Source organism: Robiginitalea sediminis (genome assembly GCF_002198115.1).
GTDB lineage: Bacteria > Bacteroidota > Bacteroidia > Flavobacteriales > Flavobacteriaceae > Robiginitalea > Robiginitalea sediminis.
Window position 1 is genome coordinate 500,369 of the sequence record NZ_NGNR01000001.1, and the last position, 230,686, is coordinate 731,054.

General features: G+C 54.1%; 197 protein-coding genes and 2 tRNA genes (1 of these 199 only partly in view). 128 read left to right on the forward strand and 71 right to left on the reverse strand.

The genetic code is table 11. The annotated features are described in order from the left end of the window. Positions 1-172: 172 nt before the first annotated feature. Both CA832_RS02275 and mce read right to left on the reverse strand, forming a co-directional pair. A tRNA-Ile gene (locus CA832_RS02275) sits at positions 173-246 on the reverse strand. A 118-nt stretch (positions 247-364) separates the two neighbouring features. Next, entirely contained in the window at positions 365-772 is a 408-nt protein-coding gene (gene mce / locus CA832_RS02280) for a methylmalonyl-CoA epimerase (protein ID WP_088339935.1), read from the reverse strand. 52 nt (positions 773-824) lie between these two features. On the opposite strand from mce, the gene rbfA reads away from it, so the two are divergent. Together rbfA and CA832_RS02290 are read left to right on the forward strand one after the other, a co-directional pair. Beyond that, on the forward strand, positions 825-1,217 hold the full coding sequence (gene rbfA / locus CA832_RS02285) for a 30S ribosome-binding factor RbfA (RefSeq protein WP_088339936.1): 393 nt from the start codon (positions 825-827) through the stop codon (positions 1,215-1,217). Positions 1,218-1,220: 3 nt separating this feature from the next. Continuing rightward, the gene (locus CA832_RS02290) at positions 1,221-2,429 is read left to right on the forward strand and encodes an ABC transporter permease (protein ID WP_088339937.1); all 1,209 of its coding nucleotides are present in this window, start codon (positions 1,221-1,223) and stop codon (positions 2,427-2,429) included. Here the strand turns inward: CA832_RS02290 and dusB are convergent. Both dusB and CA832_RS02300 read right to left on the reverse strand, forming a co-directional pair. Next, positions 2,426-3,418 (reverse strand): tRNA dihydrouridine synthase DusB, encoded by a 993-nt coding sequence (dusB, locus tag CA832_RS02295; protein WP_088339938.1) that lies wholly within the window; start codon positions 3,416-3,418, stop codon positions 2,426-2,428. The genes CA832_RS02290 and dusB overlap by 4 nt on opposite strands. 38 nt (positions 3,419-3,456) lie before the next feature. Beyond that, positions 3,457-4,686 (reverse strand): M28 family peptidase, encoded by a 1,230-nt coding sequence (locus CA832_RS02300; RefSeq protein ID WP_088339939.1) that lies wholly within the window; start codon positions 4,684-4,686, stop codon positions 3,457-3,459. A gap of 37 nt (positions 4,687-4,723) precedes the next feature. Between CA832_RS02300 and CA832_RS02305 the strand changes: the two genes are divergently transcribed. The 3 genes from CA832_RS02305 to CA832_RS02315 all read left to right on the forward strand — a co-directional run bounded on the left by CA832_RS02305 (position 4,724) and on the right by CA832_RS02315 (position 7,981). Next, positions 4,724-5,830 carry a TolB family protein gene (locus CA832_RS02305; protein WP_088339940.1) on the forward strand — a complete coding sequence of 369 codons (1,107 nt, stop codon included), beginning with the start codon at positions 4,724-4,726 and terminating at the stop codon, positions 5,828-5,830. A gap of 40 nt (positions 5,831-5,870) precedes the next feature. Beyond that, a complete protein-coding gene (lepA, locus tag CA832_RS02310; protein ID WP_088339941.1) occupies positions 5,871-7,667 on the forward strand; it encodes a translation elongation factor 4 in 1,797 nt (598 codons plus the stop codon). An 80-nt stretch (positions 7,668-7,747) separates the two neighbouring features. Next, positions 7,748-7,981, forward strand: a complete 234-nt coding sequence (locus tag CA832_RS02315) for a GTP-binding protein LepA (RefSeq protein WP_088339942.1) — start codon at positions 7,748-7,750, stop codon at positions 7,979-7,981. Here the strand turns inward: CA832_RS02315 and CA832_RS02320 are convergent. After that, positions 7,971-9,848 carry a cation:proton antiporter gene (locus tag CA832_RS02320; protein WP_088339943.1) on the reverse strand — a complete coding sequence of 626 codons (1,878 nt, stop codon included), beginning with the start codon at positions 9,846-9,848 and terminating at the stop codon, positions 7,971-7,973. The genes CA832_RS02315 and CA832_RS02320 overlap by 11 nt on opposite strands. A 212-nt stretch (positions 9,849-10,060) precedes the next feature. Between CA832_RS02320 and CA832_RS02325 the strand changes: the two genes are divergently transcribed. From CA832_RS02325 to CA832_RS02340, 4 genes are read left to right on the forward strand one after another with little or no spacing between them, the layout of a single operon-like run. Beyond that, positions 10,061-10,921 (forward strand): MBL fold metallo-hydrolase, encoded by an 861-nt coding sequence (locus tag CA832_RS02325; protein WP_088339944.1) that lies wholly within the window; start codon positions 10,061-10,063, stop codon positions 10,919-10,921. Then, a complete protein-coding gene (locus CA832_RS02330) occupies positions 10,905-11,807 on the forward strand; it encodes an SMP-30/gluconolactonase/LRE family protein (protein WP_088339945.1) in 903 nt (300 codons plus the stop codon). The genes CA832_RS02325 and CA832_RS02330 overlap by 17 nt, the downstream gene beginning before the upstream one ends. Continuing rightward, the gene (locus CA832_RS02335) at positions 11,804-13,441 is read left to right on the forward strand and encodes a S8 family peptidase (protein WP_088339946.1); all 1,638 of its coding nucleotides are present in this window, start codon (positions 11,804-11,806) and stop codon (positions 13,439-13,441) included. The genes CA832_RS02330 and CA832_RS02335 overlap by 4 nt, the downstream gene beginning before the upstream one ends. Before the next feature lie 14 nt (positions 13,442-13,455). Beyond that, entirely contained in the window at positions 13,456-15,303 is a 1,848-nt protein-coding gene (locus CA832_RS02340) for a M1 family metallopeptidase (protein WP_088339947.1), read from the forward strand. On the opposite strand, the gene CA832_RS02345 is transcribed toward CA832_RS02340, so the two are convergent. Both CA832_RS02345 and CA832_RS02350 read right to left on the reverse strand, forming a co-directional pair. Continuing rightward, complete coding sequence (locus CA832_RS02345; protein WP_088339948.1) at positions 15,300-16,544, reverse strand: succinylglutamate desuccinylase/aspartoacylase family protein; 1,245 nt, start codon at positions 16,542-16,544, stop codon at positions 15,300-15,302. The genes CA832_RS02340 and CA832_RS02345 overlap by 4 nt on opposite strands. Further along, the gene (locus CA832_RS02350; protein ID WP_088339949.1) at positions 16,531-18,387 is read right to left on the reverse strand and encodes a CBS domain-containing protein; all 1,857 of its coding nucleotides are present in this window, start codon (positions 18,385-18,387) and stop codon (positions 16,531-16,533) included. The genes CA832_RS02345 and CA832_RS02350 overlap by 14 nt, the downstream gene beginning before the upstream one ends. Positions 18,388-18,516: 129 nt before the next feature. Between CA832_RS02350 and CA832_RS02355 the strand changes: the two genes are divergently transcribed. The 7 genes from CA832_RS02355 (at position 18,517) to CA832_RS02385 (ending at position 26,007) form a co-directional block, all read left to right on the forward strand. After that, complete coding sequence (locus CA832_RS02355; RefSeq protein WP_088339950.1) at positions 18,517-18,903, forward strand: ribonuclease P protein component; 387 nt, start codon at positions 18,517-18,519, stop codon at positions 18,901-18,903. After that, positions 18,881-20,509: a S41 family peptidase gene (locus CA832_RS02360; RefSeq protein WP_088339951.1), complete on the forward strand. Its 1,629-nt coding sequence runs from the start codon at positions 18,881-18,883 to the stop codon at positions 20,507-20,509. Before CA832_RS02355 ends, CA832_RS02360 begins: the two co-directional genes overlap by 23 nt. Beyond that, positions 20,490-21,431 carry an MBL fold metallo-hydrolase gene (locus tag CA832_RS02365; protein WP_088339952.1) on the forward strand — a complete coding sequence of 314 codons (942 nt, stop codon included), beginning with the start codon at positions 20,490-20,492 and terminating at the stop codon, positions 21,429-21,431. Before CA832_RS02360 ends, CA832_RS02365 begins: the two co-directional genes overlap by 20 nt. Next, positions 21,432-22,301, forward strand: a complete 870-nt coding sequence (locus tag CA832_RS02370) for a fructosamine kinase family protein (RefSeq protein WP_088339953.1) — start codon at positions 21,432-21,434, stop codon at positions 22,299-22,301. Positions 22,302-22,338: 37 nt separating this feature from the next. After that, complete coding sequence (locus CA832_RS02375; protein WP_088339954.1) at positions 22,339-24,480, forward strand: outer membrane protein assembly factor BamB family protein; 2,142 nt, start codon at positions 22,339-22,341, stop codon at positions 24,478-24,480. Continuing rightward, the gene (locus CA832_RS02380; protein WP_088339955.1) at positions 24,477-25,541 is read left to right on the forward strand and encodes a Gfo/Idh/MocA family protein; all 1,065 of its coding nucleotides are present in this window, start codon (positions 24,477-24,479) and stop codon (positions 25,539-25,541) included. The genes CA832_RS02375 and CA832_RS02380 overlap by 4 nt, the downstream gene beginning before the upstream one ends. An 88-nt stretch (positions 25,542-25,629) precedes the next feature. Beyond that, entirely contained in the window at positions 25,630-26,007 is a 378-nt protein-coding gene (locus tag CA832_RS02385) for a hypothetical protein (protein ID WP_088339956.1), read from the forward strand. Here CA832_RS02385 and CA832_RS02390 read toward each other — a convergent pair. The 3 genes from CA832_RS02390 to CA832_RS02400 are packed head-to-tail and all read right to left on the reverse strand — an operon-like array spanning position 26,004 to position 27,824. Continuing rightward, the gene (locus CA832_RS02390) at positions 26,004-26,453 is read right to left on the reverse strand and encodes a GNAT family N-acetyltransferase (protein ID WP_088339957.1); all 450 of its coding nucleotides are present in this window, start codon (positions 26,451-26,453) and stop codon (positions 26,004-26,006) included. The two genes, CA832_RS02385 and CA832_RS02390, sit on opposite strands and share 4 nt — an antisense overlap. A 1-nt stretch (position 26,454) precedes the next feature. Next, positions 26,455-27,363, reverse strand: coding sequence for a cation diffusion facilitator family transporter (locus CA832_RS02395; protein ID WP_088339958.1), 909 nt, complete (start codon positions 27,361-27,363; stop codon positions 26,455-26,457). Positions 27,364-27,392: 29 nt separating this feature from the next. Next, complete coding sequence (locus CA832_RS02400; protein WP_088339959.1) at positions 27,393-27,824, reverse strand: RpiB/LacA/LacB family sugar-phosphate isomerase; 432 nt, start codon at positions 27,822-27,824, stop codon at positions 27,393-27,395. A gap of 600 nt (positions 27,825-28,424) precedes the next feature. Between CA832_RS02400 and rnr the strand changes: the two genes are divergently transcribed. The 3 genes from rnr to CA832_RS02415 are packed head-to-tail and all read left to right on the forward strand — an operon-like array spanning position 28,425 to position 32,002. Next, the gene (gene rnr / locus CA832_RS02405) at positions 28,425-30,608 is read left to right on the forward strand and encodes a ribonuclease R (protein ID WP_088339960.1); all 2,184 of its coding nucleotides are present in this window, start codon (positions 28,425-28,427) and stop codon (positions 30,606-30,608) included. Between the two features lie 30 nt (positions 30,609-30,638). Further along, positions 30,639-31,331 carry a head GIN domain-containing protein gene (locus CA832_RS02410; protein WP_088339961.1) on the forward strand — a complete coding sequence of 231 codons (693 nt, stop codon included), beginning with the start codon at positions 30,639-30,641 and terminating at the stop codon, positions 31,329-31,331. Between the two features lie 5 nt (positions 31,332-31,336). Continuing rightward, positions 31,337-32,002, forward strand: a complete 666-nt coding sequence (locus CA832_RS02415) for a LysE family translocator (protein WP_088340729.1) — start codon at positions 31,337-31,339, stop codon at positions 32,000-32,002. Between the two features lie 38 nt (positions 32,003-32,040). Here the strand turns inward: CA832_RS02415 and CA832_RS02420 are convergent. The 6 genes from CA832_RS02420 to CA832_RS02445 form a co-directional block, all read right to left on the reverse strand. After that, positions 32,041-32,111 (reverse strand) — tRNA-Cys (locus CA832_RS02420). A gap of 44 nt (positions 32,112-32,155) precedes the next feature. Beyond that, a complete protein-coding gene (gene folB, locus CA832_RS02425) occupies positions 32,156-32,515 on the reverse strand; it encodes a dihydroneopterin aldolase (protein ID WP_088339962.1) in 360 nt (119 codons plus the stop codon). A gap of 44 nt (positions 32,516-32,559) precedes the next feature. Next, positions 32,560-33,522 carry a PorP/SprF family type IX secretion system membrane protein gene (locus CA832_RS02430; protein ID WP_088339963.1) on the reverse strand — a complete coding sequence of 321 codons (963 nt, stop codon included), beginning with the start codon at positions 33,520-33,522 and terminating at the stop codon, positions 32,560-32,562. Positions 33,523-33,532: 10 nt separating this feature from the next. Next, on the reverse strand, positions 33,533-47,164 hold the full coding sequence (locus CA832_RS02435) for a T9SS type B sorting domain-containing protein (protein ID WP_088339964.1): 13,632 nt from the start codon (positions 47,162-47,164) through the stop codon (positions 33,533-33,535). Continuing rightward, the gene (locus tag CA832_RS02440) at positions 47,165-49,258 is read right to left on the reverse strand and encodes a PorP/SprF family type IX secretion system membrane protein (protein ID WP_088339965.1); all 2,094 of its coding nucleotides are present in this window, start codon (positions 49,256-49,258) and stop codon (positions 47,165-47,167) included. It abuts the gene before it with no gap. A gap of 8 nt (positions 49,259-49,266) precedes the next feature. Beyond that, a complete protein-coding gene (locus tag CA832_RS02445) occupies positions 49,267-51,519 on the reverse strand; it encodes a T9SS type B sorting domain-containing protein (protein WP_198944431.1) in 2,253 nt (750 codons plus the stop codon). 280 nt (positions 51,520-51,799) lie between these two features. Between CA832_RS02445 and CA832_RS02450 the strand changes: the two genes are divergently transcribed. Continuing rightward, positions 51,800-53,488: a glutamine--tRNA ligase/YqeY domain fusion protein gene (locus CA832_RS02450; RefSeq protein ID WP_088339966.1), complete on the forward strand. Its 1,689-nt coding sequence runs from the start codon at positions 51,800-51,802 to the stop codon at positions 53,486-53,488. Between the two features lie 253 nt (positions 53,489-53,741). Here CA832_RS02450 and CA832_RS02455 read toward each other — a convergent pair whose 3' ends face one another. The 3 genes from CA832_RS02455 to CA832_RS02465 all read right to left on the reverse strand — a co-directional run bounded on the left by CA832_RS02455 (position 53,742) and on the right by CA832_RS02465 (position 57,359). Next, positions 53,742-54,671 carry an SPFH domain-containing protein gene (locus CA832_RS02455; RefSeq protein WP_088339967.1) on the reverse strand — a complete coding sequence of 310 codons (930 nt, stop codon included), beginning with the start codon at positions 54,669-54,671 and terminating at the stop codon, positions 53,742-53,744. An 83-nt stretch (positions 54,672-54,754) separates the two neighbouring features. After that, a complete protein-coding gene (gene gltX, locus CA832_RS02460; protein ID WP_088339968.1) occupies positions 54,755-56,263 on the reverse strand; it encodes a glutamate--tRNA ligase in 1,509 nt (502 codons plus the stop codon). A 49-nt stretch (positions 56,264-56,312) separates the two neighbouring features. After that, on the reverse strand, positions 56,313-57,359 hold the full coding sequence (locus tag CA832_RS02465) for an alkane 1-monooxygenase (protein ID WP_088339969.1): 1,047 nt from the start codon (positions 57,357-57,359) through the stop codon (positions 56,313-56,315). 71 nt (positions 57,360-57,430) lie between these two features. Between CA832_RS02465 and CA832_RS02470 the strand changes: the two genes are divergently transcribed. The 5 genes from CA832_RS02470 to CA832_RS02490 all read left to right on the forward strand — a co-directional run bounded on the left by CA832_RS02470 (position 57,431) and on the right by CA832_RS02490 (position 64,828). Next, positions 57,431-60,907: a hypothetical protein gene (locus tag CA832_RS02470; protein WP_088339970.1), complete on the forward strand. Its 3,477-nt coding sequence runs from the start codon at positions 57,431-57,433 to the stop codon at positions 60,905-60,907. Further along, positions 60,882-61,301, forward strand: a complete 420-nt coding sequence (gene ybeY, locus CA832_RS02475) for an rRNA maturation RNase YbeY (RefSeq protein ID WP_088339971.1) — start codon at positions 60,882-60,884, stop codon at positions 61,299-61,301. Before CA832_RS02470 ends, ybeY begins: the two co-directional genes overlap by 26 nt. Before the next feature lies 1 nt (position 61,302). Then, positions 61,303-63,171 (forward strand): tRNA uridine-5-carboxymethylaminomethyl(34) synthesis enzyme MnmG, encoded by a 1,869-nt coding sequence (gene mnmG, locus CA832_RS02480; protein ID WP_088339972.1) that lies wholly within the window; start codon positions 61,303-61,305, stop codon positions 63,169-63,171. A gap of 63 nt (positions 63,172-63,234) precedes the next feature. After that, positions 63,235-64,080 (forward strand): class I SAM-dependent methyltransferase, encoded by an 846-nt coding sequence (locus tag CA832_RS02485; RefSeq protein WP_088339973.1) that lies wholly within the window; start codon positions 63,235-63,237, stop codon positions 64,078-64,080. Between the two features lie 238 nt (positions 64,081-64,318). Next, positions 64,319-64,828: an OmpH family outer membrane protein gene (locus tag CA832_RS02490; protein WP_088339974.1), complete on the forward strand. Its 510-nt coding sequence runs from the start codon at positions 64,319-64,321 to the stop codon at positions 64,826-64,828. Between the two features lie 48 nt (positions 64,829-64,876). Here the strand turns inward: CA832_RS02490 and CA832_RS02495 are convergent, their stop codons facing one another. Next, positions 64,877-65,275, reverse strand: a complete 399-nt coding sequence (locus CA832_RS02495) for a DoxX family protein (protein ID WP_088339975.1) — start codon at positions 65,273-65,275, stop codon at positions 64,877-64,879. Positions 65,276-65,286: 11 nt separating this feature from the next. Then, positions 65,287-66,423 carry a DNA polymerase III subunit gene (locus CA832_RS02500; RefSeq protein WP_088339976.1) on the reverse strand — a complete coding sequence of 379 codons (1,137 nt, stop codon included), beginning with the start codon at positions 66,421-66,423 and terminating at the stop codon, positions 65,287-65,289. A gap of 104 nt (positions 66,424-66,527) precedes the next feature. Between CA832_RS02500 and CA832_RS02505 the strand changes: the two genes are divergently transcribed. The 3 genes from CA832_RS02505 to CA832_RS02515 all read left to right on the forward strand — a co-directional run bounded on the left by CA832_RS02505 (position 66,528) and on the right by CA832_RS02515 (position 70,420). Next, on the forward strand, positions 66,528-67,718 hold the full coding sequence (locus CA832_RS02505) for a phosphoglycerate kinase (RefSeq protein ID WP_088339977.1): 1,191 nt from the start codon (positions 66,528-66,530) through the stop codon (positions 67,716-67,718). Positions 67,719-67,820: 102 nt separating this feature from the next. After that, complete coding sequence (locus CA832_RS02510) at positions 67,821-69,401, forward strand: lytic transglycosylase domain-containing protein (protein ID WP_088339978.1); 1,581 nt, start codon at positions 67,821-67,823, stop codon at positions 69,399-69,401. Between the two features lie 11 nt (positions 69,402-69,412). After that, the gene (locus CA832_RS02515; protein WP_088339979.1) at positions 69,413-70,420 is read left to right on the forward strand and encodes a DUF4837 family protein; all 1,008 of its coding nucleotides are present in this window, start codon (positions 69,413-69,415) and stop codon (positions 70,418-70,420) included. A gap of 66 nt (positions 70,421-70,486) precedes the next feature. Here the strand turns inward: CA832_RS02515 and CA832_RS14985 are convergent, their stop codons facing one another. The 4 genes from CA832_RS14985 to CA832_RS02525 form a co-directional block, all read right to left on the reverse strand. Then, positions 70,487-70,648, reverse strand: coding sequence for a hypothetical protein (locus tag CA832_RS14985; RefSeq protein ID WP_158211867.1), 162 nt, complete (start codon positions 70,646-70,648; stop codon positions 70,487-70,489). Positions 70,649-70,793: 145 nt separating this feature from the next. Next, positions 70,794-70,964 (reverse strand): DUF6747 family protein, encoded by a 171-nt coding sequence (locus CA832_RS15100; RefSeq protein ID WP_198944432.1) that lies wholly within the window; start codon positions 70,962-70,964, stop codon positions 70,794-70,796. A 139-nt stretch (positions 70,965-71,103) separates the two neighbouring features. Further along, positions 71,104-73,536 carry an OmpA family protein gene (locus tag CA832_RS02520; RefSeq protein WP_233131712.1) on the reverse strand — a complete coding sequence of 811 codons (2,433 nt, stop codon included), beginning with the start codon at positions 73,534-73,536 and terminating at the stop codon, positions 71,104-71,106. 251 nt (positions 73,537-73,787) lie between these two features. Next, positions 73,788-73,970: a twin-arginine translocase TatA/TatE family subunit gene (locus tag CA832_RS02525; RefSeq protein ID WP_088339981.1), complete on the reverse strand. Its 183-nt coding sequence runs from the start codon at positions 73,968-73,970 to the stop codon at positions 73,788-73,790. Between the two features lie 156 nt (positions 73,971-74,126). Between CA832_RS02525 and CA832_RS02530 the strand changes: the two genes are divergently transcribed. The 22 genes from CA832_RS02530 (at position 74,127) to purD (ending at position 97,829) form a co-directional block, all read left to right on the forward strand. Beyond that, complete coding sequence (locus CA832_RS02530; RefSeq protein ID WP_088340731.1) at positions 74,127-74,999, forward strand: M23 family metallopeptidase; 873 nt, start codon at positions 74,127-74,129, stop codon at positions 74,997-74,999. Then, complete coding sequence (locus CA832_RS02535; RefSeq protein ID WP_088339982.1) at positions 74,996-76,498, forward strand: GH3 auxin-responsive promoter family protein; 1,503 nt, start codon at positions 74,996-74,998, stop codon at positions 76,496-76,498. Before CA832_RS02530 ends, CA832_RS02535 begins: the two co-directional genes overlap by 4 nt. Before the next feature lie 57 nt (positions 76,499-76,555). After that, positions 76,556-78,226: a DUF6909 family protein gene (locus CA832_RS02540; protein WP_088339983.1), complete on the forward strand. Its 1,671-nt coding sequence runs from the start codon at positions 76,556-76,558 to the stop codon at positions 78,224-78,226. A 4-nt stretch (positions 78,227-78,230) separates the two neighbouring features. Further along, a complete protein-coding gene (locus CA832_RS02545; RefSeq protein WP_088339984.1) occupies positions 78,231-79,214 on the forward strand; it encodes a hypothetical protein in 984 nt (327 codons plus the stop codon). Between the two features lies 1 nt (position 79,215). Next, positions 79,216-80,238, forward strand: coding sequence for a dTDP-glucose 4,6-dehydratase (rfbB, locus tag CA832_RS02550; RefSeq protein WP_233131714.1), 1,023 nt, complete (start codon positions 79,216-79,218; stop codon positions 80,236-80,238). A 1-nt stretch (position 80,239) separates the two neighbouring features. Next, complete coding sequence (rfbA, locus tag CA832_RS02555; RefSeq protein WP_088339985.1) at positions 80,240-81,103, forward strand: glucose-1-phosphate thymidylyltransferase RfbA; 864 nt, start codon at positions 80,240-80,242, stop codon at positions 81,101-81,103. 5 nt (positions 81,104-81,108) lie between these two features. Next, positions 81,109-81,657 (forward strand): dTDP-4-dehydrorhamnose 3,5-epimerase, encoded by a 549-nt coding sequence (rfbC, locus tag CA832_RS02560; RefSeq protein ID WP_088339986.1) that lies wholly within the window; start codon positions 81,109-81,111, stop codon positions 81,655-81,657. Continuing rightward, a complete protein-coding gene (gene rfbD, locus CA832_RS02565) occupies positions 81,654-82,433 on the forward strand; it encodes a dTDP-4-dehydrorhamnose reductase (RefSeq protein ID WP_088339987.1) in 780 nt (259 codons plus the stop codon). Before rfbC ends, rfbD begins: the two co-directional genes overlap by 4 nt. Positions 82,434-82,453: 20 nt before the next feature. Further along, on the forward strand, positions 82,454-83,569 hold the full coding sequence (gmd, locus tag CA832_RS02570) for a GDP-mannose 4,6-dehydratase (protein WP_088339988.1): 1,116 nt from the start codon (positions 82,454-82,456) through the stop codon (positions 83,567-83,569). A gap of 3 nt (positions 83,570-83,572) precedes the next feature. Then, positions 83,573-84,526 carry a GDP-L-fucose synthase family protein gene (locus CA832_RS02575; RefSeq protein ID WP_088339989.1) on the forward strand — a complete coding sequence of 318 codons (954 nt, stop codon included), beginning with the start codon at positions 83,573-83,575 and terminating at the stop codon, positions 84,524-84,526. Positions 84,527-84,620: 94 nt separating this feature from the next. After that, positions 84,621-85,052 (forward strand): hypothetical protein, encoded by a 432-nt coding sequence (locus tag CA832_RS02580; RefSeq protein ID WP_088339990.1) that lies wholly within the window; start codon positions 84,621-84,623, stop codon positions 85,050-85,052. A gap of 39 nt (positions 85,053-85,091) precedes the next feature. Beyond that, positions 85,092-86,444, forward strand: coding sequence for an oligosaccharide flippase family protein (locus CA832_RS02585; RefSeq protein ID WP_088339991.1), 1,353 nt, complete (start codon positions 85,092-85,094; stop codon positions 86,442-86,444). Then, positions 86,437-87,342: a sulfotransferase domain-containing protein gene (locus tag CA832_RS02590; RefSeq protein ID WP_088339992.1), complete on the forward strand. Its 906-nt coding sequence runs from the start codon at positions 86,437-86,439 to the stop codon at positions 87,340-87,342. Before CA832_RS02585 ends, CA832_RS02590 begins: the two co-directional genes overlap by 8 nt. 30 nt (positions 87,343-87,372) lie before the next feature. Then, positions 87,373-88,173, forward strand: coding sequence for a sulfotransferase domain-containing protein (locus tag CA832_RS02595; protein ID WP_158211868.1), 801 nt, complete (start codon positions 87,373-87,375; stop codon positions 88,171-88,173). Positions 88,174-88,177: 4 nt separating this feature from the next. Further along, complete coding sequence (locus CA832_RS02600) at positions 88,178-89,518, forward strand: hypothetical protein (protein ID WP_143542323.1); 1,341 nt, start codon at positions 88,178-88,180, stop codon at positions 89,516-89,518. Further along, on the forward strand, positions 89,508-90,740 hold the full coding sequence (locus CA832_RS02605) for an O-antigen ligase family protein (RefSeq protein WP_088339995.1): 1,233 nt from the start codon (positions 89,508-89,510) through the stop codon (positions 90,738-90,740). The genes CA832_RS02600 and CA832_RS02605 overlap by 11 nt, the downstream gene beginning before the upstream one ends. Beyond that, on the forward strand, positions 90,718-91,863 hold the full coding sequence (locus tag CA832_RS02610; RefSeq protein ID WP_088339996.1) for a glycosyltransferase: 1,146 nt from the start codon (positions 90,718-90,720) through the stop codon (positions 91,861-91,863). Before CA832_RS02605 ends, CA832_RS02610 begins: the two co-directional genes overlap by 23 nt. Positions 91,864-91,867: 4 nt before the next feature. Next, positions 91,868-92,599, forward strand: a complete 732-nt coding sequence (locus CA832_RS02615) for a WecB/TagA/CpsF family glycosyltransferase (RefSeq protein ID WP_088339997.1) — start codon at positions 91,868-91,870, stop codon at positions 92,597-92,599. Positions 92,600-92,690: 91 nt separating this feature from the next. Beyond that, positions 92,691-94,043: an exopolysaccharide biosynthesis polyprenyl glycosylphosphotransferase gene (locus CA832_RS02620; RefSeq protein ID WP_088339998.1), complete on the forward strand. Its 1,353-nt coding sequence runs from the start codon at positions 92,691-92,693 to the stop codon at positions 94,041-94,043. Between the two features lie 140 nt (positions 94,044-94,183). Continuing rightward, a complete protein-coding gene (locus CA832_RS02625; RefSeq protein ID WP_088339999.1) occupies positions 94,184-95,485 on the forward strand; it encodes a UDP-glucose dehydrogenase family protein in 1,302 nt (433 codons plus the stop codon). 19 nt (positions 95,486-95,504) lie between these two features. Further along, the gene (locus CA832_RS02630; RefSeq protein ID WP_088340000.1) at positions 95,505-96,491 is read left to right on the forward strand and encodes a UDP-glucuronic acid decarboxylase family protein; all 987 of its coding nucleotides are present in this window, start codon (positions 95,505-95,507) and stop codon (positions 96,489-96,491) included. A 63-nt stretch (positions 96,492-96,554) separates the two neighbouring features. Then, positions 96,555-97,829: a phosphoribosylamine--glycine ligase gene (gene purD, locus CA832_RS02635; protein ID WP_088340001.1), complete on the forward strand. Its 1,275-nt coding sequence runs from the start codon at positions 96,555-96,557 to the stop codon at positions 97,827-97,829. 18 nt (positions 97,830-97,847) lie between these two features. Here the strand turns inward: purD and CA832_RS02640 are convergent, their stop codons facing one another. Beyond that, positions 97,848-98,069 (reverse strand): DUF6341 family protein, encoded by a 222-nt coding sequence (locus tag CA832_RS02640; protein ID WP_088340002.1) that lies wholly within the window; start codon positions 98,067-98,069, stop codon positions 97,848-97,850. A gap of 39 nt (positions 98,070-98,108) precedes the next feature. On the opposite strand from CA832_RS02640, the gene CA832_RS02645 reads away from it, so the two are divergent. Genes CA832_RS02645 through CA832_RS02655 form a run of 3 tightly spaced genes read left to right on the forward strand, consistent with a single transcriptional unit; the run spans position 98,109 to position 100,720 of the window. Then, positions 98,109-99,047 (forward strand): DUF6427 family protein, encoded by a 939-nt coding sequence (locus CA832_RS02645; protein WP_088340003.1) that lies wholly within the window; start codon positions 98,109-98,111, stop codon positions 99,045-99,047. Positions 99,048-99,078: 31 nt separating this feature from the next. Beyond that, complete coding sequence (locus tag CA832_RS02650; RefSeq protein WP_088340004.1) at positions 99,079-99,684, forward strand: DUF4254 domain-containing protein; 606 nt, start codon at positions 99,079-99,081, stop codon at positions 99,682-99,684. Then, entirely contained in the window at positions 99,668-100,720 is a 1,053-nt protein-coding gene (locus CA832_RS02655) for a glycosyltransferase family 9 protein (protein ID WP_233131715.1), read from the forward strand. The genes CA832_RS02650 and CA832_RS02655 overlap by 17 nt, the downstream gene beginning before the upstream one ends. Here CA832_RS02655 and CA832_RS02660 read toward each other — a convergent pair. The 3 genes from CA832_RS02660 to CA832_RS02670 form a co-directional block, all read right to left on the reverse strand. Beyond that, a complete protein-coding gene (locus CA832_RS02660; RefSeq protein ID WP_088340734.1) occupies positions 100,710-101,324 on the reverse strand; it encodes a TetR/AcrR family transcriptional regulator in 615 nt (204 codons plus the stop codon). The genes CA832_RS02655 and CA832_RS02660 overlap by 11 nt on opposite strands. Before the next feature lie 225 nt (positions 101,325-101,549). Beyond that, on the reverse strand, positions 101,550-102,605 hold the full coding sequence (arsS, locus tag CA832_RS02665) for an arsenosugar biosynthesis radical SAM (seleno)protein ArsS (protein ID WP_088340005.1): 1,056 nt from the start codon (positions 102,603-102,605) through the stop codon (positions 101,550-101,552). Between the two features lie 30 nt (positions 102,606-102,635). Beyond that, a complete protein-coding gene (locus CA832_RS02670; RefSeq protein ID WP_088340006.1) occupies positions 102,636-102,971 on the reverse strand; it encodes an arsenosugar biosynthesis-associated peroxidase-like protein in 336 nt (111 codons plus the stop codon). Between the two features lie 410 nt (positions 102,972-103,381). Between CA832_RS02670 and CA832_RS02680 the strand changes: the two genes are divergently transcribed. Beyond that, positions 103,382-104,155 (forward strand): patatin-like phospholipase family protein, encoded by a 774-nt coding sequence (locus CA832_RS02680; protein ID WP_088340008.1) that lies wholly within the window; start codon positions 103,382-103,384, stop codon positions 104,153-104,155. 10 nt (positions 104,156-104,165) lie between these two features. On the opposite strand, the gene CA832_RS02685 is transcribed toward CA832_RS02680, so the two are convergent. After that, complete coding sequence (locus CA832_RS02685; protein WP_088340009.1) at positions 104,166-105,212, reverse strand: 2Fe-2S iron-sulfur cluster-binding protein; 1,047 nt, start codon at positions 105,210-105,212, stop codon at positions 104,166-104,168. A 126-nt stretch (positions 105,213-105,338) separates the two neighbouring features. On the opposite strand from CA832_RS02685, the gene CA832_RS02690 reads away from it, so the two are divergent. The 22 genes from CA832_RS02690 to CA832_RS02795 all read left to right on the forward strand — a co-directional run bounded on the left by CA832_RS02690 (position 105,339) and on the right by CA832_RS02795 (position 124,800). Continuing rightward, entirely contained in the window at positions 105,339-106,814 is a 1,476-nt protein-coding gene (locus CA832_RS02690) for a DUF5687 family protein (protein ID WP_088340010.1), read from the forward strand. A gap of 12 nt (positions 106,815-106,826) precedes the next feature. Continuing rightward, a complete protein-coding gene (locus CA832_RS02695; RefSeq protein ID WP_088340011.1) occupies positions 106,827-107,531 on the forward strand; it encodes an ABC transporter ATP-binding protein in 705 nt (234 codons plus the stop codon). A 149-nt stretch (positions 107,532-107,680) separates the two neighbouring features. Continuing rightward, entirely contained in the window at positions 107,681-110,236 is a 2,556-nt protein-coding gene (gene porW, locus CA832_RS02700) for a type IX secretion system periplasmic lipoprotein PorW/SprE (RefSeq protein ID WP_088340012.1), read from the forward strand. A 5-nt stretch (positions 110,237-110,241) separates the two neighbouring features. Next, complete coding sequence (locus CA832_RS02705; RefSeq protein WP_088340013.1) at positions 110,242-110,691, forward strand: bactofilin family protein; 450 nt, start codon at positions 110,242-110,244, stop codon at positions 110,689-110,691. Then, positions 110,675-110,908, forward strand: a complete 234-nt coding sequence (locus CA832_RS02710) for an AtpZ/AtpI family protein (protein ID WP_233131716.1) — start codon at positions 110,675-110,677, stop codon at positions 110,906-110,908. The genes CA832_RS02705 and CA832_RS02710 overlap by 17 nt, the downstream gene beginning before the upstream one ends. Then, positions 110,908-111,315, forward strand: a complete 408-nt coding sequence (locus CA832_RS02715) for a DUF6168 family protein (RefSeq protein ID WP_088340015.1) — start codon at positions 110,908-110,910, stop codon at positions 111,313-111,315. Before CA832_RS02710 ends, CA832_RS02715 begins: the two co-directional genes overlap by 1 nt. 102 nt (positions 111,316-111,417) lie before the next feature. Beyond that, positions 111,418-112,557 (forward strand): F0F1 ATP synthase subunit A, encoded by a 1,140-nt coding sequence (gene atpB / locus CA832_RS02720; protein WP_088340016.1) that lies wholly within the window; start codon positions 111,418-111,420, stop codon positions 112,555-112,557. A gap of 32 nt (positions 112,558-112,589) precedes the next feature. Then, complete coding sequence (gene atpE, locus CA832_RS02725) at positions 112,590-112,781, forward strand: ATP synthase F0 subunit C (protein ID WP_015753297.1); 192 nt, start codon at positions 112,590-112,592, stop codon at positions 112,779-112,781. Positions 112,782-112,859: 78 nt separating this feature from the next. Then, positions 112,860-113,360 carry a F0F1 ATP synthase subunit B gene (locus CA832_RS02730; RefSeq protein WP_088340017.1) on the forward strand — a complete coding sequence of 167 codons (501 nt, stop codon included), beginning with the start codon at positions 112,860-112,862 and terminating at the stop codon, positions 113,358-113,360. A 3-nt stretch (positions 113,361-113,363) separates the two neighbouring features. Continuing rightward, positions 113,364-113,900: an ATP synthase F1 subunit delta gene (gene atpH / locus CA832_RS02735; protein WP_088340018.1), complete on the forward strand. Its 537-nt coding sequence runs from the start codon at positions 113,364-113,366 to the stop codon at positions 113,898-113,900. A gap of 52 nt (positions 113,901-113,952) precedes the next feature. Beyond that, entirely contained in the window at positions 113,953-115,533 is a 1,581-nt protein-coding gene (gene atpA / locus CA832_RS02740) for a F0F1 ATP synthase subunit alpha (protein ID WP_088340019.1), read from the forward strand. A gap of 52 nt (positions 115,534-115,585) precedes the next feature. After that, positions 115,586-116,449: an ATP synthase F1 subunit gamma gene (gene atpG, locus CA832_RS02745; RefSeq protein WP_088340020.1), complete on the forward strand. Its 864-nt coding sequence runs from the start codon at positions 115,586-115,588 to the stop codon at positions 116,447-116,449. Positions 116,450-116,550: 101 nt separating this feature from the next. Continuing rightward, a complete protein-coding gene (locus CA832_RS02750; protein ID WP_088340021.1) occupies positions 116,551-117,393 on the forward strand; it encodes an alpha/beta fold hydrolase in 843 nt (280 codons plus the stop codon). Positions 117,394-117,396: 3 nt separating this feature from the next. Further along, entirely contained in the window at positions 117,397-117,903 is a 507-nt protein-coding gene (locus CA832_RS02755) for an RNA polymerase sigma factor (protein ID WP_088340022.1), read from the forward strand. Further along, on the forward strand, positions 117,890-118,468 hold the full coding sequence (locus CA832_RS02760) for a hypothetical protein (protein WP_088340023.1): 579 nt from the start codon (positions 117,890-117,892) through the stop codon (positions 118,466-118,468). Before CA832_RS02755 ends, CA832_RS02760 begins: the two co-directional genes overlap by 14 nt. Before the next feature lie 80 nt (positions 118,469-118,548). Next, entirely contained in the window at positions 118,549-119,073 is a 525-nt protein-coding gene (locus tag CA832_RS02765) for a hypothetical protein (RefSeq protein WP_088340024.1), read from the forward strand. A 53-nt stretch (positions 119,074-119,126) separates the two neighbouring features. Further along, a complete protein-coding gene (locus tag CA832_RS02770; protein WP_088340025.1) occupies positions 119,127-120,590 on the forward strand; it encodes a lipopolysaccharide biosynthesis protein in 1,464 nt (487 codons plus the stop codon). Beyond that, complete coding sequence (gene dut, locus CA832_RS02775) at positions 120,587-121,024, forward strand: dUTP diphosphatase (RefSeq protein ID WP_088340026.1); 438 nt, start codon at positions 120,587-120,589, stop codon at positions 121,022-121,024. The genes CA832_RS02770 and dut overlap by 4 nt, the downstream gene beginning before the upstream one ends. A gap of 13 nt (positions 121,025-121,037) precedes the next feature. Continuing rightward, on the forward strand, positions 121,038-121,952 hold the full coding sequence (locus CA832_RS02780) for a hypothetical protein (protein ID WP_088340027.1): 915 nt from the start codon (positions 121,038-121,040) through the stop codon (positions 121,950-121,952). Next, positions 121,952-122,725: a DUF4292 domain-containing protein gene (locus CA832_RS02785; RefSeq protein WP_088340028.1), complete on the forward strand. Its 774-nt coding sequence runs from the start codon at positions 121,952-121,954 to the stop codon at positions 122,723-122,725. The genes CA832_RS02780 and CA832_RS02785 overlap by 1 nt, the downstream gene beginning before the upstream one ends. Before the next feature lie 38 nt (positions 122,726-122,763). Next, on the forward strand, positions 122,764-123,954 hold the full coding sequence (locus CA832_RS02790) for a murein hydrolase activator EnvC family protein (RefSeq protein ID WP_088340029.1): 1,191 nt from the start codon (positions 122,764-122,766) through the stop codon (positions 123,952-123,954). A 15-nt stretch (positions 123,955-123,969) separates the two neighbouring features. Further along, entirely contained in the window at positions 123,970-124,800 is an 831-nt protein-coding gene (locus CA832_RS02795) for an aldo/keto reductase (protein ID WP_088340030.1), read from the forward strand. Here the strand turns inward: CA832_RS02795 and CA832_RS02800 are convergent. After that, positions 124,797-125,315 carry an acyl-CoA thioesterase gene (locus tag CA832_RS02800; RefSeq protein WP_088340031.1) on the reverse strand — a complete coding sequence of 173 codons (519 nt, stop codon included), beginning with the start codon at positions 125,313-125,315 and terminating at the stop codon, positions 124,797-124,799. The two genes, CA832_RS02795 and CA832_RS02800, sit on opposite strands and share 4 nt — an antisense overlap. 54 nt (positions 125,316-125,369) lie before the next feature. Beyond that, complete coding sequence (locus CA832_RS02805) at positions 125,370-126,314, reverse strand: HU domain-containing protein (protein ID WP_088340032.1); 945 nt, start codon at positions 126,312-126,314, stop codon at positions 125,370-125,372. 128 nt (positions 126,315-126,442) lie between these two features. On the opposite strand from CA832_RS02805, the gene dprA reads away from it, so the two are divergent. Next, positions 126,443-127,516, forward strand: a complete 1,074-nt coding sequence (gene dprA, locus CA832_RS02810; RefSeq protein WP_158211869.1) for a DNA-processing protein DprA — start codon at positions 126,443-126,445, stop codon at positions 127,514-127,516. Positions 127,517-127,672: 156 nt separating this feature from the next. Here the strand turns inward: dprA and trpS are convergent, their stop codons facing one another. Next, entirely contained in the window at positions 127,673-128,641 is a 969-nt protein-coding gene (gene trpS, locus CA832_RS02815) for a tryptophan--tRNA ligase (protein WP_088340034.1), read from the reverse strand. 97 nt (positions 128,642-128,738) lie between these two features. Here trpS and CA832_RS02820 point away from each other — a divergent pair, with 97 nt between their 5' ends. Further along, positions 128,739-129,488: a lysophospholipid acyltransferase family protein gene (locus tag CA832_RS02820; protein WP_088340035.1), complete on the forward strand. Its 750-nt coding sequence runs from the start codon at positions 128,739-128,741 to the stop codon at positions 129,486-129,488. Between the two features lie 14 nt (positions 129,489-129,502). Here CA832_RS02820 and CA832_RS02825 read toward each other — a convergent pair whose 3' ends face one another. The 4 genes from CA832_RS02825 to recA all read right to left on the reverse strand — a co-directional run bounded on the left by CA832_RS02825 (position 129,503) and on the right by recA (position 133,042). Continuing rightward, a complete protein-coding gene (locus tag CA832_RS02825) occupies positions 129,503-130,951 on the reverse strand; it encodes an outer membrane beta-barrel protein (RefSeq protein WP_088340036.1) in 1,449 nt (482 codons plus the stop codon). Positions 130,952-130,961: 10 nt separating this feature from the next. Beyond that, positions 130,962-131,495, reverse strand: coding sequence for an RNA polymerase sigma factor (locus CA832_RS02830; protein ID WP_088340037.1), 534 nt, complete (start codon positions 131,493-131,495; stop codon positions 130,962-130,964). A 47-nt stretch (positions 131,496-131,542) separates the two neighbouring features. Continuing rightward, the gene (locus CA832_RS02835) at positions 131,543-131,956 is read right to left on the reverse strand and encodes a hypothetical protein (protein WP_088340038.1); all 414 of its coding nucleotides are present in this window, start codon (positions 131,954-131,956) and stop codon (positions 131,543-131,545) included. 78 nt (positions 131,957-132,034) lie between these two features. Next, entirely contained in the window at positions 132,035-133,042 is a 1,008-nt protein-coding gene (recA, locus tag CA832_RS02840; protein ID WP_088340039.1) for a recombinase RecA, read from the reverse strand. A gap of 293 nt (positions 133,043-133,335) precedes the next feature. Here recA and trhO point away from each other — a divergent pair, with 293 nt between their 5' ends. The 9 genes from trhO to CA832_RS02885 all read left to right on the forward strand — a co-directional run bounded on the left by trhO (position 133,336) and on the right by CA832_RS02885 (position 142,505). Then, positions 133,336-134,400, forward strand: a complete 1,065-nt coding sequence (gene trhO / locus CA832_RS02845) for an oxygen-dependent tRNA uridine(34) hydroxylase TrhO (RefSeq protein ID WP_088340040.1) — start codon at positions 133,336-133,338, stop codon at positions 134,398-134,400. Between the two features lie 142 nt (positions 134,401-134,542). Beyond that, complete coding sequence (locus CA832_RS02850) at positions 134,543-135,706, forward strand: PSP1 domain-containing protein (protein WP_088340041.1); 1,164 nt, start codon at positions 134,543-134,545, stop codon at positions 135,704-135,706. Continuing rightward, positions 135,699-136,184: a gliding motility lipoprotein GldH gene (locus CA832_RS02855; RefSeq protein WP_088340042.1), complete on the forward strand. Its 486-nt coding sequence runs from the start codon at positions 135,699-135,701 to the stop codon at positions 136,182-136,184. The genes CA832_RS02850 and CA832_RS02855 overlap by 8 nt, the downstream gene beginning before the upstream one ends. A 4-nt stretch (positions 136,185-136,188) precedes the next feature. Then, positions 136,189-138,537: a penicillin-binding protein 1A gene (locus CA832_RS02860; protein ID WP_088340043.1), complete on the forward strand. Its 2,349-nt coding sequence runs from the start codon at positions 136,189-136,191 to the stop codon at positions 138,535-138,537. A gap of 41 nt (positions 138,538-138,578) precedes the next feature. Then, on the forward strand, positions 138,579-139,280 hold the full coding sequence (locus tag CA832_RS02865) for a CoA transferase subunit A (RefSeq protein ID WP_088340044.1): 702 nt from the start codon (positions 138,579-138,581) through the stop codon (positions 139,278-139,280). Positions 139,281-139,415: 135 nt separating this feature from the next. Further along, the gene (locus tag CA832_RS02870) at positions 139,416-139,748 is read left to right on the forward strand and encodes a four helix bundle protein (RefSeq protein WP_317042256.1); all 333 of its coding nucleotides are present in this window, start codon (positions 139,416-139,418) and stop codon (positions 139,746-139,748) included. Between the two features lie 50 nt (positions 139,749-139,798). Continuing rightward, positions 139,799-140,452 carry a 3-oxoacid CoA-transferase subunit B gene (locus tag CA832_RS02875; protein WP_088340046.1) on the forward strand — a complete coding sequence of 218 codons (654 nt, stop codon included), beginning with the start codon at positions 139,799-139,801 and terminating at the stop codon, positions 140,450-140,452. Positions 140,453-140,807: 355 nt separating this feature from the next. Beyond that, positions 140,808-141,329, forward strand: coding sequence for a GNAT family N-acetyltransferase (locus CA832_RS02880; protein ID WP_088340047.1), 522 nt, complete (start codon positions 140,808-140,810; stop codon positions 141,327-141,329). A gap of 18 nt (positions 141,330-141,347) precedes the next feature. Continuing rightward, a complete protein-coding gene (locus CA832_RS02885) occupies positions 141,348-142,505 on the forward strand; it encodes a serine hydrolase domain-containing protein (RefSeq protein WP_088340048.1) in 1,158 nt (385 codons plus the stop codon). Here CA832_RS02885 and CA832_RS02890 read toward each other — a convergent pair. From CA832_RS02890 to CA832_RS02905, 4 genes are all read right to left on the reverse strand, one after another. Then, the gene (locus CA832_RS02890) at positions 142,502-143,650 is read right to left on the reverse strand and encodes a methionine aminotransferase (protein WP_233131718.1); all 1,149 of its coding nucleotides are present in this window, start codon (positions 143,648-143,650) and stop codon (positions 142,502-142,504) included. The two genes, CA832_RS02885 and CA832_RS02890, sit on opposite strands and share 4 nt — an antisense overlap. 76 nt (positions 143,651-143,726) lie before the next feature. Continuing rightward, positions 143,727-144,473 (reverse strand): succinate dehydrogenase/fumarate reductase iron-sulfur subunit, encoded by a 747-nt coding sequence (locus tag CA832_RS02895; protein ID WP_088340049.1) that lies wholly within the window; start codon positions 144,471-144,473, stop codon positions 143,727-143,729. An 8-nt stretch (positions 144,474-144,481) separates the two neighbouring features. Continuing rightward, a complete protein-coding gene (locus CA832_RS02900) occupies positions 144,482-146,485 on the reverse strand; it encodes a fumarate reductase/succinate dehydrogenase flavoprotein subunit (RefSeq protein ID WP_088340050.1) in 2,004 nt (667 codons plus the stop codon). 2 nt (positions 146,486-146,487) lie between these two features. After that, complete coding sequence (locus CA832_RS02905; protein WP_088340051.1) at positions 146,488-147,156, reverse strand: succinate dehydrogenase cytochrome b subunit; 669 nt, start codon at positions 147,154-147,156, stop codon at positions 146,488-146,490. A 177-nt stretch (positions 147,157-147,333) separates the two neighbouring features. On the opposite strand from CA832_RS02905, the gene CA832_RS02910 reads away from it, so the two are divergent. Both CA832_RS02910 and CA832_RS02915 read left to right on the forward strand, forming a co-directional pair. Then, complete coding sequence (locus CA832_RS02910) at positions 147,334-148,233, forward strand: RimK family alpha-L-glutamate ligase (protein WP_088340052.1); 900 nt, start codon at positions 147,334-147,336, stop codon at positions 148,231-148,233. Continuing rightward, positions 148,211-149,179, forward strand: coding sequence for a succinylglutamate desuccinylase/aspartoacylase family protein (locus tag CA832_RS02915; protein WP_088340053.1), 969 nt, complete (start codon positions 148,211-148,213; stop codon positions 149,177-149,179). The genes CA832_RS02910 and CA832_RS02915 overlap by 23 nt, the downstream gene beginning before the upstream one ends. A 20-nt stretch (positions 149,180-149,199) precedes the next feature. Here CA832_RS02915 and CA832_RS02920 read toward each other — a convergent pair whose 3' ends face one another. The 3 genes from CA832_RS02920 to CA832_RS02930 all read right to left on the reverse strand — a co-directional run bounded on the left by CA832_RS02920 (position 149,200) and on the right by CA832_RS02930 (position 153,098). Beyond that, complete coding sequence (locus tag CA832_RS02920; RefSeq protein ID WP_088340054.1) at positions 149,200-149,784, reverse strand: PepSY-associated TM helix domain-containing protein; 585 nt, start codon at positions 149,782-149,784, stop codon at positions 149,200-149,202. A 76-nt stretch (positions 149,785-149,860) separates the two neighbouring features. Next, a complete protein-coding gene (locus CA832_RS02925; protein ID WP_088340055.1) occupies positions 149,861-150,250 on the reverse strand; it encodes a DUF2721 domain-containing protein in 390 nt (129 codons plus the stop codon). 1 nt (position 150,251) lies between these two features. Then, entirely contained in the window at positions 150,252-153,098 is a 2,847-nt protein-coding gene (locus CA832_RS02930; protein ID WP_088340056.1) for a beta propeller repeat protein, read from the reverse strand. 114 nt (positions 153,099-153,212) lie between these two features. On the opposite strand from CA832_RS02930, the gene CA832_RS02935 reads away from it, so the two are divergent. Both CA832_RS02935 and CA832_RS02940 read left to right on the forward strand, forming a co-directional pair. After that, positions 153,213-153,500 carry a hypothetical protein gene (locus CA832_RS02935; RefSeq protein ID WP_088340057.1) on the forward strand — a complete coding sequence of 96 codons (288 nt, stop codon included), beginning with the start codon at positions 153,213-153,215 and terminating at the stop codon, positions 153,498-153,500. A gap of 86 nt (positions 153,501-153,586) precedes the next feature. Further along, positions 153,587-154,882 (forward strand): aminopeptidase P family protein, encoded by a 1,296-nt coding sequence (locus tag CA832_RS02940; protein ID WP_088340058.1) that lies wholly within the window; start codon positions 153,587-153,589, stop codon positions 154,880-154,882. 123 nt (positions 154,883-155,005) lie between these two features. On the opposite strand, the gene CA832_RS02945 is transcribed toward CA832_RS02940, so the two are convergent. After that, positions 155,006-158,137, reverse strand: a complete 3,132-nt coding sequence (locus CA832_RS02945) for a WD40/YVTN/BNR-like repeat-containing protein (protein ID WP_088340059.1) — start codon at positions 158,135-158,137, stop codon at positions 155,006-155,008. 186 nt (positions 158,138-158,323) lie between these two features. On the opposite strand from CA832_RS02945, the gene CA832_RS02950 reads away from it, so the two are divergent. The 8 genes from CA832_RS02950 (at position 158,324) to CA832_RS02990 (ending at position 167,599) form a co-directional block, all read left to right on the forward strand. Next, positions 158,324-159,337, forward strand: a complete 1,014-nt coding sequence (locus CA832_RS02950) for an Ig-like domain-containing protein (protein WP_088340060.1) — start codon at positions 158,324-158,326, stop codon at positions 159,335-159,337. Positions 159,338-159,368: 31 nt separating this feature from the next. Then, a complete protein-coding gene (locus tag CA832_RS02955) occupies positions 159,369-159,713 on the forward strand; it encodes a hypothetical protein (RefSeq protein WP_088340061.1) in 345 nt (114 codons plus the stop codon). 140 nt (positions 159,714-159,853) lie between these two features. Beyond that, positions 159,854-161,440, forward strand: coding sequence for a serine hydrolase domain-containing protein (locus CA832_RS02960; protein WP_088340062.1), 1,587 nt, complete (start codon positions 159,854-159,856; stop codon positions 161,438-161,440). A gap of 36 nt (positions 161,441-161,476) precedes the next feature. After that, on the forward strand, positions 161,477-162,871 hold the full coding sequence (locus CA832_RS02965; protein ID WP_088340063.1) for a glycoside hydrolase family 30 protein: 1,395 nt from the start codon (positions 161,477-161,479) through the stop codon (positions 162,869-162,871). 23 nt (positions 162,872-162,894) lie between these two features. Next, positions 162,895-163,677, forward strand: a complete 783-nt coding sequence (locus CA832_RS02970; RefSeq protein WP_088340064.1) for an agmatinase family protein — start codon at positions 162,895-162,897, stop codon at positions 163,675-163,677. A gap of 98 nt (positions 163,678-163,775) precedes the next feature. Next, positions 163,776-164,879 carry a DmpA family aminopeptidase gene (locus tag CA832_RS02975; RefSeq protein ID WP_198944433.1) on the forward strand — a complete coding sequence of 368 codons (1,104 nt, stop codon included), beginning with the start codon at positions 163,776-163,778 and terminating at the stop codon, positions 164,877-164,879. Positions 164,880-165,460: 581 nt separating this feature from the next. Further along, positions 165,461-166,246: a 3-keto-disaccharide hydrolase gene (locus tag CA832_RS02985; protein WP_088340067.1), complete on the forward strand. Its 786-nt coding sequence runs from the start codon at positions 165,461-165,463 to the stop codon at positions 166,244-166,246. 15 nt (positions 166,247-166,261) lie between these two features. Beyond that, positions 166,262-167,599 carry a Gfo/Idh/MocA family protein gene (locus CA832_RS02990; RefSeq protein WP_088340068.1) on the forward strand — a complete coding sequence of 446 codons (1,338 nt, stop codon included), beginning with the start codon at positions 166,262-166,264 and terminating at the stop codon, positions 167,597-167,599. A 40-nt stretch (positions 167,600-167,639) separates the two neighbouring features. On the opposite strand, the gene CA832_RS02995 is transcribed toward CA832_RS02990, so the two are convergent. The 5 genes from CA832_RS02995 to CA832_RS03015 all read right to left on the reverse strand — a co-directional run bounded on the left by CA832_RS02995 (position 167,640) and on the right by CA832_RS03015 (position 175,615). Continuing rightward, complete coding sequence (locus tag CA832_RS02995) at positions 167,640-168,359, reverse strand: hypothetical protein (RefSeq protein ID WP_088340069.1); 720 nt, start codon at positions 168,357-168,359, stop codon at positions 167,640-167,642. A gap of 96 nt (positions 168,360-168,455) precedes the next feature. Continuing rightward, entirely contained in the window at positions 168,456-169,121 is a 666-nt protein-coding gene (locus CA832_RS03000; RefSeq protein ID WP_088340070.1) for a DNA-binding response regulator, read from the reverse strand. A gap of 12 nt (positions 169,122-169,133) precedes the next feature. After that, complete coding sequence (locus CA832_RS03005) at positions 169,134-171,077, reverse strand: tetratricopeptide repeat-containing sensor histidine kinase (RefSeq protein ID WP_088340071.1); 1,944 nt, start codon at positions 171,075-171,077, stop codon at positions 169,134-169,136. 393 nt (positions 171,078-171,470) lie between these two features. Beyond that, positions 171,471-174,167: an NB-ARC domain-containing protein gene (locus CA832_RS03010; protein ID WP_088340072.1), complete on the reverse strand. Its 2,697-nt coding sequence runs from the start codon at positions 174,165-174,167 to the stop codon at positions 171,471-171,473. Between the two features lie 11 nt (positions 174,168-174,178). Further along, positions 174,179-175,615: an ATP-dependent DNA helicase gene (locus CA832_RS03015; protein WP_158211870.1), complete on the reverse strand. Its 1,437-nt coding sequence runs from the start codon at positions 175,613-175,615 to the stop codon at positions 174,179-174,181. 649 nt (positions 175,616-176,264) lie between these two features. Between CA832_RS03015 and CA832_RS03020 the strand changes: the two genes are divergently transcribed. The 5 genes from CA832_RS03020 to CA832_RS03040 are packed head-to-tail and all read left to right on the forward strand — an operon-like array spanning position 176,265 to position 184,513. Next, positions 176,265-179,225 carry a type I restriction endonuclease subunit R gene (locus CA832_RS03020; protein ID WP_088340074.1) on the forward strand — a complete coding sequence of 987 codons (2,961 nt, stop codon included), beginning with the start codon at positions 176,265-176,267 and terminating at the stop codon, positions 179,223-179,225. Beyond that, a complete protein-coding gene (locus CA832_RS03025) occupies positions 179,218-180,462 on the forward strand; it encodes a restriction endonuclease subunit S (protein WP_088340075.1) in 1,245 nt (414 codons plus the stop codon). The genes CA832_RS03020 and CA832_RS03025 overlap by 8 nt, the downstream gene beginning before the upstream one ends. Next, on the forward strand, positions 180,463-181,743 hold the full coding sequence (locus tag CA832_RS03030) for a restriction endonuclease subunit S (protein ID WP_088340076.1): 1,281 nt from the start codon (positions 180,463-180,465) through the stop codon (positions 181,741-181,743). A gap of 2 nt (positions 181,744-181,745) precedes the next feature. Next, positions 181,746-182,828, forward strand: a complete 1,083-nt coding sequence (locus tag CA832_RS03035; protein WP_088340077.1) for an AAA family ATPase — start codon at positions 181,746-181,748, stop codon at positions 182,826-182,828. Beyond that, complete coding sequence (locus CA832_RS03040) at positions 182,825-184,513, forward strand: type I restriction-modification system subunit M (protein ID WP_088340078.1); 1,689 nt, start codon at positions 182,825-182,827, stop codon at positions 184,511-184,513. The genes CA832_RS03035 and CA832_RS03040 overlap by 4 nt, the downstream gene beginning before the upstream one ends. 34 nt (positions 184,514-184,547) lie before the next feature. On the opposite strand, the gene CA832_RS03045 is transcribed toward CA832_RS03040, so the two are convergent. Next, positions 184,548-186,014, reverse strand: a complete 1,467-nt coding sequence (locus CA832_RS03045) for a hypothetical protein (RefSeq protein WP_088340079.1) — start codon at positions 186,012-186,014, stop codon at positions 184,548-184,550. A 38-nt stretch (positions 186,015-186,052) separates the two neighbouring features. Then, positions 186,053-187,780 carry an amidohydrolase family protein gene (locus CA832_RS03050; RefSeq protein ID WP_088340080.1) on the reverse strand — a complete coding sequence of 576 codons (1,728 nt, stop codon included), beginning with the start codon at positions 187,778-187,780 and terminating at the stop codon, positions 186,053-186,055. Positions 187,781-188,256: 476 nt separating this feature from the next. Here CA832_RS03050 and CA832_RS03055 point away from each other — a divergent pair, with 476 nt between their 5' ends. Continuing rightward, on the forward strand, positions 188,257-189,288 hold the full coding sequence (locus CA832_RS03055; protein ID WP_143542324.1) for a hypothetical protein: 1,032 nt from the start codon (positions 188,257-188,259) through the stop codon (positions 189,286-189,288). A 114-nt stretch (positions 189,289-189,402) separates the two neighbouring features. Continuing rightward, positions 189,403-189,972 carry a hypothetical protein gene (locus CA832_RS03060; protein WP_088340082.1) on the forward strand — a complete coding sequence of 190 codons (570 nt, stop codon included), beginning with the start codon at positions 189,403-189,405 and terminating at the stop codon, positions 189,970-189,972. A 516-nt stretch (positions 189,973-190,488) separates the two neighbouring features. Here the strand turns inward: CA832_RS03060 and CA832_RS03065 are convergent. Next, positions 190,489-191,745: a glycosyltransferase gene (locus CA832_RS03065; protein WP_088340083.1), complete on the reverse strand. Its 1,257-nt coding sequence runs from the start codon at positions 191,743-191,745 to the stop codon at positions 190,489-190,491. Between the two features lie 144 nt (positions 191,746-191,889). Between CA832_RS03065 and CA832_RS03070 the strand changes: the two genes are divergently transcribed. Continuing rightward, positions 191,890-193,266 carry an MATE family efflux transporter gene (locus CA832_RS03070; protein WP_088340084.1) on the forward strand — a complete coding sequence of 459 codons (1,377 nt, stop codon included), beginning with the start codon at positions 191,890-191,892 and terminating at the stop codon, positions 193,264-193,266. 477 nt (positions 193,267-193,743) lie between these two features. On the opposite strand, the gene ggt is transcribed toward CA832_RS03070, so the two are convergent. Together ggt and hemH are read right to left on the reverse strand one after the other, a co-directional pair. Further along, positions 193,744-195,435 carry a gamma-glutamyltransferase gene (ggt, locus tag CA832_RS03075; RefSeq protein WP_088340085.1) on the reverse strand — a complete coding sequence of 564 codons (1,692 nt, stop codon included), beginning with the start codon at positions 195,433-195,435 and terminating at the stop codon, positions 193,744-193,746. A 600-nt stretch (positions 195,436-196,035) separates the two neighbouring features. Continuing rightward, positions 196,036-197,067, reverse strand: coding sequence for a ferrochelatase (gene hemH / locus CA832_RS03080; RefSeq protein WP_088340736.1), 1,032 nt, complete (start codon positions 197,065-197,067; stop codon positions 196,036-196,038). A 177-nt stretch (positions 197,068-197,244) separates the two neighbouring features. On the opposite strand from hemH, the gene CA832_RS15250 reads away from it, so the two are divergent. Together CA832_RS15250 and CA832_RS03085 are read left to right on the forward strand one after the other, a co-directional pair. Then, entirely contained in the window at positions 197,245-197,367 is a 123-nt protein-coding gene (locus tag CA832_RS15250) for a hypothetical protein (RefSeq protein ID WP_262502075.1), read from the forward strand. A gap of 25 nt (positions 197,368-197,392) precedes the next feature. Continuing rightward, a complete protein-coding gene (locus CA832_RS03085; protein WP_088340086.1) occupies positions 197,393-198,238 on the forward strand; it encodes an N-acetylmuramoyl-L-alanine amidase-like domain-containing protein in 846 nt (281 codons plus the stop codon). Between the two features lie 3 nt (positions 198,239-198,241). Here CA832_RS03085 and CA832_RS03090 read toward each other — a convergent pair whose 3' ends face one another. Continuing rightward, positions 198,242-199,144 (reverse strand): helix-turn-helix domain-containing protein, encoded by a 903-nt coding sequence (locus tag CA832_RS03090; RefSeq protein ID WP_088340087.1) that lies wholly within the window; start codon positions 199,142-199,144, stop codon positions 198,242-198,244. 187 nt (positions 199,145-199,331) lie between these two features. Here CA832_RS03090 and hemA point away from each other — a divergent pair, with 187 nt between their 5' ends. From hemA to CA832_RS03170, 16 genes are all read left to right on the forward strand, one after another. Further along, positions 199,332-200,588 carry a glutamyl-tRNA reductase gene (hemA, locus tag CA832_RS03095; protein ID WP_088340088.1) on the forward strand — a complete coding sequence of 419 codons (1,257 nt, stop codon included), beginning with the start codon at positions 199,332-199,334 and terminating at the stop codon, positions 200,586-200,588. Continuing rightward, on the forward strand, positions 200,585-201,499 hold the full coding sequence (hemC, locus tag CA832_RS03100) for a hydroxymethylbilane synthase (protein ID WP_088340089.1): 915 nt from the start codon (positions 200,585-200,587) through the stop codon (positions 201,497-201,499). Before hemA ends, hemC begins: the two co-directional genes overlap by 4 nt. Then, a complete protein-coding gene (locus CA832_RS03105; RefSeq protein WP_088340090.1) occupies positions 201,496-202,158 on the forward strand; it encodes a uroporphyrinogen-III synthase in 663 nt (220 codons plus the stop codon). The genes hemC and CA832_RS03105 overlap by 4 nt, the downstream gene beginning before the upstream one ends. Next, positions 202,155-203,186 carry a uroporphyrinogen decarboxylase gene (hemE, locus tag CA832_RS03110; protein ID WP_088340091.1) on the forward strand — a complete coding sequence of 344 codons (1,032 nt, stop codon included), beginning with the start codon at positions 202,155-202,157 and terminating at the stop codon, positions 203,184-203,186. Before CA832_RS03105 ends, hemE begins: the two co-directional genes overlap by 4 nt. Continuing rightward, positions 203,176-204,084: an oxygen-dependent coproporphyrinogen oxidase gene (gene hemF, locus CA832_RS03115; protein ID WP_088340092.1), complete on the forward strand. Its 909-nt coding sequence runs from the start codon at positions 203,176-203,178 to the stop codon at positions 204,082-204,084. Before hemE ends, hemF begins: the two co-directional genes overlap by 11 nt. Then, the gene (locus tag CA832_RS03120; RefSeq protein WP_088340093.1) at positions 204,069-205,016 is read left to right on the forward strand and encodes a DUF4421 family protein; all 948 of its coding nucleotides are present in this window, start codon (positions 204,069-204,071) and stop codon (positions 205,014-205,016) included. The genes hemF and CA832_RS03120 overlap by 16 nt, the downstream gene beginning before the upstream one ends. A 6-nt stretch (positions 205,017-205,022) precedes the next feature. Further along, positions 205,023-205,820, forward strand: coding sequence for a PhzF family phenazine biosynthesis protein (locus tag CA832_RS03125; protein ID WP_088340094.1), 798 nt, complete (start codon positions 205,023-205,025; stop codon positions 205,818-205,820). Positions 205,821-205,832: 12 nt separating this feature from the next. After that, entirely contained in the window at positions 205,833-206,822 is a 990-nt protein-coding gene (gene hemB, locus CA832_RS03130; RefSeq protein WP_088340095.1) for a porphobilinogen synthase, read from the forward strand. Positions 206,823-207,004: 182 nt separating this feature from the next. After that, entirely contained in the window at positions 207,005-208,210 is a 1,206-nt protein-coding gene (locus CA832_RS03135; protein WP_233131719.1) for a serine hydrolase domain-containing protein, read from the forward strand. Between the two features lie 50 nt (positions 208,211-208,260). Next, entirely contained in the window at positions 208,261-209,361 is a 1,101-nt protein-coding gene (locus tag CA832_RS03140) for a CNNM domain-containing protein (RefSeq protein ID WP_088340097.1), read from the forward strand. Position 209,362: 1 nt separating this feature from the next. Beyond that, the gene (locus tag CA832_RS03145; RefSeq protein ID WP_088340098.1) at positions 209,363-209,872 is read left to right on the forward strand and encodes a methylated-DNA--[protein]-cysteine S-methyltransferase; all 510 of its coding nucleotides are present in this window, start codon (positions 209,363-209,365) and stop codon (positions 209,870-209,872) included. 217 nt (positions 209,873-210,089) lie between these two features. Further along, positions 210,090-210,797, forward strand: coding sequence for a 3'-5' exonuclease (locus CA832_RS03150; protein ID WP_088340099.1), 708 nt, complete (start codon positions 210,090-210,092; stop codon positions 210,795-210,797). Positions 210,798-210,878: 81 nt separating this feature from the next. Then, on the forward strand, positions 210,879-211,820 hold the full coding sequence (locus CA832_RS03155; protein WP_088340100.1) for a helix-turn-helix domain-containing protein: 942 nt from the start codon (positions 210,879-210,881) through the stop codon (positions 211,818-211,820). A 90-nt stretch (positions 211,821-211,910) separates the two neighbouring features. Then, complete coding sequence (locus CA832_RS03160) at positions 211,911-212,483, forward strand: nuclear transport factor 2 family protein (protein WP_088340101.1); 573 nt, start codon at positions 211,911-211,913, stop codon at positions 212,481-212,483. A gap of 275 nt (positions 212,484-212,758) precedes the next feature. Then, positions 212,759-213,352 carry a hypothetical protein gene (locus CA832_RS03165; RefSeq protein ID WP_088340102.1) on the forward strand — a complete coding sequence of 198 codons (594 nt, stop codon included), beginning with the start codon at positions 212,759-212,761 and terminating at the stop codon, positions 213,350-213,352. 244 nt (positions 213,353-213,596) lie between these two features. Further along, positions 213,597-214,283 carry a DUF4386 domain-containing protein gene (locus tag CA832_RS03170; RefSeq protein ID WP_088340103.1) on the forward strand — a complete coding sequence of 229 codons (687 nt, stop codon included), beginning with the start codon at positions 213,597-213,599 and terminating at the stop codon, positions 214,281-214,283. Positions 214,284-214,320: 37 nt separating this feature from the next. Here CA832_RS03170 and CA832_RS03175 read toward each other — a convergent pair whose 3' ends face one another. Beyond that, positions 214,321-215,286: an endonuclease/exonuclease/phosphatase family protein gene (locus CA832_RS03175; RefSeq protein WP_088340104.1), complete on the reverse strand. Its 966-nt coding sequence runs from the start codon at positions 215,284-215,286 to the stop codon at positions 214,321-214,323. Between the two features lie 79 nt (positions 215,287-215,365). Here CA832_RS03175 and hflX point away from each other — a divergent pair, with 79 nt between their 5' ends. After that, entirely contained in the window at positions 215,366-216,595 is a 1,230-nt protein-coding gene (gene hflX, locus CA832_RS03180) for a GTPase HflX (RefSeq protein ID WP_088340105.1), read from the forward strand. Between the two features lie 245 nt (positions 216,596-216,840). Here the strand turns inward: hflX and CA832_RS03185 are convergent, their stop codons facing one another. The 13 genes from CA832_RS03185 to CA832_RS03245 all read right to left on the reverse strand — a co-directional run bounded on the left by CA832_RS03185 (position 216,841) and on the right by CA832_RS03245 (position 228,734). After that, positions 216,841-217,767 carry a DUF3078 domain-containing protein gene (locus CA832_RS03185; RefSeq protein WP_088340106.1) on the reverse strand — a complete coding sequence of 309 codons (927 nt, stop codon included), beginning with the start codon at positions 217,765-217,767 and terminating at the stop codon, positions 216,841-216,843. A gap of 69 nt (positions 217,768-217,836) precedes the next feature. Then, positions 217,837-218,343, reverse strand: a complete 507-nt coding sequence (locus CA832_RS03190) for a DUF2480 family protein (protein ID WP_088340107.1) — start codon at positions 218,341-218,343, stop codon at positions 217,837-217,839. 11 nt (positions 218,344-218,354) lie between these two features. Further along, a complete protein-coding gene (locus CA832_RS03195) occupies positions 218,355-218,684 on the reverse strand; it encodes a DUF59 domain-containing protein (RefSeq protein ID WP_088340108.1) in 330 nt (109 codons plus the stop codon). Positions 218,685-218,703: 19 nt separating this feature from the next. Continuing rightward, a complete protein-coding gene (locus CA832_RS03200) occupies positions 218,704-219,138 on the reverse strand; it encodes a SufE family protein (RefSeq protein WP_088340109.1) in 435 nt (144 codons plus the stop codon). Between the two features lie 81 nt (positions 219,139-219,219). Next, a complete protein-coding gene (locus CA832_RS03205) occupies positions 219,220-220,446 on the reverse strand; it encodes an aminotransferase class V-fold PLP-dependent enzyme (protein WP_088340110.1) in 1,227 nt (408 codons plus the stop codon). A gap of 71 nt (positions 220,447-220,517) precedes the next feature. After that, on the reverse strand, positions 220,518-221,084 hold the full coding sequence (locus CA832_RS03210) for an outer membrane protein (RefSeq protein WP_088340111.1): 567 nt from the start codon (positions 221,082-221,084) through the stop codon (positions 220,518-220,520). Positions 221,085-221,185: 101 nt separating this feature from the next. Next, positions 221,186-222,502 carry a Fe-S cluster assembly protein SufD gene (gene sufD / locus CA832_RS03215; protein ID WP_088340112.1) on the reverse strand — a complete coding sequence of 439 codons (1,317 nt, stop codon included), beginning with the start codon at positions 222,500-222,502 and terminating at the stop codon, positions 221,186-221,188. Between the two features lie 19 nt (positions 222,503-222,521). Beyond that, on the reverse strand, positions 222,522-223,274 hold the full coding sequence (gene sufC / locus CA832_RS03220; protein ID WP_088340737.1) for a Fe-S cluster assembly ATPase SufC: 753 nt from the start codon (positions 223,272-223,274) through the stop codon (positions 222,522-222,524). A gap of 5 nt (positions 223,275-223,279) precedes the next feature. Beyond that, positions 223,280-224,158 carry an N-acyl homoserine lactonase family protein gene (locus CA832_RS03225; protein WP_088340113.1) on the reverse strand — a complete coding sequence of 293 codons (879 nt, stop codon included), beginning with the start codon at positions 224,156-224,158 and terminating at the stop codon, positions 223,280-223,282. A gap of 5 nt (positions 224,159-224,163) precedes the next feature. After that, positions 224,164-225,609 (reverse strand): Fe-S cluster assembly protein SufB, encoded by a 1,446-nt coding sequence (gene sufB, locus CA832_RS03230; protein WP_088340114.1) that lies wholly within the window; start codon positions 225,607-225,609, stop codon positions 224,164-224,166. Positions 225,610-225,631: 22 nt separating this feature from the next. Next, positions 225,632-225,961, reverse strand: a complete 330-nt coding sequence (locus CA832_RS03235; RefSeq protein ID WP_088340115.1) for a HesB/IscA family protein — start codon at positions 225,959-225,961, stop codon at positions 225,632-225,634. A gap of 122 nt (positions 225,962-226,083) precedes the next feature. Next, entirely contained in the window at positions 226,084-227,454 is a 1,371-nt protein-coding gene (locus tag CA832_RS03240) for a hypothetical protein (RefSeq protein ID WP_088340116.1), read from the reverse strand. Next, positions 227,451-228,734, reverse strand: a complete 1,284-nt coding sequence (locus CA832_RS03245) for a choice-of-anchor B family protein (protein WP_088340117.1) — start codon at positions 228,732-228,734, stop codon at positions 227,451-227,453. Before CA832_RS03245 ends, CA832_RS03240 begins: the two co-directional genes overlap by 4 nt. A 53-nt stretch (positions 228,735-228,787) precedes the next feature. On the opposite strand from CA832_RS03245, the gene thiL reads away from it, so the two are divergent. Then, positions 228,788-229,840: a thiamine-phosphate kinase gene (gene thiL / locus CA832_RS03250; RefSeq protein ID WP_088340118.1), complete on the forward strand. Its 1,053-nt coding sequence runs from the start codon at positions 228,788-228,790 to the stop codon at positions 229,838-229,840. A gap of 6 nt (positions 229,841-229,846) precedes the next feature. Here thiL and CA832_RS03255 read toward each other — a convergent pair whose 3' ends face one another. Beyond that, positions 229,847-230,071, reverse strand: coding sequence for a hypothetical protein (locus tag CA832_RS03255; protein WP_088340738.1), 225 nt, complete (start codon positions 230,069-230,071; stop codon positions 229,847-229,849). A 252-nt stretch (positions 230,072-230,323) separates the two neighbouring features. Here CA832_RS03255 and CA832_RS03260 point away from each other — a divergent pair, with 252 nt between their 5' ends. Then, positions 230,324-230,686, forward strand: the 5' end (the start) of a protein-coding gene (locus CA832_RS03260; protein WP_088340739.1) for a branched-chain amino acid transport system II carrier protein. The gene runs 942 nt beyond the window's last position; the window shows 363 of its 1,305 coding nt (coding positions 1-363); it begins with the start codon at positions 230,324-230,326; its stop codon lies off the right edge, out of view.

Genomic DNA, 230,686 nt, shown 5'->3' on the forward strand with positions numbered 1-230,686 from the left:
GGCGCGCCATGCGGCGCACCGACCAGAGAGTCACCGCTCCTGCAAATGCAAAACCTCCGCTTCGCTGTCGCGAACCGAGTTTTTTTGCGCCTGTCAGAAAAAAGAAGCAAGCTTCGTTTTCTTCCCAGCACAAAAAAACCCCGCACGTTTGTGCGGGGTTTTGCGCTTGATGTGGTCCCACCTGGGCTCGAACCAGGGACCCTCTGATTATGAGTCAGATGCTCTAACCAACTGAGCTATAGGACCCGGATTCGCTGAAGCGAATCAATGTTAAAATTCCAAAATCCAAATTCCAAGTAGCGGATGTGGGTTTTGGAGCAGGCAAAATTAGCACTATTTTGCTAGCGCTGCAACTGCCTGGATGCTATTCTGCGGGGGCTTCCTGGCAGAGTTCCACCAGCACGCCGCCCGAGCTCTTCGGGTGGAGGAAGGCCACAAGTTTGTTGTCTGCCCCGCGTTTGGGGGTTTCGTTGAGCAGGATAAACCCCTCTGCTTTCAGCCGGGCCATCTCGGCATGGATGTCTTCCACGTCGAAGGCGATGTGGTGGATGCCCTCCCCTTTCCGCTCCAGGTACTTGGCGATGGGGCTGTCCGGGTTTGTGGCTTCCAGCAACTCAATCTTGTTGGGGCCGCTCTTGAAAAAGGAGGTCCTGACCCCTTCCGAGGCCACTTCTTCCATCTTGTAGGCAGGGGTACCCAACAGCTTTTCAAACAGGGCATTGGAGGCCTCCAGGTCCCGTACCGCGATTCCGAGGTGTTCGATTTTCCGCATGGCTCTAGGCTTCTCCTGACGAAAGTACGCCTTTTGTGCGTATTTTTGGGGCGTGGAAACCCAACGACAACGAAAAATTGCCGGGATAATCCAGCAGGACCTGGCAGACATCCTCCAACGCGCGGTAACCGACAGCGGCATGGGCGGGGTCATCCTGTCCGTTACCAAAGTCTACGTCACTACAGACCTGTCCATCGCGCGGGTTTATGTAAGCGTTTTTCCGGTAAAGGAGGCTATGCCCCTGCTTAACGGGATTATGGCTGCCGGCCCGCAGATCCGCCACGAGCTGGCGCGCCGCACCCGCCACCAGCTGCGCCGGGTACCCGAACTGGCCTTTTTCCTGGACGACTCCCTGGAATACATCGAACAGATCGAAAAATCACTGAAAGGCGGGGAAAACCCCATTGAAAACCGCGACCTGCTGGTGCGCCGCAAAAAGTCCTGAGGGTTGAATGTCGCGCTCTACATCGCCCGCAGGTATATCCGGTCCAAAAGCAGCCACAACGCTGTCAATATCATTAACGCCGTCACCTTTGCCGTAACGGTCATCGGGGCCGCGGCGCTCTTTATTGTGCTCTCGGGCTTTGCCGGCCTGAAGTCTTTCAGCCTGACCTTCAGCAATACCTTCGACCCGGATTTAAAGGCCGTTGCCGCGGCGGGGAAAACTTTTTCCGTAACAGGGGAGACCCTGGAGCAACTCAAAGAAGTCCCGGGGTTGGCCTCCTTTTCTCGGGAACTCGAGGAGCGGGTATACCTGACCCACCAGCAGAAGAGCATGATTGCTTACATTAAAGGGGTGGATGGGACCTACAACCAGACCACGGGCATAGACAGCACCATCTACATAGGCTTATGGGACCTGGACAACCAACAGGCAGTGGCCGGAATCGCCATTGCCAACCAACTGAACCTCTCCGTACAGAACTACCGCAGCCCCCTGATGGTCCTCGCGCCGAAACCCGGGGATGGGGGCCTCTCCCCCCAGGGCCTTGGGGACACGCCCTACAACCAGCTGCCTGCGGTGCTTAGCGGGGTATACCAGATCGAAGAAAACCTCGACAAAAAATACGTCTTTGCCAGCCTCCCCCTGGTACAGGCCATGCTGGAGCGGGACAGTACCCGGGTTAGCGGCATCAGTTTCAGGCTGCAGGAGGGCGCAGACGAAAAAACCGTGCGGGCGGCCCTAGGGGAGATCCTCGGGGAGCAGGCGCTGCTGCGCAACCGCAGGGAACTCAACCAGACCCTGTACCGGATGCTCAATACCGAAAACCTGGCTACCTACCTGATTTTCACCCTGGTGCTGATCATTGCCCTCTTCAATGTGGTAGGGGCCATAATCATGATGATCCTGGACAAGCAGCTGCACATCCGCACCCTTTACGCCCTTGGGCTTACCGTAGAGCAGCTGCGGCGGATCTACTTCCTGCAGGGGCTGCTGGTTACCGCGTCGGGCGGGGCCATTGGGGTGCTCATCGGCGGCGGGCTTATCGCCTCCCAACTCGCATTCGGGTGGTTGAAAATAACGCCTTCCCTGGCGTATCCGGTAGAATTCAGGTGGGGCAATGTCCTGTTGGTGCTGGTGACCATCTTTGTCCTCGGGGTGATTGCCTCCAGGATTGCCAGCAACCGCATCAGCAAAAAACGCCTGGACCTTTAAGCAAAGGCATAGTCGGCAAAAGCCTCCAGGGCCTCGTCCATGGCGGCAAAGACTTCCGAAGCCTCGTCGCTGGTCACCATTTTGCTCCGGTACGGTTTAAAGTTGGGGATTCCCTTGAAGTAGTTGCTGTAGTGGCGACGGGTTTCCAGGACCCCGAGCTTCTCCCCCTTCCAGTCGATGGCCATTTGCAGGTGGCGGCGTGCTGCTTCCACCCGGGTAGCCATGTCCGGTGGAGGCAGGTGCTCCCCTGTCGCAATAAAGTGTTTCACCTCCCGGAAAAACCAGGGATACCCAATGGATGCCCTGCCAATCATGGCCCCGTCCAGGCCATACGCGTCCCGCATGCGGACGGCTGCCTCCGGGGTGTCCACATCGCCATTGCCAAAGACCGGGATGTGCATCCTGGGGTTGTTTTTCACCTCCGCGATGGGCTTCCAGTCTGCATGGCCCTTATACATCTGCACCCGGGTGCGCCCGTGGATGGAGATTGCCTGGATGCCCACATCCTGCAGGCGTTCGGCCACCTCCACGATCCGGATGGAATTGTGGTCCCAGCCCAGGCGGGTCTTAACGGTGACCGGCAGGTGGGTCCTTTTCACCATGGCCTCGGTGAGCTTTACCATCAGGGGGATGTCCCTGAGGATGCCGGCCCCGGCGTTCTTGCAGACCACTTTCTTGACCGGGCAGCCAAAGTTGATGTCGATGATGTCCGGACCCGTGGCCGTGACAATATCGATGGCCTGTAGCATAGAGTCCATTTCGGCCCCGAAGATCTGTATCCCGATGGGGCGCTCCTTTTCATAAATGTCCAGCTTGATCACGCTCTTGGCCGCATCGCGGATCAGGCCCTCCGAGGAGATGAACTCCGTGTACATCAGGTCTGCCCCCTGTTCCTTGCACAAGGTTCGGAATGGCGGGTCGCTGACATCCTCCATGGGCGCCAGGAGCAAAGGGAAATCCGGCAATTCAACGGCACCTATCTTAACCATTTACAGGGTGTTAGGGTTTGGAGGGCAAAAGTATAAAATCAAAAGGAAACCGCAGTGCGCACCGTTTCGGCTCCCCGTTTGACCACCACGGTGGTGGAATCGCCCGGAGCAAAGGCCGAAAGGGCCCTCATGTAGCTCATCATGTCGGTAACGGTGCTGTCGCCCAGCTGGATGACGATATCCCCTTTCTGCAGGCCGGCCTTCTGAGCCGCTTTGTCTTCGCTCACCCCATCTATGCGCATGCCCTCCCCGCCGAAGAGGTAATCCGGCACAACACCCAGGGCCACTTTAAACCGGGGCACCTCCTCGCTCTCGTTTTTGGTTTTGCGGAAGGCTACCTCCTGCTGGGCTTCCATGGCCCGGACCACGTTAAAAAGGTAATCGGTTATCTGCTCCATGCCCTGGTAGTTAAGCGTTTCGGCATCATCCGAAGGGCGGTGGTAGTCCTCGTGCTGCCCGGTGAAAAAATGCAGTACCGGGATATCCTGGAGGTAAAATGAAGTGTGGTCGGAAGGGCCCACCCCGGACTCCTTCAGCACGAGATTAAACCCGGGGTTCTGGGAGTTCAGGACCTGGTTCCAGATAGGGCTGGTGCCGGTGCCGCTTATGGAGAGCGTGCTGTCCTGGCGGAGGCGGCCCACCATATCGAAGTTGAGCATATAGGGCACCTGGTCCAGGCCCAGGGTCGGGTTCTTGGCGAAGTAGTTGGAGCCCAACAGGCCCATCTCCTCCCCGGAGAACGAAATAAAAAGGTAGTTGTCCCGGGCCTCGGGCCAAGCCGACAGGCGCTGGGCCAGCTGCAGCAGGACCGCAACCCCGCTGGCATTGTCGTCGGCCCCGTTGTGGATGGCTGGTTCGCCCCGGTGGAGGGAGCCTTCGCCCCCCATCCCGAGGTGGTCGTAATGGGCACCAATCACCACGGTACGGGCACCGCCATTGTCGAGGAGGCCCACGATATTGACCCCGGCGATACTGCTGTCTCCCGTGGCTCCGAAAGCGACTTCGGCATGCGGGTCCTTGCGGGGCTGGAAGGTAAAGGACTGCCGGTAGGTCTGGTCTGCCCCGGCCGGGACAAGGCCGAGGGCTTTAAACCGGCCCTCCAGGTATTCCGCCGCCATAAGGGCGCCCTCGGTGCCGGTTTCACGCCCCATCAACGAATCGGAAGCGAGGATACGAACGTCCTCCTGAAGGGTTACCTCCCGGGGCGCTTCGATCTTACAGGCCGCTGCCAGCAGCAGAATTCCCGCAAAAAGATTATAATACTTCATGGCTTTCCTTCTATTTTTGTTCAAAATTACACAACCTATGAGAATCTCAGTCCTTTTGCTGGCCCTTGTTGTCCTGGCCAGTTGCAAACAGGAGCCCAAGGGCACCGAACCTGCCGTTGCAGGCGATAACCCCATGGCCATGAGTTCGGATACCCTGATCTACCCCGGGGAAACCCATTTCAAATCCATCCGGCAGGTCACCTTTGGGGGGGACAATGCCGAAGCATACTGGAGCTTTGACGACAGCAAACTCATTTTTCAATCCAACTATGCCAAATGGGGGCTGGAATGCGACCAGATGTTTATCATGGGGGTAAACGAGACCTTCCAGGACCACATGCCCCCCATGGCCAGTACCGGCCTGGGGCGCACCACCTGCGGGTATTTCCTTCCGGATAACGAGCATGTGCTGTATGCCTCCACCCACCTGCGGGACAGCCTCTGCCCCGAAGTGCCCCTGCGCATGAACGGGAAATACGTGTGGCCGGTTTACGATTCCTTCGACATTTTTGTGGCAGACCTCGAAGGGAACATCACCGCCCAGCTCACAGACGAGCCGGGCTACGACGCCGAGGCCACGGTTTCGCCGAAAGGTGACAAAATCGTGTTTACCTCAGACCGCAGCGGAGACCTGGAGCTCTACACCATGAACCTGGACGGCTCCGGGGTAACGCAGATTACGGACGAACTCGGCTATGACGGGGGTGCCTTCTTCTCCCCGGACGGCAGCCAGATCATCTTCCGTGCGTCCCGCCCGAAAACCGAAGCCGAAATTGAGGAATACAAAAACCTGCTGGCAGATGGCCTGGTACAACCCACCAATATGGAGCTGTTTATCTGCAATGCCGACGGGTCGGACCTGCGCCAGCTCACCTTCCTGGGCAACGCCAACTGGTGCCCCTTTTTCCACCCGGACGGGGACAGGGTGCTGTTTGCCAGTAATTTTGAGGCAGACGGCGGCTTCCCCTTCAACCTGTACATGATCAATACGGACGGGACCGGGCTGCAGCGGGTGACCCACGGGAAGACATTTGACGCCTTCCCGGTGTTCTCCAACGACGGCAAGCACCTGATCTTTTCCAGCAACCGCAACAATGGCGGCACTCGCGACACGAATTTGTTTATAGCCGAGTGGCAGGATTGATACGCATATCGCGTATCTTTGCGCCCAATTTAATCGCACCATGAAGCATATCCGGAACTTCTGCATCATCGCCCACATCGACCACGGGAAGAGTACCCTGGCCGACAGGCTGCTGGACCATACCGGTTCGGTAACCGAACGCGAGAAGCAGGACCAGCTCCTGGATAGCATGGACCTGGAGCGCGAGCGCGGCATTACCATCAAGAGCCACGCTATCCAGATGGAGTATGTCTATCAGGGGGAAACCTATATCCTGAACCTGATCGACACCCCGGGCCACGTGGATTTCAGCTACGAGGTGTCCCGGTCCATCGCGGCCTGCGAAGGGGCGCTGCTGGTGGTGGACGCCGCCCAGAGCATCCAGGCCCAGACCATCTCCAACCTCTACCTGGCCCTGGAGAACGACCTGGAGATCATCCCGGTGCTCAACAAGGTAGACCTGCCCAGTGCCAACCCCGAGGAAGTAACGGACGACATCGTAGACCTGTTGGGCTGCAAACCCGAAGAGGTTATCCCGGCCAGCGCCAAGACCGGCCTGGGGGTAGATATCATCCTGGCGGCCATCATTGATCGCATCCCCGCCCCCAAGGGCAACCCGGAGGCTCCGCTGCAGGCACTGGTCTTCGACTCCGTCTATAACCCTTTTCGAGGGGTGGAGACCTATTTCCGGGTCATCAATGGAAAAATCCGCAAAGGGCAGCATATTAAATTCGTGGCCACAGGCCGGAAATACTATGCCGACGAGGTGGGCACCCTGAAACTGCGGCAACAGCCCAAAAACGAAATCGGAACGGGGGACGTAGGCTACCTCATCACGGGCATCAAGGATGCGCGGGAGGTGAAGGTGGGGGACACCATTACCGATGCCCAGAACCCCACCCAGGAGGCCATTGCGGGCTTCGAGGACGTCAAGCCAATGGTTTTCGCGGGGATCTACCCGGTAGACACCGAGGACTTTGAGGAATTGCGCTCCTCCATGGAAAAACTCCAGCTCAACGACGCTTCCCTGGTCTTTACCGCCGAAAGCAGCGCCGCCCTCGGCTTCGGGTTCCGGTGCGGCTTCCTGGGGATGCTCCACATGGAGATCATACAGGAGCGCCTGGAGCGGGAGTTCGATATGACGGTCATTACCACCGTCCCCAACGTGAGCTACCTGGCCTATACCGCCAAGGACCCGGAGACCCCGGTGGTGGTCAACAACCCCTCGGACCTGCCGGACCCTTCCACCCTGAGCCGGGTGGAGGAGCCCTACATAAAAGCTACGATCATTACCAAGGCCGATTACGTAGGCAACGTCATGTCTTTGTGCATTGACAAACGCGGGCAGATTACCAACCAGACCTACCTGACGCAGGACCGGGTAGAACTGAGTTTCGACATGCCCCTGGCGGAGATCGTCTTCGACTTCTACGACCGACTCAAAACCGTTTCCCGCGGTTACGCCTCCTTCGACTACAGCCCCATTGGCATGCGCACCTCCAAACTGGTACGGGTAGATATCCTGCTCAACGGACAAATGGTGGATGCCCTCTCCGCCCTGGTGCACTTCGACAACGCCCAGCACATCGGGAAGAAAATGTGCGAGAAGCTTAAGGAGCTCATCCCGCGCCAGCAATTCGATATCCCCATCCAGGCGGCTATCGGCGCCAAGATCATATCCCGGGAGACCATCAAGGCCCTCCGCAAGGATGTGACGGCCAAGTGTTACGGGGGAGATATTTCCCGAAAACGGAAACTGTTGGAAAAACAGAAAAAAGGGAAAAAACGCATGCGCCAGGTGGGCAATGTGGAAATCCCCCAGCAGGCCTTTATGGCGGTGCTGAAACTGAACGACTAGATCCGGGCTTTTCTGTGGGATTTTAACAGGTGGGGCTGGCAGGTTTTTCTTACTTTTGAGGCCTAACCCCCGGCCTTCACATGACGCCCCATATTGCCCATTTTACCGCCCGCCACCGCATTGTCCAGGTGGTTCAGAATTCCATCTTTATCTGGCATCAGGAAAGCGGAGGGGTAGACCCTGAGCTCCTGGCCGAGAAGATCCGCCGGGAGGCTGCCATCCCTTTTTTCAGGCTGCTTGCCGGGTCGGGTTACCCATTGGAAGAGAAGGATATTGTCGTGACCGTGCACCGGGCCGAAGCCTTTAAAGGCTAGCTCCTGGTTTTCCGTAAAGGGTTACCACCTGGCCGGACCCCTGTTTGGCGTCCAGTTCCTCCCCCATATACACCAGTTTGAAGCCTTCTTCGATAACGCCATTGGTGCGCATATAAGAGGGGATGATGTGCAACTCCCCTTCCGGGTCCTTGATAAAGAGGGGGCAGCTGAACTCCTGCCCATCTATGCGCCTGAGGAAAGCGTTGAGCTGGCTGGAGTCGCGAACTTCTATTTCGTGGATGGCGGGATTCTTCCGGACGGCTTCCATAAGGGTCACAAAATCGTCTTTCTGGGAAAACAGTTCGTGTCTTTCCCTGGATTCCTCGTCCCCCACCTCGTCCGGGTCCACAATCCGGAACGACCCGTTTTCCCCGAACTGGTCCCTGAACTTATCGATGGCGTACTTGTTGATGTCCGCATTGGGGGTCATAGCGATGAGGTAGCCCACATCGGTCAGTTCCAGGTTATCCGTAAGGGTATCGGAAAAGATGTTGGCCGTGAAGGCCTCCAGGCCCAGGCTTTTGGCCTTTTCGATATTGGTGGGGTTGTTGTCTATCACCACCACATGGCGGTCGTTACGTTGCAGGTACTGGGCAATGAGGCGGGAAGCTTTGGAGGCGCCTATAATCAGGATGCCCTCCGACTTCTTGAGGAATACGCCCACCATCCGTGCAAAGGGCCGGGCCGTGGTGGCGTTGAGCAGGACCGTTCCCAGCACAATGGTGAAGACCAGGGGGGTGATGTACTCCGCCCCCGGCTCCCCGCGCGCCAGGAGTTTGGAGCCGAACAGGGAGGCAATCCCCGCGGCAACAATCCCGCGGGGGCCCACCCAGCTGATAAACAGTTTCTCATTGCGCTTCAGGTCCGAGCCATAGGTACTGAGAAACACCCCTATAGGCCTGATGATGAAGACAATAATCCCGAACAGCAGGGCCGTCTGCCAGGTATACATCAGCTGCATATCCTCCAGGTTGATGTTGGCGGCGAGCAAAATAAAGAGGATGGAGATAAGCAGGACGCTGAGGGACTCCTTGAAATACAGCAGCTCCTTAATGTTTGGCAGGTCCATGTTACCCATCACCAGGCCCATGACCACCACTGCCAGCAGGCCGGATTCGTGGGCAAAGAGGTCCGATTCTACAAAAACCAGCAGAACCACCGAAAGCGACACCACGTTGAGCAGGTAATGGGGGATCAGGTTCTTCTTTATGGCAAAGGCGAGCCCGTGCGCAAAGGTGAAGCCGAAGGTAAAGCCGAAAAGCAGGATCTTCCCGAATTCGATGAGCGCCGTTTTGGTGTAGGCCTGGCCTTCCCCAACACTGATGAATTCAAAAACCAGTACCGCCACCAGGGCGCCGATGGGGTCAATCAGGATGCCCTCCCATTTCAGGATGGCAGAGACATCCTTTTTCAGGGGGATATTGCGGAGGATGGGGGTTATAACCGTGGGGCCGGTAACGATGATCAGCGCGCTGAACAGGAAAGACATCTGCCAGCTGAGCCCGAAGATAAAATGGGCTGCCACCCCGGCACAGAAAAACGTAACCACCGTGCCCAGCGTGATAAGCTTGGTAATGGCAGGGCCCACATTCGAGACCTCGGAACGCTTCAGGGTGAGGCCGCCTTCAAAGAGGATAATGCTAATAGCCAGGGAAACAAAATAATACAGGCCCTCCCCGGGAAACAAGCCTTTGCTCCCGTTCCAGATAGGCTCTATGAGTTTGGTCCCGTCTTCGGTATAAAGGGTCGATACCGGGCCTACCAGCAGCCCGATCAGGATGAGCGGCAGGATGGCCGGGAGTTTGAGCCTCCAGGCCAGCCATTGGGCAAAGATGCCAAGTATTATGATTCCCGCCAGTTCTAACATAGCCGCTGCTTTTCAAAGGGCATAGTTCCCAAAAATAAACAAATGACCGGATCGGGCACCCTGCAACCGCCCTTAGTTTGCCCCTTTTGCCAGGAAACGGGCCGGAAAGCAGGAAAGGCGGCCCGGTTTTAAGGCGCCTCCACCAAAAACTTTGTTAATCGGCTCCCGGGTCGTCCGGACAATTCGTAATTTGCATGCGGCTAATTCAATCCATGACGCTTTACCCCATCGAGACCGGAAACTTCAAGCTGGACGGCGGAGCCATGTTCGGCGTCGTTCCCAAAAGCCTGTGGTCCCGGACCAACCCGGCCGATGCGAACAACATGATTGACCTGGCGGCCCGCTCCCTGCTCATAGAAGACGGCAACCGGCTTATCCTGATCGATGCCGGGATGGGGGACAAGCAAAGCGAAAAGTTTTTCGGCTATTATTATCCCTGGGGCGAACACACCCTGGATAAGTCCCTGCGGCAGGCAGGGTTCCACCGGGACGACATTACCGACGTCTTCCTCACCCACCTGCACTTTGACCATTGCGGGGGGAGTATCCGGTGGAATGCAGCCCGCACCGGCTATGAACCGGCCTTCCCGAATGCCGTTTTCTGGTCCAACCAGGAGCACTGGGAGTGGGCCACCAACCCAAATGCCCGGGAGAAGGCCTCTTTCCTGAAAGAAAACATCCTGCCCATGGAAGAAAGCGGACAACTGCGATTTGTCCCGAGGGAGGGGAAACCCTACCAGGAGGATTCCCCCCTGGGTTTCGGGATTCTCTTTGCAGACGGACACACCGACAAGCAGATGATCCCGCATATCCGCTATAAAGGAAAAACAGTCGTATTTATGGCAGATTTACTGCCTACCGTTGGCCATATCCCGCTGCCCTACGTGATGGGGTACGACACCCGCCCCCTGCTGACCCTGGGGGAGAAGGAGGCCTTCCTGAACCGGGCGGCCAGCGAGTACTTTGTGCTGTTTTTGGAACACGATGCCCATAACCCCTGCTGTACCCTGAAGCATACCGAAAAAGGCGTACGGCTCGATGAACGTTTCGAATTCGATGAGTGGTTTTCATAATACCGTAACCCCCCTTGCCCTCGGGTTGCTTCTGGTGCTGGGCTGTGCCGGGGAGGCGCAACAAAGCCGGGACCTCCTCCCGGAAGGCACCTTTACCCCGGGTATAGAAGGGCCGGCCACAGACGCCGACGGCAACATCTATGCCGTCAATTTTGCCGAAGAAGGAACTGTTGGGCGCGTATCCCCGGATGGAGAGGCCACCCTCTACCTCCGCCTCCCGGAAGGCAGTATTGGTAACGGTATACAGTTCGATGCCGGGGGGAATATGTATATCGCGGATTACATGGGCCACAAGGTGTACCGGAAACCCGCATCGGGCGGAGCCCTGGAGGTATGGGCCGAAGATGCCCGGATGAACCAGCCCAACGACCTGTGTATCCGGGCCGATGGAACGATCTACCTCAGCGACCCCAACTGGGCCGAAAGTACCGGGAACCTCTGGCGGGTGACCCCGGAGCGACAGGTGGAGCTGCTTGAGGCAGATATAGGGACCACCAACGGGATTACCCTGAGCCCGGATGGCACGTACCTGTATGTAAACGAATCGGTGCAGCGCAGCGTCTGGCGGTATGGGGTGCAGGCCGACGGGCGCCTGGGTAAGCGGGAGCTGCTCATCCAATTTCCCGATTTCGGGATGGACGGCATGCGCTGCGACATAGAAGGAAATATCTACATTGCCCGATACGACAAGGGCACTATAGCCTTAGTGAGCCCCGAGGGGGAATTGCTGCGGGAATACCCGTTAACGGGGAAAAAGCCTAGTAACCTTACCTTTGGCGGGCCCGACGGGAAGACGGTATACGTCACCCTGGCGGACCGCGGTTGTTTTGAAACCTTTACTGCCCCGCACGCCGGGGCCTTTATCCATATTAACCTGACAAAATGAGAGCATATTCCTTTCGCAGGGCGGCCTTCTGGGGCCTGCCCCTATCCCTGGTCCTGAGCGGCTGCGGTGCCACCCAGCTGGTGAGCACCCCCATTGAAAACATCGACAGCGTCCCGCTGAAAATAACGGAACTCACGGAGGCCGAACAGCAGCGCTGGCAACATGCCGACCTGCGGCAGGACACCATCCCCGGCATGAGCGTAGACCGCGCCTACAAGGAAGTGGTGGGCAACCGCAAGGGGAAAACCGTAGTCGTAGCCGTATTGGATTCCGGGATCGACCTGGAACACGAAGACCTGAAAGCTGTGCTATGGACCAATAAAGGGGAGAAGCCCGGCAATGGGAAGGACGACGATGGCAATGGGTTTGTGGACGATATCCACGGGTATAACTTCCTGGGCGAGTCCTACCACGAACAACTGGAAATGGCCCGGATCCTGCGCCTGGGCCTGGGAGATGCGAGCCTGCAGCAACGCGCCCGGGCAAACCTGGAGAAGGATGCCGCCGAAGCGGCCTCCAACAAACAGCAGTACGAGCAAATCCTGCAGGCGGTCCGCAATGCCGATGCTGCGGTAAAAGCGCACCTCGGTAAGGAAACCTACACGGAGGAAGAGCTCCGCGCCATCAAAACCTCCGACCCCCAGCTGCAACAGAGTGTGGGGATCCTGGGGCAGATGTATGCCTATGCAGACAGCATCCCGGAGGTCCTGGAAGAACTGACCGAAGGCGTGACCTATTTCACCAACCAGCTCAACTACCACCTCAACCTGGAGTTCAATGGCAGGGAAAGTGTTGGGGACAACCCCTATGACCTCACGGATACGGATTATGGAAACGGGAATCCGCGAATCCGGGCTGAAGATGAATCCCACGGCACCCACGTAGCCGGTATTATTGCTGCCGTAAGGGGCAATGGTGTCGGGATGGATGGGGTCGCCCAGAATGTTCAGATCATGAGCGTGCGGATGGTGCCGGACGGGGATGAGTACGACAAAGACGTGGCCCTGGCCATCCGGTATGCCGCAGACAACGGGGCAAAGATCATCAATGCCAGCTTTGGCAAGTCCTTCTCGCCCAATGCCGAATGGGTTTACGATGCCATCCGGTATGCTGCGGAAAAGGATGTGCTTATCATCCATGCTGCAGGAAATGACGGGCTGGACCTGGACCGGCCGGAAAACCCCAATTTCCCCAACGACCAGAAAGGCACTGGCCCTGAAATAGCCGACAATGTTATTACGGTTGGCTCCCTGGATGCCGCCTACGGCTCCCGGATGGTCTCTTCCTTCTCCAATTACGGGACTTCCAATGTGGATATTTTTGCTCCCGGCGGGCAGATTTATTCCACCATGCCCGGAAACGAGTACAAATTGCAGGGCGGCACCTCCATGGCAGCTCCGGCAGTGAGCGGGGTTGCAGCCATGGTCCGGTCCCTGTACCCTTCCCTGACAGCTTCGCAGGTGAAAAAAATCATCCTGCAGTCTGGCCTTGCGGTCAGGCCCAACGTGGTCCTGGGCGGGGATGCCAACAATACCAAGGCCTTTAGCGAGGTTTCGAAATCCGGACGGATCGCCAACCTGTACAACGCCCTGATTATGGCCGAAAAATGGGATAAAGGAACCCTCGAACCTTAAAATCTGTTTTTGAGATGCGACAGCTATTCTTGATTTGCCTGCTGGCCGGCTTTCAGGCCGTTTCCCAGGGGAACAACACCTACTGGCAACAACACGCCGACTACTACATGGAGGTGGACATGGATGTGGAGACGTTTCGGTACTCCGGGAACCAAAAGCTGGTTTACACCAACCATTCCCCGGACACCCTTACCCGCGTGTTTTACCATATGTACTTCAACGCTTTCCAGCCGGGGAGCGAAATGGATCTCCGCCTGCAGAGCATTGAGGACCCGGACGGCCGGATGACCGAAAACGGCAAAAGCCGCATTGCCGACCTGGATGAAGATGAAATAGGATTCCTCCGGGCCACTTCCCTCACCCAGGACGGAAAGGCCGTGCGCCATGCCCTCGAGGGTACGGTCCTGGTGGTAGACCTGGCCTCCCCCATCCTTCCCGGGGGAAAAACCCAGTTCGATATGGCCTTCCAGGGGCAGGTGCCCCTGCAAATCCGCCGTTCGGGCCGCAACAACCGGGAAGGGGTAGCCCTTTCGATGAGCCAGTGGTACCCGAAAATGGCGGAATACGATTTTGAAGGCTGGCACGCAGACCCCTACATTGCCCGCGAATTCCACGGCGTGTGGGCCGATTTCGAATTGAAACTCACCCTAGACAAAGACTACGTGGTGGGCGGCACGGGATACCTGCAGAACCCCCAGGAAATCGGGCACGGGTACGAGGCCCCGGGATCGGAGGTCAAACGCCCCAGGGGCCAGACTCTGACCTGGCATTTCAAGGCCCCAAAGGTCCACGACTTTATGTGGGCGGCAGACCCGGAATACCGGCACGACACCCTGGAAACCCCCTCGGGCACAACCCTGCACTTCTATTACAAGGACAAGCCGGAGCTGTTGGAAAACTGGAAAAACCTGCAGGAAAAAACGGCTGCAGCACTTGACTTTTTCAACCGCAATATCGGACCCTACCCCTATGAACAATACTCCGTGGTACAGGGGGGAGACGGCGGCATGGAGTATGCCATGAGCACCCTCATTACCGGGGAACGGTCCTTTGAAAGCCTGGTTGGGGTTATGGTCCACGAAATGGCCCACTCCTGGTTCCAGCACGTGCTGGCTACCAACGAGTCCAAACACGAATGGATGGATGAAGGGTTCACCTCCTTTATCTCCGCACTCTGTATGGACGCCATCATGGAGCGCCAGCGGGAAAACCCGTTCCAGGGCTCCTACACCGGATACAGGCGGCTGGCCCAGTCCGGGCGGGAACAACCCCTCACCACCCACGCAGACCGGTATGCCTTTAACACCGGTTACGGGATTTCTGCCTACAGTAAGGGCGCGGTTTTCCTCGCTCAGCTGGGGTATGTCATCGGGCAGGAAGACCTGATGAAGACCATCCGCCGGTACTATCAGGATTTCCGGTTTAAACACCCCGTACCCAACGACATCATCCGGACAGCGGAGAAAGTAAGCGGCATGCAGCTACACTGGTACCTGACCGACTGGGCCCAGACCACCAACACTATCGATTACGCGGTAAAAAGCGTGGCCGATTCCGGGGGTAAAACCCAGGTTTCCCTGGAGCGGATCGGGCTGATGCCCATGCCTGTGGATGTCCTGGTTGTGCTTAAGGACGGTACCCGCCAAAGCTACTACATGCCCCTGAGGATGATGCGGGGGGAGAAAGCCAATCCCTATGCGGGAATCCCGCGGACGGTTCTGGAAGACTGGCCCTGGGCCCAGCCTGCGTACACCTTTGAGATGGATGTGCCCCTGGAACAGGTCCAGGCGGTGGTGATAGACCCCTCCGGCCTTATGGCAGACATCGCCCTGGAAAACAATTCCTGGCAGGCCCAGGATTAGTCCGGGCGGGTAGACCTACGCTCAAACCAGAACAGCCCCTGGTAATCCGGGTTGCGGGCCGCGCGCTCGCGGTTGGTCAGCACCAGGTGGGTGCGGTCTTTCCTGCGGCTGCGGAAGCCCAGGAGATGGAATATCGGCTTGCTGAAGAAGCGAGCGATGCGCAAATCCACCAGGAGGGTATCGCTGCCCTTTGACGCCCATTTTACCCCGGGAAGGGCTACCAGGATATCCTGGAAGCGGAACCGGCGGAGCCATGCGGAGAACCTCAGGGCCCAGGAAGGCGTCCTGCGGATGAGGAAGAACCCCTCTTCGCCCTGTTTCTGGTAAAGCGGCATAAAAAGCATCCCCTTTTTCCGCATGTACACCGGCTGGCCCTGGTCGTGGGCCAGGAGCTTGCCCTTGTCTACCTTCTGAAAACTCTTAAAGCCCCGGACCATGCGGAAGCCGGAGGCGTCTTCCAGGCCATGGCGGTGGAAGACTTCGTAGAAATGGTGGTCTCCTTCTGCCGCTTCCCGCAGGCGGATGAGGCGCTGCCCCAGCTCCGGAAAGGCTTCTTCGGGCCACAGGCCGCTGTATGCCAGGGACAGCCAAAGGAAATCCTCTGCGCAGCGGACGGCTTCCGGGTCGTCGTGCTGGCCGGATTCAAAACCCAGGGAGACGTACCCCAATTCGTTGATATAGCTCAGCAATGGGCCCTCCAGGTACTCTTCGATCCCGAGGATGACCGGCACGGGAAACAGACTGGAAAACTTCCGGTTGATCACCGCATCGTTAATGGTAATAAACGGGAGGGTTTCGCTTGAGGTGGTGTGCAGGTCTATGAAATAGAAGGGGGGCTGGTGTTGCTCCAGTATTTCCCAGACCCATTCGTACAATTCCACCAGTTCATTCTCTTCGCGGTTCCGCTCCGGAGCGGGCTTACTGCGGATCCATTCCATGGTGTCCCTCCTCCAGATACGGTTCAGGTCCTGGTCGATGTAGCGCACCTTGTGCAGGAGCCCCGGCAGGTTGCCGCGCAGGGCGATAAACGTGCCCTGTTCCGGTTTCATGTCCTGCTTTTCCAGGGACTCACAAACAGCCTCAAGGGCTTGTACCCCGGCGGGTTCATTCCCGTGAATGCCGCCGAAACATACCAAGGTGGGCCCGGGTTTTCCGGATTGGAAGCGCCCTATGAGCCGGTCCAGGGCGCCGGGGGCCCGGGTTGTGCTTGGAGTCGTTGCGGTATCGCTACGTAAAGTCATTCGTCGTGAGGATTCCCACCAGGGTGTCTCCTTCCAAAACCGGAAGCGAGCTGATCCCGTGGGCTTGCATAAGGCTGCGGGCTTCTTCGGCAGAAGCGTCCCTCCCGATGGTAATCGGGTCGGACCGCATCAGGTCCCGGATACCGGTGTGATAGATTTCGGGTTTCTCGGATATTTCGGAAACATCGGCCCAACTGAGCAGGCCGGTGAGGCGGTTTCGCGTGTCCAGAACAGGCAGGTGGTGGAAGTGGTTCCATTTCATGATGGCCACTACCAGGGCCGCACTGTCCTCTTCCTGGGCCGTGACGATGCGCGTGCTCATCAGGTCGGAGACCCGCGGGGCCTTCAGGTGGTCCGGGGATTGCCCGCGACAGGTGTTTTTCCAGGCATCTACGGGATAGCCCTTAAAAGCCCGCTCGAATAGGCAACAGGTGAGTTTCCGGAGCGCCTCCGGGGCGTTGAGGTCGCGACGCAGTTGGCGGTAGGTCTGTACCATCCATTCCGAGCCGTTGTGGCTCCGGATGCGGTTTTCAATAACCTTCAGGTAGCGTTCGGCATCCTTCCGGTCTACCCCGGCCCGGTCCAGTCCCTGGTAGGCCATGGGCAGGAAGAAGTCGAGTAACAGCTCCCGGGCCGGAACAATTTTACCGTCCCAGTGGAACTGTGCCCCCATCCCGTAGCGGGCCGCATTGAAAAAGTTCTTTTTGGCATCCCTGAAATCCATCTTGCCGGCAATGTCTTCCCAGGCTTTGGGCCGGCCGTACATAATGCCCACCCACAGCATCATGTTGGCTATTTCGTCTGAAGTTGTGGGTCCTGAAGGCAGGTATCGGTTCTCAATACGCAGGTGGGGAACCCCATTGCCGCGTCCGTAGCAGAGCCGGTTCCATGGGTAGACCGTCCCATTGTGCAGGTTCAGGGCTTCCAGTTTGGGGGTCTCCCCCGCCTGGAGTTGCTCCAAACTGTTTTGGTCTTCGAAATCCGTGGAGATCAGGCTCCGGAAGCGCACGATGGATTTTTTGAAAAAGTCTGCGGCCGTGCCCGAAGCCCATGCTGTTCCAAAACCCACCCGCGGCTCCCGCTCGTTGAGCAGGAAGGTGCTGCGGCGTGTATCCACACTTTGGGTAAAGAGGGCGATCCGGGTCTCCTCCCAGAGCTCCCGCCCCATGAGCATGGGGGAATTGGTGCTGATGCTCAGGACAGGGCCCGAAATGGCCTGGGCCCAGTTATAGGTGTCTGCAAAGGTATCCGGGTCTATCTGCAAATGGGCCTGGAAACTGGTGTTGCACCCCTCGTACATAATGGAATCGTGGTGCAGGTTAACCTCATCGACCCCTTTAATCTTGACTTCCACATCTGCCTCCCGCACCTTCTTGATGGCGTTGTTAAGGGTCTTGTACCGGTTGGCCGGGGTCATATAGTCGTCGGAAAGGTGGCGGGTTCCTATAGTGGGCAGAATCCCGGTAAGTACAATGTTGTTCCGGTGTTTCTCCGCCACCGACTGGGCATAATTAAGCAGGCGGTTGAGTTGCTCGTGCATCTGGCTGAAACAGGTCCCCTTAAGGGGTAGGGGGTCCAGGTTGGCTTCAAGGTTGTAGCGGGTAAGCTCGGAGGTGAAATGTGGGTCCTCGATGTCCTTGAGCACTTCCACGGCCTGGGTGGAGGGTTCCCAGTGGTCGGTAACCAGGCAGAACTCCTGTTCGGCCCCTATGTGCATCTGGCTCCGGTCAATAAGGCCTTGCTCCAGCATTTGCTCGAGGGCCGCAATATCCGTCAGAAGGCGGTGGAAATAGCGCTCGCGCTCCTCCTGCCCGTCTAACGGTTTAACTGCCATGGTTCCCATGTAACTGCGGTTTTAGAGGTGGCACCGGTTACCCACCGGACCCGTAATGGGCAATTTACATCCTCACCAGACGGTTTAATATGATAATTATCACCCGCTTGTGCCCTGGAAATATTGCTATTTTTGGGCATGGACTCCATGCGCTTCCCCAAATCTGAAAAGCTCACCCACAAAGCATTGTGGGAGGCGGCATTCCTCGAGGGGAAAACCGTTAAGGCCTATCCCTTAAGACTGAGCTTCCTCCCTGCGGAAATGCCCCCTGGGGTACGCTGCCAGGCCGGCTTTGCCGTTCCGAAACGGAAATTCAGGAACGCCACCGACCGGAACAGGATCAAACGCATCATGCGGGAGGCGTACCGCAAGGAGAAGGGCCGGCTTTTTAACAATACGAAAGGACAGTATGCGTTGGTATTTTTATACCTTGGAAAAGAGCTGCCCGAGTCCCGGATTGTTGAAAAGCGCATGCGGGAAGTGCTGGGAAAAATTGAATCGTATGAAGAAGCTGTTGAAGACTAGAGTGCTGGTGCCCGTGGCCGCACTCCTCATTTTTGCAGGGACCACTGCCTTTAAAACCGACTTTTTTGAGGTTGCCAAACAAATCGAGATTTTCACCACCCTGTTCAAGGAGCTGAACATGAACTACGTGGATGAAACCAACCCGGCAGCCCTCATGGATACTGCCATAAAAAACATGCTTTCGGAGCTGGACCCCTACACGGTGTTCCTCAATGAACAGGATGTGGAGGCTTACAAAATCAGCAACGCCGGGGAGTACTCCGGCATAGGCGCCCTGGTGCGGTCCTACGACGACCGCCTGGTGGTTGTAGAGCCCTACAAGGGGTATCCGGCGGACCTGGCCGGCCTGAAAGCAGGCGATGAGATCATCCGTATCGGGGATGTGGATGTGGCCGATTTCAGGGATGACGCCGTGGAGCTGCTCAAAGGAGCTTCGGATTCGAAGGTTGCCGTTACCTACCGCCGGCAGGGGGAGGTGCGCACTGCGGAGGTCTCCCGCTCCGGGATTGAGGTGGACGCCGTTCCCTTTTACCGCATGGCCGACGCCAAAACTGGGTATATCGTGCTGTCCCGCTTTAACTCCAAGGCCTCGGCACAGACCCGTGAAGCCCTTCAGGATTTGAAAGGGCAGGGAGCCGAGCGCATTATTCTGGATTTGCGCAACAACCCGGGCGGGCTGTTGAGCGAAGCTGTGAATGTGACCAACCTGTTTGTTCCCAAAGGGGAGCTGATTGTAACCACCAAATCCAAGGTGAAGAAATTCAATCAAACCTACAAGACCCGAAACCAGGCCGAAGACACGGAAATCCCGCTCGTAGTCCTGGTCAATGGCCGCAGCGCTTCGGCAAGCGAAATCGTCTCCGGGAGCCTGCAGGACCTGGACCGGGCCGTGGTCATCGGCGCGCGCAGCTTCGGTAAAGGCCTGGTGCAACGGCCCCTGAAGCTTACCTATGGCACCCAGCTCAAAGTAACCATAAGCCGTTACTACACCCCTTCCGGACGCTGCATCCAGGCCCTGGACTACTGGAACCGGGACGAAAGCGGGAAGGCGGTACGAAATACGGATTACCAGGAATTCCGCACCCGAAATGGCCGGAAGGTCACAGACGGGGGCGGGGTGGTTCCGGATGTCGAGATCGCGGAAATGCAGGCCAATGACCTTACCCGGGCCCTGGTGGACAACCATGTGGTCTTCGACTACGCCACCCGTTTTTACTACAACAACACCCTGGAAAATCCGGACTCCTTCGAGCTGAGTCCTGAACAGTACAACGACTTTGTGGCCTTTGTAGGCCAGAGCGATTTCAATTTCGAAACCAAGACCGAAACCGCCCTGCGCCAGGCCCTTACAGCCCGGGAATCCCTTGTCTTTAACGAGGCTGTAGAACAGGATTTCCGCAAGTTGCTCCTGCAAATCGAAAAGCGCAAAACAGAGGCGTTGCAGACCTATTCCACTGAAATTTCGAGGGAACTGGAAGATGAAATCATTACCCGATACCACTACCGGGAAGGGCTCTATGAATCCCTGCTCAGCCGGGACCCGGCCATCCTCACCGCCCGGGAACTGCTAGGAAACCCCCAGCAATATGCCAAAATCCTACAGTAGGCGGACCCTCTCCGCCCTTTTAACTGCTTTACTGCTCGGGTTCGGGCTCTCGGCCCAAAAAGACCCCGGGGTATCCCTGGTGGTCCTCGGAAACGTGCAGGACGGGGGCTCGCCCCATATTGGGTGTGTCCGTGAGTGTTGCGCCGGACTTACCCCGGCCAAGGCCGACGACCGCCGCGTGGTTTCCCTTGGGCTCGTAGACCACGGCCAGGGGCAAACCTACCTTTTCGAAGCTACCCCGGACATAGGCGCCCAACTGCGTGACTTACGGGAATACTCAGGGACGCCCCTGCCCGCGGGTATTTTTCTGACCCATGCGCATATTGGCCACTACGCCGGCCTGCAGTTCCTCGGAAGGGAGGCGCTTAATGCCCCGGGCGTACCGGTATATGCGCTCCCCAGGATGGAAAGCTACCTTCGGGAAAACGGCCCGTGGGGGCAGCTGGTTTCCCTGGGAAATATCGCCCTGCGCCCCCTGGGTCTGAAAAATCCCATTGCCCTTGGGCCGGATATCCAGGTGGAGGCCATTGCCGTGCCGCACCGGGACGAGTATTCGGAAACGGCGGGGTTCCTGATACGGGGCCCTTCCAAAAGCGCCCTCTTCATCCCGGATATCGACAAATGGGAACGGTGGGGGGAATCCCTGTCCGCCATCCTTGCCGAAGTAGACTACGCATTTTTAGACGCCACCTTTTACGATGCCGTCGAAGTGGGCTACCGGGATATCTCCGAAATCCCCCACCCCCTGGTAACCGAAACCCAATCCCTTTTGCAGGACCTGCCCCCCGGGGAAAAGGCAAAGGTCTATTTTATCCACATGAATCACACCAACCCCCTGCTCGATGCCTCCAGCCCTGAAACACGCCAAACAGAACAGGCGGGGTACCACGTAGCGCGCCGGGGTCAAACTTTCTCCCTCTGAATGGATGCCGCGCAGCTAAACGGCCCTGTGGCCGAGGCTTTGGGGTACCCCGTAAAAGCGATTCGTAGGGTAAGCGGGGGCGATATCGCGCAGGCCTTTCGGGTTGAGACGACCAAAGGCACCTGTTTCCTGAAAGTGTTGGAGGGAACTAATGCGAGGCAAGCCCTGGAAGCTGAGAAAGACGGGCTACTGGCCCTGGGGCGGAGTGGAATCATCCGGACACCCGAAATAGTAGGCCTGCACCCCCTGGAGGGGGGCTGGGGCCTGTTCCTGGAATTTATCCCTTCCCGCCAGGGAAGTGCTGCGGAGTTCAGGGATTTCGGCCGCAGACTCGCCGCCCTGCATTCAGAAGAGGCCGCCGCCTTCGGATGGGAGCGGAACACGTATATAGGTCCCCTCCTCCAGGAGAACGGTCCGCAGCAAAACTGGGCCCGGTTCTATACCCACAAGCGGCTGATGCCCCAGTACCACAGTGCACTTGCCCAAGGGCTCCTCGGCACCGGCGACCTTCCGGGGCCGGAGCATGTTGTCCGCTGGCTGGAAGGGCATACGGCAGAGGTGCGGCCTTCCCTGCTCCACGGTGACCTCTGGGCTGGTAATTTCCTGTTTTCCGAACAAGGGGATGCGGTCCTGATTGACCCCGCTGTTTATGCCGGGCATTCGGAAGTGGACCTCGCCATGACCAGGCTCTTTGGCGGGTTTCCACCGGACTTCTACCAGGGCTACCACGAGGTCCTTCCGGCCCAACCCGGCCTGGAAGAGCGTTTGCCCGCCTATCAGTTATACTACCTTTTGGTCCATCTGAACCTCTTTGGGGGCGCTTACCGCGAGGGGGTGCGCCAGATCGGAAGCCGGCTCTTCGGGCTGTAGCGGCAAAATCCATACATTTAGGGAAAATAGCCGCCCAATGACCCTCCTTCATTCCCGTATTTGGTTTTTGGCCATTCCCGCACTGGTGTTGGTGTCCTGTTCGCCCAATTCCGAAAGCCAACGTTCCGGGTCCGATGCCTATGTTACCTGGTCCAGTTACCTGGGGGACGACGGGCGCAGCCATTTCAGCACCCTCGACGGGATTACCCCTGAAAACGTGACCCGCCTGGAAGTGGCCTGGACCTACCAGAGCCCGGACTTCGGGCAAATGCAGATGAGCCCCCTGGTGGTCGATACTGTGTTGTACGGGGTAACTGCTGCGCTACGTGCCTTTGCCCTGGATGCGCGCACAGGGGAACCGCTCTGGGTCTTTGGGAACAGCCTTAAGGTGTGGCACTCCACCAGCAGGGGCGTGAGCTATTGGAGGGATGGGGAAGACCGGCGTATTTTCTACACCATGGGGTCGGACCTGTGGGCGCTGGACGCCGGTACCGGCAAGCCCATCTCCACCTTCGGGGATCACGGCAAAATTGACCTTCGTTCCGGCCTGCCGGAATCGGCCCGGGAGAAGTTCGTGATTTCCAATACGCCGGGGACCATTTTCAAAGACCTGATCATTATGCCGCTGCGGGTATCGGAAAGTACGGGGGCGCCTCCCGGCGATATAATGGCCTTTAATGTACGCACCGGCGCCCTGGAGTGGGTCTTCCATACTCTTCCGGGTGTTGGGCAGCCCGGGAGCGAGACCTGGGGCACCACAGATGTTCGGAACAACCCCCTGGTGGGGGCGGCCAACAACTGGGCCGGGATGGCGGTAGACCCGGAGCGGGAACTCCTGTTTGTGCCCACCGGATCTGCCGCCCCGGACTTCTATGGGGGGGTCCGCAACGGCCAGAACCTCTATGCCAATACCCTCCTGGCCCTGGATGCGAATACAGGCAGCCTAAAATGGCATTTTCAATTTACCCACCACGACATCTGGGACCGGGACCCCCCTGCTCCCCCCAACCTGATAACCGTGGAGCGCAGTGGTCGGAAAATCCCGGCCGTGGCCCAGGTCACCAAACAAGGTTATGTGTACGTTTTTCACCGGGAAACCGGGGAGCCTTTATTCGAGATAGAAGAGCGACCCGTGCCGGCTTCGACGCTTGCTGGGGAATCGGCCTGGCCCACCCAACCACTTCCGGTTAAACCGGCGCCCTTTGCCCGCCAATCCCAGAACATGGGTCCGGAAGACATCAGCCCCTATGCGCCGGACCAGGACTCCCTGCTGGCGCTTATGGAGCAGGCCGATAAACGCCAATACGCCCCCCCGGGGCTGGACCCGGTATTCCTCCTGCCCGGATACGACGGGGCTGCCGAATGGGGCGGAGCCGGGGCAGATCCGGAGCGCGGAATCCTCTATGTCAATTCCAATGAAATGGCCTGGATCCTGCAGATGCGGCAGACCCCTGCACAAACTGCGGATCTGCCCCGGGGCGAGCAGGCCTACCAGACCTACTGTGCCATTTGCCACCAGGCAGACCGAAGCGGGATGCAGGCCAGCGGGTACCCCTCCCTCCTGGGGCTGGGCGGAAAATTCACCCCGGAACAAATTGGGGAGCAGATTACCAGGGGCAAGGGAATGATGCCAGGCTTCCCTCAAATAAACGAAGCAGACAAGGAGGCCCTTATTGCCTTTTTGCTAGAGCAGGAAGACAAGAAGGAGGTAGCTGAAAGCTCCGGGGAAGGAAGCAGCCTCCCGCCCCTGCCCTACCAGCACACGGGGTATCACAAGTTTTTGGATGCCAATGGCCTTCCTGGCATAGACCCTCCTTGGGGGACCCTTCATGCCATAGACCTCAACTCTGGGGAATACCTCTGGAGCACCACTCTCGGGGACACCCCTGAGCTGAAAGCCGAAGGGCACCCTCCCACTGGGTGCGAGAACTACGGGGGCCCGGTCATAACCGAAAACGGCCTGTTGTTTATTGCAGCCACCAAGGACGGGTTTTTCCGCGCCTTTAACCGGCACACCGGGCAGTTGCTCTGGGAGGTGGAACTCCCGGCGGCCTCCTTTGCCACCCCGGCCCTGTACGCCGCAGGAGGAAAAACCTATATTGCCCTGGCTTGCGGGGGCGAAAAACTGGGCACCCCTGCCGGAAATACGATTGTTGCATTTAGTATCCCTGAACCATGAAAAAGCCAATAAAAGTAGTCGTCGTAGGATGCGGGAATATGGGGACCAGCCATGCCCGGGCCTACCACCAACTGGAAGGATTTGAAATCGCAGGCCTGGTAAGCCGCCAACCCGAAAGCCGGGAGCGCCTTTCGAAAGAACTGGGCGGATACCCCACCTTCCCTACCCTCAGCGAGGCCCTTGCCGGCGGCCCGGTAGATGCCGTTTCGGTAAACACCTACCCGGACACCCATGAGGTTTTGGTGGAAGAAGCCTTAAACCATGGCTGCCACGTGTTTGTGGAGAAACCCCTGGCCCTGACCGTGGAGGCCTCCCAGCACCTGGTAGACCTGGCCCGAAACAAAGGCCTGAAAATGGTGGTTGGGTATATCCTGAGGGTGCACCCGGCCTGGGAAAAATTCGTGGAACTCGCGCGGGGGCTGGGCAAGCCCCTGGTGATGCGCATGAACCTGAACCAGCAGAGCTCGGGCCAGCAGTGGTATACCCATAAACAACTGATGCGCTCAATGTCTCCTATAGTAGACTGCGGGGTACATTATGTGGATATCATGTGCCTGATGACCCGGTCCAGGCCGGTTAGCGTAAGCGCCATTGGGGCGCGGCTCTCCGAAGAAATAGACACGGAGATGTACAACTATGGGCAGTTGCAGGTGCGTTTCGAAGACGGCTCCGTAGGGTGGTACGAGGCCGGGTGGGGACCCATGATGAGCGAAACAGCCTTTTTTGTAAAGGATGTTATCGGCCCTAAAGGCTGTGTTTCCATACAGGACTCGGAAAAAGGCGACTCCGACGATATTGAGGGCCACTCCAAAACGGGGAGCCTCCGGTTGCACCACAGCGCGCTGGACGGGTCCGGGCATTTCAGCCGGGAGGATGAAATCGTCAGTACGGCCGATGAGCCCGACCACGACGGGCTCTGCCTTTTGGAACAACAGCTGTTCCTCCGGGCCATCAGGGAGGACCTGGACATGGAGGACCACCTTACCGATGCGGTGAACAGCCTTAAAATAGTGCTGGCAGCCGATGCCTCGGCCCGAAGAGGAAAGACCATTTACCTGTAAGTAACCGACTGGTTTTAAATCGATTAATCTTATGTTAATCCTGGGGTAATTTTTGGAATTCCCAATTTTTTGGTTATATTATTTCACTATGATAAAACCGGAAAAACAAGAAAACCAGGAGTTACTCGAAAAGTCGATCGAACATTTGCAGGCCCGGGGCTTCCAGAATATCAAAGCCGATATGGAAGGCTATGAGACCCCGAAATCCTTTATCAAAAAAAGTACAGGAAACCCGGTGACCCCGGATATTACCGCCACCAAAAATGGGCGGAAATACCTGTTTGACTTAAGCCTGAAATCGGACGCGCCTAAAAAACTGAAGTCGAAATGGCTTTTTCTGGACACCCTCAGCCGCTTGAAGTCGGACCGGTTCCGCATCATCACCTTCCGAGGGCATTACAAGTTTACCAACACTCTGTTGCAGGAACTTAACCTTGGGAATAAAGAGCCTATTAAGATCAATTAAGAAGGCTTCTGCCGTATCATTTTAATGTGCGGGATCCCATCTTCCAGGTACTCCTCTCCTACGGCCCGGAAACCCAATTCCGCGTAAAACCGTCTTAGGTAGGATTGGGCGGAAAGGGCAATCTCTGTAGTGCCAAATCTCTTTTCGACGGCCTCCATGGTGGCGCGCATGATTTCCTTGGCCAACCCCAACCCCCGGTGTGACTCCCGGACAGAAACGCGGCCAATACTGGCCTGTTCCATATAGGCGCCCGGGGGAAAGGCGCGGGTATAAGCCGCGAGTTCCCCTTCCCGATATCCCAGGATGTGCAGGGCTTCCAGGTCCTTCCCATCAGGATCCAGATAAATACACTCTTGCTCCACCACAAAAACAGCACTGCGAAGTTGCAGCAAATCGTAGAGCTCAGATGGGGTTAAGGCCTCAAAGGTGCGGATCCGAATTTCCATATCAATCCTGGACAATTATCTGTTTACTGTCGCATTTTCCGAATTCCGGCTGGATATTGACATGGTTGATCCCGAATTCATGGTACACCTTATCCTCAATCTGCAACAAGATGGCATCGAATTCCGATAACCGGATATCTTTTTTGAAGTCAATATGGGCTTCGAGGTGTACCTCATCCTCATTGAGTTGCCAGATGTGTACGTGGTGTACGTTTTTAATGGATTCCAGGGAGCTGATGGCGGCCACAATTTCCTTAACCTTAATACTATCCGGGGTAAAAAGCATCAACACCCGGGTTGAGGAGCGCAGCAGGTCGTATCCCATATAGATCAGGTATAGCCCGATAAGGACGGTTAACAGCGGATCGATCCAATACCAGCCAAAAAAATACATCAGGATACCCCCAACCAGGACGGCTACGGAGGCGAGCATGTCAGTAAATAAATGCAGGTAAGCCGAACGCATATTCATATTGCCTTTGGCTGTACTCCTAAGCAACCAGACACTGAAACCGTTTGCGGCGATACCCAGCAGAGACAGGCTTATCACAATACCAGACCCGACCGTTTCAGGCTCCAGAAAGCGCTCCACTGCTTCTTTAATGAGAAGAATAGCTACCACTAATAAGGAGGCCGAGTTTACAAATGCCGCAATAATCTCAGCGCGCTTATATCCGAAAGTCCGGTTGGAGGAAGCCTCTTTTCTGCCCAGGCGGTTGGCCACATAACTGATGACCAACGATAAGACATCGCTGAAGTTGTGGAGGGCATCCGAAAGCAGGGCTAAGCTGCCAGAAATGATACCCCCTACCACCTGGGCAGCAGTGATAAGGATATTCAGCAGGATGGTCAGCAGCAGGTTCCGACCCTGAACTTCCTTATGGTGATGATGATGGTGGTGCTGTGCCATAGTCCCCCGGCAGCGGCATTACCGCAAGGTTAGTAACATGGAATTTTGTCTATCCGGCGCTGGTGCCTCCCGCCTTCGAAAGGGGTGTTCAGGAATGTACGAACCATTTCAAGGGCCTGGGGGATGGCGATAAACCGCGCCGGCAGGCTTAGTATATTGGCGTTGTTATGCTCCCTGGCCAGGGATACGATCTCCTTGTTCCAGCAAAGGGCAGCACGGATCTCCTGGTGTTTGTTTGCCGTCATAGCAGCCCCGTTTCCGCTTCCGCAGATGATAATGCCCCAATCGGCCTCGCCTGTGGCTACCTCTTTAGCAACCGGGTGGATAAAATCCGCATAGTCCACCGCATCGGTACCATCGGTACCGTAATTGCTTACTTCTATATCCATGGATTTCAACAGGCCTACAATAGCCAGTTTATAGTCGGTACCGGCGTGGTCATTTCCAATAGCTATTTTCATGGTAAAGTCATTTGAGGAATACCTGGTAAAGGTACAAAACCCTTTGATTTCCACCCCCTGGCAGATACGGTATTACGTAAACGTAACGCGGGATAAACACCTGGTTAAAAAGTTGTACACTCAGGTGAAGAAGCTGTTGAGAAAATGCTTGAAAATAATGATAACCCTATTTTGAAAATCGACCTAAAAATCGCATTACAGATTCCATACCTAACAATCAAGACTAAATTATCAGCATTTTTGAAGAACTCATCCCACAATTCAACCCTGAAATAAACAGTCATAATAGGTGAAAGTTTTCCCATATTTCGGTTTATAACCACTTCCGTTAATCGTTAATATAAATCCTAACATTCAGGAAATGAAGTTGGAGTAGCACTAACATTGTGTTTACAATTTCTTAATATCTGAATAAGCAAACCAGAATTCAAATAGTTCTACACCCTATCAACACCCTATCATTATCCCTATTTTTTAAAGATTTGAAAAAAGAAAAAATGAAATATGATTGATAATTGTTTACAGTGTACAGGCGGTACACTGGCAGGAACCATAACCCTACCGATATAATTCGTAATTTTGCGTGAAAGTCGATCCTTAATGTCGAAGAAGAAGAAGCGGGCGAAGAATCACCTGACCAATGAAGTTACCAAGGGAATATTTAGCGTACTCGAAAAAGAACCCCGCAAAAGCTTCAATTACAAACAAATAGCAGCTCAGCTGCAACTCTCTACCCCGGAAGAGCGCAATCTGCTTATCAAACGCCTGGGGCAACTTACCCAGAAAAAGCGGATAGAAGAGACCTCCAGAGGGAAATACAAGGCCATTTTTGTCCCTACTACGTATGTGGGGACGGTCGATATGAATTCCCAGGGGAATGCCTATATCGGAACCGAAGAACTGGACGACGATATTTTTGTGAGCTACCCGAACCTGAACCGCGCCTTCCACGGGGATACCGTAGAGGTACAGTTGTTCCAGAAGCGGCGCCAGAGCAGGCCAGAAGGTAAAATTACGCGGATCGTAAAGCGCAGGAAAACCTCCTTTGTAGGGGTGGTGGATACGTATAAATCCTTTGCATTTGTCCGGCCAACAGACTCCCGGATGTACACCGATATTTTCGTCTCCCTGAAGGACCTTTCCGGGGCGAAGGAGCACGAAAAGGTAATCGTGGAGTTGGTCAGCTGGCCGGAGGATGCAGATTCTCCCTTTGGCCGTGTGGTGGAAGTCCTCGGGATACCCGGGGAACACGATACCGAAATCCATTCCATTCTGGCCGAATACGGCCTGCCTCTTGCCTTTCCGCCGGAGGTAGAGGCAGATGCCAATAATCTCGATACGCGGATACGCGAAGAAGAGGTTGAAAAGCGTCGGGATTTCAGGGATGTCCTGACTTTTACCATAGACCCAAAGGATGCCAAGGATTTTGACGACGCCCTTTCTTTCCGGAGATTGGAAGGTGGGGATATTGAGGTAGGCATCCATATTGCCGATGTATCCCATTACGTGCAGCCCGGGACCCTTTTGGAGGAGGAAGCCTATAACCGCGCTACCTCTGTTTACCTGGTGGACCGCGTGGTGCCCATGCTCCCGGAAATCCTCTCCAATAATGCCTGTTCCCTCCGGCCCCGGGAAGACAAGTACACCTTTTCCGCAGTTTTTGTGCTGGACCAGCATGCCAAGGTTAAAAATCAGTGGTTTGGGCGCACGGCTATTCACTCGGATGAGCGTTTTGCCTACGAGGAAGCCCAGCATATCATCGAAACGGGGAAAGGAGAAATACCGGATTCCGTTTCCATACGCGAAGGGGCTTACACCGTTCAGGAGGAAATTGTGGATGCGATAACGACCCTGGATAAACTCGCCAAGATCATGCGGAAGAAACGCATGGACTACGGGGCAATTTCCTTCGACAAGGTAGAAGTGAAATTTAACCTGGACGAAGACAACGAACCCATTGGGGTTTTCTTCAAGGAAAGCAAGGATGCCAATAAGCTCATCGAGGAATTTATGTTGCTCGCCAACCGGAAAGTGGCGGAATTCATCGGGAAGCAACAACCGGAGAAAACCTTTATTTACCGGATCCACGACCGGCCGGATGAGGATAAACTAATGGCCCTCAACGGGATTGTCAAACGATTTGGACACAACCTGGATTTCCGGAGCGAAAAGGCCCTGAGCCAGTCCCTGAACCAGTTGCTGGAGGACGTAAAGGGCCGCAAAGAACAAAACCTGGTAGACACCCTGGCCATCCGCAGTATGAGCAAGGCGGTTTACAGTACGGATAATATCGGGCATTACGGGCTTGCCTTTAAATATTACACCCATTTCACCTCTCCTATCAGGAGGTATCCGGATGTTATGGTCCACCGCTTGCTGGATCATTATCTGAGTGGAGGGAAAACCCCGGCAGCCGGGCCTTACCAGGAACAGGCCAAGCATTCCTCCGAACGGGAGAATCTGGCGGCCAATGCCGAACGGGATTCGGTGAAGTATATGCAGATCAAATTCATGGAAGACCACCGGGACAAAGAGTTCGACGGGGTTATTTCCGGGGTGACTGAATGGGGTATTTATGTGGAGATCGTCGAAAACAAGTGTGAAGGGATGATCCGGATCCGGGATTTAAAGGATGATTATTATACCTTTGATGAAAGGCAGTATGCCCTGGTTGGCGAACGAAAGGGCCAGGTCTATCAATTGGGAGATGAAGTCCGGGTTATGGTCAAGCACACCGACCTGATCAAAAGACACCTGGATTTTACCCTTATCGGTAAACGCTAGGGGTACTGGCAACACTGACAATGTATTCGTATGGGTGGTAACAAGACAAGGTTTGTCGTAGCATTACTCCTGTTGGTTGGCGGGGCCAGGGCAACGTCCCAATCCGGTACCATTACCCATACCCTCGACTCCTATAACGAAATCAAGGTCTTTGACGGAATATCGGTCAAGCTTATTCCTGCGGATAAAGATGAAGCGGTAGTCCGCGGCCAGGATACCGACAAGGTAGCTGTTGTCAATACCGGTGGGGTATTGAAAATCAGGATGGAAATCACCCGGATTTTCAGTGGTTACCAAACCTTTGTGGATGTGTATTACACCCGTGCCCCTAAAATAATAGACGTTAACGAAGACGCGCTGATTCAGACCGAGTCGGTTATCCGGCAGGATGTTTTGGAAGTAAAGGCCCAGGAAGGGGGCGAGGTCCGTGTAAAAGCGGAGGTCACCCAGTTCCTGGTCAAAGCCGTTACCGGGGGTATTATTAGTGCATCAGGAACCTCTAAAAACCAGGATGTACAGATCAATACCGGGGGGATCTACCACGGGAAGGAATTCCGAACAGGCCTCTGTACCGTGAATGTCAATGCCGGTTCTACAGCAGAAATCCACGCCTCGGATTACGTGCAGGCTTCGGTTAAGGCAGGCGGCAAAGTCTTTGTCTACGGGAACCCGGCAAAAATGGACGAGAAAACGGTGTTCGGAGGAACCATAAAACGCATGTAAGGGTGATTTGGGACGACATACAGGCGGCAATACCACTGGGGTTTTTGTTGAGCTTCATGATCGGCCCTGTTTTCTTTGTACTGCTCGAAACCAGCGCCACCAAAGGCTTCCGTGCAGGATTAAGTTTGGATTTGGGTGTAGTCCTTGCCGATGTGCTTTTTATCCTTATTGCCTATTTCAGTAGTTTTCAACTCCTGGAAAACCTCAGCAACCAACCCGGTTTGTATGTCTTTGGGGGGGTCATCCTGCTGGTTTACGGGATGACGACGGTATTCCGTTCGGACTTCAAGGAAAAAAAACCCCATTTTGTGACCCGTGGGACGGATTACCTGGGGCTTATGGTAAAGGGCTTCCTGTTGAATTTCATCAATATAGGCGTTCTGGTGTTCTGGCTGGGGATTATCATAATTGTGGGTCCCAGCCTGGAGAACGAGCCCAACCGCCTTATTACTTTTTTCGGGGCCATGCTGGCCACCTATCTCATCACCGATATTGTGAAGATTATCCTGGCCAAGCAACTGCGCAGCAAACTCACGCGCAGGCGCATCTACTGGGCCAAAAAAATTCTGGGCATCATCCTGGTTATTTGCGGCATTGTCCTGATTGTGGAAGGGTTCCTTCCCAAGGAGCGGTGGTCCATTGAACAGGGTATTGAAATGATGCGCGAATAAAAAAACCCCGGGAAATTTCCCGGGGTTTCTTCCTTCTGAGGCATCGAGCGGATTCGAACCGCTGTACAAGCTTTTGCAGAGCTGTGCCTAGCCACTCGGCCACGATGCCTTAAGGGATGGCAAAGTTAGTGTTTTTTCCATCCAACAGAAAACTCAGTTCCTGTTTTTGGACAGTTCTACGGTTACCTGCTGTACATCTCCCCCAATGGGTGGGTTGATCTTGGATACGGCAACCCTGGCCTGGGTAACAGCCCGCTGTTCCTCCAGGATACGGTCCAGGATACGGGCGGCCACCGTTTCGATGAGTTTGGTGCGCCGGGCCATTTCCTCCCGGATGATGGTCTGGAGCTGCACGTAGTCTACCGTGTCTTCCAGGTGGTCCGATGCACTTGCCTTTTGCAGGTCAGCATGAACTTCCAGGTCTACCCGGTAATCGGATCCAATCTTTTCTTCTTCTTTCAGGCAGCCGTGAAACCCGTAAAGCCGCACGTTTTCAAGCCGGATAATCCCCATGGGCGATGTTTTGCTGCAAAGCTATGCAAATTGAACCTTCCCGGTCAATAGGTGCAGCGGCAGTTGCTGAGCCCCTGGAAGAGGTCCATGCCCACGGTAACCACGTGGGTCCCGTAGCTGTAGGCCAGGATATCGTTCAGAATCACCTGTACGGAATACCCGAAGTAGAAATTGCTCTTTTTGAAACCTACAAAAGGAGCGATATAGAGCGGCCGTCCGATCTGATCGTTCAGGAAACGGTAGTTGACCCCACCGTAGTAGTAATCTTCGAAATCGTAAAGCCTGAGCTTTACGTTGAGGTCTGTTTCGGACCGTCCGTCGCTTTCAAAGAGCTTATACAATACGGATGGCTCAATTTCCAGGCGGCTGTTCTTGTTTTTCGAGTACCGGAAGCCGGTGTAGACATAATAGTTCCTGAGGTGGTTGGGCTCAAAGACCGGATTAAAGCTCGCCAGGTCCTTGTCTAACAGGTTGGAAGCGTTTACACTTACATAGAACTTATTGTAGCGGTACATAACCCCCACGTCGAAGTTGTGGTTGCTCGTTGAGCGGTCGTCGGTAACACTGGGGTCTATAAACGGGCTGCCGTCTGCTTCCCGGAATTCTTCAATATCGATCCGGAACTGGTTAAAGTTGTAGGAAATCCCGAAAGACAGGAATTCGTCTTCGTACCGGTCCAGGGTAAGGTGGTGCGCAAAAGAGAGGCGTGCCCCCTGCTGGCGTGTATACCCGTTTCGGTCATTGTAGAGGAATATTCCCAGGCCGGAGCGGTTCCCGATCCGCGCATCTGCGGCCAGGGATTGCGTTTGGGGGGCGTCCTTGATCCCAACCCACTGGCTGAGGCCGTTCAGGCGCACCTTTACGTGGTCACCGATACCCGCATAGGTGGGCGCCAGCACAAAGGGGTTGTCCGCCAGGTACTGGGAAAGCTGGGGAGAGTTCAACTCCTGGGCGCCCAGGCGGAACGCTGCCAGCATGATCCAAAAGAAAATGAGTTTCCTGCGCATGGTGTATCGGTTAGCGGTAGAGGGTGAAATGTCCTACGAATTCGCGCTGGTCGCGTTCCCCGTTGAGTTTCACTACATACCAGTAGTCTCCGGTAGGCAGTTCCCTGCCGTCGTACATACCGTCCCATCCCTGGGAGCCGTATGAAAGCTCGTCGACTACTCTACCATAACGATCGTAAATTTTGATTAGTATTTCCGGGAAGCCTTCCGTGTTGTCTGGCATCCATAAGTCGTTGTTTCCATCGCCGTCCGGGGTGAAATAGTTCGGGAATTCGATGTCTATGAACTCCATGAAGATCTGCGCCTCGGCCACACACCCAAGCTGGTCTACCACCTGGACGGTATACGTTCCGGTTTCGGTGATATAGTAGGTGTTGTCCGAGCCGTTGTCGTCCCCGTTGAACAGGAAGGTGTATTCCGGGGAACCGCCTTCGGCAATGGCCGTGATCTCGTTGATGTTCCGCTGCTCCAGCACCAGGGTAAGGGGCTCGAAGCTATCGATCTCAAAGTCGATGGTCTGCACACATCCGTTGGCGTGGGAAATGGCCAGGAAGTGCGGTCCGGGGGCCAGATTGCTGAAGTCCGCATCCAGCTGCATGGCCGACGGATCGGTGGAATCCAGGGCGTACATGACCTGGTCGCTTACAGACGGGTCTTCCAGGACCACCTCCAGGTAATTGTCCGGAAGGGTGTCGGTACACTCGTAGACAGGCGTTACCACAGCGTTGAGGTTAACCCCGGGCATCACTTCTACAATAACATTGGTTTCGCAATCCTGGGCATCCCGGATGAAGATCACGTAGGTTCCGGCTGCCAGGTCCGGGAAGCTGGTCTGTCCGGGTACGAAATCGGCATCCTGGTTGGAGTTGAAAGCCGTGCGGTAAGGCGCGGTGCCGCCGCTGATGGTAATGTCTATGGCCCCGTCTGCGCTACCGGCGCAAACTTCCGGGGTGGAGACGTAATCTACCTGGAGCGGCATGGGCTCCGAGATGGTGAACTGGAAGGTGATGAAACACCCGTTTTCGTCCTGGGCAATGACATCGTATACCCCGGCCGCCAACTCGGTGAAGACGTTTTCGTCGTCGAACTGGTCGAGGTTCGGGCTAATGGCGTACAGGATGTTGCCCGTTCCCCCTGAAACCTCAACGGTAATGGTTCCGTCGTCTTCGCCCGCACAGGTTACATCGGTGAATTCCTCCCGGTCGATCTGCAAGGGCACCGGTTCGGTGATGATGATCTCGGAAGTCACGGCCTCACAGTCCTGGCTGGTTACGCGGATCCAGTAGCTGCCCACGCCCAGGGAGGCGAAGGTGCCACCGGCCTGGGGCCCGGCAAGGAGGTTGGACAGGGCTGCATCCCCGAAGAGTTCATACTGGTAGTTTCCGAGCCCTCCTGTAGCCGTGGCCACAAGGGAAGCGGTCATCTCGCCGGTACAATTGATGATTGCCGCACTGTCGTCTATGTCGATGGTAAGCGGGGGTACTGCTTCAATGCTGACCTGGTTCGAGAGGTTGGCCTCACATCCCTGGGCATCCCGCACATAGTACTGATAGACGCCATCGGTTACGCTGAAGGTATGGGTATCGCCACCGGACATGGGGGTATAGCTGAGACCGTCAGCGGAGAATTCATAGGGTGCCGTTCCGCCGCTTGCGGTCAGGATCATTTCGGCATTGGTGGTACAGGTAAGCATGGCAGTCTGTACCAGGTTGCTCTCCACTTCCGAGGGTTCGCTGATGGTTACCTGAACGGTTTCCACATCGCAGCTCCAGCCGTCCGTAACGGTAATGCTGTAGATGCCGGAGCCAAGGCCTGTAAATACAGGGCTGCTTTGGGCACCTGAGGTGAATTCGATCACGGTTCCGCTGGCATCGTAGTAATTGAGCTGGTACTGGTAGTTTCCGGACCCGCCGGCAACGCTGATGGCCGTAACCACCCCGTTGGTGTCTCCGTAGCAGGCCAGCACGGCAGGCGCTGCGGTAATATCCGCGCTAACCGGAACCGGTTGGACCAGGTTGATGGCATCGTTCAGCACACAACCTGCCGCATCGGTCACCACAACAGTATAGGCGCCCTCGGCCAGGCCGGTGAAAAGGTACGCCCCCACATTGGTGGCTGTGTAGGCCTGGCCTGTGGTGGTGTTGGTCAGTACGATATCGTACGGGCCGAATCCGCCGGCAGGGGTAATCTGGATTTCTCCCTGGTCGTTGGAACAGGTTACATCGGCCATCTGGGCCACAACTGCCGTCAGCGGCATATCCGGGGATACGATGGTAATGGTGTTGCTGTCTTCGGCACAGAACGGGGTCGCGGTTTCGGTAATCCGGACAAAGTAGTTGCCGCCGCTCAGTCCGTTAACCGTTATGGGGTTAGTGGCTGTGGAAGCGCTTCCGGTGATTCCGGTAGTAACCCCGGAGGCCTGGAATACTTCGTAATCGTAGGTGCCGGTGTACCCGCTGATGTTAATTGAGAGGGCGCCATCGGCCCCGCCAAAGCAGGTAACCGGGCTAACCGGGCTCGCCACCGCCTGAATCAGGTCGTAGGGAGCTACATCGTACGGCAGGGTGGTGGTGTAGCAACCTGTGGCATTGTCTGTGATCCGGAAGACATAGCTGCCGGGCACGGTGAGTTCAAAAACCGCTGTGGTGTTCGTGGGGGTGGCCACTAAGGCCCCGTCCGGGTTACCCACAGGCAGGAGTTCGAAGGTATAGCTATTGGCCGGGTTGCCGTCGTCAGTTACTGTTACCAGAACCTCTTCGGGGTTCAGGCAGGTAATGGCGGCATTCTGGCTTACCGCAGCCGTAAAGGCATTGATCGGTTCCAGGGTCACAGGGGCTGTTGCCACACAACCGTTGGCGTCGCGTACATAGACGGTGAGGTTCTGGGTCATACCGGTATCGGCCACATTAAAGGTGTTGGCCGTCTGGTAGTTGGACCCGTCCAGGCTGTACAGGTAAGGCGCTGTTCCTGCCCCCACAGGTACCGTGGCGGTTATCAGGGAGGTGCTTACTGTATTGTCTGGCGCACAGGCAAAGGCCGTTGCTGCAGCCGTAAGGGTCAGCAGGGTGGGCTCTGTAATGGTAACGTTTTCGGTAGCCGTACAGGACAGGGCAGAAATGGCTTCCACTACATAGTTTCCTGCAGAGAGTCCGTCGAAGAGCGGGCTGGATTGCGGCCCGGCGATAGGTACGCCTCCCTGGTACAGGATATAAGTGTAGGGCGGGTTGTCATTGACGCCCGGAGCCGAGGCCTGCAGGTTAACGCGGATGCTGCCGTCGCTGCCGCCGTTACAGCTTACATCGGTTACTGTAGACGGGTTGAGCGTTACCGGGGTGGGGGCCGCCAGGGCAACCGCCAGGGTCTCGGTACAGTTCGGAGTGGTATCCAGGTCGCTCACCACAAAGGTGTAGGTCCCGGCCTGGCTCAGTCCGGTAAAGACGCCGGTATTATTGCTGGCGGTGGTGGTCCCATCCGGGAAGGTTACGGTATAATCGAAATTCCCGGAGCCGCCAGTGGTGGTAATGGTGATTTCACCATCCGGGGTAACGGTACAATCCAGGGGCTTGTCTACCGTACCCACCAGGGTCATTTCATCATAGAGAACTTCCGGGCCTACCACAACGCTACAGCCCCATTGGTCGGTAATCCGGACTTCGTAGGAGCCGCCTCCGAGGTTGCTGAAAACGGGGCCGCTTTGGGAAGCCCCATAATTGCTGCCGTTGAGGATGAGCTGGTACGTATAGTTGCTGCCCTGGCCGCCGCTAACACCCACCACTTCGATTTCGCCTTCCAGGTTGGTACAGTTTTCCTGGTTGATCTGGAGGGTTGCGGTAATCGGGGCTGGGTCGGCCAGAACGATATTGTTCAGGATCATTTCCTGGCATCCCTGGGCATCGATAATCCATGCCTCATAGGTGCCCGCCCCCAGGTTTGCGAAGAGGGGCGAACCGGTAAAGTCGCCAGGACCGGAAGGCGCGGAGGTACCCACATAGTAGGCATAGCCGCCCCATCCGCCCTGGACGTTATAGATTTCGATGCTGCCATCCATGCCGGCGCAGGTAATCGGGTTCACTTCCACGCTGGCGCTAAGGGCAGCGGGAGGCCCGGCAATATTGAACAGCTCGGTCTGGGCACACTGGGGCGCACCCGTCTGGGTCATTTCCACCAGGTATTCCCCTGCAAAGAGCGGGATGGCAGCCGTTGGCCCGTTGGTGGGGCTGTTGCCACTAACCACCACCACGTCGTCTGCAGTGTTGGCAGGGGTCCCGTTGGTGTCGTAAATGGTCCAGTCGAACCCACCTGCGTAAGTGGCGTCTACCAGCTCCAGGGTTACCTGGCCGGACTGGGTGCCGAAACAGGTTACGTCCTGGAGGATATCCACGGCAATATCGAAGGTGTTGGGGTCTGTGAGGGATTCTACCACGCTGAGTTCACACCCGGTGCCGGTATGGCGGACCAGGAAGGAATAGGTCCCTGCACTAAGGCCGCCGAACACATTGGAGGGCTGCCAGGTGGCGCCGTTGTCGATGCTGTATTCGAACAGGGCCGTATTGCCGGTAGTGGATGTGGCGGTGAGGGTAATTTCACCGTCTGCACCCGGTACGCAGCTCAAGGGGTTGGTAATAGCCGCGGTAAGGGTAAGCAGCTCGTCATAGGCCGGGATTATGGCTGTTGTGCTGCCAACACAGCCATTGCTGTCATAGACATTGATGATGTAGCTGCCACCGGCCGTGGTGGTTTCGGTGTACAGGGGGTTGTTCCCGCTCTGGACCACAAGGTCATCGGCTGTGGAGGGGGTTCCCTGGTCGTTGATGAATTCGTACACCGTGTATACGCCGCTTCCGCCGGTTATGCCCGCTGCGTTGACGGTGATGGTCGCCAGGCTGGGGTTGTTGCCGGTGGGGCAGGCAAATGGGGTAACGGCAGGGGCTGGTACAGCAATCGGGTTGGGTTCGGCAATGACGATCCCGGTAATAACTGCGGTACACCCATTGGTCCCGGTAGCGGTGATGTCGTAGGTGCCTGCCGGCAGGTTTTCGAAGGTGTCTGTCGCAGCATTGAAGGTCCCCGCCACAGGGCTGATGCTATAGGTCAGCGGGTTGATGCCGGTATCGGTCTGGAACAGCTGGATGGTCCCGTCGGAGTCCCCGTTACAGGTCACGTCAGTGTGTGCTTCGGTAAACTGGGGCAACACGGCCGGGGGCACTTCCACATCTATGGTGCCCAAACAGTTGGGGACCGAGGTGCTGGTGTCGTAAATGGTTATGGTGTAGGTGCCCGGGGCGCTGGCCTGGTCCCAGATGTAGGGGTTGGAAGGCAGGGCGCCACGCGCCTGGTTAACGGGGCCGGAAACCTCGTAGTCATAGCTTCCGGATCCGGAAGTTACGTCAATGGTGATTTCCGCGTTGTTGTTGGGCGCGGGTTCACAATCCAACAGGGTGGTCAGGCCGGCATTGAACTGCAGGGGCGGCTCTATGCTGAAGGGGTCGGTATCGGCACAGCCATGTACGCCGCGTACGGCGATGGACTGCCCCGCTCCGGAACTCAGTCCGGTAACGGTGTACTGGTTGAGCCCGTTGAATGTAACGGGTTGCCAGGCCCCTCCGTTCACGCTTATCTGGTATGGAGGCATACCTGCAGAGGTTAGGGTGACCAGGACCTCAAAGGTGCCTTCGGCCACACACTCATCCACCACGGAAAGCGCAATTTCAGGACGGGGGTCGAGCCCCACGGTAACGGGGTCGGACTGGATACAGTCGTTGGCGTCCTTTACGTATACGATGTAGTCTCCGGCTTCCACGTTGGCAGTGGTATTGCTGATCCATCCCAGGTCTGAAGCAACAGGGGCCGGGGCGGTATCGGGCAGGTACTGAAAGGTATAGGGCGGGGTCCCGAACTGGGCCGTGGCCGTAATAATGCCCGCATTGGGGTTACAGTTGTCATTCTGGGGAGAATCCGCTGTAACCTGGAGCAGGTTGGTAGACTGAGTTATGGTAAAGTCCGGGGTGGCAATAGAACACCCGTTAAAGGCCCCGCCTACCTCGGTGAGCAGGACATAGTATACCCCCTGGTCCAGCGGACCCAGGTTGGTCAGGGTAACAGGCCCTGCCGGGGGGTTTACCGGGATGGTTCCGGAAACCACGGGGGCTACCGGAGCATTAGACTGGAAGTTGAATACCTGGTAGTCCACAGCTGTGGCCCCGGCATCGAAATTGTCGATGTCGAAGGTGATGCTGCCATCGGCTGCCCCGGTACAGGTGATGTTCCTGGGGAGCATGGAGCTCACGGTCATGTTGGACGGGCTGTTAATGGGCGCAGCAGCCGTCTCGAAATAGTAACAGTTGGTGGTCAGGTCGTGTACCACAAACGTATAGGTGATCCCGGCGGTAAGCCCGGTAAAAGTCGCAGTGTCTCCGCCCAGGATATCCGGCCCCTGGTAGCTGCCGGAATACGGCACGGTGTAGCTGTCCAGGATGGCGAACTCATAGTTTCCGGAGCCCACTACGGAAGATACCGTTACAATGGCGGTTCCTCCAACGGCACAATCTACCGTGGCGGTGCTTACGTCAATATCGAGGTCGTCCGGCGGGGAGGCGATGATGTTGGTGGTCAGCAGGGAACACCCGTTGGCATCCACTACATCCACCTCGTAGATCCCGAATTCCAGGATGCTGAAGGTATGGTCTTCGCCCCCGGCTGTGGTGGTATAGGAAGCTGAATACCCGTTGTTCCCAGTCAGGTAGTAGGTGTATTCCGCTGTGCCCCCGGTCAGGTTTTCCACGGAGATGGATCCCGGGTCTGTCCCGGATACCGGGTTACAGGTAATGGGGGTCAGGTTAATGGTATAGTTGATGGGGTCCGGTTGGCTGATGGTTACCGGGAAGGGTGCAGACACACAACCCTTGGCGTCGGTAACGGTCACCTCGTAATTCCCAGCCGGAAGGCCGGTGGTCTGGGTCCCGTAGTTGGTGGGGCCGGAGGTTTCCACAACGTTCACCACATAGGGCCCGAAGCCTACTGAGGTGTCGATGACCACGTCCAGCATTCCGGTCAGGTCGCCGTTACAGAGGATGTCTGTAGGGGTAACGGAGGTTATCACAGGGGTTTCGGTGGGGGAAACCACAACCGGGCCGGTGGTTACCACACATGCCGTGGGGGCTGTGGTGTCGGTGACCCGGAACACATAGGTGCCGTCGGTATTCGTGCTGAAGGTATTTCCGGCAAATCCGGTCGTATTCCAGGTGGTTCCGGCATCGTCGGACCACTCATAGGAGTAGGTGCCGGAGGCTCCGGACGCATTGACGTCTATGGTGGCCGGGGCCAGACAGGTCAGATCGGCTGTCAGCACCGCGCTGGCCAGGAGTTGCGGGTTTATGGTTACGGTAATGGGCGTGCCCACACACCCATAGGCATCACGTACATTGATGTCGTAGGTTCCGGCACTGAGGTTGCCAAAGGTGTAGGTGGTAGCGGTAACCGGGCTTGGGGTAAGCCAGGGTCCGCCATCGATGTTGAACAGGTAGCCCCCGTTTCCGTCGGTAACGGTAACCAGGATTTCCCCGTCGTTGTTCCCGCTGTAACAGGCCGTAGGCTGGGCGGTAAAGGTCAGGGTCTGGGGCGGTGCAATGGTAATGGCCACATCAATGGGGTCGTCGCACCCGTTGGCGTCGCGTACCCGCACGATGTAGTCCCCTGCCGGAACAGCGGTAAAGACCGCACTGCCCTGGTAGGCGGTAATGACCCCGCCCAGGTTGTCCTCCAGCTGGTACTGGTAAGCAGCGGTGCCGCCAACCGCAGATGCCGTAATGGTTGCACCGGCATTGGTACAACTGATTTCATCCGTTATGGTTGCCGAAGCGACCAGGGCCGCAGGTTCGGTAAGGGTTGCATTCAGGGTAATGGCACAGCTGGGGTCCAGCACATCGCGCACCTCAATGGTATACGGGCCGGCTGCCAGGCCGCTGAGGGTGATGGGGCTGCTGGTCTGGGGGGTCGAGAAGCCACCGCCGTTCACCTGGTATTCGAACCCGTTCACATTGTCGAAATTTTCGACTTCAAAAACCAGTTCCCCGGAACTGTCTGCGTTGCAAAGCAGGTTGCTCTGACTTGTCAGGGAGGCACCGAAGGCCAGACCTGTCGCTACGTTTACGGCAATATTCGTGGTACAATCGCTCCCGTAGTTTACGGTAACCAGGTGGTTGCCCGGGGCAACCCCTGTGAAGGCATTGGAGGCCTGGAAGGCGCCGCCGTCCAGGGAATAGGTGTAGGACGGGTCTGCCGGAAGGACGGTAATATCGCCCGTACCATCGCAATTATAGGCTACACTTGTGCTCAGGACCGGTTCTGCAGGAAGGGGGTCGAGGATCAATGCAGGCAGGGTAAGGACACAGCCTACCGCATTGGCATCCCGCACCCGGATGGTATAAGTCCCATCGGTAAGACCGGAGTACACGATTCCCCCGGCTGTAGGGGCGCTCCAGGCACCGCCGCTGAGGCTGTACTGGTAAGAGCCGGATCCGCCACTGGTGGGGGTTACGCCTCCTACAGTGATCTCGCCCAGCTGCAGGCAGGTGAAGGCCTGGGTAATGGCCGCTTCGGCCACCAGGGCCGCAGGCTCGTTAATGGTTACCACATCGGTGGCTTCACACCCTTCCGCATCCTGGATCCGGAGGTTGTACGTGCCGGCCGGCAGGTTCACAAAGTTGGGGGTTGTTTGGTAGGTCGCCCCGTCGTTGATGCTGTAAAGATAGGGGGCATTGCCGCCGCCCGCTGCTATGGAAATAGCACCAGAGCTGTCTCCAAAGCAAAGCACGTCGGTAACAGTAGGCACAAGGGTGAGAGGTGGGTCCTGGGCAATGGTCAGGTCCAGGGCCGCCTCGCAATAGCCGGCCGCGCCGTTGTTGTCGCGCACATATACATCGTAATCGCCGGGTCCGGTAACGGTAATGGTATTGGAAGCCCCGAAATCGGCAGGGACAGGAGCTACCCCGTCAGCTACCACGGCGTAAACAAAACTACCATCCCCTCCGGCTGCGGTAATCACGACATCGGTGTCGGTGGCGCACGCTGTAATGGGGTCTGCGGTGGCAGAAAGGGTCAGCTCCGGGTCTACCGTGATGGTGGCCGTGTCCGTACAGTCGTTGCCGTCAATCACATCCACGGTATAGGTTCCCGGGCCCAGGCCGGAAAATACGTTGGAAGGCCCGTATGCTCCGTTGTTGATGCGGTAGAGGAAGTTCCCGTCGCCCCCGGAAGTAACCGTTGCGGTCAGGATGAGCCCTGTGGCATCGTCGTAGCAAATGTCGTTGGCGGTCAGGTCCAGCACCGGGGGAACCGCTGCAACCAGGGTAACCACTGAGGTGGCTACACAACCGTTGGCATCGGTTACTGTGGCGGTGTAGTCCCCTGGGAGCACAAGGCCGGTAAAGGTCCCGCTGCCATTGGTCACCGCGGTGGCGTCCGGGTAAGTCAGGGTATAGGAATACCCGCCCCATCCGTCAGCGGCAGACAACACGATGGTACCGGGGGCCAGACAGGTAGGCTGGGTGGTTGTAACCGCCAGTGTCATGGCAGCCAGGGGTTCTTCTATGGTTACAGAGGCGGAGTCGCTGCAATTGGTATCCGTATCGGTAACCGTAATATCATAAGTGCCGGCAGCGAGGCCGGTCAGGGAGATGGAAGCATTGGTTTCCCCGGTCCCGGAGAACCCTGCCGGTCCGGTAATGTTATAATCGTAGGAGGTGGCAAACCCGGAAATACTGAAAAGGGCCTCCCCGTCGGCATCCCCGAAACAGGTTACCGGGCTTATTTGCTGCCCGCTAACCGTAATGGGGGTAATGGGGTTGATGGTCAGGTTTTCCTGGTAGGTACACCCATTGGCGTCGGTGACGCGGAAGGTGTAGGTGTCGGGTGCCAGGCCGTTAAAGGTGGCGCTGTTCCCGGCCGTCGCGTCTGCGGCAATGGGGGCAGGCGCGATGATTTCTATGGTAAACGGCGCAGTGCCATTGGACACAGTGGCGGTGACATCTGTAGTTTGGGCCGGGCACGTCAGGGCCGTAGTTGTGAAGCTGAGGTCATCCGGCAGGTTGAGCGGGTCGATGGCGATGGGCGCAGTTTGCACTGTACACCCGTTGGCATCGCGCACGGTAATGGTATAGTTCCCGGCCGTTAGCCCGGTGAAGGTGTCGGAGGCCCCGAAGGCAAGCCCATCAATGCTGTATTCGTAAGGGGCTGTTCCGCCGGCTACATTCTGGGCCTGGATTATTCCATCCTGCAGACAGGTGTATGCCTGGGTGAGGGCGGCATCTGCCGCAAGGCCCGCTGCGGGCCCGGAAATCGTCTGGTATTCGAAGTAGTCACAGGAAGCGCTTCCCTTGCGCTGGTTGATGACAATGGCATAATCCCCCGCAGGCAGCCCCGGGAAGTTCCCGGAGGTATTGGTAGCCAACGCATTGGCATAGTCGTAGTTGTTTTCGTCAAACCCTGCGCCGTTAAAAAGGTAATAGGTGAGCTGGTACCCATTGTCGTCCAGCAGGTTGAATTGGATGCTTCCGGAGGCATCCCCGAAACAGAGTGCATCCAGAACCGTGGTGGGGTCAAACTCGGCCGAAGGCCTGAATTCGATTTCCACGGGGTTGGAAATGGCAAAACAGTTATTGCGGTCCACCACCACAAAGAGGTAGGTTCCCGGGTCGAGGATGTCGAAGATCTGGCTGGTCTGGAATTCGGAGGATGGGATGGACGCGGGGTCCGGGTATGAGATCTGGGTGACCCCACCTTCGTCTGTATATTCCCAAATGGCATAGGTGTGCGGGGTTTGCCCCCCGGTCGAAGACATCTGGATGTTTCCTTCCCGGCAGGTAATGTGCTGGGATATGCGCGCTTCGAGTTCCAGGTCGGACTGGTCCAGGATTATCACCTGTTCGGTGTGCAGACACCCGTCGTCGGTAGTCACGCGAACATCGTAGGTGCCCGCATTGAGGTTGTCGAAGGTGTAATTGTTGTCCATGCTGGGGCCGAAGGTGTCCACCACGGTCCCGCCCTGGGAGATTTCGTAATAGTATTGCGGCTCCACGTCCAGAACGGAAATCGCGATAGCGCCCAGGCCGTTGCAATCCACATCCTGAGGAGTCACATCCACCTGGAAATCGCGGGTCAGGATCCCGATATCGCTAACAAAAAACTCGCATCCGTCTACCACGCCCACCTGGCGCATAGCCACGGTGTAAGCCCCGTTGCTGGCGATGTCGAAGCTGGGCCCGTTCCCGGCGCTGTAGGGCACCAATACGTTCCCTGATACGGCATCCAGCAGCTGGTATTCGTAGTCTGCCGGCATGTTGGTTACCGTGATATTCCCGGGGGAGGCACAGATAATGTCGCGGGAGGTGTACTGGGGGTTGAGCGGGTTCTTAAAAATGTTGAAATAGAAGCGGGTAAAACAACCATTCTGGTAGTTGATCACCACCCGGTATTCCCCCGCATCGGCGGCCAGGAAGTCATTGCCTGTGTCTACCTGGTTCCAGGTACAGGCGGAATTTTTATTGGCACAGTCGTCTCCGGCGTCGGAACAGCTGCCCTCGTCCAGGCGCTCCCAGACAATGCTGGTGGCATCCGGGATATTGATCTCGATGAGCTCGGTATCGTTGAGCCCGCAAAGGAACACCTTGGGCAGCAGATCCCCGTCGTTGGGGCAGGTAACCACTTCCCCGTCTACGGTGTTGCTCGGGTCGTTGATTAAAGTAATGATGGGGTTCACCTGGGTCTGGCCCGGCAGGACCACCTCGATGATTTCCTCGAACCCTTTACAGGGGTCGGCCACGATTTTGTCTACGATGTACTGCCCGGTTTCGGTAACCAGCAGCGTGCTGGGGTCGTTGTCCGGGTCCCCGTCGGTAATCACCGTGTCGCCGGCATCGATAAGCCCGTCCCCGTTGTTGTCCAGGTACCAGATATAGCTGTCGAAATTGTCCCCGGCATCCAGGACCACATCGTTTCCACAGAGCTGCACAGTGCGGTAAAAGTCACAGTTTTCCAGGTCGTCCAGCAGGAAGTTGGTGGCACCCGGGGTCACAAAACCGCAGGTATCAAAATCCGAAACACTGGGGTCGTCTGTAATCTGGTTGTTGTTGATTACCCCCTGGTACGTGGAGTAGGCCAGGTTCTGGATCAGGTCGGTACAGGCATCGATAAAGTCGAAACAGTTTTCCGCAACCTGTACCCGCATCCGGATTTCGTATACCGGGTCCCCCTCTTCAATGAGGTTGTCCGGGATGTTGAAAACCACTTCCCGGGTTGCCGAATCGTAGGTATAGGTTACTCCCGTTGGGAGGTCCAGGTTGAGCTCGTCCAGGGTCACATTCAGGGGAAGTACGTCCCGGATGGTGTAGGCCGTTCCGTCGTCATTCCCGATGTTCTGGAAAGACAGGACATAGTCCAGCAACTGGCCCAGGTTTACCCCTGCCCCGGTGATGTCATTCCCGGCAATATCCTCCACCTTTTTCTCCAGGACAATGTTGGGTTCAATAATCTCAACGTTGAAGGAATTGAAAAACGGGTAATACTGGTCTCCATTGGAGGTAAAACGAAAGGTAGCCGCTGTTTCGTTGTTGGGGATGACGTTGTTCAGCGGGTTGTTCAAGAGGAACATGTCGGTGTCATACCCCAGGGTGTTCACACTGTTGGGGTTCCGGGTGGTGACAATGCTGCCGTCCTGGCTGATGTTGCTGTTGAAAAAGTTGCTGGAAGGGTTGGCCGGGTCGCTTATGGTGGTAAAAGAGCCGTTGCTCGCGGCGCGGATACGCAGGCGGTCCCCGGTAATACGGTTGTCGCCTTCCAGGGCGGCCACGCCAATATTGGCGCGCACGGGCCCCACAGGGATGGTGTTAAAACCGCTGTAGTTGATGTCCACATTCGGGTTGGCGCTGCGCACGCGTGCGAACCCGTCGAAGGTGGTGATGAGTTTTCCGGAAAGGGTGGGGTTTTCGTAGACAATCACAAGGGTCCATCCGCCGGCAGCACCCCCGCCGGGAGAGAGCGAACCGGTAACCGAACGGATGTTGGCCACGGTATATTCCCCGGAGGGATCGGGAAGGGCGGTAAGCAGGGCCGTAACGTCTGCATAGCAGGCATACGGGCTGTTTTGCCGCATGGAGGTTTCGGAGCTGGTAAACCCGTCATAAATAACCTCGTCTGCCGTAATATCCACATAGGAGCCCCCGGGTACACGGAGTTTAACCTGGTTAAAATCGCTCTGACGGTTGGTCCCAACCGCCTGCCCGGCTTGTTCGCTGGGATAGGTGGCAGACCAGTACAGGCCTGCATAGCGGATCAGGTTACAACTGGCTTCCTGGAAAGCAAAGGTTGCAGAGCTCGAACTGAAGGTGGTCGGGTCCGAGTCCACATCGATATACTGCATGTTGAGCCAGTCGTTGTAGGTGGAGGAGTTTCCCGTTGCATTGTAGGGATCTTCCGGGTCCAGACTGCCCGTTTGGCGGTTAACGATGTTGTTGGCAATAAAGGTAAGGTCCCCCTTGAGGTTGGCCTGGTAGCGGACGTCAAAGGAGTTGTATTCCTGGGCGTATCCCCCTGCGAGTGCAAACAGCAGGAAGGCCCAGAGCAATTTTCTGAGGGGGGCAGGTCTCATCTATGCGATTAGGTTAGGCGTTACACGCATGATCCACATCTTCTCTTCATACGTGTTGTTCAGTTTGGAGTAATAGGATATCAGGGCGCTGTTCCAGTTGTCGTGGCGCTTCAGATATACGTAGCGATAGTTGTTTTCCGGGTTTACAAAGTAGCTGGCGCTCAGCCCCTGTGCGTTGAGGAAGCGCACAAACCGGTTGGCGTTGTTGGGGTTGGCGAATACATTGACGATGAGGTAGTAATTGGTGGCACCGCCATCGCCCACCTGCCCGTATTCCACGGGAGTAGGGGCAACATTGTCGCGGACCACCACATTTTTCTGCAGCACATCGCGCTCGTAGCGCTTGGAGGATTCGCGGAGCTTGTCCGTATTGGCGGCATAGGCTTCATTGGAGTAGCGGTTGGCCACGTTCATCACCCACATTTTACCTGCATACTGCCCCTCGAGCCCGCTGCGGACGGCATTTTCCGCGTCTCGCCAGGTATCGAACCGCTCCAGGTACACGTATTTCATGCCGTTGTTCGGGTTGTCGATATATCCGGCCTGGATGCCGCTTTGGCCCAGGTCCTCCATAAAGGCCTCCATGTATTTAGTGCCCTTGTACACATTCGCCACCAGGTAATACCCGTCGGCTACGCCTTCCAGGTCCCTGAATTTGCGTTGTTTCACTTCTGCAACCTCGGTGCGGTCCACATGGGCCGGTGCGGTTTGAACTGCTGTTTCTTCTGCGGTGGCCGCAACCGTTTTTTCGACGGCAACCTTATCCGCAACCACCGGAGATGCGGGCGCTGGCTTGGCTTCGGCCACTTCTCGCGCGGCGTCTATACCAATTGGTTTTTTAGCAGTGTCTGTCGCTGCCAGGGCTTCCTTCTGGTTGTTGAGGAAGTATACCTGTCGCGCCTGCTCCTCCAGGTCCGGGCGGTTGCCGCCGGTTTCCTGGCGGACCATCCGCATCACCATTTCGAAGCGTTTCTCCAGATCGCGCTGACGGCCCTGCTCCATGGAATCCTGACGGAACATAAGTTCAGCCAGAATGGCGTCGTTCTCCGCCAGCCGGCGCTTAAGCTCGGCTATTTCGGCATCTTTCTCCGTAGGGGTTTCGCCCTCGGATTCCGGATCTGATTGTACCAGGGATTCCGAGTAACCCTCCTCCAGCATTACCCGGTCCTCCGTAAGGTTCGGGGTAAAGGAGTAGGCAAAGGAAATCTCGTGGGTCACCCCGAAGTTGTCGAAGGTGTCAGTAAGGCCTTTTTCCATGGTATACCCGATGGAAAGGCGGCGGTTCAGGTTAAACCCGATCCCCGCTGAGGCCCCGTAGAAACTGTCATATCCCCCTTGAAGCCATCCGATTTTAGGCAGGTCCAGGATGAGGTTTCCGCCCAGAACAAAGTCGTCCTCCCCCACTTTGCGCGCCCGGGCCAGGGGCATGAGGCGCCCGCCTTCAAAAATCCCCGCCTCGTTCTCGAACTGGTGGGTGTATTGCAGGTGGCCGGAAAAGGTTTTGTCCTTAAAGCTGGTAATAGCCTCGCTGGTTTTCAGGTTGTAATCGATAAGGTTCTCGGCATAGAGGCCAAAATCGAAGGCCCCGTAAGAGATGTTAAACCCGGGCTGGAAAGTCAGGAAAGAGCTGTCCTGGAACCCGCTCAGGAAAGGGTCTACCTCCACCGGGTTGGCCCGGCTTTCATCAAACCCGCTATTGTAATAGGACAGGTTGGCACCAAAGGTGAAATTACTCTTGTCGCTAAGTTTCACCCCGTAGGCATAGTTGGCCAGGACCCCGTAGTTGCTGAGCGTCCCTTCCCGCTGGGTGTACAGGCTGAGCCCGAGGCCGGAACGGTCACCGATCCGGCCACTGTAGCTCAAAAAGTACATTTGGTTGTTATCGTCAAAAGATACCGCTTGGTTTCTGTGAAGCAAATTAATGTAGGATTTGTCCTCCCGTACCGTGGAAAAGGTGGGGTTAATCAGGAACCGGTTGAACTTTAACAGGTTCTGGGAGGGTACGTCGTAGGCGATAAACGGGTTATCTTCCTGGGCCCGCAATTGCGGTACCAGGGCGCACAAAATCAACAAGAACAGTAATTTGCGTTTCATCGTTCAGGTTAGCGTATCACGGTTATAGTCCCTTGTTTAAGGACCTTCCCGCCACTTCTTATTTTATAGTAAAACACCATATTCTGAGCTGGGAAGCTCGAGGCGGAAGCGGGCCAGTTATTCTGATAATTGGCTTCGTTAAAAACTTCCTCCCCTTTGTCGTTGTAAATGGTAACCAGCACATCTGCCTTCCCGGAATAGGTGTTCGGGATAATCCACTGGTCGTTGATGCCATCGCCGTTTACAGAAATCACGTTGGGCACACGGAAGGTGTCCAGGTAGCTTACGGTAATGGCGCGGGCCACTTCGCACCCGCCTATGGTGGCGATCAGCAGGTACTGCCCTTCTTCTGTAAAGGAGAAGGAAGAGGCCGTACTGAGTTGGGTATTGTTACTGTCATACCAGCGGTAGGTCTCTCCCCCGGAGGCATTTACGGTCCGGGAAGTTCCCTCGGGGATCCGGATATCGTTGCCCTGGTCCAGGGTAATCAGGTCCTCGTCCAGGCTGGAGAGGGTTACCTCATTGGAAGGCACCGGGCAGCCATTACGCTGGATCACTAACTGGTAAACCCCCGGAGTGCTGACATCAATACTGGCAGTAGCCCGGTTGAGGTTCACCCCGTCGCGGTACCAATCGTAGGTGAGTCCACTGAGGTCTGTTCCCGTGCTGAGGGTTACAGGTTCAGCCGGCCCGCACACTGTGGTGTCGGTGCTGTTTATCGCCAGGGTTTCATCCACCCGCAGGCGAACGCCTAGGGTATTAGAGTTTGCGTTGTACGTCGAGATGCTGGCCTCCACATGGTAGTCTCCGTTTTCGGCTATATCCGCGAGGCTGATGGAGGAGGCTGTTGCCCCGCCCACCGGATTACCGTCAAGGAACCACTGAAAGCTCATCCCCGCCATAAGGTCGGAAGTCACATCGGTGGCGTTTCCGGTGCCGTCTATGGCCCGGATTCCGGTTACTTCCAGGACCACACTCGTATTGGAGCAGTCTGAATAGGAACCGTTGTAGGCAATATCCATTTCCAGGGATGCCGGGGCCACTACCGAAACGGGTTCGGAATCTACAGAAGTAGAGGCGCAGGCCCCGCCGGTCAGGGAGACTCTCGCAAAATAGGTGCCGGTTTCGCTGTCGCTAACCGTTAAAGTACTGTTGGTGGCACCACTTACCGGAGTACCATTGCGGAACCATTGGTAGGTTACACCAGAAGCTGCAGTACTGACGCTAAGTACGGCGGTCCTTCCCGGCAATACTACTACAGAAGCGGGGTTGTCCCGGTTAACCGTAAAGTTTCCGGCGTTGGTAATGGCTACGGGGGCAGATTGCTCCACACAGGCTCCCGGGCCAAAGATTTCCACCTGGTAATCGCCTTCGAAGCCGGCCGTTGAGGCATCCACCACAAAATCGGAATCGTCCACAGTAGGGGTCGTTACCGGACTGCCGTCCTTAAACCAGGTGTAGGTCAGGCCCTGTCCTGAAATATTGGCTTCCAGAACCAGGGTTTCGCCAGCACATAGGGCGGTCTTGGCCGGGGGGTTGATGGCAATCCCCAGGCTTACCCCTGTAGTGACGTCTATAAGGTTGGAAAGGGTGTTTCCGGAGCCGGAACAGGCACCGTAATCGATTTCAGCATTGTACATCCCGCCTTGGGTCACCGAGATAGACGGGCCTTTATCGGCCAGCAGGGTGCCGGAACGGTACCAATTATACTGATAGGTATTCGCATTAGGAAGGTTGTAGACTTCCAGGGTGATGGAGTTTCCATCGCACACCTCGGCGGTGCCATCCCCGAAATCGGCCTGTCCTTGAGGACGGATGGTAATACCGCTGTTTACGTCCAGGTAGTACATGGGGTAGGCAGCGGAAGCCGGGCTGGTCTGTGCCGGGCTGGTACTCCGCACGCGGAGCCGGTATCCCTCTCCCCGGGTGTTGGAAGGCAGGGTAAATTGGAAATAAAAGTCGAAGTTGGTGTTTTTGGAGCCATCCCGGGCCAGTTCCACGGGGCTGCCAAAATTCCCTGAGGCATCTGAGAGCTCCAGGATGAATTCGTTGTCTGCATTGACCAGGGGCGGGCTCCAGGTGAAATTCACCCAATAGTCGTTGAAGCTGCCGGAAGCACAGGCAGCAGACCAGGGAGTAGATCCCGCGGGGGGTGTCTGGTTGGGGGCTGCCTCGGGGGCATTCAATACCTGAGCGGATCCGGAGTGGATCCACAACAGTCCGCACAGTAGGGCTGTGGCAAGGCGTAATTTTTGGTCCATGTCGGGTACTTTTTTAAGCGTTAACATCTGTTGTTTGCCCTACTTGGATTTGGACCTCCCGGAATGACATCCCCCGGAAACCCGGGAAAATTTGCCGCTCATTCGCTTTGGAAGTCCGCGTCCATATCAAAACAAATATGCCCTGAAGCCCGGCCATATTGAATTTATTGTTGTCGCGCCGATTAAATATGTTGTGAAATGCCTCCTTTTGTATGGATGAAATACCTCATTGTCCGGATAAACGGCATTTTGACTACCTTTACGGCCATAATTTTGAAGGATGAAAGAAGCTTCCAGATCGCTGAATTTCATAGAACACATCATTGAGGATGACCTGAAAACAGGCTACGGAAAGGACCAGCTCCGGTTCCGTTTTCCGCCTGAACCCAATGGGTATCTCCATGTAGGTCATGCCAGCTCAATTTGCCTGAATTTTGGGCTCGGGTTGCGGTATAATGCGCCCGTTAATCTGCGCTTCGACGATACCAACCCCACCAAGGAGGAGCAGGAGTATGTGGATGCTATTAAGCGAGACGTTTCGTGGCTGGGCTTCGAGTGGGACCAGGAGTGCTATGCCTCCGATTATTTCCAGCAACTGCACGACTGGGCGGTAACTCTCATCGAAAACGGGAAGGCCTATGTGGACAGCCAGGGCTCCGAAGCCATGGCCCAGCAGAAGGGCACCCCTACCGAGCCCGGCACCAATAGTCCTTTTAGAGACCGATCGGTATCTGAGAATCTCGAACTTTTTGAGAAGATGAAGAACGGGGAATTCCCCGAAGGCGCTCATGTTTTGCGGGCCAAGATCGACATGGCCCACCCCAATATGCTCATGCGCGACCCGGTCATGTACCGCATCCTGCACAAGGCGCACCACCGCACAGGTACCGATTGGTGTATTTATCCGATGTACGATTGGACCCATGGGGAGAGCGATTATATCGAGCAAATTTCCCACTCCCTGTGTACCCTGGAGTTCCTGCCCCACCGGGAATTGTACGATTGGTTCCTGGACCAGGTCGTAAGTGCGGATACCTTAAGGCCGAAGCAGCGGGAATTTGCCCGCAGGAACCTGAGCCATACCGTAGTGAGCAAACGCAAGCTGCTACAGCTGGTAAATGAAGGACACGTAAACGGGTGGGACGACCCCCGGATGCCCACCATTTCGGGGCTTCGACGCCGGGGTTGTACCCCTGAGGCCATCCGGAATTTCGCAGATACCATCGGGATTGCCAAAAGGGAAAATGTAGTGGACGTCTCGGTGTTGGATTTTCATATGCGGGAGCACCTCAACAAGGTGGCCCCCCGGGTTATGGCGGTCCTGGACCCCGTAAAGCTGGTCATAACCAATTACCCGGAAGGGAAGGAAGAATGGCTGGAAGCGGAAAACAACCCGGAAGACCCCGAGGCCGGCTCGCGCACTATTCCGTTTTCCCGGGAGCTGTACATAGAACGGGAAGACTTCAGGGAGGAGGCTAACCGGAAGTTTTTCCGGTTGAAGCTAGGAGGCGAAGTTCGCCTGAAGAATGCCTACATCATAAAGGCCGAAAGCGTGGTCAAGGACGAGAAGGGCGAAATTCAGGAAATCCACTGCACGTACGACGATTTGAGCCGCAGTGGCAGCGGGACGGAGGAAAGCCAGCGCAAGGTTAAGGGGACCCTTCATTGGGTCTCGGCCGACCACGCCTTCCAGGCGGAGGTGCGTGTCTATGACAGGCTCTTTACCGACGCCACCCCGGACCAGCATAAGGACAAAGGCTTCCTGGACTTTATCAACCCGGATTCCCTCCAGGTCATCAGCGCATGGATGGAACCCGGCCTGAAGGAGGCCCAACCCGGAGACCGGTTCCAGTTCCAGCGGATGGGGTATTTCTGTGTGGACCCGGACAGCACCCCCGGCAACCTGGTCTTTAACCGAACAGTAACCCTCCGGGATACCTGGGCGAAGATCGAACAAAAGGAGGAATAGAAGATTTCTATCAGAATCAATATACCAATCGATATATTGCATTAAAATGCATTGAAAATAGGCCTGTTTAAGGCCTTTTTTCGTTTTTGGAGGGGTACTGCAGGGCACAAGCACTTTTCGTTCCTTCAAGGCGCTCCCATGCAGAAACAGGTGAAATTTCCCACAAGGGCAGTTTTCCCATCCAGCTTCCCCAGGAAAGGGCAATAAAAAACCCCCGGAAATGTCCGGGGGTTCGGTTTTGAGAAGGGCGTGTTTACTCTTCCTTGTTTTTATTCTGCCGCTTCATAGCTTCCCCAATCTGGTTGCTCGCCGTAAAGGAAGCCACCATATTGTTGAGCATGTCGCTCCCCGCCTGGGGCGAGTTGGGAAGCAGGATCAGGTTGGTATTGGTTTCCTCCCCAATGGCCTGCAGGGTGTCGTAGTGCTGGGTTACGACAATTAGCGCCGAGGCTTCCTGGGAATTGATCCCCACCTTGTTGAGGACTTCCACGGACTCTTCCAGGCCCCGGGCAATTTCCCGGCGCTGGTCGGCAATACCCTGCCCTTGCAGGCGTTTGCTTTCCGCTTCGGCCTTTGCCTTTTCCACAATCAGGATACGGGCGGCGTCCCCCTCAAACTGGGCGGCGATCTTCTCCCGCTCCGAGGCGTTAATCCGGTTCATGGCTGCCTTCACCTGGGCATCCGGGTCGATATCGGTTACCAGGGTCTTAATAATGTCATAACCATAATCCAGCATGGCATCCTGTAATTCGGTTTTTACGGCAATGGCGATGTCGTCCTTCTTCACAAAGACGTCGTCCAGTTTCATTTTCGGGACTTCGGCCCGGACCACATCGAAAACGTAGGAGGTGATCTGCTCGTGCGGGTATTCCAGTTTGTAGAAGGCCTCGTAAACCTTGTCCTTAATGACCACATACTGGACGGAAACCTTCAGCTTCACGAACACGTCGTCCAGAGTTTTGGTTTCCACAATTACATCGAGCTGCTGGATTTTCAGGCTGAGTTTCCCGGAAATCCGGTCTACCAGCGGGATTTTCATTTGCAAACCGGAGTTGCGGATGCTCTGGAAGCGACCGAATCGCTCCACGACGGCAGCGGTTTGCTGTTTAACCACAAAAAAAGAGCTCAGCAGGATAACGAACCCGATCATTAAGATCGGGATCCAGAAAAACGGGGTTCCCATAGGTGTAGTGTTTAAAGTTGAAATGAAGATACGAAAGCTACCCTATTGGTCGGGAAATCCGGCAAAATGTTACAACAATACCCTTATGGAAGAGTTGCGATGGCGTGGGAGATTCGGTTCAGGGTTTCCTCCTTTCCGATAAAGGCCATGATATCGAACAGGTGCGGCCCCTGCAGGGCGCCAACCAGGACCAGGCGCAACGGGGGCATGACCTGCCCAAAGGACAGTCCGCTTTCCGCTATCCAGGCCTTTACCCCGGCTTCGGTAGCCGCGCTGGAAAAGTCCTCCATTGCGGACAGCAGGGCGCCGAGTGCCTCCAGGCGGGCAGGGGTTTCCTCCTTCCACTGTTTGCGCACGGCTTTTTCCTCATAGGATTCCGGGGCGCGGAACAGGAAGAGGGCCAGGTCGCAGGCTTCGCTTAAAAAGGAAGCCCGTTCCCGGATCATGCCCAGGGCTTGCTCCAACACATGGTCCGGATAGGCATCGGTGTTTCCGAGTCGCGCTTCAAGCTCCTTGCGGAAAGGGGTTACCAGGTCCTTGAGTTCTTTTTGTTGCAGGTAATGGTGGTTGAACCACTTGTTTTTATCCGGGTCGAAACGCGCCCCGGATTTCTGGACCCGCTCCAGGTCGAAGGCTTCAATAAGCTCCGCTTTGCTGAATAGTTCCTGCTCGGTTCCCGGGTTCCACCCCAGCATGGCCAGGAAATTCAGGACGGCTTCGGGCAAAAAGCCCGCTTCCCGGTATCCGGTACTTTCGTTCCAGGAAAGCGGAAAAACGGGAAAGCCGAGTTTTTCCCCGTCCCGCTTGCTGAGTTTTCCCTTGCCCGTGGGCTTCAGGATTAGCGGCAGGTGGGCGAATTGCGGGGGCTCCCAGCCGAAGGCTTTATAGAGTTCCACGTGGAGGGCCAGGGAGGGGAGCCATTCCTCCCCCCGGATCACATGGCTGATTTGCATTAGGTGGTCGTCTACAATATTGGCCAGGTGGTAGGTGGGCATCCCGTCGCTTTTGAACAGGATTTTATCGTCCAGCAGGTTGGCATCTATGCGGATCTGGCCGCGGATAAGGTCATGCAGGACCAGCACCTCGTCTACAGGCCATTTAAACCGGACAACATAGGCCTCCCCGGCATCGATGCGCCGTTGGACCTCCTCCGGCTCCAGGGTTAGGCTGTTAACGAGTTTTTCCCGGTTATGCCAGTTGTAGATAAAGGTCTTTCCCCGGGCTTCGTGGTCTGTCCTGTGAGCGTCCAGGGCCTCGGGCGTGTCGAATGCGTAATACGCCCAGCCCTTCTGAACCAATTCGGCGGCGTATTGCTGGTAGATTTCTTTGCGTTCGCTTTGGCGGTATGGACCGAAAGGGCCTTCCTTCCCGTGGCCTTCGTCAAAGGGGATGCCCAACCATTCCAGGGCTTCCACAATATAGTCCTCTGCCCCGGGCACAAACCGGTTCTGGTCGGTATCCTCGATCCGGAGGACGAAAGTGCCCCCATGTTTTTTGGCAAAAAGGTAGTTGAACAGGGCTGTTCGGACCCCTCCTATGTGCAGGGGGCCTGTTGGGCTGGGCGCAAACCGGACGCGAACGTTGTTTTCCATAGCATTGAGATGCAGGGCAAAGATAGCCTACTTGGCTGAAGTGGCAAGCTTACTCGTTGGGGCGCATGGGCTCCGGCACCCTTTTGTTCATAATGCGGAACCACAGGGGCGGAACCAATGCCAGGACCATGGAGGTGGGGTAGCCGAAGGGCATTTCGGGGGAGGTGTCGTGGTAGTCCAACAACTGGTATTTCTTGCTGGATTTATAGTGGTGGTCGGAATGTCGTGTTAGTTCATAAAGGACGATCCGCCCCATGATGTGGTTGCTGTTCCAGGAATGCACCTCCCGCACCCGTTCATAACGTCCGGAAGCAGTTTTCAGGCGCAACAGGCCGTAGTGCTCGATATAATTCACGGTTTCCAGAAGGAGGACTCCCGTAAGGCCGGCAGCAAGGGCAAAGAGGACCCCGCCAGGCCCAAAAGCAAGATACAGGCCCAACAGGTAGGCAGCCTGCCCCAAATGTCCCCACAGCATGTCGTTGTACAGGGAAAGGAAGGGCTTCCCCTCCCGCTCCAGGGCTTTTTGCTGCAAAATCCAGGCATTGCGGTATTGCCCGGGAAGGGTCTGGGCCCAAAACCCGTAAAGGCTCTGGTTGTATTTTGCCGTGGCCGGGTCTTCCGGGGTCGCGGCATGCACGTGGTGGCCCAGGTTGTGTTCGATATAAAAATGGGAATAAAAGCTGGGGAGCAACAGGAGCTTCCCCAGAAGGCGCTCTCTTCGGGATTTCCGGTGTCCCAGTTCATGGCCCACATTAATCCCGTTAACACCCAGCACAATACCTGCGCTAAGGGCACACCCCACCCACTCTACCCAGGTAACGGGCGCGCGGGTAATGGCCAGCAAGCCATAGGCCATTACCCCGTAAACAATGGGGACATTCAGGTACAACATCCAGTCAAACACCGGGTTAACCGCGGCTTTATGCTTTTTGGCACCCTCAATGTTGGCCTGGTTTTCAGGCAAAAGGACCTCCAGGAGGGGGATGCAGACAAAAGCGTAAACAGGGGTAAGGAAACTCCACGCCCCGCCAAGGGTAAGCGCCAAAAGGGCAGTTGCCGGAATGGAATAGGCGGCAAGGTACTTCAGGTCAGACATATGGCTTTTAACAGGAATTTCACCCGGGGTTTATTCCCGAGTCAGTATCTTGGTAGAAAAGATACGGCAATTTGGACCGATTCGAACACATCCGCATTAAGCTGGAGCAGTTCCTTACGAGGTTTTACCTGCGCCAGGTACTCAAGGGCTTCTTTCTCTTCCTGTTTTTCGGCGGGGTGTTGCTCTTGGGTGTGGCGGGCCTGGAGTACCTGCTTTGGTCGGGCACGGGTTTGCGTATGCTGCTTTTCTGGGGGCTTGTACTGCTGGAGGCGTATTTACTTATCCGATACATCGCCCTCCCGGCGCTTCGGCTATTGCGCTTGAGGAAGGGGCTTTCCCATAAGGAGGCTTCGAGGCTTATCGGAACGCATTTCCCCGAGGTGGGAGACCGGTTATTGAACCTGCTGGAGCTCTCTGAAAGCCCGGAGAAGTCGGAATTGCTGCTGGCCAGTATTGCGCAGCGGTCTAACGCCCTTAAAGATATTCCCTTTGTACAGGCAGCCCCACTGGCCGGAGCCCTGCGTTATGCCCGGTATGTGGCTGTCCCCCTTGGCATGCTCCTGCTTCTTTGGGTCAGTGGCGCTGGACTGGACTGGTGGCAGTCTTACAGGCGGGTGGTAGACTATAAAACGGCCTATGAACCCCCGGCTCCATTCAGCTTCCGGCTGCTTAATGCCGAGGTTCTTCGGTCTTTGGAGAATGAAACGGTTACCCTGAGGGTCACTACAGAGGGGCCTGTACAGCCGGAAGGGATAGAGGTCCTGATAGATGGCTCTCCCGTACTGATGGAAGATCGATTAACCGAATTTACCTACACCCTGCGCCCACCGCTGAAGGATATGTCCCTGCAGTTCCGTTGGGGGGATGTCGCTTCCCGGGTGTATGAGCTCCGCGCCATTCGCGTTCCCGTAGTGGATCGGTTCGAAATGCTGCTGGAATATCCTGCCTATTTGCAAAGGGGCCCGGAGACCGTAAAAGGAACCGGTAATGCCGTAGTGCCGGAAGGCACCCGGATCCAATGGCGCCTTACTGCGGTGCATACCGATACGCTGAGGTACACGGACCAGAGAGACACCCTGAATATTGGGGGTGAAGATGGCGAGTTTACATTTACCAGGAGGGCATCACGGCCCTTGGCTTATACCCTTACCACAAGTAACGAGGACGTACGGGATTATGACCGTTTGCAATATAGGGTGGATGTTATTCGGGACGAATATCCGGAAATCCAGGCAGGGATACTGCGGGACACCCTGGAACCAAACATCGCGTATTTCACGGGCACGGTATCGGACGATTATGGGATTTCCCGAGTAGAGGTATGGGCGTACCCAACGGAAGATCCCGAAGCCGTGCAGAAACTTCAAATACCGGGCATTGGAGGTTTATTTGGGGAATTCCAATACACCTTCCCTTCAGGCTTAAACTTAGAGGAAGGTAAAACCTACCAGATACAGTTTGCGGCTACAGACAATGACGGTTTGCGGGGCGGTAAAACGCGCAATAGCCGGGTCTTTACCCTGGAAGTGCTTACGGAGGAGGCGCTCAAAGAGGAAAAATTAAAGGCCCGTAAATCCGTAATCGATAAGCTCGGGGGGGAATTGGAGAAGCAGCGGGAGCTGGACCGGGAGTTGGAGGAACTCCAAAATTCCGGGATGGAAAAGAAGGAGCTGAATTACAATGACCAACAAGAGCTCAGGCAGAACCTGGACCGGCAATTGCAACAGGAGCAGCAGATGGAGAAATTCAGCCGGGAACTCAATGAAAGCCTCAAGGAGGAGAAGGAAAATGACCCGTTCAGGGACCTGTTGGAGGAACGGCTGGAGCGACAGGAGCTGGAAGCGCGGAAGAACGCAGCCTTGATGGAGGAATTGCAGAAGGTGCTGGATAAGCTCGACCGTGAGGCCTTGCAGGAGCGCATCGAAGAGATGGGAAGGAAGCAGGAAAGCAACAGGCGGAGTATGGAGCAGATCCTGGAACTGACCAAACGGTATTACGTTACGGAGAAATCGAAGGAACTTGCCCGTAAACTGGATGAACTGTCTAAGGACCAGGATACCTTGGGACAGATAAATAATTCAGACGGAGACCAGGAAATTCTGGAACAACAGGACTTAAAGGAGCGAATGCAAAAAATGCAGAATGAGCTTCAGGAGTTGCAGGAAGCAAATGGCAAACTACGAAAGCCAATGCCCTGGAAACGGGATACAAAAAAGGAGAATGATATCCTGGATTTACAGGAAGGGGCACTCCAGGAGATAAAGAAGGGTACGCCTAGTGAAGAGAATGGGATGTCATCAGAAGGTTCCACTAACAGGAAGCAACGAAATGCTGCCAGGAAAATGAGCGAGCTGTCCAGGGAGCTTGGGGAAAGTGCTTCTGGCGGCGGCGGCATGAGTGGAGATACCGCTGAAGACGCGGAGATGCTGCGACAAATCCTGGACAACCTTGTAGTGTTTTCGTTCCAGCAGGAAATGCTATTCAATGCCATTCAACAAAGGGGTGAAGGCACCCTGGCCCTTTCTGGTGACATCCGCAAGCAAAAGGAGTTGGAGGCTTTGTTCAGACATGTAGACGACAGCTTGTTTGCCTTGTCCTTGAGAAAGCCGGAAATAGGAGAGGTGGTCAATGAAAAGATCACGGATGCCTATTACAATATAGAGAAGGGCCTTGAAAGCCTGAGTGAAAACCAGTGGTATCGCGGGGCGTCCTATGCCCAATATGTAGTAACGGCATCCAATGACCTTTCGGCTTTGCTAGCCGATATCTTAGAGAACATGCAGCAATCCATGCAACCTGGCAAAGGGGACGGACAGGGTTCCGATTCCCAACTTCAGGACATCATTATGAGCCAGGAACAATTAAAGAAGCAGATGCAGGGGAATTCCGGCAAACAAGGACAAAGTGGGCAAGAAGGAGGAAAAGAAGGAAAATCCGGCGAGGAAGGACAAAAGGGACAATCCGGCCAGAATGGGCAGGAAGGAGAGGAAGGTGGCCAGGGCAATCAAGGCGAAGGCGGTAGTGAAGGACAAAAGGAGGGAGAAGGAGAAGGGTCCTCCGGTGGAGGTAACGGCGACGGAAAAGGAAATAATGGGGCCTCAGGACAAGAAATGGATTTCGGAGAAATTTTTGAAATCTACAAACAACAGCAGAAGATTCGAAACCAATTGGAACGTGAGTTACAGGACATGATCAATGCTTCCGATAAGGAATTGGCACGACAGATTGCCCGTGAAATGGAAAGGTTTGAGGAGGAACTCTTGCGTACCGGTATTACGGAAAGAACCGCAGACCGACTCAATAGGATACAACAACAGCTGATGCGGCTGGAAAATGCGGCTCTAAAGCAAGGGGAAAAGGAGGAAAGGGAAAGCCAGTCCAATGAAACACGATTTGTTAACCCGTTGTTTTCTATCCCTAAAGGAGAAGGGGATTATCGGGAGGAGTTAGAAGATTTGAACAAACAAGTGTTACCTTTGCGCCGCCTTTACCGAAACAAGACCAAGGCGTATTTTAAGGAAAATGATAGCCTTCCACAGCGAGATTGATTTTGAATTACCCGAAGCAGATAAATATACCGAATGGATTATTCGTGTATGTGAGGGAGAGGGAGTATCCCCTGGGGATATCAATTATGTTTTTTTGGATGATGAAGCCTTGCGGGAGATTAATGTGCAGTTTTTAGGCCATGATTATTATACGGACATCATAACTTTTGAGTTAGGGGAGACCGATGAGGTCAGTGCCGACATTTATATTTCCATTGAACGGGTAAGGGATAATGCTGGGGAATATGGGGTCGCTTTCGAAGATGAACTTAGACGTGTGATGGTCCATGGATTGCTGCATTGCCTGGGGTGGAAGGACAAGGAGCCCGAGGATCAACAGGATATGCGCGATAAGGAATCCATGGCAATGGAAATGTTCCACGTGAAACATTGAGATGTTTTTAGAAGAGTATGATGTTATTGTTGTAGGAGGCGGTCATGCGGGTTGTGAAGCGGCTGCCGCTGCGGCTAATATGGGTTCGAAAACCCTTTTGGTCACCATGAACCTGCAGACTATAGGGCAAATGTCCTGTAACCCGGCTATGGGGGGAATTGCCAAGGGTCAGATTGTGCGTGAAATTGACGCCCTGGGGGGCTATAGCGGCATAGTAACCGACCGGTCTGCTATACAATTCAAGATGTTAAATAAGTCCAAAGGGCCAGCTATGTGGAGCCCAAGGGCACAGAATGATCGTCTTCGGTTTGCAGAGGAGTGGCGGCTGATGTTGGAGGCTACCCCGAATCTTGATTTTTATCAGGAGATGGTAACTGAGATCCTTATCCATAATAATCAGGCTGTAGGGGTTCGTACGGCGCTGGGATTGGAGATTAAGGCGCGCGCTGTAGTATTGACCAACGGCACCTTCCTCAATGGATTAATCCATATTGGCGATAAAAACTTTGGAGGAGGCCGTGCTGGAGAAAAAGCTTCAACAGGGATTACAGAGCAGTTGTCTGCCATTGGTTTCGATGCGGGTAGGATGAAGACCGGAACGCCTCCCAGGGTAGATGGGCGGAGTTTAGATTATTCCCAAATGATTCCTCAGCCGGGGGACGATAACCCTGGCAGATTCTCATATCTCGATACCCCGGCGCTGGAGAAACAGCGGGATTGTTTTATGACGTATACGAGTCCGGAAGTTCACGACCTGCTACGGGAAGGATTCGATAGGTCGCCCATGTTTAATGGCAGTATAAAAAGTATCGGCCCTAGATACTGTCCTTCTATAGAAGATAAGATTAACCGGTTTAAGGATAAAGACCGGCATCAGATATTTGTAGAGCCTGAAGGGTGGAATACGGTAGAGGTTTATGTGAATGGCTTTAGCACCTCCCTTCCGGAGGATGTCCAGTTCATAGCGCTTCGTTCTGTTGCGGGTTTTGAGAATGTAAAGTTTTTCAGGCCTGGCTATGCCATTGAGTATGACTATTTCCCTCCGACACAATTGCAACATACCCTGGAGACCAAATTGGTGGATAACCTATACTTTGCCGGGCAGATTAATGGCACCACGGGATATGAAGAAGCGGCTTCTCAGGGATTGATGGCGGGGATAAATGCCCACCTGAAACTGCGGGAATCCGAGCCCTTTGTCTTGCGCAGGGATGAAGCGTATATAGGCGTCCTTATTGATGACTTAATTACCAAAGGCACTGAGGAGCCTTACCGCATGTTCACTTCAAGGGCAGAGTACAGAACGTTATTGAGGCAGGACAATGCGGACATTCGTTTAACCGAAAAGGGGTATCGTTTAGGCCTAGCCTCCGGAGAGCGTCTGTCCAAGGTAGAACGAAAAGTAAGGGAAAGCGAAGCCTTGGTATCTTTTTTCCGAAGTACCAGTTTTGATCCCGCTGAAGTCAACCCTATTCTGGAGGAGGTGGGCTCCAACACGGTTTCTCAGGCGGATAAGCTTTTTAAGGTTTTTTCCAGGCCAAGTATAGGGATGCACGAGATGAATCGTTTATCGGTAGTTAAGGAATATCTTCAGGAGCACAAACTAGGGAATGAGGTGTTGGAGCAAGCCGAGATTGAGGTAAAGTATGCGGGATATATAGAAAAGGAAAAGGCCAATGCCGATAAGCTGCAACGACTGGAAAACGTCCGCATTCCTGAAGGATTCGATTATACGCAGGTTAAGTCGCTTTCCTTCGAAGCGCGCGAGAAGTTAGGCAAGATCCAGCCCGCAACTATTTCCCAGGCGTCCCGGATTAGTGGGATCTCCCCCAGTGATATTAGTGTTCTTTTAGTATACCTGGGCCGCTAGGTTCCACGTGGAACATTCCGGGAGGTTTCGGAAAACAATTGGCAAAACAATCCAGTATAAACCATGTCAGATTCCATAAAGGTCCTGGTTGCCACTCAAGATTTTATGGTAACCCAGGAGGCATTCAACATTGTGGAAAGTGAGCGGGAAGGAGTATTGGCAACCCGGCCCGTCCCGAATGAGCTGGACACCTACTACCAATCCGACGCCTATATCTCCCATACGGATGGCGGCAATGGAATTATGGACCGGATCTACAGATGGGCCAAGCAGTATAACCTCAAAAGCAAGTTAAGAGGGATACACGCCTTGGGTGCGCGGAAAGGAGCACTCTTAGACATAGGTGCGGGCACGGGTGCGTTTATGGAAGCTTCGAAACGTTCTGGCTGGAAGGTATGGGGAGTAGAACCCAACGCTGCTGCCCGTAAACGTTGCAAGGAGAAGGGGCTTAATGTAACGTCCGCTGTTTCCCAGTTGCCCGACCAGCAATTTGACTGCATCACCCTCTGGCATGTACTGGAACATGTACAGGACCTGGACGGACAACTCGGCTGGTTGGAGTCCCACTTAACGGATTCCGGACTGGCGGTAATAGCCGTACCCAATTACCGCTCACTGGACGCCAGGATTTATGGCTCGTTCTGGGCGGCATATGACACCCCCAGACACCTTTGGCATTTTTCGCCCGAAGGTATCCGACGCACTCTGGAGCCCTTTGGGCTGGTACAGGTGAGCATGCGTCCGCTCTGGTTAGATGCCTTTTATGTGTCCTGGCTATCGGAACGTTACAAGGGAAGTCGGTTGGCGGCAGTCAAGGGTTTTGCAATTGGACTCCTTTCCAATTTGGCGGCAGTCTTTACCCGCCAACCCTCATCGGTTACATACTATTTTCGCAAACGGGAAGCATAGGCCGCAATGGCGCCTATAAAGACCCGAAGAAGGACGTTTAATTCTTTTCGGGACCAGTAGGCCTTCCGCCTCAAAGGCGCCCGCAGAAGGGCTTAAATGGCGTCAATATATATAGAAAAAACATATCGGAATCTTTAATTGCAATAGGAAGGCTCTATTGCGAAATATGTTGGTCTAAAGAAAATTAGAGCGAACCAAATTGCTTTTCTAACTTTGCCACCATTAATTGATAGAAACCATGAAAAAACTAGTGATTCTCGCGGGGGCCATCCTTCTGGCGAGCTGTGAGCAGAACAAGATCGCTCACGTAGACTACGCCACCCTGATGGATGGGTACCAACGCAAGAAGGATCTTGAATCCGGCTACCAGATAAAGGCGGAAAACTACGCGCGGAAGCGGGATAGTATTTCCCAGGTTTTCCAAATGGAAGCCCAGGAGATGCAGAACCGGGCGCGCAGCATGTCCCAGCAAAGCGCCCAGGAGGAGATGAATGCCCTCCAACAGCGTGCCCAAATGGTGGGCCAGCAACTCCAGCAGGAGGAGCAGCAGATGCAGCGCATGGGCCAGCTTAAAAGCGACAGCCTTATTACCCATGTAAAGGAGACGGTTGCGAAGTTCGGGGAGGAGAAAGGGTACACCTACATCCTGGCTGCCGGAGATGGGAGTAGCGTGCTCTTTGGCGAAGACAGCAAAGATATTACCGAGGAGGTTCTGAAAATGCTCAACGACGAATACAAAAAGCAGTAACCCCTTATTTTTGGTTTAGTCTAAACCCGGCCGCATGGCCGGGTTTTTTTATGCCGCTATCAGCACCAGTAGTATAACCGTGGGGATCAGGTAGACCACAATGGTCCGCGCCCCTTCGTAATCCTTGGCCACCCGCTGGCCCAGTAGCAGGAACAGAAGGCTGGTGGCAGCCCCAAGGGCACCCAAAAATGCAAAGGTGTAGGCTCCGGACAACAGGATCTCAATGATGCCCGCCAGAGCCAAAACTCCCGAGGCCAGTTCCATTATGGTAATGACCGCCAGCAGGAAGGGGACAATGCCTCCAAAGGCGGTTTTTGCAAAATGACCGGTTAGCCAGCTGAGGTTTCCTTTCCAATCCAACACCTTATCAATCCCGCTTTGCAGGAAGGTGATTACCACAAAGGCGAGCAGAATCAGGATGGGGCTTTGGGATATCAATGCGTCCATATGAGGTCAGGTTAGGCCGCCCGGGTGTGAAGCAGGCGGGTGAGTTTAATGGATAAGTCCGTGAAAATAATGCGGGCATTGCCGTTGCGCTCTATGTGGTACATGGCGGACTCCAATTCCCGGACAATGGGTTGGATGTTGTTTTCGTGTACGAAGGGGGCAAACTTCCTCAGGTCAAAGCCGTCTGTATGGGTCTTCATAAACACCAAGGGCTCTGCCCGGTAATTCAGCAAGAGGGCCTGCCGCATGAGCGCCAGGCAGTATTGCAGGAATTTCTTCTGGGTCTCCCGCCCGGTCTTGGCCACCTCATCGCTCCAGAGAATAAGTTCGTGAACGGCGCCTTTATTCCCTTTCGCCCGGAAGGCCGTGCGCGTCCACTGTACAAACCAACGCTCAAAAACCAGGTCTTCGGAATCCCGGACCATTAAATCCAGGGCCTTGTTAAAGTTGCCGTTAGCTTCCTGTGCGATCTGCATGGCTTCCTCCCGTTTGCACCCCTTTTCTACCAGGGCCTCGGCAATCACCGCCTCGGGCAGCCTGGGAAAATGGAGGACCTGGCAGCGACTGCGGATGGTCTGCAGGAGTTGTTCCTCATCTTCCGCCACCATGATAAGGACCGTCCTGGAGGGGGGTTCCTCTACGAGTTTGAGCAATTTGTTTGCAGCAGGGGTATTCATGCGCTCTGCCATCCAGATGATAAGGACTTTATAGCCGCCTTCATAGGATTTAAGGCTGAGTTTGCGGGAAATATCCTGGGCCTCGTCCACCCCGATCTGGCCTTGCTTTTTTTCAATGCCAATGGTGCGGTACCAGTCAAACAGGTTGCCATAGGGCTGCGACTTCAGAAAGGTGCGCCATTGGCCAAGGTAGTTGTCGCTTACCGCATGGCTTTTTACCGTATCCGAATTGGAAACCGGGAAGGCAAAATGCAGGTCCGGGTGCATCAGGCTGTCGCATTTGGTATGACAATCAGCCGCGCCTGCGTCCGGCCCGCACAACAAGTAGCGGGCATAGGCAATGGCCATGGGAAGTGTCCCGCACCCTTCGGGCCCCACAAAGAGCTGCGCATGGGGAATACGCCCGGCATCCGCACTGGAGGTAAGGTGGGATTTCAGGTGGCTCAGGCCTAAAATGTCGGAGAATCGCATCCCTCCAAAGATAGTGGTTTTGACCGTCGCCATTCAAATTTGCCCATGGCGGGCAAACCCTTGGGAATATTGGTTATTTTTGGGATCGCTTTAAACCGAGACACATGACTATAGACGACTTTAATTTTGAAGATAAGAAGGCGCTGATCCGGGTCGATTTCAATGTCCCCCTGAATGACGCCTTCGAAGTGACAGATACCAACCGAATTGAAGCGGCCAAGCCTACCATCATCAAGATCCTGGAGGACGGGGGAAGTGCGATTCTGATGAGCCACCTGGGAAGGCCCAAAGGAAAAGCCAACCCGGATATGTCCCTTTCCCACATTGTAGATACGGTTTCCGAGATCATCGGCGTGCAGGTCAAGTTTGTGCCGGAATGCGTGGGCCCCCAGGTGGCCGAAGCTGTGGAGCAACTTCAATCCGGGGAAATCCTCCTGCTGGAAAACCTAAGGTTCCATGCCGAGGAAGAGGCGGGGGATGCAGCCTTTGCCCAGCAATTGGCCCAGTGGGGCGATATCTACGTCAATGACGCTTTCGGGACGGCCCACCGCCCGCACGCTTCCACGACTATTGTGGCCTCCCATTTTCCGGGGCGCAAGTGTTTCGGGTACCTGCTCGCGCGGGAAATAGACGCTATCCAAACTGTTATGGAAACCGGGGAAAAACCGGTGACAGCCATCCTTGGGGGGGCCAAGGTGAGCTCCAAAATCACCATTATCGAGAATATCCTGGACAAGATTGACCACCTGATTATAGGTGGGGGCATGACCTATACCTTCGTCAAGGCACAGGGCGGAACCGTGGGCGATTCCATTTGCGAGCCGGATAAAACGGACCTGGCCCTTTCCATCCTGGAGCAGGCCAGGGCCAAAGGCGTGCAGGTGCACCTGCCTACCGATGTAGTGGCAGCCGATGCATTCGACAACGAAGCCCAAACCCGGATTATGCCCGCCAATGCCATAGAAGACGGCTGGCAGGGATTGGATGCGGGGCCGCAAACCCTCGAAGCCTTTAAGGCTGTTATACTGCAATCCCGCACCATACTGTGGAACGGACCTGTCGGGGTTTTTGAGATGCCTTCTTTTGCCAAGGGCACCATTGCCGTTGGCAACTGCGTAGCCGAAGCCACAAGCCTCGGGGCCTTTTCCCTGGTAGGGGGAGGAGATTCCGTTGCTGCCGTAAAGCAATTCGGCTTTGAGGACAAGGTTAGCTATGTTTCCACAGGGGGAGGGGCTATGCTGGAAAGCCTCGAGGGCAGGACGCTGCCCGGTATTGCAGCCATCCAGGAAGGGTAACCGCAGGATTCCACGGGGCACTTTAGGAACGAAAATTTCGTTCTTAGAGAAAAAAATACGATTTTCGTTTTTGCTCCCCACGCAGCAATATCCTGACATCCAATGAAGAAGCACTTTGCCTATTGTGCCGCCCTTGGCACAAGCCTGTTTTTCGGGCACCTGGCGCATGGACAATCGGAGGAAGGTTCGATGCAGGACAGTACCACAACGCAGGCGGCAGCCTTCGAGGTATCGGGCCTTGCAGACAACCCAACCCTGTTCGTAAAGCCGGCAGACAGTTCGTCTGTCCGCGATATGGAGCTCCCGGCAACCTATGACAGCCTTTGGCTGGTGGAATTGTCCCGGGCAGCCGGGCAATTCGAGTCCCTGCAGGAGGTCCTCACAGCCGACTTTCCGGACAGTCTGCCTGCAATCGGGGATTTCCCGGACACCGAAGTATTGAAGGAGCGCCTGGTCCGCATGGACCAGAACACCCCGTTCAACATCCACTACAACCCATCCCTGGAACGGGTAATCCGGACCTTCCTGACTACCCGGAGGGACCTGATGGAGCGGATGCTCACCGCCAGCCAGTTTTACTTTCCCATGTTCGAGGAGGCCCTGGACAAATACGACCTCCCGCTGGAAATCAAGTACCTGGCCATTGTGGAGTCCGCGCTCAACCCCCGGGCCAAATCCCGGGTTGGGGCAACCGGGCTCTGGCAATTCATGTTCGGGACCGGACGGATGTATAAGCTGGATGTAAGCAGCTACGTGGATGAGCGGAGTGACCCGCTCCGCGCCACCGAGGCAGCTTGCCAGTACCTCTCCAAGTTGTATGAGATTTTCGGGGACTGGGATCTGGCCCTGGCCGCGTACAACTCTGGCCCCGGGAATGTCAACAAGGCCATCCGACGCTCAGGGGGGCACACCAATTACTGGAATATACGCCCCTTCCTGCCTCGGGAAACCGCAGGCTATGTCCCTGCGTTTTATGCCACCATGTACATTTTCGAATACGCTTCCGAGCATGGCCTGCAGGCCAGGAAAGCGGAGCGCCCCTACTTTGAGACCGACACCATCCTGGTTCGGGAGATGCTCACCTTCGACCAGATTACCAAGTACACAGGGGTTTCCAAAGAGGAACTGGAAATGCTCAACCCGGCATACAAGCTCAATATCATTCCCAAGGTAAACGGGAAAGAGTACGCCCTGCGGTTACCGGTCAGGGCCCTGGGGCGGTTTGTGGCCCAGGAAGATTCCATATACACCTGGGCGAAACGGGAACTGGCAGCGGCCGAGAAACCTCTACCGGAACTGGTTACGGCGGAAGACCGCGTGCGTTACCGGGTACGCAGCGGGGATTACCTCGGGAAGATTGCCGAAAGGTATGGGGTCGGGGTCAGCCAGATCAAGCGCTGGAACGGCTTGCGTACAGACCAGCTGCGCGTGGGCCAGCGCCTTACCATATATCCGCGTAAACCCGTAGCCCCGGCCACTAAGTCCCCAGAGGAGCCCCAAAATACAGCTGCCAGGGGGTCACAGCCCCGGGTGCATGTGGTGCAGCAGGGAGATTCCCTCTGGACCATTTCCCGGAAATATCCGGGAGTTTCCATTGAGAATTTGCGGGAATGGAACAATATTCGCGGGAATACCTTGCAGCCGGGAACACGGCTGAAGCTATGTAGTAATTGTTCATCTTAAACCATATCGAAATGAGAAGGATTTGTTTAATGTTGCTGAGTGTATTGGTTTTGGGGGCTTGTCAGGAGAAGCCCGCGAAGAAGTATAAACCCCAGTCGCTGGGGGCCATCAATACGGTGGCTGTTGTCATGGACAACGACCTCTGGGAAGGGGCTGTGGGCGATAAAGTCCGGGAGTATTTTGCGGCCCCCCTTATTGGCCTAACCTGGGACGAGCCCCATTTCAGCCTGGAGCACATGCCCCCTTCGGTGTTCCGCGGGACTACCCGGCACCGGCGGGCCGTTTTATACGTTTCCAAGGACAGTGTGGAAGGGGCCCAGGTACAGAATGACCTCTACGCCACCCCCCAGAAAGTTGGGGTCATCAAAGGGGCCACGGACGCTGCCCTTATCGCCTCCATAGAAGCCCATGCGGGCCAGATTATGGATTCCATCCGCCAGATGGAGATCGGGGAGGCGCAGGAGCGTTTTCTGCGCTCCCTGAGCAAGGAAACCGTTATGCAGGACAAATTCGGCGTAACCATGCGCCTGCCATCCATCTACAAGGTGAGTAAGCAGGAGGATAATTTTGTCTGGATAGACCGGGAAATCCAAAAAGGCAGTATGAATATCGTGGCGTATGAAATGCCGGGAAACCATTTCGAGGTAGACTCCACCCTGGTGTGGGATATCATCCATATGCGCGACTCTATCGGGAAGCAGTATATCCCGGGCCCGGATGTGCCCGATAAAATCACCTATATGGGAACGGAAAAGGCTTTTGCACCCTATGTGATCCCCACCGAAATAGCCGGAAAGAAGGCGGTTGAGGTCCGGGGGATCTGGGAAATCGTGAACTACCCCATGGCCGGCCCGTTTCTTACCTATATTATCAACGACAAGGAGCACGACCGGCTGCTGGTGCTGGAGGGGTTTACCTTTGCCCCGGCCACCAACAAGCGGGATTATATGTTCGAGCTGGAGGCGATCCTCAGGACGGTGCGTTTCCAACCCCCGGCGGCCCAAGCCTCTGTCCCATAACCTGAGCAATAAAACAAAAAAAGCCCCGCTTATGGCGGGGCTTATACTTTCTGGTGTTTGGGCCGGCTAGAACCCCGTGCGAAGCACATGTAACAGGGCATACATGGTCAGGAGCCAAACCCCCAGTCCAAGCCAGGAAAACAACCGGAAGTTTTTCTTGAGGATCAACCGGAGTCTGTTGCCAGGGCTCCAGGTTTTGGATGCTGCTGCATCACTGCTTTTTTCCATAGCAATCACCGATTTGGGACTACCGAAATTGGTTAAAATCCGGGAGAAACCCCCAAAGTATCGGACAAACGGCTAAAATTTTGGCTGAACGCATCCGGGGGGTCACCTACCTGTGAAAAAGTATCAGGTGCCTGCCAGAAGGCCGCTAGTCGAAGGCAAACCCCGTGGCAACCCTGTAAATAAAGGCATAGAGGACAATCAGGTAGCACCCGAAACAGAACCAGAATAGGAGTTTGTACACATTACGGACCAGGAAGGACCGGATGGAATGGAAGGCATCCTGGTAGAGGGTGCGGATAAGTAGAAGTGTGTTCATGGCTGAAGTTTTTGGTATAACCAGAAAATCAGCATGTTACGTATGTCTAAAGGGTATATTTGTTGTGACCGGAGGGCATTTTGTGGTGTAACCGGATCCGGGGAGTCTTCAGGCCGCAACCAAGGCTGCGGCCTGTGGACTACATGCTTACAATGATAAACTCGGACCTACGGTTGGCCTGGTGCTGCTCCCGCGAGCAACGGACACTGCCGTCGCAGTTGTTCAGCAGGCGTTCTTCCCCATAGCCCACAGCACTCTGGATCCTGTTGGGGTCAATCCCCTGGCTGATGAGGTACTGACGCGTAGCCTTGGCCCTCTTGTCCGAGAGGTATTTGTTATAGGCTTTCGGACCCCGGGAGTCGGTGTGGGATTCAATGGCGATCACCATATCCGGGTATTCGTTCAGGGTAGCCACCAGTTTATCGAGTTCGCGGGCGGCATCTGCGCGGATGCCAAATTTGTCGAAGTCGAAGTAGATGTTTTCCGTTTTAAGCTTCCGGATACCATTCTCCACAATAATGCGTTCCTCCAGTTTTCTCAGGGAAACCTCGGCCATAACCTGTTGGTTGTCCAGGGTTTCCACCACCAGGTCTGCTTCGCGATAGGCTTCTTTGTTTACCCCGATTTTATAGCGGGTATTGCCCTGCAGTTCTTCAAAGACAAAACCGCCTTGTTCGTCGGTGAGGACCTCTTTGAGTTTAACGTTGTTTTCATCCAGTAAGGCCACCATGGCATTGGGGATGTAATCTCCCGTAACCAGGTCGGTTACCACGCCCGCAATAGCATTTTCGTTGGCTTCTTCCGGGATCAGGCGCTGAAAGGAATACAGGTCGTCGTCGCCTTTCCCTCCCCTTCGGTTGGAGGCGAAATACCCTTTCTGGGTTTCCGGGTCCATAATAAAGGAGAAATCGTCCTTGCTACTGTTGATGGGCTTGCCAACGTTTCTGACCTCTAAAAACCCGTTTTCGTTTTCTTCATCGAAGGACACTTCATAGACGTCCAGGCCGCCAAGGCCCACATGGCCGTTGGAGGAGAAATACAAGGTTTTGTCTGTGATAAAAGGGAACATCTCCTTTTGTTCCGTATTGATTTCCGGCCCCAGGTTCCTGGGCTCTGAAAACTGACCGTCCCCCAGGACATCCACCACAAAAATGTCGGTGTCTCCGATGCTTCCCGGCATGTCCGAAACAAAATACAACTGTTTGCCGTCGGGGCTCAGGGCCGGGTGGCCGGTAGAGTAGTGTTCCCCGTTAAATGGGAGTTCCACCGCCTCGGTCCACTCCCCGTTGACTTTGCGGGACATGTAGAGTTTCAGGTGGTTCACCCCGTTTTTATCCCTGCGAAGCTTTTTTCCGTAGTTGTTACGCGTAAAATAGATAGTCTGCCCGTCCGGGGAGAAAGTTACCCCGGCCTCATGATATTTGGTGTTCAGGGTCTTGGAGAATTTTACAGCCCCTGTCAGGTCTTCGGCCTCCTCATTAACGCGTGCAATATAGAGATCCAGGTACGGTTGATCATTCCATTTATACCGACGGGTATGAAAAAATGCAGAGTCTACAGAAGACGCGTAAACCACCTTGTCTTCCCCGTAAAACATGGGGGCAAAATCGGAGTATCGCGAATTTACCGAGAGGTTTTTGATGGTAAACCCATCCGCAGCGCTAAGGATATTGTCCAGCACTGTCTCCCGCTCCTCAATCTGTGCCATTCCCGGGCGGGCCGAGGCGGCTGCCTTGCGGTCGTACAGGCGCATAAAACGTCTGGCCCGGCTGTACTTGCCATTTCCTTTCAGGGAGTGGGCATATCGGAACAGGTTCTCGGCGGACATCTGGTCTGCCTCCATCTGGTAGAGTTGGTCGTACCAGTACAAGGCCCGTTCCATATCGGTGTTGAAGTAATGCGAGTCTGCCAGGCGTTTGATTACCCTGGCCGATGCATTTTCAGGCGAACGCCTCAGGGCTGTTTCGTACAGGTCTGCCGCCTCTGCGAACCAAAGCTTATCGTAATACACGTCTGCTTTCCGGATCAGCTTATCCGGGCTTTCGCTATCGGACAATTGCGCTGAGGATTCTGCTGGCCGGTCTGTTTCTTGGGGGTCTACTGTGGTTTGGGGCATTGCATCGCCTTCCACTACCAGGATCCACAAGTCTCCCGAGTATTTGCCGTGTACCTCCGTAGCGGCAGCATCCAGTGCCGTTACGGGACTGGTATACCGGTTAACGTAGATATAGAACAGCTCGTTCTCAGGATTGACAAAGTTCCCAGGCTCCAGGCCGTCCTTGCGAAGCTTGCGCTCCATGCGCCTGATGTTTTTGCGTTTGGAGAAAACCCCGGCCACAAGGTAATAGCCAGGGTCAAGCTCGGTTACGGCATCCAGGGTTCTGACACCAATGCCACGCGCGCGCGCAGCCTGCTGAAACGCTTCGGAATCGGACAGGCCCATGCTTTGGGCCGGCCTTGCAAGGCTTGTCCCGGCCGATGCTACAGCCGAACTCAGGTCGGTTTGCGCCATCAGGGACCAGGAAGCAAGAGCACACAGGAAGAGTACTAGTGATTTGAAGGTTGGGTTCATTAGGATCGTACGGTTGTGCAGGCTGACGGGTGTTCCCGCGTCATCCTGTTTTCGAAAGTAACCCTAATGTGCCGGGGGCGTTATTTTTTGTTGTGAAAGGGGGTAAAATCGATATGTACGGCTTTATCTTGTGGTTTTCAACCCCCTGTGATACCCTGAAATCAGCCGGCATCAAAGGTTCAGCCCTACAATACCAATAAGTATAAAAAAAGCACCACAAGGGTGCTTTATTGCAAATGAAAGGACCGGGATCAGTCCTTTTTCTCTTCTAATTTGTCATCTTCGCGGGAGGCATCTTTGAACTCCTTGATTCCACTGCCCAAGCCGCGCATCAGTTCCGGTATTTTCTTACCTCCGAACAGCAACAATACCACCATCACGATAATCGCAATCTGCCAGGGGCCAATAGCGAGGAAAATTGTAAGTGCATTCATTCCAACTCTGTTTAACTAGTGTAAATGTAAGGAAAAAACATTTTGCAGCCCCTTTTATTGTGGTATAAGATGTATTTTAGACGGTCCAAGTCCGGGCTGTTTGCCCGGGTAAATCGAATCAGGGGCAAAAAACGGGCTCCCCGGCATAAACCGATCATGGCCAAGCAAGAAAAACGCAGGAAGGAAATCAAGAGGAAACTCCTCCACAAATACAGGCTGGTTATCCTCAACGAAAGCACCTTTGAGGAGAAAATCTCCTTTAAGCTGAGCCGGCTCAATGTATTTGTGACCGGGTCCCTGGCCGTTATCGGGCTCATTGGGCTCACCACCTTGCTTATTGCTTTTACCCCCCTCAGGGAATACATCCCCGGATATTCCTCCACAGCCCTGAAGCGGCAGGCCACGGAACTTACCTACAAAACGGATTCCCTGGTGGGCGTCCTCGATTATACCAACAGGTATTTAAATAACATCCGAAGTGTTCTCAGGGGCGATGTGGGCACCGATTCCATCCCAACGGATTCTATGTTTGAGACCTTTAAGCTGGACCCTGCCGGCATTGACCTCAGTCCCATCCGCGAAGACAGCCTGCTCCGGGCCCAGGTGGCCCTGGAGGACAAATACAATCTTTTCGAAACCCCCGCTGCAGACGGAAGCAAGTTGTTGTATTCCCCTTTAAGCGGCCCGGTGACCCAGCAATACGACCCGGATTCCCGCCACTTTGCCATCGACATTGTGGCTCCAAGGGATACCCCTATCAAGGCCGTAGCAAACGGCACGGTTATTTTCGCCGAATGGACGGCAGCTACCGGATATGTTATTATCATTGAACACAAGGAAGGGCTTACTTCGGTGTATAAACACAACGGTTCCCTTTCCAAGGCACAGGGGGATGTGGTGCGCGCCGGAGAAGTTGTGGCTTCCGTGGGCAATACCGGGGAACTGACCACAGGCCCCCACCTGCACTTCGAACTTTGGAAGGATGGCCGCCCGGTAAACCCTCTTAATTACGTAGATATTGCCGAATGACCTTTAAGCAGTTGGCAGCCCGGGTTTTTGCCCGCTTTGTGCATTGGAAGGCCTCCCGATGGATGCACCGGCCGGTGCAGGCCCAACAGTGGGTCTTCAGAGACCTCATCCGGCAAGGGAGCAGGACCGCTTTTGGGAAAGACCACCGGTTTTCAGAGATCCAAGACCATGCAGATTACGTGGCCCGGGTCCCCGTGCGGGATTATGAGGACCTCAAGCCCTATGTGGAGCGGATCCTGGAAGGCCAGCCGGATGTGTTGTGGCCCGGAAAGCCCTTGTATATGGCCAAAACTTCAGGAACCACTTCCGGCGCCAAGTACATCCCGCTTACCCGCGGCGCCATTCGCGAGCAGGTCAGGGCATCCAGAAATGCCATCCTGGCCTATATCCACCAGACCGGGAATACCGCTTTTGTGGTCGGGAAAATGATCTTCCTGCAGGGCAGTCCGGAACTCACTGATAAAAACGGGATCAAGGTAGGTCGCCTCTCCGGGATATCGGCCCACTATGTTCCGGGTTATCTCCAGAAGAACCGGCTTCCCAGCTGGGAGACCAACTGTATTGAGGACTGGGAAGAAAAAGTAGACCGCATTGTAGAGGAAACCCTCGAAAAACCCATGTCGGTAATTGCGGGCATCCCGTCCTGGGTACAGATGTATTTCGAAAGGCTGGTACAGCGGAGCGGAAAACCGGTGGGACAGCTCTTTCCCCAGTTTGAGCTTTTCATCTACGGGGGTGTGAACTACGAGCCCTACCGCGCCAAGTTTGAGGAATTAATCGGCCGGAAAGTGGATAGTATCGAGCTCTTCCCGGCCAGCGAGGGGTTTTTTGCCTACCAGGACCGGCAGGACGACCGCGGGCTGCTTTTGCTGCTGGATTCGGGGATTTTCTACGAGTTTATCCGGGCCGACGAATTCCACGACCCGGACCAGGAGCGCCTGACCATCGGGCAGGTGGAGCTGGGGGTGAATTACGTCATGATCCTCTCTACCAATGCCGGCCTTTGGGGGTACAACCTGGGGGATACGGTGGCCTTTACCTCCCTGGACCCCTACCGGGTTATTGTAACCGGCCGGATCAAGCACTTTATTTCCGCATTTGGGGAACACGTTATTGCCAAGGAGGTGGAATACGCCATGCAGGATGCCCTGGGGCGGTGTGGCGGGCAGGTAAATGAATTCACGGTTGCCCCCATGATCAGCCCCCCGGAGGGCGGGTTGCCCTACCACGAATGGTGGGTGGAGTTCGAGGCCCTACCCAGGGATATGGAGGCCTTTGTCAAAACCCTGGACCAGGCCTTACAGGGGCAGAATTCCTATTACTTCGACCTTATAGAGGGCAGGGTGCTGCAACGTCTCAAAATCCGCCATGTTGCGAAAGGGGGCTTCAGGGAGTATATGAAATCCGTGGGGAAGCTCGGCGGGCAGAACAAGGTGCAACGCCTTTCCAACGACAGAAAACTGGCCGAAGGGCTGGCTCCCTTCCAGCACAAACCCTGATGTCACCCTGGGCGGGCGTAGGAAAATTAAGTGTATTTTTGTGCCATACAGCCTATCATGGAAACAACCCGCTCCCAGGAATCCACCAATGCCATCGAGCGCATGTACATTACCATGCGCCACCTGCTTAACCGTGGCTTTTACAAGCCTATGGGGGTCTCGGGCGAAACCCTCAGGAACGCCCTTTTGCAGCTGCGCCCGGAAATCTATGGCTCCATCGCCGAGGATAAGGCAGAACTCGAAGGCCTCATCTATGTCCTGGAGCGCCTCCCCCAGGGCATCGAACAGTGCAAGTTCATCAACCTCACTTCCGATGAAGGGTACAGCAAATCCCATTTCAAGGCAATTGTACCCCCAAAAAGGAGGCGGAACTGCTACCGGATAGACTCGGAGCAGATGAACATCGAGATCACCCGGGGCCGTTCGGATATTTACGATATCCTCACCCATCTGACCTTCCTTTTCATCGAATCGGATAAAATAGGACGGAAGGTCCTTATCGATGAGGAGAAACAAACCACCATCCGCGACTGGCGAAAACTGGAGGCGGCCGTAAATAAGGATAAACTTACCCAGTCCGAGCGGGAGGTGGCCCTTATCCATACCGCCAATATCCTCGGGCACTCCTTCGTGGATATTATCGACGTTCACAAGAAACTGGCCACCAAACAGGACCCGGAACGCTTCCTGAAAATCATCTACTGGCTGGGGCGCCTGGCCATTGAGGAGCATACGGCCCGCGACAAGCGGACCATTACCTTCAGCAGCCTGCTGCGCGAGCGGCTGGGCCACCATATCCACGGGGATCGGTGGGCCACTACCATCAAGGAAACCCTAAACAGGCATAAACTCCTGGACCGCCCCATCCATGTGATCAGCTCTAACATGCACAGCGTGCTCAACACGCTTTTTGCCCCCACAGCCCTGAAGAAGGAATTTCCCAAGGCGGGGCCCCTGGAAATATTCGAAGCCCTGAGCCGGCCGGAGAATGAGGCACTCCGAAAGAAGGTAACCGCCTTCGCGGCCAAAAACGGCATGATCCAGATCGATGACACCTCCGGAGCCAATATAGATGTTCAGGTTTTCGATATGGGCGCCATCACCAATTCTGCGTGCTGTTATGACCTCCCCCCGGAATTCAAGGCGGCCAAACCGGTCATCCTGGTTATGGACTACGCCTTTGGCGAACAGGCCTACGAATGCGCCGACGAATTGCTGAAGCCCATTAAGCTAAAGGGCTCCCTGAAATACCTGGATATTCAGTCCATTTCCATTATGGGGAAAGCAGGAATCCTGCAGGGAGACAAGGGGGACCTGATGATCCCTTCGGCCCATATTTTCGAAGGGACGGCAGATAACTACCCTTTTAAGAACGAGCTTTGCAAGGCCGATTTTGAGGGTTATGGCCTGGATGTTTATGAAGGCACTATGGTGACCGTCTTGGGCACCTCCCTGCAGAATAAGGACATCCTGACCTTCTTCCAGAATTCCACCTGGAATGTCATCGGCCTGGAAATGGAAGGGGCACATTACCAGAAGGCCATCCAGTCGGCTTCCCGGATCCGGAAAAGCATTGCCGAAAACGTGCGGATCCGCTATGCCTATTACGCCTCGGACAACCCGCTGAAAACAGGGCATACCCTGGCATCCGGGGGGCTTGGGGCCGCAGGGGTGAAACCGACCTACCTGATAACGGATAAGATTTTAGAACAGATATTTAACACCTAACCTTATGGCAAAAGACACGACCGAAGGCGTAGACCTGCAGCAACTGGCCGCCCTGATCCGAGGGGGTCTGGACAGTATTTTTAACGGCGTCCTCAAGGGGTTTGTCTATCTTAAAAAGCGAGCGGTTTTCCTTGCCATACTTATTGTGGCAGGGATCGCTGCAGGATGGGGGCTTTCCCAGTGGAAGGGGAAGGAGTACAAGGTGGAAGTCATTGTACAGCCCAACATGAAAAGCAAGAATTACCTGTATGACGCCGTGGCCGAAATGGAAGCAAACCTCAATTCGGGCAACCAGGCCTTCTTTGCCTCGGCAGGGGTGGAAACCCAGCCGCTTCCGGAACTTAGTGTTGAAATCGGACCGGTTTCGCAAGACACCGAGACCCTTAGGAACAAGGATTACCTGAAGTACCTCGAACTGCTGGACCGGTTTAAGGAAGACGCTACCATCCGGGAAGTCATCCAGGAGGAGATCCTGGAGAAATCGGCGCTTAACCACCGGCTCACGTTTACCTTCGAAGACCCGGAAATGGGCCCGTATGTCGTTGAAAAGCTGGTAGCCTACATCAACTCCAACCCGTATTTCTCCCAGCTGATCGGGAGGAGTCGCGAGAACAGTATGGACCGTATTGCTTCCAACGAGGCCCTCATCGTGCAAATAGACTCCCTTCTGAATAACTATACAGAGGAGCTCGGGCGGGCTTCAGCCCTTGCAAGCGGGCAACTCCTGCTGGACGCAGGGCAGGCCATGGACCCTGCCTCCCTGATCCAGATCAAAAGTGGTCTGCAGCGGGACAATGAAATGTTGCGCTATAACCTCGTGCGGGAAACAAGCCCAGTGGAGATCCTGAATTTCGGAAAAGTGCAGCCTGTGCGCAAAAGCCTGACAGAATCCTATCTGTTCCAGATACCCCTTCTGCTGCTTTTGCTGTTCTTCGCAGGGGACTTCCTGCGCTATATCAACAGCAAGGCCCGGGAATTAAAGGACTGAAATGCCGGAATCTGTCGATATTAAGACGATACTTGTTACCGGGGGTGCGGGGTTCATCGGCTCCAATTTCATACGTTATATCCTGGAAACCCGGCCCGAATGGCAGGTGGTAAACCTGGACAAACTCACCTATGCCAGCAACCCGGAGGCCCTGGAAATGTTTAACACCTCCTCCCGCTATACCTTTGCCAAGGGCGATATTGCCGACCGGGAATTCCTGGAAGACCTTTTTGACCATTACCGCTTCGATGCCGTGGTGCATTTCGCGGCAGAATCCCACGTAGACAATAGTATTTCGGCCCCGGCCGCTTTTATCCAGACCAACCTGGTAGGTACTTTCACCCTCCTGGAGACCTGTCGCAGGCATTGGTTGAATGACCAAGTTGCTGGCGGCGGCCGATTTCTCCACATATCCACAGACGAGGTTTACGGTTCCCTGGGGGAAAGCGGGAAATTCAACGAAGAGAGCCCCTACCGCCCCAACAGCCCATACAGCGCTTCCAAAGCAGGGTCGGACCACCTGGCACGAAGCTATTTCCACACCTACGGCATGGATGTGGTCATCACAAATTGCTCCAATAACTACGGGCCATACCAGCACGCGGAAAAGTTTATCCCCACCATCATCCGGAAGGCCCTTTCGGGCCAGGAGATCCCGGTGTACGGAGACGGTACTAACGTCCGGGACTGGCTCTATGTGGAAGACCACTGCGAGGCCCTACTGGTTTGCCTGGAAAAGGCTGCCGCGGGGGAGCAATATGTGATAGGCGGCAACAACGAATGGGCCAACCTGGACCTGGTCCGTTATATTTGTAAACGCCTTGACAAACTAGCTCCGCGCGCAGACGGCGCCCCTTATTACAACCAGATGCGCCTGGTAACCGACAGGCTGGGGCACGACAGGCGTTATGCCGTAGATGCGGGTAAGCTGCATTCCCAATTGGGGTGGGCGCCCCGGACCGGATTTCAGGAGGGGATGGACAGGACCATAACATGGTATTTGCAAAAATTCAAAAAGGCATAATATGAAGGGTATCATCCTGGCAGGAGGATCGGGGACACGCCTATATCCGCTAACAAGGGCCATAAGCAAGCAATTGATGCCGGTCTACGATAAGCCTATGATCTATTACCCGCTGGCAACCCTTATGAGCGCCGGCATCCGGGATATCCTGATCATTACCACCCCGGAAGACCATCCCTTGTTCCAAAAACTCCTCTCGGATGGCAGCCAATTGGGGTGCAGCTTTCAGTACGCCACCCAGGACCGTCCCGGAGGCATAGCTGAGGCCTTCCGGATTGGGCGGGATTTTATCGGGGCGGACAAAGTGGCGCTTATCCTGGGCGACAACCTGTTTTACGGTGCCGGCCTGGCCAACACCCTCCGGGAAGCCTGCGACCCGGAAGGCGGGGTAATCTTTGCCTACCATGTCCAGAACCCGGAGCGTTATGGGGTGGTAAACCTGGACCAGGAAGGACGGGTGGTGTCCATGGAGGAAAAACCCTCCAGACCTACCTCCAACCTGGCAGTCCCGGGCATTTACTTTTACGACAATGAGGTAGTACGCCTGGCCGACCAGATAGCCCCAAGTGCCCGTGGCGAGCTCGAAATCACAGATATCAACAAGGCGTACCTCCAAGCCGGGAAACTCCAGGTCCGGGTCCTGGACCGTGGGACGGCCTGGCTGGACACCGGGACCATTGACGCCCTCATGCAGGCTTCCCAGTTCGTGGAGGTCATCGAAAGCCGCCAGGGCCTGAAGATTGGCGCTATAGAGGAGGTGGCTTTTGAGATGGGGTATATCGATGAAGCCCAGTTGAGGGCTCTGGCCGAACCCCTGTTAAAAAGCGGCTACGGAGAATATCTGCTACGCCTCATTGAATCCTGAATCCTATGCCCAGAATAGAACAGACTCCGCTTCCCGGATGCTTCCTGATCCATCCCGACGTCCATGAGGATGCGCGGGGGGTGTTCCTGGAATCCTTCAACCGGAAATCGTTGCAGGCCTTACCTGGGGGCTGTCCGGATTTTGTCCAGGACAACCTCTCGGTTTCCAAAAAGCATGTGTTGCGGGGGCTGCACTACCAAAAAGGGCCGGATGCACAGGCCAAACTGGTGCGGGTGTTAAAAGGCAGGGTTCGCGATGTGGTGGTGGACCTAAGACCCGGGAGCCCTACTGTGGGCCACTATTTTTCCATAGAATTATCGGACCGCAACCACCTGGCGGTCTTTATCCCCAAGGGGATGGCCCATGGGTTTCTTTCCCTGGAAGACGACACCCTTTTTTCCTACAAGTGCGACGCCTACTATGCCCCCGGGGCCGAAGCGGGCATTCGTTACGATGACGCCAGCCTGGCTATTGACTGGGGGGTTCCGCACGACTCCATTATCCTTTCCGAAAAGGACAAGGGGTTGCCCGGCTATAATCAGGCAGACCTATGAAGAAAGTGGTCGTAACCGGGGCCGGGGGCCAGCTGGGCCAGACCTTGAGGGATCTTTCCATGGACTTTCCCAGGATAGCGGCCCGCTTTTTCACAAAAGAAGAACTGGACATAACAGACGCGGATCAGGTTAATGCCGTATTTGATGAAATACGCCCGGAGTATTGTATTAATTGTGCCGCGTATACCCGGGTGGATGAGGCCGAAAGGAACCCTGAAGCGGCTATGGCCGTTAATGCCCTGGGGGCAGCCAACCTGGCCAGGGCATGCGCCGAGAACAACGCGTTTATGTTGCAGCTATCCACCGATTATGTCTTCGATGGTCGGAAGAAGGAAGGATACACGCCACAGGACACCCCAAGCCCCATAAATGTCTATGGCAGGTCCAAATGGGAGGGCGAACAGGAGGTGCAACGTCAGGCGGACCGCTATCTCATTGTCCGGACCTCCTGGCTCTATTCCAGGAAATACGGCCCCAATTTCTACCTCACTATTGCCGGAAAAGCAGCCCGTGGGGAACCGATATCCGTTACCGACCAGCAAACGGGCTGCCCTACCCTTGCCGACCACCTGTCCGCCTATTTGTGGCAGGTAGTAGAAGGGGATCCACCACCATCCGGGATTGTCCATTACACAGATGGCGAGGCCATGACCTGGTACGACTTTGCTTCCCGTATCCTCTCGGAGATCGGGAAATTAGAACCGGGCAGGCTTTTAAGGGCGGATAATTATCGTAGTTTTGCCAGAAGACCCAGGCATAGCATCCTTTTACCTTAGAAATCAAACGACTCCAATACATGGGAAAAGTAGCATTGATCACAGGGGTTACCGGTCAGGACGGGGCCTATCTGAGCGAGTTTTTGTTGAAGAAAGGGTATGAAGTACACGGCATTAAACGCCGGTCCTCTTTATTCAATACCGACCGGATTGACCACCTTTACCAGGACCCTCATGTAGAAAACCGCAATTACTTTCTGCATTACGGGGATATGACCGACAGTACAAACCTGATCCGGCTCATCCAGGAAATCCAACCGGATGAAATCTACAACCTGGCCGCTATGAGCCATGTGCATGTCTCTTTCCAGACACCTGAATACACCGCCAACGCAGATGGTATTGGCACCCTTAGGATACTAGACGCCGTTCGGCTGCTGGGACTTTCGGAGAAGACGCGGATCTACCAGGCTTCAACCTCCGAGTTGTATGGAAAGGTCCAGGAGGTACCACAGACCGAAACGACTCCGTTCTATCCGCGAAGCCCGTATGCCGTTGCCAAGATGTACGCCTACTGGATTACAGTCAATTACCGGGAAGCCTATGGCATGTACGCCTGCAACGGTATCCTTTTCAACCACGAGTCGCCCATACGAGGGGAAACCTTTGTAACCCGGAAGATCACAAGGGCGGTTTCCCGGATTGCTATGGGCTTGCAGGACAGATTTTACCTGGGGAATCTCGACGCCCAGAGGGATTGGGGCCATGCCAAGGATTACGTGCGCATGATGTGGATGATTCTTCAGGCCGACGAGCCGGAAGACTGGGTCATCGCAACGGGGAAAACCACCTCGGTCCGGGATTTTGTTCGGATGAGTTTCAGGCAGGTCGGGATCGAGCTGGAGTTTAAGGGGGAAGGCGTAGCAGAGAAAGCCTTTATCAAGTCGTGCAGCCAGCCGGAGTATCAGCTGCCGGTAGGCAAGGAAGTCCTGAGCGTGGACCCCAAATACTTCCGCCCTACAGAGGTGGACCTGCTAATTGGGGATGCCACTAAGGCCCGCACCAAATTGGGCTGGGTACCCCAGTACGACCTGGAGCAGTTGGTGGCCGACATGATGTCGTCCGACCTCAAGCTCATGAAGCGCGAACAGTACCTCAAGGACGGGGGCTACACCATAATGAACTATTTCGAATAAAAGATGGATAAGGCCGATAAAATCTACATTGCCGGTCACCGGGGGATGGTTGGGTCGGCTATTTGGCGGGCGCTTCAGAAGAAGGGGTATACCCGTCTGGTAGGGCGCAGCAGTGCGGAACTGGACCTGCGCAACCAGGCGGATGTTTATACCTTTCTCGCTTCCGAAAAACCGGATGTGGTTATCGATGCTGCCGCGCGCGTTGGGGGAATCCTGGCCAATGACACCTACCCCTATCAGTTCCTGATGGAAAACCTGAGCATCCAGAACAACCTCATCCAGGGGGCACTTTCGGCCGGGGTGCAACGGTTTGTTTTTCTCGGGAGCTCCTGTATTTACCCGAAAATGGCACCTCAGCCCCTCAAGGAGGACTACCTGCTCACCGGGCCGCTGGAGCCCACCAACCAGTGGTATGCCATCGCCAAAATCGCTGGGGTAAAACTGTGCGAAGCCGTTCGAAAACAATTCGGGCATTACTATGTGAGCCTGATGCCGACCAACCTGTATGGTCCCTTCGACAATTTCGATCTGAAGACATCCCACGTCCTTCCAGCGATGCTGCGAAAGTTTCACGAGGCCAGCCGGGATGGAGACAGGCCGGTAGAACTCTGGGGGTCCGGATCCCCCATGAGGGAATTCCTCCACGTGGACGATATGGCAGAAGCGGTGGTTTTTGCAGTAGAAAACGAATTGCCGGAGCACTTGTATAATGTCGGGACCGGAACGGACCTGACCATACGGGAGCTGGCTGGGGTAATCCAAAAAGTGACCGGTCACAAAGGGGAGATACTATGGGATTCGGGCAAACCCGACGGTACCCCGCGTAAACTTATGGATGTCTCCCGCCTGGAGCAGGCCGGCTGGAAGGCCAGGATAGAACTGGAAGCAGGTATACGGGACACCTATCAGTGGTTTTTAAAACACCAGGGCGGCCTTAAGCAAGTCAAGATAACCTAACACCCGCCGAATGCCCAGGGAAGGGATTGGTTTCAGGAATACAGAGGGCTTTAGAGCGCGTACCATCCGAATTTTGGTTCTTTCGGGAATGTGCATGGGCCTGGTTTTAGCTTGCCGCCCTACAGATACCCAGTGGCTGGAAAGGGAGGCGGGCAACCGAGTCCTGGATTTGAAATACATCAATGATTCCCTGGGGCTTGTGCTTTGGGATATCCGGACAGAGCCTTTGAAGGGCGAAAAGGGCTACACCGTGCGGGTGTACCTGGAGGCGGAGAACCCGGAAGCCTACTCCAGTGGGCACTATTTCTATTTGCATTTCTACCCCAGGAAGGCCCGGGAGGGCTCCGGGGCCTTTTCGGGCCTTACCACCCGCCAGGTATATCCCAAAAACGGACTCCTGGTGTTTGAAGGGACGCTCATAACGGACCGGGATCGATTTGAAATGTTGAGGTACGGGTTGGTGAACCCCGAGAAGAAACGACTTTTTACATTGGCCGTAGACACTATGGCGATAGAACTCAGGTAGATTAAAGCACGACCCCCCGTTACACCGGGAGAACCGCCTATGCAGAAACTGCGATTTCCAAAAAGCCTCGTTACCGGCCAGGACCAGAAGGAACTTACCAGGAAGGCGGGCGTTTTCATTTTTTTTCGCATTGCCGCCCTTATCCTGGGGTATGCTTTTACCCTGGTAGTCATCAAGTATTTCGGCAGCCCGGTTTACAGTATGGTGGTTCTGGGGTTTACCATTTTTACGGTCATTTCCATCGTGGGCAAACTCGGATACGATGTCACCCTGACGCGCTATGTGGCTGAGGCCGGTTCCGGGAAGGAGTTGCTCTCCGGGCTGCTCTCCCGTGCATTGCTGCGCAGCCTGCTCTTTTCCAGCCTGATTGCCGGGGTGATTCTCCTGTTTCGCGAAGCGATTGGCATACATATCTTCAAACGCCCGCAGTTCACGGAATTCCTCTTCTGGACCGCCCTTACCTTTCCTTTGTGGTCCTTAGTTTTCATCTTCAACGGCCTGTTTCGAGGCCTGAGGAAGAATACCCTGTTTTCATTCTATACGGCCTTTGGCAGGTTTTTCCTGAGCCTGGGCCTTTTGGCCCTGGCCATCTGGTTGCTGGATGACATGGGGGAGACTATCCCAATCCTGGTACATTTCCTGGCCATTGCCCTGTTGCTCCTCAGTTGCGCGTATTTTGCCTTCCGGGTTTTCGGATTCACCCTGAGCCGTGTTCCCAAAGATGTCTTTCGCCCGTTCGCCCTGAGTTCACGCCCCATATTATACACCTCTATCGTGGCTATCCTCCTGGTTTGGGTAGACCGTTTTTTCGTTGGCGCCTATCTGGAGGAGTCCGCTGTGGCCGTCTACGACGTCAGTGCCAAACTGGCCCTGTTGGTATCGTTTAACCTGGACGCCATCAATTCCATTTTAGCCCCCAAAATTGTCTCCCTCTACGACAAGGATAACCTGCGGCCGCTGCAAAAGCTCCTCAACTATGCCGTAGGGGTCAGCTCTGCCATTGCGATCTTTACCTTATTTGTACTGTGGGCGGGGTCCGACCTCATCCTGGGTTTTTTCGGGCCGGAGTATCTTGCAGGGGCGGGGGTGTTGCTTTTACTGGGGACCGGCCAGGCCATCAGTTGTATTTGCGGTTCTGTCGGCAACATCCTGCAGATGACCAACCACCAGCATTTCCATTTTCGGATCATGGCCGTAGGCCTGGTCCTGAACCTGGTCCTGAATTTCACCCTGGTCGGCAGGTTTGGCATCGAAGGAGTGGCCTTTGCTACTTTTGCCAGCCTGGTATGTTGGAATATCATGGGGGCCTATTATGTCAAAAAGAAACTGGGCCTGACCAGCCACCTTTCTGTACGGGCGGCCAGGAGCATAAAACAAAACGACGATGCCTGAATTAATTCCCAATGCCTTTCTGATTGGCGTCCAAAAATCGGCGACCACCTCGTTGTACGACTGGATCGGTCAGCACCCTGATGTATGCGCCCCATTTTCCATGAAGGACACCCCTTTTTTCATCGACGATACCCTCTACGCAAAAGGCACTTCTTTTCTGGATGAGGTCTACCGAAGGGAGTTCGGGGGGCAGCGTATTATCCTGAACGGCAGCGCCAATATCATTTACTTCGAACATTCCATAAAGCGCATGGCGCAGTGCAACCCCCAAGCCAAACTGCTTTTGGTGTTACGCAACCCGGTGGAACGGGCTATCTCGGCCTACAATTTTGCGGTAAAGCGCAATATGGAGGATTTGCCTCTCATAGAGGCCGTGAACCGGGAGCCGGAACGCATTGCCACGGGAGACCTCAGAACCCTTTCGAACAACACCTACGTGGACCACGGGAAATACTATGAACAGATCTCCCGCCTTTACAACTACTATCCGGAGTCTCAGGTACTGATCTTCCTCTATGAGGATATTCGCTCCAATCCGTCTGAGGTGATTGCCAAAACCTATGCCTTTTTGGGCCTCGACCCCTCCTTTGAGCCCAACCTGAGGTCCCTGAACAAGACGGGCAGCGTTCGCTTTGCCTGGATCCGGAATGCCCTTTACAGCCAGTCCGGCATCAAAAAGTTCCTGGTCAAAAATGTCCTGGACAAGATCCTGCCCTACGACCGGAAGTACCGGCTGAAAATCTTTTTCCTTAACCTGGTCACCAGTAAAACCAAGGAACGTCCGCAGTCCGGGCCAGACCTCACCGAGGCGCGCGCCCTTATCCGGAAGCAACTCCAGCCGGACATAGAAAAACTACAGGGCCTTCTGGGGCGCGATTTAAACCATTGGAATTCTTAAGACATGACCTTACGCACCATAAAAAGCAAAATGGAACAAGCTACCCGGTTGCTGATGGTAAACACCATCACGCGCAAAAACGGGTCGGTCCTCCTTGTCGAATACCCCAAATCCGGCGGGACCTGGCTGGGGCAGCTTATTGCAGACTATCTGGAGCTGCCTTTCCCCCGGAACCGAATGCCGGTGTGGGGCAAGTCCGTATTCCATAGCCATTACCTGCCAACAGGACGCATCCCTCAAAATAAGAAGATTGTTTATCTGGTCCGGGACGGGAGGGACGTCATGGTTTCCCTGTATTTCCACCAACTCATTTGGAACGAAAAAAACCGCCTCAACCCCAAGGATGTCCATTACCACCGCAAACAGACCGGCTTTGCCGACTTCGAAGATGTTGCCGGAAACATGAAGGCGTTTATCGAATATGCCTTTACCTCCAGGCCCAGTAAGTGGCAGCAATTCACCTTTATGGGAAACTGGGCCTCCTACAACAGTGCCTGGCACGCGGAAATGCAGAAGGGCAGAGGCAACATCTACATGATCCGCTACGAAGACCTGCTGGAAGACACTTTTAAGGCCATGAAGGCCCTGTTGCAGGACCATCTGGGGGTTGCCCGGGTAGACGATGAAAAGCTGCGGGCAACAGTACAAAAATTCTCTTTCGAGAACCAGGCCAAACGGAAGAAAGGGGAGGAGAACAAAAGCAGTTTTTTACGAAAGGGGATTGCCGGGGATTGGAAAAATTACTTCGGACCTGCAGAAAAGGAGTATTTTAAGGAACAAACCGGAAACCTCCTGATAGACCTGGGTTACGAAGAAGACATGAACTGGTAACGTCATGATTTTATCCCGCGAGAAAATATTGGTGTGGACCCTGATGCTTATCGCATTGATGTCGTTCACGTTCTTGCGGGAGTTGCTGATTGTATTCTATCCGATACTGGCCTTTGTCCTGGCGTATATCCTGAAACTGAAGTACCGGGCTACCACCCTGCTTTTTGCTGCCGTGTTTATGCTTATTGGGTTATTATCCGCTGCCCTGGCAGGGGGGTATTACCTGAACTACGCGCTTTCGGTCTATCTGATAGTGCCTGTATTCCTGCTCCTTACCGGGTCGGTGGTACAGTGGGAAAGTTCGGTTTCGCAACCCTACTTTCCCAAATTCATGCAGATGGTCATAACTGTTTTGGTCATCGTAAATATCAGTGCCATAATCTACTCCCAGCTGATTATAGACCCGGGGGTCATGAACTACGACGACGCCTTTACGGGCTTTTACGGGCAGGCGGGGCTTGGGTCGCATACCCTATCGGTGGTGAATTTAGGGGTGAGCGTATACTGCCTAAGCCGCAGAAAATACTGGTCCTTTGCGTTTTTCCTTATTTGTGGGGTATTCGGGTTCTATGGCCTGGGGCTGATGGTATTTGTAGCCTCCTTGCTGCTTTTATATGCCACCCGAATCCTGCGGTATTGGAAAATGTTGCTGGTGATGGTGCTTAGTGCGGGGGTGGTTCTGGCGCTGATCAACAGTTTCAATGCCCGGAACCTGGAGTATATCAAAACCAATATTGAGCGCGCCCTGCTGGTGTTCGATTCCTACGATTACGAGGAGGAACTCGCTCGCGCCTCCCGGATGGAAATTACCCAGACCCCGCGGTTTATCACTTTCCTGGACGGTTCCGCCAAACGATTGACGACGGACCCCAGGGTGTTTTGGATCGGAGCCGCCCCAGGCGGGTACAATTCCAGGATTGCCTTTTACCTCAACGGGGATTTTATCCAGAACCAGTGGGTAAGGGAACACGTGCAGCTTCGCACCCCGTACCACGAGGAGGACATTTTTCCCCTGCTTAACCGGGAGCTGCTCGCCAAACCCTATAACGACGGGACCCGGAACCAGACTTTTTCTTCCGTGGTCGCGGTGTTGCTGGAGTACGGTTTCTTTCTGGGAGGGGGCTACCTGCTATTATTTTTCGGCAGGATCCGCCGCATTCGCAAACAGGAGCCCGATGCGGAGAAGCGGGAATTCCTGACGTTTATGGGGTATTACACCTTGATCCTCCTGGGGGTGCAGAATTATCTGGAGTATCCTGAAATCATCTTTCCTATCGTCATTATGTTTAAACTCTCCGAGTTTGACCGTCGGCAGGAGGTTCAAACCATTTCCCATGGCGATTGACCTTACCCGGTTTCGCCCCACCCTGTATGCCGCCTTTGTGCTGGTATTGCCCTTCGGGCCCTTTCTCCCCAATCTTTTCATGGGGTTGATCCTGGCCCTTGGGTTGTGGCACTTCCTCCAGCGCCCCCGCAGGTTTTCCAGGGCCGGGGCGCTTCGTTTTTTTGCGATGAACGGGTTTGTGTTTTTCCATTTTGTTTCCCTTGCCTGGAGCACTGATGTGGCCTCGGGGCTCAATAAGGCCTTACTCCTTGGGCTGGTCCCGGGCCTGTATCTGGCCTTGGGCATCCTGGAAAAGCCTACCTGGAAAGAAGCCGGCAGGCTTATAGGATATTTTGCCGTATCGGTTGCCGCACTGTCCCTGTTTTCCTTTGCAGCCGCCTTCTATCAGAATGGGTGGTCCATGGGGAGCGTCTATCAGGAAAACCTGGCCTCGGCGCTAATCGGCTTCCATTACCTGGGGTTTTCGCTTTATGTGGGGACGGCATCTGTCCTGCTGTTGTACCTGGGGATCTTCAGGCCGGAAGCACTTCCTTCTTGGATACGTTTATGGGTGCCGGCGATATGTGCCGTTCTCGTCATTACACTGCTCATGTTGGGCAGCCGGACGTCCATTGGGGTAACCTTTCTGGTTTTGGCCGGGTTGTTGCTCTTGGGGCGCAAGCGTCTGGGGCCCGTAGCACGTTGGTTTTTGGTGGGTTTGTTTGGGGTTTCGGTCCTTGTTCTGGTCCTCAACCGGGCGCTGGTGGAGAAGTTCAGGGAAGCCGTAAACTACGGGAACCAATATGAAGTAACCGAGGTCTGGGGCGGCCGGGGCTTCCGGGAACTGATCTGGGATTGCGCCTGGCATACGCTCAGGGAAAACCCCTGGGTTGGTGTGGGGTACGGGGACCAGCAACAGGTCATGAACCGCTGTTACCGGGAGCACCGGTATCAGCCGCTGTTGTTGAAGGGCAATAATTTCAACGCTCATAATCTATTCCTGCAAACCGGTATTGCAACCGGGGCGGTAGGGGTCTTGCTGTTGCTTTTGGCTATAGGATACCCGTTGGTTCTCTTGCGTGGAAAAAAAGCCGGGCTTTACTATATCTTTATCCTGATGATATTCCTTACAGGCCTCACGGAATCTCATTTTAACCGGAATGCCATTGTGCTCCTTTTTGCCTTTTTCAATTCTTTTTTGTTGTATTTGCACCTGAACGATGAGGGTACTTCAAATACATAACGCTTACCGGTATGCCGGGGGGGAGGATTCCGTGGTGGATTCGGAGTTTCAGTTGCTGCGGGAAGCTGGGGTCCAGATCCGCCAGCTGCGCTTCGAAAATGAAACAATCCGCCTTGGCAAGGTCCTCTTTAACGGGGAGTCCTATTCCCTGGCGTATGCCGAAATGGAGGCGTTCCGCCCGGAAGTAGTCCATGTGCACAACCTGTTCTACCAGGCATCCCCCTCCGTACTCAAGGCTGCCAAGGACCTCGGGATCCCTGTGGTCATGACCCTCCATAATTTCAGGCTTATCTGCCCGGGAGCCCTCCTGCTGAGAAACGGGCGCACCTGCACCAAATGTGTTGGGTTGAAATTTCCCGTCCACGGGGTTCTGCATGGGTGTTTTCAGGATTCGGTCCCCAAGAGTCTTGTCCTGTCTGCTATGCTCGGTATATCCAACCTTTCCGGTACCTGGAGGTCCCGGGTAGATAGGTTCTTGGTATTGACCCCTTATATCCAAACGATTTTTGCCAACTCTTCACTTGGAGTACCACAGGAAGCCATCGTGGTGAAACCAAACAGTACCGGGGACCTCCTGGGGCATCAGCCGGCAGAAACAGAACCCCGAAAGGGCTATTTATATGTAGGCAGGCTATCCGAAGAGAAGGGAGTTGAGGTCCTGGTAGAGGCTTTCAACGCCATGCCCGGCACCTCGCTTACCCTGGTGGGCACCGGACCGCTGGAAGAGCGGATTAAGCGCAATGCGGGGTCCAATATCCGGTTTTTAGGGGCGCAGCCACGAGAGGCCATAGGAGGGTTGCTCAGGCGATCCCGGGCTTTGGTTTTTCCCTCCCTTTGCCTGGAGGGGCTGCCCAATACGATTTTGGAGGCATTTTCTGCGGCCACACCCGTTATCGCCTCGGATAATGACAACCTTTCCCAGATCGTTACCCCGGGCCAAACCGGCCTGTTGTTCGAAACCGGAAACCCTAAGGCCCTTCGGGAGGCAGTGACTGCCTTCGAACAAACTAATGCGGAGGCCCTAGGAAAGGCTGCCAGGGCCACCTACGAATCCAAATACACCCACCGTCAGAATTTAAAGGCATTGTTGCAAATATACCGAGAGGTACTATCAGAGAAATAGGGGAATGAAAAAACGGATTATCAGTATTGACGTGAATGCAGGAAAGGCTGCTTCCCAGATAGATGCACTGGTGGCAGATATCGACAACCAGCGCCCTGGTTACGCGTGTTTCTGCAATGTACACATGCTTATTGAGGCTTATGACGACCCGGCTTTTGCCTCCGTGGTCAACAGTGCGACCTATGCCTTCCCCGACGGGTTTCCCGTTGCCAAGAGTTTTAAGTGGCTCCATGGTATGGCCCAGGAGCGCATAGCGGGCATGGATTTCCTGCCGAACTTCCTGCAGGTGTGTAACCAGCGCGGCTACAAGGTCGCCATCATAGGCTCCACCGATGAAATCCTGGAACAGACCCGGGCCAAAATCGAAGCCGAACTCCCGAGAATTACCCTAACCCACCTGATTTCCCCGCCTTTTGGAAAGCCCTGGGACAACGCCTCCTATGTACAACGCCTAAACGAGTCGGGCACGCAGGTCGTTTTTGTAGCCCTGGGTTGCCCCAAACAGGAGAAATGGATGCACGCCCACACCGGGGAGGTCAGGGGCATGATGTTTGGGATCGGGGGGGCCTTGCCCACCTATGTGGGCGCCATCCGCAGAGCCCCCCGGTGGATGATTGGCTTAGGCCTGGAATGGCTTTACCGCCTGTACAAGGAACCCCGCAGGATGTTCAGGCGCTATTTCTACACCAACACCAAGTTTCTGTTTCTGCTGGCCCGGAACATGTTCAAAAAATAACACCTATTTTTGATAGCATCCGCAGCCCTGGGAGCTTACCTGAATGTTACCCCCATTATGGTATTCCCAGGGCCGGCAACCTTGCATATCCATGGCCCTGCAAACTTCAAAATACTCTGACTTTATTTCGCCCCTGGCACTGTTTGCGGACCTGCTTATTATCAATTCCATCGCTTACGTACTTCCCATTAACCTGGAAGCGGTTATCTTGTTTCACGCTTATATCAGCGTGGCCTGGATTGCGATTTCCCTTTGGGTAAAGTTCTATGTGGTATACCGGTATTCCAAGGTCACGCACATCCTGCGGTTGCTGGTCACACAATTTGCCCTGTATTTCTTGTTTACCTACGCTTTTATCGGGTTCTTCAAACAACCCAACATGAGCCGGCTTGCCCTGGCGCAGTACGTGGGCTTGGTCTTTATGATTGTCTCCGTCCTGAAGTTCCTGGTGTATTACCTGCTTATGGAGCTTCGCGAACGGGTGCGGTCCAGCGTCAGGCGGGTAGTGGTTATAGGGAACAACAAGAAAACCAACCAGCTCATAGACGTGTTCCGGGAACGAAAGGAATACGGGTTTGAGTTTGTCCGCCGGTTTTGCGCCAAGGAAGACGATTTCAGCCTTTCCGCCTGTTTTGATTATATCCTTTCCGAAAGGATCGATGAGATTTATTGTTCCATTTCGGAATTGTCGAACAGGGAGATCATAGACTTTATCAACTTTTCGGACAACAACCTGAAAACCCTTAAGTTCCTTCCGGACAACAAGAACATCTTCAGCAAAAAACTCACCTTTGAGTATTACGATTACCTCCCGATAATCTCCCTCCGGGAAATCCCGCTGCACAACCCCATCAATGCCTTTATCAAGCGCAGCTTCGACGTACTTTTCAGCCTGGCGGTAATCTTTGGCCTGCTCATCTGGGTGGTTCCCTTGCTGGCCCTGCTGATCCGCCTGGAATCCAAAGGTCCTATCTTTTTTGTACAGAAGCGTTCCGGCCTGGACAACCGGGCGTTTTACTGTTATAAGTTCCGCTCCATGGCGATGAATAAGGATGCCGACCACATTCAGGCCGGAAAGAACGACATGCGGGTTACTACTATAGGAAAATTCATCCGCAAAACCAGTATTGACGAATTGCCCCAGTTTTACAATGTCCTTTTCGGAAACATGTCCGTGGTGGGCCCAAGGCCCCATATGCTCAAGCATACGGACGAGTATGCCGGGCGGGTGGATAAGTATATGGTCCGGCATTTTGTCAAGCCCGGGATTACCGGCCTGGCGCAGGTGCGGGGGTACAGGGGGGAAGTAAAAAAAGACCGGGACATCCAGAACCGGATCAAGTTCGACATCTTTTATATCGAAAACTGGTCTTTCCTGCTGGACCTGAAAATTATCGTCCAGACCGTGCTGAATGTCTTCAAGGGCGAGGATAAAGCCTATTGACCTGAAGCGGGGGATACGGCCCTTTTGGTGAATTCACCCCGGTAAAAGAGTCTTTAGTCCAAATCTTTTTGAGGAGCACTCTTACAATTCGTAACATTGCCGCTAGAAATTCTTAGGATAAAAAATCAAAAAATTCTTACATGAACATAACTGTTGTTGGAACCGGATATGTGGGCCTAGTAACGGGAACCTGTCTGGCTGAAACCGGTAACGAAGTGGTTTGCGTGGACATAGACGAAAACAAGGTCAAGCGCATGCAGGAAGGGGAAGTGCCCATTTATGAGCCCCACCTGGACGTGCTCTTCGAGCGCAACATCAAGGCTGGCCGGCTCACTTTTACCACCTCCCTGGATGAAGGCCTCGAGCACGGAGATATTATTTTCTTGGCCCTTCCAACCCCGGAGGATGAAGACGGGTCCGCAGACCTTAAATACGTCCTTGGAGTGGCCGACGACATCGGAAAGCGCATTAAGGACTATAAAGTTATAGTCGACAAGAGTACGGTTCCTGTGGGAACTTCCGACAAGGTTCATGCTGCGATCGCCAAGCATGCCAAATGCGATTTTGACGTGGTATCCAACCCGGAATTCCTCCGGGAAGGTTTCGCAGTAGACGACTTCCTGAAGCCTGAGCGGATTGTGGTTGGTTCCAGCTCGGAGCGCGCCACCAAAATGATGGAAAAGCTCTACAAGCCCTTTGTGCGATCAGGTAACCCGGTGATTATCATGGACGAGAAATCGGCTGAGCTCACCAAGTATGCCGCCAATGCCTTTCTGGCGACCAAGATCACGTTCATGAACGAGATTGCGAATTTCTGCGAGCGCGTGGGCGCCGATGTGGACAAGGTTCGGATCGGGATGGGTACGGATTCCCGTATCGGCAAGCGCTTCCTCTTCCCCGGGATTGGTTATGGAGGGTCTTGTTTCCCCAAAGATGTAAAGGCCCTGCACAAGTCCGGGAAGGACTCCGGATACAATTTCCAGATCCTGGATTCGGTTATCCAGGTCAACCAGAAACAAAAAACGGCCCTGATCCCCAAGATCAAGAGCCATTTCGGCGAAGACCTCAGCGGGAAGCGGTTCGCCCTGTGGGGTCTGGCCTTTAAGCCGGAGACAGACGATATCCGCGAGGCCCCGTCCCTCTATATTATAGACGAGCTGCTCGCGGCAGGCGCCCAGGTAACGGCCTTCGACCCCGAAGCCATGGACAATGTGCGGCGCAGGCTGGGGGATGCTATTTCCTTCGCTCCTGGCATGTACGGAGCCCTCGAGGATGCCGACGCCCTTGTAATTTGTACGGAATGGGGGGTGTTCCGCAACCCGAATTTCACCCTCATGAAGGAGCTCCTGAAGGAACCGGTCATCTTCGACGGGCGTAACCTATACGACGTAGGGGAAATCCGCAAAGAAGGCTTTGACTATACCTCCATAGGGCGGAACTAAAAATTAAAACCTAACGGCTGTGAAGCGAATTTTAATAACCGGCGCTGCTGGTTTTCTGGGGTCCCATTTGTGCGATCGGTTTATTCGGGAAGGATACCACGTTATCGGGATGGACAACCTGATTACTGGCGACCTGAAGAATATTGAACACCTCTTCAAACTGGAACATTTTGAGTTCTACCACCACGATGTGACCAAGTTTGTCTATGTGCCCGGCCACCTGGATTATATCCTCCATTTTGCAAGCCCGGCAAGCCCCATAGACTACCTGAAGATCCCGATTCAAACCCTGAAGGTAGGTGCCCTGGGGACGCATAACCTCCTGGGCCTTGCCAAGGAAAAGAAGGCGCGGATCCTGATTGCCTCCACCTCGGAGGTCTACGGCGACCCGTTGGTTCACCCCCAGACCGAGGAGTATTACGGTAACGTAAACACCATAGGCCCCAGGGGGGTATATGACGAGGCCAAGCGCTTCCAGGAGTCCATTACCATGGCGTACCACAGGTTTCACGGCCTGGAGACCCGGATTGTCCGGATATTTAACACTTACGGCCCCCGGATGCGCCTGAACGACGGCCGGGTGATCCCTGCTTTCATGGGGCAGGCCCTCCGCGGGGAAGACCTCACGGTTTTCGGTGACGGTTCCCAAACCCGCTCCTTCTGTTATGTGGACGATCAGGTTGAGGGGATTTACCGCTTGTTGCTTTCGGACTACGCCCTTCCGGTTAACGTGGGGAATCCCCATGAAATCACCATCAGGGATTTCGCCGAGGAAATCATAAAACTGACAGGCACCGACCAGAAAATCGTGTACAAACCCCTGCCTAAGGACGATCCTATGCAGCGTCAGCCTGACATCTCCAAGGCCAAGGAAATTCTGGGGTGGGAACCCAAGGTGGGCCGCGAGGAGGGGATGCGCAAGACTTTCGAATACTTCAAAACCCTCTCCCGGGAAGAACTGGACAAAAAGGAACACCGCGATTTTTCCAAGGTCAACCGCCGCTGATCTTTTGACTTTGACCCTGCGTATTTCGGCATCAAACCCTATTTTTGCCGAAATGCCACTTTTATGAACGTACTCGTATTGGGATCCGGGGGACGGGAACACGCCCTGGTCTGGAAACTTCAACAAAGCCCTGGGGTGAACACCATTTATGCCGCTCCCGGCAATGCGGGGACGGCCGGGCTGGCCACCAACCTGCCCCTGGGCGTCGAGGACTTCGAAGGGATTGCCTCCGCAGCCATCCGGCACCAAATAGATTTGATTATCGTCGGGCCTGAAGTGCCCCTGGTCCTGGGAATCCGGGATTACTTTACGTCGCGTCCGGAACTCTCCCACATTGGCATTGTAGGCCCCTCAAAGGAGGCCGCACAGCTGGAAGGCAGTAAGGCCTTCGCCAAGGCCTTTATGCAGCGCCACGGGATTCCCACGGCAGCTTATCAGAGTTTTGGGCCGGAGGAGTTGGAAGCGGGTTACGCGTTTCTGGAGACCCTTTCCCCACCTTATGTCCTGAAAGCCGATGGGCTTGCCGCAGGCAAAGGGGTGCTGATCCTGGACAGCCTGGAAGCGGCCCGGGAAGAACTGCAGGCCATGCTGCTGGAGGCGAAATTCGGCGAGGCCAGTGCCCGGGTGGTTATCGAGGAATTCCTTTCCGGTATTGAATTGAGCTGTTTTGTGCTTACGGACGGAAACTCCTACAAAATCCTGCCCACGGCCAAGGACTATAAGCGGATTGGGGAAGGAGATACAGGCCTGAATACGGGTGGTATGGGCGCGGTTTCCCCTGTGCCCTTTGCAGACCCCGGGCTCATGGAAAAGGTGGAAGAGCGGATTATTATCCCGACAATCGGGGGGTTAAAATCTGAAGGCATCCCCTTTGTGGGCTTTATTTTCCTGGGGCTTATCCGCGTGGGGGAAGACCCCTATGTGATTGAATACAATGTACGGATGGGCGACCCGGAAACCGAGGTGGTTGTCCCGAGGATCGATTCGGACTTCCTTGAGCTTATGCAGGCTACGGCCCAGGGCCGCCTTTCGGAAGTGCACCTGGACATAAGGCCGGAGAGTGCTGCAACCGTGGTGATGGTCTCCGGGGGCTACCCCGGTTCCTATGAAAAAGGATTTCCCATAAGCGGGCTGGAACACCCCTCCGATTCCGTGGTATTCCACGCCGGTACTAAGGGCGACGGGGAAGGCCGGGTCATTACCAGTGGCGGACGGGTCCTGGCAGTAACCTCATTTGGGGAGGACTTCAGGAAGGCGCTCGAAAAATCCTATGAGCGGATAGCCCGGATTGAATTTCAGGGAGCCGGGTACCGGAAAGATATCGGTTTTGACCTGTAAAGGCGTAAAGAAAAGGGGTTACAGGTAGGAGTGGGCTGTAACGCTGTGGTCTTCTTCGCCACTGGCGTCGAAAATGCGCAGCTGCATGAGCCAGTATACCATGGCGATAGCTCCGATAATGACAAAAAGCCAGTTTACCACATTGGCGGTCCACCAGTTTTCCATGAAGCGGAAGAAGTCGTAAGGGGCAAACAGGAAATTGACGAATAAGTCCTCTATCCCTTCAAAAAAAGCTCTCATAGTCCCTATATTTACGTTGCAAACATACGAAAACCAGCGATGATTTCAAGCGTTTTTGGCAAAACCAAACCCATTAACTACATCCTGGTCCTGTCCTTCCTTTTTGCGGTATTCTGGGCACTCCGACTCACCCGCTTCCGGGAAGAAGCCGGAGAGCATCCCCTCTGGGTAGCCCTTATGGGTCTTATCGTCCTTTTGCTCAGTGTCTTTGTGCTGAATTTTGTGGTGCAGCGCAACCAGCTAACAGGCCCCCACTCCTTTGCCATCCTGTTTTTTGCGGTTTGGACGCCCGTGTTTCCCAAGGCCATGCTTAATCCGGACGCCCTGTTTGCCGCCTTTTTCATCCTGTTGGGTATGCGCAGGCTTGTAAGCCTGCGATCACTACGGGAAACCCGCTACAAAGCCTTCGATGCCACCCTGTGGTTTCTGGTGGCAAGCCTGTTCGTAGAATGGGCGGTTCTATTGGTAGTCCTGGTATGGGCCTTTATTTATGTCTTTGAGCCCCGGTCCCTGAAAACCTGGTTGATGCCCCTGGCTGCCCTGGCGGTCTTTTCGCTGATAGCCCTAGCCGTTTCCTTGCAAACCGGCGCTCTGGATTTTGCCCGGCCCCACTTCAGTTACGGCCAGATTCGCATGGCCCCGGATTTTTTCGCATGGGACGGGGGGTTGCGGTTGCTGACCTTTGGCCTGCTGACCTTCCTGGCAGGGGCATTTGCCCTGGTGCGGCAGCGCAAAAGCGGCCACGGCCGCCTCATTATGACACGGCTTATCCTCATGACGCTGGCCCTTATCCTGGCAGTAGTATTCCTGCACCAGGGGGGAGGCTCCCATGTGGAAATCCTCACGCTCTTGCCCGGGGTAGTGTTGCTTTCCAACTTTGTGGACGTCATTGGCAGGGATAAATGGAGGGAAGGAGTGCTTTCTGCCCTCGTGCTGGCGCCTTTGCTTCTTATGGTGGCAGATGGGATTCTGAAATAAGCGGTATCTTTGCCGGAAACACTCCGGTATCATGTTTAGTGAATTCGCCTTTGGGATTTTCTGGGAAAGCATCCTTAAATACCATGAAATAGATCGTGTAGATCAGCCCGTGGTCAACCCCTATCCCAAGGATGAAGTGGCGCATTTGCTGTACCGCAAGAATTGGATTGATACCGTCCAGTGGCATTATGAGGACCTGATACGCGACCCGCATATAGATCCGGAATCGGCCCTGGTGCTCAAACGGAAAATCGATGCGAGCAACCAGGACAGGACGGACCTGGTGGAATATATCGACAGTTACTTCCTTAAAAAATACCAATCGGTACAGGTGCTCGAAGAGGCCACCATCAATACGGAAAGCCCGGCCTGGGCCATTGACCGTTTGTCTATCCTGGCCCTGAAGATCTACCACATGGAGGAGGAGGCTTCCAGGGCGGATGCCACGGAGGACCACCGAAAGGCCTGCCAGGCCAAGCTTGAGGTCCTGAAGGAGCAGCGAAAGGACCTCTCCGCGGCTATTGACCAGCTCCTGGACGATATTGCCTCGGGTCGGAAATACATGAAGGTCTACAAGCAGATGAAGATGTACAACGACGAGGAGCTAAACCCCGTGCTGCGTGAAAAGCGCCAATGAGCAGACCCTGCTGGTCCTGAGGCTGTCCGCCATGGGGGATGTGGCCATGACGCTGCACACTCTTCTCGCCTTAAGGCGTCAGTTTCCCGGGGTGCGCCTTACCCTCGTTACAAAACCCCAATATGCCGATATATTCCGGAAAATCCCGAATGCGGAAGTACTTCCCGCAGATACCAAAGGGCTGTACCGGGGACTACCAGGCTTGTTTAAGCTGTACAGCTTCCTGAAGCGCTACCGGCCCCACGCCGTAGCCGACCTGCATAACGTGCTTCGCACCCGAATCCTGGGGCTGTTGTTTCGAATCAATGGCGTCCGGGTAGTCCGTATCGACAAGGGAAGGCCTGAGAAACGTCGCCTCACCCAACCGGCAAATAAAACCTGGAAGGCGCTGAAACCCACCCATGAGCGCTATGCTGATGTCTTTCGGGCGCTGGGATACCCGCTCCAATTGACGCCGGAAGATGTACTGCCCCGTGAACCCTGGCCGGAAAACCTCAGGGAACTGATGGGGAGTGGTTCGCTCAAGCGGATCGGGATTGCCCCGTTTGCCGCCCATGAAGGAAAAGTTTACCCTGTTTCCCTGATGGAACAGGTCCTGCGGGAATTGGATGCCCAACCCGGGGTTCGGTTGTTTCTTTTTGGAGGGGGCCAGGCGGAGGCAGAGGTACTCGGGCAGTGGGAAGCGACCTATGGGTCCTGTGTATCGCTGGCCGGAAAGGCTTCCCTTACCGGGGAACTCGGGATTATTTCGAATCTGGACCTGATGGTTTCTATGGACAGTGGTAATGGCCACCTGGCAGCACTATACGGGGTTCCTGTGGTTTCCCTATGGGGGGTTACCCACCCCTTTCTGGGATTTGCCCCCTACGGACAGCCTCCATCCCACTCGCTTTTGTCCGACAGGGAAACCTTCCCCAAAATTCCTACGTCCGTCTATGGCAATAAGGTCCCTGACGGCTATGATCGGGTCATGGAGAGCATTCCTCCGGGAACGGTTGTGAGCAAGATCCTGGAGGTAGCATGCGTCAGGCAATAACCACCGGGGAAAGGGAGCGGAAGTAATTCCGGAGTTGCTGGATATAATGGTAGCGCATCATTTTGCGATTCCCGCCAACCATTAGCGTGCGGATGCCGAAATAAGAACTGATGATGTAGGCGGCCACCCCTTCGCTGTCGATATGCCGCTCCACAAAGCCATCGGTTTTGCCGCGTTGAAGGGCTGTTACCAGGTTAACCTCCCATACCTTGCAGATATCGGTCAGGTATTTCATGATTTCAGGGTTGCGGCCATTGAACTCATTCATAAAATTCGCGAGTACGAAACCAAAATCCATATGGTTGTGCTCGGCGGTTTCCAGGGCGTCGTCCAGGCACACTTCTATGGCGTGCAAGGGGTTGTTCTTCCCTTCCACCGGTTCTATGAGCATGCTGTACACCTTGCGGAATACCAGGTTCTGCACAATGCTGATAAAGAATTCCTCCTTCGACTGAAAGTGATAGTAAAAGGCGCCTTTGGAAAGGTCCAGGGATTTCAGGATGTCGTCTATACTGGTATTGTAATAGCCCTGGCGGTAAAACAATTCCAGTCCGGTCATCTGCATGCGGTGCATGGTAGCCATGCGTTTGAGGTTCTTGTCCATGATTTTTCTGATTTGGGGCAACCGACGGATCGGTCTGTACAAAGAACCTCCAGGATGATGGCAGCATCTGGATTTTAAGATAAACCCTACAAAAAAATCGACCACAGACCCATTTTCCGACCAAATGCATACCGGGTCCTGAAAATAACCGACCGCCTGGTCGGTTTAACGTCACAAAAAAGCGGATGAATCGTAAGGGGCGGTAGGCAGAAACCCGCCAAAAGATCAGGAAACCGCACCCTGGCAGCTGCTTCCTGCTCCTGCCGTACACCCATAACAATGCTGGTTTACCACAATATTACGGTCCAGGAGTACTTCGTGGCGGTATTCCGAAATATGGGTTATAGGGGTATCTACCTTCAGCCCGAGCATCTGGTTGAAATCGCAGTCGTACAGCCATCCATCCCAGCTAACCGAAAGGGTATTGGTACACATCACGTTACGCGCCGCCGCCGGGTTAAAGGCATCGACCAGTGCCGTCATATAGTCCTCGTAGTTCTCGGAAGCGATGAGGTAGTCGAGAAAGCGGGAGATGGGCAGGTTGGTAATGGTAAACAAATTGTGGAAGCGAATGCCAAAATCGGCTTCCAGGACCTTTTTAAAGTCCTGCTCCAGCGCCTGCTGGTCTGCCGGGAGAAAAGCCCCTGCGGGGTTGTAGACCAGGTCCAGGCGCAAAGGGCTCCCGGGCATCCCGTACCCCACCGCGTTTAAATCTTTCAGGGCCTGGATGGAGGCATCGAATACCCCACTACCGCGCTGCTTGTCCGTTTTTCCCCGGGTATAATGGGGCAGGGAGGAAACTACATGGATGTTGTGCCGTGCAAAGAAATCCGGCAGGTCGTGGAACTTTTTGTTTGCCCTGAGGATGGTCAGGTTGGAGCGGACAATAAAGTCCTCCACCCCGATCTGTGAGGCCTCCTCCACAAACCAACGGAAGTCGGGATTCATTTCAGGGGCCCCGCCGGTGAGGTCCAGGGTATGGGCCCCGGTTTCCCTAAGCACGCGGAGGCATTGCGCCATGGTTTCCCGCGTCATGATCTCCTTGCGGTCCGGCCCGGCATCCACATGGCAATGCTCGCATACCTGGTTGCACATATACCCTAGGTTGAGCTGGAGGATTTCGAGCTCCCGGGGCCGCAGCGGCCCTATTCCGGAATCCTGCAATTGCTGCTCGAACCGGGGTAACTCCCCGTCTGCGAACAGTCCGCCGTTTAAAATGTCGAGTTGGTAGGCGGTCGAGGCCAGGGTATTATTACGCGCTTTCAGCGATTTGGTTGCCATAGGGAAAATGGTGTTGCCAGCCCTTGCGGGTTACATGGAAAGTTTATTGTATTTATTCATCATCTGTACGCCGTGCACTAGGGTAGCCCCGCTTTCTATGGCGGCACCTGCGTGGACGGCCTCCATCATTTCCTCTTTGGTAATGCCGCGTTGCAGGCCGTCTTTGGTGTAGGCATCGATGCAATAGGGGCATTTAACCACATGGGCAACCGCCAGGGCTATAAGGGACTTTTCCCGCGCACTGAGGGCCCCCTCTTCGAAAACCTTGTTGTAGTACTCAAAAAACCGGGTGCCGAGTTCTTCGCTCCACTCGGTGATTTTGCCAAATTTCCGCAGGTCTGCGGGGTCGTAATAGGGTGTCGCCATAAGGGTTATAACTATTGGGATGGCATAGCCGCTGCCATCCGGGTTTAAGGTGCCAAGTTAAGGCTTAGGTTTTCCCTTGCCAATACCTTTTTGACCCCCCTATTGGTCGGGTCGGCCCGCCGCCCATTACACTTTTGGGGTGGTTTTAACAAAGCATTGACCTAACTCCCCAGTTCCGACTGCAAAGTCGGTTTAGCAAGAAGAGAACAGCCGGCTTTTCGCCCAGGGTATCCGCAAAAAGGGCAAAAAACGCGTTCACCTCCCCATTCGGCCCCATATTCGCTAATGAAAACAACGGCAACAAACCAGTCAGTTTGCTACACGGTAGGTACAAAAGGGCTCCAAAATTAAAATTCAGACCGGGTTTGCCGGGATGGCCGGCTTTATATCTTTGCATCAAAGCCATTTGTATGGAGTTTCCACCGATGCATAAAGTTGGATTGGTCCTCTCAGGGGGAGGGGTACGGGGAATGGCCCATATTGGCATGCTTAAAGCCCTGCACGAGGCAGATATTCAACCGCATTGGGTTTCCGGCAGTAGCGTAGGGGCCTTGGTTGGCGCTTTGTACGCCAGTGGGGCAGATACGGAGCAGATGCTCTCTTTTTTTAAGCAAACCCCTATTTTCCGCTATAATTTTTTCAGCTTCAGCAAGCCGGGTTTCTTTGATACTGAAAGGTATAAAAATGTTTTCACCAAATACTGGCCCGAAAACCGCTTCGATGCGCTTAAGCGCCCACTTTATGTAGCGGCCACAAACCTTCTAAAGGGGGAGGAGCGGTTCTTCTATGAGGGAGAGCTGATTCCGGCCTTGTTGGCATCTGCAGCCCTTCCTCCCATTTTCAGTCCGGTTTCCATAGACGGGGAACTCTACGCCGATGGGGGCATTATGAATAACTTTCCACTGGAGCCCATCCAACCCCAGGTAGACTATGTGATCGGGAGCAATGTTTCCGTCATTACCCGGATTTCCAGGAGGGAAATAGGGTCATCCATACAGCTCACCAACAGGACTACGGGGCTGATGATGTATGCCATTAACCGGGATAAAATCCATAGTTGCGACCTGATTTTCGAGCCGTCGGAGCTGGAGAAAATCGGGGTCCTGGACAAAAAGGGCATTGAGGAAGCCTACGAGATTGGCTACGCCCACGCCTCCCGGAAACTCGACGCCCTTACCCGGTAAAGCTGACGGGTCAGACGTCGTCGTAATCCACCTTAACTACGGCTGAGGTGGGGTGTGCCTGGCAGGTCAGGACAAAACCTTCTTCAATTTCGGAATCCGTCAGGATCTGGTTCTTCGCCATTTTAGCGCTGCCCTCGGTTACCCGGGCAATACATGTACTACAGACCCCGCCCTGGCAGCTGTAGGGGGCATCTATCTTGTTTTTGAGCGCCGCATCCAGAATCACATCTTTCTGGCTCATCGTAAGGGTGAAGGTCTGTTCGTCCAGCACAATCTCCACCTGGGACTGGCCTTCGGCCAAGCCCTCTACGGCACTCTCCCCATCGGGCTCCGTAAAGAGTTCATGCAGGATAGCCTCCGGTGCCACCCCGTTTTCCCCCAGCGCCACTTCGCACATCTCGATCATTTCCTGTGGACCGCACAGATAGTAGCGGTCGAAGGTCTCCGAAACGTGTTTGTTCTTCAGGATGAAATTCAAGGTACTTTTTTCGATCCGTCCGAATAGGGCATCGGCCTCCTGCTCGCGGCTAAAGGTAAAATAGTAAGTAAACCTATCGGTATATTTTTGAGATAACTCCCGGATTTCTTCCAGGTACATGGCCTCCCGCGCCGATCGGTTCCCAAACAGGAGGACCACCCGGGAGCTCTGGTTTTGTTCCAGTGCCGCCCTGATAATACTCATCATAGGGGTAATCCCGCTTCCGGCGGCCACCGCCAGGATATTCTGGTTAGTTGCCGGATCAAAGACAAACCTGCCCTGGGGAGGCATCACCTCCAGGGTATCCCCTTCCTGCAGCGCCTCGTTGGCAAAGACCGAAAACCGGCCGCCATCCACCTTTTTGACACCAACACAAAGCTGGGAACTGCCCGGGGCAGAAGCAATGGAATAGGCCCTGCGGAGCTCCGTGCCCCCAACCGTGTGTCGGAAGGTAATATACTGGCCTGCCTTAAAGGCAAAGGTTTCCTTCAGGTTATCGGGGACGCTCAGGCAGAGTTCCACCGCGTCTGGGGTAAGGTTACGGACGTTGTTAAGGGTAAGCGGAAAGAAATCTGACATGGGCAAATTTTTTGCGCAAAATTACGGAAACAGTCCTTTTCGGACGGTGTATAGGCCCATTTTATGTTGTTGGTGTAACAAAACCCCGATATTTGCAACTAACGTCACGAACAAAGCTACCAACCCATGTTCAGGCATTTCATCCGGCTTCAATGGAAGTCCTTTGTCCGGTCTGCCTCTTTTAAGACCGAAATCTGGTTTAAAATCCTAATGGCCCTGGGGGCTATTTATTTCCTGCTGGTCTTCCTCAGCCTTGGGGTGGGCTCCTATTTCATCATCGAAAAGGCGGGCCTGGGAGACCCCCTGCGCGTGGTCAACCGGTTTATGATTTATTACCTGGCCTTTGACCTGTATCTCAGGTACATGCTTCAGAAGATGCCGGTGATGAATATCCGACCCCTGCTGTACCTGCCATTCAAAAAGTCGGAAGTGGTCCGGTACTCCCTGGGAAAAACCCTGTTGTCGTTTTTCAACATCAGCCACGCCTTTTTCTTTATCCCCTTTTCCATTGTCCTTCTGGTGAAGGGTTATCCGGTGCTTTCGGTGCTCGGGTGGCACCTGGCGTGTTTTGCCCTGATCTTTGCCAATAATTTTCTGAATATCCTGATTAATAATGTAGACCGTATCTTCTACCCCTTAATCCTGGTCCTTGCCCTGCTCGGGGTCGCCCAGTATTATGGATGGTTCGATGTTACGGCCTATACGGCCCCTGTTTTCGACCTTTTCTACGACCAGCCCTGGACGGCGCTCCTGCCATGGGTCCTATTGGTTGTGGCTGCCGTTTCGGCCTTCCGGTACTTCAAAAAACATCTGTACCTCGACGCAGGGCTTTCCACCAAACAGGAGGTAGGCCGCACCGAGGACTATACCTGGTTGAACCGATTCGGGAATATGGGGACGTTCCTCAAGAACGATATCAAGCTGATCAAACGGAATAAGCGCTCCCGGACCACGGTTTTGGTGAGTTTCCTGTTCCTGTTCTATGGCTTCTTCTTTTTTACGGGGTCCGTGGAGGCTTATGATAACCCTGCCATGCAGGTCTTTGCCGGTATTTTTGTTTCCGGGGGTTTCCTGTTCACCTTCGGGCAGTATGTCCCCAGTTGGGACAGCGCCTATTACCCCCTCATGATGAGCCAGAACATCCGCTACCGGGAATACCTGAACTCCAAATGGTGGCTCATCGTTATCGCCACCTTGGTCAGCACGGTCCTGGCGGTATTTTACCTGTATTTCGGGTGGAAGGCCTACCTGGCTATTATTGTGGGCGCCATCTACAACCTGGGGATTAATTCCTACCTGGTCCTCTGGGGCGGTGCCTATATCAAAACGCCCATAGACCTGGGGTCCAATAAAAAGGCCTTTGGAGACAAGCAGGCCTTCAACGGCAAAACCCTGCTGCTGATCCTGCCCAAGCTTTTGCTGCCCATCCTGGTCTATCTGCTGGGGGACTGGCTTTGGAACGAAACGGCGGGGTACCTGCTGGTGGCCCTGTTTGGCATCCTTGGCTTTTCCTTTAAAGACCGGGTATTCCAGCTCATTGAGAAGATTTACAAAAAAGAAAAATACAAGACCCTTCTGGCCTACAAACAGAAGGGAGCATAAACGGCACGCGTTATGATCCTTGCAGAAAACCTTTCAAAAACCTACGGCACCCAAACGGTGCTCAACATCGATAACCTGGAAATCCCGAAAGGCCAGAGCTTTGGCCTGGTGGGCAATAACGGGGCGGGGAAAACCACCCTATTCAGCCTATTGCTGGACCTGATTGAGCCTACTTCCGGAAAAATCACCAACCAGGGGGTTGAGGTCCGCACCAGCGAGGCCTGGAAACCGTTTACCTCGGCATTTATAGATGAGAGTTTCCTGATCGGATACCTCACCCCGGAGGAGTATTTCTATTTCATCGGGGAACTTCGCGGCCAGAGCCGCGCCGACGTGGATGCCCTGCTGGCCAATTTTGAAGATTTCTTCCACGGGGAAATCCTGGCCCAGAAGAAATACCTGCGTGACCTCTCCAAGGGGAACCAGAAAAAGGTTGGGATTGTGGCGTCCCTTATAGGAAGCCCCGAAGTGGTTATCCTCGATGAGCCTTTCGCCAACCTGGACCCCACCACCCAGATCCGGTTGAAGAAAGTGATCAAGGAACTCGCAGACCAGCGCGAAGTAACCGTCCTGGTCTCGAGCCACGACCTGATCCATGTTACCGAGGTTTGTGAGCGGATTGTGGTCCTTCAGAAGGGAGAGGTGGTCCGCGATATCAAAACCACCCCGGAAACCTTGCGCGAGCTCGAGGATTTCTTCGAAAACCAGCTGGCCTGAGCCCTTTCCGCTCCCGGATTTTCCAAACTGCAGGGCGGCCTTCTGCGCAGCGCTTTCTGCCAAGGTGTGGCAGTGCCTGATTTTTGTGGTGCCCCGGTATACTAAAAGCCCCTAATTGCAGTTTAGAATACAGACGAATACCTGGAATTTTGAAGCTTCGAAGCGCATTTCTAATTCTGGTATTGGGGCTGTCTGCATTTGTGGTGGGGTGTTCCACCAAAAAAGATGCCTTTGTGAACCGCAATTGGCATGCCCTGAATACCAAATACAATGTCCTCTACAACGGGAACCTGGCCTTTGACGAGGGCAGGGAACAGCTCAATGCCACTTACCGGGACAATTACTGGGAACTCCTTCCTGTGGAGCGCCTGGAGGTATCCGGGGAAGTGAAGCTGGATTCCGAGGACAACAACCCCAACTTTGTCCGGGCCGAAGAAAAGGCCGCCAAAGCCATACAGAAGCACAGTATGGACATCGAGGACCGGGAGCGAAACCCCCAGACCGATGAAGCCTTCCTGCTGCTGGGCAAGGCCCGTTACTTCGATGAGCGCTACATCCCGGCCCTGGAGGCCTTCAACTATGTACTCAGGAAATACGACCAGAGCGACAAGCTCAATGAGGCCGCCATCTGGAGGGAGAAAACCAATATCCGCCTGGGGTACCAGGAACTGGCCATTAAAAACCTCAAACGCCTGTTCCGTTACGAGGACCTGAAGGACCAGGAGTATGCAGACGCGAGGGCCATCATGGCCCAGGCCTATATAGACCTCAATGCCCCGGACACTGCCCTGCAGCATCTGAAAGTGGCTTCGGCCTATACCCGGAAAAATGAGGAACGGGCCCGTTACCGGTTTATCGCCGGCCAGCTCTATAACCGCCTGGGCTTTCGCGACAGTGCCAACCTGGCGTTCGACAAGATCATAGCCATGAACCGGAAGATCCCCAGGGTCTACTGGGTCAATGCCCACCTGAAGAAAATTCAGAACATGGGGGTTACCCCGGAAAACAGGGAGTTCCTGCTGGAGTACCTCACTGAACTTGAAACCAACCGGGAGAACCGCCCCTTCCTGGACAAGATCTACCGGCAACTGGCAGCCTTCCATAAGGAAATCGAGAGTGACAGCCTTGCTCTGGATTACTACAATCGTTCCATACGGGCAACCCAGGGAGACCGCGTCATCAATGCCCTGAATTACGAGGATCTGGCCAATCACTATTTCGACGAAAATGCCTACCGTCAGGCCGGGGCCTACTACGACAGCGTGCTTCTGAACCTGGAGGAGAATACCAGGAATTTCAGGGCCATCCGCAAAAAAAGGGATAACTTGGATGATGTGATCGCCTACGAGGAGATTGTGCAGTATGCAGACAGCGTTATCGGGCTTTTTGAAATGGCACCGGTGGAGCGGCAGATCTATTTCCAGGCCCATATCGATTCGCTCAGGGCCATTGCCCAGGCCGAGGCCGATGCGCGGGAGCAGCGGGCCGAGGCCGGGTTTAATGCCTTCTCCCAAACCAAGGGAGGCAAGGCTAACCAGGGGAAATTCTATTTCTACAATATTACCAGCCTCGGCTACGGCAAAGCGGCCTTTACCGATCGGTGGGGGAACCGGGAGCTGGAGGACAACTGGCGCTGGAGCAACAAGTCGCGCATCCTGGACACCCCGGATGCTGCAGACCCTGCCGCCCTGGCCGCCCAGGGTGCCGATGGTGTGCCGGAGGACGAAAAGTTCAACCTGGACTATTACCTGAGCCGGATCCCCACAGACAGCCTGGTGATCGACAGCCTCAGGGGCGAGCGCAATTTTGCCAACTACCAATTGGGGCTTATATACAAGGAGAAGTTCAAGGAGCCCCTGCTGGCAGCAGGGAAGCTCGAAGGGGTGCTGCGCAACTCCCCGGAAGAGCGCCTGGTACTGCCTTCCAAATACAACCTCTACAAGATTTATGAAGCCGAAGGCAGCCCGCTTATGGAGGCCATGCGGGAGGATATCATCCAAAACCACCCGCAATCGCGCTATGCGGCCATCCTAACCAACCCGGACATCGCCCTGGCCCAGGGTGAAGACAGCCCGGAGGGCCAGTATGCAGCCCTTTTCCGCGCTTTTCGCGAGCAAAAGTACCTGGAGGTCATTACGGGCTCGGAAGCGGCCATCAAACAGCTTCCGGGAGACCCGCTTGTACCTAAGCTGGAGTTGCTGAAGGCCAACGCCATTGGGCGGCTGCAGGGGTATGAGGACTTCAGGGAGGCCCTGAATTACCTCGCCCTGAACTATCCGAATACCTCGGAGGGCAAGCAGGCGCAGGAAATTGTGGAGCAGCAGCTGCCCCAGATGGAATCCCGGGAATTCACCAACACCCTCAGTGCCCCGGGTACCCAGAACTGGAAGGTTGTTTTCCCCTTTAAACGCCACCAGGAGCAACAAGCCCTGAAGCTTCTGGAGCGCCTGGAAAAATCCATAGCAGACCTCAGGTACGCCAACCGGGTTTCCCGGGACATCTACAACCTGGAAGACCAGTTTGTGGTGGTCCACGGGTTCCGCTCCCGCGATTTTGCCCTGGGCTATGTGGAACTCCTTAAAAACAATAAGGATTACCGTATTGACAATGAGAATTTTGTAATTTTATCCTCCAATTACAAAGTGGTCCAAATCCACAAGAATCTCAACGAGTACCTGGCAGAGGTGCAACCCCCAAAACCCTAATCACCATGTTTTCAGACAACAAAAAACCTAAGACTATGAGCGACATCGGCGGACAACCCAACAGGATAGAGAAAAACACCAAGATAAAGGGAGACATCATCTCCGAGGCGGATTTCCGCATAGACGGGAAACTCGATGGCAACGTCAAGACTTCCGGGAAGGTGGTCATCGGCAAAGAAGGGTATATCCACGGGAAGGTGGAATGCGTCAATGCCGACATCGAAGGCAGCTTCAACGGCGAGCTCATCGTCTCCGACTTATTAGCCCTCAAAAACACGGCTGTTATTGAAGGCACTGTCAGTGTCTCCAAGCTGTCTGTGGAGCCAGGGGCCACCTTCAATGCTTCTTGCAACATGGGGGGCAAGGGGAGCATGGGTGCCGGCACGGGTTCTCCGGACATGAAAACCGCTATGAACGGCCAGGCTAACAAGGGCGAACGTGCTAAAACCTCCTGAACGGGACCCGGTTAAACGCCCCCTGCGGAACCTTGCCGCGTTGTCCGGCATTGCGATAGAAATGGGGGTGATCATTTACCTCGCTGCCAGGGGTGGGATGTGGCTCGACGCCCATTTCCAGATGGAAAAGCGCCTCTTTACTGCCCTCTGTACCCTTGTTGGGGTTGGGGTATCCCTGTGGGTGGTCCTGCGCCAAATCCGACGCATCCGGTACTGATGAAACGCCCCGGCTTTTTCCTACGCTATACTGTTGCCCTTACCCTTGGGATGGGCCTTGTTTTTGCCGCTCATGCCCTTATCAGGAAGGCTTCAGGAGCCCCGCCCCTGGCTAACCTCCTGACAGAAGCGTATGCTGCTAATTACCTCCTCGCCCTGGGGATTGTGGCGATCCTCTACGGGGTCCGCAAGCGGGCCCGTTACCAGATCGGCTTTTTATTTATTGGGGGCAGCCTGCTTAAATTCGCCATTTTCTTCCTTTTTTTCTTCCCGGCCTACAACGCCGACGGGGACCTTTCACGAGCCGAATTCCTTTCCTTTTTCATCCCGTACTTTACCGCCCTGGTCCTGGAGACCTATTTCACCAGCCGCATGCTCCACAATCTGGAAGCGGAGCAGGCCCCGTAATTCAAGCCTAAACGCCTTAAAATAAAGTTTAAATGCTTTTTTCTTTTTGAGGGAATGACTTACATTTGCACCGATTTTTAGCGACCCCAAGAATTGAGCAATATGCGATTGACCTTTGTGAGCAAAATCCTGGCATTTTCCTTCCTTTTCCTCTCCGCCGGGGTATTTGCCAAAGAAAGCCCGGAGGCGCAGGGCGATTCCCCTGAAGGGATTAAGGCCGAGATAAACGCATTTATCGAGCACCACCTGCAGGATTCCCACGATTTCAACCTCTATTCGTATACCGATGAGGCTGGGGAAATGCACCATGTAGGATTCCCGCTCCCGGTTATCCTCTGGGACAATGGGCTCAAAGTATTCTCCTCTTCCAAATTCCACCACGGGGAAACCGTGGCGGAGGTAGACGGGAACCACTATATGCTCTACCACAGCAAAATTTACAAGACCAATGCCCAGGGGGAGCTCACCTTCGATGAAGAGCACCACCCGACCAATGCCAAGCCGCTGGACTTTTCCATTTCCAAAAGCGTTTTTATGATGCTGGTAACCGGCCTGTTGTTGTTCTGGATTTTCAGCAGCCTGGCCAGGAGCTATGCGCGCCATGGCGCTGTGCCCAAGGGAATCGGGCGCTTTTTTGAGCCCATTGTGCTCTACATCCGGGACGATATCGCCATCGCCAACATCGGGGAGAAGAAGTATAAGAAGTACATGCCCTTTTTGCTTACGGTTTTCTTCTTCATCTGGTTTTTGAACATGTTTGGCCTTACGCCCCTGGGGGTAAATGTCACGGGGAATATTGCGGTAACCACGGCCCTGGCCGTGCTGGTTTTCCTGCTGACCACTTTTACCGGGACCAAGGACTACTGGAAGCACATCTTTGACCCGCTGGGGGACGGCATGCCCTGGTTTGGGAAGATCATTATTTACATCATCCTGGTGCCCATCGAAATCCTGGGAATCTTTATCAAGCCTTTTGCCCTGCTGATCCGTTTGTACGCGAACATGACGGCCGGACACGTGGTTCTGATGAGCCTCATCGGGCTGATATTCATCTTTAAAAGCTGGGTAGGCGGGCCGTTGTCCTTCGGGCTCAGCTTCGCCATCTCATTGATAGAAGTTCTGGTAGCCCTGTTACAGGCCTATATCTTTACCATGCTTTCCGCCCTGTATTTCGGGTTTGCCTCCGAGGAGCACGACCACGGTCACGAGCACGAGGAAGATGCGGAACTGGCGCATTTATAATTGTATTTGTTTAATCCTTTAATACCTGTTTTATGGAAATTCCAAGTGTAGTAGGTGCAGGTTTGGCCGTGATCGGTGCCGGTATCGGTATCGGTATGATCGGTGGACGTGCCATGGAGGCCATTGCCCGTCAGCCCGAAGCCTACGGTAAAATTCAAACAGCGATGCTGATTGCAGCGGCGCTTATTGAAGGTATTGGTTTCGCCGCGATTTTCGCCGGATAAACCACCCATGTACAAAGGCGGCCCTGACGGTTGGTCCGGGCTGCCCTTGTTCCTGGAATCCAACAAAACAAAAGAACAATGGACAAATTAATCAACGAGTTTTCAGCCGGCCTATTCTTCTGGCAAATCATACTGTTCATCCTGCTGCTGCTCTTGCTGCGCAAATTTGCATGGAAACCTATCCTCAAAGCTGTTGAGCAGCGGGAAGAAGGGATCCGCAATGCCCTGGCCGCAGCCGAGGATGCCAAAAAGGAGATGCAGAATGTAACGGCAGACAGTGAAAAGCTGCTGCAGGAGGCCCGTGCCGAGCGCGAGGCCATGCTGAAGGAAGCCCGTGAGATCAAGGAGAAGATGATTGCCGATGCCAAGGCCCAGGCCCAGGCGGAAGGCGAGAAGATCGTAGCCCAGGCCCAGCAGAGCATTGAAGGCGAGAAAAAAGCCGCCATTGCCGATATTAAGAGCCAGGTGGCAGAACTCTCCGTGGAAATTGCCGAGAAGGTACTTCGGGACCAGCTCAGCGACAAGAACAAGCAACTCAAGCTCGTTGACCAGTTGGTGAGCGACATTAAACTGCGCTAATCGATGAGTGAAGTCAGAGCAGCTGCCAGGTACGCCAGGGCCGTCATGGACTTTGCCCTGGAGCAAAAGCAGGAGGGGCAGGTGGAAAAGGACATGCGCCTGATCCGCGAGACCATTTCGGAAAACCCGGAGCTTGGGGCCATGCTGAACAGCCCGGTCATTCAAGGATCGGAGAAGAAGGCCGCCCTGGATGCCATTTTTAAGGAGACCTCCAAAATCAGCAAGCAGCTTTTCGGCCTCCTGGCGGAAAACAAGCGGATTGGTTTGCTGGATTTGGTTGCCGAGCGGTACCTGTTCCTGTACGAGGAGCTGAAGGGCCAGGATGTGGCCACCGTGCTTACAGCCGTCCCGCTAACGGCAGACCTGGAGGCCAAAATCCTCAAGCAGCTCAAGGCCATTACCGGCAAGGAAGTGACCATCGAGAACCAGGTAGACCCCAACCTGATCGGAGGATTTGTCCTCCGGGTAGGAGACCTGGAATACAATGCCAGCCTAGACAGCAAGCTGGCCAACCTGAAACGAGAACTCATTCGGAAATAAATATCAACCCAGGCCCGCAGAAGCAGCGGGTCCGCCCTTTATACGATAGAAAATGGCAGGAATCAAAGCCGCTGAGGTATCAGCAATTTTAAAGAAGCAATTATCCGGGTTTGAGGCTACCGCCACCCTGGACGAGGTGGGAACCGTACTGCAGGTAGGTGACGGTATTGCCCGCGTTTACGGCCTCTCCAATGCCCAGTACGGGGAGCTTGTCGAATTCGACGGCGGCCTGGAAGGGATCGTGTTGAACCTCGAGGAAGACAACGTGGGGGTAGTACTCCTCGGACCTTCCAAAGAAGTAATGGAAGGAGCTACTGTGAAGCGGACCCAGCGCATTGCCTCCATCAAGGTTGGTGAGGGAATCGTGGGACGTGTGGTAGACACCCTCGGAAACCCCATCGACGGAAAAGGTGCCCTTTCCGGCGAGCTGTACGAAATGCCGCTGGAGCGCAAAGCCCCTGGGGTAATTTACCGCCAGCCGGTAAACGAGCCCCTGCAAACGGGGGTTAAGGCGATAGATGCCATGATCCCGATCGGACGTGGCCAGCGGGAGCTCGTGATTGGCGACCGCCAGACGGGGAAGACTACCGTTTGTATCGATACCATCATCAACCAGAAGGAGTTCTTCGATGCCGGAGAGCCCGTTTACTGTATTTATGTCGCGGTAGGGCAAAAAGCCTCTACGGTAGCGGCCATTGCCAAGACCCTGGAAGATAAAGGTGCCCTGGCGTATACCACTATTGTTGCGGCAAATGCCTCCGACCCTGCGCCCATGCAGGTATATGCTCCCTTTGCCGGGGCTGCCATCGGGGAGTATTTCCGCGATACCGGCCGTCCGGCCCTGATTATCTACGACGACCTGTCCAAACAGGCCGTTGCCTACCGCGAGGTTTCCCTGCTGCTGCGTCGTCCGCCCGGACGCGAGGCCTACCCCGGGGACGTATTCTACCTGCACTCCCGTTTGCTGGAGCGCGCCGCCAAGGTCATCAACGACGACTCCGTGGCCAAGAATATGAACGACCTTCCGGAATCGCTTAAATCCAAGGTAAAAGGAGGTGGATCCCTGACGGCACTCCCCATTATCGAAACCCAGGCGGGGGACGTTTCTGCCTATATCCCGACCAACGTAATTTCCATTACCGACGGGCAGATCTTCCTGGAGCAGGATTTGTTCAACCAGGGGGTTCGCCCTGCGATCAACGTGGGGATCTCCGTATCCCGTGTTGGGGGCTCTGCCCAGATCAAGTCCATGAAGAAGGTGGCCGGTACCCTGAAGCTGGACCAGGCACAGTTCCGCGAGCTTGAGGCTTTCGCCAAATTTGGTTCCGACCTCGACGCCGCTACCCTCAACGTCATTGAGAAAGGTCGCCGCAACGTGGAAATCCTCAAACAGGCACAGGGAGACCCCTTTACTGTAGAGGAGCAGATCGCCATCATCTTTGCCGGGACCAAGAACCTGGTACGCGATGTGCCGGTAGAAAAAGTGAAGGAATTCGAAAGGGATTACCTGGAATTCCTGAACGCCAAGCACCGCGACGTCCTCGACGCGCTGAAGGCCGGAAAACTCACCGATGAGATTACCGATACCCTTACAGCTGTCTGCAAGGACCTTTCGGCCAAGTACAAAGCCTAAGACAACTCAAGATCCGGGCGGGCCCGTCCCGCCCTTTTAAGCACGCTCAACTATGGCAAACCTAAAAGAGATACGCAGCAGGATTTCATCGGTGAAATCTACTATGCAGATCACTTCCGCCATGAAAATGGTGTCTGCCGCCAAACTGAAAAAGGCCCAGGATGCCATTACGGCCATGAGGCCTTACGCAGATAAGCTCACCGAGCTGCTGCAGAGCCTGAGCGCCAACCTGGACGTAGACGGCGGGAGCCGTTATTCCGAAGTCAGGGAGGTGAAAAAGGTCCTGGTGGTCTCCATAAGTTCCAACCGGGGACTTTGCGGGGCATTCAACGCGAATATCATCAAGCAGAGCGTTTCCCTGTTGCAGGGGAAGTACGGCAACCAGCAGGTGGACTTTGTGACCATCGGGAAAAAGGCAGCCGACATCCTGCGCAAGCGCCACACCATTGTTTCGGACCACAGCAGGGTCTTTGACGACCTTACTTTCGAAGCCGTGGCAGCCATTGCGGAAGAATTGATGAAGCGTTTTGAAGACGGGGAGTACGACCGGATTGAACTGGTGTACAACAAGTTTAAGAACGCTGCCACCCAGATTGTGATGACCGAGCAGTTCCTGCCCATACAACCTGCGGAGGAAGCCGCTGAGATGGCTGGCGATTACATTTTTGAACCTTCCGAGGCCGAAATAGTGGAGCAGTTGATCCCGAAATCCCTGAAGACCCAGCTCTTTAAGGCCATCCGGGATTCCTTTGCCAGCGAACACGGTGCCCGGATGACGGCCATGCACAAGGCCACGGACAACGCCGCAGAGCTGCGCGACCAGCTTACCCTGACCTATAACAAGGCACGTCAGGCCGCTATTACCAATGAGATTCTGGAGATTGTAGGCGGGGCCGAAGCTTTGGCCAACACCTGATATTTCCATAACCGAAATATGAGAACCCCGGCACTTGCCGGGGTTTTTTTATGCGTGTAACATTTTGGCAATTCGGTATCATAAGGGCAAAACACAAAACAATGAAACGTATTCTGATTTTCGTATCCCTTCTGTTTATTAATCCTGGCCTGCGCGCTCAGGACGCCCCTGCGGCTATCCATGTAGAAGTCCGGGGGACGGGGGATCCGGTGCTTTTACTTCCGGGATTCAGCTGCCCGGGGGCCGTCTGGGAAGAGACCGTCAGGGAACTGGAGCGGGATTACCAGTGCCATATCGTAACCTATGCGGGGTTCGGGGGGGCACCGCCCATAGAATTCCCCTGGCTGCCCCGTGTACGGGAGGAGCTGGAAGACTACCTTATTGCCCGCGGATTGACAAAGGCCCGTCTGGTGGGCCACAGCATGGGCGGGACCCTAGCCCTTTGGCTGGGGACTTCCCGGGAGTTGAATCTGAAAAGTATTGTAGTGGTCGATGGCTTGCCTGCCATGGGCGCCCTGATGATCCCCAACTATGACAGCGCCAAAATCGCCTATGAAAGCCCGTGGAATAAACAAATGCTGGAGATGGCCCCGAGTGCCTTCGAAGCCATGGCAACCGGCATGGCTGCCGGCATGGCCGCTGACCTGGCCCACCAGCAACAGATTGCCCGGTGGATCCTGGAAGCAGACCGGAAAACCTATGTCTATGGGTATACGGACCTCCTGAAACTGGATTTGCGCCCGGATCTGAACCAGATAGGGGCCCCGGTATACATCCTGGCGGCCTCCCGGCCTTTCGGGGAGGAGGTAGCCCGGAAAAACTACGTGGCCCAGTTTGAGGGGCTTGAGGACTATACCCTGGATTTTGCACCCGATGCCGGCCATTTTATCATGTATGACCAACCGGAGTGGTTTGTGCGTACCTTACGCGATATCCTGAACTAAGCCATGCCCGAATCCGAAGCATTCGAATCCATTTACAGGGAGCACTACCCCAGGGTACGCCGGATTTGCCTGGGTTACGCCGGCGGAAATGCGAATTGGGCGCAGGACATGGCGCAGGAAGTCTTCATCCGGGTTTGGCAAAACCTGGATGCTTTCAGGGGGGAGAGCAAGCTAAGCACCTGGATTTTCAGGATTGCCGTGAACACCTGCCTGGTTGAATTGCGCAACGCCAGGCGCGGGATGAAAACGGTTGGCCTGGAAGGTGTTCCCGTCCCGGCACCGGAGGAGTCGGACCCGGGGAAACGGGAACATCCGGACCGAATTGCGTCACTGTACAGGGCCATAGACGGGTTGCGGCCCACAAACCGGACCATAGCCCTGCTGGAGCTGGAAGGGGTTCCCCAACAGGAAATCGCTTCCATTACAGGGCTTTCTCATGCCGCGGTACGTACCCGGGTACACCGTATTAAGAATGAACTGTTGAAACTATTGAAAGATGAGTCTCTTTGATGATTTACAATCGGAATGGCAGGGCCAGAAGGGCCCGGAGATCCCTGAGCTGGGAACCCGGGAGGTCCGGGGAAGGCTGAAGTACCTGAAGCGGGAAGCCCGTACGACCTCCTGGATTCTGGGTGCGACAGTCCTTGGAGTAATCGGATTTTTCAGTTACCTCCAGGCTTTTTCCAGCGGGGTGGTGGTCCTGGCTATGGGGCTAATGACAGGCAGCCTGCTGGTTCGGATTGCGCTGGAGCTCTATGGCCGCCGGCGCCTCAGGCGCATGGACCCCACCCTGCCCACAGCTGCTTTTCAGGAAAGGCTCTTTGGGTATTACCGCCACCGCAGATGGGTACACCTGGTGCTCACACCCGTGGTGCTGGTCCTGTACGGGTTGGGGTTTGCGATGTTGTTGCCGGATTTCAAGGCCAGCCTCTCCCCGGGCTTTTATACCTATATCCTCGTTTCCGGGGCGGTGTTTGCCCTGGGATTGTTCTGGCTGATTGCCTCCCAGGTCAGGCGGGAGTTTCGCCTGTTGCACTACCTGCGCCCCGCACCCGACGATGCGGAGGCAGCATAAAAACAATAGGGGATTGTTCCCTTGAGCCGCGCTTGGCATCAATTTTGGATGTGTATCTTTGAACCAAGCACGATAGCCTTATGAAAGCATCCAAAGGAGTACGAATAGGCCTGGCCCTGATGGTCCTCGGGGCCATGGGATGCGCTTCCCAGCGCCAGTTTACGGATACCCCTCCGTTCCGGATTTCGGAGCCCTCTGTACAGGATTGGCTCGGAGGCCGGGAAGCCTCGGGTGCCGGGACAGAATTGCGGATGCGGTGGGCCCCGGAAGACCCTGAGGCCTTCCGGCCGGATACCCTGTACTTCCGCGGAAGGGCCCTGGTGCCTGAAATCCGCGACAGTGAAACGGGGATGTGGCTGGTGGCCTCCTATAGCCGCATATCCCCCGAGAAACCCGACCGGGTCATGCACGCCGATGCCAGTCGTGAGGTGGGCAACCAACCGCCCCTGCCCCTGGAAGACCAGTCCCCCATCCCATTTAAACTGGAACGGGACCAGGCTGTTTTGGCCTATGTTCGAAAGGCAGACGGAAAGCAGTTTTATTACCGGATAACCGGCATAAAAGAGAAGCCCGTAAAGGCCATGCAGGGAAGACCGCAAGAGTAACTTTGTGCGCGTTGGTGAATTCCCTAATTTAGGCATTGTTAACGCGCTGCTCTTTGAGGCTTTTCCAGAAACTCTTTAAGCAAACCTTTATATACGGGCTGGCCACAGTCTTACCCCGTATGCTGTCCTTCCTGCTGGTCCCCCTTTATACCGGGGTCATGCCGCCAGGGGGGTACGGAGAACTCACCCTTATTTTCACGGCTTTCGCCATTTTTAATGTGATTCTGGCCTACGGGATGGAGACCGCCTTTTTCCGGTTTTACTCCCGGGAGGAGAACAAGGAGACAGTGCTTTCCACGGCGCTGATTTCCCTGATTTGCTCCACCCTGGCTTTCTTCCTGGTTGGCGCCCTGTTGCGCACACCCCTGGCAGCCCTGATGAATATCGACACCTCCTACTTCTGGTATTTCATCATCATCCTGAGTCTGGACGCGCTGGTCATCGTGCCTTTTGCCCGCCTAAGGGCCATGGAGAAACCTGGGGTATACGCGTTTATCAAGATCGCCAATGTGGTGACCAACATTTCCTTCAACCTTTTCTTTTTGCTGGCCCTGCCCAAGCTGGCCGAACAGGACGCCGAAGGCATCTGGGGTCGGCTCTATATCTCTGATTTCCAGATTTCGTATATCCTGATCGCCAACCTTATTGCCAGTGCCATTACCCTGCTGATCCTAAGCGGGAATTACCTGCAGCTCCGGTGGGACCTGGACCGGGCCCTGCTCAGGCGCATGCTGCGGTATGGATTGCCCGTTATGGTGGCAGGGATTGCCTTTACCATCAACGAGGTTTTTGACAAGTACCTGTTATCTGAGTTGTTACCCCTTTCTGAGGAGAGCGCGAAGGCGGAGGTAGGGAAGTACGCGGCCTGCTATAAGCTGGCCATGTTCATGACCCTTTTTGCCACGGCATTCCGGCTGGGGATAGAGCCCTTCTTTTTCAGCCATGCCAGTTCCGACAACCCCAAGCGGGCCTATGCGCAGATCACCAATTATTTTGTGGTCCTGGGGAGCGTTATATTGCTCGCGGTGGTGGTCTTTGCCGATGTATTGAAGTTCCTCTTTGTCCGGAATGAGGCGTACTGGGAAGCCATGGAAGTGGTCCCTATTGTACTGCTGGCCAGTTTCTTCCTGGGGATTTACCACAACCTCTCGGTCTGGTATAAGATTACGGACAGAACACGGTACGGGGCCGCTATTTCCATTGTAGGAGCGGTTCTGACGATTACCATCAATGTGTTGTTCATCCCGTTGTACGGCTATTACGCCTCGGCCTGGGCCACCCTGGCGGCCTATGGCAGTATGATGGTCTTGTCCTATTGGTTTGGGCGCAAACACTATCCCATTCCGTATAACATGCGGAAAATCGGGTTTTACCTGGGGGTTTCCCTCTTGTTTTCCACCCTTTCCTTCTATGTATTTAACAGTAACTTATATATAGGCCTCCTGCTTCTTTTCGTATTTTTGGCTTTGTTGTACCGGCTCGAAAAGGACTTGTTATTCAAACTGATAGGAAGATGACGAAGGTAAAAGTGATCAATCGATCGGACAATGCGTTGCCCACGTACCAAACACCTCACGCTGCAGGGATGGACCTGCGTGCGCAATTGGAAGCCCCTGTGGCCCTTGCCCCGCTGGAACGAGCTATTATACCAACCGGTTTATTTATTGAACTCCCAGAGGGTTATGAGGCCCAGGTCAGGCCCCGCAGCGGCCTTGCAGCCAAGCAGGGGCTCACGGTACTGAACAGCCCCGGGACTATTGATGCAGACTACCGGGGAGAAATTGGTGTGATTCTTGTGAACCTCTCCAAGGAAACGGTTACTATTTCACAGGGCGACCGCATTGCTCAGATGGTGGTGGCTCCCTATACCCGCATTAGCTGGGAAGATACCCAGGCCCTTACGGAGACCGAGCGCGGTGCAGGCGGGTTTGGCAGCACCGGCAGGGGATAGTGAAAATCCGATTATGAAGGCGTATAAACTGGCAATTCTGGCTTGGATGACCTGCATGAGTGCGGGTCCGGTCCTTTTGGGCCAGGACGAACCCAGTGCCGACCTCTTTACCGAGGCGTATACCGACACCTTCCAGGAGACTTTTTTTGAAGCCCTGAAACAAAAGGCCATTGAGAACTACGACCGGGCCCGAGCCCTGCTTCTCAAATGCAGGGAAATGGACCCGGAGAACCCGGTGATAGACCATGAACTGGCCGTGGTGATGGCTCAGGAAAAAGCCTATGCGGCAGCAGAGGAATACGCCCTTGCCGCGGTAGTACGAAACCCGGAGCAATACTGGTACATCAAAACCCTCATGGAGATCCTTCGCGCCCAGTATAAATCCACGGAAAACGTAGGGGGCTTCCCCGGGAGCCTCGAAACGGTCCGGTACAACCTGGGCAGGTGGCACCTGGAGCAGGAAGAAGGCGGCAAGGCCCTGGAATATCTGCAGAGCCTGCCGGATACCGGCCGGGTCCTGGCCATGCGACAGCTTGCGCTCAGGCTGGAAAACGCCACGACACCCCACCCGGAAAGCCCTGCATCGGCTGTAATCCAGACACCTGAAGCCAATAGTGCCGAAGTGCTGATGATTCGCATGGAGGAAATGGAAGCTTCGGCCCAATGGAATGATTTGCTGGCGGCTGCTTCCGAAGCGACTATCCTTTATCCGCTGCAGCCCCAGGTGTTTTATTTCAAGGGGAAGGCCTTGTTGGAAAAGGGGGCTGCTGCCGAAGCGGTGGTGGAACTGGAAATGGCCGAGATGTTGCTCTTGGAGAGTGGTCCTTGGGCTACCCGTATTTACACCTCCCTGGAACGCGCCCACCGGACGTTGGGCCATGAGAAAAAAGCGGCGGAGTACGCAGCAAAAAGGAAAACAGGATTATAATGGCTCGTATCCGCACATATGCCATGGTACTGCTCATTCTGGCTGCCGCGGTCTCCTGCCGGACCACCAAGGTACTGGGAGGGGCCAAAATAGACACGCGCCTTACCGCCCGAAATGTGATCCGCAACCACATCTCTGCCGGTACGCGCTTCGAAACCCTTCAGGGAAGGCTGGGCATCGATTACAGCGACGGGCATTCCAGCCAGAGTGTCACGGTGAGTTTCCGGATGAAGAAGGATGAAGTCATCTGGATGAGCGCCCCGCTTGGGGTGGCAAAGGTGTTGATTACCCCTACGCGGGTTTCCTTCTACAACAAGCTGGAGAATGAATTTTTCGATGGGGATTTTACCTATCTCTCCGAACTGTTGGGGTCCGATATCGATTTCCAGAAATTGCAGAACCTCTTGCTGGGGCAGGCCGTGGTAGACCTGCGGGAGGAGAAATACGATTTGGGCTTCAGCGAAGCGGCCTACGAATTAAAACCCCGGGCCCAGGCACGCCTCTACAAGCTGTTCTTCGAAATTGAGCCCAGCTATTTCCGCCTGGCATCCCAACAACTCTCGCAACCGCAAAACAAACGGCTTATGGAGGTCCGGTATTCCACTTACCAGAAGGTGCAGGGGGAAATTGTGCCGGACCAGGTCCACATTGCTGCCATAGATGAGGACCAGCGGATCGATATTGGAATTACCTACAAGCAGGTGGAGTTAAACAAGGAACTGCGCTTCCCCTACAAAATCCCCAAAGGATATAATCCCATAACGGCAAAGTGAATTCGGCAAAAACCTATTTGGTGGGTATCGTCCTTGGCATGGCCCTGATGGCCGCCACGGGAGGTTATGCGCAGTCGGAGGAGCAGAAGGCCCTGGAAGCCCGCAAGGAGCAACTGGAGGGCGAGATACGGGAGATCAACAGGTTGTTGCTCGGCCAGCGGGAACAAAAGGGGAGTGTGCTGGACCAGATGGAAGCCCTGGACCAGAAAATCAACAGGCAGCAACAACTCATCCGTATCACCAACCAGCAATCCAACCTGCTTAACCGTCAAATCAACACCAACATCCGCAGCATCAGCAAACTTCGTGAAGATCTGGAGGACCTGAAGGACGACTATGCCCGGATGATCCGGAAGTCCTATGCCAACCGGTCCAAACAGCACCGGCTGTTGTTCCTCTTGTCTTCCACCAGCTGGTACCAGGCCTTTAAGCGGATGCAGTATATGAAACAGTATACCCAATTCCGCGCCAGGCAGGGGAGGGAAATCCAGGCCAAAACCGAGGAGCTGGCCCAGCTCAACCAGGACCTAACGCGCCAGCGGAAGGAAAAGGAACTGCTCATTTCCCAGAACCGAAGGGTACGGGACCAATTGCTCTCGGAGGTGCAGAAACAAAAGGACCTGCTTAAAACCATCCGGCAGAATGAAAGCGGCTACGTGGCCGAGATAGAGGCCAAGCGGCGGGAAGCACAGGCTATAGACAGGCAGATAGACAGGCTCATCCGCACCGCCATCGCCGCTTCCAACCGCGAATCCCGGGCCACCGGAGGTTCTGCCAGCCGTTTTGCGCTCACTCCTGAGGCCAGTGCACTGGCCGATAATTTCTCCTCTAATAAAGGGCGGCTCATCTGGCCTGTGGAGAAGGGTGTCAAGAAACAGGGGTACGGGGTGTATGCCGATGCGGTCTACCCCGGGATCAAACATCAGAGCAATGGGGTGATAATAGCCACGGACCAGGGAGCGCGGGCCCGTGCTGTATTCGATGGGGAGGTGATTGCCATCCTCGCGGTACCCGGCGGAAATAAAGGGGTGCAGATCAAGCACGGGAATTACATCAGTACGTATTACAACCTCTCGGAACTCTTTGTGCGTAAGGGAGATAAGGTAAAGGCCAAGGACGAATTGGGAGAAATATATACCAATCGGTCGAACGGCCTGACCCAACTCAAGTTTTACCTGTATCGGGATGCCACCCGTCTGAATCCGGAAGAGTGGATCTATCGTCTATAAAAAATACCAAATAGTATGATTACAAACATCCAGGGCACATTTACCTTGCACAATGGGGTACAGATGCCCTATCTGGGCCTGGGCGTTTACCTTTCGGAAGAAGGCAAGGAAGTGGAACAGGCGGTGCATTGGGCACTCGAAACCGGCTACCGCAATATTGACACTGCCAGCTTTTATGGGAACGAAGCCGGGGTGGGTCGCGCTGTCCGCCATAGCGGGCTGCCCCGGGAGGAGGTATTTGTCACCAGTAAGGTCTGGAATTCGGACCAGGGGTATGACACCACCCTGCAGGCGTTTGAACGGAGTATGGCGCTCCTGGGGTTGGACGTTATGGACTTATACCTGGTGCACTGGCCGGTGGCCGGAAAGTACAAGGATACCTGGAGGGCCCTTGAAACCCTTTACGAACAGGGAAAGGTCCGGGCCATTGGGATCAGCAATTTTTTAAGGCACCAGCTGGAGGACTTGCTGGAGGGGGCACGTATCCGCCCTATGGTAAACCAGATGGAATTCCATCCGTATCTGGTTCAGCAGGACCTCCTGGATTTCTGCAAGAGCCAACAGATTCAATACCAGGCCTGGTCTCCCCTGATGCAGGGGAATGTTTTCCAGCTACCGGAACTAAAACGAATTGCCGGCACCTACGGGAAAAGTATTGCCCAGCTGGTCTTGCGGTGGAATTTACAGAAGGGCGTGGCCACCATTCCTAAATCCTCCAAAGAAACGCGCATCCGCTCCAATGCGGACCTTTTCGATTTTGAAATTTCCCAGGGGGATATGGCCGCTATCGACGCCCTGGACCGGCATCAGCGGTTCGGGCCGGACCCGGACATTTTCGACTTTTAGGCATCGCCCATAAAAAGCGCTTTAAGCTCGGTGGCGTCGTGGGGTTTCATTTTCCCTGCCAACACCAGGCTCAGCTGTTTGCGCCTCAGGGCGGCTTCGTACCGCTCCTGTTCCAATTTGGTTTCTGGTCGGATGGGGGGGACTTCGGTAGGGATCCCTGTATCGTCTACGGCCACAAAGGTATAAATGGCCTCGTTGGCTTTGGTGCGCTCCCCGCTGAAGCGGTCTTCGATCCAAACATCGATGAAAACCTCCATAGAGGTGCGGAACGCCCGGGAAAGGGCTGCTTCCACGGTGACTACGCTCCCCAGGGGGACCGAACGGTTGAAGGCCACATGGTTAACGGAGGCCGTAACGGTAATCCTCCGGCTGTGGCGCCTTGCCGCAATGCTGGCGGCTCGGTCCATTCGCGCCAGGAGCTCTCCCCCGAACAGGTTGTTAAGGGGGTTGGTTTCGCTGGGCAACACCAGATCCGTCATCACGGTTCGGGATTCACTGGGCGTTTTGGCTTTCATGGATGTGATTTTCTGCAAAGATAGGCCAGTCGGGGTAACCGGGGAAGAGAAGGGTTACTTCTGGGAAAGCAGCCAGGCATCCGGGGAAATGGTGCGCTTGATTTGGCGAAGGGCTTCCAGGGCCTCATCGGCGTTTGCGTAGCTTCCGTAAGCCACCTGGTGTAACCCATAGGCATTTAACCCGATATACCGGGCCTGGTACCCTTTTTGCTGGAGTTGTCGGATTTTTTTGTCCGCGTTTTCTCGGATCCGGAAAGCACCTGCAATGATATGGTGCATTTTCTGGGACTTTTTCTGGATTTCCAGGGTCACTGCCGGCAATTCTATAGGTTCGGAACTAAAGAAGGTGGCTTCCTGAATGTTCCGGGTAACCCGTTTCTGGGTGTCTGCCCAAACTTTGTTTTCCAGGGCCTGTTGTTGCTGGTAAAAGGAATAGCCGCTAATTCCGGCAGAAAGGGCCAAAAGGATAACCGCAGCGTATTTCAAGTAGGGCCGGATACCCGGCGTGCTGCGCTCTTCCGGGGTAATACTGAACGGGATGCGCTGTTCCAGGGCTTCTACCTCCTCCTTAAGGGTTTCCCGGATCACAGGGCTGGCCAGTACTGGAGACAGCCCGAAGGAAGCGGTGAGGTAATTTGATTTTTCCCTGGGGTTAAAATGGAGCCTGCCCCCGGCATCTTTTTTGAAAACCCCCAGGGGAGGGAGTTCCAATTCCCCTGCTGTCCGCAGGGTCCTGTTCCATTGGCGCACTTCTTCCGAGAGCCGATCCAGGATTTCCTCGAAACTTTTATCCTCCGCCTGGGCGATGTGGTTCACCAGAAGCCCGTCGTTGCCCTGGAGCTGGCTGTTGAAAGACAGCGCTTTTGAGGGCGGATAGAAGGTCCTGCTCTCCTTTTGCAGGTAAGCCGGCTTTATTTGGGTCAGGAATGCACCAAAAGAAGGGACTACCACACACTGATAGCGGTACAGCAAGGCATCGATGTATTCGGCTGTGGACATACCACAAAGATGGAAAAATATAACACTTCAGGCAATGCAGGCCGGCAGCTTTTTTCAACAATTATAACGGTTTACTCCGGAGAATATTTGGCCAAATGACCGAAAATGAGCTAGTTGCCCTTATAAGAATGCAATTTATTCCCGGCCTTGGGCCCGTAAGGGCCCGCACCCTAATTGCCCTTACCGGCAGCCCAAAGGCGGTTTTCGCCGATAAAGCGCTTCCAAAGGGCTTTCAGCTGCCCGCCACGCTCCGGGAGCACCTTTATAATCCGCAGTACCTGGAGCGCGCCTTACGCGAACGAGACGCTATGGATAAGCTGGGGATATCCGGACTTCCGTATACCAGCCCCGCCTATCCGCAACTCTTACTGGAGTGTGCAGACTATCCCCTGCTGCTATTCAGTCAGGGACGCATCGGTTTTAATGCCGGCGGGACTGCACTGTCCGTTGTCGGGACCCGACGCATGACTGCCTATGGCAGGATGGTCTGCGATAGCTTTATTTCGGGCTTGGCACCTATGGACGTTCAAATTATAAGCGGTTTTGCTTATGGGGTGGATATCTGTGCCCACCTGAAGGCGGCTGCCCTCGGCCTGGAGACCGTGGCCTGTGTGGCCCATGGGCTGGACAGGGTTTACCCCAGGGCACACCAACGCTATAAGGACCAAATCCTTGAGCGGGGAGGCTTCCTTTCGGAGTTCCCCATGGGTACCCTGCCCCATCCGGGCTTGTTCCGCAGGCGGAACCGGGTGATCGCCGGGTTAACCCCGGCCACCCTGGTGGTGGAATCGCCGGAAAAAGGGGGTAGCCTCATTACGGCAGACCTCGCCTTCGGGTATGACCGGCAGGTCTTTGCTGTACCGGGCCGGGCCGGTGACCCCATGAGCGCCGGATGCAATGCCCTGGTCCGGTCCCAAAAGGCGGAATTGGTCACCTGCCCCCAGCAGCTTGCTGCGGCCATGCAGTGGACAGATGCCAGGGCGTCAACAGCACCAAAGCCAAAAACGGCAAAGGCGTTTTCCTTTACAGAAAAGGAAGAAAAGGTATGGGAGGTTCTTTCCTCTGGAAGCCCCCTACACCTAGATGAGATAGCCATCCAATGCGGGCTCGCCATTTCCGAAGCCGCCCGAGTCTTGTTTTCCATGGAATGGAAGGGCGCTGTTCGCGCATATCCGGGAAATCGGTTTGGAAAACAGGCTTGAGAAAACCGACCCATCGGTTGGTTTGGGTTCCACTAATCGGGAAATTTCTCATAATTGAGGCGGTTCCCCTGCCATAAGGGGTATTTCGACCCCAGATGCCGGGTTTATGCCTGTTGGAAAAAATCGGGGGATCCGACCCGGCGGTCGGTTTGGGGGTTAGTAGCCGAGTTTGGCCCTCACGCGCTCCAGCACCCCATCTGCTACGGCAGCTGCCCGGGTTGCCCCGACCTCCAGGGCCGCGTCTATCTCTTCCTTGTGGGACATATAATAGTGGAAGCGTTCCCTGGCCTCCCCGAAGGTCTCAAGGACACATTCATACAGGGCCTTTTTGGCGTGGCCATACCCGTAATTCCCACCCAGGTAGTTGTTTCGCATAGCGGTAACCTGTTCCGGGCCTGCCAGGATACTATACAAGGCGAATACGGTATCCGCATCGGGGTCCTTGGGGTCTTCCAGGGGCGTGCTGTCTGTGACGATGCCCATAATTTGTTTCTTCAGGGCTTTATCCGTCAGGAAGATATCGATGGTGTTGTCCTTGCTCTTGCTCATTTTCTGCCCGTCCGTTCCGGGAATGTACATGGTCCCTTCCTGCACGCGGGCTTCCGGGAGTACAAAGGTTTCGCCCAACTTCGCATGGAACCGCATGGCCACGTCCCGTGTCATCTCCAGGTGCTGCAGCTGGTCTTTCCCGACCGGGACATATTCGGCATCGTACAACAGGATGTCTGCTGCCATCAGCATGGGATAGGTAAAAAGGCCTGCGTTGACATCCTCAAGCCGGTCTGCCTTGTCCTTAAAGGAGTGGGCCAGGGTAAGGCGCTGGTAGGGAAAAAAACAGCTCAGGTACCAGGCCAGTTCGGTTACCTGCGGGACATCGCTTTGGCGGTAAAAGACGGTCTTCTCGATGTCGAGCCCGAAGGCCAGCCAGGTAGCCGCTGTGGCGTAGGTGTTGTTGCGAAGGGTTTCCCCGTCCTTGATCTGGGTCAGGGAGTGCATATCCGCAATAAACAGGAAGGAATCGTTATCCGGCTCTGCCGCCATGGCAATGGCGGGCTGGATGGCACCCAGGATATTCCCCAGGTGAGGCGTGCCGGTGCTTTGGATTCCGGTGAGGATGCGTGGCATAGGTCTTCAGGCTTAAAAGGCAAAGGTAATCGGACCAGGGGAAATCCCCAATATCCGCGGCGGTTGAAAGGCCGATTTCCTTACTTTTGACCTCGTAATGAGGATACTGGTAAAAGCAGCACAGGGGTTATGGCGGATATGGTTCTATATCCTGGTGGCCGTGCCCATCCTGGTTTTTGCACCTTTTCTGATCCTTTCCACCCTTTCCCAGCGGACCTATGCCCAATTTTTCTGGCTGGCCCGAAATCTTTGGGCAGCTCCCATCCTCTATGGCATGGGGTGCTTCCCCAGGGTACACTACGAGGCCAGGATGCAAAAGGGGCAGAGCTATATGCTGGTGGCCAACCACACCAGTATGCTGGATATTATGCTGATGCTTCGGGTAAGCCGCACGCCCTTTGTGTTTGTGGGAAAGAAGGAGTTGGTGCGCATCCCCATCTTCGGGTTTTTCTACAAGCGGGTATCCATTCTGGTGGACCGGTCCGATGCCCGCAGCCGTTCAGCGGTTTACAGGAGGGCCGATTCCCGCCTTAAGGACGGGTTGGGCATCTGTATTTTCCCCGAGGGCGGGGTTCCCGATGAATCCGTGGTGCTCGATTCGTTTAAAGAAGGGGCGTTCCGGATGGCAATTAACCATGGGATTCCCATTGTCCCCATGGTCTTTTACGATTGCAAGAAGCGCTTTCCCTTCCGATTTTTTGCCGGGTCCCCCGGGCCGCTTCGGGTGCGGGTACTACCTTTTATAGACACTTCCAGCTACACGGAAAAGGACCGCCTGAAACTCAGGGACCAGGTCTGGGGCCTGCTGTATGACCACCTGAGCCGGGGCCCTGCAGAAGCCCCCTGAAACCTGATGATTTATTAGAACCGGAAGCTCAACCCGCTGTAAAGCCCCAGGGAATACGGCTGGAAGCTCCCTGCTGTTTCCGTAAAGGTGTTCAGGTGGTACTTAAACATGGGCTGCATGCGCAACTGGATGCTGGGGCGCAGGTCGTAGTATAGGCCAACTCCCAGGTTGGTACTGAAATTGAGTGCATTCATGTTGGTGGCCTCCCCTACCTGGGTTACAGCCCCATCCGAATCCAGGCTAACGGAGTTGTCCACCAGGAAAAGGGAACTTACCCCGCCGATGAGGTTTACCCCCCAACGCTTGTCTACCAGGCGGTAGGCGACTTCCAACGGCACTTCCAGGTACCCGAATTGCTGGACCATCCGCCCCTGCCGTTCCGGACTGGGGGCAGCCACGTCCGTAGCATTCTGGTTGGGCAGGGCGTCACTGTTTCCTGCGGTTGAATGGACCACCAGGTTCTTGGAATTCTCCGAATAACTAATGGTGCGGATCAGGGATGATGGGGCGGCAGCCAGGGTGGAGGTAAAAGACACCTCGTTGGTATTGTAACCAAAGTCTACCCGATGTACCCCGGAGCGCACACTCAGGCGCTTATTGACCGAATAGGCTACATCCAACCCGTAACTCATGTTGACGGTCCCGGACTTGCTGTTGGGCACAAAGTTGGCCGAAATAGGGGAACCATCTCCGAAACTGTTGAAGTATACCGGGGCAACACTGGGGCCTATACTCCATTTGCCCCTGGAAGGAGTGGCCTCCGCAAGCGCTTCCTGTTCCTCAATGGCTTCAAAGAGGGATTTCCCTTCCGTTTGATCCTCTTCTGCTGGAGGTAGGGTTTTGTCGATTTCATTGGGTTCAGCGGCCGCTATCCCTGTGTTTGCAGGGTTGGGGGAGGTAACCTGCCCGCCTTGAACCGAGGATGCGACGCCCTCTTTATTCCGAATGGTATTTTCTAGACCTGGGTCCGGATTCCCTACGGGGCTGGCAGCCGGGTTGCCTTCAGATTGGTTTTCGGCCAACTGATCCACTGACGGGGAGGGCTTGGCCTCATTAGAGCTCTTGGAAGCAGGGCTGGTCCGGGCCAGTGCGTCCTGGTTACCCTTTAGCTTTTCATTCCCGGGTAGTTGGGTTGGCTCCGCGACTTCCTTTTCAGGGTTGGCCGAAATACCTTCGGCAGGAGCTGGTATGGTTGCCGGGCTCTGGGCCGGGGTTTGCTCCTGCGTCTGCGTATCGGTTACCTGGGGTGTTTCCAGGGAGGGCTCCCCAAATGGATTAAACATCAGCAGCCCCAATAGCAGGATGGCTGCTGCCCCACCTGCATACCACCATAGGGGTATCAGGCGTCTTTTTTTCTTCCCGTCCAGGGTGTTTCGGATCCGGTCCCAGACCTCCGGGGCCGGCTCCTGGGTAAAATTCCCCAGGCGCTCCCTGAAATACTTGTCTGATTGCTTTTGGTCCATGTGTATAGGGTTAGGCAATGTGTATATTGATATTCTTTAATTTCTCCCGCAACAGGGCTTTTGCCCTTGCCAGGTTGGACTTGGACGTCCCTTCTGAGGTGCCCAGGGCCCGGCTAATTTCCTTATGGCTGTAGCCATCCAACACATACATATTGAAGGTCAGCCGGTATTTATTGGGCAGCTCCTGCACACACCTGAGCAGTGTAGCCAGGGGCACCTCGGTTTCCGGATCATCGGACACCTCCTCTTTTTCGGCCAGCACCTCGGTGATCAGGGTCAGGGGTTCCTCCCTTCGGTATTTCTGCAATACCGTATTGACGGCTACCCGTTTTAACCACCCTTCGAAAGAACCTGCCGCCCGGAACTGGTGGATCTTGTCGAAGATCGTCACAAAGCTGTCGTGGAGGTTGTCCTCTGCCTCCGTCCGGTTTCGGGAGTACTTCAGGCAAATACCGAAGAGTACCGCACTGTACTTGCGGTAGAGGAACTCCTGGGCAGCCCGGTTCCCTTTTTTGCACTTTTTTATTAATTCTTCTTCGGTCAAAAGTGTCGGTTGGATTACAAAGAGCGTACGCTGATCGAATAAGCAGCTTATTCGACAGGCACTTCCACTTCGAGGTATTGCGGTTCCCCGGCCTCATCCATCCCCGTGAAGAAGCGGAAAAGGTAGGGTTGATTATACAGGCAAATGAATTGGAAGCTCGTCTCGACCTCTTGGAGGGCTTGCGTACAGGCCCTGTCATCGACTTCGATGCCAATGGCTACCACCCGCCGGGTGGTATAGCTCTCCGAAATGATGTCGAACCCTTCAAAGGAAGTGCACCCATTGGGCACCTGATAGGTAACCCGGACCTCGTAGGTCTCGTTGAGCCGGAACGCTTCCGGCAGTTGGGCGTCTACAATGTTGAGCGTTACGAAATGGTAGTTTACCTCGTCATCGTTCACATCGCACCCAAAACTCAGGAGCAAGAGCACAAAAACGGAAAAACCTCTGATCAGTTTCATATCGGCATCGGTTTAGTCGTTACCATAAGATGCCATCCACCGCCAAAGGTTGCTTAAAAACCTTATGAAACTGGGGTCTTATGCCCCAAGGGCCGCGATAGCTTCCTTGATTTTCCCCTCGAGCTCATCGAGGAGTTCCGGGTTGTCCAGCAGCAGCGCCTTTACTGCATCGCGTCCCTGACCGAGTTTGGTGTCGCCATAGCTGAACCAGGAACCACTCTTTTTTATGATTTCATAGTTCACACCCAGGTCGAGGATTTCCCCGATTTTGGAGATCCCTTCCCCGTACATAATGTCGAATTCAGCAGTTTTAAAGGGCGGGGCCACTTTGTTTTTGACCACCTTAACCCGGGTTTTGTTCCCCTGAACGTTTCCGTCTGTATCCTTGATCTGGGTAGATCGCCGGATGTCCAGTCGTACGGAGGAATAGAATTTCAAGGCATTACCCCCGGTAGTGGTTTCCGGGTTGCCGAACATGACCCCGATCTTTTCCCGCAGCTGGTTAATGAAGATAACCGTACAATGGGTTTTGCTTATGGACCCGGTGAGCTTCCTGAGGGCCTGGGACATCAGACGGGCATGAAGGCCCACTTTGGAATCCCCCATCTCCCCTTCAATCTCGCTTTTGGGAGTAAGGGCCGCTACGGAATCTATGATCACAATGTCAATGGCACCGGAGCGGATGAGGTTATCGGCTATCTCCAAGGCCTGTTCCCCGTGGTCGGGTTGGGAAATAATCAGGTTGTCGATATCCACACCCAGTTTCTGGGCATAGAAACGGTCGAAGGCGTGCTCGGCATCGATGAAGGCGGCAATACCGCCGGCTTTCTGAGCTTCCGCAATGGCATGGAGGGTGAGGGTGGTTTTCCCGGAAGATTCCGGCCCGTAGATTTCAATGACCCGGCCCCGCGGGTACCCGCCAACGCCCAGAGCAATATCCAGCCCAAGGGACCCGGAGGGAATCACTTCCACATCCTGAACCACATCGTCCCCCAGTTTCATAACGGCGCCCTTGCCGTAGGTTTTGTCGAGTTTGTCCAGGGTGAGTTTCAGGGCTTTAAGTTTCGCGTCTTTTTCGCTGCTCATCGGTGTACCGGCTTTAAATTAGGAAGGCTAAATTACCATTTCTTTTGCTAGAATCACAATGGCCAAGCAACCTTTTGGCTGCAGTTGCATCTAACCATTGACATCCGTCAGAAAGGACGCAAGTATACGGTACTAAACCGCATTTTGATTTCACTAAATTGCTATGAAGGAGAAAGTTTAAGTGCGGTCCTTCGAGCCCCGATTCTCATATCGGGGCTCTTTTTTTGCCTGTATTCCAAAGCTTTGCATACATTTGCACCTCAATATTCTTTTGTCTAACACATTGGTATAGCATGCAACTGTACAATACGTTAAGCGCAAAGGAAAGGGAAGCCCTATTGGACGAGGCCGGGAAAGACCGGCTTACGATCTCTTTCTATCAGTATGCGCGCATCGGAAACCCTCAACTATTCAGAGACTACCTGTTTATTCACTGGGACGCACTGGACGTCCTGGGCCGGATTTATGTAGCCCGAGAGGGCATCAACGCCCAACTCTCCGTTCCGGCAGAGAATTTCCACGCCTTCAAGGCCCATCTGGACAGCATCACCTTCCTCAATGGGGTGCGGCTGAATATCGCGGTGGAACAGGACAACAAATCCTTCCTTAAACTCAAGGTCAAGGTGCGTCACAAGATTGTGGCGGATGGGCTTAACGACGATGCGTTTGATGTTACCAACAAGGGAATCCATGTCAACGCCGAACAATTCAATGCCCTGATAGAGGACCCCGATGCCATTGTGGTGGATATGCGGAACCACTACGAGAGTGAAATCGGGCATTTCGAGTCCGCCATCACCCCGGATGTGGATACCTTCCGGGATTCCCTCGACCAGATTGAGGAGGCCCTAAGCGATTTCAAGGAGACCAAGAAACTGGTCATGTACTGCACCGGCGGGATCCGCTGCGAAAAAGCAAGTGCCTACTACAAGCACAAAGGCTTTACCCAGGTGTACCAGCTGGAGGGCGGGATTATCGAGTATACCCGGCAGGTACGGGCCAAGGAACTGGAAAATAAATTCCGCGGCAAGAATTTCGTTTTCGACCGCCGCCGGGCCGAACGTATTTCGGACGAGGTCATAGCCCATTGCCACCAGTGCGGTAACCCCTGCGACACACACGTTAATTGCGCCAATGAAGGTTGCCACCTGTTGTTTATTCAGTGCGAGGATTGCGCCAGGGAAATGGACCACTGTTGTTCGGATGCCTGCAAAGAGGTTGTTGCCCTTCCGCAGGAAGAGCAGAAAAAGCTCCGCAAAGGCAAACAGAAGAGCAACCTGATTTTCAAAAAAGGGCGTTCTGAGGTGCTGAAGTTCAAGAAGGCCCCGGAGCAGCCGGTTGCCGGGCAGGTGCACTAGCCGTTCCCGTCAGGCCCCCGACTTCCTTTTTGGCACAGCGTCCTTGCAGTGCCGAAATTGTCCTATATTTACGGGAGAAATCAAGTATGAACCCAATTCCGGCCATTGTTACTGCAATTGGCTTGGAATCAACATATAAAGGATGGGGTGTAGCAGTTGTTCAACCGGTTCGGATGGACAGCCGCGCGGGTGTAGGAACAATGGAACCTGTGGTTCGGACGGATGCAACAAGCTCACCGTCTTCGACTGGCTTTCCAATATGTCCCTTCCCGCCGGACAACAGGCTTTCGACGCGGTTGAGGTCAGGTTTAAGAACAGCAGAAAGGAATTTTACCGGAATTCAGAGGGGCTTACCCTCTCCATAGGCGACGTGGTGGCCACCCAGGCCAAATCCGGTCACGATGTGGGCATTGTAACCCTAACCGGGGAGCTGGTTCGGGTGCAGATGCGCAGGAAAAAGGAATCCCCGGAAGCCAACCTTCCCAAGATTTATCGCAAAGCTACCCAACGGGATATCGACAAGTGGCAAAAGTGCCGCGGCCAGGAGGAGGAAATCAAGAAGCGCTCGCGCGAAATGGCGATTATCCTGGGCCTGGACATGAAGATTTCCGATGTGGAATTCCAGGGGGATGGCTCCAAGGCGACCTTCTATTATACGGCCGAAGACCGGGTGGATTTCCGCCAGCTCATCAAGGATATGGCCAAAGCCTTCGGTATCCGGATCGAAATGCGGCAGATAGGCTACCGGCAGGAAGCCCAAAGGCTGGGGGGCATAGGCTCCTGCGGACGGGAATTGTGCTGCTCTACCTGGCTTACAGATTTCCGCTCGGTGAGCACGGCTGCAGCCCGCTACCAGCAATTGGCCCTTAACCCCCAGAAACTCGCCGGGCAGTGCGGCAAGCTCAAGTGCTGCCTGAACTACGAACTGGACACCTACCTGGATGCTTTGAAGGACTTTCCGCCCACCGATACCCGGCTACATACCGAAAAAGGGGTGGCCTTCTGCCAGAAAAGCGATATTTTCAAAGGGGTACTTTGGTTCTCCTACAAGGATGACCCCAGCAACTGGCATACCCTCACCAAGGAACAAGTCCTGGAAATCCTCGAAAAGAACGCTAAAAAGGAAAAGGTCAGCAGCCTGGAGGAAGTCGCCTCCCGTAACTTCCAGCAGGACGACCTTACCTTCGAGAACCCGGTAGGCCAGGACAGCCTCACCCGGTTCGACCGGCCAAAGAAGGGCCGACGCCGCAACAAAAACCGAAACAAGCGGAAAAACCGCTCCAAAGGAAGAGTAAACAATGGGTAGGCTACTGACAGGATTCTTTATTGTACTGATCGGTATGGGCTGCACGAAGGGTGTCGAATATGCCCAGTACCAGAGCACGGATTCGGGCAGCTGGCACCGGGACCAAATAATGGAATTCCAGTTTGAACCCGCAGATACCCTGGCACATTACAGCGCCTTTATCCTGTTGCGCAACGACAATGCCTACCCCTACAGCAACCTGTTTCTCATTGCTGAACGCACCGGCCCGGACGGAGAGTCCCAGCGCGACACCCTGGAATACGAAATGGCGGATCCTGCCGGGAACTGGATGGGTTCCGGCACCGGGAGCGTGGTGGAAAACAAATTGGGATATATCAAAGACGTCGTTTTTCCCGTTAATGGCGTATATACGGTACGCATTTCCCACGCCATGAGGCGAAATGGCAGCGTGGAAGGTTTGGAAACCCTCCCGGGCGTACTCGATGTGGGGCTGCAACTGGAATTGAATCAAGAGTAATTCTATGGCAAAGCGAACCGTCAAGAAAAAACAAAAGACCTCATTCTGGCCGTTTATCAAGTGGTTCTGGATCCTGTTTGCCACAGGGGTCCTGTTGCTTGCAGCCGTTTTCCTCCTGGCCTCCTGGGGTGCCTTTGGCGAAATGCCCACCTTCGAGCGCCTGGAGAACCCCCAAACCAACCTGGCCACTGAAATCCTGGCCTCGGACGGTAAAACCCTTGGGAAAATATACCTGGAAGAAAACCGGACGGACGTCCCCTTTGGCGAATTGCCGGAGAACCTGGTCAATGCGCTTATCGCCACCGAAGACGCGCGCTATTACGAACACTCGGGTATCGATGCACGGGGCACCCTGCGGGCCTTTGTTTTTTTGGGCCAGCGCGGTGGAGCCAGTACCATTTCCCAACAGTTGGCACGGCAACTTTTTGTGGGGGTGCGTTCGCGCAACCTGATGGAAGCCGTCACCCAAAAGATCAAGGAATGGGTCATTGCTACCCGCCTGGAAAGGAACTACACCAAGGACGAGATCATTGCCATGTACCTGAACATTTACGATTTTGGGCACAACGCGGACGGCATCCGCTCCGCGGCCCGGATCTATTTCGGGAAGGAACCGCGCGACCTCAAGACAGAGGAATCTGCCGTTTTGGTGGGGATGCTTAAAAACTCCTCCCTCTACAACCCGCTCAGACGGGAAGAACTCGTTTTGAACCGGCGCAACACCGTCCTAGCCCAGATGGAGAAGTACGGCTACCTCACCACGGCAGACCGTGACTCCCTTACGGCCCTGGATATGGACATCAACTACAACCCGGAAACCCACAGCCAGGGCCCGGCCCCTTATTTCCGGATGTACCTGCAGGGCTGGCTCAAGGATTGGATCGAGAAGAACCCCAAACCGGCCCTGGAAGGGGAACGGGACAAGTGGAACATCTACCTGGATGGGCTTAAGGTATATACCACCATCGATTCCCGCATGCAGGCCAACGCCGAAGCCGCCGTTTACGAGCACATGAAACGCCTGCAGGCGGAGTTTTTCGTCCAGAATACCCCGGAACGAAACCCTACGACCCCTTTCCTGGAATTGGAATCTGAGGAAATCCGTACCATCATGGAGCGGGCCATGAAGAACTCCGAGCGCTGGCGGGTAATGAAGCGGGACGGCTACTCCGAAGAGGAAATCCGCAGTTCCTTCAACCAGAAAACCGAGATGACCGTCTTCGACTGGACGGCCGCTCCTACGTACGAGAAGGACACGGTCATGACCCCCATGGACTCCATCCGTTACTACAAGACCTTCCTGCGGGCGGCCATGATGTCCATGGAGCCCCAGACCGGCCATGTAAAGGCCTGGGTGGGCGGGATCAACTACCGCCATTTTCAGTACGACAACGTCATCCAGGGCGCCCGCCAGGCAGGCTCCACCTTTAAGCCTTTCGTCTATGCGGCCGCCATTGACCAGTTGCGCCGCTCCCCCTGCGACGAATTGCCGGATACCCAATACTGCATCGAGGCCGAAAAGCACGGCAACCCGGAACCCTGGTGCCCCAAGAACTCCGATGGGAAGTATTCCGGTAAAAGCTATACCCTCAAGGCAGCCCTGGCCAATTCGGTGAACACCGTTACGGCCCAGCTGATAGATGAGGTAGGGCCCAAGCCCGTTGTGTCCATTGTGAAAAACCTGGGGCTGACCCGGGAAATCCCGGAAGTACCCTCCATAGCCTTGGGTACCCCGGACTTCAACGTCTATGAGATGGTAGGCGCCTACGGGGCCTTTGCCAACCAGGGCGTGTATGTTAAACCGGTCATGGTTACCCGGATCGAGGACCGCAATGGGACCGTGCTCTATGAATACACCCCGGAGACCAAGGACGTCCTGAGCCAGGATGTGGCCTATGCCATGGTGGACCTCCTTAAAGGGGTTACCGAGGGCGGGTCCGGTACCCGGTTGCGCCATTCCTTCAATGTGAACAACACCGTTTACAAGGAGATCATTACCGGGTATCCCTATTCCTTTGAAAACCCCATCGCCGGAAAAACCGGGACGACCCAGAACCAGAGTGACGGGTGGTTTATCGGAATGGTGCCCAACCTGGTAACCGGGGTTTGGGTAGGCGGGGAGGACCGCGCCACCCACTTCCGCAGTATCCTCTACGGACAGGGCGCTTCCATGGCCCTTCCCATCTGGGGCCTCTACATGAAGGCCAATTACGCCAACCCGGACCTGGAGGTCTCTACGGAGGACTTCGAAGCCCCTGAGGAACTCAGTATCCGGGTGGATTGCAACAAGCCCGTGGAGGAGGAAGAGGAAATCGACGACCTGGAAGACGATTTGGACGATATCGATTTTTAAATCCGATTCCGGCTTCGTAACTTCAGGGAAGCAACACCAATATGATACGGAAAACAGTAGCTAATGCACGGGAAGCCCTGCAAGGGGTGTCCGACGGGATGACCCTTATGTTAGGGGGCTTCGGGCTTTGCGGCATTCCCGAAAACGCCATTTCCGAACTGGTGCGGCTCGGAGTCCGGGACCTCACCTGCATCAGCAATAACGCCGGGGTAGACGACTTTGGCCTGGGCCTGTTGTTGCAGCAACGGCAGGTCCGGCATATGATTTCCTCCTATGTGGGGGAAAACGACGAATTTGAGAGGCAGATGCTCAGCGGCGAGCTGCAGGTGACCCTGACCCCCCAGGGGACTTTAGCCGAAAAATGCCGTGCCGCCCAGGCCGGGATCCCGGCATTCTTCACCCCGGCCGGGTATGGGACCGAGGTAGCCGAAGGCAAGGAAACCCGGGAGTTCAACGGCAAGATGTACGTGATGGAGGAGGCCTTCAAGGCCGATTTCTCTTTTGTTAAGGCGTGGAAGGGGGACGAGGCCGGAAACCTCATTTTCAAGGGGACTGCCCGGAACTTTAACCCCTGTATGTGCGGGGCGGCGAAGGTTACCGTGGCCGAGGTGGAAGAACTACTCCCGGCAGGAGCCCTGGACCCCAACCAAATCCACATCCCCGGGATTTTTATCCAACGGATCTTCCAGGGGGATGGATATGAGAAAAGGATTGAGCAGCGGACGGTGCGCCAGAGAACTTAATGTGCAAATGTGCAAATGTGCAAATGTGCTAATTAGTATCGATCTGCGCCATGAAGGTGATGGGAAGTTGCATTATGTTATTACATCTTAAGGGGCTAATGGCTTTGATGTTCTATGAGCTCCCGGAATCAGAATGTGATCGTTGAAAAGGTTTTCAAATTTTCTTTGGAATTAATTCCGTTTACAGAAGCTCTTAGAAATGCCGGCAAGTATGAGATGAGCGTTCAATTATTCAAAAGCGGCACATCTATCGGGGCCAATGTTTTTGAATCTCAGAGCGCAGAGAGTAAGCAGGACTTCATCCACAAATTGAAAATAGCATCTAAGGAAAGCGAAGAAACAAAGTATTGGCTAAAGTTATGTGCTGCTTTAAAGGCCTACCCTAAACCAAACAAAGATTTATTATCCGAGTTGATCGAAATACAAAAAATCCTGGCAAGTATTATAAGTACCAGTAAACGGAATTGAACCTATAGAATTAGCACATTAGCACATTTTCACATTAGCAAATTCAAACCATGCTCGATAAAAACGGAATCGCCAAACGCATCGCCAAGGAAGTCCAGGACGGATATTACGTAAACCTGGGTATTGGGATTCCCACCCTGGTAGCCAATTTCGTGCGGGACGATATTTCGGTGGAATTCCAGAGCGAAAACGGGGTGCTCGGCATGGGGCCCTTCCCCTGGGAGGGAGAGGAGGACCCGGACCTGATCAATGCAGGCAAACAAACCATTACAACTTTGCCCGGGGCTTCCTTTTTCGATTCCGCCTTAAGTTTTTCCATGATCCGGGGAAGGCATGTAGACCTTACCATTTTAGGGGCTATGGAGGTGGCCGATAACGGGGACATCGCCAACTGGAAAATCCCCGGGAAGATGGTCAAGGGGATGGGCGGTGCTATGGATCTGGTAGCTTCTGCGGAAAATATCATCGTTGCCATGATGCACACCAACAAGGCCGGGGAGTCCAAACTGCTGAGCCGGTGTACCCTGCCCCTTACCGGGGTGGGATGCGTCAAAAAAATAGTGACCAATCTGGCTGTACTTGAGGTAACCCCTGAAGGCTTCCTGCTCCTGGAGCGGGCACCCGGAGTATCGGTTGCGGCCATTCAGGAGGCCACCGAAGGCCGGCTGGTGGTGCCGGATTCCGTGCCGGAAATGGCGCTTTGATCCCAAAGCCCTGACATCCGTTCGTCGATGTCGCAAAAAACATCCGGGGTTTGACCACAAAAGCCCTGGAATTCACAACATTCCTCAGGTTTTTTCCCTTGTGCTTTCTATATTAGGGCGACGGTTTCAGACCGCAGTTTTCGAACATCCCACAAACCAAATCGAGCTATGGAATCGCAAGTGAATCAAATGCCGAAGCAAAAGGAAGTCCAGGTCTACCACAACGACTTTATCAGTGGTATGCTTCGCCTGGCAAAGAAATTGTTTATGCTTTAGTCGTTTACATGTCTTAGGAGGCCCCTCCCCGGAGGGGCTTTTTTTATGCCCGTATTTCATTGTTCCCTACCTTTAGGCTATGGAGCAACCCCCCAGCCTCAGAAGGTGCGAGCCCGAAGCCGTAGATTCGCTACGGGAGCTTTCCATCGAGACCTTTACCGATGCCTTCGCCGCAGATAATGATCCGCAGGATTTTGACGCCTACCTCGAAAAGGCCTTTAATACCCAACAATTGAGCGCCGAATTAGCGCGTCCCGGTATGCGCTTTTATTTCCTTATGGTAGGGGAGGCCCTGGCGGGCTATTTCAAGATCAATACCGGGAAGGACCAGACCGAACTCCAGGAAGCGAGCGGGATGGAATTGGAGCGGATTTACGTGCGCACCCGATTCCAGGGCAGGGGCCTGGGCGCCTGGATGCTGCAGCAGGTAAAGCAGATGGCCAAAGGGGAGGGTAAGGCCTACCTCTGGCTGGGTGTCTGGGAAAAAAACACCCGGGCCATTGCGTTTTACCGCAGCCATGGTTTTGTTATTTTTGATAAGCATCCCTACTATATCGGCTCGGACCGGCAGATGGACTGGATGATGCGACTGGACCTCTAACCCCCAAAACCCAACCCTATGAGAACACGCATACTGGCTTTGTTTTGCCTTGCCCTCCTCAGCACTTCCGGCCTGTTGGCCCAAAATTGGTATTACCCGTCTTTCGGGGCCGCCTGGGAAACCCGGGCCCCCGAAACCTATGGCTGGGATGCAGAGGCCCTGCAAGAAGCCGTTGCTTTTGCCGAAGGGAATGAATACACCGGGTCCAGGGACCTCAGGCAGGCCATCCTGGAAGGTTTCAGGCGGGAGCCCTACCATGAAATCCTCGGCCCGGTCAAGAAACGGGGCGGCCCTGCCGGCATGATCCTTAAAAACGGGTACCTGGTGGCCTCCTGGGGAGACACCCGACGGGTCGATATGACCTTCAGTGTAACCAAGAGCTTCCTCTCCACCGTTGCCGGCCTCGCTGTAGACCGGGGGATGATCCCCGGTACGGATTCCAGGGTGGGGGAAACCATCTGGGACGGCACCTTTGAGGGGGAGCACAACGGGAAGATCACCTGGGCACACCTGTTGCAGCAGAACTCCGATTGGTCCGGTACCCTCTGGGGCCTGCACGATTGGGCGGACCGCCCACCCAACGAAGGGGGGATAGACGACTGGCGCAACCGGAAACTTATAGAACCCGGGACCGTTATGGAGTACAACGATGTTCGGGTCAACGTGCTGGCCTACTCGCTCACCCACTTGTGGCGGGCCCCATTACCGGCAGTTCTGAAATCCGATATCATGGACCCCATTGGGGCGTCCACCACCTGGAGGTGGTATGGCTATGACCATGCCTGGACGGTTATCGACGGCTACAAGGTCCAGTCGGTTACCGGAGGCGGGCATTCCGGGGCCGGGATTTTTATCAGTGCAGAGGACATGGCGCGTTTCGGGCTGTTGTTTCTTTCCAACGGGAAATGGGACGGGAAGGAATTGCTCAGCGAGGCGTGGATCCGGGAGGCTACCACCCCGTCTGCCCCCAACCCGAATTACGGGCACATGTGGTGGCTTAACCAGGCCGGACCCCGGCAATGGGAAGGCGTGCCCGAGAGTGTCTATTATGCCGCCGGTTTTGGCGGGAATTTCATTGTGGTAGCCCCCGAGCAGGACGTGGTCATGGTGCTGCGGTGGCTGGAGCCGTCCCAGATCGGGTCTTTTGTAGCGCAGGTCTTTGACGCCATGCGCTAGAGGTTCCTCAGGATTGCCGCCGCCTTTTCCAGGGTCTCCCCGGATTTGGCGAAGCAAAAGCGCAGTTGGCGGTGGTCTTCCCGGTTGAGGTTGAACACCGAGATGGGGATGGCTGCAACCCCGTGTTCCCGGGCCAGCCTTCGCGCAAATACCGTATCGGGTTCATCTGAAATCCCACTGTACTCCAGGAGTTGGAAATACGTGCCTGCCGCGGGTCGGAACCGGAACCTCGAGCCTTCCAGGGCCTGCAGAAAGGCATCCCTTTTTTCCTGGAAAAAAGCACCCAGGTTCAGGTAGCGCTGCGGGTCTTCCATATAACGGTATACGGCCCGCTGGGCCGGGTGGTTCACCGAGAAGACAATGTACTCGTGGAGCTTGCGGAATTCCCGCATCAGCGGTTCCGGGGCCATGCAATAACCCAATTTCCAGCCGGTAACGTGGAAGGTTTTCCCGAAGGAAGCACAGATAAAGCTCCGGTCCTTCAGACCTGGGAATTTGCAAAAGCTCTGGTGCTCTTGCCCGTCAAAAACCAGGTGCTCGTAGGCCTCGTCGCTTAAGACCAGGATCTCGGTAGGGGCCAGCAATTCTTCCAGGCGTTTCAGGTCCGCTTCCCCCAGGACGGTCCCGCTGGGGTTGTGGGGGCTGTTGAGGATCAGCATCCTTGTACGCGGCCCGATGGCCTCTTGCAGCCCCTCCCAATCGATGCGGAACTGCGGTCCCTGGAGTTGCAGGAGAACCGGTACCCCGCCATGGGCCTTTACGGCCGGCTCGTAACAGTCGTAGGCCGGTTTAAAGACGATGACCTCGTCCCCTTCCCGAATGGTGGCTGCAATGGCCGTAAAAATGGCCTGGGTGGCCCCGTTGGTTAGGGTAATTTCCGTTTCGGGGTCATAATGGGCCCCATAGAGGTCCCGTGTCTTGGCTGCGATGGCTTCCCGCAGGGAAAACAACCCGGCCATGGGGGCATACTGGTTATGGCCCTCCTGCAGGGCTTCCTGCATGAGGCGGACCAGCTCCGGGTCCGTGCCGAAATCCGGGTAGCCCTGTGCCAGGTTGATGGCCCCGGTCTGTCGGGCTACCTGGTTCATGGTATCGAAAATGGAAGGTTCCCACTGTGGGAGTTTAGACGCAATAGGGGGTATCACAGGCCGATGACTTTCCTATAAAAATAAGAAACCCCCACCGATTCCGGCAGGGGTTTATCTATTATATAAAGCGGTCTTAGCCCTTGGTGGCAGCCATGAGGTACTCCCGGTTCATCCGGGCGATGTTCTCCAGGGAAATCCCCTTGGGACATTCAATCTCACAGGCCCCGGTATTGGTACAGTTCCCAAAACCTTCCAGGTCCATCTGGCGGACCATATTCAGTACCCGCTCGGTGGCCTCCACGCGGCCCTGGGGCAACAGGGCAAACTGGGATACCTTGGCCGAGGTAAAGAGCATGGCACTGGCGTTTTTACAGGCCGCCACACAAGCCCCGCAACCAATACAGGCAGCGGCATTGAAGGCATCGTCTGCGGCCTCTTTCTCAATAGGGATGGCGTTGGCGTCCACGGTGTTCCCGGAGGTGTTCACCGAGATATACCCACCGGCCTGCTGGATGCGGTCGAAGGACGACCGGTCTACCATCAGGTCCTTGATCACCGGGAAAGCTGTTGCCCGGAAGGGTTCTATGACAATGGTGTCGCCGTCGCTGAATTTGCGCATGTGCAGCTGGCAGGTGGTGATCAGGCGGTCCGGCCCGTGGGGCTCCCCGTTGATCATCAGGGAGCAGCTCCCGCAGATCCCTTCCCGGCAGTCGTGGTCGAAAACTACGGGGTCTTCGCCTTTTTCCACCAATTGCATATTCAGTACGTCCAGCATTTCCAGAAAGGACATGTCCCCCTCAACCCCGTCGATGGGGTACTCTACCATTTTGCCCGGGGACTTTGCATCCTTCTGGCGCCAAATTTTAAGTAAAAGCTTCATAGGCTTTATTATTTGTAGCTTCTGGTTTTCAGTTCAATGTTTTCGAATTTCAGGTCTTCCTTGTGCAGCACGGCATCTTTGGGTTCCCCCTTGTATTCCCACGCCGCTACGTAGGTGAAATTCTCGTCGTCCCGGAGCGCTTCGCCCTCGGGGGTCTGGTATTCCTCCCGGAAGTGCCCGCCGCAGGATTCATTGCGGTGCAGGGCGTCCTTGGCAAAGAGCTCCCCGAGTTCGAGGAAATCGGCCACGCGACCGGCCTTCTCGAGTTCCGGGTTCATTTCGTCCATGCCCCCAGGGATGGAGACCTCGCGGTAGAACTCCTCGCGCAGCTGGGCAATCTCTTCGATAGCTTCCTTCAGCTCTTTTTCGTTCCGGGACATCCCGCACTTGTTCCACATGATCTTCCCGAGCTTTTTGTGGAAGTAGTCTACCGGTTTGGAGCCTTTATTGTTGACGAGTTTCTCCATCCGCTCCCGCACTTCCGCTTCAGCTTTGTCGAAAGCTTCGCTGTCTGTGGGGATGGGTCCGGTACGGATATCGTCGGCCAGGTAATCCCCAATGGTATAGGGCAGGACAAAGTAGCCATCGGCCAGCCCCTGCATCAGGGCTGAGGCTCCCAGGCGGTTGGCCCCGTGGTCGGAGAAATTGGCTTCCCCGGCGCAGTAGCAGCCCGGGATGGTGGTTTGCAGGTTGTAGTCTACCCAGAGCCCGCCCATGGTGTAGTGGACGGCGGGGTAAATCATCATCGGGGTCTTATACGGGTTCTCGTCTACGATTTTCTCGTACATCTGGAACAGGTTGCCGTATTTGGCGGCGACTACCTCTTCGCCTAGGCGGGTGATGGTTTCCGCATCGGCATCCTTCATCCCGGAGGTGAGGGCTTTCTCTTTCCCGTAGCGCTGGATGGCAGCGGCAAAGTCCAGGTATACGGCCTCCCCTGTCTTGTTCACCCCAAAGCCGGCATCGCAACGCTCTTTGGCTGCGCGGGAGGCAACATCCCGGGGAACCAGGTTCCCGAAGGCCGGGTAGCGCCGCTCCAGGTAGTAATCGCGGTCTTCTTCGGCCAGCTGGGTGGGTTTGAGTTTCCCTTCCCGTATGGCTTTGGCGTCCTCCAGTTTTTTGGGCACCCAGATCCGGCCGTCATTCCGGAGGGATTCGGACATCAGGGTGAGTTTGGACTGGTGTTCTCCGGAAACCGGGATACAGGTGGGGTGGATTTGCGTAAAGCAGGGGTTGGCGAAGAACGCGCCGCGGCGGTGGGCCCGCCAGGCTGCAGTCACATTGCTTCCCATGGCGTTGGTGGAGAGGAAAAATACGTTTCCATACCCCCCGGTGGCCAGGATTACCGCATGAGCGGAATGCCTTTCGATTTCCCCGGTAACCAGGTCGCGGGCAATAATCCCGCGCGCCTTGCCGTCTACCAGTACCAGGTCCAGCATTTCATGCCGGTTGTAGGCTTTGATTTTCCCCCGGTTGATCTGCCGGTTCATGGCCGCATAGGCACCCAGCAGGAGCTGTTGCCCGGTTTGCCCCTTGGCGTAGAAGGTACGGGATACCAGTACCCCCCCGAAAGAGCGGTTGTCCAGCAGCCCTCCGTATTCGCGGGCGAAGGGCACCCCCTGGGCCACACACTGGTCGATGATATTCACAGACTCCTCGGCCAGGCGGTACACGTTGGCTTCGCGGGAGCGGTAGTCACCCCCTTTTACGGTGTCGTAGAACAGCCGGTAAGGGCTGTCTCCATCCCCCTGATAGTTCTTGGCGGCATTGATTCCCCCCTGGGCAGCAATACTGTGCGCCCGCCGTGGGGAGTCCTGGTAGCAGAAGGTTTTCACATTGTACCCCAGTTCGGCCAGGGTTGCCGCAGCCGATCCTCCGGCAAGCCCGGTGCCGACTACGATAATGTCGATGTTCCGCTTGTTGGCAGGGCTCACCAGGTTGATGTCGTTTTTATGCTTGGTCCATTTCTCGGCCAGCGGGCCGGAGGGGACCTTAGAATCCAGGATTCCCATAATTAATGCGTTATCGGATTAAAATGATGGTAGAGGGCGATAAAAATAAAGAGCAACGGCACCACGATGGCGTAGAGCCGGGTGAAGTTGCGGATGCCCGGGCTGTATTTGTTGTTCAGTCCCATGGACTGGAACGAGGAGGCAAACCCATGCCAGAGGTGCAGGGCCAGCAGCACAAAGGAAACCACGTAGATGGCGGTCCGCCAGAACGGCTCGAATTTTTCGACGGTTTCCGCATAGTAGCGGGTGGGGTCCTGCGGGTTGGCTTCCACGTACTTGTAGGCGATTTCATGCACCCAGAAATCGTAGAAGTGGAGCCCCAGGAAGGCCAGGATCACTAAGCCGGAGATAATCATGTTCCGGGATACCCAGGGCGCGTTGGCGCTGCCCTTGTACTGCACGTACTTCACGGCCCGCGCCTTGCTGTTGCGCACCTCCAGGACAAAGCCCATCACAAAGTGCACAATGACCCCGGCAATGAGGATGGGTTGCATGATAAACTGCACGATTCCATTGTAGCCCATAAAATGGGACATGGTATTGAAGGTGTCCGGGCTCACCACCGAGGTAAAGTTGATGGTGACGTGAAGCAAAAGGAAGAGCACCAGGAAAAGCCCGGAAAGGGCCATCACGACCTTTCGGGCAATAGATGAGGATGCGAATCCGCTCATAAGGAGTTGGTTTATTTTAAAGCCCTACAAAAATACGTGCTGAACGGCGTTTTAACAAACTTTCGGCCGGGGGCTGCCCACATTTAGAACGGTTTTAAGAATTCTACCTGCGCAGTGGCTGCCATCGGTTAGGGGATTCCCCGATTTTCCACGATATTGGGGGCCAGAACCCGGCCCATGAAATCGCTCGACATCGGTATCCTTTCGGTAAGCCTTTCGGTGTATTCCACCCAGCGCCTGGTGGAAGAGGCCCGAAAGCGCGGCCACTATGCCGAACAGGTAGACCATTCGCGCTGTTCCGTCCTTTTGGGATGGGAAGGGGCGGGTATCCTGTACGAGGGGGAGGATATCTCCCGGTCCTTCGACCTGGTGATCCCGCGCATCGGGGCCAAGCTCACCCGGCATGGGGCGGCGGTGGTCAAGCAGTTCGAGAACCACGGGGTTTTCAGCACGGCCCGTTCCCTGGGGATCGCCCGGGCCCGCAACAAGGCCCGGACCCTGCAAATCATGGCCCGCAAGGGCATCCCCATCCCCAAAACACTGTTTTCCATCGATCCCGAAACCATTGCAGACCAGCTGGAGTTGCTGGGCGGACCGCCTGTGGTGGTCAAGCTGCAGGAAGGCACCCAGGGTCTGGGCGTCATCCTGGCCGAGTCCCAGGCGTCCGCCCGGTCCCTGATCGATACCTTCTATAAAATGGACGCCGGCATCCTGGTCCAGGAATTCATCCGGGAGGCGGCGGGCGAAGACATCCGTATCCTGGTGGTAGGCAACCGGGTGGTGGCTGCTATGAAACGGCAGGGCGTGGAAGGGGATTTTCGGGCCAACGTCCACCGGGGCGGGACGGCCCAGGCCGTATCCCTCAGCCCGAAGGAGGAAGCCATTGCCCTGGAGGCGGCCCGCCACCTGAGCCTGGGGGTTGCCGGGGTGGACCTGATCCGGTCGCAAACCGGCCCAAAACTCCTGGAGGTCAATGCCTCCCCCGGGCTACAGGGCATTGAAGCCGCCACAGGGGTCAATGTGGCGGAAGCCATCATCAAATACGCGGAGGAACATGCCCACAGAAAAAGGAAATAACACCCTGGAAATATCCGGGACCCCCATCCTTCCCGGGGAACGCAAGCGTGTGGAAATCCCCATCGGGCGCCTGCCCACCGGGACCCTTATCGACATCCCGGTATACGTCTTCAATGCCGAAAACCCCGGGCCGGTCCTGCTGGTTCAGGCCGGGTTGCACGGCGATGAAATCAACGGGGTGGAGGTGGTACGCCGGATGCTCCAGAAAAACCTGTTCCGGGTGACCCGGGGTGCGGTTATGGCCGTCCCGGTACTGAACATCTACGGGTTTATCCATTTTTCCCGGGACATGCCAGACGGCAAAGACGTCAACCGGAGTTTCCCGGGAAGTGAAAAGGGCTCCCTGGCCAAACGGATGGCTTACCACTACCAGGAGCAGGTCATGCGGCAGATGGACCTGGCTGTGGACCTGCACACGGGCGGGGCCCAGCGCAGCAATTACCCCCAGGTCCGCTATACGCCCGGGGACCCGCAGAGCCAAAGCCTGGCAGAAGCTTTTGGCGCCCCCCTGTATTTCGGGTCCAAGCTCATACGGGGGTCCTTCCGCAAGGCGGCCCACGACATGGGGAAACCCACCATTATCTATGAGGCCGGGGAGAGCAAGCGCTTCGACGAGCAGGCCATCCGGGAAGGCGTACAGGGCATCCTCCAGCTCATGCGGCACCTGGAGATGATCCATGCTGTACCCGCGCTCTATGCTGAGCGATACCCCTCGGTCCACGTGGCGCAACGGCGGTGGCTGCGCTCCCCTATGGCGGGGATGTTCATCCCCGAGGTGATTAACGGCAGCCAGGTTTCCAAAGGCGCCACCCTGGGGATGGTGACCGACACCTATGCCCAGCGGGAGAAAAAGATACGGGCCCCTTATGACGGGGTTATCCTTGCCTTAAACCACCAGGCGGTGGTCAACCAGGGCGATGCCTTGTTCCACATCGGGCATTCCTGAACATTTAGAAAATGAAGCGTCTAGCCCTTTCGCTGGCGGCGGAGCCGTTTCGGGCCGTACCAGAGCCAGAATCCGGTAATGGTAAACAGGACCAGGGCCAGGGACATCAGGGAGGTATATAGGAGTTTAAAAACCCCGCCCCACCCGAGTAGATCATCTACGTAGGAGCCGTCGTGCAGGTTTTCAAACAAATCGCTGTTGCGCTTGCCGGCATGGAGGATTTCCCCGCTGCCCCCATCGACCTGTATCCCGACAAACCCGGGGGTAAAGACCACTTTCAGCACGCCTTTGTCCGGGTCAGCTTCTAACCGGTCCAGGGCGTAGGCCTCTGCCGGATAGTGTTCGGTGTAATAGGCCTCGGCTGCCGCATAGAGTTTGTGCAGGGGCTTCCACTGGCGCAAGTCTGTTTGTGTTCCGGTACGGGTCTTGGGCAGGATGAGGTCCCCGGTGTTTTTCTTCCACCCCAGCAACCCGCCGGTTACCGCAATGGCAAAAAAGAAGATGAACAAAAGGGCCCCGGTCCACCGGTGGATTTTACGGAAGACCCGCAGCAGGTATGCCTGGCGCTGCCTGGAACCGGATGAACTCTTATTCGTTTTGGACATTGGGATCGATTGGGGCGGGAAGATCGAAAATCCCCCTGAAACCCGCTGCTAAAAATGTGTTAAACGCCGGGTTTGCTCACGAACCCAGGTCCCGCAACTGGATACCCAGGGCCCTCGTGGAGAGCCTGACTTCCCAGAAGGACAACACCAGGGACACCATCAGGAAGATCAGGCTGAGCCCGAACACCCCATTGGCCCACATCCGGAGTTCCACATAGATCAGGAACATGCTTACCGCCGCCAGCAGGAAACTGGCAATGGAGGTCGATTGCATGTCCTTGATGATCTGCAGGCGTCGGGTCAGGGATTGGATCTGCTGTTCCAGGGGGGTGGCCTGGGTTTGCCGGAACTCCCTGTGCAATTCGCGGATAAGGGCCGCGATGGCCAGGTAGCGGGCGTTGTAGGCCAGCATGCTCAGGGAAATGGCCGGGAACAGCAGGGCCGGGATGCTCAGGCTGAGTTCCATCTTATTCTATTTTGAAATCTGCGTGTTCCACAGCACTGCCCAGGGAGAGCTCCACCTGGTAGGCCCCTTTGGGCAAATAGGTCTTGCCGTTGTCCGCCTCTTCGAGCTTGGTTTTGTACTTTTTCAGGTATTCGGCCTGGCCACTTTTGGAGAAGGCCACATCGTAGGAGAGGATGTTGAAGCCCGGCTCTGCCTGCATCTGCGTCTCGCTGACCGTAATCCCATCCGCGGTTTTGACCCGGGCCGATACCGTGCCCCTGCTGCGGCTGTAGAAGGTGACGTCCAGGCCCGGGGTGTACGCCTCGCTCCAGGAAGACCATGACCTGCCCCAGCGACCCGAATGCCGCAGGTTCTCCAGGGCATAGACCCGGATGTCTTTGTCGAGGTCCTGGGCCGAGGTTTGCTGCAGGGCATTTACATCGGCCTTGTAGATACTCCTCCCGTGGGTGCCCACCAGCAGGTGCCCTGCCTGGGGTTGTACCACCAGGTCGTGGACCGCCACAGGGGGCATCCCGTTTTCCATGAGCTGCCAGCTTTTGCCCCGGTCCAGGGAGACATACAGGCCATTGTCTGTGCCGGCGTAGAGCAGGTTTTCATTTTTAGGGTCTTCCAGCACCACATTTACGGGCGAATGCGGGATGCCACCTGCAAGGGAGGACCAGGTTTTTCCATAGTCCTCGCTCACGTAGATGTAGGGGGTGAAATCGTCCCAGCGGTAACCGTTGAGCGCTGCGTACACCCGTTCCTTTTTATGGGCCGAAGCGACCACGCGGCTTACCCAGAGTTCCCCCGGAAAGCCATCGGAAATGCGCTCCCAGGACCCGCCCCCGTTCTGGCTTACATACACCAGGCCATCGTCCGAGCCGGTGTAGAGTAGACCAAACTGGAAGGGGGATTCCGAGAGGGTGGTAAGAGTGCCATAGGCCACATTCCCCTTTTTCCCGCCCCGGGTAAGGTCATCGGAAATGGCCGCCCATGTATCGCCCCGGTCCATGGAGCGGTGTAGTTTGTTGCCCCCCAGGTACAGGATGTCTGCATTGTGGGGCGAGAGCAGGATGGGGGTCTGCCAGTTAAAGCGGTAGGGGGCTTCCCCCAGGGTGTGCTTGGGCTGTATGGGCGTGCGTTTTTCCGTATCGCGCTCAATGCGGAAGTAATTCCCGAACTGGAACCCGGTGTAAACCACATTGGCGTTGCGGGGGTCCACTTCCACCTGCATCCCGTCGCCGCCCAACAGGCGCTTCCAGGGGTAATCTCCCGTATCGTGCCAGGCGCTGGATTCCTCGGCCGTGTGCGGGCCCTCCCAAACCCCGTTGTCCTGCAGGCCGCCGTATACGTGGTAGGGCTCCTGGTTGTCTACTTCTATGGCGTAGAACTGCCCCACTTCCGGGGCGTTGTTCTTGATCCAGTGCGCCCCGTAATCGTAGGTGATGTTGATCCCGCCGTCATTGCCGTTGATCAGGTGGCCGGGCTGGTCCGGGTTGATCCAGAGGGCATGGTGGTCCGAGTGCACGTTGTCCCCGTCTATGGCTTTAAAGGTCTTCCCCCCGTCTTTGGAATAGAGCTGGGGCACCCCGGCAATATAGATCTGGTCCTTGTCGTAGGCCGCCACCTCGATTTGCCCGAAGTAATATCCGTAGCTGTAGTACAGGTCGTCTATGTACCCCTCGTGCGTTTTGGCCCAGCTGCGCCCGCCGTCGTCAGAGCGATAGACTTCCGCCCCAATCACCGGGGTGTCGAACAGTAGGGAATTGGCGTCTTCCAGGTAGGTGGCCAGGTCGGCGGGTTTCACCTTGCCCGAGCGCACCATGTCTTTTACCCCTGTGGCCGAATACTCCCGGGGGAAGCGGTTGCTGCGCAGGTATTCCGCCAGCTTGCCGTTGTCCAGGTCCAGGAAGGCCTTATTGGACATCTTTTTAAACTCCTCCTTGGTGAGGCCTTCAGCGGCGTCACCCCCTTCCTTGGGGCGGCGATCCTGGTTGTCCAGCACGGCGTATACCGTATTGGCATCGAAGGCTGCCAGGCCAATCCGGCCTACCCCGGGCCCGGTCGGGAACCCGGAACCGGCCTCGCTGACGCGGTTCCAGGTAATGCCCCCGTCGATACTTTTATAAATGCCGGAGCCCTGTCCGTTCCCCGTAAAGTTCCATGCCTTGCGGTCCCGCTCCCAAACCGAGGCATAGAGGATATCCGGCCTTCCGGGCGCGGCTACCAGGTCTATCCCCCCGGTGTTGGCATCGATGTAGAGGGTGCGCTGCCAGGTCTGGCCCCCGTCCATGGTGCGGTATACCCCCCGCTCCTCATTCGGGGAATATAAGTGCCCGGCCACCGCTGCCACCACCACGTCCGGGTTATCCGGGTGGATTACGATCCGGCCGATGTGGTGGGAGTCCGGCAGGCCCATAAAGGACCAGGTCTTGCCGAGGTCGGTGCTTTTGTACATCCCGATGCCCGCATAGGAGGAGCGGGAGGCATTGTTCTCCCCCGTGCCGGCCCAAACTGTTCCGCTGGGCCAGTGTACCGTCACTGCCCCCAGGTTCTGGGTCGGGGTCTGGTCCATGACAGGGGTAAAACTCGTGCCGTTGTTTTGGGTGTGCCAGAGACCCCCGGAAGCGTAGGCTACAAAAAACTCCTCCGGCCTGTCCGGGTTCACGGCCAGGTCCACCACGCGGCCGCTCATGATGCTGGGGCCGATATTGGACAGGCGCAGGTTTTTAACCAGGGAGCGCCCGGCCATTTGAGCCTTCTCGTCCAGCGCTTTGCGGACGGTGCCGGCAGAGGTGGGCGGGGTCTGGGCCCAGAGCCCAGTGGTAAGGGCAAGGCTGAAAAGGGAAAGTAAAACGTGTTTCATGGGTATGGGTTTAAAGCCTGTTGAATTGCGCAATGCTCAGTATTTTCAGAAAAAGATTGCGCAGTTCCTTAAAATAGTGTTAATTTATTTCCGGTTTTAAAAACAACAAGACGTATGGAAGAGTATCTACCATTGATTATCCAGTTGATTTCCGGTGCCGTTGGCGGCAATGTAGCCGGAAAGATATTGAAAAATCTATCGTTGGGCACGCTTGGAAATTCCCTGGCCGGAATTGTCGGTGGGGGTGTAGGCGGCTGGCTCCTGGGCATGTTGGGCCTGGGCGGGGCAGACGCAGGCGCGATGGACGTTTCCGGTATCCTTGGGAGCGTTGCCGGCGGCGGCGTAGGCGGGGGCGCGGTAATGGCCGTGATCGGAGCCCTGAAAGGCGCATTTACACGTTGATATCTAACCAACCTACATACCTCCGGGGGCTTTTTAAGTCCCCTTTTTTTATGCCGAATCCCTACCTTTGAAGAAAGCATAATCCCATGAAATACGACCCCATCCCTTCGGACCTCTTTGTCCGCAACCGCCGCAAATTTGCCGAGCGCATGGTGCCCGGAAGCCTTGCCGTTTTCAACTCCAATGACATCTATCCCATTGGGGCAGACAGCACTATGCCCTTCCAGCAGGCCCCGGATATTTTCTACCTCAGCGGGGTGGACCAGGAGGAATCCATCCTGCTGCTGTTCCCGGGGGCGACCAACCCCAAACACCGGGAAGTCCTTTTTGTGAGGGAAACCAACGACCACATTGCCGTTTGGGAAGGGGCGAAACTCACCAAGGAAGAGGCCTTTGCCGTTTCCGGGATCCGGACCGTGTACTGGTTGCAGGACTTCGACAAGGTCTTCTTCGACCTGATGACCGAGGCGGAAACCATCTATTTCAACACCAACGAGCACTACCGCCAGGCCGTGGAGACCGAAACCCGGGAAGCGCGGTTTATCAAAAAGTGCAAACAGGAATACCCGGCCCACAGGGTGGCCAAGAGCAACCCGATTCTGCAGGAGATCCGGGGGGTGAAGGAGCCCGAAGAAATCGAGCAGCTTCGCACCGCCTGCGGGATTACTGAGAAGGGGTTCCGCCGCGTCCTGGGCTTTGTAAAACCCGGGGTTTGGGAATACGAAATTGAGGCGGAGTACCTCCATGAGTTTATCCGCAACCGCTCCAAAGGGTTTGCCTATACGCCCATTATCGCTTCGGGCAACAACGCCAACGTGCTCCACTATATCGAAAACAACCAACAATGCCAGGCGGGGGACCTTATCCTGATGGACGTGGGGGCGGAGTATGCGAATTATTCCAGCGACATGACCCGGACCATCCCCGTTAGCGGGCGGTTTACCGACCGTCAGAAACAAGTATACCAAGCGGTATTAAAGGTAAAGAACCTGGCCACTCAAATGCTGGTGCCCGGTACCCTCTGGGCGGAATACCACAAGGAAGTGGGCAAGATCATGACCTCCGAACTCCTGGACCTGGGCCTGCTGGACAAGGCAGACGTCCAGAACGAGGACCCGGAGTGGCCGGCCTATAAGAAATACTTCATGCACGGGACCAGCCACCACCTGGGCCTGGACACCCACGACTACGGGGCCTTGAAAACCCCGATGAAACCCAATATGGTTTTCACCGTGGAGCCGGGGATCTACATCCCGGCGGAAGGCTTCGGCATCCGCCTGGAAGACGACGTGGTGATCCAGGAAACCGGGGCGCCTGTAAACCTGATGGCGGATATACCCATTGAGGCGGAGGAGATTGAAACCCTGATGAATCAGGGTTAAATTCCAAATTCCAAAACCTAAATTCCAACTTTACCAACAAACTTGGAATTTGGAATTTGGTGCTTGTAAATTAAAAACCCCGGCTGAATAGCCGGGGTTTTTCGTGCGTAATTCAAAAAACAACTACTCTTCTATAAAGAGGTAGTTTAGGTTCAGGTCGTTAAAGGCCTTGTTGAAGGCGGCAATTTCTTCATCGACCATTTTGTCGAAGGCTTCCAGCTGGGTATTGATGGCTGCCGTAAGTTCGTTTTTAACCGCGATGTCCTGGGCTGTGGGCGGGAAGTCGTCCAGGCCTACCAGGGAGTTGAGGTGCCCCAGCTTGTTGGTCAGCCGGATCGGGAAGTTCAGCGGGTCCTGGTTGCTCCGGTTCTGGGTCTGGTACAGGGCCTTCTCGATTTCCCCGAAGCCTTCCTTCATGGCCTTGGCTTTCTCCACCAGCGCTTCGGTGGCGGTATTGTCCTTGTACTGCTTCATAAAGGCATCGAGCTGCTCGTTTACCTTGCGGATCTTTTCAATGGACTCGTGGGCCCGGTCTACCGTGGCATTGACATCCGTGATAAAATCGTGTTGCTTCTGCATGTCGGCTACGCTTACCTCTGCCCTGGGGTCCGGCAGGATTTTAAAGCGCTCGGACTGGGTCCCGGAAGCGGTGGTCAGGTGGACCTGGTAGTCCCCTGGGACCGCCTTGGGTCCATTCAGGTTGGCCCACCAGAGGATCATGCCGGGCAGGCGCCTGGCTTCCTTACCGCGGGTATCCCACACATGGGTGTTGCCACCTTTTTTAACGGACAGCTTCATGTCCTTGTCTTCGGCATAGGTGCTGAAATGGGCCAGGGTATCCGCGCCCTTGGTGTAGGTAAGCGCCACACTGTCCTTCTCGCTGAAATCCTTCAGGTAGAAGTGCGTCACCACCCCTGCCGGGTGGTTCTGCCCCTCCGTGAGGGAAGGGGTGCTGCGCGCCCCGCCTTTGGTGCGGTAGGCGTCCTTGGGCTGGTAGAGGACGGCATCGGCACTTCGGGTGGTGTTATCCAGTTGGTGAAGCACGGTTAAGTCGTCTATAATCCACAGGCTGCGCCCCTGGGTAGCCACAATCAGGTTGTTGTCCTTAATGGCCAGGTCTGTGATGGGCACAATGGGCAGGTTCAGCTGGAAGGGTTTCCAGGAAGCCCCGTCGTCGAAGGAAATGTACATGCCCGTCTCCGTACCGGCATAGAGCAGGCCCTTGCGTTTCGGGTCTTCCCGGACGACGCGGGTAAAGTGCTCCCCATCTATACCGTTCGTTATTTTTTGCCAGGTCTGCCCGTAATCCGTGGTTTTGTAGAGGTAGGGCTGGAAGTCCCCGAGCTTGTAGCGGGTGGCTGCCACATAGCAGGTGCCTTCGTCGAAGGCCGACGGTTCCACGCTGTTGATCATGCTCCACTCCGGCATCCCGGAAGGGGTCACATTTTCCCAGCTCTCCCCGCCGTTACGGGTCAGGTGGAGGAGGCCGTCATCGCTTCCCACCCACATGAGACCTTCGCGCAGCGGACTTTCATTGGCTGCAAAAATGGTACAGTAGTATTCTACCCCGGTGTTGTCCTGGGTGATGGGCCCGCCGCTGGAAACCAGTTTGTCGGGGTCGTTGCGGGTCAGGTCCGGGCTCAGCAGCTCCCAGCTCTGCCCTTCGTTCGTGCTCATGTGCACGTGGTTGGAGAAGGTGTAGAGCTTCTTGGGGTTGTGGCGGGAGAAAATAATGGGGAAGTTCCACTGGAAGCGGTACTTCATCCCCTCGGCCCCATACCCCATGGGGTTGTCCGGCCAGACGTTGATGGCGCGAACTGTCCCGGCATCGTGGTTTACCCGGGTGAGGAAGCCGCCGTAGCTGCCCCCGTATACGATGTCGTCGTTCTCCGGGTCTACGGCAATGTGGGCCGATTCGCCCCCTGCTGTTTCCTCCCAGTCCTCATCCCCAATACCATACCCGTCGGAGCGGTGGCGGATGCGCACCGTGGAGTTGTCCTGCTGGGCCACATAAATGCGGTAAGGGAAGGCGTTGTCTGTGGTTACCCGGTAAAACTGGGCCGTGGGCTGGTTGTAATAGGTGCTCCAGGTGGTGCCTCCGTCGTAGGAGATCTGGGCCCCGCCGTCGTCCCCGATAATCATGCGCTGGGGGTCTTCCGGGGCAATCCACAGGTCGTGGTGGTCGCCGTGGGGGGCGTTGAAGGTATCAAAGGTCTTGCCTCCGTCGGAGGATTTGTGGTACCGTACATTCAGTACGTACACCACATCTTCGTCCTGGGTGTCTGCATAGACCCGGGTGTAGTACCAGGCCCGCTGGCGCAGCTTGCGCTCGCTGTTGACCTGGGCCCAGGTTTTCCCGCCGTCTTCGGAGCGGTAAAGCCCGCCCTTGTCTTTATTTTCCACAATGGCCCATACGCGCTGGGGGTTTACGGGGGAAACCGTTACCCCTATAATCCCGAGGGTGCCTTCCGGGAAGCCTTTGTTTTTGGAGATCTCCGTCCAGGTCTCCCCGCTGTCCGTAGACTTCCAGAGGGCCGAACCCTCGCCCCCGCTGCTGAGGCTGTAGGGGGTGCGCTGTACCCTCCAGGTACTGGCGTAGAGGATGCGCGGGTTGGTAGGGTCGAAGGTAAGGTCTACCGCCCCGGCCTGGTCGTTTACATAGTGGACCTGCCGCCAGGTCTTGCCCCCGTCGGTACTTTTATAGATGCCCCGCTCCTGGGTGGGTTTGTAGATGTTCCCCAAAACGGCCGCAAAAACCGTATTGTGGTCGGTAGGGTGGACTTTGAGCCTGGGGATGTGGCGCGATTTTTCCAGCCCGGCCGCCTGCCAGGTTTTCCCGGCGTCCTCGCTTTTCCATACGCCATACCCGCTGGAGACGTTCCCCCGGACGGTCTTTTCACCCCCGCCCACGTAGATGACGTTGGGGTCGCTCTTGGCCACTTCCACGGCCCCGATGCTCCCGCCGAAATACCCGTCGGAGATGTTCTTCCAGGTTCGGCCCCCGTCCTGGGTGCGCCATACCCCGCCCCCGGTGGCGCCGAAGTAAAACAGGTTGGGTTGCCCGGGCACCCCGGTTACCGCAGCCGAACGCCCGCCCCGGAAGGGCCCTACCAGGCGGTATTCCAGGGAGGAATACAGGCTTTGGTCGAAGGTGTTGGTGGTTGTGTTTCGGTTGCGTCTCTGGCTTTCCCCGTTCCAGGGCAATAGGCCAATGAAAAGCAGGAGGAGTCCCGCCCTCAACATAGATGTTTTCATGTCAGCAGTAATTCGAATTAGTCAGCTGTTGAAGATACAAATAGTTTGGGTTTCCTACCGGGCCAAAAACGGCTAAACCCTATTTTGGTTGGGTTGCCTTCGGCCTGGAGACGGCATTCACCACAACTTTGGGGCGGCTTACCACAAAAATTATCAGGGCCGCCCCCATCCGTTTAGTTTTGAAATATGCAGCAGCGCGTCCAGACTCCTAATCGCACCCTGGTACCTGTACTGCTTTTGGCCACCTGCTTTTTCTGTGTTCAGGCCAGGAGCCAGAATGTAGCACCCGTTGCCCAGCCGGACACCTATTCGGCATGGTACAATTTGCCTTTGGCTGTTACCGCGGCCAACGGGGTACTGGCCAACGACACCGATGCCAACCCCGGGACTGTACTTACCGTGGGGACTACCCCGGTTTCAGGTCCTGCCAATGGCTCCCTGATGCTAAATTCAGACGGAAGTTTCACCTATACTCCGAATACCGGATACACCGGCTCCGACAGTTTTCAATACGAGGTTTGCGACGACGGAGCCCCCAGGCCGGTGGTCTCCCAATTCGATTTCGACACCCCCGCCCTGGAAACCGCTACCGTGGGCCCGGATGCTACCCGGGTGCATAACAATGCCGTCCAGACCGATTGCGGGATCCGCATTGGCAGCGGGGCTGGCGGAGGCGTGGGGATCGATGTCAGGGTGCCCAATACCGGGAATATTTTTGGCTTCAGCAGTTTCCGGGTTTCCTTCGAATACCGGGACCAGGAGAGCGTAGCCGATATCGTGACAGCAGACAATTTCAGGATCTACCACATTGGCGGGAATACCCTTGGGGTACAGGTGGAGGTCATAGACGGGGTTACCGGGACGCTTACCACCTACACCCAGAGCCTCGGGAACTTCCTGCCCGGCAGCAACCTCTACAGCGTGGAGTACGATGAACTTACGGGGGATGTAACCTACACCGCCAACGGCACCACCACCGTTTTCAATGTGGCCCCGCCCCGATCCCCCCTGGATGTTTCCCAGGCAGACGACATTACCATCGGCCGGTTTATGGACAACAGTGGCTCTTCCCTCCCCTCGCTGTGTTTTATTGCCTTTCAGGACACCAGCAAAATGTGCGCCACCGGTACCGTAACCCTCAACGTGGTGGCCTCCGTGATTACCAACCGCCGCATTACCTACCGGGTAAACCCCGATTAAGCAGGTCTTTTCCATTGCCTATCTTTAGGGCATGACACGCGAACGCAAACTCCAGATCGGTTTTATTGCCGGGGTTGTCCTTGTACTGCTTGGAACCCTGGACCCCTTGGAGGGCAGTATCCTTGTAGGGCTGGGCAGTGTGGTCCTGGCCGTGGTGACCCGCCTCTTCCGGGACCCCCATGCGCGGTATTACCGCATGGCCGCTATCCTGATCCTTGTTGGGGTTGCGGCGCTCTGGGCCCTCTCTGCCTTGGGAGGCTTCGGCGGGGAAAGCAGCCTGGGCTACGGGTGGTCCCTGCTGATTGCGCCCTATCCCGTGGGGTGGCTGATGCTGTTGGTGTTGTTTTATCTGAGGTTGTTTGTGAAGGGGAAGTAGGGGGGCGGTTCCTTTTAGGGGGCCCACCCGCCCGCCCAATTCCAAAATACCCCTGGCCCCTGCAACGGGCAAGCAGGGCCAAAACCCACCCTCAGGTTTTCCCTCCCGAATTCGTACCTTTTCCCTTCAAACCCGAACCGATGAAACGCATTACCGCCTTCCTGGTGCCAGCCTTCCTGCTGGCCAGCCTGCTCTCCTGCAAGACCGAACCCCAAACCCAGGCAGATACCACCCCTGCCCAGGTACAGCACCCCGCTTCCCAGAATTACCGCCCAGCGCGTTTTAAGACTGACGACCGGGCGGAGAAAATCCGGGGGATAGCCGATACCCTCCACCAACTGATGGTGCAACACATGGAAGAGGAGCACATCCCCGGCATCGCCTATGGGGTGGTGGTAGACGGCGAGTTGGTCCTGGCCTCCTCTGCCGGGGTCCTGGATTTGGAGGCCGAGCGCCCTGCAACCACAGAATCGGCCTTCCGGATTGCCTCCATGAGCAAGAGCTTTACGGCCATGGCCATTGTAAAACTCCGGGATGAAGGCAAGCTCCGCCTGAGCGACCCGGCCGAGGAATACATCCCTGAAATGGCCGGGCTGGAATACCTGACTTCGGATGCCCCGCCCATTACCATCGAGAACCTGCTGACCATGACGGCCGGCTTCCCGGAGGACAACCCCTGGGGGGACCGGCAGCTGGATGAACCGGAGCAGATGCTCACCGAATTCATGTCCGGCGGGGTTTCCTTCAGCAATACGGCCTCCTTCGAATACGAGTATAGCAATACCGGGTATGCCCTGTTGGGGCTGATCATTTCCCGGGTATCCGGCCAGCCGTACCAGACGTATATCCGGGAGCAGATTTTTAAGCCCCTGGGTATGGAAAACACCTATTGGGAATATGACAATGTGCCCGCAGAAATATTGGCCCACGGGTACCGTTGGGAGGAGGAGCAGTGGAAGCCCGAGCCCATGCTGCACGACGGATCTTACGGTGCCATGGGGGGGCTTATTACCAGCATCGAGGACTTCAGCAAATACGTAAGCCTGCACCTATCGGCCTGGCCGCCGCGGAGCGGGGAGGAGACAGGCCCCATCGGGCGGAGCAGCCTCAGGGAAATGCACCAGCCCCGTTACCCACGCCTGTACGCCGAGGGGCGGGATTGGAACAGCGAGCCCTGCGCGGTACTGTCCGGCTATGGGTATGGCCTGGGAAGCACCACCTTCTGCAATGGGGTGCGGCAGGTATCTCACGGGGGCGCCCTCCCGGGTTTCGGGAGCAATTATGTGTTTTTCCCCGAATATGGGGTGGGCCTTATGGCCTTTGGCAACCTGACCTATACCTCGCCCTGGCCCTTGCGCTCCCTCTATCAGCTGCTGTTTGACAAACTAGAGCTTCAGCCCCGCGAACTGCCCGTTTCCGACATCCTGGAAACGCGCACCCGCCAAGTGGCGGAATGGGTCCGCACGGGGGATGAAACCCTGGAGGCGGAACTGATGGCCGAGAACTTTTTTATGGACCATTCCCGGGAGATCCGCCGGGCCGAAATCCAGGACATCCTGGAACAGGCCGGGGAAATCGCGTCGGTGGAACCCATCGACCCCCAAAACCAGCTTCGGGGCCGGTTTGAGATGGTGGCCGCCAATGGGAAAATTTCAGTTTTCTATACGCTCACCCCGGAAAAAGACCCCAAGGTGCAGCAACTGGATGTCCGCTATGAACCTAACTAATATGTACACCTGCCTAAACGACCTAATCCCCGTCCTATGACATTCCGATATTTCTTCCTCCTGCTTTTAGGGGTTGCCGCCTACCAGGCCCCGGCCGAACCGGAAGGCACCGTGGTCCGCTACCGCACCACCCTGGACAAACAACTGCTGTTGCAGCCGGATACCCTGACCCTGGAGGCCCCCATGGCCGCTCCTCAAACTATTGTACTGGATACGGCCGCCACCTACCAGACCATGGATGGGTTTGGCTTTACCCTTACCGGGGGGAGTGCCCTGAACCTGCAGCGGATGAGTGCCCCTGCCCGGGCTGCCCTCCTGCAGGAATTGTTCGGGGACGGGCCGGAGGACATTGGCATCAGCTACCTGCGCCTGAGCGTGGGGGGCTCGGACCTGGATGAGCATCCCTGGTCTTATGACGACCTGCCCCCGGGCGAAACAGACCCGGAACTGGAGCATTTCTCCCTGGGCTACGATACGCTGTATTTGATCCCCACGTTGAAGGAAATCCTGGCTATCCAGCCCGACATTTTGCTGATGGGGTCCCCCTGGTCACCCCCGGCCTGGATGAAGGACAATGGAGATACCCGGGGCGGCAGCCTGTTGCCCGAATTCTACCCGGCCTATGCCCGGTACTTCGTGAAATACATCGAAGGCATGGCAGCCCATGGCATCCGGATCGATGCCATTACTGTGCAGAACGAACCCCTGCACCCGGGGAACAACCCCAGCCTGCTGATGCTGGCCGAAGACCAGGCCGATTTTGTGAAAAACCACCTGGGCCCGGCCTTCCGTCAGGCGGGGATCGACACGAAAATCGTCGTGTACGACCACAACGCGGATAAGCCCGAATACCCCATTACCATCCTGGACGATCCGGAGGCCGCACAATATATTGACGGCTCGGCCTTCCACCTTTATGGGGGTACTATCGATGCCTTAAGTACCGTTCACCAAAAACACCCGGACAAGCACCTCTATTTTACGGAGCAGTGGATCGGGGCCCCGGGCGACTTTGCCGGGGACTTCAGCTGGCACATCTCCCAACTGATGATCGGGGCGCCCAATAATTGGAGCAAGATCGTGCTGCAATGGAACCTGGCGGCAGACGAAAACCAGGACCCGCATACGGACCGGGGCGGGTGCGACCGCTGCCTGGGCGGGGTGACCCTACAGGGAGATGCCGTGACCCGGAACCCGGCCTACTACATCGTGGCCCAGAATTCGAAGTTTATCCCAAGGGGCTCGGTGCGCATCGGCTCCGGACAATTGGACGGCATCGGCAATGTGGCCTACCGCACCCCGGAAGGCCACCTGGTGGCGCTGCTTCAGAACCAATCGGAAGAGCGCCGGCAGATCGGGGTGCAATTTGGGGACCGGGCTGCAGCCATGTGGCTGGAGGCCGGGGAAGTGAATACGATGGTCTGGGAATAACGGGCGTTTAACTTCAAGCATTTATGATACACCTGCAGGGTATCCTTTTCGATGAAAAATCTTCCTTTTTGCAGGGGCCGGCCAAAGCCCCTCCGGCACTCCGTGCGGCCTACCACAGTGCCTCGGCCAACTACTATTCGGAGTCCGGTCTTGAGGTGGGACCAAAGGTGTTTGAAGACAAAGGGGATTTCAAGCCCGCCCATTACCTGGACATTGAACCCATCACCCGGGCCAACCTGGAAGGGGCCTCCGGGCTCATCAGCTTTGGAGGGGACCACTCGGTCAGCTATCCCATTTTAAAAGCCATCCACCAGGCGCATGGCCCCGTGGAAATCTTACACATCGATGCCCATGCGGACCTGTACGATTCCTTCGAAGGGGATCCCCATTCCCATGCCTGCCCTTTTGCCCGCATCATGCAGGACGGTTTGGCCAGCCGGTTGGTGCAGGTCGGAGTGCGGACGCTGAATACCCACCAGCGCGACCAGGCTGCAAAATACGGGGTGGAGGTGGTGGAAATGCGCCACCTGGACCTGGGGCGCTTCCCTGTTTTTGAGAAACCCCTGTACATCTCGGTGGACCTGGATGCGCTGGACCCCGCCTTTGCGCCCGGGGTCTCTCACCACGAACCCGGAGGGCTCACCACCCGGGAACTCCTGCATATCCTGCAATCGGTAAAGGCGCCTATTGTAGGGGCCGACATTGTGGAATACAACCCGGAAAGGGACATCAACGGTATGACGGCCATGGTCGGGGCGAAGCTATTCCGGGAGCTGCTCTCTGGGATGCTTTCGAATTCTTCTTAAAAAAACCGCGGACGCGCCCCCACCCCCCGCCCACATCCAAAATACCCCACCCCCCTGCACCCCCCAATCATCTAAGAATCGCTACCTTAAAACCTGAAATGAAACCACTACCCACCTTAATCCTGATCTGCCTTATGGCTACTGCATCTGCCCAGACCCGCCTGCGCGACTACGGTATAGACCTGGGCGTCCTCCGCCCCGGGACCCACAACGCCATTACCGATGTGCCCGGGGTTACTGTGGGGCACACCACCCTCATAGAAGGAGACAGCATCCGCACCGGGGTGACCGCCATTTTGCCGCACAGCGGGAATATTTTCCAGCAGAAAGTGCCGGCTGCCATCTATATCGGCAACGGGTTTGGGAAGCTTGCGGGGTACTCCCAGGTGGAAGAGCTCGGCACCCTGGAAACCCCCATTGTCCTGACCAATACCCTGAGTGTGGCCACTGCAATCGATGCGGTTGTTTCCTATACCCTGAACCAGACGGGCAATGAAGAGGTCCGCTCTGTAAACGCGGTAGTGGGGGAAACCAATGACGGGTATTTGAACGACATCCGGGGCAGGCATGTGTGCGAAGCCCACGTCCTGGAGGCCATCGCTAGCGCCTCCGGCGGGCCCGTCCCCGAAGGCAACGTGGGGGCCGGCACCGGCACGCGCGCCTTCGCCTTCAAGGGTGGTATCGGTACAGCATCCCGGGTCATCCCGAAAAAAGACAACGGCTACACCGTAGGGGTCCTGGTGCAATCCAATTTCGGCGGGGTCCTTACCTTGAACGGAAAAAACCTTGCCAAGGCCCTCGGCATTATCCCCCGCAATTACCAGTACGACACGGACGGCTCCTGCATGATGGTGGTGATCACCGACGCCCCCCTGGATGCCCGCAACCTCAAGCGCCTGGCCAAGCGCTGCATGCTGGGCCTGGCCCGCACCGGAGGCATTGCCAGCAATGGCAGCGGCGACTACGTCATTGCCGTTTCCACGGCCGAAGAAAACCGCATCCCCTACACCCCGGAGGGGATGACTTCCACCATAACCACGGTTCATAATGACTTTATGTCTCCGTTATTCCTGGCCGCCATTGAGGCCACGGAAGAGGCGATTTGGAATTCGCTCACTGCGGCAGAGACGATGACGGGACATCGAGGGAGGGTTGAGGCCTTAGATATGGGGGAGGTTCTTCAAATCCTGAAGGAAGATTAGTTCGCCGCAACTGCGTCGCGGCTCACAGGATTCCACTTTCTTTTACTGGTCCAAAACTTTAACTGTTCATTTTCTTTGCTTGCCCAAAGAAAACGAACCAAAAGAAAGGGCACTTTTTGGGAGGCAATTGAAATGCTTCCGCATTCCAACCGGTAGGCCAGGACTAATTTGTCTCCAAGGCTTCGCCAAATCTTAACGCCCTGGCCTCCCTTTGCTGCCAAAAAGGAGTTTGCTGGCTGCTCTATTTACGGCTCTCCTTCGTCGGCCGCACGCCTTCCTCGATTTGCTACGATTCAGAACTTATGCCGAGTTTTAGGAATACCTCGAAGCATGGTAGCGATAGCGGTGGCGCAAGCGGATATGCGATCTGCGAAGCAGATGGAAAGCATGGAGCGACCAGCGACAGCCGCGGTTTTGCGACGGCAAAAATCGCATCGAATGCTTCGAAAAAAGGTCCTTTTCTTTCCCTCTTTCTTTTGGACCAGCAAAAGAAAGAGGAATAAAAGCGAACCGCGACGCCGTCGCGATGAGCCTTTAACTTCAAAGACTAATTCGTACTTTAGGGAATCAAACCAACCTAAATGAAAACCCCCCTTCTTTTTCTTTCGCTTTTAGCGCTCCTGATTTCCTGTAAAAACGAACCCAAAGAACAGCCCGCTGAACCCGCGGTAGCCACGGAAGAACCGGCCGAATGGCAAATGCTTTTCGATGGAACCTCCCTCGACGGATGGCGCGGCTATAACATGGACAGCCTGCCACCTGGGTGGACAATACAGGACGGGACGCTGGCGTTCGATACCGAGCTGGGCCTGGAGCAGGACTACACCGGCGGGGTGGACATTATTTACGGGGCGGAGGAGTTTGAAAACTTCGAGCTGTATTTGGAATGGAAGCTGCCGGAAGGCGGGAACAGCGGGATTTTCTACCATGTGAAAGAGGGGTATGAGAGCATCCCGCAGGTGGCCCCGGAGTACCAGCTCATTGACGATGAGAACTACGCCCGCATCCACGATATTACCGAGTATAACCTGAGCCTGGGGTATACGGAAAACCCGGGTGAGCTGAAGCCGCTGCAAAGCACCGGGGCGGACTATGCTATGCACCCGCCGGACCCGGGGAAAATCCTGCACCCGGTAGGGGAGTGGAACTCTTCGAAAATCGTCTTTACCCCGGAGAAGGTAGAGCACTGGCTGAACGGCAAACTCCTGCTCTCCTTTGTGCCCTGGGACGAAGCCTGGGAGGCCCAGAAGAACTCCGACAAATGGAAGACCAGCCCGGACTACGGCATCCACAAAACAGGCTATATTGCCCTTCAGGACCATGCCAGCCCCATCTGGTTTAGAAACATTAAAATTCGCAAACTGTAACCGAACCCATCCGATATGAACAAACGGGATTTTATCAAGAAAAGCAGCCTGGGCGCCCTTGGCGTGGCCCTGGCCCCCTCCTTTTTGCAGAACCTTAAAAACCTGGGCCCGGCAGACCGCCTGCGCACGGCCCACATTGGCCTGGGCTACCAGGGGTTGGAAGATTTGCGGGACATTGCCTCCCACCCGCAGGTGGACGTCGTAGCCCTCTGCGATGTGGACCAGGTGGGCATCGACAAGGCCCTGGCCGCCCACCCCGGCGCCAAGACCTTCAAGGACTACCGGATCATGCTGCGGGAGATGAAAGACGAGATCGATGCGGTCATTGTGGCCACCCCGGACCATACCCATGCCCCGGCCTCGCTTATGGCTATGGAAATGGACAAGCCGGTGTACTGCCAAAAGCCGCTTACGCACTACGTATCGGAATCCCGCGCCATGAAAAAACTGGCCGAAGAAAAAAATCTGGTGACCCAGATGGGCATACAGGTGCACTCCTTCTACGACTATATGCTGGGCACCCTGCTCATCCGCGATGGGATTATCGGGAAGGTGCATACCGTCCGCGCCTGGAGCCCCAAAACCTGGGGGTACAACGGGCCGGCCCCCGAGGGGTCGGACCCCGTGCCGGAGACGTTAGACTGGAATTTGTGGCTGGGCACCTCCCCGGAGCGGCCCTATAAGGATGGCTACTACCATCCCACCAACTGGCGGAAAATAATGGATTACGGCTGCGGCACCCTGGGCGACATGGGCGTGCATATTTTCGACACCCCCTACAACGCCCTGGAGCTGGACGTGCCCTATACCATTAAGACGGACTGCCGCCCCCCTACGGGCTTTGGCTTCCCGGAAAACAATGTGGTCACTTATGAGTTCCCCGGCACGCCGTACACAGCCGAAAAGCTCACCTGGATCTGGTCCGACGGCCCCGGCGCCCCGGCGCCCCATCCGGACCTGGAATTACCTGGAGGCGAAGCCCTCCACGACCAGGGGGCGATGTTTATGGGCGAAAAAGGGAAGCTCTACCTCCCGCACTTTATGCTGGAGCCCAAGCTCATCGTAGACGGGCAGTACGTGCCCATGGATGTGGAGAAATACAACCTGGGCACCCCCGTGCGCAATTACGCCACGGAAAGCCCCAAGCACTACCACCAGTTTGTGGATGCCTGCCTGGGCAAGGGCGAGTGCTCGGCCCCCTTTAGCTATGCTGCCCGCCTTACCGAAACCATCCTGCTAGGGGTTATCGCCGGCCGTTTCCCCGGCCAGACCCTGCATTGGGATGCGGAAAAGGCACAGTTTGCGGAAGCCGAGGCGAACCAGTATTTGAGTGGGGCGTATCGGGAGTTTTGACGAATCAAAAAAGGGCATTTTAACCGAACAATTTTGGTTCCTATTGTTCAAAAAAGAATTCGTGAATTTTAATTAAATCTCCACGACCAATTTGAATTAGGTTCATGGTCTCGTTTAGGTAAATTCCCAGCGAACGTTCGTTATAAATAAATCTCATTTCAGGAGAATAATCTGTTACGAGATACATATCTCCATCAATTTTATAAAAATCGATATCGGCGTTCTTAGATTTTACCCCTCTATTCACCACCTTTCCCGTTAGTAGTGATTCTCGAATAAGATTTTCATTTGCTTGTCCGGAAGCTACTTTGGTATAGGCAATCATCATTTTCATCCATTCCTCTGAATCGATTAGGAACCATCTGACTTTACTAAAATCTATCCCATACTCATTGATCCAACCAAAGCTTGTAAACCCAAAAAGCACCCATTTCTTTCCTAAAACAGGTTCATCGTCATCAATATCGAACTCTTGAATTTTCCAGGTAATCAAAGAAGTGGCCGACATGTCTTTCACTTTCTTGCCGTCAAAGTCAAGAGTTTTAAGAGAGAATTTAGTGAACTCAGGATGATTAATAAGAAGCCATTCTGTAGCTCTTAATTCAGCCTGCTCTTTCATTTGTTCAACAGCTGCAACACCAACTCCAATAGCTAGAACACCACCCGCAACTGCGGCAATTGCCGCCGCGTCATCTTGTGCTTTTGTGTTTTGGGGGACTAAATAAAGAATGACCGTTAGTACAATAAGTGCTTTTTTCATTGGGAGGTTGTTTTGGTTTAACTAATAATTTGGATGAGAATATTTTTGAGATTCTCATCTAATTCATTCTCGTAAGATTCTTTCGGAGGCCTACTCCTACAACAACCCCATATCCTTGGCCAGGGCCACCAAATGGGTGGTGTTGCGGGCCATGAAGTAATCCTTGAGTTTGTTGATGCGCTTTTCGATGCTGCTCAGGGAGGACGGGTGGTACCCGTGTGCCTTGAAGCGCTCTGAAATTTCGGCTTGGGAGTAGCCCTCGGCCAGTTCCTGCATGAGCTGGATGTCGAAGGCGTCTATTTCCAGGGTGGGGCTCTGGTTAATGCTCTGCATGAGCTCCCCGGACATATAGGTTTCGCCTGAGTAGATGGCCTTGATGGCATCGACCATTTCGCTGGAGCTGTTGCGGCCTTTCAGCACATAGCCGTCTACCTGCAGGTCTTTGAAGAACTCCTTCAGCTTAAAGGGGCGGTCTTCTATGGAGTAGATAATGGTTTTTAATTCCGGTTGGGTGGCTTTGGCTTCGCGGATGAGGGCGTCGCCGGAGGTAATCCGCTCTTCCCGCCCGTTGGATTTAAAAGAAAGGTCCGTAATGAGTAAGTCGTACGGTTCCTTGTCCAGGAAAGCTTTCAGGATTTTCAGGTGGGCCACGTCGCAGTATTTGGCGTGGTCTACCGAAAAGGAAAATGCCTTGTTCAACGCACGGGTAAGGCCAATGTTGATGGAGTCTATATCCTCAGCAACCAAGACCTTTTTGAACATGTTGTTTTGGGTTTAATAGGGGAGCTGCACCGAAAATTCGGTGCCTTTTGCCCCACTTTTAACAAAGGTAAAGGAACCCCCAAGGGCTTCAATGCGGTTTTCCGTATTCCGGATGCCTCCGGCCGAAAAAAGTTCCGATTCTCTCATTCCCACTCCATTGTCCTTATAGGTAACCCGCAGTTTTTTCCGCTCTGCGAGAAAGTCCAGCAGCACCAGGCTGGCCTGGCTGTGCTTTTTCATATTTACAAGCAATTCCTGTATGGCGCGGTATAGGCCCACCTGCCGTTCCTCCCCCAACCGGTCCCAGTTTATCCCGTCCATGCCCTTGGTAATGACACGTACCGACCCGGTGGAATAGGACCGAATAAGTGTCTTCAGCACCTCCTTAAAGGCCTTCCCGGTGGGGATGGCCCCGCTGTCTCTGGAGATGGAGCGGGATTTCTGGTACACGTGGTCCAGCCCGTCCACAAAGGCGGTGTCTTCCGCCAGCTCTGAAACGGTTTTGGAGGAAGCCTGGTTAAGCAGGTTGAAAATATCGTTGGCCAGCTCGTCGTGGACTTTTTTGGAAATCCGCTTTTCGGTCTGGTACACCGCCTGCAGTTCCCGCTTGCGGTGGCGGAAGCGCAGGAAACGGAACAGGAAGTACCCGCCCAGTACCAGCACCCCCAGCACCAAGAGCATCACAATGTTCCGGAACCGCGCCCGCTGGTAGCTCAGGGCACTTTGGGAAGCTTCTTCTTTGGCGATGAGGTAGTTCCTCAGGTTCTTTTCACTCTCGTAGCGGATCTTGGCAAACTGGTCCTTGGCCCGCTGCCGGTATTGCTGGATGCTGTCCGAGAGTCGTTTGTATTCCAGGGCGTAGGCCCTGGGGTTGGGGGTGGTTTCCACCAGCAGGGCCAGGCTGCTGAGACGGTCATCCGGGTTGCCCAGTACCTGCGACAGGTCATAGGCCTTTTCCGCCAGCTCCCGGGCCCGTTGCGGGTCCCGGTCCCGGAAATGTTCCGCCAGGTGCTGGTAGCTGATGAATTCCCCGTTGGTATACGCTATTTCCTGCCGGATCCGCAGGGCCTCCTGCAGGTTGCCCAGGGCCTCGTCCTGCCCTAGGCGGCTCTGGGCCAGCCCCAGGTAGTCCAGCACCCGCGCTTGGGTCCTCGGGTTTCCCGCCAGGGCGGAATCCCCCACCAAGCCCGAAAGGACCTCCAGGGCGTCTTGCGGCCGCCCCTGCCAGAGGCGGGTAATGGCGATATTGTTCTGCACGTTGATGCGGGTTACCGGGTTCTCGGCCAGCTCCAGGGCCCGCCCGTACCAGGCCACGGCATCTTCGTAATTCCCGAGTTCCTTGGTGGCGGTGGCCAGGGCGTTGTAGAGCCCGGCCTTAAAATCGTCCCGGTCCGAGCCTTCCAGGTACTGCAGCCCTTCCACGGCCGTGTTTTCCGCATCCGTATAGTTGCCCAGGGCATTGAGCAGGTTGGCCAGGTTCAGGAGCTTGGCCCCGGCATTGAGGCTGTCCCCCAGGGCCTTGTAGGCCTCCACCGCCTGGTAGTAGTGCCGTTGCGATGCATCGTACTGGTCCATACTGCGGTGGTAGAAACCCAGCCGGAAATGCGCCTCGGCCATATAGACCGAATCCTGCAGGCGGCCCGCCTCCTGCAGCTGCACCTGGGAGTAGTGCACCGCGCTGTCCATTTCCCGATTGGTTCGGTGCAACCCGGCCCGCTGGCCCAGGAGTTTCAGGTAAAGGGTGTCCGGTAAGGATTCCGGCCGCCCCAGGACCGCCCGGCTCCGCGCCAGCTTGTCCGCCACCGGGGCTTCCTTGTCTGCATATGCTTCCAGGTAGGCCACCAGGGCGGCATCCTTCAGGTCTTTCGGGGGTTCCTCCGCTGCCTGACGCGAGCAGCCCGCCAGCACCAGCAGTACCGGCAAAAAAAAGAGGAATAAAACGGGGGATTGTTTCATTCCTCTAAGATAGGGGGTTTGCCTGGTATGTCATTCCGAAACCGAGGCGAAGCCGAGTATCAGGAGTCTCATTAGGCGTTTTGATTAGAAACCAAGCAGACCATCGAGTAGAAGAACAGCTATGTTGCTGGACTACTAATTTTGGCGCCTACGATTTGTGATGCCAAACTTCCCAAAGATTAACGGAAATGCTCAGTTTGAGGAAGCAGAGAAGAATCAGTAATTCAATTTTGAAAATAGAAAAGTCAAAATATATATCAAGCAAACTAGCTTAAAGGAGTTTTCAATGAAAGATAAGTTGCTTTTTGAATATTAATATGATAGGACTTGTTAATGATTCTCATAGAAGTTCAATTTATGAGATTTCCGAAAAGTTAAGCTATCAGTTTCCCCTCAATTTTTTTTACGATTACTAATTGCATCCTTTAATTTAGATCCAAATTCTGTAAGTCTTTTGTTCCTTTCTCGATAGTTGGATGAGTTTTTTTTTGAAGAGTAGTCGTATGAGTTTATGCGATTTAATTTTGAATTGAACAATCGATGATGATTTGTTGGAAACCTTTCTAAAGCCATTTGACAAACCTCTTTTGCTCTATCATACTGATTTAATCGAACAAAGATTTCAGTTAATTGGTAGAATGCGGTAATAATATTTTGTCTGGACCCGGAAGAAATATTCTCTAGCTTAATTGAACTTACATAGTTAAATAATCGGTTGCCATGATGCTGAAGAATGTTCTTCAAATCTTGTTTTATGGATTCGTTTTTTCTTGAAAATTCTTGTCTAGTAATATCGCCAAAATTTAAATCAGTCTTTAACTCTTCTTTTAGGTCTATTGTATAAATAGACTTGTATGTCACAAGTAATCCCAATAATTCCAAGTTTATTTCTTTACTTAGATCTATGTTAGTAGTGGCATAATCCGCTAAAATCCGGATAGATTTATCTTTGAATGACCGATTTCCCATTGACCAATAATAGGATGAAATCATTTTGATGAATTGGCCATCACTTTTAAATTTTGGATAATACTCTTCTAGATATTGTATTGCAGTTTCCTTTTTACCTCTATCCAAAACTAGATAAGAGGCTAAATTCAAAATCGCCTGAATCCTTATTTCTTGAGGTGAGGACTGTCTATTAAGAATTTGCTTATATGAACTAATTACCTCTTCCTCATTTTTAGAGTATCTATTCTTATTTGCATTTTGCAAAAGTGCTTGTTCAGTATCTAATTTCTTATCTCTGCTTATTTGTAATAAGCGTTTATTTCTATTTCCTTTTTCGTTATGAGGTAATTCGTCAAACTTCAATCTCATTATAGGTAAAATCTCCTTGGAATAAACGTAGAAGAAACCATCCTCTTTTATTTCAATAACCTTCAGTTTGATTAATTCATCAATTGAATCCTTAAATTCTTCCTGTTTGTCTTCGTAGTTAAGGATATAAGCTATCTTCTTAATAACATTTCCTAAATCATTCTCATCAACGAGGAGACCTATAGTTGTGAATATTTTTTGAGCCAAAGGAGTTAGGTAATCAAAAATTCTACCATATAGGAAAGAGACGGCCTGTGAAGAGCTCTTTATTTCGACTTTTAATGCATCTGAAAGGGAGCCTTTCTGAGCAATTATATACGACAATTGATATATGAAGAGAGGTCTGCCATTTGTTATGTCATGCACTTTTCTTTTAATATCATCTATATTGAATTCATCAAGAAAAATATCGAAAGGGGTTGAGGAGTCTACTTCGTTGTTATACGCCTGTTTGAGAAATTCGAAAGTCTCATTTTCATCTAATTCATTCGACAGAATTTCTTCACCAATTACAATATTAGCCCGCGTTGTAATTATCACGCGGTGCCGATTAACATCTAATCTTTTTATAAAGGATATTATTCTGTTTTTTTCCTCCTCGGGGAAAGTTTCGAAGTCATCAATAACAATTAGCAGACGATGATTTAAATTGACTACTGAATCAGGATCAAAATCAGGGCTATTATTAGTTATTAGGTTGATTGTTTTAATAAGTTCCTCATATGAATTAACTCTTTCATCTAAATGCTCAATATGGCCAGTCAAATAATTGTAAAACCTGTCCTTAGCAGTAGTAAAAACTATATAATCAAAAACTCTATAGGAACTTTTAGATAATTCTTCGCAGACTTTTTGAATTGTAGCTGTTTTACCAACACCACCATGACCCCAAATTGTAGCAGTAACAGAATGCTTACCCTTTGAAAGGAATCGTTGAACGTTTTCTTTTACTGTGTTTTCAATAAATTTATTGTAGTTCGGTTTATAGTGATTAATGATGGTCCCATTAATTGTTTTCTTTTTGTTCTCGTCACCTTCAATATCAATTTCACAGAATATTTCGTTTTCTAAATAGCGTATTTCAGTTTTTAGCAGCCTATTATATTTTGCCTTTCCAGTTAAGGGTTCTTTAATCGAACTAAAGATGAAAAATGAATTCTCATCTATAATCTCAACAAAAGGAGAGATTCTAAAATACTGGTTGCCAGAATAGTAACCGTATACATTCTTTAACTCAAAGGAATTCCCTTCTGCTTTATGTTTCCAGGGTAAATAATCTGCCCCATTACATTTGAAAGAAGTGCCATAAAACCAACCATCTTTTATTCCTTCGACTCGAATAAGATCAATTTCAGCACTGAAAATAGGATGGTTATTAGATGTTATAACAGAACAAAACTCTTTAAGTCTGTCTACCAATGAAGTAGTTTCATCTGAATAGGTATATCCATGGCCAAAACGCTCATTGCGAAAATTAGGATAGTTCGAAAACTTTCTTGACAAGCTTTTGTCAACAAATATTTCTTTATTCATGTCTAATTTTCTACAGGCGTTTTCAATATCCCCAATAGAAGGCTTTTGAATTAAACCAATTATATATTCTTTAGTTTCACTGTCTAATTTTTCAAAATTCTTTTGCCATAAATATCCCAAAGTATAGGTCATTAGATACTCAAAGTAGGATTGATAGACTGTCCTAAGCTCCTCAATGTTACCGCTTAGAGTTAAAAACTTTATTTTTCTAGCGATATTTTGCCGTATAAATTCCATTAAAAAATCATTTAGTTTAGAAACCAATCATTGATCAAAATCAACTTGCTTTTTGCTCGAGTGGTCGCTGTATACCACCATTGATAAATTCCAGGTTTAGGAATTCCATGGACCTTGTTATCCAGGTATAAATAGACATTATCCCATTCTCCACCTTGACTCTTATGACAGGTAATCGCAAAGCCAAAGACAGCTTTTAAAGCATTCAAATAAGGATCGGTATACATATGCTGCTTAAATGACTCGCTGTCTTGTTTGATTCCCAAATCTTTCATTCTTAGGTAAAAATCAATAAGCAATTTTTTATGGTCATTCTCTGGAAGATTTGTTCTATTCGAAAACAGGATGTCCTCAATTAGCACCAAAGAATATTGTGCGCCAGAAGAGAGTTCCTCAACCTTTATTTTTAGAAAACTAAGACCACATCTATACTCCTTTGAACCAATTGATTTGACTAACACCTGATCTCCATTAACTAGACCTGTAGTAAAATTATTTTGGGTTACCATTAATAGGTCCCCTACTTCTAATTTATTTGGTTCTTTCTTCAAGGCGACTTTTAATGCCTTATTGATTTCCAAACATTTACGATTAGTTTGGCAAATCAATACGCCTTCATCGAAATTTTCTTTTGATAAGATATTTGAATAATTATGAATCAATTCCAAATGAGAAGAGCACAACACAATATCATCATATCCTTTAACGGGGAGTTTAGCCCACTTGACTTTGGGGTTTTTATAATAAAGTTGACGAAGTCTTAAAGCCGCTGAAACTATCCCATTTTCTGGTGATTGACGGACTATGGTTGTTAGTTCATATTCTTCTGCTTCAACCCCTAATTGGGAGCAGAAATAAGAAGTATCGAGTGCTGGAGAGATAGTTTGATTAATCGGAGGCAATTGGCATGGATCACCTACAAAAATAAATTTCCCATATTGATCAAACGCAAGAAGATCTTTTAGCAGTCTACCTGACCCAAATAGTGCAAAGGAATTATTTCCTTCTGCACTATCAGAAATCATAGAAGATTCATCAACTACATAAACTCTGACTGAATTGGAAAGAGACGGCTTTAGCCCAAAAAGCAATTTAACTTGGCCCTTATCATCGACAGCAAAATCATCCTGGAGTTCGGAAATCTTCTGAAGATCTTCATCAAGTTCATTAAAAGTATAGATATTACTATGTATAGTATTTGATGGAATTCCAGTAGTATTTGTTAGAATTTTTGAAGCCCTACCAGTTGAAGCGAGTAATGAATACTTCAAGTCATTATTTTCTAAATATTTTGCAAGCCCCTTTATAAGTAATGTTTTACCAGTGCCGGCATGTCCTTTTAATATGAATATTTTAGATGTTGGGTTTTGGACAAAGGCGATTATTCTCTCAAACGCTGCAGATTGTTGAGAGTTGAGCGGAAAATCAAAATAATCGGAGTCATTCAATGGTAAGAAGTTAATAGGCCGATACTTGATTCTTATGCAAAATAAATCCACCAACCGATTCGTATCATGATATAAATCATGTACTTAAGTTCTCCCGGTTGACAGATGTTCTGAATCGCTTGCTTATTCAGTTTATAAACACTGCATTCGATTGGAGAATTTCCTTGCTAAAATGGTGGTGGAGCGTTTACGGATTGAAACTTCTTGCCCTAAGCGCTCAAACTCACAATATTTAGATACATCCAAAATAATTGGTTGAAGAACCCCATCTAATTAAAATCAATCTAAAATTTTTAATACAAGATTCCTTACGGGTTTCCTCAGTGGGGCTCCACCAGAATCGTTGTATATTTTGAACACCATAAGGACTTGGAAAAATTAACAGCTCTGGAAATAACTGTAATATGTAAGCTATGAAAATCAGATTTTGTGAAAGAGGTTTAGGGAGTTTCAGAAACCTGTTAGTGGGGTACATTTTAAACGGTATTTTCAGAGAAAAATAGAATTGACGCCTATTATGTCAACATATCTAGTGTAAAGGGCCAGTGATGTCTGGTCTTTTTAATTCTATGGGAAGTATAGCTACGTGTATTAACTTAGTGGGGTAGCCATTTATGTATAGAAGGCAAGCTTCTGATTTAACAACTTCATGACAAAGGAATCTCAAATAGAAACTCAATTAATAGAACAGCTTCAAGGGTTGAAATATGCGTATCGCCCAGACATAACGGATAGAAAAGCATTGGAGCAAAATTTCAGAACCAAATTTGAGGCACTCAATCGGGTGCGTTTGTCAGATAGCGAGTTTATCCGGTTACGTGAACAAATTATTGAACCCGATGTATTCAAAGCGTCTAAAAAGCTTCGGGAACAACAGTATTTTCAACGTGAAGACGGAACGCCTTTGCATTACACTTTGGTGAACCATAAGGACTGGTGTAAAAATGACTATGAAGTCATTAATCAGTTGCGAATGAACACGGAAAACAGTAACCAGAGATACGATATTATCCTTCTAATTAATGGCTTGCCAATTGTGCAGATAGAGCTGAAGCGTCTCGATATTTCTCCACGTAAGGCCATGCAGCAAATAGTGGACTATAAAAACGAACCTGGCAATGGCTATGGTAATTCATTGATGTGCTATATGCAGTTGTTTATAGTTAGTAACCGAACTAATACTATCTATTTCGCAAACAATAAGAAACAACATTTTCAATTCAATGCAGACGAGCAATTCCTGCCGGTTTACCATTTAGCGGATAAGAATAACAAAAAAATAAAGCACCTTGTCGATTTCACAGAGCACTTCCTCAGAAAGTGCACCTTGGGGGAGATGGTTAGCAAGTATATGGTGTTGGTTGAAACGGAACAAAAGCTTTTGGTGATGCGTCCTTATCAAATCTATGCCGTGCAGGCTATAGACGCCTGTGTAAGGCAGAATCGCGGCAATGGTTATATCTGGCATACCACGGGAAGTGGAAAAACTTTGACTTCTTTCAAAGCTTCAACGCTCCTTAAGGACAACCCGGACATTGAAAAGTGTTTGTTTGTTGTAGACAGAAAAGATCTAGATCGCCAAACCCGAGAAGAGTTCAACAAATTTCAGGAAGGCAGTGTGGAAGAGAACACCAATACCGAAACCTTGGTGCGGAGACTACTTTCTACAGATTATGCCGACAAAGTAATTGTCACTACAATTCAAAAACTGGGCTTGGCTTTAGATGGGACTAACAAGAGGAATTATAAAGAACGGCTCGAGCCATTGAGTAAGAAACGTGTGGTTTTCATATTTGATGAATGCCACCGTTCTCAGTTTGGAGAGAACCACAAAGCCATAAAAGAATTCTTCCCGAATGCCCAGCTTTTTGGATTTACGGGTACTCCGATTTTTGAAGAAAATGCGACGTACTATGTAGTGAATGGAGAAGAAAAAACGCTAAAAACAACCAAAAGTATTTTTCAGCATGAGTTGCCAAAATATACCATAACACATGCTATCGAAGACAAAAATGTATTGCGCTTTCATATTGATTACTATAAACCGAAAGGCGTATATAAAATTGGGGGGGATGTTCATAAAGTTGGTGTTGTCGAAAAAATAATAGATGTACATAACCAAGCCACCAATAGCAAACGGTTCAATGCACTATTCGCAACGGCCTCAATTAATGATGCCATCGCGTATTATGATTTAATCCATAAGTGGCAAAATGATCGACTGCTAAACGATGAAAATTTCCAAAAGCTGAATATAGCCTGTGTTTTTTCACCGCCTGCCGAAGGTAATAAAGACGTTCAGCAGATTCAGGAAGATTTACCACAGGAAAAAGAAGACAATAAGCAAAATCCTGCAGAAAAAAAAGCAGCTTTGAAGGAAATCATTGCGGACTACAATAAGCAATTCGACACCAATCACGACATCAACAATTTTGACCTGTACTATCAGGATGTGCAAAGTCGCATTAAAAATCAGAAGTACAGCAACAAGGACTATCCGCACAAGAACAAGATCGACATCACCATTGTGGTGGATATGCTTCTCACCGGTTTTGACAGTAAGTACCTGAACACCTTGTATGTGGATAAGAACTTGAAATACCACGGACTGATTCAGGCCTTTTCACGTACGAACCGTGTACTAAACGATACCAAGCCTTACGGCAATATTTTGGATTTCCGTTCGCAAAAAGAAGCCGTAAACCAGGCTATAACCCTATTCTCTGGAGAAGAAAGCGGCCAAGCCAAGGAAATTTGGATGGTAGATCCTGCTCCTGTAGTGATTGACAAATACCAGGAAGCGGTAGCAAAACTCGGGGCGTTTATGCAGGAGCATAATCTTGTAAATAAACCACAAGACGTCTACAATCTAAAGGGCGATGCCGCTCGCATTGCCTTTGTAAAAAACTTCAAAGAAGTACAGCGCCTCAAAACCCAACTCGACCAATACACGGATTTAGATGAACGGCAGCAAGAGCAGATTGAAGCGATTTTGCCAAAGGATACGCTTCAGGAGTTCCGAAGCTCTTACTTAGAAACCGCCAAACAACTTCGTGAAATTCAACAAAAAGAAGGAGATGATGCTCCTGACGACATTCAGCAATTGGATTTTGAATTCGTACTCTTTGCCTCTGCGGTAATTGATTATGATTACATTATGAGTCTGATTGCAGACAGCACCCAAAAGAAGCCTTCAAAACAGAAAATGACCAAATATCAGGTGATAAGCTTGCTTAAATCCAACGCCAACCTGATGGATGAAGAAGAGGATCTGACCGATTTTATTGAGCAGGTAGATTGGACGAAAGGGCAAACGGCTGAAGAGCTGAAACAAAACTTTGAAACCTACAAAGTAGAGAAGTACGACAAAGAACTGGGAGCCATAGCAAACAAACATGGCTTGCAAACCGCAGATCTCAAAATATTTGTAGAGAAGATCATGAGCCGAATGATTTTTGACGGTGAAAAACTCACCGATCTGCTGGAGCCACTGGAATTGAGTTGGAAAGAACGCCGGACCAAAGAACTGGCCTTGATGGAAGACTTGGTGCCCCAATTAAAAAAACTAGCCCAAGGGCGTGAAATATCAGGATTAGCCGCTTATGAGTAAGGAGATGAAATTGATACCTGAGTTACGTTTTCCTGAATTTGAGAAGTTTGGAAGTTGGCAAAATGTGAATCTTGAAGACGTGGCGGACGTTATTAAAGGCAAGCAATTAAACAGACTTCAATTATCCGAATCAGGGACTTACCCTTGCCTCAACGGTGGGATTACGCCTTCTGGATTTACCGATAAGTTCAATACAGGAGCTAATACCATAACTATAAGTGAAGGGGGGAATTCTTGTGGATTTGTGAGCTATATGACTACAAAGTTTTGGCTAGGTGGGCACTGTTATAAAATTGACTTGAAAAAGTCGACTTTTTTGGAATTCTTCTATCAATTACTGAAAGCAAATGAATCGAGAATAATGGGACTAAGGGTCGGCTCTGGGTTGCCGAATATTCAAAAAGGAACTTTACTGAGCCTTAAGATACCTTTTGTCACAAATCCAGGCGAACAACAAAAAATCGCCTCTTGTCTTTCTTCTTTAGATGAGTTGATAACCGCTCACAATGATAGGCTAGACGCCCTCAAAGACCACAAAAAAAGCTTGCTGCAAAACCTTTTCCCCCAAGAAGGCGAAACCGTGCCTAAGGTACGCTTTCCTGAGTTTGAAGGGGATGGGGAGTGGATTGAAAGTAGTATACAGAACTTATTAGATAACAAAATAATTATCAGTCATTTAGATGGAAATCATGGAGCATTATATCCAAGGGCAGATGAATTTAGTGAAGATGGTGTGCCGTATCTCACTGCTAATGACTTAATAAGTGGGACGGTAGACTTTAGGTACTGTAAGCATTTACCTCTTGAAAAAGCCAAGAAATTTAAAAAAGGAGTAGCTAAAAACGGTGATGTACTTTTTGCTCATAATGCGACAGTTGGTCCAGTTGCAAAACTTATTACAGACCTACCTTTTGTAATTCTTAGTACAACAGTAACTTATTACCGATGTGATAATGAATCATTAATTAATGACTTCTTAAGGTATGCATTAGAAAGCCCATTTTTTGTTGCTCAGTATAAAAGAGTGATGTCACAATCGACTAGAAATCAAGTGCCGATTACAACTCAAAGAAAGTTCCACCTTCAACTTCCTAAACCGAAAGAACAACAAAAAATCGCTTCCTGTTTTTCGGCAGTGGATGAGCTTATTATTGCCCAGCAAGATATTATTGAGCAATTGCAGCAACAAAAAAAGGGATTGATGCAAGGCTTATTCCCGAAATTCAATATTGCTTAGATGAGCGATCAAATCAAATATCTACTAAAACCCGAACTTCGATTTCCTGAGTTTATAGATGATGGGGATTGGGTAGAAGATACCTTAGCAAATATTGCGACTTTTTCAAAAGGTAAAGGAATATCAAAATCAGACATATTTGAAAATGGAAATACACCATGCATTAGATATGGTGAATTATATACCCAGTACAATGAAATTATAAGGGATGTAGTATCATACACAAATCTAGATCCAAGTGATCTAGTATTGAGTGAAGTAAATGATGTCCTTATTCCGGCCTCAGGCGAAACACAAATCGATATTGCAACAGCTTCTTGTGTTCTTAAAGATGGGATAGCTCTGGGGAGTGATATAAATATTATTAGGCCACAAATCAATGGTGTATTTCTGGCTTATTATCTAAATGGTGTCAAGAAAAAAGAAATAGCTCGGAATGCGCAAGGAATCTCTGTTATACATCTGTATTCACGCCAATTAAAGACGCTTAAAACAAATATTCCTTCACCATCAGAACAACAAAAAATCGTTTCCTGCCTTTCTTCTTTAGATGAGCTGATAGCCGCCCATAACGATAAGCTGGACGCACTTAAAGACCACAAAAGGGGCTTGCTACAAAACCTATTCCCTCAGGAAGGCGAGACCTTTCCAAAGGTTCGTTTTCCGGAGTTTGAAAATGATGGGGAGTGGGAACCATCCACTGTAGAAGATAATTGTCTGGTTAAGGGACGGATTGGATATCGTGGATATACGAAGAATGATTTAGTAAAAGAAGGAGAAGGAGCTTTAGTGCTTGGTGGTAAGAATATTCAAAACCAATTACTTGATCTATCTGACCGAACTTATCTCAGTTGGGAGAAATATTTTGAGTCCCCAGAAATTATGGTCCAAATGAATCATATAATCTTTTCGCAACGGGGTACTCTAGGTGATTGTGCAATCATTGATCAAGAAATTGGAAAGGCAACCATAAATCCTAGCATGGTGCTTTTGAGAGATATAACATGTAGCGCAAAGTTTTTATACTACATCCTCATTGGTAATCGAGTTCAAGCAGAAGTGATGCGTAACAGCACATCTTCAGCTGTTCCTATGCTTTCTCAAAAGCAAATCAGAGAATTTACTTTCCTTATTCCTCCTCCTCCTGAGCAAGATAAAATCGCTTCTACATTATCAGCTTTAGATGAGCTTCTAATTACTCAGCAAAAGAAAATTGATGAATTGCAAGAACATAAGAAGGGATTGATGCAAGGATTATTTCCAAAAATCAAACTGACGTGATTATGACGCTTCAAGAAGTTACAGCAACTATCATTCAAGCACCAGAGAACATACATTTGGTTTATGCATTTAATGGAACGGGTAAAACACGTTTATCCGTTAATCTTAAGGATTCTTTAAAAAGAAAAGATGGTTCACATCGGGGAGTGTACTTTAACGCTTACAGTGAAGACCTTTTCACTTGGGATAATGAAGCAGTAGAGCTTCTGATAAAGCCAAGCACTCTTAGCGACTTTCATCAATATATGGGTACGGAACTTGATGTTCAAAACAAACTCAAATACTACTCAACAAAGTTTGACTTTAGATTTAATCTAGTAAAGGATGACAATCCTCAAAAAGGTTGGAAATCTGTTTCTTTCTTTTATCCCGAAGATGAAGACACTAATGTCAAAATATCAAGGGGTGAAGAACGAATTTTTATTTGGTGTTGGTTCCTGACACTTTTTGAAGTAAATGAATTGGTGGAAAATCAAAAGGATTACATTTTTATAGATGATCCTGTTTCCAGTTTGGATGACAAGAACATATTTAACACAGCACGATTAATTCTAGACTTATTCAAGGAGAAAGTTGCGAGCACAAAAATTGTACTTACAACTCATCATGCTGGCTTGTTCAATACCTTAACTAGTTGGGTAAGGAGTGCCGATAATTGTTCCTTGTTCAAGGTAAAAAATGAAAAGGGAGAAGAAAAGAATAATTATATCCTTCGAATACTAGAGAAAAGCGAAGATGACTACAAACTGAAGTCGGTTAAAAAGGGAAGCTTCTTTTATCACTTGTTGCTAGCAGATATACTTAGCGAAGCAATCAAAAATGACACTCTTGACTATTCCCACTTTCCATTGACTCGACAGTTGTTAGAAACTGTTGGTTCTTTTCTTGGCAAACCAAGGTTTAGCTATTCCTTAGAAAAGATGGGTATATCAGATGTAAAGGAGAAAACAGACGTCATTAACTCAAGAACCCATGAGTATTACAATCAAAAAGCATCATTCTTAAATGACAAGGATAAAGAGATTATAACCGAGATATTTCAAGCAATTGAGAAATTGTTTAAGCCAGAACATAAACTTATATGACACAGAAAAATCAAGATAAACTAGGTGCCACTTTGTGGAAAATTGCCGATGATTTGCGTGGAGCAATGAATGCGGATTCATTCCGTGATTACATGCTTTCATTTTTGTTTTTGCGCTATCTATCAGCCAATTACGAAGAATCTGCTAAAAAGGAATTGGGATCAGACTACCCATTACCCAAAGAGAAGAAACAACGCGTATTCAATGAAGACACAAATGAAACAGAGGAGATAATTGTTCAAGTATCTCCACTTAGTATTTGGTATGGGAACAACCCATTTGATATTTCTGAGTTTGAAAAACAAATGCGCAGAAAAGTCCATTTTGTTATCAAACCAGAGCATTTGTGGAGTCACATTACTGAGTTAGCACGTACCCAAAGTCAAGATTTACTCAGGGTTTTGTCTGAAGGTTTTCGATACATTGAGAACGAATCCTTTGAGAATTCTTTTCAAGGTCTATTTTCAGAAATTAACCTAGATTCTGAAAAGCTTGGCCGAACACACAGCGAGAGAAATAAAAGGCTTTGCAAAATTATTAGCAAAATTGCTACAGGAATCTCGAAATTTTCCACCGACACCGATACGCTTGGAGATGCTTATGAATATTTAATTGGACAGTTTGCCGCAGGTTCAGGAAAAAAAGCAGGTGAGTTTTATACCCCGCAGCAGATTTCAACCATACTTTCCAAAATCGTAACTCTCGATAGCCAAGATCCTTCCTCAGGTCCAAAACAAAAACTGGACAAAGTTTTAGACTTTGCTTGCGGATCGGGTTCATTGCTTTTGAATGTTAAAACTCAACTTGAAAAGCAAACTGATAAAAAAGGCACGATTGGTAAGATTTATGGTCAGGAGAATAACATCACAACCTACAACCTGGCAAGGATGAACATGCTTTTGCACGGCATCAAAGACACCGAGTTTGAAATTTTCCATGGTGACACCTTAAAAAATCAATGGGACATTTTGAATGAAATGAACCCTTCCAAGAAAATAGAATTTGATGCGATTGTTGCAAATCCACCCTTTAGCTTGCGCTGGGAGCCCAATGAGGCTATGGGAGAAGATTTCCGATTCAAAAGCTATGGTTTAGCACCAAAATCTGCTGCGGATTTTGCTTTCTTGTTGCATGGCTTTCACTTTTTGAGCAATGAAGGCACAATGGCCATAATTCTGCCTCATGGTGTACTATTTCGCGGGGGCCAAGAAGAGAAAATCAGAACCAAGCTGCTTAAAGACAATCACATAGATGCAGTGATTGGATTGCCAGCCAACTTGTTCTATTCTACTGGTATTCCTGTTTGTATAGTAGTACTTAAGAAGTGTAAAAAAGAAGACGATGTATTAATCATAAATGCAAGCGAGCATTATTTGAAAGGTAAACGTCAAAATACTTTGCGGGATGATAAATATGACGGGCCTGAAAATGATATAGAGAAAATTGTAGAAACCTATCAATTCCGTAAAGAAGAGGATCGTTACTCTAAAAGGATCTCAATGGATGAGATCAAAAAGAATGGTTACAATCTGAATATCTCTCGTTACGTCAGTACCGCTGAACCTGAAAAGCAAATAGATCTTCAAGAGGTAAATCAGAAATTAATTGATATTGAAAAGCGCATTGCTCAGAGTAAAGCAGAACATAATAAGTATTTGCAAGAATTGGGTCTGCCGCCAATTTAACCTAAAGGAATCTGGATAATTTTTTTAGGGGTTTTCAAAACATCGGAACCAGGTTGCTTGGGTTTTGATCAAAATCAAAGGCATAGTGGATATAAATTTTATCTCTTTTCTCCTTAATATGTTCCCAAGTCAAGGGAATCACTGACTCCTTAGTTCCCCAAAACTTCTCCTCCTGTGAAACCAAAGCATAGTTTTCGAATTTAATCGGCTCCTTTATTGCATCACCATTCATTTCAATGGATTTCCGCTGTAAGTATTTTACAAAAGCACCCAATTCGGAAGCACTCAAGGATTGAATGTTGTCAAAGTCTCCGCTGAGTTGATCTTTAAAAAAGAGTCCTATAGTATTCTTTGGAGTGTTTTCTATGCCCGCATAATAGATCTGAGGCAAATAATCCTCTTGTTTCATAATTAGAATATCGGGAATTTTAGCTGAACCTTCAAGGTATTCCACACAATCATCCCATTCATAAAAAGTTTTGGCTCCTTTGGTATTTGAAACATGCCTATAGATGTAGCTATATTCAATGGGCAGTCTGATTTCTTTCTCTAATGCAACAATAGACTTTTCAAGATTTCTGTATTCAGGTAACCTCACCTCAATTTTGTTTACTTTTTGTCCAGATGAATTTGTGCTTTCGAAGCCCTGTAGTTGAAAAAATTTTTCAATGCTCAAGCGATCGAATTTAATCTGAACATCAAGAATTATGTTCCCGGCTAAATCGATGTCCCGTATTCCTTCTTGTTCAAGAAGCAAAGTGTCGTTATTAATTTTCCCGTTTAAAGCCAGGTAGCGATACCCAAGTTTTTGTACCTCTTGTATTCCATTAGTGCCGGATACTGTTGCACTCGGGGTAACCACGGCAGTTACTCCGCTGGATGACGAATCGGATTCGCCAGCAGTTGAATTTGCTCTAGAGGTAGTTCGTGAAGCATTCAAACCTCCAGAAAGCGTTACAGATTCATTAAAGGTTACATCGCCAATATTTAGGGTTCCATATTCCGTTTCAAATTTGTTCCATTTCGTGAAATGAATTCCGCTATGTGTGTTCTTAATCACAATATTCAAATACTCAATACGGTCTGCCAGCGAAAATTCTTCACCGATCTTTTCATAATTCCTTTTTTTGGAAATAGACAGCACCAGTCGTAGATTTTGAGTACTATAATCCTTTATCAAGCTATTCTTTGGCTTTAAATATTCCTTTTCTAAGGCTTTAAGAAACGCATCAGAAGATTCATTCTTTTTGTCCAGAATTTCCAGAAGCTTGGCCTGGCCTTCTCCCTTTAAGTCCCATAAATTCTTGCTTTTGTCTTCTGGCTTGGGATTTTGAACTTTGAAACTAAACACTGAAATGTCCACTAGTTTAGAGTCACTCCTTTTATGCTTTACAGTTCGATATCTTTTAACTGTGGTATCCTGAAAAAGCCGACCAATAAAACATCCGCTAAGGGTTAGTAGGAAAAGAAAACAAATAGGGATTAGGATTCTATTTTTCATCATAAAAGGGTTTGTAGTTATGGTATTTAATAAACCAGTTATGTCAAATTCAAGAAGCTGGATGGATTATAAATGGATATTTGTTTCCAAATATCGTTAGGCAATAGATTCTTCATATCAATCCAATACGCCTTCTCGGTCTTATGGTTCCGCACCACATAAAAGTCCGTCCCAAAGAGCACCCGGTCCTGGATTTTGGGCCGGGATAATAATTCGGAGAGCAGACTGAGGTACTGATTGTTGTGGGCCGTATAACTGATGTCGGAATAAATATTTTCGAACTCGATAATCATAGACGTAATCAGGCTAAACCAGTCCGTATAATGCCAATGATTATAGCGTTTGGAATAATTCAAGAGATCTGCCCTTAATTGGAGTCCTTGCTGTGGATCGGAAAGCACTTCGTTGGCTTCTCGCTGCCGGTCCTTTTCCAGGAAATCATCCCAGTTTTCGGATCCGCCATAATGTGCAAAGTTGATCTTCAAGTGGGATAAATCCCGTTCCAGCTTCCCATCGGCATAACCAAAAAGGGCGTTCAATTTAGGGTCTGCATAGACGTTCAGGACCCGCATTAAAAATTCAGGCATCAACAGGCAGCAATAGTTCAAGGGGTGGGTGAAGTTGGCCTGGAAGTCTTTGTTTTTGACTTGCTGAAGGCGCAACTGCTCCATCTTGGCGTCACCATTATTACAATCCTTGCAAATAGCTTCTTCGAAGATGGGGTGTCGGTCCCATTCTTTCTTTTTGGGGCCTCTATAAAAGATGGGCCCAACCGAGCAATGCGTGGTTATAGGGATGCTATTCTGGGCACAGTAAAGCCAAAGCGGCAGTAGTTCCCTGTCGAAGGGATAGTACCCTAAGGCCGGATAGATTTTGATGCCTACCGCACCACCTTCCAAATAGGTTTTGAGCATGCACGCTTTTAGCTCGATCTTTTCCGGATTTGTGGCATCGAAGTCGAAGAAGGGCTGCTCCTGATCTTGTGTTGCAATCCGCCGGGGGTCCACAAACACGAAAGGGAATAAGGTCTCTTTATGGGATGCTCGTAGTTTTAGCAGGGCATTCATCTGCTCCAGGTAGGATTCTCTTACCGGGCCGGCCTCCATAAATTCCATATCCATAGGAAGTACCACAAACTTGGTATCCGGGGGGTACTGTCCTTTAAGCCTTCCAAAAATACTCCCCTGATTTTCGTAGTTGGCAAAGCGGATAATCTCCTGATAGCGCAAAATGAAGGCAATCCGCTCTTTCCCTACAAGACGTTTCAGCAGTACGAGGCCAATCTTTCCCAGCCCAACCCGTATAAAGTCAAAGATCAGGGAAAGCGCCAGAAGGATTAAAAACAGATTCCACCTGTTTTCGAATTGGTAGAGGTAGGGTTCCACAAAGCTGAAAACACCTCCAACGAGTTCATTTACCCCTGTGTTAGAGATCCAGGGCTTTACAAACGCATAGGAGTAATAGAAAAAAAGGGCCCAGGCCAGGATACGGATGAGGTTCTTCCCGAAGCGCAAAATGGGATTTCGCACTACCCGGATTTTTGCCAGGTATACCCGCCACCTTCGGTTTCTTTGGGTGTAGGTAAAATAATCGGCCGGATGTTGATATAACCCTTTTAGGTTTTCGGCAAACCAACTCGTTTTAATCCACTTGTAAAACGGCCAGGGCACAAATTGCCGCGCGATGTGTTCCGGAACATGGTCCTTAGTAAAGATGTGCGTGTGCACATTGAAAAAGGCCGAATCTTCCCCCGGTTTAGAAGACATGGTGGTTGGTTGTTTTTGGTTGGGGGAACTAGACGAACCTCTACAAGATAGGAAAATTCGCTCTTGGATTCACGTTGCAGCTGCATATGCTATCTTCCCGAAGGGGAGATCTAGGAAAATAGTATCGCGCGAATACGCTACTTTTAGCGAAAACAGACCAAGGTCATCTTTCCCGTGCAACCATGCTCGAAGTCCTGAACAATATCAAATACACCTTCGAACTCTTCCGCAAGAAAGTAAAGGGGAAGTTTGACCGAATGGTCTGGTTAAAGCATTTTTTCCTTATTGGATTTGTAAACCTGGCCATGATAGTCGGGGGGATCATCGGATGGGTTCTTTGGGAAGAATTCTCCTTAACCACGCCTCAAAAGGCCCTTTCATTTGCACTGTTTTTAGCAGGTCTTATTCTCTCAACAATCCTTTTTTTCAAATTCGTTGAAAATTATCGAAATGACTACGATCCAAAAAAATTAAACTTGATTGAAAAGAAGGATGTGGATTTAGAAGGGACCGACCAAATCCACGATTGGCATCTATCCAGCAGTCGGGATGGTGTACAATCCATCCTCTACAATCCTCAGGTTAACCTGCTTTTGGAAACGAGCGAAAACCGCATTGTATGGGAAAACAAGCGCTATGAGGTGCACAATGCCATCAAGGAGAATTTGCCCTATTTCATTTTAAAGATGATAGGAGCTAATAAGGAAACCTTCGACAGCCCCAAGGTGCGGATGAAGACGGAACTGGATCTGGCATGCATCCAGGAGGGGAGGGACATCATCCTCCAAAAATCCAGCTATTTCCGGGACCGGCTCTCCAATACCCTGGCCAATTATATGGTCTATAAAAATGGAAGCCTATTGCTGGATCTTCGAAGCGAGGAATTCCTGATGGACAGAAAGGTAAAACCCCTTTCGGAATCGGGTTTGTCCAACCAGTTGGGCGCGAGTGCGTTGCTCTTTACTTCCGATAAAAAAATCGTGTACCTCAAGCAAGGCCAACGGAGCAACGAAAGTACCGGAAGGCTGGCCCCAGCAGGGTCCGGCTCCTTCGATATCGACGCCAATTGGGGGTCCGATATTCGCTTTAAGGATTACTGTAAAATACACGCCAAGCGGGAGCTTAAGGAAGAGAGTAACCTCAAGGAAGAAGAGGTGATAAGCCTGGAGATTTGCGGCTTTGGCCGGTACCTCTACCGCTGCGGGAAACCGGAGGTTTTTTGCGTGGCTACAACCACGAAAAAATCGGAACAAATCAACATCCGCGTTGTGGAATGGGACTATCAGGACAAACGCATTGTGATGACCCAACACATCGAGGCCTGGACGAAGGATGGGGTTTTAAAAGCCTTGAATGAACTGCTGTTACATCTGGAGCGAACCAACTCCAGGCCAGAGCTCAAGGATGATGTTTCCGGACCCCTGTATTGGAACGTACTCTTCGCCAGGGATTATTTAAGCGCCAAGTCGGAAGCGGAGATGGAGGTTTTCCTAAATGGTATTAAGTAGGCTATTTGGGTAAAGAATTGCCCTCCCCCCACAATCCCCCACCCCATTTCAGCGTTATACCCATAACCCAATCGCTCAGACCCCAAATCTGAAAGAACCTACTGTAGTGTTGTTATGGAAATCCCGAATGTGATCAAGGCCCGTTTGGCGGGTGTTTTCTTTGTGTTGCTGGGGGCCGGAGTGGCCCAGGCCCAGTGCGAAGTCTTTAAGAGCGAAATCACCGATGTAAAGGACTACGAGCTGCGCGTAAGCCAGCTGGCAGATTCCCTGAAAATCCACGCCGAGGCGGCCGCCTTTGCCGCCAAGTACTCCGAAGGCCGCAAGAGCGCCAAAAAAGCCGAATTCCTGGCCGGGGAAGCCCTTAGTGCTGCCCAGGAAGCCGTTACTCTGGCTGCCGAAGCCCAGCACCGGGCCCAGCTCTGTGGCACCGATGCCGTCATCAGCCACTCGGTAAACGCCGAAAGCGCCGCCATTGACGCCCGGGACCTGGCCGACGAGATCTACACCAACGCCAAAAAAGCCTCTTCCGCCCGCAACCTGGGCGACGTCCACTACTACATGCGCCGGGCCCTCTTTGCCGCCCGCCAGGCCCACAAACGCGCCGATGCTGCAGCCTATGCGGCGTATGATGCGTATCATAGTTGTGGCCACAAAGACGGCGTTGCCGCCAGGAGAGGAGAGTAAATCACGCTTTACCAAAGCGCACAAACGTTGTTCATTTTCTTTGCTTGCCCAAAGAAAACGAACCAAAAGAAAGGGCACCTTTTCGGGAGGCAATTGGAATGCTCTCGCATTCCAACCGGAAGGTCAGGGCTAATTCGCCTCCAGGGCTTCGCCGAATCCTAACGCCCTTCCCTTCCTTTGCTGCCGAAAAGGGGTGGTGCCAGCTTCGCCGGCATGGGTTAAGATGCCCCAAGCATGGTAGAGATTACGCTGGCGCCACTGCTATGGCTACCATGCTTCGAGGTATTTTCAAACCTCGGCATAAGTTCTGGAACGTAGTAAATCGAGGAAGGCGTGCGGCCGACGAAGGAGAGCCGTTTACGGAGCAACCGTAGGTTGCGGAGTTTAAGCGGCGGGCAGCACAACTGACGTAGATTTCAAGGGGCAGAACTGAGCCGAAAGCGATTTTTGGCCACTTTTTATCGCCGGAAAAAGTGGCAATAATAAAGCGAACCGAGGTGCAACCTCGGTGAGCTATTAGACTTTAATGATTCGGTCTACAATCTGTTTCCCAAAGTCCTCCCCGGCCATTTCCGCTGCCAGGGCTTCAGCCTGTTTTTTGTAGGCGGGGTTCTCCCATAAATCCTGGATAAGCGGCCGCAGGCGTGCTTCGGATACTTTGGTGATGCCGGGGCCTCTCGGACCTACGCCTTTTTCAGCCAGCAATCGGTTCCACATAAACTGGTCGATGATGTGGGGGACAATCATACTGGCACAGCCATACTTAATGCCCAGGTGGGTGGTGCCGGAGCCCCCGTGGTGGACCATGGCATATACGCGGGGCAGTACCCAGTCGTAGGGGATGCCTTCCACAAAATAAAACTGATCGGTATTATAGTGTTCGGGCTGCACCAGCCCTCCCCCAGCGGTGTTAATAATAGTGGGGATTCCCAGGACTTCCAGAGTTTTCAGGACGATGGTGGTTTTTCCCTCCGGGTCCGGGTTTACCATGCTGCCAAAGGTAAAGAGCAGAACCCTGGAGTGGCGGGCCAGAAAGGCCTCCAACTCCGGCTCCGGGGTCCAGTTCAGGGTCTTGTTGCGCTCCTGGTAGCCCAGTACCTGTACATGACTTCCCCAGTAGGGCGGGCGGGCAAACAGCCCGGGGGAAATCGTATAAATGGCAGGCTGGGTGCGGAGTACTTCCTTAATATTTTTGCTGGTCAATTTCAGCGGGAGCGCGATGCGTTTGGTGTCGGATTGGATTGACTTCACCAACCCGAAATTCGCCAGCCCAAAGGAGGCGCGGTTCAGGCGCCTGCCCCAGTTTTTGTTAAAGGCGATGTGGCTGTGGTGGTCTGTGGGGTGGAGCATGTAAGGCACCGGGCTTACCAGGGTGACCTTCCCGGGGTTGAGCATCCCCCAGACAAAGCTGTAAACGGTCTTGGCATGGTGGACCACCCTGTCCGGCTGTTGCCGCTCCATACAGGCGGCCTGCCGCTCGGCCAGCACCTTGCGCGTGGGAGCAAAGACCTTAGCCATTTTCGCATACGAGCGGACCTTCTGCCAGGTGGTGCCGCTTCCCCCCATCACAATCTTGCCCAGGGGGCTTTCCAATAGGTCCATAAACTCCGGGCCCAGGGATTCAAAGGTGTGGCCCCCGTCCTCGGCCAGGGGCCGGAACTGTTCCGGGAACAGACAAACGGTTTCATGCCCTGCGGCTTTCAGCATATCGGCAATGGCCAGAAAAGGTTCCATGTCGCCGCGGGTGCCGATGGAGGTGAGGAGGATTTTCACAGGTTTAAGGTAGTTAATTCTGAGAACTGTGGCGCACTATGGGTTCCTCCGGGATACGCAAAAGTTTTACTTCTCTTTCCATTCTTTCTCACCCATGGAACCCCTACCTTTGAGGGACGTAATAAGCGGCGTTAGCCGCCATCCATGGCAAAAGTAACCTCAGACCAACTCGGAACGGAGCCCATCGGGCCACTGCTGGTGCGGCAGGCGGTGCCCGCGGCCATCGGCATTTTGGTGATGAGCCTGAATATCCTGGTAGACACCATTTTTGTGGGGAACTGGATCGGGTCCATCGCCATTGCAGCCATCAACGTGGTGCTGCCGGTTTCGTTTTTTATTGCGGCACTGGGGATGGCCATCGGGATTGGTGGAAGTAGCGTGATCTCCAGGGCCCTGGGGGCCAACCAAGATGAAAAGGCGCTTAAAACCTTCGGGAACCAGATAAGCCTGACCATCCTCATTACCGTATCCATGGTGGTGCTGGGGCTGTGGTTTGTGGATGGGCTTATCCCGGCCTTCGGGGGCAAAGGGGGGATCTTTGCCCCGGCTAAGGTGTACTATACCATTGTGCTGTACGGGGTGCCCTTTCTGGCGCTCTGCATGATGGGCAACACGGTTATCCGGGCAGAAGGCAAGCCCAAGTTTGCCATGATCGCCATGATCATCCCTTCGGTAGGGAACCTGGTGCTGGACTACCTGTTTATCTACGTCTTCGACTGGGGGATGCACGGGGCCGCCTGGGCCACCACCGGGAGCTATCTGGTGTGTTTTCTCTACATCCTCTGGTTCTTCTTTTCCAAAAATTCCGAGCTGAAAATCGGGTGGCACCACCTGGCCCTGCACGGTGGTATTTTGAAAGAAATCGGGGGGCTGGGCTTTGTGACCCTGGCGCGGCAGGCCGTTACCTCCGTTACCTATCTCATCCTTAACAACATCTTATTCGAATTGGGCGGGGAGCCCATGGTGGCGGTTTATGCCATCATAGGTCGCATGCTCATGTTCGCCCTCTTCCCCGTCTTCGGGGTTACTCAGGGGTTCCTGCCTATAGCGGGCTTCAACTACGGCGCCCATAAGTATGCTCGTGTTAAGGAGTCCATATACACCGCGATCAAATACGCCGCCCTGGTGGCCACCCTGGTCTTTGTGGTGCTCATGGCCTTTCCGGCGGAGATTGCAGGCCTCTTCCTGAGCGACCGGCCAGACATGTCGCCGGAGGAAGCCGCCAACAATGCCTTTGTCCTGGCCCATACCCCATCGGCCATGCGGTGGGTCTTTGCCGCCACCCCCATCATTGCCATCCAGCTCATAGGCGCCGCCTATTTCCAGGCCATCGGCAAGGCCATCCCGGCCCTGCTGCTCACCCTCACCCGCCAGGGTTTTTTCTTTATCCCCCTCATCCTGGCCCTGCCGTACTTCTTTGGCGAAATCGGGGTGTGGACCAGTTTTGCGATTGCAGATGTGCTCGCTACTGTGGTTACGGGGTATTTTTTGAAGAAGGAGATAGACAGAACTTTAACGTAGTTTTTATCTTGAAAGAGAGAGTAGGGCTCGTCGGCATTGCATGCCGCCTCGCTTTTCTTCATTTCTTTTGCTCGCCCAAAAGAAACGAAGCAAAGAAAACGGCGCCCTCGCTTAGGCGTTTTTGCAGCCTTTGCTGCAAAACCAGGCTTTGGAAGCTAAAAGCAGTCCAAGGTTTCCTGCTTTCTTAACGCTTCCAAAGCCTTACGCTGCACCTCGGGGGGTTGCCGGCTGCGCCGGCATTGGGGAAGGTTCTAGAAGCATGGTAGCGATAGCGGTGGTGTAAGCGGAATCGCGATTTGCGAAGCAAATGGAAAGCGTGGAGCGACCAGCGCCAGCCGCGGTTTTGCGGCCGCAAAAATCGCATCGAATGCTTCGAAAAAAGGTCTTTTTCTTTCTCCCTTTCTTTTGGACCAGCAAAAGAAAGGGAATAAAAAGTGAGCCGTGACGTGTCACGGCGAACTAAACCTCCGGAGGAACCTAATAGCCCGCCGCTTGCCCATCCTTCCGGCTCTCGGAAGCCCCACGGTAGACCTTGTTTTTGGCATCCCACATTATGGCCTGGTACCCGCCGTAGGATCCACGGGTGAATTGGACGGTGTGGCGGCGGTCCATCAAACCGCGGACGGTTTCATAGGGGATGCCGGATTCGACCCGGACGATGCCCCGGCCCCCGCGCTCGCCGGTGGGGCTGGAGCCGCCGGTGTGGTCCCAACGGGGGGCGTCCCCGGCTTCCTGCAGGTTCATGCCGAAGTCGATGAGGTTCATAACGATCTGGCTGTGGCCCTGGGGCTGAAAGTCCCCGCCCATGACCCCGAAGCTCACCCAGGGTGTCCCGTCCTTGGTGATAAAGGCCGGGATGATGGTGTGGAAGGGACGCTTGCCGGGTTCATACGTATTGGCCTGGCCTTCGGTAAGGCTGAAGAGTTCCCCCCGGTCCTGCAGCATAAAGCCGAGCCCGGGAGGCGCCATGCCGGAGCCCATCCCCCGGTAATTGCTCTGGATCAGGGAGACCATATTCCCATACTGGTCGGCAGTCGTCATGTAGATGGTTTCCCCGGCGGAGATTTCCCCGGCCTGGTACTCCCCGGCCCACTCCCGGATCTGCTGGCGGCGGTTGTCCGCATAAGTGTCCGAAAGGAGGGTTTCCATGGGGACCTTGGCGAAATCCATATCTGCATAGTATTTGGCCCGGTCCTCAAAGGCGAGTTTCTTGGCCTCGGTAAACAAATGGAGGTGCTCCGCACTGCCAAATTCGATGTTGGAAAAGTCGTACCCTTCCAGGATTTGCAGCATCTGCAGGGCGGCGATCCCCTGCCCGTTGGGGGGGAGTTCCCAGACGTCGTACCCCCGGTAATTCACGGAAACCGGCGTCACCCATTCGGCCGTATGGCTGGCCAGGTCCTCCTGGGAGAGGAAGCCCCCCTGGGCCTGGATAAAGTCGGCGATGGTCTTGGCGATTTTCCCCTTATAGAAGGCATCCCGCCCCCCTTTGGCGATGGCCCGGTAGGTGTTCGCCAGGAAGGGGTTTTTATAGATTTCCCCCTCGTTGGGCAGCTTCCCGCCGTTTTGGTCGATATAGGTCTCTTTGATATTCGGGAAGCCCTGTCGCATGAAGAAGGGCACCGTATTTTGCATATACCAGGCAATGAGCTGGGTCAGGGGAAAGCCATTCTCGGCATAGTCGATGGCCGGGGCCAATAGTTCCGCCATGGGCATCGTCCCGAATTTACCGTGCAGCTCGAACCAGCCGCTCACCGCCCCGGGTACGCTCACAGGCAGGGGCCCGTGAGAGGGGATTTCCGTCATTCCCTCTTTCTTAAAGTAGTCCAGCGTCAGGCTTTTGGGCGAACGCCCACTGGCATTGAGCCCATAGAGCTGCTGGGTCTTGGCATCCCAGACGATGGCAAACAAGTCGCCCCCAATGCCGCACCCGGTAGGCTCCATAAGGCCCAGGGCCGCGTTGGCGGCAATGGCAGCATCGATAGCCGACCCGCCCTTTTTCAGGATATCCAGCCCAACCTGCGTAGCGAGGGGGTGGCTGGTGGCCACCATCCCGTGCTGGGCAATTACTTCGGACCGCGTGGCATTAAGGGCCCCGGTGATCCGGTCCTGGGCTTGGAGTTGAAAGCTTGCGAAAAGGGAAACGAGAAGAAGGCAAATGCGATTCATGAGGGAGGGTTTTGAAGAGGGGATTAAAGATAAAGAATTGGGAGGCGTTCAGCCAAAAAAGGAAAGTGATAGCTCGCCGGCATTGCATGCCGCCTCGCTTTTCTTCATTTCTTTTGTTCGCCCAAAAGAAACGAAGCAAAGAAAACGGCGCCCTCGCTTAGGCGTTTTTGCAGCTCACACTGCAAAACCAGGCTTTGGAAGCTAAAAGCGGTCCAAGGCTTCCCACTTTCTTTACGCTTCCAAAACCTTACGCTGAATCTCGGGGGTATGCCGGCTTTGCCGGCATTGGGTATATTTTTCGAAGCATGGCAGCGATAGCGGTGGCGTAAGCAAAACCTCGGCATAAGTTCTGAACCGTAGTAAATCGAGGAAGGCGTGCGGCCGACGAAGGAGAGCCGCTTACGGAGCAGCCGGAGGATGCGGAGTCTAAGCGGCGGGCGGCGCAACTGACGTAGATTTCAAGGGGCAGAACTGAGCCGAAAGCGATTTTTGGCCACTTTTTATCGCCAGAAAAAGTGGCAATAGAAAAGCGAGCCGGCGCGCCACGCCGGCGAGCAACTCCTTGGAAAAGAAGTTTCAGGCTGGGATAATCAAGAGGATTTATACAGGCAACTTTCCTTCTTCTGCCCAATCATTTACCCAACGGGCCATGAGCGATACCCAGTCGTCCCGGTCGTTCAGGCAGGGGATGTGGATGTAGTCGGTGCCCCCGGCTTCCAGGAATTCCTCCTTGCCCTCCATGGCGATTTCCTCGAGGGTTTCCAGGCAGTCGCTCACAAAGGCGGGGGTAATGACCACCAGGCGTTTTTTGCCTTCTTTGGCAAAGCGCTCCAGCTCGTAATCGGTATAGGGCTTCAGCCACGGGTCTCCGGCCAGGCGGCTTTGGAAGGAGGTGCTCACCTTGTCTTCCGGCAGGTTCAGGGCTTTTTTCACCAGCTCCGTGGTGTCGTAGCACTGGTGGCGGTAGCAGGTATGGTGGGCCACCGAGTTAACGGAGCAGCACTTCCCGTCTATTTTGCAGTGGAAGCGGGTGGGGTCCGATTTGCGGATGTGGCGCTCCGGCACCCCGTGGTAGGAGAACAGGATATGGTCGTATTCGAAGTTTTCCAACCCTTCCGCAATGGAGCGGGACAGGGTTTCGATGTACTCCGGGTTGCGGTAGAAGGCGGGCATGGTGGTGACCTGCATCTGCGGGAACTGGGCCTCTTGGACCTCCAGGGCCTTGACCACCACCGTCTCGTAGGAACTCATGGCGTAATGGGGGTAGAGGGGCACCAGCAGGACCTCGGTAACGCCCTTGGCCTGCAGCTCCGCCATCCCCTCGGCAATACTGCCGGAACCATAGCGCATCCCCAGGGCCACCGGGAGCTCGGTCTGGGCCTGCACCTTTTCGCGGAACCGCTCGGAGAGGACAATCAGGGGCGAGCCCTCTTCCCACCAGATTTTGGAGTAGGCTTTGGCCGATTTCTTGGGCCGGGTATTTAGGATGATCCCGCGGACCAGAAAGGTCCTGAGCCATTTCGGGGCGTCAATGACCCGCTCGTCCATCAGGAACTCGTCCAGGTAGGGTTTTACGTCTTTCGGGGTGGGGCTGTCCGGGGAGCCCAGGTTAACCAGTAATACGCCTTTCATCTGCGAGGGTTTAGCCGGTGAGGTTGTTTGCGGTTGTGCAAAAATACAGGTTGCCGGGGAATCTCCCCCCTGCGGGCCCGCATCAATTGCAAATGCCGCCATAAATAAAAACAATTCGGGCCACAGCATTGGCTTTGGCCCTTAAATTTCATAGTTTCCCATAGGAATTCGCACCCTATGCTGCAAGAGATTTTACAGGACGACACCCAACGCTCCATCCGCTACCTGAGCCTGGCCCGCACCCGGGTACAGTTCCTGCAGAATCATAACCCAGAGGCAACACAAGATCCCCGGGGCTGATGTACCTTTAGATAAAAATTGCCGCATGCGTCATCTCTTCATTTTCTTCTTCCTCGTCGTCACGGGCCTGAGCGCCCAGCACCGGCTCCTGCATTACGATACCCAGGACCAGGCCTTATTTGAAAGTCTGGGGACGGCTGTGGAAAATGCCCCGGATTCGGCCATGGGCCCGGCCATGGTGCAGGTAGGGAAAGCCCTGCTGGGAACCCCCTATGTGGGCAAGACCCTGGAGATTGGGGAGAAGGAGATGCTGGTGGTAAACCTGCGGGGGCTGGATTGTACCACCTTCGTGGAAAACGCCCTGGTCATGGGCCGCCTCGCCGGAGAAGGGCAGTGGGACTGGGACCGCTACCTGCAACTGCTCGAACAGGTGCGCTACCGCAAGGGCAAGCTGGACGGGTATGCTTCCCGGTTGCATTACTTTACCGAGTGGATCCGCGACAACCAGGACAAGGGGCTGGTGCGTAACATTACCGAAGAGCTTTACGGGGTTACCGTCTACAAGAAAATCGACTTTATGGGGACCCACCGGGAGCTCTATCCCTTTCTGGCCTCGGATGCCAACTTTAAAAAACTCCGGGACATTGAAAAGGAACTTTCCGGCGCCCCCCTCTGTATCCTGCCCCGGGAAGAAGTGGCCCAGCGGGAATCCCTTTTGCAGGATGGGGACATTATTGCCCTGGCCACCGACATCGAAGGCCTGGACGTGACTCATACAGGCCTGGCTGTCCGGATGGACAGCGGGCGCATCCACCTGCTCCACGCCTCCACCGTAGGAGAAGTGGTCATCAGCGAGAAGCCCCTGGCAGACTACCTGCAGGGGGTAAAGCGCAATGTGGGGATTATTGTGGCCCGCCCCCTGAACCCGTAAGGGCTACCGCCCCTGCTGTGCGAGGGACATCAGGTATTTCTTGGGGGTGGTGTGGTATTTCTTGCGGAAGGCCGCGATAAAATGGCTGGCGGTGCTGTATCCCACTTTTAACCCCACTTCATTTACGTTGTACTTCCCGCTCTCCAGCATTTTCCGGGCGTATTCCATCTTGTGGTCGAAAAGGAAGCTGTAGACCGAGTCCCCGTAGATCTGTTTGAACCCTTCCTTGAGTTTTTTCAGGGGTAGCCCGATTTCCAGGGCCAGTTCCTTGAGGCTGGGGGGCTCCGCCATGCGTTCGATGACGATTTCCTTGGCCTGGCGGATGCGGCGCAGGCTTTCCTCATCTTCCAGGAAGGGGCATTGCTCATCCTGGGGGTCTGCATTCCGGTTGAAATAGAGGGAGAGCCATTCATAGACCTTGGCCTTTTCGTAGAGCAGCTGCACCGAGGGGTGGAGGTTGGCATTCCACAGTTGGCTCAGTACCAGGGCCAGGGAAGGGGAAACGGGGTGTTGCTGGTAGTATTTTTTGTCCGAATAATCCGGGTTCAGAAAGGGGATGACATCGGCCTCTTCCGAGAAAAGGGCGTGGAAGGCGCGGATGGGGATCAGCAAAGACAGCATGCGCGTACCGGGGTCCAGGTCGGTTTCCAGGGGGAGTTCTGCGGTGGGGTTGTAGAGGACCTGGGCGTGTTCGGCCCCGAGTTCCATGATGTAATGCCCGCCGTTGTAGCGAAACTGCACCCGGCCCCGGAGGCAGCAGTGGATCTGGAGCAAGCCTTTGGGTACCGGATGCCGGGCACGCATGACCTGTTCCGATGGGTTTTCCACCCGCAACAGGCTGAAATCCGGTTCCACCAAATGGATGTGATATGAACCGCTGGCGATATTTTTGTCTGGGGTTTTCATGTCAAGAAGTAGACAAATTATTTAGAACAGGTCTAAATAGAGAATCCTAAAAGACCCGTATTTCCTGCAAAAGTACTGGAATTCTCCGGTTTGGCGCAAAACAAGTGCCCGGAATACCCGAAACGGTATTAATAGACCTTCTGGCGTTATTTTTGGCCGGGGAATCCCCTTACTTTTGTGCGTCTCCATGAAGAAGTACCATATTTCCAGGCATAGCCGCTTCATCACGGTCGGGTTGAATTATGAAAAGGCCGATGTAGAAACCCGGGGGAAGTTCGCATTGCTTCCCGAGGCCGGGGAGACCTTGCTGGACCAGGCCCTGTCTGAAGGCATCGATGGGCTGCTGGTCACCAGCACCTGCAACCGCACCGAGCTCCACGGTTTTGCCGAAACGCCCCAACACCTCGTCCGCTTGCTGTGTGCCCACAGTGCCGGGACCGAGGCGGAATTCCATACGGTGGGGTATGTGTACGAGAACCAGGACGCCATTGCCCACCTGTTCCGGGTGGGGTCGGGGCTCGACAGCCAGATCCTGGGGGACTTCGAGATCATTAGCCAGCTGAAAAAAGCCTTCGTCCAGTCCCGGGAGAAGGGCCTGACCAACCCCTTTCTGGAACGGCTCACCAACGCCATCATCCAGGCCAGCAAACGCATCAAGAATGAAACCGGCCTCTCCAGCGGGGCTACCTCCGTGGCCTTTGCCTCGGTGCAATACCTCCTGGCACGGGTGCCAGAGATTTCCCAGAAGCGCATCCTGCTCTACGGCACCGGGAAAATAGGCCGCAACACCTGCCAGAACCTGGTCAAGCATACCGGGCACAGCGGCATCACCCTCATCAACCGGACCCTGGAACGGGCCGAGGCCCTGGGCAGCAAACTCCGCCTGGAGGTACGCCCGGTGGAAGACCTGCAGGCCGAGGTGGCAGCCGCCGATGTCATCGTGGTGGCCACCGGGGCGCCAACCCCTACTTTGAAAGCTGCGGATATCGCCCCGGACAAGCCCCGGTGGGTGTTGGATTTATCGATCCCCGCCAACGTGGAACCGGCCGTGGGCCAGCTCGAGGGGACTACCCTGGTGGACCTGGACCAGCTCTCCCGCATTACGGACCAGACCCTTCGCCAGCGGGAGGCATTTATCCCCCAGGCCGAGGCGATTATCTCCGAAGTGCGGGAGGAATTCAGCCAGTGGCTGGAAAGCCGGCGTTTTGCCCCCATCCTCCGGGCGTTAAAACGCAAGCTCCAGACCATGAAGGAGGAAGAGCTGGATTTCCAATCCAAAAAAATAGAGGGCTTCGACATGGGCCAGGCCGATGCTGTTACCGACCGCGTCATCAACAAGATTACACGTCAGTTTGCGAACCACCTGAAGGATTCCGATATTGACACCGAGGAATACCTGGACCTCATTAGCCGGGTCTTCCAGCTAGAAACCCACCAATCATGAGCAAACCGCTGCGCATTGGCACGCGCGACAGTGAACTGGCCCTGTGGCAGGCCCAGACCGTTATGGGCCTTTTGAAGGCCGAAGGCGTGCAGGCGGAACTCTCCCCTGTTAAGTCCACCGGGGACCTGATCCTGGACAAACCCCTTTACGAACTGGGCATTACCGGAATTTTCACCAAGACCCTGGATGTGGCCCTGCTGCGGGGCGACATCGACCTGGCCGTCCACTCCATGAAGGACGTCCCTACGGCGTTGCCCAAGGGGATCGTGCCCGTTGCAGTGCTCAAGCGGGCGAACCCCAAGGACATCCTGGTCCATAAGGGCCTGGATTTTCTGAATGAAGAGGGGATTATCGCGACCGGGAGCCTGAGGCGTAAAGCCCAATGGCTGCGCCGCTACCCCCTGCACGAAGTGGTAGACCTAAGAGGCAATGTCAATACCCGGCTGCGGAAGCTGGACGAGTCCGAATGGAACGCTGCCATTTTTGCGGCGGCCGGCCTGGAACGCATCGGGCTGCTGCCCGAGCAGCACACCGTCCTGGACTGGATGGTCCCGGCCCCGGCCCAGGGGGCTATGCTGGTGGTAGCCCGGGAGGGCGACCAAGAGGCAGCGGCGCAAACCGCATTTCTGCACCATGCCCAAACCGATAGCTGTGTGCGGGCCGAACGGGCCTTTTTACGGGAACTGGAAGGGGGCTGTACCGCGCCTATAGGTGCCCTGGCCCGGATGGAAAAAGGGAAAATGTCCTTTACAGGAGGCCTGTTTGCCCTGGATGGTTCCCAGGAAATACGGGTGGAGCGCACTTCGGATGGGAAAGACCCCGAAGGTTTCGGTCGCAACTGCGCCCGGGAAGTCCTGGAGCGGGGAGGCGACGCCCTGATGCAAACCATCCGTAAAACCCTCTCCCGATGATACGGGTCCTCAGTACCAAAACCCTCACCGAAGCCCAGCGCCGGATGCTGCCTGTGGACACTTTCTCCCTGGAAGAGTACGATGCGCTTAGGGTGCAACTGCACCCGGTGGAGGTGGATTGGGCGCCCAATGATTTGCTGGTGTTCACCAGCGGGAATACCGTGCGCGCCTGTTTCCCGGAAGGGGTTGCGCGGGAGCGCTACCAGGTGTGTTGCGTGGGGCGGAAAACGGCCCGGGCCCTTGAAGCGGCCGGGCAGGATGTAAAAGCCGTTTTCCTCGATGCCGAGGCGCTTGCGGCCTGCGTCATCGAAAAAAATACCCATCAGAATATTGTCTTTTTCAGCGGGAACCGCAGGCTCGATACCCTGCCGGAAGCGCTTGCGAAGTCCGGGCGGGCCTACCGGGAGAAGGAAGTCTATGCCACGGATCTGAATCTGCAGAAGTTTGACACCCCCTTCGATGCCGTCCTGTTTTTCAGCCCCAGCGGGGTGCAGGCCTATGTGGGGCAGAATAGCCTTGGGGGAGCCCTTGCCGTGTGTATAGGCCCCACCACTGCGGGAGAAGCTAAAAAATATACCGATCGGATTGCCATGGCCCCCACCCCGGAGGTGGAGGCTGTCTTGCAAACCCTTATCAACGAAACCATAGCCCAGGAATGACACCACCCAAAAATGACCTCTTCTTACGCGCCCTCAGGGGCGAAAGCGTTTCCCGCCCTCCCGTCTGGATGATGCGGCAGGCGGGCCGCTACCTACCGGAATTTATCGAATTGCGCGAGCAGTATGATTTTTTCACACGCTGTGAGACCCCGGAACTGGCCTCTGAAATTACCGTTCAACCCATCCGCCGCTATGGGATGGATGCGGCCATCCTCTTCAGCGATATTCTGGTGGTCCCGCAGGCCATGGATATCGAGGTGCAAATGAAACCCGGGGTGGGACCCTGGCTCCCGCAGCCGGTCCGAACAGCCCAGGATGTGGCTCGCGTGGGCGTGCCGGACCCGGAGGAGCGGTTGGGCTATGTGATGGAGGCTATCCGGATGACCCTCGACAAATTGGACGGGCAGGTCCCCCTAATTGGGTTTGCCGGAGCCCCCTGGACTATTTTCTGCTATTGCGTACAGGGACAGGGCAGCAAGAATTTTGACACGGCCAAGGCCCTTTGTTTTACGGAGCCGGAAACGGCCCATGCGCTGTTGCAAAAAATCACGGACACCACCATTGCCTACCTCAAAGCGAAGGTACGTGCAGGGGTACACGCGGTACAGCTCTTCGATTCCTGGGGCGGGATGCTTTCCCCCGAGGATTACCGGGAATTCTCCTGGACCTATATGCAGCAGATCGTGGATGCCCTTAAGGACCATGCTCCGGTTATTGTATTTGCCAAAGGGTGCTGGTTTGCCCTGGAGGAAATGGCTGCCAGCGGGGCTTCCGCCCTTGGGGTAGACTGGACGGTTTCCCCCCAGGTGGCCCGCAAACTGAGCGGGGGGAAGATTACCCTGCAGGGGAATTTTGACCCGTCCCGCCTGCTGTCGCCCCCGGAAACCATCCGGAAAATGGTGCATGAGATGATTCGCGGTTTTGGCAAGGACCGCTATATTGCCAACCTGGGGCACGGGATCCTGCCCAATATTCCCCTGGAAAATGCCGGGGCCTTTATCCGGGCCGTACAGGAATATGAAGGATAAGTTCTACGCCTATATCTGCGAACTGCAGGACCGGATTACCGGAGCCCTGGAAACCGAGGACGGGAAAGCCGCCTTCCGCGAAGACCTCTGGGAACGCCCGGGAGGGGGTGGGGGCCGCACCCGCGTCATAGAAAACGGCGATGTCTTCGAAAAAGGGGGGGTAAATATCTCGGCGGTCCACGGGACCCTGCCCGAAAGCATGCAGAAGTATTTTGGCGTGGGGCCTTCGGAGTTTTACGCCTGCGGGTTGAGCCTGGTGCTGCACCCGCGCAGCCCCATGGTGCCTACCGTACACGCCAATTGGCGGTATTTTGAATTGTATGGCCCGGATGGACAGGTGGCCGACCAGTGGTTTGGCGGGGGGCAGGATTTAACCCCATATTACCTCTTTGAAGCGGATGCGAGCCACTTCCACCAGGTATGCAAGCGGGCATGCGATGCCCACCACCCGGATTTTTATGCGCGCTACAAGGAAAAGTGCGACGGGTATTTCTGGAACCACCACCGGGGGGAAGCCCGGGGCGTTGGCGGCCTCTTTTTTGACTACCTGAGGCCGGAAGAAGGGCGCAGTGCAGCGGACTGGTACGCCTTTGTGACCGGGGTGGGAGATTCCTTCCTGGAGGCCTACCTGCCCATTGTTAAGGCGCGCAAGGCCCTTACGTATGGGGAGGCAGAGCGGGCGTGGCAGGAAATCCGCCGCGGGCGCTATGTGGAATTCAACCTGGTCCACGATAAGGGGACTCTTTTTGGCCTGCGAACCCAGGGCAGGATTGAAAGCATCCTGATGAGCCTCCCGCCTGTGGTACAATGGCAGTATGACCACCATCCCGAGCCGGGTTCCCGGGAAGCCCAACTGGTAGAGGTCCTTCAAAACCCCAGGGAATGGGTCGCTGGGTAAGATATATATGGTTCCTTTTTCCAGCCCTTGCCATAGGGCAATCCGATCTTGATACCACTCGGTACTTTAAAACCTATCCCGAAGCCCTTACCCTCAGGACCTCGGCTACCTTAACCGGTAACAGCTTTGTATTCAGGGATCTGGGAAATGATATACGCTATACCCTTAACCCGATCCGGAGTACCCACTTCCAGACTTCCCTGCAGTTCCGGGCACTGGAATTGGGCTTTGGTTTTTCGCCCGGGTGGCTTAACCCGGACCGGGAGCTGGAAGGCAGCCGCCTTTTCAATATGGATTTCCGGATTTATGCCGGGAAATGGATGCAGACCTTTACCTACCTGGACCAGGAGGGGTTCCGCGCAGACCTGGACGGGACAACCTTTTACTTTCCCTCTTTCGGGACCCGGAAGGTGGGTGGGAGTACCTCCTATGTGGTGAACCCCAAATTCTCCTTCCGTTCCCTTTTTGGGCAGAACGAGTGGCAACTGCAGAGCGCCGGGAGTTTTGTGCCCCGGCTGCTGGCCTACTATACCCGCTACCGGGCCAACCTCGGGGAGGGGGAGGATACCCTGCATACTTTCGATATTGGCATTGGCCCGGGGTATCACTACAACTGGGTCCTCCACGAGCGGTGGATGCTCTCCGCGGGGAACACCACGGGCCTGGGCATCAGTTTCCTGGATTCCGGCCCGGAAACCACCAGCTACTGGCTATGGGAAACCCAGTTCCGGGCAACCCTGGCCTATAACACCGATACGTTTTTTGCCGGGGTGGGCGGGCAATATACCTTTTACGAACACGCCGCCGGCCGCGACCTGAGGTTAGACGACCGGATCTATTACCTCCAGTTTTTTGTGGGCTACCGCTTTCGGGCACCCGATAGCTGGAACGCTGCGGCAGCGCGAATAAATCGTACATTTGGGTGGGATTGACACCTTATGAAGACACAAGAAATTTATCAGGTAGATGCATTTGCCTCCGAACTGTTCCGCGGCAACCCGGCAGCGGTGTGCATTCTGGAGCAATGGCTGCCGGTATCCCTGATGCAGGCCATCGCATCGGAAAACAACCTCTCTGAAACGGCGTTTGCCGTGCCCGAAGGGGAGTCCACCTACGCCATCCGCTGGTTTACTCCCGAAAATGAAGTGGCCCTCTGCGGCCACGCGACCCTGGCCACCGCCCATGTGCTCTTCGAAACCCGGGAGCCCCAGGCGCAGGAACTGCGTTTTCAGAGCCGGGAACGGGGAGCCCTCCGCGTTCGCCGCAAAGGGGAATGGCTGGAACTGGACTTTCCGGCCGAACGGCCCAGGGAAGCCAAAATGCCACAGGGCCTGGCTGCAGCTTTGGGCAAAATGCCCGACGCCTGTTACAAGGGGTTAACCGATTATATGCTGGTCTATCCCGACCAGGAAACCATAGAAAGCCTGGACCCGGACCACTACAGCCTGGGAAAAATCGATTGCCGGGGTGTTATTGTAACGGCCCCCGGGGTGGAAGCCGACTTTGTCTCCCGATTTTTTGCTCCCCGCTGCGGGGTGCCCGAGGACCCGGTTACCGGATCGGCCCATACCCTGCTAATCCCGTATTGGTCCGAAGAACTGGGCAAGGAAACCCTGCTGGCCCGACAACTTTCCCGCAGGGGAGGGGAGCTGCAGTGCCAGGATCGCGGGCAGCGCGTGGGCATTGCAGGCCGTGCCATAACTTACATGAAAGGGGAGATCTACCTCCCGGAATGACAACTACCCGATATGGATTTGCTTAGAAGGAACCGAAGACTCAGAACCCACCCCTCCATCCGGGCCATGGTGCGCGAAACCACCCTGACCCCGGACGACTTCATCGTGCCGCTCTTTGTGGCCGAAGGCAAACGGTTGCGTGATGAAATCCCCTCCATGCCGGGGTACTACCGCCTGAGCCTGGACACCCTGGCCGCGGAGGTTAAATCACTCTGGGGCATGGGCCTGAAGTCTGTCCTGCTCTTTGTAAAAGTGGCCGACAGCCTTAAGGACAACGCCGGAGCGGAAGCCCTGAACCCGGACGGGCTCATGCAGCGGGCCGTCCGTACCGTAAAGGAGGCCTGCCCGGGGATGTGGGTCATGACCGATGTGGCCCTGGACCCGTTCTCGGCTTATGGCCATGATGGGATAGTAGCCCATGGGAAAATCCTAAACGATGCCACGGCTGAGGTCCTGGCAGAGATGTCTGTTTCCCACGCCCAGGCGGGTGCCGATATGGTTGCGCCAAGCGACATGATGGACGGTCGCATTCAGGTCATCCGCCAGGGGCTCGATGCCGCCGGGTATACGGATACCGGGATCATGAGCTACAGTGCCAAATACGCCAGCGCCTTTTACGGGCCGTTCAGGGATGCACTGGATTCGGCCCCGGTTGCCGCAGAGCAGGTGCCTGCAGACAAGAAGACCTACCAGATGGACCCGGCCAACCGCATCGAAGCCCTGCGGGAAACCGAAATGGACATTGCCGAGGGGGCCGATATCGTTATGGTTAAGCCCGGGCTCTGCTACCTTGATATTGTCCGGGAGGTCCGGGATGCCTTCGATGTGCCCGTAGCGGTATACCAGGTATCCGGGGAATATGCCATGCTTAAGGCCGCCGCCGAAAAAGGCTGGCTGGACCACGATGCGGTCATGATGGAACAACTGCTCTCCATTAAGCGGGCCGGGGCGGACTTAATCGCCAGTTACTTCGCCCGGGACGCCGTTTCCCTATTGGGCTAACCCATTGGCAGATGCTTCCAAAGGTTTCTTGCAAATTGATTTATAGGTTCTTAACAGGGTCGACTTCTCGTTTAGCTTTATTTGTACTACTTGGTATAAATGTAGTTGCATCCCAACAGGATCCGGGAATCCGGGAGGCTACGGAACCTTCCGGAGCCCTGGAATGGACCTCTTTTCGGGAGATGCAGCTCGATTCTGCAGCCCTCTACCGGCAGGTGGATTCCCTCATGCAACTCGGCATACGGGAAGAGGCGTTTCCCGGGGCCCAGCTCCTGGTCGCCTACCAGGGCAGGAAGGTCTTCCACCGGGCCTACGGATTCCACACATACGATAGCCTGGAGGCCGTGGCCCCCACCGATATGTACGACCTGGCATCGGTCACCAAGATTGCAGCTGCCCTGCCGGCCGTTATGAAACTGGCAGAGGCGGGGTTGGTAGACCTGGATGCCCCCATGGCGGACTACTGGAAGCCCTGGAGGCGCAGACGGGATAAACGGGAGCTCACCCTCAGGGAAATCCTGGCCCACCAGGCCGGGCTGCAACCCTATATTGTTTACCTGACCGATGTCCTCCGTAAGGGCGATCTCAAAAAGCGGTTTGTCCGAGAAACGCCCCATAGGCGGTATTCTCTAAGAGCGTATGACAACCTGTACGTCCGGGACAGGTTTGTCCGTAAAATCTACCGGAAAGCCAACAGGTCTGAGGTGTCCGAAGAAAAAACCTATCGGTATTCCGGATTGACTTTTCTGCTGTTTCCACAAGTAGTGGAGGACCTTACAGGCACGGCTTTTGCGCCTTTCCTGCGCAAAGAGGTATACGACCCCATGGGGCTGGAAGACCTGGTTTTCCTGCCGCGACTGAACCGCCCGGGGGCGCGGATCGTCCCCACGGAGGTAGATACCCTGTACCGCAAAACCCTTACCCAGGGTTGGGTGCACGATGAGAACGCCTCCCTGATGGGGGGTATTTCCGGAAATGCAGGGCTTTTCGGAACCGCGGACAACCTGGCGGTGCTCATGCAGTGTTATGCGGATTATGGCCGGTATAAGGGCAGGCAGGTCCTGGATTCGGCGGTAGTGGCAGAGTTTATAAGGGTTCAGTTTCCGGAAAACGAGAACCGCAGGGGCCTTGGCTTCGACAAACCGCTCCTGGACAACACCAGCCTAGGCCTGGAGGAAGCCTACCCGGCACCCGGGGCCAGCCCAAAGAGTTTCGGCCACAGCGGGTTTACGGGTACTTTTGTCTGGGCAGATCCCGAGTACCAATTGGTATTTATTTTTCTTTCCAACCGGGTCTATCCCAGCAGGGAACATCGTAAACTCTATGAAGAAAACCTGCGCAGCCGCCTGCATGAGCTTTTCTATCAGGCGCTTATTCCCAAACCCTGATCGGTGTCGAATGGAATTTATTGTAACTTAGTCTTCAACAATCGACTTACATGGGCTTACTTCTCTTTTACGCCTTTATCTCCATTTTCTTCTCTTTCCTCTGCTCCATTCTGGAGGCTGTATTGCTTTCGGTAACCCCTTCGTTTATCAACGTCAATAAGAAAAATGGGAAACACTGGGCCGAAGCCCTGGAGAACCTCAAGAAGGATGTGGACAAACCCCTAATTGCCATCCTGACCCTCAATACCGTGGCACATACGGTAGGGGCCATCCTGGTGGGGGTACAGGCCAAAGCCGCCTATGCTGAGAGTTATGGCCAGGCCCAGCACGATATCTTCGGCCTTCCTTTTACCGAAGACCTGATGGTGGGGGTGGTATCCACGCTGATGACCATCCTTATCCTGGTAGCATCGGAAATCATCCCGAAAACCCTGGGGGCCACCTACTGGAAGAAATTGGCCAACCCTTCTACGCGTATCCTAAACGGGATGGTCTGGCTGTTGCGGGTTACCGGCCTTATGTGGATGTTGCAATTATTCACCCGCCTCATCGGAAAGGGGCACGCCCACAGCGTCCTCAGCCGGGAGGAGTTTACGGCCATGGCCGATGTGGCCCATGAAGAAGGGGTTTTCGAGGAATCTGAATCTAAGGTTATCAAGAACCTGCTGAAATTCTATGAGATCCGGGTTAAAGATATCATGACCCCCCGGGCCGTGATGAAAATCGCCCCGGAAGACCAGACCATCGCGGAGTTCTTCGAGGAAAACCCCAGACTTCGCTTTTCGCGTATCCCCGTGTACCAGGACCAGGAAGACCAAATCACCGGCTTCGTCCTTAAGGATAATGTCCTGGAGGAAATGATCAATGACAACGGGGATTCCCCCCTGTCCGAAATCCGCCGGGACCTGCTGGTAACCCGCCGGGATACCCCCATCCCCCAACTTTTCGACACCCTCATCAGCAAACGAGAACACGTGGCCCTGGTGGTGGACGAATACGGCTCGGTGAGCGGGCTGGTTACCATGGAGGATGTCATAGAAACCCTTCTGGGCCTGGAAATCATGGACGAGAGCGACAACGTTGCCGACCTGCAGGCGGTGGCCCGTAAGCGGTGGGAAGACCGCGCCAAGAGAACCGGGATAATCGAATAACATGGAAGAGGCCCGCATCCGGACCCCCCTGGGAACCGCCACCCTCCGAGGGGATGAGAGCGGGGTATGTTCCATCTCGGTAAGCGATGGCCACCTGGAGCAGGAGGTGGTACCGGAGGTGCTTGCCCAGGCCTGCATCCAGTTGCAGGAGTATTTCAGGGGGGAACGCCAGCGCTTCGATTTCCCCATCCGGCCCGAAGGCACACCCTTCCAGCAGCGCGTCTGGCAGGAGCTGCGCAAGGTGCCCTATGGCCATACCCTCTCCTATCTGGAACTGACCAAAAAGCTGGGCGATGTAAAGGCGATTCGGGCGGTAGCGTCGGCCAATGGGCGGAACCCCCTTTGGATTGTTATCCCCTGCCACCGTATTATCGGGTCCGATGGGTCCATGACCGGATACGCCGGGGGCATACATCGGAAAAAATGGTTGTTGAACCACGAGAGCCCCACGCCCCAGCAATCGTTGTTCGGTTCCGGAACCGACCAGGCGGTCGGGAAACATACCTTTTAGCCCCTCTTTTTCTCAGAATTGCGCATTTTACCGGGAACAAGGGGCGCTTTTCCCATAGATAGCGCTCGTGGGTCTAGGGTCCGCCCCGGCGGAAACCGACCTGGTGGTCGGAATGGGGTTTTTAAGGACCTTGCGGGTTTCAAACGCCGATTTGGCCTGAATTACTGCTGGGAAACTTCAGAATCTTTGTATTTTTTCGGGTCCAAACCCCCGGCATATGCTGCAGCGGATCCCACTTGAAAACATCTTGTTCCTGGACATCGAAACGGTGCCGGAGCAGGCGTCCTATTCGGAACTATCCGAGGAGGCCCGGGAGTTGTGGGAACAGAAAACCCGATTCCAGCGCAAGGAGGAATTCACCGGGGAGGAGTTCTACGAAAGGGCTGGCATCTGGGCCGAGTTCGGGAAGGTCATCTGCATATCGGCCGGCTACTTCCAGCCCGGGGAACGGCTGTTCCGCCTGCGCAGTTTTACAGGGACGGAGCCCGAACTGCTTTCGGAGTTCAGCAAACTATTGGGTGGGTACTTCGGACGCCGCAACCGGATGCTGTGCGCCCACAACGGCAAGGAATTCGACTTCCCCTACCTGGCCCGGCGGATGATCATCCATGGCATCCCCCTGCCGGACAAGCTGAACCTCTTTGGCAAAAAGCCCTGGGAAGTACCCCACCTGGATACCATGGAGCTCTGGAAATTCGGGGACTTCAAACACTACACCTCCCTGCGGCTGCTGGCCCATATCCTGGGCATCCCCTCGCCCAAGGAGGACCTGGACGGCAGCAAAATCCGATCGGTATATTATGAGGAGGGGGATATGGAGCGCATTGTGAAGTACTGCGAACTCGACGTGGTTACCACGGCCCAGATATTCCTGAGGTTCCGTGGGGAGGAGCTCTTGGGCCAAGGACAGATCGTCCATGTCTAATAATCTTTATCTTACATCTGAATACCGGGGCCAATCAAATATTCGTGTATAAACCCCTAGTAAAGGTTCTGCTTTTAGCCAATGAAAATCGACATCTGCATATCCGAGAATGTAAATCTCCAGTTCAAAGACAAGATGGGGGGTCAGGAACTGGAGAACGGGTTTGTAGTAGATCCTAATGTTGGCACGAATAACGCCAGGTGCATTTATGTCGAGTTCCCTGGCAATTTGGAACTCTATCATTTCGGGTCGACCCAATTCAGGGAACCCCTGGAGATGCACACCACCAACCCCCCGGATTCGAAGTGGTTGCTGATACACATTAACCTCTCCCGGTTTAGCCAGCAAAAGCGAATTGGCACAGACACCATTTATTTTCAACGAAATCTACCCATTGGTATATTATTCTGTGGGCCGGGCCTGGAAATGAATACGGTAATTCCCCCGGGAATCGAAACCGAAGTACTATCCATTCGGTTTCAGAAGGACCTTATTAAAGCCTATTTGCCCGGGCTGAGGGAATCCATAGATCTGAACCGGCATATCGCCTATGAGGATATAGACGAGGAGCTCAGTGCCCTATTGGTTCATATCGTGAACACCATGGACAATAAGCTTTCCTGTCATGCACACCTGCTGAACTTCCTCAGCCACTTTTTCGAGAAGTTGTCGAAACATCAAAAACCGATTGGCATTGATAAACTCCATCCGGAAGATCTCCAGCGTATTATGGAGATTTCTACAGTTTTAAGAGACCCCCTTGCCGGACCGATACCCTCTCTGGAAGAACTGTCTAAAGAGGCACATATGGGAATTACAAAGTTCAAGGAATCCTTTAAAATGGTTTTTGGCCTGGCACCCCTTCAATACCGAAACCGGATTAGAATGGAGTATGCCCGGGAAGAACTCATGAATAAAAAGCAGACGGTGTCCGAATTGAGCTATACACTCGGCTATTCCCATCCTTCTAATTTCACCGCTGCATTTAAGCGGTTTTACGGGAAACTTCCGTCTTCCTTATGAAATCCGGCTTTCTGCACTACGGATCCGGCTTTTTCCATTAAACCTCTGGCTATTCGCTTGTGCATCTTTGGATTATAAAATTCAAAGATCATGTATAAACCGCTCTTCATTTTATTGTGTTGTCTCTGTACCCATGCCCTGGCCGTTTCTCAGGATTCACTGGTCCCACAAACCGAGCGCAACAAGGAAATTGCCAGGAATTTTTATAAGGACCTATGGTTCAGGAACAATACCGGGAATTACCGCAAGTATGTTGCCGACACCTATACGGTCCACGATATAGGCGACAGAAAGGGAGTCACTGAAAATGCCGTAGAACAAAAGAATATTGCCGATTTTTTCTGGGCCAATGGTACCCTCAAACCCGAGTTCGATTTTCAAATGGCGGAAGGGGATTTGGTGGCTACCCGATGGATTGCAGGCTATGAGCCCACGACCATCCTCGGCAGGCTTTTGATCGGAAAGAATCCGATCGCTATTATCAATGTCTTGCGATTCGAGGATGGCAAAATTGTCGAGTTCTGGAACCACAGGCATGATATCGATTCAAACCAAACCCTGAAATTCGTTTTAAAGGGCCTGCTGATGGGTATCGCGATAGCCCTTGTCCCTGCCTTCTATGCTTTCAGGTTAAGAAGAAAACTCAAAAAAATGCAATCCTAGCAGGCGCTTTCTGTTTTTGTTCGGGAAACAGCGGTTCGTCTCTGAACCGCTGTTCTTTTTTTATGCGGGGGACTACTTTATCGGACAGAACGCGTTACACCAAACCCCCATTTAGGGCAGATAAAAAGGAAATTGGATCCGGCTATTCTGTAACAAACCCACCTGCTATCAGTCCTATGGTCGTACCCATCCGGGAAGATGTCTGGATTGGACATCGATTGGACACCCCCCGGTATTACTTCCCGATAAAGACATCAACATCATCAGAAAATAGAATGAAGAGACAACTCGTATTTGGTTTCGTGTTAGCCCTTATGGGCGCCTGTAACAGCCCTGGAAATTCGGATGTCGCCCTGCAACCCACTCTGGCCGATTATGAAGTAGGCGAAAAATGGGTTTGGAAATACAAGGGCGTCACCACCTCCGGAGAAGTGCGCTCAGAAGGGGAAGATACCCGGAAAATAGTCAGCGCAGACGGCAAATTGGGGATGATCATAGGCACAGATACTATTCCTGTGGCCGATATCGTAAAGCCCGATGAGAGTGAAACCCCAAAGTATGACTGGCCACTTGAAGCGGGTAAAAAATGGAAGTATGAGGTGAATTGGACCAGTCAGGACGGCACAACAGGGACCCAAAGCCAGGATGCTGAAGTGGTATCCTTCAAAGAAGAGACGGTAGAGGCGGGAACCTTTATGGCGTACACCATTCAATACAAGGGGACCATCACAAATTCCAGAGGGTATAGTGCAGAGACGGATGAGGTTTGGTTATACGCCCCAGCCGTCAAGAGCTTCATAAAACTCACCCAGGTCCAGGATGATTTTCATTACGAGGAGGAATTGATCGAATATTCGAAACCGCAATAAATCCGAGAAAATACCAGTGCCCGGGATTCCCCTCGCCTAAAAGGAGGCGCTACGGGATCAAGGGGTTCACGGACCGGATTTCCCCGGGATAATAGCGTATTGGGCGCGCTCAGATTACTGCAGTGTAACAGGGCTCGCGTCGTGACGGGACCGTTTTCATGGCGAACCCAAAACCAACGATTAAACGCGACAGGGAAGCCAGCCAACAGACAAATCACCTAAGAACCAAAAAGCTTTTAAGACTATGGATGAACAACACCTACAGCGACCCTTGGTCAGGACAGCCAGAATAGCGGGAGCCTGGTATTTATTACTCGCGGTTTCCGGGATTCTTGGGTTTATCGTACTCCACCCCCAGGTGTATGTTTCAGGGGATCCGGGACAAACACTCTCCAACCTTTCAGGTTCCGGAACGCTTCCCAGCCTGCGCCTGATGTGCGAAATCCTGATTGTCTTGTCTCAAGCCCTGGCCGCGTTTTCGTTCTACAGGTTATTCAGGAGCCTTGGGGGTTGGCAGGCCTGGGCCGTTGGAATTTGGGGTACCGTCAACGCCATTGTTATTCTTTTCAGCGCTATTTCCATGGCGTCTGCCATCGCCATAGCAAATTCCGAATCGTTGTCCTATGCCGACAAATTACTGCCTATCGAACTTTTGATGAACTTCATTTCCCATTCATGGGCCATAGGAGGGATTTTCTTCGGGCTTTGGCTCATCCCTATGGGCCATGTTATTATTACCTCCAAGAGGATGCCTTTGTGGTTGGGTCAAACCCTGATCCTGGGAGGAGTGGGTTATATCCTTAGTACTTTCATTTATTATGCCGGGATCAAACATCCCTTTTTGAATTTCCTGACCATTCCCGCCACCCTCGGGGAATTCTGGATGATTGCTTATTTGTTGATTTATGGCGTACGACCCCGGAGGGGATAAGGGTGTATCTTTTGGATAGCGGGTTACAGGGCTGAATTCACCCCTCCCGCTCCAAGTGCACATACACCGGGAAATGGTCCGAATACCCGCCCAGGTAGTTCCGGCCTACATAGGTCCGGAAGGGTTTTCCCTTGTAGGGCTCGTTCCATTCCTGCAGGAATTCCGGGTCGAAGATATCGGCATGGGAGAAGCGGTGCGTCCCGGGCTGGTAATTTAAAAAGGTATGGGAGAGGAGGATCTGGTCGAAGAGCATCCAGGTGTCCCGGTATTTGGCCGAGCCCCGGTCCGGGCGGAAGAGCTGCTGCATGGGGTTGTGCAGGGCTGCGGATTCCTCGAGGTGTTTCAGGCTTTCCGAATGGGGGTCGTCGTTGAAGTCCCCCATCACGATGGTATTGGCCTCCGGGTTTTCGCTGCGGATTTCCCATATCCGGTCCCGGACGGTCTGTGCTGCGGTCATGCGCTTGTGGGCGGTTTCCGAGTCCCCGTCGCGACGGGAGGGCCAGTGGTTCACAAAGATGTGAACATGCTCTCCATTGATCCAGCCATGCACATGGAGGATGTCCCGCGTAAAGTCCCGCTGCCCGTCCGGCTCGTACACCAGCAAGGGGATCACCTCCTGCCCTTCCGGTTCAAAATGCTCCCGGTGGTAACACAGGGCGGTGTCAATACCCCGCTCGTCCGGGGAGTCGAAGTGGACATATTCCAGGCCGCTGCCCTTCAGGGTGTCGGTAGACAGGAGGTCGTCCAGCACGGATTCGTTTTCCACTTCGGCCATGCCCAGAAGTACCGGGAGGTCCAGGGGCCTGCCCCTGCCCATTTGCCCGATGGCCTTCCCGAGCTTTCGCAGTTTGTTCTCATAGCGCTCCGGGGTCCAGCGCTTGAAGCCCCCCGGGGTAAAATCGTCATCCAGCAGGGTGGGGTCATTTCGGGTGTCGAAGAGGTTTTCCAGGTTGTAGAATCCTACCGTGCACGCTTCCAGGGGCTGTTTGGGGTTCTTGGCCATATAAAGGGGTCGTATTGCGGTTCAAAATACAAAAAAGACTTCGCGCCGATTGCGTAGCTTTGCAGGGTGAGATTTGCCTATGCTGGAGAAAACCGACATATCGTATGAAAAAACCGTGCTCATCGGGGTCATCACCCGGGAGCAGCCGGAAGAAAAAGTACAGGAATACCTGGACGAACTTGAATTCCTGACCTACACGGCCGGGGGGGAGGTCATCAAGCGCTATGTGCAGCGTATCGATGTGCCCAACCCCAAGACCTTTATCGGTAGCGGGAAACTCGAGGAGGTACAGGCATACGTAAAGGAGCACGAAGTGGGCTCTGTGATCTTCGATGACGAACTTTCCCCTGTGCAGCAGCGCAACATCGAAAAACAGCTGCGGTGCAAGATCCTGGATCGTACCGGCCTGATCCTAGATATTTTTGCTCAGCGTGCCTCTACCCACTATGCCAGGACCCAGGTGGAACTGGCCCAGTACGAATACCTCCTCCCGAGGCTCACGGGGCTCTGGACCCACCTGGAGCGCCAACGCGGGGGTATCGGGATGCGCGGCCCGGGGGAGACGGAAATCGAAACCGACCGCCGGATTGTCCGGGACCGGATTGCCCTGCTCAAAAAGCGCCTGGCCAAGATAGACCGCCAGATGGAAACCCAGCGTGGCAACCGGGGTGCCCTGGTGCGGGTGGCCCTTGTGGGATACACCAACGTGGGTAAGTCTACCCTGATGAACGTCATCAGCAAAAGCGAGGTCTTTGCCGAAAACAAGCTCTTTGCCACCCTGGATACCACCGTGCGGAAGGTGGTGCTGGGCAACCTCCCATTCCTGCTGAGCGACACCGTAGGGTTTATCCGCAAGCTGCCCACCCAGTTGGTGGAGAGTTTTAAAAGCACCCTGGATGAGGTCCGGGAGGCAGACCTGCTGCTCCATGTAGTGGATATTTCCCACCCCAGTTTTGAGGACCACATTGCATCGGTGAACCAGATCCTGTCCGAAATCGGATGCACGGACAAACAAACCCTGATGGTGTTCAACAAGATTGACCTGTACCGGCCGGAGGAACTCGAGGAGGACGACCTGGTTACCCCGCGGACTACCCGGCATTATTCCATTGAGGAGTGGGAACAAACCTGGATGCAACGGGTATCCGGGGAAGCCATCTTTATTTCGGCCCTGAAAAAGGAAAATCTCGAAGCGTTCCGACAACGCGTCTACCAGGCCGTTCGCGACATCCACGTGACCCGTTTTCCCTATAATAATTTCCTGTATCCGGAAAACCTGGATGCCTATAGCGGGGGAGGGGAAAGCTAGGCTGAGGCTTTCGTCGATGAAATCGGACACCTCGTCGTTCTTACCACATCCTGAGGCAAATTAGCCACATTTTTTGCGGTTAAATGCGGATATCCTACTATCTTTATGCTGTGTTTAAGTGATAGTGTTTATTCCGGATCGTACCAGCAACGATTGCTACGTAACCAGATGGTATGAACCTACCCCAACAAAAAAGCCCCGGCGTAAACGCCAGGGCTTTTTTCTTTTAGCCTCGTTCCTGGGGCTTAGAATTTATAGCTTAACCCGAGGGTCCAGTAGGTCTGCAGGTCGTTGTCGATGTTGTCGAAGGTAGCCCCGGTGTCTCCCAGGGTATTGATGGCATAGTTCAGCGCCTCTTGTTTGTTGCTGCGCAGGCCAAAGTCGAAACCAACCCCGATTTTACTCCAAAGGGTATAGCTGAAAGAGTTGATCCAGGTCCAGTTGCTCAAATCGCCGCTCTTGTAGCTCATAAAGGCCGAGAGGTTCGATTTAAAGGCGATGGCTCCGATATCGCGGGTGTAGTCGGCCACAATTTTAGCACCCATGGAAGACTCGAAGATGTCTTCTTCATCCGAGAACACAAAGTTGTAGTTGAGCGGGTGGATCACCACAATAAGATTTTCAATAGGCGTCCAGGTACCCCCCACACCAAGGTCGAGATACCCCGGATTATTGAAGTTGTTCAAAAGGGTGGAGCGGTATTCCCCCAGGGCGGAGATGGCAAATTTCTCGCTGAGTTTCCGACCGTAGAGGGAGCTGAGGTTAAAAACGTCCACAGCCTCGCGGAAGCTGTCATTATCCGTGGGGTCGTCCTTGTCGTCCAGTTTCACCCAGCTCAGGTTAACATTGGCCGCGTTTCTCCAGAAAAACTTTTCCTGCTTGAGGTTGGCAAAGGCGTTAACGGTAAAACCGATTGTCCCGGAGGAGTTGTTTGGCAGGCCCTGGGCATACCAGTTGCTGAAGTTCGACAGGCTCCCCCCGATGACCCCGAAGGCCCCGACTTTCCACCCTGGCAGGGCATCGATCTGCCCCTGAATGGCATCGGCACGCCCCTGGATGGCTTTAATGGAGTCCTTTGTTTCGGCCAGTGCCGCCTTCAGTTCGGCTTCCGTTTGGGCCTGGGCTACCCCGGCCAGCAGGAGGCAAAAGACCCCCAGTACAATCTTTCTCATGGTTTGATAGTGTTTAAGTTATGAACAACAAATGTAGTTATTGTTTATAAACAGGCATGGTTATTAACACTATTTCCTCTTGTACAGGGGAACGGAGGAACAGGCTTCGCCGAATTGAATGGAGCGGGCCTCCCCCATGAGTCGGGAAAGGGCGCCCACATATGCTGACTCGGGTACGGGGACCTGGCTGCAGCCCTTGATGATAACGGGCTTGTCCCGGAAGGGCTCCAGGTCAAGGGCTTGTATGGCTTCTTCAAGGAGGACGGTGTCGAGCAATTGCCGCGACCCCACTACCACCTTCCGTGCATAGGGCCCTAAATGCATACTTATCAACATATAAGCCCAGGAGGGGACAATGGCGTCGCTTGCGCAAAACAAGTGGACATACCCGTCCTGGTAGGCGGACCAGTCATACTGGGCCAGGGCGTCCCTAAAGGGTTTTTCCCGAAGGATGAGGCCCTGGTCCAGCCACTGGCTGATATCTATGCCATGACGGGGTCCCCTGGGGTAAAAGTCCTCCAGGTTAAGGGTAACCAGGGGGCTTTTGGAAACGCGGTTGACAATTTCTCCTTCCATGGCCAAGGGTTTCAGAGCAGTCCGAGTTCGAGTTTTGCCTCTTCACTCATGAGCTCCTGGGTCCAGGGCGGGTCGAAGGTAATCTCCACCTCTGCCCCATTGACCTGGTCCAGGGACTTGACCTTTTCCTCCACTTCCATGGGCAGGCTTTCCGCTACCGGGCAGTTGGGGGAGGTAAGGGTCATGAGGATCTTGACGTCCCGGTCCTCATTGACGAAAACGTCGTAGATCAGGCCCAGTTCGTAAATATCTACCGGGATTTCCGGGTCGTATATGGTCTTGAGGACCCGGACGATGTGTTCGCCCAGTTCCCGCGTATCTATATTTGTTTTTTCCTCCATTGCTAAAACGTTGAGACGGCTAGGATTCCAGCTGGGTTTCGTAGGCCACGGCATAGAGCTTCAGCTGCTTGATCATGCTCACCAGGCCATTGGCCCGCGTGGGCGACAAGTGCTCCTTCAGCCCTATTTCATCTATGAAATCGGTTTTGGCCGCAATGATGTCGGCCGGTTTCTGGTGGCTGAAGGCGCGGATCAGGATGCCGATAATCCCCTTGGTGATGATGGCATCGCTGTCTGCCGTAAAGACCAGTTTCCCGTCCTGGAGCTCGGCATGTACCCATACCTTGCTCTGGCACCCCTTAATGAGATGGTCGTCCGTTTTGTACTGGTCTTCTATTTTGGGGAGGGACTTCCCCAATTCGATCATATACTCGTAGCGCTGCATCCAATCGTCGAACATGGAGAATTCCCCCACGATATCTTCCTGGATGCTCGCAATATCCTGCTGTTCCATACACGCAAAAATACGATAATATAGGCTCGGATTCAATCCGGATCCGGGCCAATACGGCTAAAAATAGGCTATTGTCCCACCTTATGAAAGCATCATCCGGGCCTTTTCGACCCCGGCGGCCAGGCGGTCTGCCTCCTGGAAGGTGTTGTAGAAGGAAAAACTGGCCCTTACGGTCCCCGGGATGCCGTAAAAATCCATAATCGGCTGGGCACAGTGGTGCCCGGTGCGCACGGCAATCCCCATCTTGTCCAGCAGGGTACCCACATCGTAAGGGTGAATCCCCTCCAGGTTAAAGGAGATCACCGAGGTCTTCTCCCGGGCCTGTCCGTAGATCTGCATCCCCGGGATGCGCTCCAGGGCTGCAGTGGCATATTCCAGCAGTTCCTTCTCGTAGGCGGCGATCTTCTCCATGCCAATCCCGTTGAGATAATCCAGGGCTGCCCCAAAGGCAATCCCGCCACAGATGTTCGGGGTGCCTGCCTCAAATTTGTGGGGCAGCCCGGCATAGGTGGTCTTCTCGAAGCTCACGGTTTCGATCATTTCGCCCCCGCCCTGGTAGGGCGGCAGTTTCTCCAGCCATTCCTCTTTCCCGTACAGGGCGCCTACTCCGGTGGGGCCACACAGTTTATGGGCGGATACGGTGTAAAAGTCCACATCCAGGGCCTGCAGGTCCGCCGCAATATGGGGGGCAGCCTGGGCGCCGTCTATGAGGACGGCCGCACCAACTCCATGGGCCACTTCGATGATGGCTTTAATGGGGTTTACCGTCCCCAGGGCATTGGAGACGTGGTTGCAGAAGACCAGCTTTGTCTTGGGCGAAAGCCCATCCAGGAAAGGCTGCAACTGCAGTTCCCCCTTCTGGTCCATGGGGATAACCCGGAGCCGGGCACCGGTGCGTTCGCACAGCATTTGCCAGGGGACGATATTGGAATGGTGTTCCATGGCCGAAACCCAGATGTCATCCCCTTCGGCCAGAAAAGCGGTAAAGCCCTGGGCGACCAGGTTAATCCCGTGGGTGGTACCGGAAGTCATGATAATCTCGTAAGGCTTCGCGGCATTGAAGTGCTTCTGGATTTTTACGCGGGCTTTCTCGTAGGCATCGGTGGCTTCCTGGGAAAGGGTATGCACCCCCCGGTGGATGTTGGCGTTGTAGCGCGAATAATAATCCACAATGGCGTCAATTACCTGTTGGGGGGTCTGGGAGGTGGCCGCATTGTCCAGGTAAAGCAGGGGTTGCCCGTTTACCTCCCGGGAGAGGATGGGAAAATCGTTTCGGATTTTGCTGACGTCAAAAGCGGTGGTCTCCATAGGGTGCAAAGATACCGAAGGCGCGGGAAAAAAGCCTAAGGGACTGGGAGTTTCTGAGCGGTTTTACCGCATCAGAACCGGAAGCCTACCCCAATCTTACCCAGGCCTACGGTCCGGCTGGGGGAGTCGCCGGAAAGGAAGATCCATTGGGTGTCGGCACCGAGGAACCACCGGGGCGCAAAATCGTACCTGAGACCAAGGCCAAGTGAAGGACCATTGTTGAGGTCTTTGCCCTGAACACGCCCATTTGTGTCGAAGAAAGCAGGGTCGCGGGTGGACCGGTTAAAGCTCCACCCCAGGTTGCCGGTAAGCCATAGCTTTTCACTAGAAGTAAGGGGCAATTCGGCAAAGAGCCGGGGCTGGAGGAAGAAATCCCGGTACTTTTCTTCCTGTATGGGGTCGCTGTCGTTGATGAAGGTGGTGGCGAACCATACCCCGTCCAGGGCAACCCCCACCCGGGCTTTGCCCCACTCTGCAAATCGGTATTTAACCCCAAGGCCCAGCAGGCCTTCGTTGGAAGACCCGAAGGACTCCCCTATGGAAACCGGGTAGTAGGCTTCTACGCTCCAGTCCCTTTCCTGGGCCCGGACCATTAAACCAAAAACAAAGAGGAAGAACAGGAAGAAATAACGTTTCATAAGGAGCTGGTTTGAGTGTTTTAGCACCCTGAAACTAAAAGCCCTTCCGTTGGGAAGGGCCTTATAAATTGTTAATTAGGAAAACTTTATGCTGTCCCTCCCTACAGATCGAAGCCGATATCCACCCCGAGTTTCTGGGCGATAAGTTTGTTGATACGGGCTTTCACTTCCGGGATGCGCACGCTTTCCAGCACGTTGTTTGCAAAGGCATACATGAGCAGGGCAGAGGCTTCCTTTTCAGGGATGCCGCGGCTGCGCAGGTAGAACAAGGCATCTTTGTCTAACTGGCCAATGGTACAGCCATGGGAACAGCGGACGTCGTCTGCGAAAATCTCCAGCTGGGGTTTGGTGTTGACCTCGGCCTTGTCTGAGATCAGCAGGTTGTTGTTCTGCTGGAAGGCATTGGTTTTCTGGGCCAACTGGTCTACAATGATCTTCCCGTTGAAAACACCCGTGGAGCGGGAGCCGAAAATACCCTTGTAATCCTGGTGGCTTTCGCAATTGGGCTGCTGGTGGTGCACCAGGGTATGGTGGTCCACATGTTGCTTTTCGCCCAGGATGGTCACCCCTTTCAGGGTAGATTGGATGCGTTCGCCGTCCTGGTAGAAATTCAGGTTGTTTCGGGTGAGTTTCCCACCAAAAGAGAAGGTGTGTACACTTACCTGGCTATTTGCCTTCTGGTCTATGTAGGTGTTGTCGATAAGTGAGGCTGTACTGGCATCGTTTTGCACCTTGTAGTAGTCCACAATAGCATTTTTCCCGGCAAAAATTTCGGTTACCGCATTGGTAAGCACCTCGTTTGAGGTCAGGCTCTGGTGCCTTTCGATGACCTGCAACTCGGCGTTTTCCTCCACAATGATCAGGTTGCGGGGCTGCAGCATCTGGGCCGCCTCATTCCCGGTGGAAAAATGGATGATTTCCACAGGCTTGCGGGGGGCCTTGTGTTTGGGGATGTAGATGTAGGCACCTTCCCGCGTAAAGGCGGTGTTGAGGCTGGTCAGGGAATCTTCCCGGGAGGCCACCTTATTGAAGTACACGTCAATAATGGGGCGGTACATCGGTTTGGAAAGGGCCGAACTCATCAGGCAGATATCTACCCCGTCGTGCGTGGTTTCGGAGAGGTAGGAGCTGTAAATCCCGTCAATAAACACGATTTTATAGGTATCTATCTCGTGCAGGAAATAGGCTTTCACATCCCGGTATTCCAGGTCGCTGTCGGCCTTGGGGAACAGGCTGAAGTCTACGTTCTGCAACCCGGCAAGGGAGGTGTATTTCCAGGCCTCCATCTTCCGGTGCGGGAACCCTTTGGCTTCGAAATTCTTAAGGGCCTCCGAGCGCATTTCGTGCACGGGGTCATCCAGGTCCACCTGGTTTTCGAATGCCATAAAGGAGGCGATGAGTTTTTCCTTTAATTCCATGGGGATAATGCCTTTTCCGTTAGACTACGGTTTCCTGTTTGATCCAGTCGTATCCTTTTTCTTCCAGCTCCAGGGCCAGTTCCTTGTCTCCGGACTTAACGATTTTCCCATCGTGGATCACGTGGACAAAATCCGGGACGATGTAATCCAGAAGGCGCTGGTAGTGGGTAATCACCACAAAGGCGTTGTCTTCGGACTTAAGCCGGTTTACCCCGTTGGCCACTACGCGGAGGGCATCGATGTCCAGGCCGGAGTCGGTTTCGTCCAGGATGGCGAGTTTGGGCTCCAGCATGGCCATCTGGAAAATCTCATTCCGTTTTTTCTCGCCCCCGGAGAAACCTTCGTTCAGGGAACGGGAGAGGAACTTGCGGTCTATTTCCAGCAGGGCCGCCTTTTCGCGGATCAGCTTCAGCATCTGGTTGGCAGGCATATCGCCCAGGCCTTGTGCCTTGCGCGTTTCATTAATGGATGTCTTCACAAAGTTGGTCACCGATACTCCCGGGATTTCCACAGGGTACTGGAAGGAGAGGAAAATCCCCAGGTGGGCCCGGTCTTCCGGAGCCATATCGTCCAGGTCCTCGCCCTGGAACAGGATTTTCCCTCGGGTTACTTCGAAGTCTTCCTTCCCGGCAATCACGGAAGCCAGGGTACTCTTGCCCGAACCGTTGGGGCCCATAATGGCGTGCACTTCACCCGGCTTTACCTCCAGGTTGATTCCTTTGAGGATTTTTTTGTTCTCCACACCGGCGTGCAGGTTCTGTATCTTAAGCATAGACATTATTTTAGGTAATTGGGTGCCTGAGGCATTGTATTAAAATCGTCCCGGCTGTGCTGCAGGTAGACGCGGGCGCCAGTGGAGTCGGCAAACGCTTCAAAGGCCCGCATGCTGGCCAGGGTTTGTTTTACATCGGAATTAAAAATCGGTACGCGCTTGTTGAGGCGGTTCAGTTCCAGGTGGTACAAATCGCCGCTCAGCAACAGGGGGCCATGCTGTGGCAGGTCCAGGAACAGGGCACAATGCCCAGGGGTATGGCCCGGCATATATTTGATCACCACCGTCCCGTCTCCAAAAACATCGTAGTCCCCGGAAATCTGCTTGACCTTTTCAATGTCGTTCACGGCATGGAACATATCCGGTTGGGCGGCTTCCATTTCCGGGCTGGAAATCCAGGCGTATTCGGATTCCTGCACCAGCCAGGTGGCTCCGGGCAGGGCTTCGGCATGGCCGCTGTGGTCAAAATGCGTATGGGAAAGTGACAGGAAATCGATGTCTGCCGGCGTCATCCCGATAGCTGCCAGTTGGGTCGCCAATGAATCGGGGCGGGAAACAGAAAAGTTGCCGTCCGGTGAGGTATAGGGTTCAGGCATGCCCACCAGGCCCTGAGAGAGGCCGGCGTCCCACATCAGGGTCCCCTTGGGGTGCACCACTACATAATAGGCGTCTGCAAACTCAGCGGTCTGCCCTCGGTAGACGGAATCCTGGGCAAACAGTTCCAAATTGTTGACCATAACCGTGCCCCCATCCAGGGTATAAAGGCGGATATCAGGGGCCATGACCTGCTGGGCTTCCGCTACTTCGGCCTGCTGCTTCTCTTTACACCCGGCAAGGGAGATCAGGGTTGCCAGCACTAAGGCTATGTAAAAGGGTCTTTTCATCTGCCTTATCCTACAGAGCCCTCCAGGCTTATTTCCAATAATTTCTGGGCTTCCACCGCGAATTCCATTGGCAGCTTGTTCAGGACTTCCTTACTAAAGCCGTTCACGATCAGGGCAATGGCCTTTTCGGTATCGATCCCCCTTTGGTTGCAATAGAAGATCTGGTCTTCCCCGATCTTACTGGTGGTTGCCTCGTGTTCGATCTGAGCCGTCTTGTTGCGGGCCTCGATGTACGGGAAGGTATGCGCACCGCACTGGTTGCCCATCAGCAGGGAATCGCACTGGGAGAAATTCCGTGCATTTTCCGCCCGGCTGCCTACCTGTACCAGGCCCCTGTAACTGTTCTGGGATTTTCCGGCCGAGATCCCCTTGGATATGATCGTGCTGCGCGTGTTTTTCCCCAGGTGGATCATTTTGGTGCCCGTATCGGCCTGTTGGTGGTTGTTGGTTACGGCGATGGAATAAAACTCCCCTATGGAGTTATCCCCTTTCAGGACACAGGACGGGTATTTCCAGGTAACGGCGGAACCGGTTTCCACCTGCGTCCAGGAAATCTTGGCATTGGTTTCGCAGAGGCCCCTTTTGGTCACAAAGTTGTACACCCCGCCATGGCCGTCCTTGTCTCCGGGGAACCAGTTTTGTACGGTGGAATATTTGATTTCGGCATCGTCCAGAGCGATGAGTTCCACCACGGCAGCGTGTAGTTGATTCTCATCCCGCGAAGGGGCGGTACACCCTTCCAGGTAGCTCACATAGCTGCCCTTGTCTGCCACGACCAGCGTGCGCTCGAACTGCCCGGTCCCGGCCTGGTTGATCCGGAAATAGGTGGAGAGCTCCATGGGGCAGCGGACCCCTTTGGGGATGTAACAGAACGAGCCGTCTGAGAATACCGCGGAATTCAGGGCCGCGTAAAAGTTGTCTTTCTGGGGCACTACAGTTCCCAGGTATTTGCGTACCAGCTCCGGGTGTTCCCGGATGGCTTCGGAAATGGAGCAGAAAATAATCCCCTTTTCCGCCAGGGTTTTCTTGAAGGTAGTGGCAACCGATACCGAGTCCATGACAAAATCCACGGCTACCCCGGCCAGCTTCTTCTGTTCTTCCATGGGGATGCCGAGCTTTTTGAAAGTCTCGAGCAGTTCCGGGTCTACCTCGTCCAGGCTGTTGTACTTGGGTTTCTTGTTGGGGGCGGAATAGTAGGAGATGGCCTGGAAATCTGGTTTCTTATACGAGACATTGGCCCAGTCCGGCTCCTCCATTTCCTTCCAGATACGGAAGGATTCCAGGCGCCAGTCCGTCATCCACTGCGGCTCTTCCTTTTTACGGGAAATGGCAACGACGATTTCCTCGTTCAGGCCGTTGGGCAGGGTATCGGATTCGATATCGGTATAGAAACCATATTCGTATTCCTTGGTTTCCAGTTCCTTCTTTAATTCCTCTTCGGTATAAGCCATGGCAAATGCGTTATAAAATCAATCAGAGTGAAAAACTCTCCCCGCAGCCGCAGGTGCGCTGGGCATTTGGGTTGTTGAAGACGAACCCCTTCCCGTTGAGGCCCCCCGAATATTCCAGGGTGGTCCCTACCAGGTAGAGGAAACTCTTCTTATCCACAATGATGCGGACGGCATTGTCCTCGAACACCTTGTCGTTCTCCGCAACCTCGCGGTCGAAACGCATCTCGTAGGACAACCCACTGCACCCGCCGCTTTTAACGCCCACCCGGATGTAATCCGTGGCGGCGTCGAAGCCTTCCTCCTGCATCAGCGCCGTCACGCGCTGGCGGGCTGTATCGGACACCTTGATCATTTTAAAATGGATTTATTCTAAATAGTTCACAAATATAGGGACAATGGGGCATTCCACCGCAATTCCTAACATTATTATAACGCATAGGGCCATTGGGGGTATCTATACGCCATTGCCCTGGCTTACCGGTACTTGAGCAGCACCAGGTCGGTCATTCCCGATGAAGCCGTTCCCGCCCCGCCCGGCTCGGCCAATTCCCCGGCGAGCAATACGGACCCATCGGCCATGGGAAAGGCATCGAACCCGAGGTCGATTCCCGGCCCTCCGTAGGTGACCATACCCAGGTTTTCGCCTCCCGGGCCGATATGTAGTAGTAACAAGTCGTTTTCGCCCGAATTGCCCAGGGTAGACGTTTGGCTTCGGGTAGTCCCGGAAATGAAGTAGGTGCCGTCCGGGGCGCGGCGTATGCTTTCGGCGGCGTCGAAGGCCGGCCCGCCATAGCTTTGTTCCCATTTCAGCGTTCCGGATTCGCTCAATCTGACTACCCAGATATCAGCCTCGCCCAATGGGTTGCTCACCTCCCCGTCTGCACTGAAACTATGCCCGGCTACCAGGTACCCGCCGTTGGGGTCGGCAACCAGGTCTGCGGCCGTATCGATCCCGCTGCCCCCCAGGTTGCGCTCCCATACCAGACGGCCCATGCCATCTACCTTGACCACCCAGAAATCGTAGCTGCCCTTGGGGTCAGAAATGTCGAAATCCCCGCTTTCGGAGAACCCCGCCATCACAAATCCCCCATCCGGGGAGGCTGCAACGGCATGGGCCCGGTCGTTGTTGGAGCCCCCGAAATAGAATCGCCAGAGCAGTTCCCCGGAGGCACTCACCTTAGTACACCAGAACTCACCCACCCCGTGGTAGGTGCTCGTGGTCCCCTTGTCTGTAAACCCGTCTGCCCGGGCTGCAGTCAGGTCCAGGAACCCGATAAAGACCAGGCCCCCGTCCGGGGTTTCCACCAGGTCATAGGAGTGGTCGTGGCCCGAAAAGCCGAAACTCCGCTCCCAGAGAATATTACCCCCAGCGTCCAGCCGGAGCACCCAATTGTCGTGGAACCCCTCGTTGTTGCTGCCGTCCCCGTCGTCGCTCATGGCGTAACCGGTAAGGGCATAGCCGCCATCGGAGGTCTGGATCACTGCCTGGCCGCGGTCGTCCTTGCTACCTCCGTAGGTCCGGCTCCATTCCAGGTTTGCCGCGGCATCGAATTTCATAAGCCAGTAGTCATTCACCGCCAGGGGTTTTCCGTTCAGGTCCCCATCGGTGCTTTCGGTAAACCCAAGCACGGCAAAGCCGCCATCCTGGGTGGCGATCACCGACCGGGCCGATTCGGACCCGCTCCCCCCATATGTGCGGACCCATTCCAGGGTCCCCCCGAAAGGCTCCGGCCCCGGGTCTGGTTCCGGGGGGTCCTTTTCACAGGCCAGGGCAGCGGCCAGGAGCCACCCGCCAAGCAGGATGCGGGGAAGGCGGCTGAAACTATGGATGTCTTGAAATTTCATGGGGAAGGCCTTACGACAAAAAATCCGTTGCTGATGTCGTTAATCAGGATAAGCCCGCTTTCCAGGAAGGGGTAAATGCTCCAGACCCCGTCGAATTCCGTAGCATTCGAGGCTGGGAAGGTGTCGAAATAGCCGCTTTCCGTAAGCGCCTGACCTCCGATCCCGGAGAGGTCCACTACACGAAGCCCGGCCGTGTAATTGGCCAGGTAAAACCGGTCGCCCTGTACGTAGCCGTTGTGGTCTATGGCCGCGGTAGGGCCGTTATAGGTAAAGCTCAACACAGGATTGTCCAGGTCGGCAAGGTCGAATACAAGGGTTCGGGAAGGCAGGCCGAACTGGATTTCGTCCAACTCATCTCCCAAAAGAAAATAGCGCTGGTCTTCTGTAAACCAGCCCTGGTGCGTATACCCCAGGTTCGGGTAGTTGAGCCCGCTTATCCGGGTGGGGTTTGCCTTGTCGGTAACATCTATGAGGGTTACTTCGTTCTCGTTGGCGCCGATGTAAATCTCACGGCCGGTGTAATCCGTATCGGGCCCGGAGTAGGTCACCACCTGGGCGTCGTGGGAGTAGCCGGAGGCGGCATACCCACCTGCTGCCTGAGGGCTGGCCGGGGAGGAGAGGTCGATGAAATGCGGCCCGCCCTGGAAGGTCCCCGTCCCCACGGCATAAGCAAAGCCGGTATTTTCATTGATGACGATGTTGTGCGCGTTGCCGAAGCCGGTATAGACGGCAGTGGGGGAAAAGGTCACAGGGGGGTTGGCCACGGAGCGGAGCTGCTGCAGATCGAACACCTGCATGCCATGACCTCCGGCTTCTGAAACAATGTACGCATGGTTGGCATAGACCTTTACGTCCCGCCAGATGCTGGCTGTGGTTTCCGTGGGCAGGGTCCCCAGCAAGAGGGGTGCCTCCGGGTCCTCCAGGGAAATGAAGGCTGTGCCATTGTCCAGGCCCACCAGGGCGTATTCGGTTCCCGATTGCGGATCGGCCCACCCCCAGATATCGTTGGCCGCGGCTCCCCCAAGCTGCTCCAGGCTGAAGCGCCCCACCAGGTCGAACCCGGAGCAGGGGTACGGCCCGGCCAGGCCATTTTCGCAGGGTACCGCGTTACTGAAGGCAGGGGGCGTTTCCCCGTCACCCCCTCCCGTAGGCGGTGTATTCGGATTTTGGTTCTGGGGGTTGGAAGGGGGGGGAGCATCATCGGCCTTCGAACAGGAGGCCAACACAGCCATCCCCGCGAGAACCAATGCCCAAAAGGCTTTTGGCCAGTTCCGTTTCATGCACTTTTTCTTTAAATATACATCTTAATAACGTTACGCCTTACTTTTGCGGTATGTTTGAGAATAAAGACCAGCAGCGCACCGACCTTGAATCTTTGGGTGAATTTGGCCTGATAGACCACCTGACCCGCCACCTGAAACCCATCCACCCGAGTTCGCGAACCGGCGTGGGCGACGATGCCGCCGTACTGCGTCACGGGCAGGCAGACCTGGCCTGGTCTACCGACCTGCTTGTGGAAGGCGTGCATTTCGATCTGGCCTACACCCCCCTGGCACACCTGGGGTATAAGGCCGTGGTGGTGAACCTGAGCGACATCTGCGCCATGAATATGAAGCCGGCACAAATCCTGGTTTCCATAGCTGTTTCCAACCGCTTTCCCCTGGAGGCCCTGGAGGAACTCTACAAGGGTATTGGTCGTGCCTGTGAAGTATACGGGGTAGACCTCGTGGGAGGTGACACCACTTCCTCCAACAAAGGGCTTATCATCAGCGTCACGGTAATAGGGGCCACACGGGTAGGTGCCCCGGTCCTGCGCAGCGGGGCTTCCCCCAACGACCTGTTGGTGGTGAGCGGTGACCTGGCAGGGGCATACATGGGGTTGCAGGTCCTTAGGCGCGAACAGGAAGTCTTCCGGGCCAACCCTAACCACCGCCCTGACCTGGAGCCGTATTCCTACATTGTGGAACGCCAGCTCAAACCCGAGGCCCGTACCGATGTGGTGGAGCTGCTCGAAAAGCTCGAAGTAACGCCTACGGCCATGATCGACATCAGTGACGGGTTGTCTTCCGAGGTATTGCACCTGTCTAAATCCGGGAAGGTTGGGTGTGCCCTGTACGAAGAGAAAATCCCACTGGACCCCACGGTGATTTCGGTTTGTGAGGAATTTGGGTTGGACAGTACTACGGTGGCGTTAAGCGGGGGGGAGGATTACGAGCTCTTGTTCACCATCCGTCAGGAGGACTTCCCCAAGATAAAAGGAAACCCCAACCTCAGTGTCATAGGCCATATGACAGAGGCGGAGTCCGGGTGCCACCTCATTACGCGTGGTGGCGCTGCCATCCCCCTGCAGGCGAGGGGCTGGAATGCTTTTTCCCAGGAGGGTTAGGGGGAATCAGGCTACCTGCTGCTGGGGTGCAGACAGATGTTTTTTGCGGTAGATATACTCCAGGGTTTTGTTGATTTCCCGCAGCTCGGGAGTCAGGGAGCTGAGGTTGCCACTCACATCTGTGGTGACTTGTTTTCCGCAATGGACGCAGGAGTATTCCTTAATATGGGAGGTAACTCTTTTGGAAACTGCGAAGTGATGGCCGAATAGGGTGCAGAACATTTTTTTCATGCTGGGTAGGTTTTTCTTGGGGCTCACTGCTGGCCGGCTCTGGGAAACTGCCGGAGGGGGTCGGCAAGAGTTGGGGTTTAATCAATAGGCAATCCGAAACGTTTATGACCTAACGCCATGGGTGTCAGATTTATTGGGCAAAGCGGTTGATTTTTTATATTTTTTCGACCACTGGTGCAAAAGGGGTTGCCGCAAGGAGGACCCGGAGCCAGCGCGCCCTTGCAGACAAGGGATGGCATTAACCCGTTGCAGGTGTTTAAAAAACGATTGGTTTGGATTCTGGGGCTGGCGCTTTTTTCGCTCTTTTTCGGGGCGGGCAACCTCATCCTTCCCCCCCAAATCGGATTCCTGGCGGGCCCGGAGTGGTGGCTGGTGGGCCTGGGGTTTACCATTTCGGCCGTGCTTATACCGATGCTTGGGATTCTGGCCCATGCGCGCCTGCAGGGTACCATGTTCGACTTTGCCAAAAAGGCCTCCCCCGCCCTCAGCCTGGTGTACTGTTACCTGATCTATGGGATTGCCCTGGGCCTCCCGGCCCCCCGGACAGCCTCGGTGACTCATGAAATGGCCATAGCCCCCTTCTTTAACCTCCCGCCTGTTGCGACAAGCCTGGGG

Coding starts and splice junctions, on each gene's coding strand:
- mce (WP_088339935.1), bottom strand. CDS start 772: ATGCGGAAAATCGAACACCTCGGAATCGCGGTACGGGACCTGGAGGCC.
- dusB (WP_088339938.1), bottom strand. CDS start 3,418: ATGGTTAAGATAGGTGCCGTTGAATTGCCGGATTTCCCTTTGCTCCTG.
- CA832_RS02300 (WP_088339939.1), bottom strand. CDS start 4,686: ATGAAGTATTATAATCTTTTTGCGGGAATTCTGCTGCTGGCAGCGGCC.
- CA832_RS02305 (WP_088339940.1), top strand. CDS start 4,724: ATGAGAATCTCAGTCCTTTTGCTGGCCCTTGTTGTCCTGGCCAGTTGC.
- lepA (WP_088339941.1), top strand. CDS start 5,871: ATGAAGCATATCCGGAACTTCTGCATCATCGCCCACATCGACCACGGG.
- CA832_RS02315 (WP_088339942.1), top strand. CDS start 7,748: ATGACGCCCCATATTGCCCATTTTACCGCCCGCCACCGCATTGTCCAG.
- CA832_RS02320 (WP_088339943.1), bottom strand. CDS start 9,848: ATGTTAGAACTGGCGGGAATCATAATACTTGGCATCTTTGCCCAATGG.
- CA832_RS02325 (WP_088339944.1), top strand. CDS start 10,061: ATGACGCTTTACCCCATCGAGACCGGAAACTTCAAGCTGGACGGCGGA.
- CA832_RS02330 (WP_088339945.1), top strand. CDS start 10,905: ATGAGTGGTTTTCATAATACCGTAACCCCCCTTGCCCTCGGGTTGCTT.
- CA832_RS02335 (WP_088339946.1), top strand. CDS start 11,804: ATGAGAGCATATTCCTTTCGCAGGGCGGCCTTCTGGGGCCTGCCCCTA.
- CA832_RS02340 (WP_088339947.1), top strand. CDS start 13,456: ATGCGACAGCTATTCTTGATTTGCCTGCTGGCCGGCTTTCAGGCCGTT.
- CA832_RS02345 (WP_088339948.1), bottom strand. CDS start 16,544: ATGACTTTACGTAGCGATACCGCAACGACTCCAAGCACAACCCGGGCC.
- CA832_RS02350 (WP_088339949.1), bottom strand. CDS start 18,387: ATGGGAACCATGGCAGTTAAACCGTTAGACGGGCAGGAGGAGCGCGAG.
- CA832_RS02355 (WP_088339950.1), top strand. CDS start 18,517: ATGGACTCCATGCGCTTCCCCAAATCTGAAAAGCTCACCCACAAAGCA.
- CA832_RS02360 (WP_088339951.1), top strand. CDS start 18,881: ATGAAGAAGCTGTTGAAGACTAGAGTGCTGGTGCCCGTGGCCGCACTC.
- CA832_RS02365 (WP_088339952.1), top strand. CDS start 20,490: ATGCCAAAATCCTACAGTAGGCGGACCCTCTCCGCCCTTTTAACTGCT.
- CA832_RS02370 (WP_088339953.1), top strand. CDS start 21,432: ATGGATGCCGCGCAGCTAAACGGCCCTGTGGCCGAGGCTTTGGGGTAC.
- CA832_RS02375 (WP_088339954.1), top strand. CDS start 22,339: ATGACCCTCCTTCATTCCCGTATTTGGTTTTTGGCCATTCCCGCACTG.
- CA832_RS02380 (WP_088339955.1), top strand. CDS start 24,477: ATGAAAAAGCCAATAAAAGTAGTCGTCGTAGGATGCGGGAATATGGGG.
- CA832_RS02385 (WP_088339956.1), top strand. CDS start 25,630: ATGATAAAACCGGAAAAACAAGAAAACCAGGAGTTACTCGAAAAGTCG.
- CA832_RS02390 (WP_088339957.1), bottom strand. CDS start 26,453: ATGGAAATTCGGATCCGCACCTTTGAGGCCTTAACCCCATCTGAGCTC.
- CA832_RS02395 (WP_088339958.1), bottom strand. CDS start 27,363: ATGGCACAGCACCACCATCATCATCACCATAAGGAAGTTCAGGGTCGG.
- CA832_RS02400 (WP_088339959.1), bottom strand. CDS start 27,824: ATGAAAATAGCTATTGGAAATGACCACGCCGGTACCGACTATAAACTG.
- rnr (WP_088339960.1), top strand. CDS start 28,425: ATGTCGAAGAAGAAGAAGCGGGCGAAGAATCACCTGACCAATGAAGTT.
- CA832_RS02410 (WP_088339961.1), top strand. CDS start 30,639: ATGGGTGGTAACAAGACAAGGTTTGTCGTAGCATTACTCCTGTTGGTT.
- folB (WP_088339962.1), bottom strand. CDS start 32,515: ATGGGGATTATCCGGCTTGAAAACGTGCGGCTTTACGGGTTTCACGGC.
- CA832_RS02430 (WP_088339963.1), bottom strand. CDS start 33,522: ATGCGCAGGAAACTCATTTTCTTTTGGATCATGCTGGCAGCGTTCCGC.
- CA832_RS02435 (WP_088339964.1), bottom strand. CDS start 47,164: ATGAGACCTGCCCCCCTCAGAAAATTGCTCTGGGCCTTCCTGCTGTTT.
- CA832_RS02440 (WP_088339965.1), bottom strand. CDS start 49,258: ATGAAACGCAAATTACTGTTCTTGTTGATTTTGTGCGCCCTGGTACCG.
- CA832_RS02445 (WP_198944431.1), bottom strand. CDS start 51,519: ATGGACCAAAAATTACGCCTTGCCACAGCCCTACTGTGCGGACTGTTG.
- CA832_RS02450 (WP_088339966.1), top strand. CDS start 51,800: ATGAAAGAAGCTTCCAGATCGCTGAATTTCATAGAACACATCATTGAG.
- CA832_RS02455 (WP_088339967.1), bottom strand. CDS start 54,671: ATGGGAACCCCGTTTTTCTGGATCCCGATCTTAATGATCGGGTTCGTT.
- gltX (WP_088339968.1), bottom strand. CDS start 56,263: ATGGAAAACAACGTTCGCGTCCGGTTTGCGCCCAGCCCAACAGGCCCC.
- CA832_RS02465 (WP_088339969.1), bottom strand. CDS start 57,359: ATGTCTGACCTGAAGTACCTTGCCGCCTATTCCATTCCGGCAACTGCC.
- ybeY (WP_088339971.1), top strand. CDS start 60,882: ATGATAGCCTTCCACAGCGAGATTGATTTTGAATTACCCGAAGCAGAT.
- mnmG (WP_088339972.1), top strand. CDS start 61,303: ATGTTTTTAGAAGAGTATGATGTTATTGTTGTAGGAGGCGGTCATGCG.
- CA832_RS02485 (WP_088339973.1), top strand. CDS start 63,235: ATGTCAGATTCCATAAAGGTCCTGGTTGCCACTCAAGATTTTATGGTA.
- CA832_RS02490 (WP_088339974.1), top strand. CDS start 64,319: ATGAAAAAACTAGTGATTCTCGCGGGGGCCATCCTTCTGGCGAGCTGT.
- CA832_RS02495 (WP_088339975.1), bottom strand. CDS start 65,275: ATGGACGCATTGATATCCCAAAGCCCCATCCTGATTCTGCTCGCCTTT.
- CA832_RS02500 (WP_088339976.1), bottom strand. CDS start 66,423: ATGCGATTCTCCGACATTTTAGGCCTGAGCCACCTGAAATCCCACCTT.
- CA832_RS02505 (WP_088339977.1), top strand. CDS start 66,528: ATGACTATAGACGACTTTAATTTTGAAGATAAGAAGGCGCTGATCCGG.
- CA832_RS02510 (WP_088339978.1), top strand. CDS start 67,821: ATGAAGAAGCACTTTGCCTATTGTGCCGCCCTTGGCACAAGCCTGTTT.
- CA832_RS02515 (WP_088339979.1), top strand. CDS start 69,413: ATGAGAAGGATTTGTTTAATGTTGCTGAGTGTATTGGTTTTGGGGGCT.
- CA832_RS14985 (WP_158211867.1), bottom strand. CDS start 70,648: ATGGAAAAAAGCAGTGATGCAGCAGCATCCAAAACCTGGAGCCCTGGC.
- CA832_RS15100 (WP_198944432.1), bottom strand. CDS start 70,964: ATGAACACACTTCTACTTATCCGCACCCTCTACCAGGATGCCTTCCAT.
- CA832_RS02520 (WP_233131712.1), bottom strand. CDS start 73,536: ATGAACCCAACCTTCAAATCACTAGTACTCTTCCTGTGTGCTCTTGCT.
- CA832_RS02525 (WP_088339981.1), bottom strand. CDS start 73,970: ATGAATGCACTTACAATTTTCCTCGCTATTGGCCCCTGGCAGATTGCG.
- CA832_RS02530 (WP_088340731.1), top strand. CDS start 74,127: ATGGCCAAGCAAGAAAAACGCAGGAAGGAAATCAAGAGGAAACTCCTC.
- CA832_RS02535 (WP_088339982.1), top strand. CDS start 74,996: ATGACCTTTAAGCAGTTGGCAGCCCGGGTTTTTGCCCGCTTTGTGCAT.
- CA832_RS02540 (WP_088339983.1), top strand. CDS start 76,556: ATGGAAACAACCCGCTCCCAGGAATCCACCAATGCCATCGAGCGCATG.
- CA832_RS02545 (WP_088339984.1), top strand. CDS start 78,231: ATGGCAAAAGACACGACCGAAGGCGTAGACCTGCAGCAACTGGCCGCC.
- rfbB (WP_233131714.1), top strand. CDS start 79,216: ATGCCGGAATCTGTCGATATTAAGACGATACTTGTTACCGGGGGTGCG.
- rfbA (WP_088339985.1), top strand. CDS start 80,240: ATGAAGGGTATCATCCTGGCAGGAGGATCGGGGACACGCCTATATCCG.
- rfbC (WP_088339986.1), top strand. CDS start 81,109: ATGCCCAGAATAGAACAGACTCCGCTTCCCGGATGCTTCCTGATCCAT.
- rfbD (WP_088339987.1), top strand. CDS start 81,654: ATGAAGAAAGTGGTCGTAACCGGGGCCGGGGGCCAGCTGGGCCAGACC.
- gmd (WP_088339988.1), top strand. CDS start 82,454: ATGGGAAAAGTAGCATTGATCACAGGGGTTACCGGTCAGGACGGGGCC.
- CA832_RS02575 (WP_088339989.1), top strand. CDS start 83,573: ATGGATAAGGCCGATAAAATCTACATTGCCGGTCACCGGGGGATGGTT.
- CA832_RS02580 (WP_088339990.1), top strand. CDS start 84,621: ATGGGCCTGGTTTTAGCTTGCCGCCCTACAGATACCCAGTGGCTGGAA.
- CA832_RS02585 (WP_088339991.1), top strand. CDS start 85,092: ATGCAGAAACTGCGATTTCCAAAAAGCCTCGTTACCGGCCAGGACCAG.
- CA832_RS02590 (WP_088339992.1), top strand. CDS start 86,437: ATGCCTGAATTAATTCCCAATGCCTTTCTGATTGGCGTCCAAAAATCG.
- CA832_RS02595 (WP_158211868.1), top strand. CDS start 87,373: ATGGAACAAGCTACCCGGTTGCTGATGGTAAACACCATCACGCGCAAA.
- CA832_RS02600 (WP_143542323.1), top strand. CDS start 88,178: ATGATTTTATCCCGCGAGAAAATATTGGTGTGGACCCTGATGCTTATC.
- CA832_RS02605 (WP_088339995.1), top strand. CDS start 89,508: ATGGCGATTGACCTTACCCGGTTTCGCCCCACCCTGTATGCCGCCTTT.
- CA832_RS02610 (WP_088339996.1), top strand. CDS start 90,718: ATGAGGGTACTTCAAATACATAACGCTTACCGGTATGCCGGGGGGGAG.
- CA832_RS02615 (WP_088339997.1), top strand. CDS start 91,868: ATGAAAAAACGGATTATCAGTATTGACGTGAATGCAGGAAAGGCTGCT.
- CA832_RS02620 (WP_088339998.1), top strand. CDS start 92,691: ATGGCCCTGCAAACTTCAAAATACTCTGACTTTATTTCGCCCCTGGCA.
- CA832_RS02625 (WP_088339999.1), top strand. CDS start 94,184: ATGAACATAACTGTTGTTGGAACCGGATATGTGGGCCTAGTAACGGGA.
- purD (WP_088340001.1), top strand. CDS start 96,555: ATGAACGTACTCGTATTGGGATCCGGGGGACGGGAACACGCCCTGGTC.
- CA832_RS02640 (WP_088340002.1), bottom strand. CDS start 98,069: ATGAGAGCTTTTTTTGAAGGGATAGAGGACTTATTCGTCAATTTCCTG.
- CA832_RS02645 (WP_088340003.1), top strand. CDS start 98,109: ATGATTTCAAGCGTTTTTGGCAAAACCAAACCCATTAACTACATCCTG.
- CA832_RS02650 (WP_088340004.1), top strand. CDS start 99,079: ATGTTTAGTGAATTCGCCTTTGGGATTTTCTGGGAAAGCATCCTTAAA.
- CA832_RS02660 (WP_088340734.1), bottom strand. CDS start 101,324: ATGGACAAGAACCTCAAACGCATGGCTACCATGCACCGCATGCAGATG.
- arsS (WP_088340005.1), bottom strand. CDS start 102,605: ATGGCAACCAAATCGCTGAAAGCGCGTAATAATACCCTGGCCTCGACC.
- CA832_RS02670 (WP_088340006.1), bottom strand. CDS start 102,971: ATGGCGACACCCTATTACGACCCCGCAGACCTGCGGAAATTTGGCAAA.
- CA832_RS02680 (WP_088340008.1), top strand. CDS start 103,382: ATGGAGTTTCCACCGATGCATAAAGTTGGATTGGTCCTCTCAGGGGGA.
- CA832_RS02685 (WP_088340009.1), bottom strand. CDS start 105,212: ATGTCAGATTTCTTTCCGCTTACCCTTAACAACGTCCGTAACCTTACC.
- CA832_RS02690 (WP_088340010.1), top strand. CDS start 105,339: ATGTTCAGGCATTTCATCCGGCTTCAATGGAAGTCCTTTGTCCGGTCT.
- CA832_RS02695 (WP_088340011.1), top strand. CDS start 106,827: ATGATCCTTGCAGAAAACCTTTCAAAAACCTACGGCACCCAAACGGTG.
- CA832_RS02705 (WP_088340013.1), top strand. CDS start 110,242: ATGTTTTCAGACAACAAAAAACCTAAGACTATGAGCGACATCGGCGGA.
- CA832_RS02715 (WP_088340015.1), top strand. CDS start 110,908: ATGAAACGCCCCGGCTTTTTCCTACGCTATACTGTTGCCCTTACCCTT.
- atpB (WP_088340016.1), top strand. CDS start 111,418: ATGCGATTGACCTTTGTGAGCAAAATCCTGGCATTTTCCTTCCTTTTC.
- atpE (WP_015753297.1), top strand. CDS start 112,590: ATGGAAATTCCAAGTGTAGTAGGTGCAGGTTTGGCCGTGATCGGTGCC.
- CA832_RS02730 (WP_088340017.1), top strand. CDS start 112,860: ATGGACAAATTAATCAACGAGTTTTCAGCCGGCCTATTCTTCTGGCAA.
- atpH (WP_088340018.1), top strand. CDS start 113,364: ATGAGTGAAGTCAGAGCAGCTGCCAGGTACGCCAGGGCCGTCATGGAC.
- atpA (WP_088340019.1), top strand. CDS start 113,953: ATGGCAGGAATCAAAGCCGCTGAGGTATCAGCAATTTTAAAGAAGCAA.
- atpG (WP_088340020.1), top strand. CDS start 115,586: ATGGCAAACCTAAAAGAGATACGCAGCAGGATTTCATCGGTGAAATCT.
- CA832_RS02750 (WP_088340021.1), top strand. CDS start 116,551: ATGAAACGTATTCTGATTTTCGTATCCCTTCTGTTTATTAATCCTGGC.
- CA832_RS02755 (WP_088340022.1), top strand. CDS start 117,397: ATGCCCGAATCCGAAGCATTCGAATCCATTTACAGGGAGCACTACCCC.
- CA832_RS02760 (WP_088340023.1), top strand. CDS start 117,890: ATGAGTCTCTTTGATGATTTACAATCGGAATGGCAGGGCCAGAAGGGC.
- CA832_RS02765 (WP_088340024.1), top strand. CDS start 118,549: ATGAAAGCATCCAAAGGAGTACGAATAGGCCTGGCCCTGATGGTCCTC.
- dut (WP_088340026.1), top strand. CDS start 120,587: ATGACGAAGGTAAAAGTGATCAATCGATCGGACAATGCGTTGCCCACG.
- CA832_RS02780 (WP_088340027.1), top strand. CDS start 121,038: ATGAAGGCGTATAAACTGGCAATTCTGGCTTGGATGACCTGCATGAGT.
- CA832_RS02785 (WP_088340028.1), top strand. CDS start 121,952: ATGGCTCGTATCCGCACATATGCCATGGTACTGCTCATTCTGGCTGCC.
- CA832_RS02790 (WP_088340029.1), top strand. CDS start 122,764: ATGGCCCTGATGGCCGCCACGGGAGGTTATGCGCAGTCGGAGGAGCAG.
- CA832_RS02795 (WP_088340030.1), top strand. CDS start 123,970: ATGATTACAAACATCCAGGGCACATTTACCTTGCACAATGGGGTACAG.
- CA832_RS02800 (WP_088340031.1), bottom strand. CDS start 125,315: ATGAAAGCCAAAACGCCCAGTGAATCCCGAACCGTGATGACGGATCTG.
- CA832_RS02805 (WP_088340032.1), bottom strand. CDS start 126,314: ATGTCCACAGCCGAATACATCGATGCCTTGCTGTACCGCTATCAGTGT.
- dprA (WP_158211869.1), top strand. CDS start 126,443: ATGCAATTTATTCCCGGCCTTGGGCCCGTAAGGGCCCGCACCCTAATT.
- trpS (WP_088340034.1), bottom strand. CDS start 128,641: ATGCCACGCATCCTCACCGGAATCCAAAGCACCGGCACGCCTCACCTG.
- CA832_RS02820 (WP_088340035.1), top strand. CDS start 128,739: ATGAGGATACTGGTAAAAGCAGCACAGGGGTTATGGCGGATATGGTTC.
- CA832_RS02825 (WP_088340036.1), bottom strand. CDS start 130,951: ATGGACCAAAAGCAATCAGACAAGTATTTCAGGGAGCGCCTGGGGAAT.
- CA832_RS02835 (WP_088340038.1), bottom strand. CDS start 131,956: ATGAAACTGATCAGAGGTTTTTCCGTTTTTGTGCTCTTGCTCCTGAGT.
- recA (WP_088340039.1), bottom strand. CDS start 133,042: ATGAGCAGCGAAAAAGACGCGAAACTTAAAGCCCTGAAACTCACCCTG.
- trhO (WP_088340040.1), top strand. CDS start 133,336: ATGCAACTGTACAATACGTTAAGCGCAAAGGAAAGGGAAGCCCTATTG.
- CA832_RS02850 (WP_088340041.1), top strand. CDS start 134,543: ATGGGGTGTAGCAGTTGTTCAACCGGTTCGGATGGACAGCCGCGCGGG.
- CA832_RS02855 (WP_088340042.1), top strand. CDS start 135,699: ATGGGTAGGCTACTGACAGGATTCTTTATTGTACTGATCGGTATGGGC.
- CA832_RS02860 (WP_088340043.1), top strand. CDS start 136,189: ATGGCAAAGCGAACCGTCAAGAAAAAACAAAAGACCTCATTCTGGCCG.
- CA832_RS02865 (WP_088340044.1), top strand. CDS start 138,579: ATGATACGGAAAACAGTAGCTAATGCACGGGAAGCCCTGCAAGGGGTG.
- CA832_RS02875 (WP_088340046.1), top strand. CDS start 139,799: ATGCTCGATAAAAACGGAATCGCCAAACGCATCGCCAAGGAAGTCCAG.
- CA832_RS02880 (WP_088340047.1), top strand. CDS start 140,808: ATGGAGCAACCCCCCAGCCTCAGAAGGTGCGAGCCCGAAGCCGTAGAT.
- CA832_RS02885 (WP_088340048.1), top strand. CDS start 141,348: ATGAGAACACGCATACTGGCTTTGTTTTGCCTTGCCCTCCTCAGCACT.
- CA832_RS02895 (WP_088340049.1), bottom strand. CDS start 144,473: ATGAAGCTTTTACTTAAAATTTGGCGCCAGAAGGATGCAAAGTCCCCG.
- CA832_RS02900 (WP_088340050.1), bottom strand. CDS start 146,485: ATGGGAATCCTGGATTCTAAGGTCCCCTCCGGCCCGCTGGCCGAGAAA.
- CA832_RS02905 (WP_088340051.1), bottom strand. CDS start 147,156: ATGAGCGGATTCGCATCCTCATCTATTGCCCGAAAGGTCGTGATGGCC.
- CA832_RS02910 (WP_088340052.1), top strand. CDS start 147,334: ATGAAATCGCTCGACATCGGTATCCTTTCGGTAAGCCTTTCGGTGTAT.
- CA832_RS02915 (WP_088340053.1), top strand. CDS start 148,211: ATGCCCACAGAAAAAGGAAATAACACCCTGGAAATATCCGGGACCCCC.
- CA832_RS02920 (WP_088340054.1), bottom strand. CDS start 149,784: ATGTCCAAAACGAATAAGAGTTCATCCGGTTCCAGGCAGCGCCAGGCA.
- CA832_RS02925 (WP_088340055.1), bottom strand. CDS start 150,250: ATGGAACTCAGCCTGAGCATCCCGGCCCTGCTGTTCCCGGCCATTTCC.
- CA832_RS02930 (WP_088340056.1), bottom strand. CDS start 153,098: ATGAAACACGTTTTACTTTCCCTTTTCAGCCTTGCCCTTACCACTGGG.
- CA832_RS02935 (WP_088340057.1), top strand. CDS start 153,213: ATGGAAGAGTATCTACCATTGATTATCCAGTTGATTTCCGGTGCCGTT.
- CA832_RS02940 (WP_088340058.1), top strand. CDS start 153,587: ATGAAATACGACCCCATCCCTTCGGACCTCTTTGTCCGCAACCGCCGC.
- CA832_RS02945 (WP_088340059.1), bottom strand. CDS start 158,137: ATGAAAACATCTATGTTGAGGGCGGGACTCCTCCTGCTTTTCATTGGC.
- CA832_RS02950 (WP_088340060.1), top strand. CDS start 158,324: ATGCAGCAGCGCGTCCAGACTCCTAATCGCACCCTGGTACCTGTACTG.
- CA832_RS02955 (WP_088340061.1), top strand. CDS start 159,369: ATGACACGCGAACGCAAACTCCAGATCGGTTTTATTGCCGGGGTTGTC.
- CA832_RS02960 (WP_088340062.1), top strand. CDS start 159,854: ATGAAACGCATTACCGCCTTCCTGGTGCCAGCCTTCCTGCTGGCCAGC.
- CA832_RS02965 (WP_088340063.1), top strand. CDS start 161,477: ATGACATTCCGATATTTCTTCCTCCTGCTTTTAGGGGTTGCCGCCTAC.
- CA832_RS02970 (WP_088340064.1), top strand. CDS start 162,895: ATGATACACCTGCAGGGTATCCTTTTCGATGAAAAATCTTCCTTTTTG.
- CA832_RS02975 (WP_198944433.1), top strand. CDS start 163,776: ATGAAACCACTACCCACCTTAATCCTGATCTGCCTTATGGCTACTGCA.
- CA832_RS02985 (WP_088340067.1), top strand. CDS start 165,461: ATGAAAACCCCCCTTCTTTTTCTTTCGCTTTTAGCGCTCCTGATTTCC.
- CA832_RS02990 (WP_088340068.1), top strand. CDS start 166,262: ATGAACAAACGGGATTTTATCAAGAAAAGCAGCCTGGGCGCCCTTGGC.
- CA832_RS02995 (WP_088340069.1), bottom strand. CDS start 168,359: ATGAAAAAAGCACTTATTGTACTAACGGTCATTCTTTATTTAGTCCCC.
- CA832_RS03000 (WP_088340070.1), bottom strand. CDS start 169,121: ATGTTCAAAAAGGTCTTGGTTGCTGAGGATATAGACTCCATCAACATT.
- CA832_RS03005 (WP_088340071.1), bottom strand. CDS start 171,077: ATGAAACAATCCCCCGTTTTATTCCTCTTTTTTTTGCCGGTACTGCTG.
- CA832_RS03010 (WP_088340072.1), bottom strand. CDS start 174,167: ATGGAATTTATACGGCAAAATATCGCTAGAAAAATAAAGTTTTTAACT.
- CA832_RS03020 (WP_088340074.1), top strand. CDS start 176,265: ATGACAAAGGAATCTCAAATAGAAACTCAATTAATAGAACAGCTTCAA.
- CA832_RS03025 (WP_088340075.1), top strand. CDS start 179,218: ATGAGTAAGGAGATGAAATTGATACCTGAGTTACGTTTTCCTGAATTT.
- CA832_RS03030 (WP_088340076.1), top strand. CDS start 180,463: ATGAGCGATCAAATCAAATATCTACTAAAACCCGAACTTCGATTTCCT.
- CA832_RS03035 (WP_088340077.1), top strand. CDS start 181,746: ATGACGCTTCAAGAAGTTACAGCAACTATCATTCAAGCACCAGAGAAC.
- CA832_RS03040 (WP_088340078.1), top strand. CDS start 182,825: ATGACACAGAAAAATCAAGATAAACTAGGTGCCACTTTGTGGAAAATT.
- CA832_RS03045 (WP_088340079.1), bottom strand. CDS start 186,014: ATGAAAAATAGAATCCTAATCCCTATTTGTTTTCTTTTCCTACTAACC.
- CA832_RS03050 (WP_088340080.1), bottom strand. CDS start 187,780: ATGTCTTCTAAACCGGGGGAAGATTCGGCCTTTTTCAATGTGCACACG.
- CA832_RS03060 (WP_088340082.1), top strand. CDS start 189,403: ATGGAAATCCCGAATGTGATCAAGGCCCGTTTGGCGGGTGTTTTCTTT.
- CA832_RS03070 (WP_088340084.1), top strand. CDS start 191,890: ATGGCAAAAGTAACCTCAGACCAACTCGGAACGGAGCCCATCGGGCCA.
- ggt (WP_088340085.1), bottom strand. CDS start 195,435: ATGAATCGCATTTGCCTTCTTCTCGTTTCCCTTTTCGCAAGCTTTCAA.
- hemH (WP_088340736.1), bottom strand. CDS start 197,067: ATGAAAGGCGTATTACTGGTTAACCTGGGCTCCCCGGACAGCCCCACC.
- CA832_RS15250 (WP_262502075.1), top strand. CDS start 197,245: ATGCTGCAAGAGATTTTACAGGACGACACCCAACGCTCCATCCGCTAC.
- CA832_RS03085 (WP_088340086.1), top strand. CDS start 197,393: ATGCGTCATCTCTTCATTTTCTTCTTCCTCGTCGTCACGGGCCTGAGC.
- CA832_RS03090 (WP_088340087.1), bottom strand. CDS start 199,144: ATGAAAACCCCAGACAAAAATATCGCCAGCGGTTCATATCACATCCAT.
- hemA (WP_088340088.1), top strand. CDS start 199,332: ATGAAGAAGTACCATATTTCCAGGCATAGCCGCTTCATCACGGTCGGG.
- hemC (WP_088340089.1), top strand. CDS start 200,585: ATGAGCAAACCGCTGCGCATTGGCACGCGCGACAGTGAACTGGCCCTG.
- CA832_RS03105 (WP_088340090.1), top strand. CDS start 201,496: ATGATACGGGTCCTCAGTACCAAAACCCTCACCGAAGCCCAGCGCCGG.
- hemE (WP_088340091.1), top strand. CDS start 202,155: ATGACACCACCCAAAAATGACCTCTTCTTACGCGCCCTCAGGGGCGAA.
- hemF (WP_088340092.1), top strand. CDS start 203,176: ATGAAGGATAAGTTCTACGCCTATATCTGCGAACTGCAGGACCGGATT.
- CA832_RS03120 (WP_088340093.1), top strand. CDS start 204,069: ATGGGTCGCTGGGTAAGATATATATGGTTCCTTTTTCCAGCCCTTGCC.
- CA832_RS03125 (WP_088340094.1), top strand. CDS start 205,023: ATGAAGACACAAGAAATTTATCAGGTAGATGCATTTGCCTCCGAACTG.
- hemB (WP_088340095.1), top strand. CDS start 205,833: ATGGATTTGCTTAGAAGGAACCGAAGACTCAGAACCCACCCCTCCATC.
- CA832_RS03135 (WP_233131719.1), top strand. CDS start 207,005: ATGCAGCTCGATTCTGCAGCCCTCTACCGGCAGGTGGATTCCCTCATG.
- CA832_RS03140 (WP_088340097.1), top strand. CDS start 208,261: ATGGGCTTACTTCTCTTTTACGCCTTTATCTCCATTTTCTTCTCTTTC.
- CA832_RS03145 (WP_088340098.1), top strand. CDS start 209,363: ATGGAAGAGGCCCGCATCCGGACCCCCCTGGGAACCGCCACCCTCCGA.
- CA832_RS03150 (WP_088340099.1), top strand. CDS start 210,090: ATGCTGCAGCGGATCCCACTTGAAAACATCTTGTTCCTGGACATCGAA.
- CA832_RS03155 (WP_088340100.1), top strand. CDS start 210,879: ATGAAAATCGACATCTGCATATCCGAGAATGTAAATCTCCAGTTCAAA.
- CA832_RS03160 (WP_088340101.1), top strand. CDS start 211,911: ATGTATAAACCGCTCTTCATTTTATTGTGTTGTCTCTGTACCCATGCC.
- CA832_RS03165 (WP_088340102.1), top strand. CDS start 212,759: ATGAAGAGACAACTCGTATTTGGTTTCGTGTTAGCCCTTATGGGCGCC.
- CA832_RS03170 (WP_088340103.1), top strand. CDS start 213,597: ATGGATGAACAACACCTACAGCGACCCTTGGTCAGGACAGCCAGAATA.
- CA832_RS03175 (WP_088340104.1), bottom strand. CDS start 215,286: ATGGCCAAGAACCCCAAACAGCCCCTGGAAGCGTGCACGGTAGGATTC.
- hflX (WP_088340105.1), top strand. CDS start 215,366: ATGCTGGAGAAAACCGACATATCGTATGAAAAAACCGTGCTCATCGGG.
- CA832_RS03185 (WP_088340106.1), bottom strand. CDS start 217,767: ATGAGAAAGATTGTACTGGGGGTCTTTTGCCTCCTGCTGGCCGGGGTA.
- CA832_RS03190 (WP_088340107.1), bottom strand. CDS start 218,343: ATGGAAGGAGAAATTGTCAACCGCGTTTCCAAAAGCCCCCTGGTTACC.
- CA832_RS03195 (WP_088340108.1), bottom strand. CDS start 218,684: ATGGAGGAAAAAACAAATATAGATACGCGGGAACTGGGCGAACACATC.
- CA832_RS03200 (WP_088340109.1), bottom strand. CDS start 219,138: ATGGAACAGCAGGATATTGCGAGCATCCAGGAAGATATCGTGGGGGAA.
- CA832_RS03205 (WP_088340110.1), bottom strand. CDS start 220,446: ATGGAGACCACCGCTTTTGACGTCAGCAAAATCCGAAACGATTTTCCC.
- CA832_RS03210 (WP_088340111.1), bottom strand. CDS start 221,084: ATGAAACGTTATTTCTTCCTGTTCTTCCTCTTTGTTTTTGGTTTAATG.
- sufD (WP_088340112.1), bottom strand. CDS start 222,502: ATGGAATTAAAGGAAAAACTCATCGCCTCCTTTATGGCATTCGAAAAC.
- sufC (WP_088340737.1), bottom strand. CDS start 223,274: ATGCTTAAGATACAGAACCTGCACGCCGGTGTGGAGAACAAAAAAATC.
- CA832_RS03225 (WP_088340113.1), bottom strand. CDS start 224,158: ATGAAAAGACCCTTTTACATAGCCTTAGTGCTGGCAACCCTGATCTCC.
- sufB (WP_088340114.1), bottom strand. CDS start 225,609: ATGGCTTATACCGAAGAGGAATTAAAGAAGGAACTGGAAACCAAGGAA.
- CA832_RS03235 (WP_088340115.1), bottom strand. CDS start 225,961: ATGATCAAGGTGTCCGATACAGCCCGCCAGCGCGTGACGGCGCTGATG.
- CA832_RS03240 (WP_088340116.1), bottom strand. CDS start 227,454: ATGAAATTTCAAGACATCCATAGTTTCAGCCGCCTTCCCCGCATCCTG.
- CA832_RS03245 (WP_088340117.1), bottom strand. CDS start 228,734: ATGAAACGGAACTGGCCAAAAGCCTTTTGGGCATTGGTTCTCGCGGGG.
- thiL (WP_088340118.1), top strand. CDS start 228,788: ATGTTTGAGAATAAAGACCAGCAGCGCACCGACCTTGAATCTTTGGGT.
- CA832_RS03255 (WP_088340738.1), bottom strand. CDS start 230,071: ATGAAAAAAATGTTCTGCACCCTATTCGGCCATCACTTCGCAGTTTCC.